182 protein-coding genes and 5 pseudogenes (2 of these 187 only partly in view) are annotated in these 230,686 nt (G+C 49.6%); 165 read left to right on the top strand and 22 right to left on the bottom strand.

What is annotated here, in order from left to right:
- The 17 genes from AC0YNV_RS27360 to AC0YNV_RS27280 all read left to right on the top strand — a co-directional run.
- Positions 1-870 carry the 3' portion of a response regulator gene (locus AC0YNV_RS27360; RefSeq protein WP_475770867.1) on the top strand. The gene continues 699 nt to the left of window position 1, outside the view, so only the last 870 of its 1,569 coding nucleotides appear in the window; its start codon lies off the left edge, out of view; it ends in the stop codon at positions 868-870.
- On the top strand, positions 867-2,654 hold the full coding sequence (locus AC0YNV_RS27355) for a cache domain-containing sensor histidine kinase (RefSeq protein WP_475770866.1): 1,788 nt from the start codon (positions 867-869) through the stop codon (positions 2,652-2,654). Before AC0YNV_RS27360 ends, AC0YNV_RS27355 begins: the two co-directional genes overlap by 4 nt.
- A 132-nt stretch (positions 2,655-2,786) precedes the next feature.
- Positions 2,787-3,773 carry an ABC transporter permease gene (locus tag AC0YNV_RS27350; RefSeq protein ID WP_475770865.1) on the top strand — a complete coding sequence of 329 codons (987 nt, stop codon included), beginning with the start codon at positions 2,787-2,789 and terminating at the stop codon, positions 3,771-3,773.
- 12 nt (positions 3,774-3,785) lie between these two features.
- On the top strand, positions 3,786-4,670 hold the full coding sequence (locus AC0YNV_RS27345) for a carbohydrate ABC transporter permease (RefSeq protein ID WP_379113657.1): 885 nt from the start codon (positions 3,786-3,788) through the stop codon (positions 4,668-4,670).
- 49 nt (positions 4,671-4,719) lie between these two features.
- On the top strand, positions 4,720-6,327 hold the full coding sequence (locus tag AC0YNV_RS27340) for a DUF3502 domain-containing protein (RefSeq protein WP_475770864.1): 1,608 nt from the start codon (positions 4,720-4,722) through the stop codon (positions 6,325-6,327).
- Between the two features lie 16 nt (positions 6,328-6,343).
- Positions 6,344-7,192, top strand: coding sequence for a phytanoyl-CoA dioxygenase family protein (locus AC0YNV_RS27335; RefSeq protein ID WP_475770863.1), 849 nt, complete (start codon positions 6,344-6,346; stop codon positions 7,190-7,192).
- Positions 7,193-7,222: 30 nt separating this feature from the next.
- Positions 7,223-8,041 carry a phytanoyl-CoA dioxygenase family protein gene (locus tag AC0YNV_RS27330; protein ID WP_475770862.1) on the top strand — a complete coding sequence of 273 codons (819 nt, stop codon included), beginning with the start codon at positions 7,223-7,225 and terminating at the stop codon, positions 8,039-8,041.
- A gap of 524 nt (positions 8,042-8,565) precedes the next feature.
- Positions 8,566-9,444: an ABC transporter permease gene (locus AC0YNV_RS27325; RefSeq protein WP_379113669.1), complete on the top strand. Its 879-nt coding sequence runs from the start codon at positions 8,566-8,568 to the stop codon at positions 9,442-9,444.
- On the top strand, positions 9,444-10,313 hold the full coding sequence (locus AC0YNV_RS27320) for a carbohydrate ABC transporter permease (protein ID WP_475770861.1): 870 nt from the start codon (positions 9,444-9,446) through the stop codon (positions 10,311-10,313). Before AC0YNV_RS27325 ends, AC0YNV_RS27320 begins: the two co-directional genes overlap by 1 nt.
- Before the next feature lie 85 nt (positions 10,314-10,398).
- Positions 10,399-11,940 carry an extracellular solute-binding protein gene (locus AC0YNV_RS27315; protein ID WP_475770894.1) on the top strand — a complete coding sequence of 514 codons (1,542 nt, stop codon included), beginning with the start codon at positions 10,399-10,401 and terminating at the stop codon, positions 11,938-11,940.
- A 53-nt stretch (positions 11,941-11,993) separates the two neighbouring features.
- Positions 11,994-13,349, top strand: coding sequence for a Gfo/Idh/MocA family protein (locus tag AC0YNV_RS27310; RefSeq protein WP_475770860.1), 1,356 nt, complete (start codon positions 11,994-11,996; stop codon positions 13,347-13,349).
- The gene (locus AC0YNV_RS27305) at positions 13,346-15,538 is read left to right on the top strand and encodes a glycoside hydrolase family 88/105 protein (RefSeq protein WP_475770859.1); all 2,193 of its coding nucleotides are present in this window, start codon (positions 13,346-13,348) and stop codon (positions 15,536-15,538) included. Before AC0YNV_RS27310 ends, AC0YNV_RS27305 begins: the two co-directional genes overlap by 4 nt.
- 88 nt (positions 15,539-15,626) lie before the next feature.
- Complete coding sequence (locus AC0YNV_RS27300; RefSeq protein WP_475770858.1) at positions 15,627-17,906, top strand: AraC family transcriptional regulator; 2,280 nt, start codon at positions 15,627-15,629, stop codon at positions 17,904-17,906.
- Positions 17,907-17,948: 42 nt separating this feature from the next.
- Entirely contained in the window at positions 17,949-20,024 is a 2,076-nt protein-coding gene (locus AC0YNV_RS27295) for a glycoside hydrolase family 65 (RefSeq protein WP_475770857.1), read from the top strand.
- Positions 20,025-20,056: 32 nt separating this feature from the next.
- On the top strand, positions 20,057-21,199 hold the full coding sequence (locus AC0YNV_RS27290) for an oligogalacturonate lyase family protein (protein WP_475770856.1): 1,143 nt from the start codon (positions 20,057-20,059) through the stop codon (positions 21,197-21,199).
- Positions 21,200-21,217: 18 nt separating this feature from the next.
- Positions 21,218-22,384: a glycoside hydrolase family 88/105 protein gene (locus tag AC0YNV_RS27285; RefSeq protein WP_475770855.1), complete on the top strand. Its 1,167-nt coding sequence runs from the start codon at positions 21,218-21,220 to the stop codon at positions 22,382-22,384.
- A 43-nt stretch (positions 22,385-22,427) separates the two neighbouring features.
- Positions 22,428-24,848, top strand: a complete 2,421-nt coding sequence (locus AC0YNV_RS27280; protein ID WP_475770854.1) for a glycosyl hydrolase family 95 catalytic domain-containing protein — start codon at positions 22,428-22,430, stop codon at positions 24,846-24,848.
- A gap of 145 nt (positions 24,849-24,993) precedes the next feature.
- Here AC0YNV_RS27280 and AC0YNV_RS27275 read toward each other — a convergent pair whose 3' ends face one another.
- Complete coding sequence (locus AC0YNV_RS27275) at positions 24,994-25,626, bottom strand: ThuA domain-containing protein (protein ID WP_475770853.1); 633 nt, start codon at positions 25,624-25,626, stop codon at positions 24,994-24,996.
- 17 nt (positions 25,627-25,643) lie between these two features.
- Positions 25,644-26,369 carry an SDR family NAD(P)-dependent oxidoreductase gene (locus AC0YNV_RS27270; protein ID WP_475770852.1) on the bottom strand — a complete coding sequence of 242 codons (726 nt, stop codon included), beginning with the start codon at positions 26,367-26,369 and terminating at the stop codon, positions 25,644-25,646.
- Between the two features lie 411 nt (positions 26,370-26,780).
- Here AC0YNV_RS27270 and AC0YNV_RS27265 point away from each other — a divergent pair, with 411 nt between their 5' ends.
- The 17 genes from AC0YNV_RS27265 (at position 26,781) to AC0YNV_RS27185 (ending at position 48,691) form a co-directional block, all read left to right on the top strand.
- Complete coding sequence (locus AC0YNV_RS27265; protein WP_475770851.1) at positions 26,781-27,518, top strand: carbohydrate ABC transporter permease; 738 nt, start codon at positions 26,781-26,783, stop codon at positions 27,516-27,518.
- Between the two features lie 276 nt (positions 27,519-27,794).
- On the top strand, positions 27,795-29,003 hold the full coding sequence (locus AC0YNV_RS27260) for an ROK family protein (protein ID WP_475770850.1): 1,209 nt from the start codon (positions 27,795-27,797) through the stop codon (positions 29,001-29,003).
- A 242-nt stretch (positions 29,004-29,245) separates the two neighbouring features.
- The gene (locus AC0YNV_RS27255) at positions 29,246-30,196 is read left to right on the top strand and encodes a 6-phosphogluconolactonase (protein ID WP_475770849.1); all 951 of its coding nucleotides are present in this window, start codon (positions 29,246-29,248) and stop codon (positions 30,194-30,196) included.
- Between the two features lie 17 nt (positions 30,197-30,213).
- Entirely contained in the window at positions 30,214-30,915 is a 702-nt protein-coding gene (locus AC0YNV_RS27250; protein ID WP_475770848.1) for a PIG-L deacetylase family protein, read from the top strand.
- Positions 30,916-30,951: 36 nt separating this feature from the next.
- Complete coding sequence (locus AC0YNV_RS27245; RefSeq protein WP_475770847.1) at positions 30,952-31,968, top strand: Gfo/Idh/MocA family protein; 1,017 nt, start codon at positions 30,952-30,954, stop codon at positions 31,966-31,968.
- Positions 31,969-32,072: 104 nt separating this feature from the next.
- Positions 32,073-33,023 (top strand): carbohydrate ABC transporter permease, encoded by a 951-nt coding sequence (locus tag AC0YNV_RS27240; protein WP_475770846.1) that lies wholly within the window; start codon positions 32,073-32,075, stop codon positions 33,021-33,023.
- Between the two features lie 22 nt (positions 33,024-33,045).
- On the top strand, positions 33,046-33,918 hold the full coding sequence (locus AC0YNV_RS27235) for a carbohydrate ABC transporter permease (protein WP_475770845.1): 873 nt from the start codon (positions 33,046-33,048) through the stop codon (positions 33,916-33,918).
- Positions 33,919-34,037: 119 nt separating this feature from the next.
- Complete coding sequence (locus AC0YNV_RS27230; RefSeq protein ID WP_475770844.1) at positions 34,038-35,399, top strand: ABC transporter substrate-binding protein; 1,362 nt, start codon at positions 34,038-34,040, stop codon at positions 35,397-35,399.
- A 91-nt stretch (positions 35,400-35,490) separates the two neighbouring features.
- Positions 35,491-36,321 (top strand): sugar phosphate isomerase/epimerase family protein, encoded by an 831-nt coding sequence (locus AC0YNV_RS27225; protein ID WP_475770843.1) that lies wholly within the window; start codon positions 35,491-35,493, stop codon positions 36,319-36,321.
- Positions 36,322-36,348: 27 nt separating this feature from the next.
- Positions 36,349-37,212, top strand: coding sequence for a sugar phosphate isomerase/epimerase family protein (locus AC0YNV_RS27220; RefSeq protein WP_475770842.1), 864 nt, complete (start codon positions 36,349-36,351; stop codon positions 37,210-37,212).
- Between the two features lie 27 nt (positions 37,213-37,239).
- On the top strand, positions 37,240-38,217 hold the full coding sequence (locus tag AC0YNV_RS27215; protein WP_475770841.1) for a Gfo/Idh/MocA family protein: 978 nt from the start codon (positions 37,240-37,242) through the stop codon (positions 38,215-38,217).
- Between the two features lie 285 nt (positions 38,218-38,502).
- On the top strand, positions 38,503-40,770 hold the full coding sequence (locus tag AC0YNV_RS27210) for a helix-turn-helix domain-containing protein (RefSeq protein WP_475770840.1): 2,268 nt from the start codon (positions 38,503-38,505) through the stop codon (positions 40,768-40,770).
- A 220-nt stretch (positions 40,771-40,990) separates the two neighbouring features.
- Positions 40,991-42,607 (top strand): extracellular solute-binding protein, encoded by a 1,617-nt coding sequence (locus tag AC0YNV_RS27205; RefSeq protein WP_475770839.1) that lies wholly within the window; start codon positions 40,991-40,993, stop codon positions 42,605-42,607.
- 86 nt (positions 42,608-42,693) lie between these two features.
- A complete protein-coding gene (locus tag AC0YNV_RS27200; RefSeq protein ID WP_475770838.1) occupies positions 42,694-43,596 on the top strand; it encodes an ABC transporter permease in 903 nt (300 codons plus the stop codon).
- Positions 43,597-43,653: 57 nt separating this feature from the next.
- Positions 43,654-44,526 carry a carbohydrate ABC transporter permease gene (locus tag AC0YNV_RS27195; RefSeq protein WP_475770837.1) on the top strand — a complete coding sequence of 291 codons (873 nt, stop codon included), beginning with the start codon at positions 43,654-43,656 and terminating at the stop codon, positions 44,524-44,526.
- Between the two features lie 135 nt (positions 44,527-44,661).
- Positions 44,662-46,428 carry a hypothetical protein gene (locus AC0YNV_RS27190; protein ID WP_475770836.1) on the top strand — a complete coding sequence of 589 codons (1,767 nt, stop codon included), beginning with the start codon at positions 44,662-44,664 and terminating at the stop codon, positions 46,426-46,428.
- A gap of 4 nt (positions 46,429-46,432) precedes the next feature.
- On the top strand, positions 46,433-48,691 hold the full coding sequence (locus tag AC0YNV_RS27185; RefSeq protein ID WP_475770835.1) for a glycoside hydrolase family 88/105 protein: 2,259 nt from the start codon (positions 46,433-46,435) through the stop codon (positions 48,689-48,691).
- A gap of 201 nt (positions 48,692-48,892) precedes the next feature.
- Here AC0YNV_RS27185 and AC0YNV_RS27180 read toward each other — a convergent pair whose 3' ends face one another.
- Positions 48,893-50,305, bottom strand: a complete 1,413-nt coding sequence (locus AC0YNV_RS27180) for a hypothetical protein (protein WP_475770834.1) — start codon at positions 50,303-50,305, stop codon at positions 48,893-48,895.
- Positions 50,306-50,872: 567 nt separating this feature from the next.
- On the opposite strand from AC0YNV_RS27180, the gene AC0YNV_RS27175 reads away from it, so the two are divergent.
- The 4 genes from AC0YNV_RS27175 (at position 50,873) to AC0YNV_RS27160 (ending at position 55,465) form a co-directional block, all read left to right on the top strand.
- Positions 50,873-52,183 (top strand): ABC transporter substrate-binding protein, encoded by a 1,311-nt coding sequence (locus tag AC0YNV_RS27175; RefSeq protein WP_475770833.1) that lies wholly within the window; start codon positions 50,873-50,875, stop codon positions 52,181-52,183.
- A gap of 69 nt (positions 52,184-52,252) precedes the next feature.
- The gene (locus tag AC0YNV_RS27170; RefSeq protein WP_475770832.1) at positions 52,253-53,188 is read left to right on the top strand and encodes a carbohydrate ABC transporter permease; all 936 of its coding nucleotides are present in this window, start codon (positions 52,253-52,255) and stop codon (positions 53,186-53,188) included.
- 10 nt (positions 53,189-53,198) lie between these two features.
- Positions 53,199-54,032, top strand: coding sequence for a carbohydrate ABC transporter permease (locus tag AC0YNV_RS27165; protein ID WP_475770831.1), 834 nt, complete (start codon positions 53,199-53,201; stop codon positions 54,030-54,032).
- 38 nt (positions 54,033-54,070) lie between these two features.
- Positions 54,071-55,465 carry a family 4 glycosyl hydrolase gene (locus AC0YNV_RS27160; RefSeq protein ID WP_475770830.1) on the top strand — a complete coding sequence of 465 codons (1,395 nt, stop codon included), beginning with the start codon at positions 54,071-54,073 and terminating at the stop codon, positions 55,463-55,465.
- 96 nt (positions 55,466-55,561) lie between these two features.
- Here AC0YNV_RS27160 and AC0YNV_RS27155 read toward each other — a convergent pair whose 3' ends face one another.
- Complete coding sequence (locus tag AC0YNV_RS27155) at positions 55,562-56,362, bottom strand: AraC family transcriptional regulator (protein WP_475770829.1); 801 nt, start codon at positions 56,360-56,362, stop codon at positions 55,562-55,564.
- A 281-nt stretch (positions 56,363-56,643) separates the two neighbouring features.
- Positions 56,644-57,399 carry a DeoR/GlpR family DNA-binding transcription regulator gene (locus AC0YNV_RS27150; RefSeq protein WP_475770828.1) on the bottom strand — a complete coding sequence of 252 codons (756 nt, stop codon included), beginning with the start codon at positions 57,397-57,399 and terminating at the stop codon, positions 56,644-56,646.
- A gap of 252 nt (positions 57,400-57,651) precedes the next feature.
- On the opposite strand from AC0YNV_RS27150, the gene AC0YNV_RS27145 reads away from it, so the two are divergent.
- The 28 genes and pseudogenes from AC0YNV_RS27145 to AC0YNV_RS27010 all read left to right on the top strand — a co-directional run.
- On the top strand, positions 57,652-58,752 hold the full coding sequence (locus AC0YNV_RS27145) for an SIS domain-containing protein (RefSeq protein ID WP_475770827.1): 1,101 nt from the start codon (positions 57,652-57,654) through the stop codon (positions 58,750-58,752).
- A gap of 19 nt (positions 58,753-58,771) precedes the next feature.
- Positions 58,772-59,632: a class II fructose-bisphosphate aldolase gene (locus tag AC0YNV_RS27140; protein WP_475770826.1), complete on the top strand. Its 861-nt coding sequence runs from the start codon at positions 58,772-58,774 to the stop codon at positions 59,630-59,632.
- A 6-nt stretch (positions 59,633-59,638) separates the two neighbouring features.
- Entirely contained in the window at positions 59,639-60,568 is a 930-nt protein-coding gene (locus tag AC0YNV_RS27135) for a 1-phosphofructokinase family hexose kinase (protein ID WP_475770825.1), read from the top strand.
- Positions 60,569-60,612: 44 nt separating this feature from the next.
- Positions 60,613-61,551 carry a carbohydrate kinase family protein gene (locus AC0YNV_RS27130; protein ID WP_475770824.1) on the top strand — a complete coding sequence of 313 codons (939 nt, stop codon included), beginning with the start codon at positions 60,613-60,615 and terminating at the stop codon, positions 61,549-61,551.
- 21 nt (positions 61,552-61,572) lie between these two features.
- The gene (gene melA / locus AC0YNV_RS27125) at positions 61,573-62,874 is read left to right on the top strand and encodes an alpha-galactosidase (RefSeq protein WP_475770823.1); all 1,302 of its coding nucleotides are present in this window, start codon (positions 61,573-61,575) and stop codon (positions 62,872-62,874) included.
- A 134-nt stretch (positions 62,875-63,008) separates the two neighbouring features.
- Positions 63,009-63,968, top strand: coding sequence for an ROK family protein (locus AC0YNV_RS27120; RefSeq protein ID WP_475770822.1), 960 nt, complete (start codon positions 63,009-63,011; stop codon positions 63,966-63,968).
- Positions 63,969-63,988: 20 nt separating this feature from the next.
- Complete coding sequence (gene nagA, locus AC0YNV_RS27115; protein WP_475770821.1) at positions 63,989-65,176, top strand: N-acetylglucosamine-6-phosphate deacetylase; 1,188 nt, start codon at positions 63,989-63,991, stop codon at positions 65,174-65,176.
- 94 nt (positions 65,177-65,270) lie between these two features.
- Positions 65,271-66,560 carry a Gfo/Idh/MocA family protein gene (locus tag AC0YNV_RS27110; protein WP_475770820.1) on the top strand — a complete coding sequence of 430 codons (1,290 nt, stop codon included), beginning with the start codon at positions 65,271-65,273 and terminating at the stop codon, positions 66,558-66,560.
- Complete coding sequence (locus AC0YNV_RS27105) at positions 66,547-68,157, top strand: gamma-glutamyltransferase family protein (protein ID WP_475770893.1); 1,611 nt, start codon at positions 66,547-66,549, stop codon at positions 68,155-68,157. The genes AC0YNV_RS27110 and AC0YNV_RS27105 overlap by 14 nt, the downstream gene beginning before the upstream one ends.
- 102 nt (positions 68,158-68,259) lie before the next feature.
- A complete protein-coding gene (locus tag AC0YNV_RS27100) occupies positions 68,260-69,591 on the top strand; it encodes an ABC transporter substrate-binding protein (RefSeq protein ID WP_475770819.1) in 1,332 nt (443 codons plus the stop codon).
- A 92-nt stretch (positions 69,592-69,683) separates the two neighbouring features.
- A complete protein-coding gene (locus AC0YNV_RS27095; protein ID WP_475770892.1) occupies positions 69,684-70,610 on the top strand; it encodes a carbohydrate ABC transporter permease in 927 nt (308 codons plus the stop codon).
- A gap of 14 nt (positions 70,611-70,624) precedes the next feature.
- On the top strand, positions 70,625-71,461 hold the full coding sequence (locus tag AC0YNV_RS27090) for a carbohydrate ABC transporter permease (protein WP_475770818.1): 837 nt from the start codon (positions 70,625-70,627) through the stop codon (positions 71,459-71,461).
- Positions 71,462-71,845: 384 nt separating this feature from the next.
- Complete coding sequence (locus AC0YNV_RS27085) at positions 71,846-72,466, top strand: PadR family transcriptional regulator (protein ID WP_475770817.1); 621 nt, start codon at positions 71,846-71,848, stop codon at positions 72,464-72,466.
- A 66-nt stretch (positions 72,467-72,532) separates the two neighbouring features.
- The gene (locus tag AC0YNV_RS27080) at positions 72,533-73,441 is read left to right on the top strand and encodes an alpha/beta fold hydrolase (protein WP_475770816.1); all 909 of its coding nucleotides are present in this window, start codon (positions 72,533-72,535) and stop codon (positions 73,439-73,441) included.
- 202 nt (positions 73,442-73,643) lie between these two features.
- A pseudogene (locus AC0YNV_RS27075) lies at positions 73,644-73,763 on the top strand (NUDIX domain-containing protein); the annotation flags it as partial.
- Positions 73,764-74,143: 380 nt separating this feature from the next.
- Entirely contained in the window at positions 74,144-75,259 is a 1,116-nt protein-coding gene (locus tag AC0YNV_RS27070) for a hypothetical protein (RefSeq protein ID WP_475770815.1), read from the top strand.
- A gap of 45 nt (positions 75,260-75,304) precedes the next feature.
- Positions 75,305-75,604, top strand: a complete 300-nt coding sequence (locus AC0YNV_RS27065; protein ID WP_475770814.1) for a hypothetical protein — start codon at positions 75,305-75,307, stop codon at positions 75,602-75,604.
- A gap of 668 nt (positions 75,605-76,272) precedes the next feature.
- On the top strand, positions 76,273-77,289 hold the full coding sequence (locus tag AC0YNV_RS27060) for an ABC transporter ATP-binding protein (protein WP_475770813.1): 1,017 nt from the start codon (positions 76,273-76,275) through the stop codon (positions 77,287-77,289).
- Positions 77,276-78,211 (top strand): ABC transporter ATP-binding protein, encoded by a 936-nt coding sequence (locus tag AC0YNV_RS27055; RefSeq protein ID WP_475770812.1) that lies wholly within the window; start codon positions 77,276-77,278, stop codon positions 78,209-78,211. The genes AC0YNV_RS27060 and AC0YNV_RS27055 overlap by 14 nt, the downstream gene beginning before the upstream one ends.
- Before the next feature lie 5 nt (positions 78,212-78,216).
- Positions 78,217-79,179 carry an oligopeptide ABC transporter permease gene (gene opp4B, locus AC0YNV_RS27050; RefSeq protein ID WP_475770811.1) on the top strand — a complete coding sequence of 321 codons (963 nt, stop codon included), beginning with the start codon at positions 78,217-78,219 and terminating at the stop codon, positions 79,177-79,179.
- Between the two features lie 26 nt (positions 79,180-79,205).
- Complete coding sequence (locus AC0YNV_RS27045) at positions 79,206-80,129, top strand: ABC transporter permease (RefSeq protein WP_475770810.1); 924 nt, start codon at positions 79,206-79,208, stop codon at positions 80,127-80,129.
- Between the two features lie 67 nt (positions 80,130-80,196).
- Entirely contained in the window at positions 80,197-82,038 is a 1,842-nt protein-coding gene (locus AC0YNV_RS27040; protein ID WP_475770891.1) for an oligopeptide ABC transporter substrate-binding protein, read from the top strand.
- 271 nt (positions 82,039-82,309) lie between these two features.
- Positions 82,310-82,753, top strand: a complete 444-nt coding sequence (locus AC0YNV_RS27035; protein ID WP_475770809.1) for a DUF6376 family protein — start codon at positions 82,310-82,312, stop codon at positions 82,751-82,753.
- 285 nt (positions 82,754-83,038) lie between these two features.
- Positions 83,039-83,500: a GNAT family N-acetyltransferase gene (locus AC0YNV_RS27030; protein ID WP_475770808.1), complete on the top strand. Its 462-nt coding sequence runs from the start codon at positions 83,039-83,041 to the stop codon at positions 83,498-83,500.
- A 249-nt stretch (positions 83,501-83,749) separates the two neighbouring features.
- Positions 83,750-84,520: an endonuclease/exonuclease/phosphatase family protein gene (locus tag AC0YNV_RS27025; RefSeq protein ID WP_475770807.1), complete on the top strand. Its 771-nt coding sequence runs from the start codon at positions 83,750-83,752 to the stop codon at positions 84,518-84,520.
- Between the two features lie 232 nt (positions 84,521-84,752).
- The gene (locus tag AC0YNV_RS27020; RefSeq protein WP_210045853.1) at positions 84,753-85,097 is read left to right on the top strand and encodes a hypothetical protein; all 345 of its coding nucleotides are present in this window, start codon (positions 84,753-84,755) and stop codon (positions 85,095-85,097) included.
- A gap of 282 nt (positions 85,098-85,379) precedes the next feature.
- Positions 85,380-86,258 carry an aminoglycoside phosphotransferase family protein gene (locus tag AC0YNV_RS27015; RefSeq protein WP_475770806.1) on the top strand — a complete coding sequence of 293 codons (879 nt, stop codon included), beginning with the start codon at positions 85,380-85,382 and terminating at the stop codon, positions 86,256-86,258.
- A 346-nt stretch (positions 86,259-86,604) separates the two neighbouring features.
- A pseudogene (locus AC0YNV_RS27010) lies at positions 86,605-86,817 on the top strand (flavin reductase family protein); the annotation flags it as partial.
- A gap of 148 nt (positions 86,818-86,965) precedes the next feature.
- Here the strand turns inward: AC0YNV_RS27010 and AC0YNV_RS27005 are convergent.
- Positions 86,966-87,892: an AraC family transcriptional regulator gene (locus AC0YNV_RS27005; protein ID WP_475770805.1), complete on the bottom strand. Its 927-nt coding sequence runs from the start codon at positions 87,890-87,892 to the stop codon at positions 86,966-86,968.
- Positions 87,893-88,190: 298 nt separating this feature from the next.
- On the opposite strand from AC0YNV_RS27005, the gene AC0YNV_RS27000 reads away from it, so the two are divergent.
- On the top strand, positions 88,191-89,240 hold the full coding sequence (locus AC0YNV_RS27000; protein WP_475770804.1) for an aldo/keto reductase: 1,050 nt from the start codon (positions 88,191-88,193) through the stop codon (positions 89,238-89,240).
- Between the two features lie 1,019 nt (positions 89,241-90,259).
- Positions 90,260-91,129: an alpha/beta fold hydrolase gene (locus tag AC0YNV_RS26995; protein WP_475770803.1), complete on the top strand. Its 870-nt coding sequence runs from the start codon at positions 90,260-90,262 to the stop codon at positions 91,127-91,129.
- A 427-nt stretch (positions 91,130-91,556) separates the two neighbouring features.
- Here the strand turns inward: AC0YNV_RS26995 and AC0YNV_RS26990 are convergent, their stop codons facing one another.
- Positions 91,557-92,024, bottom strand: coding sequence for a DinB family protein (locus AC0YNV_RS26990; RefSeq protein WP_475770802.1), 468 nt, complete (start codon positions 92,022-92,024; stop codon positions 91,557-91,559).
- 194 nt (positions 92,025-92,218) lie between these two features.
- Between AC0YNV_RS26990 and AC0YNV_RS26985 the strand changes: the two genes are divergently transcribed.
- A complete protein-coding gene (locus tag AC0YNV_RS26985) occupies positions 92,219-93,118 on the top strand; it encodes a LysR family transcriptional regulator (protein WP_475770801.1) in 900 nt (299 codons plus the stop codon).
- Between the two features lie 46 nt (positions 93,119-93,164).
- Here the strand turns inward: AC0YNV_RS26985 and AC0YNV_RS26980 are convergent, their stop codons facing one another.
- Positions 93,165-93,851 carry an SIMPL domain-containing protein gene (locus AC0YNV_RS26980; RefSeq protein WP_475770800.1) on the bottom strand — a complete coding sequence of 229 codons (687 nt, stop codon included), beginning with the start codon at positions 93,849-93,851 and terminating at the stop codon, positions 93,165-93,167.
- Between the two features lie 311 nt (positions 93,852-94,162).
- On the opposite strand from AC0YNV_RS26980, the gene AC0YNV_RS26975 reads away from it, so the two are divergent.
- The 8 genes from AC0YNV_RS26975 (at position 94,163) to AC0YNV_RS26940 (ending at position 100,035) form a co-directional block, all read left to right on the top strand.
- Positions 94,163-94,669, top strand: a complete 507-nt coding sequence (locus AC0YNV_RS26975) for a GNAT family N-acetyltransferase (protein WP_475770799.1) — start codon at positions 94,163-94,165, stop codon at positions 94,667-94,669.
- A gap of 72 nt (positions 94,670-94,741) precedes the next feature.
- A complete protein-coding gene (locus AC0YNV_RS26970) occupies positions 94,742-95,959 on the top strand; it encodes an MFS transporter (RefSeq protein WP_475770798.1) in 1,218 nt (405 codons plus the stop codon).
- A 371-nt stretch (positions 95,960-96,330) separates the two neighbouring features.
- Positions 96,331-96,705 (top strand): MerR family DNA-binding protein, encoded by a 375-nt coding sequence (locus AC0YNV_RS26965; RefSeq protein WP_475770797.1) that lies wholly within the window; start codon positions 96,331-96,333, stop codon positions 96,703-96,705.
- On the top strand, positions 96,686-97,120 hold the full coding sequence (locus tag AC0YNV_RS26960; RefSeq protein WP_475770796.1) for a hypothetical protein: 435 nt from the start codon (positions 96,686-96,688) through the stop codon (positions 97,118-97,120). The genes AC0YNV_RS26965 and AC0YNV_RS26960 overlap by 20 nt, the downstream gene beginning before the upstream one ends.
- Before the next feature lie 126 nt (positions 97,121-97,246).
- Positions 97,247-98,449 (top strand): macrolide family glycosyltransferase, encoded by a 1,203-nt coding sequence (locus AC0YNV_RS26955; protein ID WP_475770795.1) that lies wholly within the window; start codon positions 97,247-97,249, stop codon positions 98,447-98,449.
- A 267-nt stretch (positions 98,450-98,716) separates the two neighbouring features.
- Positions 98,717-98,893: a hypothetical protein gene (locus AC0YNV_RS26950; protein WP_475770794.1), complete on the top strand. Its 177-nt coding sequence runs from the start codon at positions 98,717-98,719 to the stop codon at positions 98,891-98,893.
- 301 nt (positions 98,894-99,194) lie between these two features.
- A complete protein-coding gene (locus tag AC0YNV_RS26945; protein WP_475770793.1) occupies positions 99,195-99,569 on the top strand; it encodes a MarR family winged helix-turn-helix transcriptional regulator in 375 nt (124 codons plus the stop codon).
- Between the two features lie 115 nt (positions 99,570-99,684).
- Positions 99,685-100,035 (top strand): DoxX family protein, encoded by a 351-nt coding sequence (locus AC0YNV_RS26940; RefSeq protein WP_475770890.1) that lies wholly within the window; start codon positions 99,685-99,687, stop codon positions 100,033-100,035.
- A gap of 33 nt (positions 100,036-100,068) precedes the next feature.
- Here AC0YNV_RS26940 and AC0YNV_RS26935 read toward each other — a convergent pair whose 3' ends face one another.
- Positions 100,069-101,175: a CapA family protein gene (locus AC0YNV_RS26935; protein WP_475770792.1), complete on the bottom strand. Its 1,107-nt coding sequence runs from the start codon at positions 101,173-101,175 to the stop codon at positions 100,069-100,071.
- A gap of 355 nt (positions 101,176-101,530) precedes the next feature.
- On the opposite strand from AC0YNV_RS26935, the gene AC0YNV_RS26930 reads away from it, so the two are divergent.
- Positions 101,531-101,893: a hypothetical protein gene (locus AC0YNV_RS26930; RefSeq protein WP_475770791.1), complete on the top strand. Its 363-nt coding sequence runs from the start codon at positions 101,531-101,533 to the stop codon at positions 101,891-101,893.
- Between the two features lie 353 nt (positions 101,894-102,246).
- Here the strand turns inward: AC0YNV_RS26930 and AC0YNV_RS26925 are convergent, their stop codons facing one another.
- Positions 102,247-102,594 carry a winged helix-turn-helix transcriptional regulator gene (locus AC0YNV_RS26925; protein WP_210047002.1) on the bottom strand — a complete coding sequence of 116 codons (348 nt, stop codon included), beginning with the start codon at positions 102,592-102,594 and terminating at the stop codon, positions 102,247-102,249.
- A gap of 481 nt (positions 102,595-103,075) precedes the next feature.
- Here AC0YNV_RS26925 and AC0YNV_RS26920 point away from each other — a divergent pair, with 481 nt between their 5' ends.
- Positions 103,076-103,822 (top strand): SDR family NAD(P)-dependent oxidoreductase, encoded by a 747-nt coding sequence (locus AC0YNV_RS26920; protein WP_475770889.1) that lies wholly within the window; start codon positions 103,076-103,078, stop codon positions 103,820-103,822.
- Between the two features lie 455 nt (positions 103,823-104,277).
- On the opposite strand, the gene AC0YNV_RS26915 is transcribed toward AC0YNV_RS26920, so the two are convergent.
- The 3 genes from AC0YNV_RS26915 to AC0YNV_RS26905 all read right to left on the bottom strand — a co-directional run bounded on the left by AC0YNV_RS26915 (position 104,278) and on the right by AC0YNV_RS26905 (position 107,541).
- Positions 104,278-105,813, bottom strand: coding sequence for an MDR family MFS transporter (locus AC0YNV_RS26915; RefSeq protein ID WP_475770790.1), 1,536 nt, complete (start codon positions 105,811-105,813; stop codon positions 104,278-104,280).
- A 31-nt stretch (positions 105,814-105,844) separates the two neighbouring features.
- Complete coding sequence (locus tag AC0YNV_RS26910; protein WP_210047004.1) at positions 105,845-106,366, bottom strand: helix-turn-helix transcriptional regulator; 522 nt, start codon at positions 106,364-106,366, stop codon at positions 105,845-105,847.
- A 671-nt stretch (positions 106,367-107,037) separates the two neighbouring features.
- Positions 107,038-107,541, bottom strand: a complete 504-nt coding sequence (locus AC0YNV_RS26905) for an Rrf2 family transcriptional regulator (RefSeq protein ID WP_475770789.1) — start codon at positions 107,539-107,541, stop codon at positions 107,038-107,040.
- 230 nt (positions 107,542-107,771) lie between these two features.
- Between AC0YNV_RS26905 and AC0YNV_RS26900 the strand changes: the two genes are divergently transcribed.
- From AC0YNV_RS26900 to AC0YNV_RS26800, 21 genes are all read left to right on the top strand, one after another.
- Complete coding sequence (locus AC0YNV_RS26900) at positions 107,772-108,215, top strand: carboxymuconolactone decarboxylase family protein (RefSeq protein ID WP_475770788.1); 444 nt, start codon at positions 107,772-107,774, stop codon at positions 108,213-108,215.
- A gap of 135 nt (positions 108,216-108,350) precedes the next feature.
- Positions 108,351-108,986 (top strand): FMN-dependent NADH-azoreductase, encoded by a 636-nt coding sequence (locus tag AC0YNV_RS26895; RefSeq protein WP_475770787.1) that lies wholly within the window; start codon positions 108,351-108,353, stop codon positions 108,984-108,986.
- Positions 108,987-109,007: 21 nt separating this feature from the next.
- Positions 109,008-109,940, top strand: a complete 933-nt coding sequence (locus AC0YNV_RS26890) for an EamA family transporter (protein WP_475770786.1) — start codon at positions 109,008-109,010, stop codon at positions 109,938-109,940.
- A gap of 183 nt (positions 109,941-110,123) precedes the next feature.
- Positions 110,124-110,585: a carboxymuconolactone decarboxylase family protein gene (locus AC0YNV_RS26885; protein WP_475770785.1), complete on the top strand. Its 462-nt coding sequence runs from the start codon at positions 110,124-110,126 to the stop codon at positions 110,583-110,585.
- Positions 110,586-110,663: 78 nt separating this feature from the next.
- Positions 110,664-111,353, top strand: coding sequence for a YjjG family noncanonical pyrimidine nucleotidase (locus tag AC0YNV_RS26880; protein WP_475770784.1), 690 nt, complete (start codon positions 110,664-110,666; stop codon positions 111,351-111,353).
- A 299-nt stretch (positions 111,354-111,652) separates the two neighbouring features.
- Positions 111,653-112,657: an oxidoreductase gene (locus AC0YNV_RS26875; RefSeq protein ID WP_475770783.1), complete on the top strand. Its 1,005-nt coding sequence runs from the start codon at positions 111,653-111,655 to the stop codon at positions 112,655-112,657.
- Between the two features lie 555 nt (positions 112,658-113,212).
- Positions 113,213-113,515, top strand: a complete 303-nt coding sequence (locus AC0YNV_RS26870) for a putative quinol monooxygenase (RefSeq protein WP_475770782.1) — start codon at positions 113,213-113,215, stop codon at positions 113,513-113,515.
- Positions 113,516-114,007: 492 nt separating this feature from the next.
- Positions 114,008-114,784: a TerC family protein gene (locus AC0YNV_RS26865; protein WP_475770781.1), complete on the top strand. Its 777-nt coding sequence runs from the start codon at positions 114,008-114,010 to the stop codon at positions 114,782-114,784.
- Between the two features lie 267 nt (positions 114,785-115,051).
- On the top strand, positions 115,052-115,735 hold the full coding sequence (locus AC0YNV_RS26860) for an FMN-dependent NADH-azoreductase (RefSeq protein WP_475770780.1): 684 nt from the start codon (positions 115,052-115,054) through the stop codon (positions 115,733-115,735).
- 174 nt (positions 115,736-115,909) lie between these two features.
- Positions 115,910-117,064 (top strand): 1-deoxy-D-xylulose-5-phosphate reductoisomerase, encoded by a 1,155-nt coding sequence (locus AC0YNV_RS26855; RefSeq protein WP_475770779.1) that lies wholly within the window; start codon positions 115,910-115,912, stop codon positions 117,062-117,064.
- A gap of 105 nt (positions 117,065-117,169) precedes the next feature.
- Positions 117,170-118,384, top strand: coding sequence for a CynX/NimT family MFS transporter (locus AC0YNV_RS26850; RefSeq protein ID WP_475770778.1), 1,215 nt, complete (start codon positions 117,170-117,172; stop codon positions 118,382-118,384).
- Positions 118,385-118,489: 105 nt separating this feature from the next.
- Positions 118,490-119,197 (top strand): FadR/GntR family transcriptional regulator, encoded by a 708-nt coding sequence (locus tag AC0YNV_RS26845; protein ID WP_475770777.1) that lies wholly within the window; start codon positions 118,490-118,492, stop codon positions 119,195-119,197.
- A 98-nt stretch (positions 119,198-119,295) separates the two neighbouring features.
- Entirely contained in the window at positions 119,296-119,670 is a 375-nt protein-coding gene (locus AC0YNV_RS26840) for a FadR/GntR family transcriptional regulator (RefSeq protein WP_475770776.1), read from the top strand.
- Between the two features lie 120 nt (positions 119,671-119,790).
- A complete protein-coding gene (gene ptsP, locus AC0YNV_RS26835; RefSeq protein WP_475770775.1) occupies positions 119,791-121,533 on the top strand; it encodes a phosphoenolpyruvate--protein phosphotransferase in 1,743 nt (580 codons plus the stop codon).
- Positions 121,534-121,535: 2 nt separating this feature from the next.
- Positions 121,536-123,152, top strand: a complete 1,617-nt coding sequence (gene cimA, locus AC0YNV_RS26830) for a citramalate synthase (protein WP_475770774.1) — start codon at positions 121,536-121,538, stop codon at positions 123,150-123,152.
- A 57-nt stretch (positions 123,153-123,209) separates the two neighbouring features.
- Entirely contained in the window at positions 123,210-123,989 is a 780-nt protein-coding gene (gene sufC / locus AC0YNV_RS26825) for a Fe-S cluster assembly ATPase SufC (protein WP_475770773.1), read from the top strand.
- Between the two features lie 2 nt (positions 123,990-123,991).
- Positions 123,992-125,281 carry a Fe-S cluster assembly protein SufD gene (gene sufD / locus AC0YNV_RS26820; RefSeq protein ID WP_475770772.1) on the top strand — a complete coding sequence of 430 codons (1,290 nt, stop codon included), beginning with the start codon at positions 123,992-123,994 and terminating at the stop codon, positions 125,279-125,281.
- 52 nt (positions 125,282-125,333) lie between these two features.
- The gene (gene sufB, locus AC0YNV_RS26815; RefSeq protein ID WP_475770888.1) at positions 125,334-126,731 is read left to right on the top strand and encodes a Fe-S cluster assembly protein SufB; all 1,398 of its coding nucleotides are present in this window, start codon (positions 125,334-125,336) and stop codon (positions 126,729-126,731) included.
- A gap of 297 nt (positions 126,732-127,028) precedes the next feature.
- Positions 127,029-127,358 carry an ArsR/SmtB family transcription factor gene (locus AC0YNV_RS26810; RefSeq protein WP_210047021.1) on the top strand — a complete coding sequence of 110 codons (330 nt, stop codon included), beginning with the start codon at positions 127,029-127,031 and terminating at the stop codon, positions 127,356-127,358.
- A complete protein-coding gene (locus AC0YNV_RS26805; RefSeq protein ID WP_475770771.1) occupies positions 127,355-127,753 on the top strand; it encodes an SRPBCC family protein in 399 nt (132 codons plus the stop codon). The genes AC0YNV_RS26810 and AC0YNV_RS26805 overlap by 4 nt, the downstream gene beginning before the upstream one ends.
- A 221-nt stretch (positions 127,754-127,974) precedes the next feature.
- Entirely contained in the window at positions 127,975-130,230 is a 2,256-nt protein-coding gene (locus AC0YNV_RS26800) for an ATP-binding cassette domain-containing protein (protein WP_475770770.1), read from the top strand.
- A gap of 129 nt (positions 130,231-130,359) precedes the next feature.
- Here AC0YNV_RS26800 and AC0YNV_RS26795 read toward each other — a convergent pair whose 3' ends face one another.
- Complete coding sequence (locus AC0YNV_RS26795; protein ID WP_475770769.1) at positions 130,360-131,727, bottom strand: dicarboxylate/amino acid:cation symporter; 1,368 nt, start codon at positions 131,725-131,727, stop codon at positions 130,360-130,362.
- A 423-nt stretch (positions 131,728-132,150) separates the two neighbouring features.
- Here AC0YNV_RS26795 and AC0YNV_RS26790 point away from each other — a divergent pair, with 423 nt between their 5' ends.
- From AC0YNV_RS26790 to AC0YNV_RS26715, 16 genes are all read left to right on the top strand, one after another.
- Positions 132,151-133,161: a LacI family DNA-binding transcriptional regulator gene (locus AC0YNV_RS26790; RefSeq protein ID WP_475770768.1), complete on the top strand. Its 1,011-nt coding sequence runs from the start codon at positions 132,151-132,153 to the stop codon at positions 133,159-133,161.
- Positions 133,162-133,304: 143 nt separating this feature from the next.
- On the top strand, positions 133,305-134,762 hold the full coding sequence (locus tag AC0YNV_RS26785; protein WP_475770767.1) for an extracellular solute-binding protein: 1,458 nt from the start codon (positions 133,305-133,307) through the stop codon (positions 134,760-134,762).
- A gap of 72 nt (positions 134,763-134,834) precedes the next feature.
- The gene (locus AC0YNV_RS26780) at positions 134,835-137,921 is read left to right on the top strand and encodes an extracellular solute-binding protein (protein ID WP_475770766.1); all 3,087 of its coding nucleotides are present in this window, start codon (positions 134,835-134,837) and stop codon (positions 137,919-137,921) included.
- On the top strand, positions 137,918-138,865 hold the full coding sequence (locus AC0YNV_RS26775; RefSeq protein WP_475770765.1) for a carbohydrate ABC transporter permease: 948 nt from the start codon (positions 137,918-137,920) through the stop codon (positions 138,863-138,865). The genes AC0YNV_RS26780 and AC0YNV_RS26775 overlap by 4 nt, the downstream gene beginning before the upstream one ends.
- Before the next feature lie 48 nt (positions 138,866-138,913).
- The gene (locus AC0YNV_RS26770) at positions 138,914-139,789 is read left to right on the top strand and encodes a carbohydrate ABC transporter permease (RefSeq protein WP_475770764.1); all 876 of its coding nucleotides are present in this window, start codon (positions 138,914-138,916) and stop codon (positions 139,787-139,789) included.
- 15 nt (positions 139,790-139,804) lie between these two features.
- Entirely contained in the window at positions 139,805-141,871 is a 2,067-nt protein-coding gene (locus AC0YNV_RS26765; protein ID WP_475770763.1) for a YIP1 family protein, read from the top strand.
- Positions 141,864-144,179, top strand: a complete 2,316-nt coding sequence (locus AC0YNV_RS26760) for a DUF5696 domain-containing protein (RefSeq protein ID WP_475770762.1) — start codon at positions 141,864-141,866, stop codon at positions 144,177-144,179. Before AC0YNV_RS26765 ends, AC0YNV_RS26760 begins: the two co-directional genes overlap by 8 nt.
- Positions 144,176-145,048, top strand: a complete 873-nt coding sequence (locus AC0YNV_RS26755) for a carbohydrate ABC transporter permease (RefSeq protein ID WP_475770761.1) — start codon at positions 144,176-144,178, stop codon at positions 145,046-145,048. Before AC0YNV_RS26760 ends, AC0YNV_RS26755 begins: the two co-directional genes overlap by 4 nt.
- Positions 145,049-145,061: 13 nt before the next feature.
- Positions 145,062-146,042, top strand: a complete 981-nt coding sequence (locus AC0YNV_RS26750) for a carbohydrate ABC transporter permease (RefSeq protein ID WP_475770760.1) — start codon at positions 145,062-145,064, stop codon at positions 146,040-146,042.
- A 70-nt stretch (positions 146,043-146,112) separates the two neighbouring features.
- Positions 146,113-148,530, top strand: coding sequence for a beta-galactosidase (locus AC0YNV_RS26745; RefSeq protein ID WP_475770759.1), 2,418 nt, complete (start codon positions 146,113-146,115; stop codon positions 148,528-148,530).
- 22 nt (positions 148,531-148,552) lie between these two features.
- Entirely contained in the window at positions 148,553-148,912 is a 360-nt protein-coding gene (locus tag AC0YNV_RS26740; RefSeq protein WP_475770758.1) for a hypothetical protein, read from the top strand.
- A complete protein-coding gene (locus AC0YNV_RS26735; RefSeq protein ID WP_475770757.1) occupies positions 148,812-149,774 on the top strand; it encodes a glucoamylase family protein in 963 nt (320 codons plus the stop codon). The genes AC0YNV_RS26740 and AC0YNV_RS26735 overlap by 101 nt, the downstream gene beginning before the upstream one ends.
- 24 nt (positions 149,775-149,798) lie before the next feature.
- Complete coding sequence (locus tag AC0YNV_RS26730; protein ID WP_475770756.1) at positions 149,799-153,155, top strand: GH36-type glycosyl hydrolase domain-containing protein; 3,357 nt, start codon at positions 149,799-149,801, stop codon at positions 153,153-153,155.
- 108 nt (positions 153,156-153,263) lie between these two features.
- Positions 153,264-154,094: a phytanoyl-CoA dioxygenase family protein gene (locus AC0YNV_RS26725; protein WP_475770755.1), complete on the top strand. Its 831-nt coding sequence runs from the start codon at positions 153,264-153,266 to the stop codon at positions 154,092-154,094.
- A gap of 345 nt (positions 154,095-154,439) precedes the next feature.
- Positions 154,440-155,204 (top strand): hypothetical protein, encoded by a 765-nt coding sequence (locus AC0YNV_RS26720; protein ID WP_475770754.1) that lies wholly within the window; start codon positions 154,440-154,442, stop codon positions 155,202-155,204.
- A gap of 254 nt (positions 155,205-155,458) precedes the next feature.
- Complete coding sequence (locus AC0YNV_RS26715) at positions 155,459-156,670, top strand: enolase C-terminal domain-like protein (protein WP_475770753.1); 1,212 nt, start codon at positions 155,459-155,461, stop codon at positions 156,668-156,670.
- A gap of 347 nt (positions 156,671-157,017) precedes the next feature.
- On the opposite strand, the gene AC0YNV_RS26710 is transcribed toward AC0YNV_RS26715, so the two are convergent.
- Positions 157,018-157,476, bottom strand: coding sequence for a cupin domain-containing protein (locus AC0YNV_RS26710; protein WP_475770752.1), 459 nt, complete (start codon positions 157,474-157,476; stop codon positions 157,018-157,020).
- A gap of 460 nt (positions 157,477-157,936) precedes the next feature.
- Here AC0YNV_RS26710 and AC0YNV_RS26705 point away from each other — a divergent pair, with 460 nt between their 5' ends.
- The gene (locus tag AC0YNV_RS26705; protein WP_475770751.1) at positions 157,937-158,716 is read left to right on the top strand and encodes an SDR family NAD(P)-dependent oxidoreductase; all 780 of its coding nucleotides are present in this window, start codon (positions 157,937-157,939) and stop codon (positions 158,714-158,716) included.
- A 205-nt stretch (positions 158,717-158,921) separates the two neighbouring features.
- Positions 158,922-159,020: pseudogene (locus AC0YNV_RS26700) on the top strand (hypothetical protein); the annotation flags it as partial.
- 322 nt (positions 159,021-159,342) lie between these two features.
- On the opposite strand, the gene AC0YNV_RS26695 reads toward AC0YNV_RS26700, so the two are convergent.
- A complete protein-coding gene (locus tag AC0YNV_RS26695) occupies positions 159,343-160,836 on the bottom strand; it encodes a glycosyltransferase (protein ID WP_475770750.1) in 1,494 nt (497 codons plus the stop codon).
- A 21-nt stretch (positions 160,837-160,857) separates the two neighbouring features.
- Positions 160,858-162,333, bottom strand: a complete 1,476-nt coding sequence (locus tag AC0YNV_RS26690) for a glycosyltransferase (protein ID WP_475770749.1) — start codon at positions 162,331-162,333, stop codon at positions 160,858-160,860.
- Positions 162,334-162,622: 289 nt separating this feature from the next.
- Here AC0YNV_RS26690 and rfbH point away from each other — a divergent pair, with 289 nt between their 5' ends.
- The 11 genes and pseudogenes from rfbH to AC0YNV_RS26635 all read left to right on the top strand — a co-directional run bounded on the left by rfbH (position 162,623) and on the right by AC0YNV_RS26635 (position 178,148).
- The gene (gene rfbH, locus AC0YNV_RS26685) at positions 162,623-163,948 is read left to right on the top strand and encodes a lipopolysaccharide biosynthesis protein RfbH (RefSeq protein ID WP_475770748.1); all 1,326 of its coding nucleotides are present in this window, start codon (positions 162,623-162,625) and stop codon (positions 163,946-163,948) included.
- Complete coding sequence (gene rfbF / locus AC0YNV_RS26680; protein WP_475770747.1) at positions 163,945-164,724, top strand: glucose-1-phosphate cytidylyltransferase; 780 nt, start codon at positions 163,945-163,947, stop codon at positions 164,722-164,724. Before rfbH ends, rfbF begins: the two co-directional genes overlap by 4 nt.
- 6 nt (positions 164,725-164,730) lie before the next feature.
- Positions 164,731-165,831 carry a CDP-glucose 4,6-dehydratase gene (rfbG, locus tag AC0YNV_RS26675; protein ID WP_475770746.1) on the top strand — a complete coding sequence of 367 codons (1,101 nt, stop codon included), beginning with the start codon at positions 164,731-164,733 and terminating at the stop codon, positions 165,829-165,831.
- A gap of 2 nt (positions 165,832-165,833) precedes the next feature.
- The gene (locus AC0YNV_RS26670; protein ID WP_475770745.1) at positions 165,834-167,633 is read left to right on the top strand and encodes a thiamine pyrophosphate-binding protein; all 1,800 of its coding nucleotides are present in this window, start codon (positions 165,834-165,836) and stop codon (positions 167,631-167,633) included.
- 47 nt (positions 167,634-167,680) lie between these two features.
- A pseudogene (locus AC0YNV_RS26665) lies at positions 167,681-168,697 on the top strand (glycosyltransferase family 2 protein); the annotation flags it as partial.
- 192 nt (positions 168,698-168,889) lie between these two features.
- Positions 168,890-169,984 (top strand): glycosyltransferase, encoded by a 1,095-nt coding sequence (locus tag AC0YNV_RS26660; RefSeq protein WP_475770887.1) that lies wholly within the window; start codon positions 168,890-168,892, stop codon positions 169,982-169,984.
- A 551-nt stretch (positions 169,985-170,535) separates the two neighbouring features.
- Entirely contained in the window at positions 170,536-172,995 is a 2,460-nt protein-coding gene (locus tag AC0YNV_RS26655) for an NTTRR-F1 domain (protein ID WP_475770744.1), read from the top strand.
- Between the two features lie 464 nt (positions 172,996-173,459).
- Positions 173,460-175,232 carry a thiamine pyrophosphate-binding protein gene (locus AC0YNV_RS26650; protein ID WP_475770743.1) on the top strand — a complete coding sequence of 591 codons (1,773 nt, stop codon included), beginning with the start codon at positions 173,460-173,462 and terminating at the stop codon, positions 175,230-175,232.
- 78 nt (positions 175,233-175,310) lie between these two features.
- Positions 175,311-176,195 (top strand): acetaldehyde dehydrogenase (acetylating), encoded by an 885-nt coding sequence (locus AC0YNV_RS26645; protein WP_475770742.1) that lies wholly within the window; start codon positions 175,311-175,313, stop codon positions 176,193-176,195.
- A complete protein-coding gene (gene dmpG / locus AC0YNV_RS26640; RefSeq protein WP_475770741.1) occupies positions 176,192-177,193 on the top strand; it encodes a 4-hydroxy-2-oxovalerate aldolase in 1,002 nt (333 codons plus the stop codon). The genes AC0YNV_RS26645 and dmpG overlap by 4 nt, the downstream gene beginning before the upstream one ends.
- A gap of 25 nt (positions 177,194-177,218) precedes the next feature.
- Positions 177,219-178,148, top strand: a complete 930-nt coding sequence (locus AC0YNV_RS26635; protein WP_475770740.1) for an NAD-dependent epimerase/dehydratase family protein — start codon at positions 177,219-177,221, stop codon at positions 178,146-178,148.
- Positions 178,149-178,284: 136 nt separating this feature from the next.
- On the opposite strand, the gene AC0YNV_RS26630 is transcribed toward AC0YNV_RS26635, so the two are convergent.
- Positions 178,285-179,070, bottom strand: coding sequence for a collagen-like protein (locus AC0YNV_RS26630; protein WP_475770739.1), 786 nt, complete (start codon positions 179,068-179,070; stop codon positions 178,285-178,287).
- Positions 179,071-179,754: 684 nt separating this feature from the next.
- Here AC0YNV_RS26630 and AC0YNV_RS26625 point away from each other — a divergent pair.
- The 22 genes from AC0YNV_RS26625 (at position 179,755) to AC0YNV_RS26520 (ending at position 202,945) form a co-directional block, all read left to right on the top strand.
- Positions 179,755-180,696 carry a beta-propeller fold lactonase family protein gene (locus AC0YNV_RS26625; RefSeq protein ID WP_475770738.1) on the top strand — a complete coding sequence of 314 codons (942 nt, stop codon included), beginning with the start codon at positions 179,755-179,757 and terminating at the stop codon, positions 180,694-180,696.
- Between the two features lie 68 nt (positions 180,697-180,764).
- Positions 180,765-180,971, top strand: coding sequence for a hypothetical protein (locus AC0YNV_RS26620; RefSeq protein WP_475770737.1), 207 nt, complete (start codon positions 180,765-180,767; stop codon positions 180,969-180,971).
- Between the two features lie 582 nt (positions 180,972-181,553).
- Positions 181,554-183,095, top strand: a complete 1,542-nt coding sequence (gene hutH / locus AC0YNV_RS26615) for a histidine ammonia-lyase (protein ID WP_475770736.1) — start codon at positions 181,554-181,556, stop codon at positions 183,093-183,095.
- Positions 183,096-183,117: 22 nt separating this feature from the next.
- Positions 183,118-184,791, top strand: a complete 1,674-nt coding sequence (gene hutU, locus AC0YNV_RS26610; protein ID WP_475770735.1) for a urocanate hydratase — start codon at positions 183,118-183,120, stop codon at positions 184,789-184,791.
- Between the two features lie 9 nt (positions 184,792-184,800).
- Positions 184,801-186,075, top strand: coding sequence for an imidazolonepropionase (gene hutI, locus AC0YNV_RS26605; protein ID WP_475770734.1), 1,275 nt, complete (start codon positions 184,801-184,803; stop codon positions 186,073-186,075).
- Positions 186,072-187,328 carry an allantoate amidohydrolase gene (locus AC0YNV_RS26600; protein WP_475770733.1) on the top strand — a complete coding sequence of 419 codons (1,257 nt, stop codon included), beginning with the start codon at positions 186,072-186,074 and terminating at the stop codon, positions 187,326-187,328. The genes hutI and AC0YNV_RS26600 overlap by 4 nt, the downstream gene beginning before the upstream one ends.
- Before the next feature lie 11 nt (positions 187,329-187,339).
- Positions 187,340-188,665 (top strand): amidohydrolase family protein, encoded by a 1,326-nt coding sequence (locus tag AC0YNV_RS26595; RefSeq protein WP_475770732.1) that lies wholly within the window; start codon positions 187,340-187,342, stop codon positions 188,663-188,665.
- Positions 188,666-188,749: 84 nt separating this feature from the next.
- A complete protein-coding gene (locus AC0YNV_RS26590; RefSeq protein ID WP_475770731.1) occupies positions 188,750-189,910 on the top strand; it encodes an enolase C-terminal domain-like protein in 1,161 nt (386 codons plus the stop codon).
- A gap of 800 nt (positions 189,911-190,710) precedes the next feature.
- Entirely contained in the window at positions 190,711-191,772 is a 1,062-nt protein-coding gene (locus AC0YNV_RS26585) for an LLM class flavin-dependent oxidoreductase (protein WP_475770730.1), read from the top strand.
- Between the two features lie 267 nt (positions 191,773-192,039).
- A complete protein-coding gene (locus tag AC0YNV_RS26580) occupies positions 192,040-192,804 on the top strand; it encodes an SDR family NAD(P)-dependent oxidoreductase (RefSeq protein ID WP_475770729.1) in 765 nt (254 codons plus the stop codon).
- Positions 192,805-193,378: 574 nt separating this feature from the next.
- Positions 193,379-193,870, top strand: coding sequence for a quercetin 2,3-dioxygenase (locus AC0YNV_RS26575; protein ID WP_475770728.1), 492 nt, complete (start codon positions 193,379-193,381; stop codon positions 193,868-193,870).
- A gap of 68 nt (positions 193,871-193,938) precedes the next feature.
- Entirely contained in the window at positions 193,939-194,853 is a 915-nt protein-coding gene (locus AC0YNV_RS26570) for an alpha/beta fold hydrolase (RefSeq protein WP_475770727.1), read from the top strand.
- 114 nt (positions 194,854-194,967) lie between these two features.
- On the top strand, positions 194,968-195,618 hold the full coding sequence (locus AC0YNV_RS26565; protein ID WP_475770726.1) for a stalk domain-containing protein: 651 nt from the start codon (positions 194,968-194,970) through the stop codon (positions 195,616-195,618).
- Positions 195,619-195,656: 38 nt separating this feature from the next.
- Entirely contained in the window at positions 195,657-195,977 is a 321-nt protein-coding gene (locus tag AC0YNV_RS26560) for a hypothetical protein (RefSeq protein ID WP_475770725.1), read from the top strand.
- Between the two features lie 51 nt (positions 195,978-196,028).
- A complete protein-coding gene (locus tag AC0YNV_RS26555; protein WP_475770724.1) occupies positions 196,029-197,105 on the top strand; it encodes a hypothetical protein in 1,077 nt (358 codons plus the stop codon).
- Between the two features lie 163 nt (positions 197,106-197,268).
- On the top strand, positions 197,269-198,057 hold the full coding sequence (locus tag AC0YNV_RS26550; RefSeq protein ID WP_475770723.1) for a GNAT family N-acetyltransferase: 789 nt from the start codon (positions 197,269-197,271) through the stop codon (positions 198,055-198,057).
- Positions 198,058-198,676: 619 nt separating this feature from the next.
- Positions 198,677-199,654, top strand: a complete 978-nt coding sequence (locus tag AC0YNV_RS26545; protein WP_475770722.1) for an SLAC1 anion channel family protein — start codon at positions 198,677-198,679, stop codon at positions 199,652-199,654.
- 420 nt (positions 199,655-200,074) lie between these two features.
- Positions 200,075-200,647: a TetR/AcrR family transcriptional regulator gene (locus tag AC0YNV_RS26540; RefSeq protein ID WP_475770721.1), complete on the top strand. Its 573-nt coding sequence runs from the start codon at positions 200,075-200,077 to the stop codon at positions 200,645-200,647.
- Between the two features lie 49 nt (positions 200,648-200,696).
- A complete protein-coding gene (locus AC0YNV_RS26535) occupies positions 200,697-201,149 on the top strand; it encodes a hypothetical protein (RefSeq protein ID WP_475770720.1) in 453 nt (150 codons plus the stop codon).
- Between the two features lie 291 nt (positions 201,150-201,440).
- Complete coding sequence (locus tag AC0YNV_RS26530; RefSeq protein ID WP_210047043.1) at positions 201,441-201,620, top strand: hypothetical protein; 180 nt, start codon at positions 201,441-201,443, stop codon at positions 201,618-201,620.
- A gap of 12 nt (positions 201,621-201,632) precedes the next feature.
- A complete protein-coding gene (locus AC0YNV_RS26525; RefSeq protein WP_475770719.1) occupies positions 201,633-202,412 on the top strand; it encodes a hypothetical protein in 780 nt (259 codons plus the stop codon).
- On the top strand, positions 202,412-202,945 hold the full coding sequence (locus tag AC0YNV_RS26520; RefSeq protein WP_475770718.1) for a hypothetical protein: 534 nt from the start codon (positions 202,412-202,414) through the stop codon (positions 202,943-202,945). The genes AC0YNV_RS26525 and AC0YNV_RS26520 overlap by 1 nt, the downstream gene beginning before the upstream one ends.
- Positions 202,946-203,186: 241 nt before the next feature.
- On the opposite strand, the gene AC0YNV_RS26515 is transcribed toward AC0YNV_RS26520, so the two are convergent.
- The gene (locus AC0YNV_RS26515; RefSeq protein WP_475770717.1) at positions 203,187-204,206 is read right to left on the bottom strand and encodes an alpha/beta fold hydrolase; all 1,020 of its coding nucleotides are present in this window, start codon (positions 204,204-204,206) and stop codon (positions 203,187-203,189) included.
- Between the two features lie 142 nt (positions 204,207-204,348).
- On the opposite strand from AC0YNV_RS26515, the gene AC0YNV_RS26510 reads away from it, so the two are divergent.
- A complete protein-coding gene (locus AC0YNV_RS26510; protein ID WP_475770886.1) occupies positions 204,349-205,272 on the top strand; it encodes a LysR family transcriptional regulator in 924 nt (307 codons plus the stop codon).
- Between the two features lie 248 nt (positions 205,273-205,520).
- On the opposite strand, the gene AC0YNV_RS26505 is transcribed toward AC0YNV_RS26510, so the two are convergent.
- Positions 205,521-206,084, bottom strand: a complete 564-nt coding sequence (locus AC0YNV_RS26505) for a dihydrofolate reductase family protein (protein ID WP_475770716.1) — start codon at positions 206,082-206,084, stop codon at positions 205,521-205,523.
- Between the two features lie 311 nt (positions 206,085-206,395).
- Here AC0YNV_RS26505 and map point away from each other — a divergent pair, with 311 nt between their 5' ends.
- Positions 206,396-207,142 (top strand): type I methionyl aminopeptidase, encoded by a 747-nt coding sequence (gene map / locus AC0YNV_RS26500; protein ID WP_475770715.1) that lies wholly within the window; start codon positions 206,396-206,398, stop codon positions 207,140-207,142.
- A gap of 271 nt (positions 207,143-207,413) precedes the next feature.
- Here map and AC0YNV_RS26495 read toward each other — a convergent pair whose 3' ends face one another.
- A complete protein-coding gene (locus AC0YNV_RS26495) occupies positions 207,414-208,505 on the bottom strand; it encodes an oxidoreductase (RefSeq protein WP_475770714.1) in 1,092 nt (363 codons plus the stop codon).
- A 183-nt stretch (positions 208,506-208,688) separates the two neighbouring features.
- Here AC0YNV_RS26495 and AC0YNV_RS26490 point away from each other — a divergent pair.
- The 3 genes and pseudogenes from AC0YNV_RS26490 to AC0YNV_RS26480 all read left to right on the top strand — a co-directional run.
- Positions 208,689-208,846: pseudogene (locus AC0YNV_RS26490) on the top strand (LysR family transcriptional regulator); the annotation flags it as partial.
- Positions 208,847-208,926: 80 nt separating this feature from the next.
- Positions 208,927-209,457 (top strand): S-layer homology domain-containing protein, encoded by a 531-nt coding sequence (locus AC0YNV_RS26485; protein WP_475770713.1) that lies wholly within the window; start codon positions 208,927-208,929, stop codon positions 209,455-209,457.
- A gap of 509 nt (positions 209,458-209,966) precedes the next feature.
- Positions 209,967-217,157 (top strand): S-layer homology domain-containing protein, encoded by a 7,191-nt coding sequence (locus tag AC0YNV_RS26480; protein ID WP_475770712.1) that lies wholly within the window; start codon positions 209,967-209,969, stop codon positions 217,155-217,157.
- Positions 217,158-217,885: 728 nt separating this feature from the next.
- Here the strand turns inward: AC0YNV_RS26480 and AC0YNV_RS26475 are convergent.
- A complete protein-coding gene (locus tag AC0YNV_RS26475) occupies positions 217,886-218,962 on the bottom strand; it encodes a hypothetical protein (RefSeq protein ID WP_475770711.1) in 1,077 nt (358 codons plus the stop codon).
- A 966-nt stretch (positions 218,963-219,928) separates the two neighbouring features.
- Between AC0YNV_RS26475 and AC0YNV_RS26470 the strand changes: the two genes are divergently transcribed.
- The 9 genes from AC0YNV_RS26470 to AC0YNV_RS26430 form a co-directional block, all read left to right on the top strand.
- Positions 219,929-222,085: a DUF4185 domain-containing protein gene (locus AC0YNV_RS26470; protein ID WP_475770710.1), complete on the top strand. Its 2,157-nt coding sequence runs from the start codon at positions 219,929-219,931 to the stop codon at positions 222,083-222,085.
- Positions 222,086-222,328: 243 nt separating this feature from the next.
- Positions 222,329-223,336 carry a LacI family DNA-binding transcriptional regulator gene (locus AC0YNV_RS26465; protein ID WP_475770709.1) on the top strand — a complete coding sequence of 336 codons (1,008 nt, stop codon included), beginning with the start codon at positions 222,329-222,331 and terminating at the stop codon, positions 223,334-223,336.
- Positions 223,337-223,493: 157 nt separating this feature from the next.
- Positions 223,494-225,158 carry a ribulokinase gene (locus AC0YNV_RS26460; protein ID WP_475770708.1) on the top strand — a complete coding sequence of 555 codons (1,665 nt, stop codon included), beginning with the start codon at positions 223,494-223,496 and terminating at the stop codon, positions 225,156-225,158.
- A gap of 73 nt (positions 225,159-225,231) precedes the next feature.
- A complete protein-coding gene (locus tag AC0YNV_RS26455) occupies positions 225,232-226,341 on the top strand; it encodes a glycoside hydrolase family 172 protein (RefSeq protein WP_475770707.1) in 1,110 nt (369 codons plus the stop codon).
- Positions 226,342-226,368: 27 nt separating this feature from the next.
- A complete protein-coding gene (locus AC0YNV_RS26450) occupies positions 226,369-226,512 on the top strand; it encodes a hypothetical protein (protein ID WP_475770706.1) in 144 nt (47 codons plus the stop codon).
- Between the two features lie 166 nt (positions 226,513-226,678).
- Positions 226,679-228,103 (top strand): ABC transporter substrate-binding protein, encoded by a 1,425-nt coding sequence (locus tag AC0YNV_RS26445; RefSeq protein WP_475770705.1) that lies wholly within the window; start codon positions 226,679-226,681, stop codon positions 228,101-228,103.
- A 72-nt stretch (positions 228,104-228,175) separates the two neighbouring features.
- A complete protein-coding gene (locus AC0YNV_RS26440; protein ID WP_475770704.1) occupies positions 228,176-229,063 on the top strand; it encodes a carbohydrate ABC transporter permease in 888 nt (295 codons plus the stop codon).
- 24 nt (positions 229,064-229,087) lie between these two features.
- Positions 229,088-229,912 (top strand): carbohydrate ABC transporter permease, encoded by an 825-nt coding sequence (locus AC0YNV_RS26435; protein WP_475770703.1) that lies wholly within the window; start codon positions 229,088-229,090, stop codon positions 229,910-229,912.
- A 28-nt stretch (positions 229,913-229,940) separates the two neighbouring features.
- Positions 229,941-230,686, top strand: partial view of a DUF6259 domain-containing protein gene (locus tag AC0YNV_RS26430; protein ID WP_475770702.1) — the beginning only. The gene runs 1,486 nt beyond the window's last position; only the first 746 of its 2,232 coding nucleotides appear in the window; it begins with the start codon at positions 229,941-229,943; its stop codon lies off the right edge, out of view.

Genomic DNA, 230,686 nt, shown 5'->3' with positions numbered 1-230,686 from the left:
CATCTGTTAAACATGCAGTCACCGATTTCCATAAGTGTGCTCGAGGCCTTTGCCGAACTGCTGTCTGCGGCGAATTCGGAGCAGCTCCATCTGACCGTTGCCTGCGGGGATCCAGTCGGTGAAATGGAGCAAATTTTCCAGTCGTATAAACAAGCAAACTCGCTGCTCCCTGCTTCTTTTTACCACGCAAGCGGTTCCGTGTTGACACGGACGGAAATGACCCCCGTGATCGTCTTCGATCCTTCCATACCTGGTATTTTCGCGGATTGCATCGCCTTGGAGAAGCAATCCAAAGCAGAACAAATACTTGTCGATTTGGCGGTCGATCTAAGGCTGCATGACCAGACGCCAGTCGAATCGACGAAGTATTATTTCTTCAAGCTGCTTACGCCACTCTTTGAAGACAATGAGAAGTGGTGCGGCCATGAAACGGACCATTCGCTGTATTGGGACATTCTCAATCGCTTTGTATCGCTTCACGACATCGTCGACTACGCACTGGAGACGCTCCATCGCCACTTCGACGAGTTTCAAAAGCAGAAAGGAACGAGGCGGATCGTCAGGGAAGTGATCCGTTATATCCAGGCTTCATACGCGGACGAAGCGCTGTCCATTCAAAAAATATGCGGACATACTTTTTTGACTCCGGCATACTTGTGCAGCTTGTTTAAGCTGCACACGAATCAAACAATCAACGGTTATTTAACCGAATACCGCATTAATAAAGCCAAATCCCTCATGTCTGATTCCAAGCTGACGATCCAGCAAATCGCTGTGCTTGTCGGCTACAGCAACAGCAATTATTTTGCCAAGGTATTCCGCAAGATGGTTGGCATGACGCCTACGGAATACAGGGAAGGATTAATATGAAGCCTATGCGGAGCCTATATCACAAACTCTTGTATGACATGAAGCTGAGCCACAAAATATTGCTATCCTATCTTGTCCTGATCGTCATCCCGCTCGGGCTGTTTCAGTGGCTTGCTTCGGATAAAATGTCCGGCTTGCTGGAGCAGCATATTTATTACTCGGCCAAGCAGGGATTCGAGCAGACATTCTCATTCCTCAGCTACAAGCTGGATAAAATGGCAGAAACGACGGATGTAATCGTGGTCAATGGACCGGTCGTCCAGGCGATGGAAGATTCGGCGCGATCCACCGTAAACCGGCAGTTGGACGATTATACTTCATTGAAACAATTTTTGCGCGCATTGCAGAACAAAGATGTGTCACGGGTCGCTCTATACGTGCCGGATGACCTTATTTATGCCTCGGATCATCAAAACTTCTACCCCCTGGTCTTGGGACCGGACTCCGAATGCCTGCGAAAAATGAAAACAGAGAAGATGGCCTACCTATGGTGTACCCCGTCGGAATTGGGATATGAAACGGGAACCAGCGATGGACACATTTATCTGACTCGTTACATTCGCCATTCCAACAATTATTTGCTGCCGGTTGCCCGCGTAAGCCTTGAGATCGATAACACCACGATCCAGACGATTCTTAACGGTGCCAATGTAGTCAAGGATAGCGTCAGTTATTTGGTATCATCGGACGACCGGATTATTGTCTCATCCGTCTCCGATACCGATTTAATTCACCTGCCAAACCTGCCTGTGCCGGATTCGGAATTCCAATCGGCATCGGTTCATATCGGCGACCGCTATTATCTGTACCATTCGATTCCGTCCTCGCACTGGGCAATGGTCACGTCAATCCCCTTGCAAGAAATCGTTTCCGGGAGCGCAAAGCTCAAATACGATTTGTATCTTTGGGTCGTTGCCATCGCGACAATCGCTTACCTGTTCGCCTTCTGGCTCGCGCATTCAATTACGCGGCGAATATCCCAACTAATAAGACGTTTACGGAACATTGAGAAAGGCGGCTTGGTCGCATTGAACCGAATGGGAGGTAAGGACGAGATCGGTGAACTGGTTCACACCTACAATTTGATGATCCACCGCATCGAGCAGATGAACCAGGAGCAGTTCAAATTGGGACAGGAGGTGAAGAATGCCGAACTAAAGGCTTTACAATCCCAGATCAATCCCCATTTTCTATACAATACACTGGATCTGATCAATTGGATGGCTGCCAGGGGGATGCAGAAGGATATCCATCGCATCATTAAAGCGCTAAGCAGATTCTACAAGCTCAGCCTGAATAACGGGAAGGATATGATAACGATTCGTGACGAGCTTAGTCATATATCCTTCTATATGGAAATCCAGAACATGCGGTTCGAGAACAAAATTTCATTCCGCATCGATGTGCATGAAGATGTGATGGCATATATCATTCCCAAAATTACGCTGCAGCCGATTGTAGAGAATGCGATCTATCACGGTATTCTGGAACGGGCGAGCCGAACGGGGGAGATAGTGGTGACGGGGAGAAAAGAAGGCTCGGACCTTATTATCTGCGTCAAAGATGACGGCATCGGAATGAAAGAAGAACAGCTGCTGGGGATTGCCAGGGGGGAGACATTAAGCGGCTCGGGAAGCGGGTATGGGGTAAAGAACGTTAAGCTGCGTATTTCGCAGCGCTTCGGGGATGCGTACGGATTGGTGTTCCGAAGCGTTGAGGGCGTCGAAACAACGGTTGAAATCCATATTCCGGCTGTCCGTTCCATGGATCTGACGGAATGCTGATGAGACGGCTGGATGCATAAGCAATGCCGAAAGAATTTACCCTTATTCAATGAATAATACGATTTACCCGTTCTGGTATCATTGTTACGATAGTAGCAGTTACATGACATTAAGAGCATTGGAGGGAAAGAGGTGGATAACGAAGCCCAGATTGCTCAAGTTGAAAATCCAAATATGAAAGCGTTGTCAACTCGGCGCGACAGACGCTGGGGCTTATGGAAAACATTAAAAAAGGACAAAACGCTGCTATTGATGCTGTTGCCGGCGTTTCTCCTGATCCTTGTGTTCGCTTATTTCCCGATGATCGGTTTGGTGATGGCGTTTAAACAGTTCGACTACCGTCTGGGCATCTTTAACAGTCCCTGGGTGGGACTGGATAACTTTTTGTTCTTTTTTAAATCAGGGCAGGCTCTTCTGGTCACGCGCAACACGGTTTTATATAACCTCGTTTTTATGTTCTCGACGATCATCCTCCAGGTTGGCTTTGCCATCATTTTGAGCGAAATAGCCGGTAAGCGCTATAAGAAAATGGTGCAGTCGGCGATGTTTTTACCGTTCTTTATTTCATGGGTCGTTGTAGCCTCGATCGTTTACAATTTGCTGAACTTCGAGCACGGCATCCTGAACGGCATATTGACAGGCATTGGCATGGAACCTGTCAACGTCTACAACACGCCGGAATTATGGAAGTATCTCCTGGTCTTCTTCAACGCCTGGAAAATTGTCGGCTACGGTACGGTCATATATCTCGCGGCAATCGTCGGAATCGATCAGCAAATCTACGAAAGCGCCGAAATCGATGGAGCGAATATCTTTAAGAAGACCTTTCATATTACAATCCCATCCATCTTCCCAACCATAATGATCCTTACCTTGCTTGCCATCGGTCAAATTTTCAGGGGGGATTTCGGACTGTTCTATAATCTGGTCGGCAATAACGGCGCGTTATTCGATGCAACGGATATCATCGATACCTTCGTATTCCGGGCGCTGGTGAACACGGGGGATATCGGCATGGCATCGGCGGCGGGCTTCTACCAATCCGTTATGTGCTTCATCACGATTCTGATCACGAATTCAATTGTGAAAAAGGCGAACAAGGATTATGCGCTGTTCTAGGAGGCTGCTCATGTGAGAGTGAAGACGAAAGATCAGCTTATCTTCAATGCGGTTGGCTATACCTTAGTCACCATATTCGCGGTGCTTTGCATCATTCCGTTTATTATGGTGATCTCTTCATCGTTAACGAGCGAGCGATACATTCAAACGAACGGGTTTACTCTATTCCCCAGGGATTTCTCCATGGAGGCTTACCGTTTCGTATTCCAGAATCCATGGATTATTATCCGGGCTTACGGGGTTACTTTGTTCGTCACGATTGCAGGTACGGGACTCGCGGTTTTTCTCAACACCATGACCGGTTATGTCCTTCACCGCAAGGATTTCAAATGGCGTAATTACTTTTCCTTCTACTTCTTCTTCACAATGCTGTTTAATGGGGGACTTGTGCCGTGGTACATTCTCTGCATTAAATATTTGGGCATGAAAAATCAGTTGCTTGCCCTATTCGTGCCGACATTGATTTCCGTATGGAACATTCTGCTCGTGAAAGGCTTTATGATGAGCGTGCCCCATGAAATCACGGAATCAGCCAAAATGGATGGAGCCGGAGATTTCCGCATATTCATGCAGCTTATCATTCCGTTATCTACACCGGTTATCGTTACAATCGGGTTATTTACATCATTGTTCTATTGGAATGACTGGTTCGCGAGCTTGATCTTCATATCCGACCCGAAGCTCTACACGCTTCAATACCTGCTCTATAATCTGCTGGCCAGCATCGAATCGCTGCGCATGGTCATGGCGGCATCCGGCATGGTGGTTGATTCCTTCCCGACAGAATCCATCAAGATGGCACTTACGATTATTGTTACGGGACCGATCTTTCTGCTCTATCCCTTTGTTCAGAAATATTTTGTGAAGGGTTTGACCATCGGGGCGGTCAAAGGGTAATACCGGCATTACCATTCATCTATCATGAATCCAATAGGAGGCCGTAAAGATGAAAAGGATTTCAAAGACGCGCAAGACCGTATTGGTGATTATGTTGTTTTTGATTTCTTTAATGACCGCTTGCACTGGCAGCGGCGATAATTCCGGAAAATCGCCGCCCGCGAACGGGAAATCGGGCAACGGCAATCAACCGGCGGAAGGGGGGCAATCAGCCAGCGGCGTTGATCTTTCGAAGAAAGTCAATTTAAAGATGTATCTGCTGGGCGACAAGCCTGCGGATGGCGATGTCGTCCTGGCGGAATTGAACAAATTGATCCTGCGGGATTTAAATGCGGAAATGACAATCGAATATTTGCCATGGAGCGACTGGCAGCAGAAGTATCCGCTGATTCTGGCATCCGGCGAGAATGTGGATCTGATCTATACGTCGGATTGGGCGCTTTACCAGCAAGAAGCCGCCAAAGGGGCATTCGTAGAAGTAACGGACGATATCCTGGAGAAGTACTTGCCGCTCACGGCGGAAAAACAAGACAAAGTATCATTGGATCAAGGCAGGCTTAACGGCAAACTGTACTTTGTTCCGCGCAGCAACGCGACATACACCGGAGAATCCGCCGTTCTGATCAGGGGAGATTTGAGGGAGAAATATGGCATTGCGGAGCTTAAGTCGGTCAATGATTTGGAGAATTACTATAAGGCGGTTGCGGCAAATGAAAAAGGCATATTCCCGCTTGCCAATTCGCTTGACAACGATTCCAAAAGCATCACCTTCGGCCAGGCGCGCAACAATGTGACCGTATATACGACGATGGTCGGGGTTGGAGAGTTCTCCTATTTATACAAAGAAGGCGAGCCGTTCTCGGCCGATAAAGTGAGCTACAATTTCTTTCAGCCGGATTATCCGGATTGGGCGAAGAAGATGAAATCCTGGGCAGATTCCGGCTACTGGTCCAAGAACGCGCTCGTCAATAAAACGGAAGCAAGGGATGCGTTTGAGAGCGGCACTTCCGCATCCATGGTATGGAATATCGGCACTCTGGCCGTTTCTGCGGATAAGGTCCTTCAGGAGCATCCGGAATGGAAGCCTGAAATTTATGATGTTACACCCGACTCTATTAAACAATTGGGATTGTATACGAATGATGGCATGGCGGTTGCCTATACCTCCCAGAATGTCGAACGCAGCTTTATACTGCTCGATAAGCTGAAGTTCGACAAAGCCTACAATGAACTCTTTATCTATGGGGTAGAGGGCAAGCACTGGATCGCGGAGGGCGATGACAAGTATAAACCGGGTCCTGATTTTGACAAGTTTAAAGGCGGACAGAACGGGACCTGGGGCGTAAACAATTCGGAAAACCTGCGTACGCTTGTGGGTGAAAATCCCGCAGTCGCGCAAATGCAGGAAGCCTGGGTACCGAAAACCGTCCATCCGGTTACGGAGGGCTTTAAATTCGATCCGGCCAAAGTCAAATCCGAGCTGGCCACCTTCATGTCGCTTGAAGCGAAGTACGGTCCTCTTCTGGATCTCGGTTTGGTCAGCAACGTTGAAGAAACCTTGGCTGAATTCAAAGATCAGGCTATGAAGGCGGGCTTCGAGAAAATCGACCAGGAATTGAAAGCGCAGCTGGATGCTTTCGTGAAATCCAAACAGTAGGGGGAGAACGCAAAATATGCTGACTAAAGAACAATTGGATCAATGGTACGAAGAAGGCTACTGCATCGTCAAAGATGTCATACCGCAGGGGGAGCTCCCAAAATATCGTGAAGCCTTTGAACGCATGGTAACAAAGGTTCGCGCCAATCCCAGCCGGGAGCGTTATAATACGCGTCTTGTCAAGAATATCGACAGGAAGAACCCGAACGCGATCAGTGAATTGGAAAGCTGGGGCTGCGACTTTCTGCTGCACCCCGATCTATACGAGCCCGCGTTTACCGATTATCTTAACAATGAGAAGCTGCTCTCCTCATTGTCCAGCATTCTGGAGAGCGATCTCCGCGTGGAAGGGCTGAAGGCGCTTTGGTCCCCTGAGAGAGTGGATTACGATCTCTTCTGGCATCGGGACGGACTCAAGGAGATTTACTCCGAGGACGGCTCCCAGAAGCATCTTCAATTCAATACGGCCTTATACCGCGACGACAGCTTCCGGCTTGTTCCGGGTTCGCATCGCAGACCGCTGACGGACGCGGAGCTTGCGCAGGTGCGAGTAGGCGTTGACGATTTGCCGGGACAGCTGGTTTGTGTCCTGGAACCCGGCGACGTGCTGTTCATGCATTCGATGGTACTGCACAGGGGGAAATCGCCGCGCACCGATATGCGCAGAACCTTCCACTATATTCTGGCACGGACGGATCTGCCCATCGGGACAGCGCTGTTAAAGCAGTTCAAAGGCTGGTACGGGGAACTGCGCCTGGACGATCAATTGGCTCCCACGGCCAGGAAGCTCTTCCGCAATTTCTTGAACTGGGAAGGCAGGACGATAAACGACGAATGGTATCCCAACTTGCCTTATAAGGAATAAACATTCGGGAATCGAAGGGAGCTTTCAAACATGCTGGCAGATTCGCAAATCAAGCAATTCTATTCTGAAGGATATACTGTTGTGAAGGATGTGATTCCCCATACGAAGCTTCCCGAATACAGGGAAGCCTACGAACGTATGGTAGAGAAGGTCCGTGCGCACCCCGGCCGTGAGAAGTATAATACCCGTCTCATTCAAGGAAACGATAAAGAATGCTGGGGCTGCGACTTCCTGCTGCATCCCGATTTGTATGAGCCCGCGTTTACGGATTATTTAAACAACAGGAAGCTGTTAACCTCATTAGGCAGTATCCTTGGCGACGATCTTCGCATCAGCGGGCTGAAGGCCATCTGGTCTCCAATCCGCGCAAACTATGATTTAGGCTGGCATCGGGACGGTCCGAAGGACATCTACTCGGAGGACGGGACACAGGCCTATATTCAATTCAACACCGCATTGTACCATGATGAAAGTTTTCGTCTTGTGCCCGGGTCTCATCTTCGGCCTTTGACAGAAGAGGAAGATACGAAATACCGCAGCGTAGAGGATATTGCGAATCAACTGATATGCACGCTTGAGCCTGGAGACGCCATGTTTATGCATGCCGCGGTACTGCACCGGGGAAAAGCGGCCTCCAGCACGAAAAGGCGTACCCTGCATTACATCATAGCAAGCTCGGATTATGAGGTAGGAACCAAACGGCTGAATCAATTCAAAGAATGGTATGATGAAATGAGGCTGGACGAGAAGCTGGAGCCTGCTGCAAAGAAATTATTCGATAACTTCTTTGCATGGCAAGGCAAAACATTCGATGATCATTATTACCCTGGCCTGAATTATAAAAATTAACGGCATTACACTGCAGCTAATGGTCCGATAAGCTAAGAGTAACTTGGCAGCGAGTCTCTACAGGCATAGCCGATAAAAAGTGGCAGTCAGAACTAGAAAAGTTCTGTACGGCCACTTTTTTCTGGATGCTTGCCATTCCATTCATCATTAGCCTTATGTCGCAATTCCCCAAGGCGGCTCTCATTACCAACCAATCCGCCACAGCATCAACCAATCCGCTGAAGCCTTGCTGCTGCGGCTTTTTTACGTTTATTTAAGAAGAGCATCCGCCAGTGGTTATCAGCATTTGCTCATCCCCTTATTGCAGTTTGAATGCGCGAATCTTCCAAATTGGGCGAAATCATGGATTTGTTCATCACATGGAGAAATGATCAATTGTTATGGGGGCTCTTGAACAGGTAAGATGGCGGTACAAGAAGCGAAGGAGGTTCATGATGGCCAAAGTGCACAATCCATTGGAGCCCGGCTCCACCCGTACGCCGACAGGAAGGTTCAACCTGACCGGGAATCGTTACATCGTAAATATGCGAAAATATTGGATGCTCTATGTAATGATACTGCCCGGCGTCATCTACTATCTTGTATTTAAGTATTTACCGCTGGCCGGAAGCGTCATCGCGTTTCAGGACTACCAGATTTTCAAAGGCATGCTCTCAAGCTCATGGGTCGGATTGGACAACTTCAAATTTATTTTCACGTATAGAGACTTTTATCTAGTTATGAGGAATACGGCGACAATCGCCTTTTATCAGCTTGTATTCGGTTTTCCGGCTCCGATCATCCTCGCTCTTCTATTTAATGAAGTCAGGGTGATGCTGGCCAAGCGGGTGATGCAAAGTTTATTCTATCTCCCGCACTTTTTATCCTGGGTCGTCGTTGGGGGCATCGTATTCGAATTGCTGTCAAGTCAGGGCGTCCTCAATATGATGCGCGGCTGGTTCGGATTGGATACGATCCTGTTCATGCAGGAGCAGCGATATTTCCGCACGATCGTCGTCATATCCGGCATTTGGAAGGATGTGGGCTGGGGAACGATCATCTACCTGGCTGCCATTGCCGGCATTAATCCGAGCCTGTATGAAGCGGCTGTCATGGACGGAGCAAACCGGTGGAAGCAGACGTTCCATATTACGCTGCCTACGATGTTCCCAACCATACTGGTGCTGTTTCTGCTGAATATCGGCAATTTCCTGGAGCTTGGATTTGATCAGATCTATAATTTATTGACGCCGATGACATATTCGGTCGGAGATATTATCGAGACGTATGTATACCGGGCAGGGGTGCTGCAGGGGCAGTATAGCGTAACGACAGCAATCGGATTATTCCAGTCGGGGATTGGCTTCATCCTCTTGTGGATATTTAACCGGATGGCCCGAAAAACAGAACAGGGGTTGTGGTAATGAAACAGACCAAAGGAGATCAACTATTCCAATTAATCAACTATGCATTTCTGATCGCAGCCGCGGCGACGATGCTGCTGCCGCTTATTCAGCTGCTGGCCGTATCCTTCAGTTCGCCAATCGCTGCGGATTCCAAGCTGGTGTTCCTGTTTCCCGTTGAATTCACGACGGCATCCTGGTCGCACATTTTGCAGAACAGGGGGCTGTGGACGTCGTTTGGCATCACCGTGTATATTACGGTGGCGGGTACTTTACTGAGTATGCTGTTCTCGGTGCTGACGGCGTATCCGCTGTCGCATCGGCAGTTTCTCTTGCGTAAGCCGATCATGCTCGGCATTATCATTACGATGATCTTCAATGCACCGATGATCCCTTTCTTTCTGACGGTACGCGAGCTGGGCCTGATGAACTCGTTGTGGTCGCTCATTTTGCCCGGGGTGATCGGCACGTTCAATATGATCATTATCCGTACCTTCTTTATGGGCATCCCAAAAGAGCTTGATGATTCTGCACGAATCGATGGCTGCAATGAGGCCGGTCTGTTAATCCGGATTTATTTGCCGCTCTCGAAGCCGGTGATGGCGACCGTAAGCCTGTTTTATGCAGTTGGTTATTGGAATACCTTTCAACGGGCGGTGCTGTTCATTCGCGACCCGGAGAAATGGCCGCTGCAAACGAAGCTTCGCGCTTATCTGACTTCGCCGGAGGAGCTGGCGGCAGTCAATCTGGTTCTGGGTGATTACGATTTCAATACGACAACCTTGAAAGCGGCTACAATCTTATTCGCCACCATACCGATTGTTCTCGTATACCCTTATTTGCAAAAATATTTTGTAAAGGGGTCTATGCTCGGGTCCTTGAAAGAGTAGCTCGTCTTATCGCGGGAGGTTATGAAGCCGGTTCGCCGGCTTGATATATAGCTTTTATAAATGTATAAGGGAGGCTGAAATCATGATGAAGCATGTATTTGGAAAGTCAGTCAAAGGATCCGTCTTGGCGTCGCTGCTTGTAATTTCGCTCGTTGCCGGTTGCTCTAACAGCGGAGAAAAGCCGGAAGTTTCGGGGGGGAATGAGGAGAAGGACAAGCCTGTTACAGTGAAGGTATTCAAAAGCCATATGGGCGTAGGGACCATTCCCGACAGTAATAATGAGCATGTGAAATATGTGGAAGAGAAGACGGGCGTCGTATATGAGCTGATCACGACAGCCCCGGGCTCGGAGCCGACAGAATTTCTGAATCTGATGATTGCGTCCGATGATCTGCCTGACATATTGCGCCCGATTGGAGGCGTAGAGCAGACGCTGATCAAGCAAGGCGGTGCTTTGCCGCTCGATGATCTGCTGCCTAAGTATGCGCCTAATGTTTGGAAAAACATTCCGGAAGAAGCATGGGATATCGTACGGTCGGCTTCCCCGGACGGCCACATCTATTACGTGCCCAAGGTATTTCTTGTTCCCGAGCGGGCGCCGATGATCCGTCAGGATTGGCTTGATAAGGTAGGATTGTCTATGCCGAAAACAACAGAGGAGTATAAGGAAGTACTGCGGGCATTCCGGGATAAGGACCCGAACGGCAATGGCAAAGCGGATGAGCTGCCTACCACGGGCCGCGAGTTCGGCAAGTGGATGGACCACCTGTTCGGCATTTATGGTGTCGCGATGTGGGAAGGCGTTCCGGAATGGGATGTCTATGAAGGTGAAATTCAATACGCTGGCGTTACGAAAAATATGAAGGCTGCTATCGCTTATATTCGTGAGCTTTACGAAGAGAAGCTGTTGGACAATGAGACATTCCTGAACAAAGGCGATGTTTGGCAGGCCAAAATCAACAATAATCTGGTTGGAAGCTGGTATCATCTTCCCGCCAACCTCCGGGATCGTTATACTGCGATGCTCAAGGGTGCGCCGGATGCTTATGTCGTCGGCATGCCGATGCCGAAGGCAGAGGGTTTTGAAGGATTCGTTACGCAGAAGAGCATGGGTGAGCCGGAGTGGATGATCCCGACTGTCGCAAAGGATAAAGCGGAATATTCCCTTAAGCTGCTCGATTTCTTCTATGATCAAGCCAATGATGAATTCATTCGCTTTGGCATCGAGGGACAGCAGCATGAAGTCGTAAATGGCAAGAAGGTTGTGCTTCCGCCAGAGGACAGCCGCCCGATCGCGCTGGGGATGCGCAATCTGACGACGAAAGAGGATATGGACATCCGGATTAAGGAGACGATTCCGGAAGACATGCAGAAGATGGTTCAGGATATCTTCACTGTCAGCACGGCTGACGCGCACCGGATCGCAGGCGATGGATTGCCGAATACGGTGTATGAAGGCTTCCCGGATATTCAATCACACAAGCTGTTCCAGGAGTATCTGACGAAGATCGTCATTGGAGAATGGCCGCTGGAGAAATTTGACGAGTTTGTAGACCGCTGGAATAAAGCTGGCGGTGAGACAGTCACCAAGCGCGCACAGGAATGGTATGCCAAGGTGAAGAAATAAGCGGTCTGCAGCTATCTGACTGATAGCGTAAATGCCTGAAAGGATGGGTTCAGTTGAAAAAACGATACGCAATCTGCGGAGTGAGCGGACGTGCGCTGGGCATGTTCGCCAAGCCTATCCTCACTTCTTTTGCTGGAAGCTGTGAGCTTATCGGTCTGCTCGACCGTGATCCGATGCGTTTTGAGCTTTACCGTTCAAGATTCCCTGAACATGCCGGCATCAGGACGTACGGGGAGGGTGAGTTCGACCGAATGGTAGAGGAGACGAAGCCGGATGTGATCATTGTCGCTGGTCGTGACGACACGCATGCACAGTACCTGATAGCCGCCCTTGAGCGTGATCTGGATGTTATTACAGAGAAGCCGATGGTGACAACAGGAGCGGACAGCAGGCGCGTGATGGAGGCGGAGAAAGCAAGCAAGGGCTCTGTTATGGTGACATTCAATTATCGCTATGCCCCGATTCATACGAAGATCAAGGAGATTGTGCAGGAAGGGAGGCTTGGCAGAATAACGTCGGTTGACTTGAACTGGTACCTGGATACGTATCACGGCTCCAGCTACTTCAAAAGGTGGAACAGGGACCGCCGGCTGTCCGGCGGATTATCCGTCCACAAGAGTACGCATCATTTTGATCTGGTCAACTGGTGGATTAATCAGAAGCCGGTTGAGGTGTTCGCCTTTGGCGCCTTGAATTATTACGGCGCTGATGGAGAGGCGAATCCGAAGAAGGAAGACGGCCGGTTCTGCAGTACCTGCGCGCATACCGAAGATTGCTCGTATTACTCGCGCTGGAATGCCCGAAGCCGGAATCTTGAAGTGCCGGATGATCATCTGGGATCTCTCGATGCAGGGAAGTCCCCGGCATTTCCCTATTCCGATTACCGTCCTGACCGATGCATTTTCGATTCGGATATCCAGATTGAAGATACGTATACCGCGACCGTGAAATACAGCGGCGGCGCGCTCCTCAGTTACTCGGTTAATTTCTCGCTGCCTTATGAGGGCTACCGGCTTGCCATCAACGGAACGAAAGGGAGAATCGAGACGGTGGAATATCATATGCCTGGCAGAACCCCTTTCCCTACGCCAGTGCAGACGATCGACTACTTTCCATTGTTCGGCTCGAAGGAAACGATTCATGTCGTACATCGGGAAGGTGGGCATGGCGGGGGAGATCCGCTGCTTCTTGAAGACTTGTTCATGGGCGAGGATCGCAGACGGCCGTACCGCATCTTATCGGGCGCGGTGGATGGCGCTTATTCGGTGGCGACGGGCGAAGCGGTATGGCGCTCGGTGAAGGAGCATCGTTTGGTCACGATCGAGGAGGTGCTGGGCAGCGGTACCGATAGCGGCGGAGCGCAGGAGCGAAGCGAAAGTCTAAGCGGCCAGAGAGGAGGAGTATTGTGACAGCTAATCTAAACGGGTATTTCGATGCGATCGAAAGTATAGCCGCACAGACGGATGGCGGCAGCATACCGCATGTGCTTAAGGTCATCGCGCAGCGCTATGTCGGTGACAATCCGCCGCATGAACCGGTATACCGGGTAACGCGGACCAGCGATGTTCGCAAGGGAGCGGATCATTTGTATGAATTTCCGCGCCGCATGTTTTCGGGCATGGGAGAAGGTATGCGGGTATATGCCTGGGCAAGGCTGTGGATCGATCAACCGCAGGAATTCATCTTCCATCTTCGCTGCTTCGGGCAGGTGAAGCTGTATCACAACGGGGTTCAGCGTTTCGGATCTTCCCCGGAGGAGGAGCTCTCCGGAGTGGAGCCAGCCTCGGAGGCGCTGCCCCTAAAGCTGAAGGTAAATCTGGCGAAGGGATGGAATCATTTCGTTCTGGAGCTGGCAAAGGGCCGGGAAAGGAACTGCGGAGCCGCCTTCGGGACAGGCAGCCGCAAGAATAAACCTTTGCACTTCCTGGCTCCCTCCGTTGAGCGGGAAGGGGAGGAAGGCTGGATTTATACGCTTCCGTTGGCCCAGCCGATGGTTCACATCCCGGGTACGAATCAGACGGAAGCCGCCACCGGAGCGGAATGGCTTCCAGCCCGATCAGAGGGGACTGGGCATCTGGATCTTATATATGGCATGCATTCGGGCTGTTCCTCCTTTGCATGGACGACGATTGTCAACCGCTCCGCTTCGAATAAGAGCGTTATGCTAACTGGAACTGCCTATGGTCCTGTACGGTTCATATGGCAGGGGAAGCTGCTGTATGAAGCTCGGGAGCCGGGTGACTTCTCCTTCGCCCTCGACGCAGCCCCGGGGCGGGGCGATCTGATTGCTCGCTGTTATTGTGAACTTCAAGGATGGGGCTTCCGGCTTCGGGACCTTGCTGGTACGGAGGTTGAACTTGCTGCCGGGCGGCGCGTGCATGGCTACAAAGGTCAGTGGCTGCATCTGGGCCCGCTCCCGCCGGAAGCGGATATCGATCCGGACGATTATCCGGACCTCGATAAGGTGACGGCCGATCGGCATAACAACGTCTTCTGGATGACGGATCAGCCGGGGGCGCATGTGCGTCCATTTCTCGAAAATGAGCTGTACGGCCGTTGGAATTATCCGCTTGGGGTCACGCTGTCCGGACTGCTGGGGACGAGCCGGCTGCTGCAGCGTGAAGACCTGGCAAATTATGTCGCAGACCATGTCGAATTCGCGACCTCGACTTATGCATACTCGCTGTGGGACCGCGGGCGCTTCGGAGCAGCGGGCTTGAACAATCAGCTGTCGCATATCGACAGCCTCGACGACTGCGGCTCCTTCGGGACGCTTACCATTATGGCTGAACGGCTCCGTCCGCTTGAAGGAGCGCGTGCGGTGGCTGACGATATTGCTCACTATATCATGAACGTACAGGACCGCATGGAGGACGGAGCTCTGTACCGCAAGGTCGGCGTCTCGCCAAGTATGCATAACACGATGTGGTGCGACGATATGTACATGAGCGTTCCATTCCTGTGCAGGTATTCCGGGCTTACCGGCGATCCGCGTTACATGGACGAAGCTGCAAGGCAGCTTCTGCTCTATAAGAAGTATTTGTATATGGCGGAGCAGCAGATTATGTCTCATGTGTATGATGTGCGCAACGGGAAGCCTTCGCGTACGGCCTGGGGCAGGGGCAATGGCTGGGTGTTTTTCTCACTGGCCGTGTTGCTCGAATTACTGCCGAAGACGCATGCGGGCCATCCGTCTATACTGGCTTTCTATCGGGAGTTGGCGGAAGGGTACCGCAGACTGCAGGGCAAGCATGGTCTGTGGCATCAAGTATTGACCGATCCGGAGTCGTACGAGGAAGCCTCATGCTCCTCGATGTTCATATACGGCTTCGCGCTTGGCGTTCGCAGCAGCTGGCTGGAGAACCCGGATCCTTATGTCCGGGCGGCGCTGGATGGGTGGCAGGGATTATGCGAGCGGGCTATCGACAAACGGGGAAATCTGTACGGCGTATGCAAAGGCTCCAGCTGGTCATACTCTCATGCTTACTATAAGCATGATCTGGGTTGGAATTTGAACGATACACACGGTATCGGCATCGTGCTGCTTGCAGGTATTGAAACTCAGCTGATGAAAGAATGGCTGATAGAGAAAACATAAGCTGAACAGGAGAACAGGCGTCGTATTTTACGAGGGCAGGATCACCAAGATATAATGGAAGGATCCTCGGTATAAGGTGGAATTTACCATGACACAGTCTATCAAGAAATGGTTGAAATACAATCTGGCTCACACCCAGGTCAGACTCGTGCTTATTTTGACCGTTTCAGTCTTTCTCATTATTCTGGCTGTAAGTCTGACCTCGTACTATACGTCGAAGTCGGTGATGCAAGAAGAGCTGGGCGAATTGCAGCGTCAGATGCTGAAGCTCGAAATGAATGTGATCGACGAGTTGGTTAGCGAAAGCGACAAGGTCGCAATTCAAGTTGCCTTGAATGATAATGTCTACCAATTTTTGACCAGCAAAGTACAGAGCTCTTATATGAATATTACGGGGACATATCAGTTTCTGTCGACACTAATCAGCAACTCCAAGTATATCAAAAGTATCTATGTCTATGATCTGACCCGGGAAAGCTTCCTGGCAATACCGCAAGGCTTCAGCTCCAGCAAGCTGACCTTCACCGATTCCGACTGGACCAGTGTCGTTTCCGAATTCGGTGAAAGGACTACGCTCATTAAGAAACGGATGGTGCCTGAAGGGGCAGGGGCCAAGGGCTCGAGCGTTACCCTGTTTCGCAAGATTATGATTCAAGGAGAGTTCAAGGGAATCGTCGCCGTCAATCTTAAAACCGAGGAGCTGTTCGCCAAGCTGAATCCGCCAATTATGAACAATTTGAACCGGATGCGCTATATTATTGACGAGCATGACGAGCTGCTTTACTCCGTCTCTAACTATGACTTCGATCAGGATTCGGTGAGTCATGCGATGGATGCGCTGGGAAAGGACGACGGCGCGGATATCACGATCCAGAACCGCCAGCTGCTCATTAATCAGCTCGCCTCGCCTGTAACGGGATGGAGGTATGTGTCCATTATTGAGCAGGATAGTCTACTGGCCAAGTCCAAACGGGTGGCCAAGGTGGTTCTGCTGGTGTCTATCGCGGCTCTCGTGCTGGGCGGGGCTACGATTTTCTATATTAATGCGGCGGCTTTCCGCCCTGTCCGCCGGCTGAAGCAGTTGTTCAGCAAATATGACCGCAAGACCAACGGCCCCGATGGCATCAATCTGGAGAGGCTTGCCGGGGAACTGCTCACCAATCAAGTGCATCTGTCACAGCTTGTCCGGGAGTCGATGTCCGAGGTTGCATCCAAGCTGCTCACTGATATTTATTCCGGCAATCTGAGCGGGAAGCGGGATATTGAAGAGAAATGGAGACGTTACTTCGGAGAATGGTCGGCAGCGCCGGTGACGGTGGCCGTTCTGTCGATCGACCGGTACGAGGAATGGTCCCGGACCTTCAGCGGCAGCGATCATTCTCTGTTGAAATTCGCGATGGCCAATATCGTGGCAGAGCTGTTCGAGCCGCAATGGCGAATTGTATGCGCCGATTTCGGGAAGGACAAGACGGCCATTCTGCTGCAGCCGCGTATAGAAGGGCTGCGATGCGAGAGAATGCTCGCGGAATCGCTGGAGGTCGTGTCGCGCCTGTTGAAATTCAGCGTATCGGCGGGGATCGGCAATCCGCAGACGGAAATTGCAAGATTGAAGCAAGTGATGCTGGAAGCGGAGAATGCGCTCACATACCGGCTTTACCAAGGCTATGGACAGGTGATCACGTTCCAAGAGGTGTCCGGACATGAAGTGATTGAGCCGCCTCAGTATGAAAGCGCTCTTAGCGAACTGATTTGCGCCATAGAAGCAGGCAATGAGCCGGAGTCCCTGGAGGCACTCGGACGATTAATCGATAATATCCGCAGTCAATACGGGTATCCATCGGCGGCTGTATCTTTCCTGCAGTCTGTCGCCGAGAGAATCGAACAGATCGTTCCTGCCGCAGACGGCGCTTTGTGCCAAAACGATTTCCGGTTTGACACGCTTGATTTGGAGGATTGCAAAGGTGTGCTGGAGAGCCGCGTTATCCTGCTGGCACAACGATTCTGCCGGCTGGCCCAGAGCAAGGATTTCATCATGTGCCAACGCATGATTGATTTTTTGAAGCAGCATCTTAACCAGCCGATCGGCATACCCGAAATATCTGAATCGATTGGCATCAGCAGCAGCCTAGCCAGCCAGTTGTTCAAACAGGAAACAGGCGAGACGATTTATAACTATTTGACACGGCTTCGCATAGATCGGGCAAGCGAGCTGCTGCTGAAGACGGGCGACCGCATATCGGATATCGCGCTGATGGTCGGTTATCAGCATGAGAATAGCTTTATTCGCAGTTTCCGCAAAATAAAAGATATTACCCCGGGCAAGTACCGGGACATGATGAGAACCCGGATGGAATTCCCGCTTGAATAGATATGGATCAGGCGGCCCCGGGTTCAAGCACAGGAGGATCCAATGGACAGACGACAGATCGTGGAACGACATCAACCGGAGTTGAATAAATGGGACCCTGTGTCCCCGTTTTCCGTAGGCAACGGAGAGTTTGCCTTCAGCGCCGATATTACCGGCCTGCAGACATTTCCGGATCAATATGAGGTGCCGCTTGGCACGCAGTCCAATTGGGGATGGCATTATACAGGCGGTCCCGGACGCTTCACCATGCGTGATGCCGCATACCAAAGCTACGATACGTACGGCAGGCCGGTCGGGTATGCGGTGAAGCCCAGCGACAAAGTCGAGGCTTACCACTGGCTTCGTCAGAATCCGCATCGCCTTCAGCTTGGCCGCATTTCGTTCCGGTTCCTGAGTGAATCGGGTGATGATGCCCAAGCGGAGGATATCACGAATATCAGCCAGAAATTGAATCTATGGACAGGTATTCTGACAAGTGAATTTGCCGTACAAGATGTGCCGGTTCATGTAGTGACGGCTTGCCATCCGGCAATTGACGCCATAGGCGTGAGAGTCGTTTCGCCCTTAATCGGGCAGGGAAGGCTGCAGGTGTTCATTCGTTTTCCGGCGCCGGATATGACGTCTGCCACATGGGCCAAGGCCGTGTTCCCGGATCTGGGCAATGATGACAGGCATCGGACGGAGCTTGGCGAGTCGGGTGCTAACGGGGCAAGAATCGTCAGAAGCATGGACGAGGACCGTTATGAGCTCTCCTGGTCCTGGAACGCCGGGAGTCTGGAGCGGACCGGGGTGCATGAGTTCACGCTGCTGCCGGAGGCTCAAGGCGATTCACTGGAATTCTCGGTCGGCTTCGCGCAGGAGTCCCCGCAGACGGCGGAAGTCGAGGCCATCGAGGCCGCGAGCATGCGTCACTGGGAGTCGTTCTGGATGAGCGGCGCGGCAATCGACTTCTCCGGAAGCGCTGATCCAAGAGCCTATGAGCTGGAGAGACGTGTCGTACTGTCCCAATTCTTGCTGGCCATACATAGCGGCGGGTCGCTGCCTCCCCAAGAGACGGGCCTGATGTATAACAGCTGGTTTGGCAAGTCTCATCTGGAGATGCATTGGTGGCATGCGGCGCATTTCCCATTGTGGGGCAGAGAAAACTATCTGCTGAATAGTATGGATTGGTATGAACAGATCCTGCCGGTGGCGCGTGGACTGGCGCATTCTCAAGGTTATGCGGGGGCGCGCTGGCCGAAGATGGTCGGCTTCGACGGCGATCCTTGTCCGTCGCCGGTGGCGAACGGCCTGATCTGGCAGCAGCCGCATCCGATGGCGCTCGCTGAGCTGTGCTATCTGGCTGATTCGTCGAGCGCAACTCTTGCGCGGTTCCGCAATATCGTGTTCGAAGCGGCAGACTTCATGGTATCATTCGCTCACTGGAATGAAGAGAAGCGGGTCTATGATCTGGGACCGCCCCTGATTCCAGCACAGGAATGTCATCCTTTAGAAGGCAGCAAAAACCCTCCTTTCGAGCTGGAATATTGGAAGTATGGCTTGGAAATTGCGATTCGCTGGGCGCAGCGCATGGAGCAGACGATCAATCCGCTATGGGCAAAAGTAGCCGGATCGTTAGCCGAGCCTCCACAGGCGGAGGGTGTATATCTTGCCCATGAGCTCTGCCCGGAGACCTTTCTGACGAAAAACCGCGACCATCCGTCCATGCTGGGGGCATTGGGCATTCTGCCGGGCACGTTAATCGACCGAAAGGTCATGCTTGAGACGCTGCTAAAGGTGAAGGAAGGCTGGATCTGGGAATCGGCATGGGGCTGGGATTTCCCGATGTGCGCCATGACGGCGGCAAGACTCGGTGAGCCGGATCTTGCGGTGGATTTCCTGCTGATGGATGCATCCAAGAATACGTATTTAACCAACGGACATAATTATCAGCGCCCTGGCTTGTCCGCTTATCTGCCGGGCAACGGCGGTCTGCTGGCTGCGGTTGCGATGATGGCTTCTGGCTGGAGGGATGGCGAAGGCGGAGGATCGGCGGCGGAGGCGGCTGTCCGCAATCCCGGTTTCCCGCAGGATGGAAGCTGGTCGGTGAAATGGGAAGGGCTGAAGCCCTGGCTGTAGAGATTTCTAAAGTTCACATAGGAGGCGGGAGCATGTCTGCAAAAGGAACGGTATGGCCCTCGGAGCGCAAGACGGAGACCGATCGGCTGACAGGGCTTGAAGTGACGCAATTGACCCATTATAAAGCGCATAGCCATCATTTATATTTTACCGAAAACGGTTGGTATGACGGAGAACAGCGGCTTCTGATGATCTCGGATAGAGGGAATAGCACGAATTTGTACAGCCTGCATGTGGAAAGCGGATTGATCACACAGCTGACGGATTACAAGGATGTGGATAAATTGGATGCTTGCCTGTTGCCGGATGGAAGCTCGGCGTTTGTCAAGATTGGCCGGCGCCTGATCCGTCTGGATCTGAATTCGCTTGAAGAGCAGCTGTGCTACGAAGCGCCGGAGGGCTATCATTTGGGTAATGCGAACGCGACCGCTGACGGGCGGTTCGTGATGACCTGCGTGCAGGAGGATCTGTCCCACCGGATTCGGCTTGATCTGGGTAACGGTTATGTCGGCCACAGGGAGCTGATGGAGGCTGCCCCCCACAGCATGATCGTCCGTATCGATGCTCAGGCGGGCGGAGGAGAAAAAGTATATGAAGAAAACCAGTTCATTACCCATATCAATACATCGCCGAAGGAGCCATGGCTGATGACCTTCTGTCATGAAGGCCCATGGCATCTGGTCGATCATCGTATTTGGGGGCTTGACCTGCGCACCGGTGCGGTTTGGAAAATCAGGGAGCGGCTGGAAAGCGGCGAGAAGGTCGGGCATGAATTTTTCTACCCGGACGGAGTGACGATTGGCTATCACGGATTCCGAGCGGACGGCACCAACTTTTTCGGCAGCATCCGTTATGACAATATGGGCATGGAAGAGACGGAGTTCGGGTTCGATACCTGGCATGGATATGCGGATGGATTGGGCCAGGTGGTCGTGGACGGCAAGGGAGCGGTCAAGACGCTGAGTCTTTGGCGCAAAATCGATGGTGTGTACGAAGGTCCGCGCATCCTGTGCGAGCTGCGCTGCAGCTTTCACTCACAGAAGGTGCATGCCCACCCGCGCTTTAACGCGGACGGGAAGCGTCTGCTGTTTACAAGCGATAAGAACGGCTATGGAAATCTGTATATAGTGGAAATTCCAGAAGATTTCACTTCTTTGCCGCTAATGGCAACGTAACGAAGGAGGAGCAGGCAGATGAATAAATCGGAAACGCTAATTCCTGGTGCCCAGCGCACATCCGTTAGGGTTGCGGGAACAATCCTCTCCCACTGCAAGGACGGCTATCACCCGAATATTGCCAACAAGTGGGGGTATGTGGCCGGTATGGCGCTGACAGCGATCGGCCAGCTTGCCGATTGGACGGGAGAATCCGAATACCTGGCAACCGTGAAGCGGCATATGGACGTCTTCATTCGGGAGGATGGTTCAATTCGCGGATATACCCTGGAGGAGTATAATCTCGACCATATCAACAAAGGGAAAAATCTATTGAGGTTATGGAGAGAGACTGGTGAATCCAAGTATGAGCAGGCGGCCAGGCGTTTAATCACCCAACTGACCGGCCAGCCTCGTACGGAGGAAGGCGGATACTGGCACAAGAAGATATACCCCTGTCAAATGTGGCTGGATGGCCTGTATATGTCTTCTCCGTTCATGGCCGAATTCGCCCGGACCTTTGGCGAAAGCGTCTGGTTCGATGAAGCTGCGCATCAACTGCTGCTGATCGAAAAGCGCACGCGCGACCCGCAAACGGGATTGCTGCATCATGCCTGGGACGAGAGCAGGGAGCAGCGATGGTGCGATGGCAGCACAGGCCGCTCCCGGCATGTCTGGGGACGGGCGATGGGCTGGTATGCAATGGCGCTTGCGGACTCGCTCGAGCATTTTCCCGTTCATCATCCGAAGCGCGGACAGTTGATGGGGATTTTTGAACGGATGGCGAATGCTGTGCTTCGGGTGCAGGATCAAGAAAGCGGGGTATGGTATCAGCTAATGGACTGCAATGGCCGCCGGGATAACTATTTGGAAGCGTCCGGCTCCTGCATGCTGGCGTATGCCCTGGCCAAGGGCATACGGCTCGGCTATTTGGCCGAGATAGACAGACAGGCCGTAGAGAACGCCTATGATGGGATTCTTGACCGCTTCGTAACCGAGGACGAGCAAGGCGTCCATCTCCATTGCATCTGTAACGGGGCTGGCTTGGGCGGACGCAAATACCGCGATGGCTCCTACGCCTATTACATGAGCGAGAAGGTTGTCAGCGATGTGCTGATGGGCGTTGCTCCGCTGCTGCTTGCAAGCATCGAGCTGGAACGGCTGCGCGAGCAGACTGGCGAATTGGCGGATTCAGGCGGTAATTAGATGGACGGCAAGATGGAAAGTGAATGAAGGAGAGGTGATACGGATGCAGGTGCAAGAAGACAACCGAAGCCCGGATAAGCTCGTAATGAGTTATCCGGCCTCATGGTGGAGGAATATGTGGCGCGAAGCGCTTCCCTCTGGCAATGGCGTTATTGGCGCATCCGTATTCGGCGGCGTTCAGGAGGAGACGGTAATTCTTAATCATGCCCGCCTCTGGCACTGGGGGAGCAAGGATGAGCTGCCGGATGTAAGCGGCACACTCGCTCAGACCCGCAGGTTGATGGATGAAGAGCAGTATGCCGAGGCAAGCTGGCAGCTCGCGAATGCATTAAAGGAACGCGGTTACGAGACGAAGCTCGCCTCCAGATTTCCGCTGGCGGCGATAAAGCTTGTCATGCCCTGCGGCAGCGCCTTTCGCGGGTACAGCCGGACGCTTGCCATGGACAGTGGAGAGATAACGGTCGGCTGGTCGGACGGACCGGGTTCGTTCAAGCGGAGGCTGTTCGTCTCGCGTGCCGACGATACGGTTGTTTACGAGCTCGAAGGGGATGAGAAACCCCGTGTATCCGGGGAGATCGGTCTTATTCTTCACCCGAGCGACCGCTGGGCGGATACACCGGAATTCAAGGAGCTCGAACAGTCTGTTGAGGCCGGAGCCGGCGGCGCTTATGCTTGGTTCGCCGGAACAAATGACGATGGGACGGATTTCGGAGCGGTCATGCGGGTCATTCCGGAGGGAGGCCGCATCGAAGCGGAGGGGGGCGTTATCCGATTCGAAGGGGCAACGCGAATGCTGGTGCTGGTGAAGCTGTTCGTCCTTGGCGCGCGGTCCGGGGATTGGGAACGGCTGAAGCAGGAATTGGCCGAGCTTGTTGTTGATGCCTCTTACGATAAGCTGCTCAAGCGTCATCTCGCCCTGCACCGGCCGTTGTACCGCTCAGTCTCGCTGGAATTGGAGGATGCGGATAATAATCCGCGAACCAATGAGCGGCTGCTGCTGGATGCATATGAGGGGGAGGCGCCGCCTGCGCTTGTGCGTAAAATGTGGGCTTATGGCCGTTATTTGTTCATGAGCGGTACTGCAGCGGCGGAAGATGCGGAGCCTTTCGGGTTGTATGGGCTGTGGGGAGGCGATTACAGGCTGGTATGGAGCCACAACATGGCCAATGAGAACATTCAGATGATGTACTGGCATGCGCATGTTGGCGGTCTGGGTGAATTGGTCCCTCCGTTATTCCGTTACTATGAGGGATTGATGGATGATTTTCGTGAAAATGCGCGTAAGCTGTACGGCTGCCGGGGCATCTATATTCCGGCAGGCTCTACGCCGGGCACTGGCGTTCCGAATCAGATCGTGCCCGTTATTCTGAATTGGACCGGTGCGGCCGGGTGGCTGTCCCGCCACTATTATGAACATTTCCGTTATACCGGCGATCTGCAATTTCTGCGGCAGACGACCCTGCCGTTCATGCACGAGGCGCTGCGGTTTTACGAGGACTTCCTGGTTACGGACGCGGATGGGCTTTACAAGATGTATCCCTCCGTTTCGCCTGAGAATACGCCTCTCAATTACATGCCGGCAGATGGCAAACCGCTTGCGCATCCTATGCCTACGGCGATCAATGCGACGATGGATATCTCCATTCTGAGAGAGCTTCTGAAGAGTTTAATAGAAGCGAATCAGAAAGCGGGCAGCGAAGATCCGGAGGCGGAGAAGGAATGGAACCGCATGCTGACGCATTTGCCGGGGTATAAGCTGAATAAGGACGGCGCAATCAGTGAATGGATTCATCCTGCTTTCGAGGACCGTTACGCACACCGTCATCTCTCTCATCTGTACCCTGTGTTCCCGGGGCAGGAAGTAACGAGAGAGAGCGATTCGAAGATGTTCGGTGCATTCGAAACGGCGGTGCACAGGCGAGAGATGGGGGCACAAAGCGGCTGGTCGCTTGCCCATATGGCAGCTCTGTATGCGCGGCTGGGCGATGGAGACGCTTCTTTGAATTGTCTGGATATCCTCTCCAGATCGAGTCTGCTGCCGAATCTGTTTACGCTCCATAATGACTGGCGGGGAATGGGCGTTTCCCTGCAGATGCCCGCGGCTCCGGTGCAATTGGACGCTAATATGGGCTGGGTCAACGCCGTTCAGGAGCAGCTTCTTCAGGTATCGGCCAATCTGGTTAAATTGCTGCCTGCGCTGCCGGGTCGTTGGAAGAAGGGGAGTCTGGCCGATTGGAGGTTTCATACGGGCAAAGTGTCGTTATCTTGGAACAGGGATACAGGTTCGTTCCGAGCGCAATTGACGGCAGATAGGGATACCGACACGATCGTCAAGCTGCCTGATTGGGTGGGAGCATGCAGCATAGCCGGCGGAGAGGTTCAGCCTTCGCCGCTTGGCCGCGCGTACTACACACTGCGAATAAAGAGCGGTGCGCCGCCGGTCGTCTTCGAGTCATGCGGATAATCATCGTTTCCAAAGAGGGGAAGGAGCAGCCATCGTGCTGTTCCTTCCCCTCTTTGCCGTTGCAGATGTAAGAGCCGCATACCGGTGGGCTTTTCCTCGGCGAGAACCGGAGGAAAGCCTTTTTGCGATAATGCGGACTAGCGGTTTACCGGCTGCAGACCCACCGGGCTCCGTTAAGCACAAGCCGCCGATAGGATGCGGGCCTGAACGAGGGGGCGTGATGCCCCGGCTGCAGATAGACGACTTTGCCAAGCCCGTAGGCATGCTCCCATCCCGCGGGATAACGTTTGCCTTCGAATTCGTATTCCAGGAAAACCTCCCGTTTGGAGAAGGAGTCAAACTCGAACATATATGGCTCCTCATCCAGACTGAACCCATCGACTCCCTCGAGCAGGGGATGTCCGGCAAGGGGAAGATATCGGAGAGGCTGGTAGGGCGGATGCCCGGTGAAACGGGCGCCGATCAGTTGCCCAAGCTCATGGCTGCTTTGCAGCGAAATGCCGTTGTGCAGAACAAGCAGTCCGCCGCCGCCCGCAACGTACCGAAGCAAACACGCCGTCTGTTCCGGCTTCAATGTGCGCTCCCAGCAGTCCGTGTACGAGATGCATAGAGGGTACTCTGTCTGGTCCAGCCGGCTGAGAGCGTCGTAGTTTTCCGTAGCAGTCAAGTTGAAAGCGGGATCAAGAATGGCTTGCAGCTCCGCGCGCGCCGGCTCCAGCGGATGCCAAGGGGCTGCAGTAAAGTCGCCGAGAATCAGCGCTTGGATGGGTTCGTTCATTGTCATCTCTCCTCTCTTTACCAGGGCAGTTCCTTGCCTGTATCCGCTTCCAGGTACAAGGGCAAATCATGCAGTTCGCTGCTGCGCGCTTCGATTCGTCCCAGGATATGGGCTGCCGCCTCTTCGGGCGTATGCGTGCCCGCTTCGTTCCAGCTGCCGCTCATGAACGTTTTCACCCAGCCGGGGTGGAGCAGCAGGACGCGTCCGCCATCCTTGCGAATCCGGTTATGGATGATGGTCGAGCCCATATTGAGCGCGGCTTTGGACATGCAATAGCCGAACCAGGCCTCGCGATAGCTGTTCCCGATGCTTCCGGCCTCGGAAGTAATATTCACGATCAGCTTGCCGCCGTTCATGATGGGTTCAAGCAGGGCATTGGCCATGCGGATCGCGCCGAGCGCCGATACGTTGTACACCCGCTGCATGTCGTCAAAATCGAGGTCATCCGCTACGGTTTTGCCCGTGTCCCCGAGCAGGGCGGCGTTATTAATCAGCATGTCGAGCGCAGGCGTAAGACCGCAAATCCGTTCCGCGGCTTCTTTCACGCTGGCGTCGCTTCCTACGTCCAGTCGGAAAGAATGCAGCCGTCCCGGGAATTGCTCTGTCAGCTGGACCAGCTCAGGATTCGGATCGGCGATGCCGCCCGCATAAACGGTGCAGCCGGCTTGAAGCAAAGCCTTCACCAATTCGAGCCCGATCCCGCGGTCGGTACCCGTGATGCAAACCTGTCTATTCTGTGGCATAAGAATCTTCCTCCATTTAGTGGAATTCGTTCAGGGAAATATCGCGTAGTGGATACCGGTGACATAATTTCATTATAGGGAAAAACAGGGCATATGCCTATGAAAATCGCTTGAATCGCGCAAGACAGATTCATATGAGAAGTTATAGCCAGTTTGTTTCTTCACGATCGCATTCGCGGACTGATTTCGGATGCTGCAAACCTGTAAAAGTGATAAATATTAATGTAACAGCGCTAACCTCAATCGGGTTTTTTCAGTATATAATGATGAAATCGCTTTAAAAAAATCTTCGCTATCGAAAAGGAGGATACGAGGAATGAAACAGCTTATAGCAGTTGCGCCCAGGAAAGCCGCATTGTCGTTCTTATTGTCTTTTTGTTCATTTCCGTTTTGCCGATTTTTTGGGTGGTTATGGCTGCGCTGAAGGATTCTGCGGAATTGAACAGCAATCCCTTTTCGCTGCCTAAGTCGATCACCTTCGCAAATGTATCCGAAGCCTGGACGGTCGGCAGGATGAACGATTACTTTCTCAACAGCGTCATTGTAGCGGTGCCGCGCGTGTTCGCCATTCTGGCGTTGTCCACGCTTGCCGGATTCGCATTCGGCAAACTGGCGTTTCCGGGCAGAGACCTGCTGTTTTACTTTATATTGGTGGGCATGATGGTACCAATCCAGGCCATGCTGATCCCGCTGTATTACACCATGCAGAACCTGGGATTTATCAATACTTACTGGGCGCTGATCATTCCGAGCCTCGGGTTATCGATGCCGTTTGCCATTTTTATGATGAGGGCGTTCTTTCGCGACATACCGGACGATATGATGGATTCTGCGAAAATCGACGGCTGCGGCGATTTCAAAACCTTTATATATATCATGCTGCCGCTCATCATGCCGGCAGTAACTTCGCTGATCGTGTTTGAATTCAGCGCGTCCTGGAACGATTTTCTGCTTCCGCTGCTGTTCGTATATGACGATGCTTACCGGACGCTGCCGCTGGGGTTGATGTATTTTTCAGGCGAATATACGACCAATCAGTCGCTTGTTGCTGCCGGTGTCACGATTGCGATCGTGCCTATTATTATCGTATTCGTTATTTTCCAGCGCAAGTTCATCGAAGGAATTACAGCCGGTTCCGTAAAAGGATAACGATGCGGTCAGCGGCTATCTTTGTAATGATTTGATTTTGTAGGTTTTGGGATTTAAACTTCACAGTAGAGCGTCCTCCTGGATGGACTGTGACCCGCTGCTTTCTCCCCAGCAATTCCATGATTTATCAACCAATCTGCATGCAGCGGGAGCTTGGCTTTATGAGTGAGTGCAGTAAATCATCGAAACGACAGGACATCTGAAGTTTTTGATTCGAGCTTTATAAGGGGGATATTTGCCAACCAGCCTTCGAAAGAGAGGAGGATAGAACGAAGCATGAAGAAGGTCACGCAACAGCAGATCAAACAAGCGAACATGGAGACTGTATTCCGCTTGATACAGACAAGTAAAGGCGCCTCGCGTGCGAGCCTGTCGAAGGTGACCCAATTGAGCCCTACAACCATATCGACGATCGTCGACGATCTCATCAAGAAAAGCCTCGTCGTTGAAAGCGCCTTAATCGACAATCCCGGCGCAGGGCGCAAAGCGATCACACTGGAAATCAATAATGGGAGTAAATATCTGATCGGCATGGAGCTAAATGAACTTGGTGTAACCGGGACGATTTACAACTTGAAAAATGCCCCATTCATTACCGAGACACTTCTGTATAACAAAAAAAATCACGACAAGGATGAGTTCTTGCGGCTTATCGTTGATCTGATTCGGATGCTGGTTGATGCCGTACCGGACAAGACGAAGGAGCTGCTGGGCATCTGCATAGGCGTTCCAGGCATGCTGGACAGTGAAAGGCGCTCGATCGTCGTCTCTACGCCGCTTCTCATCAAGGATATGGAAATAATCAACAAGCTAAGCTTGGAGCTCCCATATCCGGTTTATATGGAGAATGAATCCCTTCTGGCTGCCATTGCAGAGAAGGAGCATTTCAAGACGACAACAGGTCCGTTTATTTATCTTAATGTCAACAAGGGTCTTGGCGTGAGCATAATGATTAACGATAAGCCTATGCTTGGCGTCAGTAAGGTATTCCCCGAGATCGGACACATGTCTCTTGACGTGAATGGCCCACTCTGCCCGTGCGGCAACAGAGGCTGTTTTGAAACGATGGTTTCCCTTACCGCCTTGACCGAACGCACCTTAATGCTGATGCCGGAGTACAAGGACTCGGTCCTCCACAAGCTCACCGGAAGTGATCCCGAAAAGATCAATGAGCTGGTTATTGCACAAGCGGTTAAATTGAACGACCCGCTTGCACTTGCGGTGGTACAGGAGATCTCCAGGAATCTGGCCTACGGTATCGTCAATTTGATTAATATTTTCAATCCCGAGGTCATTGTGATTGGCGGCAGATTGTCACACCTGGGAGAGGTTCTGCTTGCTTCGGTTGTCGATATTGTCCATGAGCGGGCGCTAGCCCCGTTCTCGCAGGCATGCAGCATCTTCCTGTCCCGGCTTAACGTGAATAACGTATCTGCCGGTGCGTCGCTGTATGTGCTGAACAAGGTGCTTGAAGAGCAAATTTAGCCAAATAATAATGATTTCCTGGTGCTGCCCCTCATGACGAGGTGGCGGCACTTTTTATATTTGATGACATTAAATTCATGAAATAAAGATATTTCCAGCCATTATTATTTTTAATCGTTTAATCCTATTAATTAATTTATTTTACAAAATCGATTGACTTTTCAGAATATTCTAGATATAAATAAAATGAATTAATAAAGTCACTGGATTAATTAAACTCAATTTCAGGAGGAGGGTCAATATTGAATCTGTTGAATACGCTTAAGGGCTCCATGATGGAGGGTTTCTTCCCTGCAGGATGGGATATGGAAGCTATCGACAAATGCGCTGCAAATAGTCCTGGGCAGGTTCTGGAAAGGCAACCCAAATGGCATTCAGGCTTTCAGCCTGTACCGTGCGATTCGATCTATGATTTCGACACGTTCATGGGCCATGAACTGGCTCTGCAAATCAAGCTTGCGAAAGAACATGGCGAACAGCTTGCGCTGATTCTTCCGGTAGGTCCGATGGGGTTATACCGCTGGGCGGTGTTTTTCCTGAAAAGCTGGGGTATCGACGCCAAACATGTACATGCTTTTAATATGGATGAGTGGAGCGATGAACATGGCAATACGCTGCCCTCCAACAATTCCGCTTCTTTTCAACACGGTATGGAGCAGGCATTTTATAATCCGCTTGGGGAGCTGACTGTTCCTGTGAGCCAACGGAATTTTGCAACCAAAGGCAATCTGCCGACCTATGCCGGCAAGATCGGCGAATTGAAGGCTATGGGTGCCAGGCTGATTGTGGTGTACGGCATAGGCCGCTGCTTCCATATCGCTTTCTGGGAGCCGCACTTTGCAGGCGAATTTGCCAGTGAGCAGGAATGGGCGCTGCAAACGCACCGCATCGGCGCGAAGCTGCATCCGATGACAATCGAGCAGAATGCGATCACTAGTTTCAAGAGCCGGACCACCCTGGTTCCTTGCTTTGCCAACACGATTGGCCCGGGCTTGTTCATGCAGGCGGATTATACGATCGGCGGTGCAGACGGCGCAATGGGACGCGGCATGATGTGGCAGGGTTTATCGCTTTGGACGACCTTGAGGCATGAGAAATCACCATGGATTCCATCCTCCTACATGCCGACTATGCCCGGAAAGCTTTTCTTCCTGAAAGAACTTGCCGGACCGCTTACAGCTGATTTGAACTAGTGGAAGGAGCAAATAGCATGATGGTTCTGGCCATTGGCGCCCACCCTGATGATACCGAAATTTTATGTGCCGGCACTCTGGCAAAAATGAAACGGATCGGACACGAAGTCATTTTGTGCCACGCAAGTACAGGAGATAAAGGCCACTACATGATTCCAGCTGAGGAACTGATCCGTATCCGGCAGCAAGAAGCACAGGATGCGGGAGCGGTCATCGCAAGCAAAGTGATCTCCCTGGGCCTGAAGGACGGCGAAATTTCCAGCGAGAGCGAAGCAGCCAGGCTGAAGTTTATCGAGTTGATCCGCACGGTCAGGCCCGATATGATCATCACCCATGCTCCCAATGATTACATGCCCGATCATGTGGCGGTCAGCAAGCTGGTGTTCGACACGTCCTTCCTTGCGACATTGCCCGGCTTCTCCGACATCCCGGTGGCAGGTAAAATACCAACGCTATATTACATGGATAATTTATCGGGTATCAATTTTCAACCGACGATCTATGTCGACGTTGAAGAAACATTTCAAACGAAGATTGAAATGCTTAAGAAACACCAAAGCCAACTGGTATGGCTGAAGGAACACGACAATGTGGATATCGTGGACTTCGTGGCTACATTGGGCAAATTGCGCGGAATTCAGGCAGGCTGCAATTACGCGGAAGGTTTTATCCAGCACATGGTCTGGACCAGGCCGAACGCTGTAAGGTTTCCCGTATAAGTAATAGTCATTATTTCAAAGGGAGGGTATTGCAGTATGGCGATCAGAATAGCTGTTGCCGGAACGGGCTGGGTTGCCGGTGAATACATGAAAGCGACCGTACAAAACCGGGGGGCGGAGTTAGCCGGAATCTACAGCCGGGACCGTGCTTTCGCACAACAACGCTTGACCGAAATGGGCCTTGATACGCAGGTTTTTGATTCCTACGAGAAGATGGTTCAGGATCCTGATGTGGATGCGGTTGTTTTATGCTCAACGCCTGATGTTCGGACGGAGCAGACAATTCTGGCTGCTCAGAGCGGAAAGCATTTGGTGATTGAAAAACCGATGGCGATGAACAAGGAGAACCTTTGGAAGATGGCGGATGCACTCACGGCAAACCCCGTCACGACCGTCGTCAGCTTTGTTCTTCGATGGAATCCCGGATTCGACAACATCAAATCGCTGATCAATGACGATGCATTTGGCCGCGTCTTCATGGCGCAGATCGACTACTGGCACGATATCGGTCCGCATTACGGGCAATACAGATGGAGCAGCAAGAAAGAACTTGGAGGAAGCAGCATGCTTTCTGCAGGCTGCCACGCGGTAGATGCGGTGCGTTATTTCTCCGGCGATATTGAAGAGGTTACGGCTTACAGCTGCGGAACGAGGAAGGAATCCGGTTATGAGTTCGATCCGAACACACTGGCGATCTTCAAGCTTGCGAACGGCGGTATCGGCAAAGTGTCGTCTTCGCTCGAGTGCAAAACGCCTTACCGCTTCAACATTCATCTGCTAGGCGAGAAAGGCTCTGTGATGAACAATCAAGTATTCACGCATAAGCTGCCCGGCCAAACCGAGTACGCGACCGTGCCTACGATTCTTCCGGACAGCGGCGATGTCAGCCACCACCCGTTCGTGCATGAAATCAATGATTTCGTTGAATCCATCGAGCAGAAGAAACAAACCCGATGCGATTTCTTCGATGCATTCAAATCGATGGAAGTCTGCTTTGCAATCGACGAGTCGGCAGCGACCGGCAAAAAGATAACATTACCGTTGAACCGATAGGAGGAGACTGTATGTACCTGCGCGTAAGCCTGATAGGATGCTTGGCAGCTAGCCGGTCCGCAGAACAGCTTACACCAGTGACGCTTGGGAGAGGGGGCTAATTAATGGCTGAGAAAACAGAAATTCTCGCCGGACAGCCGCAAATGCGGCAGATAAAGCGAAAAGACTGGCTCAAAAAGAATGATTGGACGGGTTTTCTGTTCGTTTCACCACTGGTGCTGGGCATATTAATCTTTGCGATTTACCCGATGCTCGCTGCTTTGCTTATGAGCTTTAAACAAGTCTCGGGAACAGGCTTTGGCGGTACATGGGTCGGTTTGAACAACTATAATTACATTCTGAATGATCCGATTTTTTGGCAATCGCTTTATAACACATTTTATATGGGTTTTCTGTCCGTTATCCTCGGTATCATGGTTTCCTTCATTCTTGCCAGCATGATCAACAGCCTGAAGTGGGGGGGAGCCAAGAACTGGTACAAAGGCATCTTCTTCCTGCCGAACGTTATATCCGCAGTCGCGTCTTCTCTTCTATTCACCTTCATGTTCTTCCCCACCAATCAGGGTATCATCAACTATGCATTTGGCTTTGTAGGCATTGATCCTGTCGGCTGGTTCACCGATCCGAATTACTCCCGGATTACCATCGTGCTCATGAGCATGTGGGGAGCGCTCGGCTACAATACCATCATCTTCATTGCCGGTCTGCAGAGTGTTCCGCGGGAACTCTATGAAGCGGCCGAGGTTGACGGCGCGAGCGGGCTGAGGCGCTGGTTCTATATCACAATCCCGTATCTGCGTTCAATTTTCGTGTTCATGCTCGTCATGGGCACTATCCAGAGCATGAAACGATTTACCGATGTCTGGTTGATTGGCGGTACGGCCGGTAATCCCAGCGGTTCCTTGCTTACCTCGGTGTTATACATTTACCGGAACGCATTTCTTGCCAACCAAATGGGAATGGCGACGGCGGCTTCCTACCTGTTATTTATTGTCATCTTCATTTTGACGGTTCTGTTGCTTCGACTGAACACCAAAAAAGACAGCCTTGATTAAATTTGGGGAGGGATGGAGGGAGATGTCTTTTCAGACTGCAGCTATTAAAAGCGGCTCAAAACGCCGCACCGATGCCATAACACAGTGGACGCTGATGATTTTGCTGGCTTTCGGTTCATTGTTCATGATCATACCGTTTATCTGGATGCTCAGTACCAGCTTTGACTGGTCGGCCAGACTTGAACTTAGCTTTCCGCCCAGATTCTTTCCGGCTGAGCCCTCAATGAAAAACTATCAGGCGGCGTTCACCAACGTGCCAATGCTAAGGTATATCGTTAACTCTCTCATCGTCAGTATAGGTACAATCGTGATCAGCGTATTATCCGCCCTGCTCTCCGGCTATGCGCTTTCCAAGATTCGTTTCAGGGGCGCGACGGTTGTGCTGGTGCTGGCTCTTAGCACCATGATGATCCCTTTTGAAATGACCATGATTCCGCAGTACATGATGTTCAGCAAATTCGGCCTGCTTGATTCCTACTGGGCGTTCTACCTTCCAGCCATTGGATACACATTCGGTACATTCCTGGCGAAAGCTTTCATGGATCAGCTCCCTGGCGCTTTGCGGGAAGCTGCGATTATTGACGGGGCAGGCGAAGGCACGGTATTCTGGCGGATTTACTTTCCTTTGTGTGCGCCGATTGTCGCAACGCTTGTCATTCTGCTGTTTCTGGGCGTCTGGAACGACTTGCTATGGCCTTTGCTTGTACTGAAAAGCGCGGACAAATTCACCATCCAGCTCGGTCTTGGGATGTTTGCTTACAACAACGGACTCAATCGTTTTCCTTCCATTATATTAGCCGCAACGACAGTCAGTCTGCTACCGGTATTCGTGCTGTACCTGTTCCTGCAAAGGTATATCATCGAGAGCATCGCACTTTCCGGTATCAAGCAGTAATTTGACCGGATGTATTCAAGGAGGTGAAGTATATTTAATACCTGGTAGTTGGACTCGATTTTGACTCGAAAAGGTAAGAGTTCGCCAAAATTCAAAAATCGGAAGGGGTTTCTGAACAAATGAAGAAAATCGTGCTTGCTGCTCTTGCGATCTTCATGGCCCTGTCTCTGGCTGCTTGCGCCGGGGGAAACAACAACGCTCCGGCTACCGACGGTGGACCGGAAGGAACCGTTCGTGTTGCTCTGGCAGGCTGGACACTCGAGAACGGTATTGACCCGCTGACAGGAAACAACTCCGTAGGCTTGAACGAATTCCTGGAGAAGAATTTCAAACCCAAATATCCGAATATCAAGCTCGAAATCTATCAAATCCCTTGGGAAAACGCAAAAGCAAAACAATCCGCCATGCTGCTCTCCAAAGATGTTGATGTCATGTACACCGGTGGCGCTTATGCCGCTCAATGGTACCAGGAAGGCTTGCTCCGCGATATTGACGATCTGATCGACGTAGACACTGACTTTGATCCCAGCATTTATCTGAATGGCGTGTGGAACAACTCCTACTCCACCAAGTCGCTTGACGGAACAAAACAATTCGGTATTCCTGCAGTATTAGGCCGCCGTATGACGATTTATGATAAAAAGCTGTTCGAGGATTGGGGCGTAGAACCGCTTTCTGCCAAAGCCACTCCGGAGGAAATTCTGACAGCAGCGAAAAAAATGACCGGCAAGAACCCGAAGACGGGAGAAGACAACTACGGTATCTATTGGAGCGGCAACACCATCAACGGTTCTACAATGGTAGCCTTGACGCTTGCTTTCAACGCCAGCGGCGCTGAGGGCAGCCTTTCAGACATGAAGAATATCAAATGGCAGTTGAACTCCCCGGAGATGGTCAAGGTTATGGATTGGCTGAAGGAAGCAGCTCCGCTGGCGCCTCCGGGATTCGTCAACGCACAAGGAGCCGAGAACTTCGGATTGTCCAAGAATAACATCGCAATTGCACTTGATAACAATGCCGGCTCCACGATGTCTGATTTCAGAACCACCAAAGACAAGGCTAATCTGGACAGATTTGTACCCGCCATGAATATGGGGCCGAACGGCGAGAGCTGGGTGGCTGTTGATCCATTCGTCATGGCCAAAGATGCAAAGAACGTTGAAGCTTCCTGGGAAGTTATGAAGTTCCTTGCCGGATATGAGACGCAAAAGCATAACTACCAATACTTTTCTTACACGCCTACCCTCAAGAGCCCGGACTTCATCCTGCCTGAAGACAAGTATGTTCAAGAAGCGCTGAAAATCGCAGACCTCGCCCATTCCAAGCTTATGGACGAAGTGAATCCATTCTTCCAGTCCGACATAAACTCGGCTGTCAACGGCTTCATTTCCGAAGCTGCAAAAGGCAATGCGCCTGACAGCAAGGCGTTTCTTGACGGCCTCCAGAAGCGTGCAGAAAACTGGTCCAAAAACCTGAAGTAATGAAGCAGGCGGGAGGAACCGGGTTACCTGACTCTCCAATCTAAAAGAATCGATAGAATTGGAATAATAGAATCGGAGGGAGACTTGAATAATGTTGAAGGGAATCAATCAATGGTGTTTTCCGGAAGGAACGCCGCTGGAGACCATTTTCGATACCTGCCAGAAAGCGGGTTACGATGCTGTCGAATTGAATCTGTACGAGCCGGGTGGCGTTGGTTTGACAATCGATATGAACGCTTCCCAAGTAGAGGAAGTCGGCAAGCTGGCTGAAAAATACAATTTGAAATTGCGAAGCCTGTCCACCGGCCTGTTGGGCAAATACCCTTTTTCCTCAAACGATGAATCCATCAGAGAGATGGCCCGCAAAGCCGTGGGCAAACAGCTTGAAGTTGCCGCCATTCTTGGAATCGATACGATTCTGGTCATTCCCGGCCGCGTAACGGAAGAAGTGCCTTATGATATCGTTTATAAACGAAGCCAGGAGGAATTGACGAAGGTCCTGCCGACTGCGGAAAAGCTTAAGATCCATATGGGTATTGAGAATGTTTGGAACAAGTTTCTCCTTTCGCCTCTGGAAATGGCGCGTTACGTCGACGAATTGAACTCTCCATATGCGGCAGTGTATTTCGATGTGGGCAACGTTATGATTTGGGGATTCCCGGACCAGTGGATTCGTATTCTGAACAAGCGGATTAAGAAGGTGCATGTGAAGGAATTCAAAACAGGCGCAGGAAACTACAATGGATTCGTTCCGCTTCTTGCAGGAGACATCAACTGGGCGGCAGTCAGGAAGGCATTGAATGAAGTCGGATATACGGATACCCTTACCGCCGAATTGGATGCTTACAAGTCCACGCCGGACCAATTGATCTATGATACGGCGCGTCATATCGAATTCATTATTAGCGGCGAAGTGAAATAACAATAATAGCAAAGGCTGTGATAGCGAGTGAAAATCGGCTTAAGCACGTATAGTCTGTCCCAGGCAATCAAGGCTGGGGATATGGATGTACTCGATGCCATCCAGTGGATCGCCGACAACGGCGGCGAGCACGTGGAGATTTCGACGTTCGGTTCTGATCTGGCAGACACTCCTAAGCTTATCCCCGCCATCGTTCAGAAGGCGAAGGATGCCGGCATCGATATTTCCAACTACTGTATCGGCGCCAATTTCATCAGTCCGGCCAGCGGCAATTACGCGGAGGAAATCGAACGAGTCAAGAAGCATGTTGACATTGCTGAGCAGCTGGGCGTAAAAACAATGCGCCATGATGTCGCGTTCCGGCCGAAAGAGGAAAGCACAGAGCGGCAATACGCAGAAGACTTTGAACAATTGGTGAATGCAGTCCGAATCGTCGCGGATCATGCGGTGCAATATGGCATAACGACCAGCATTGAGAATCACGGTTTTTATATCCAGTCCAGCGACCGGGTTCAACGCTTGATAAATGCAGTTGACAGGCCCAATTATAAGACAACACTGGATATCGGGAACTTTATGTGCGTGGACGAGGATCCCGCAGCCGCAGTAAAGAAAAATCTTCCTTACGCATCCATTGTCCATCTCAAGGATTTTTATCTTCGTCCGGCGTATAAGAATCCCGGCGAGGGCTGGTTCCAGACATTGAGCGGTAATTATCTCCGGGGTGCGATCGTTGGTCAAGGCGACATCGACATGTTTGAGGTGATCAGGCTCGTGAAAGCTTCAGGCTATGACGGTTATATCTCCATCGAGTTCGAAGGTATGGAGGATTGTCGGAAAGGTTCGAGAATCGGCATCGAAAACGCAAAGCGGTTATGGGCGGAAGCCTAGAATTTTATAGGAGAGGATGTTTACAAGATGGCGGTTAAAGTAGCAGTAGTAGGCGTAGGCGGTATCGGAGCAGATCATTTGCAGCATCTGTACAACAGCGAGAAGGCGGACCTTGTTGCGATTTGCGACATTGCGAAGGCCAATGCCGACAAAGCGGCCGAGAAATACGGCGTAAAGGCATATACGAATTTTGACGAAATGCTTGAGAAAGAGCCGCTTGACGCAATCTTTCTCTGCATTCCTCCTTTTGCGCATGGAGATATGGAAGAGAAGGTTGCGGCAAAGGGGATCAACCTGTTTGTTGAAAAGCCGGTAGGCCTTGACTTGGATACCGTGAGAAGAAAGCAGCATGTTCTAGAGAAATCCGGTATCATCGTCGGCACAGGCTATTGCCTGCGCTACCTGGACACCGTTGCCCAAGCAAGAGAATATTTGAAGGACAAAAAAATCGCGATGGTTCGCGCACACCGTTTCGGCGGTCTCGTGCCTGTGCCTTGGTGGAGCGATATAACGAAGTCGGGCGGCCAGCTGGTTGAGCAAACGACGCATAACCTTGACCTGATTCGCTACATTGCGGGCGACATCGTTAGGGTATCAGCCGATATGGCATTGCGCGTAATGGATGACGTTGCAAACATCAGCATACCTGACGTGTATTCCGTCAATTTCGTTCTGGAATCCGGTGCGATTGGCCATCTCGACACGTCTTTCGTGGACCAGCCTGACGGACGCTCTATCCTTGAAGTCATTGGCCGTGGCTGGCGCGTGACTATCGACTGGTCGGCGCTCACGATTATGGAAAACGGCAAAACCATGACAATAAAAAGCACTATGAACTTCTATAAGGCACAGGATGAAGCATTCCTGGAAGCGATTATCACCGGCGACCGCAGCCTGATTCTGGCTCCTTACGAGGAAGGCATCAAGACGCTTGCGGTGACGCTTGCAGCCCATCAATCTGCCAATTCCGGAGAGTCCGTAAGAATTGGAACACAAGCTGGATGACAATATCACTTCTTAATAGTAGTGATTCTCAACTTGCAGAGAAAGCCCATGATTTTCCGGGCTTTCTCTTTTTTATTATGGGGGATTGATTTATAAAGCTAAGGGGGCCGAAACCAATGTGAGGAAGAACCACAAAAAAGAATTTGTTGTTATCCTGTTATCAGATGAGCTGTCTTTATTTTCTTTTTGATCATTGAATCCTTGACCAGCATCTCTTAGAATAGGCGAGATAAGCGCTTTCTTTAAGAAATAAGCATTCGTGATGATGGAAGAGGAGTGATGGGGATGAAGGGGAACTGGTACCGCCGCATGCTGCTTTCGTATTTTCCGATATTTTTGTTTACGGTGACGATTTTGATTTTCTTGTCCTTTATCGTGGTCAATGACATTTCGCATAAGGAAACGGTCAAGGCCGACAGGATTACAACCGACTATATGGCGGATCGTCTGACCCGTTCATTGAAGGGGATCGAGATGGACGTGCTCGAGGAGGTGGAGAAAAACGACCGGTACCGCGATTTCCTGAACGTCGGATTGACGGGAGAGAACAGCCAGGTGCTCTTCGATGTCGTCGATAGCATGCGTACGCTTACCGACAATGACAGCCTGCTCGATTCGATTTATGTATACCGGCATGAGGACAAGCAGGTGCTGACGCGCAGCGGCCTTGTGGAGTGGGAGAAATTTGCCGACCGGCGGTTCATTGAGCAGGCGCTCGCTCACCCGGACAATCACGGATGGTCTACGGTGCGGCTTTACCATGAATTCAGCACGGAGAAGGATAAACGCGTTATTACCATTTACAAAAGAGAACCCCTTCCCTTCGGAACCGATGGGCTCGTTGTCATCAACGTCGATATGTATTCGGTTGAACAGATGATCCGCTCAATGAATAACGGCGATATCTCGTTTGTGGATGTCAGCGACGCGTCCGGGGCGATGCTGTTCTCCACACGGTCGGCAGATCGGACCGGCGTTGAGGCGGCAGGCGGCAAAGTGCTGAACCGCGTCCCCTTGGAACTGACCGGCTGGACGTTCGAGAGCGGAATCGTCGCCGGCCAGCTGTTCATGTGGGTATCCGTCATCTCTTATGTTTGGGTTGTTATCGGTCTGTTGACGATTATTTTTGCGATACTCTACATCCTTTATATCACCCGAAAAAATTACAAGCCGATTCGGGTGATGATGAACCGGGTCGAATCGATTCAGCTGCGCGAGGATGCGTTCGGGCTAAAGATGGACGAACTGTCCATGATCGATCGCACGCTGGAAAGCCTTATTCAGCAAACGGCGGATTTCGAGAAGCAGCAGCGCGAGAACCTGCTCGTGAGCCGTCGCCAGCTGTTCCACGATATGCTGCAAGGCGACGGACTTGACGACGTTTCCGGCAGATTGGCAAAGCTGGAGCTGCTCCCCGTGGGGGAGAAGCCCCTGCAATTGACGTTCGTTGTCGTTGAGATCGGACGATATCGCGATTTCCGCACTAATTTTCCTGCACGGGATCAGCATACGCTGAAGTTTGCGTTAACTAACGTCCTGCAGGAGCTGGCTCAAGCGGATGGAATGTATGGCTGGGCGGAGTGGATTGCGGAGAACAGGATGGGCATGATTGTCGGCTTAAGTGGAGAACATTCGCCCGCGAGGGAGAAAATCCGGATATTTGCAGACAAGGGTCGGACTTGGGTAGCCGAGCATTTGCGGCTATCGCTGATGTTTGGCGTCGGTCATGCGGAGCGGGAATGGGAACGGGTTGGACTTTCATACAAAGCGGCTGTCGAGGTGATGCGGCACAAAATGTCTCTAGGCAAGCAAGCCGTCGTGATGAGCGAGGATCTGCCGGATGATGCGGGGCGGCAATGGTTCATCTACTTGCAGTACGGCTCCGGGCTTGTAAAGGAGTTCAGACTTTTAAACGGCGAATGGCGCGCGCATCTGGAGAGATTGTTCGGGCATATGGAGAAGGATTACTTGAAGGATGAGGATATCCGGATGATTTTGCAGACGATGATGGATATGCTGGGGAGCGAGTTGTCGGACATGTCTGATGAATTGTCCGGTCATTTCAAGGGCCCGGAAGCCGAAGCCATGCAGAAGGCAGCGGACGAAACGGTGTCGCTCGACGATTTAAGGGCGTTATACTCCGAGCGTTTGACGGAAATATTCCGCACCTATGTCGCTCATACCGAAACCAAAAACCATCACGCGATGATTAACGAGCTGAAGGCGTATATCGAGGAGAATTTCGAAAACCCCAATTTGTCTCTGCAGCACCTGAGCGACCGGTTCCATGTTTCAGGCAAATACGTCAGTTATTTATTCAAAGAAGAATTCAATATGAAGTTCATCGATTTTATCGTTCGGCTCCGGATGGAGCGGGCAGAGGAGCTGCTCGCCGAAACAGATGAGTCGGTGCAAAATATCGCCCTTCGGGTGGGATACGCGAATTCCATTACATTCGGGCGCGTGTTCAAGCGAATCATCGGTATGACGTCGGGAGACTATAGAAAGCTGAAGCAGAAGCCTGGAAAAGCCCGCCAAACCGGGGATTTTTGAAAATAGTTTATTTCGCGACAACAGTTATATTTAACATAATATGGAAATAAAAGCGGAAGTTTATCGTTTGGAAACTAGTTTATTGTTACCTTGCCGAATGTCATGCCATACTGTGTTCATTCCGATTCGGGCTGCGGCAGCTTTACTGAAAGCGTTATCCTAAACAGCCAGGCAGCCTGCGCGGTACTCTATTTTATCATTCGAAGAAGGGGTTGGAACCATGGTTGGAAACAAGAAGAGAAATCCGGGAAAGAAGAAAGCGGTAGTGGCGCTCGGCCTGATCTGTTCCTTGTTAGTTACGGCATGCACGGCAAACACGGAACCGGGAGCTTCGGGCGGAACGGATGGCGATGCTTCCAAGGAGCGGGTTACGCTTAAGGTTGAGGTGTTCGACAGAGGCAACTCGCCGGCAGGTACAACGATTACGGATAACTACATGACGAACTACATTCAAGAAAACTTCGGCGATCCGAACAATATCGATATGGAATTCGTGCCGGTACCGCGTTCGGAAGAGGTCGAGAAGCTGAATGTTCTGATGGCCAGCGGCAGCAATGTCCCGGACATTGTCTTTACCTACGACCCCAATACGTTTAACCGCTATGCGAAGCAAGACGGCTTAACCGACGTCGGGCCGCTGCTCGACGAGCACGCGCCGAACTTGAAAGCGTTTCTGGGCGAGGAGGTTCTCGACTACGGTCAGTTCCAGGGCACGCAGTTTGCCGTTCCGGCCAAGCGGTCGAATGTGGGCAAGTATGCTTCCTTCGTCCGGCAGGATTGGCTGGATAAGCTGAATATGCCGGTTCCGCAAACGACGGAAGAGCTGTACGAAACGTTGAAAGCCTTCAAGGAGAAGGATCCGGGCGGGACGGGCGGCCAGGTTATTCCTTTGGGCATGACGATCGCTTCCGCCCAATACGAGCCGCTGATCTGGTCGTTCATTAAGCCGGTGTCGGAGGAAGAAAAGTATACTCTGACGCAGCAGCTTGGTTCCAATGACTACCCGACTCTTCTGCCAGGCTTTAAGGAAGCGCTTCAATTCATGAACAAGCTGTACAACGAAGGCTTGATGAGCAAGGATTTCGGTCTGGACAAGGATAAGAAGAAATTAAATGAAGACGTGTCCACGGGGAAGATCGGCTTCTTCAGCGAGGACGATATCAATCCGTTTTACGAGAATGGATCCTACGATACGCTCCAGAAAAACGTTCCGGGAGCAGTGCTGGCTTCCGTAGACGTGTACACCAATGAGGAAGGCAAGCACGCCAAGCCGATGTACGCCCCTAACGGTCTTTACATCATGATCCCGAAAACAAGCGACCGATCGGCAGAGGCAATCAAATATTTGGAATGGATGGCGATGAGCGACAATTTATTCAAGCTGCAAAACGGCATGGAGGGCGAAAATTATACCATGGTCGACGATATACCGGTTGCCGTGGAGAATCCGTCGGAGGAAGCGATCAACCGATTGTACAATGTAGGAGACATGGTGATCATTTCCAATGGCAAGCAGCTCGGAAGCATGGAGAAAAACCTGAAAGCCCGGGCGCTGCAGATGCCGAAGAAATTCCAGGATCAGGTAGAAGCGGCGCAGAAGATCGCGAATTCCGATGTGCTGACGCCCGTTTTAATGGACAGACCGATTGAGGCGCAGACGAAATACGGCACAACTCTGCTCGATAAATTTAACGAAGTCATCGTAAAGACAACGATGGCGAAGCCGGAGCAATTCGACAGCGTTTACGAAACGATGCTGAAGGACTATATGGCCGGCGGCGGTCAGGCGATTCTCGACGAGAGGACGGCTGTTTATAAGGAGATGCAGGCAAAATAATCCGCAGACCAGGCTTCGTGACGGCAAAGGGACGAGGCACGGCCTTATCCCTTTGCCAAAACCGATTGCATAAGGAGGAGACCGCCGTGAGCTGGAACGCCTATTTCCGCAGATATTGGCAGCTGTACGCACTGCTTGTTTTGCCTCTGACTTATTTCATTATTTTCAAATACGGACCCATGTACGGAATCCAGATTGCGTTTAAGGACTTTAATTTCTTTCAGGGCATTGCGGGAAGCGAGTGGATCGGCTTCGATGCGTTCAGGGAAGTATTCGGCATGCGCGATTTTTATTTGACGCTGCGCAATACGCTGATGCTCAATTTTCTCGATTTGCTCGTATCGTTTCCGGCGCCGCTTATTCTGGCCATCATGCTTTACGAGATGAACGCGCTGTGGTTCAAGAAGCTTTCCCAAACCATTCTCTATATTCCGCATTTTATCTCTTGGGTCATTATAGGCGGGATCGTATATCAGGTGTTCGGCACGCAATCCGGCATGATTAATAATGTCCTTACATCCATCGGCTTTGAAGCCGTTCCGTTCCTGACGGACAAGAGCAGCTGGCTCATTACCTATTTGCTCGTAGGCGTGTGGCAAAGCGCCGGCTGGGGGACGATTATTTACCTGGCGGCCCTGACCGGCATCAATAAGGAGCTGTTCGAGGCGGCCGGCATGGATGGCGCGGGCAGGCTGAAGCGTATTTGGCATATTACGCTCCCCGGCCTGAAGCCGACGATCGTCATGCTGCTCATCATTAATTTGGGCCATATGATTTCCATCGGCTTCGAGCGTCCGTATGTCATCGGAAATTTGGCGGTACGCGAGTATTCCGATGTGCTCAGCACGTTTGTGTACCGGATCGGGCTCCAATCCGGCCAGTATACGCTGGCAACGGTCATCGGTTTATTCCAGGCGGTCGTCGGGCTTATCTTCGTGCTTGCGGCTAACTATACCTCGAAGAAGCTCACGGATGAGGGCATAATGTAGGATTGACTGCAAGTCAGCACCCATCCTGCTATCAATAATTTGAAAGGAGCGGACGTTATGAGAGAGCAAACCGCCAACCGCGTTTTCGACACCGCCAACTTTATCGTGTTACTCGTAAGCACTTTGATCTGTCTGGCTCCATTTCTTCATATAGTAGCCATTTCGATGAGCTCGGCAGGGCCGATTCTATCAGGAAAGGTGAATCTGCTTCCGGTCGAGTTTAACGTTGAAGCCTATGCCAAGGTGTTTTCAGACGCATCGATGATCCGCTCGCTGGGATTTACGGTGCTCCTGACTGGCTTGACCACCGTGCTGTGCATGCTCATGACGATCGCAATCGGCTATCCGATGTCGAAGAAGAAGCTGAGGGGCCGCAAAGCCGTCATGTTCGTCATTGTCGTCACGATGTTCTTCAGCGGCGGCATCATTCCCGAATATATTCTGGTCCGCAGCCTGCACCTTCTCGATTCGATCTGGGCCCTCGTGCTGCCGGGCTTGATCAATCCCTTTTATTTGATCATCCTGGTTTCATTCTTCAATAACATCCCGGAGAGCTTGGAGGAGTCCGCTGAAATCGACGGCAGCAGCCATTTTCGGACGCTGCTCGGTATTATGCTGCCTTTATCGCTCCCGGTTATCACGACACTCAGCCTGTTCTATGCGGTAGGCCGCTGGAACGGCTTTACTGACACGCTGATGTATATCAACAGCCCGGAGCTTTATCCACTGCAGCTGAAGCTCTATCAGCTCATCCAGAACAATATGATATCAGACCTTCTGCAGATGGAAGGGGCTCAGATGGCGACCGTCGTGCCGGAAAGTCTGAAGGCGGCCAGCGTCATTTTTGCCACGGTGCCGATTCTGCTGGTTTACCCGTGGCTGCAGCGTTACTTCGTAAGCGGCGTGATGCTCGGCGCCGTGAAGGGGTAAAGACGGGGATGCGTGCAGGCCTTAAGCAAGGAGGCGCTTGCAGTCCGGAGAAATTTCAGATACTCTTAAAAATTGTAGCATTCTAGTATCGCCTAAGGGCGGAAAATGATGGCTGAGGAAAGATAGGGAGGACTAATGAACATTTACGATAAGCTGGTCTCCATCAATGACCATTGGGTACAAGACGGAATGGATCATCAAGTGCTCGACGGCGAAAGCCGGTTTTACGGAGGAGTCACCGATCCCATGAACGGCATCGCTTGGCCGAGTCACGGCGGAACGCCGATGGTCATGGCTATTTGGGCATCCGCACTCATTAATGAGGAATCCCGGTTCTATCATGATCGCGGGCTGTTGTTGCGGCTGGAGCTTAGTGCCCGGTACATGCTGAGTTTCCAGCATGAGGACGGAACGATTTCGCCGCCATGGACGAATATGCACTCGCCTCCGGATACCGCATTCGTCGTGAGCGGCCTGGCACAAGTCTACGAGCTGCTTGCCGCCCATGCGTGGGAGCCTGCGCGCCAAGCGGCGGCGGATATCCGGACCTTTCTGGAGCGGACCATCCCGGCCTTGCTTACGGGAGGCTGCCACACTCCGAATCACCGCTGGGTCATTACCGCTGCTCTGGGATTTATGTATAAGCTGACAGGGCAGCCCGGACTGAAGGAGAGGGCGGAGCAGTGGCTCGCGGAAGGAATCGACTGCACGGAAGACGGGGAGTGGACGGAGCGGAGCAACGGCATTTATAACGCCGTAAGCGATATCGTCCTGTTTTATGCGGCGGAGCTATTCAACCTGCCGGATCTGCTGGAACCGGTGCGGAAGAATTTACGAATGATGGCGCATATGATTCATCCCGACGGCGAAGTTGTGACGGATTATTCCGGCCGTCAGGATTTTGGCAGCAAATACAGCATGGGAACCTATTTTCTAATCGCCAAGCTGATGGCGAACCGCGACGGCGATCCGTTGTTTGCCGCAATAGCCGGGCTTGCGGGCGAAGCGCTGACGCATCCCGGGGGACTGCCCAATAATGCACTGATCGGTTTACTGCGTTACCCGGAGCTTCGCAATTGTCCGGTCCAGCCTGCAGAGATGCCGGACAACTACCGGGTCGTCATAAACGGCGGCTTTCCGCGAGAGCTTTACCTCAGCAGGATGGAGGGGGCTGGACACGGCGGCCGAATCTATCACAGCCGGCTGCATCCCGACTTCGGCGCTCCCGTCGCCAGACACCGGAGCGGAGCGACAAGCGCGACCGTCATGACCGAAACGAACTCGTTTTTTGCGCTGCGGCATGGGTCGGCGCGGCTGCTTGCCGTGCAAATTGCAGCGTCCTTTGAGCCGGGCTTCGTCAAGCTGACGCGGATGGAGTATCTGGAGCGCGGCTACCGGTTATCGGCGACTGAGAAGAAGGGATATTACGGCCCCGTTACGGAACAGCATTTGCCGGAAACCTCGCGCTGGCCAGTCAGTCCCTGGTATTTGCTGCCCCATCATTTGCGGGAAGTTACGCACGAACAGCAGCATCATGTCGAGGTTGAGCTAACGGAAACCGAACAAGGCTGGCGCATTCGCATCCACTGCGAGCAGCCGGAAATTTTAATGACGCAAATCTCTTTCGTGTTCGGCAAGGAAGGCGTGTTATCCGGAGATAGTCTTTCGTCGGCAGCGACAGGAACCCTGTTTTGGGAAAAAGGTACGGCCCGTTTAACCGCCGGAAACGATTGGATCGAGGTGGACGGAGGGGCGCACGAGCACCGGGCCAAGGTGCTTACCAATACAAGTTATCCGACGGATTGCCAGACCCTGATCGTTAATCTGTTGACGCCGTATGACAAGACGTTCGATATCCGGCTGTCGCCCGGTAACAGTCATGACGACAAACGAGAGGAATGAGGACATGACAGCCTATATGGAGGCGCGCGAAAGCGCGCGGTACTGGTTCGGCGACGATGAGCGCCGCATCCTGGAGGTGCTGGCAGGACGTTACGCCGGCGCAAATCCTCCCGTGCCCTTCGCGCTGCGCGCTTTTGCCAAATCAGGCATGCTGCAAACGGAGGACGGGCTTTACGATATGGATTTTTCCGCCAAGCTGCCGGAAGCGGCTATCGGCGACTACGCATACGCATACGGGCTGGTATGGAGTGACGATGAACGATCGCTCGACGGTGTCATCGAACCGCTCGGTCCTGTGCTGCTGTACGTCAATGAAGAGCGCCTGTACCGGTCCAATGCGGTAGACGAGATGAAGCCGGGCGAGCGGGTCATTGTGCCGCTTGCGCTGCGCAAGGGCTGGAATGCCTTCCTGGTGGAGGCGCGCAAGACGGCTGCGGGCTTCGGCTGCCTCTTTGGGTCAGACGAGGCGAAGGTGCGCATTATGCAGGTGCTGGCTCCCTTTGCGGGCAGGACCGGGAGTGCGGGCTGGGTTTTCACGGAAGCTGTGAAAAACCGATTATTCGGGAGCGAGAACGGTTTTCCCGATTTCAAGCGGGCGGAAGAAGAAACCGGCCTGTGCTGGCAGCCGCGGACGGGGTGGACAGCGGAGGAAGCGGAGCGGCCGAACTTCGAGCGATTATTCGGACTTCCCGTTCAACCTTCCGCGGCTTACGGCTGGAGCCGGTTGCAGGTGCCGGCTGCGGAGGAGTCGCTAATGCTGGAGGGCCATGCCCTGGGGCCGACCGTCATATGGCTGGACGATTTGAGGGTAGTCGAGCTGGAGTCGGGCGGCACTTACCGGGTCCGGGTGTCCACTGCGTCCGGAGCGCACCGGCTGCTCGTGCGCAGCGTAAGCGGCCCGGACGGCTGGGGTTTTGAATGCAGCGCTTATGCCGGCGGGAGAATGCTGCCGCTGGCGCTGCCGGCCGTCGTCCACGGAGGCGAAGGCGCATGGCTGTATGCCGGACCGCTGGATCCTGCGGTGGAGCCGGATCCGGCGGCGCTTTGCACGATGTCCGGGCTTCATCCAGCTGTCGACCCCGAAGGCCGCGCTGCCGGTCATTCGTACTGGCTGGTCGATGCTCCGCAAACAAGGGTGAGGCCTTATTATGAGAACGCCATGCTGAGCAACAAATGGACGACGGGCAGCGCCACCAATTACGGGCGCTGGGACTATCCGCTCGGCGTAACGATGTATGGGCTGCTGCGGACCGCCCGCGAGCTTGACCGGAAGGATTTGTCTGATTACGCACTCGGTCATATCCGCAGCTGTACGGAAATGTATGCCTATTCGATATGGGATAGGGACGAATACGGTTTTCCTTCCGTGAACCACCAGCTCGTCTTAATCCGAATGCTGGACAACTGCGGCTCGTTCGGGTCGGCGATGCTTGAGGCTTATCTGCAGACGGGAGAGGACAGCTTCCGCCGCATTGCCGACGTAATCGCCGATTTCATGCTCCGGAAGCTGGAACGCCGGCCGGATGGAGCGTTTTACCGGCAGTGCCCGGGCGAATACGCGGCCGATACGATGTGGGCGGACGACTTGTTCATGAGCGCCCCGTTCCTGACGCGTTATGCAATAACAACCGGCAAGCGCGAAGCGCTGGATGAAGCGGCCAGACAGTTCCTGCTGTATAAGAGCTACCTGTTCATGGAGCCGGAAGGCGTCATGTCGCATGTGTTCGACTTTAAATACGCCAAGGCGACGCGCGTGCCTTGGGGCCGCGGCAACGGCTGGTGCCTGTTCTCCCTGTCTGAGCTGTTGGAGAAGCTTCCCGACGATCACCAGGACCGGGGAGCGCTGCTTCTGATGTTCCGCGAGCTGTGCGCTGGCATTTCGGCGCTTCAGGCGGATTCGGGCTTATGGCATCAGGTGCTTAATTTGCCTGAAGCCTATGAGGAAGCCTCCTGTACCGCGATGTTCGCGTATGCGTTCGCCAGGGGCGTGCGTTTCGGCTGGCTGGAAGAGAAAGAGGTCTATGCGGCTGCCGCCCATAAAGCCTGGAATGGCCTGACCGGCGGGGTGATCGACCGGCAGGGCAACGTGCACGGGGTATGCAGCGGGTCGCGGTATTCGTTCTCCCCGGACTATTACATGCACGACTTGCGTACGGTCGTGAACGACAACCATGGCATCGGCATTATGATGCTGGCAGGGGTGGAGATCTGCAGGCTGAATAACGCTGCTGCGGATCAGTCCAGCTCTCCCGCGCAGGAATAGAATCCGCAGCAGAGTGGGGTTAGTAAAAAAAAGGTTGCCGGAGATCGGCAGCCTTTTTGCGTTGACGGGTCAGTACGTATAGGCAAGCCAATCCTCTTATCGTAAGCATCGGAAATTTCGACTGCGACCTCGTGCGCAAACCCAATTTTACCGGGGCGTCCGTTTTTGTTCAAACGCCAAATTTTTCGTTTTACAGGAGATTTATGGAAGGAGGGTTCTCTCGTCCAACTCTTTCAAAAGCTCCGGCCGCAGCCGATCTTTCCAATCGTTCAGAAACATTTGCTTGTTGAAACTGTCAGGTTTATCTTCCCAGAACGAGCATGTGTCGCGGGCCATTCTGGCAAAATTGAGCTCCATTTCACGGTTGGCGATCCGCTCCGAGGTGCGATAGTCGTCCATTAGCTCCTCGGCCCATTTTCTTCCGAACTGATGATGCGTCACTTCGTCGGCCCAGTCGAAATCCACACATTGCGCAAAAAGCTTCACGACTTCGTTGTCTGTTTTCTCCGCTGCCGCTCTCAGCATTCTCGCTTCCTTCGGCATCCCGTCTTTTCTCATGGCACTGCCTTCAATGCCGATCGACAGCCAAATATAAGAATTGGCTACCGGCTTCATCATATGCGGGTCATAGTCGCCTTTGAACTGCGGCATCGAATACCAGTCGTATCCTCCCAGGTCAAGCACAGCCTGACCGAATAACGTGTGTCTGGTTTCATCCCAGCAATGACGCGCCAGATCCTCATAGAATGACCATGGCATGTTGTTTTGCAGCACCATCGTCGCTGCGCAAAGCTCAGCCGCCCCCAGCTCCTCCTGCCGCGTGCGTACATTTGCAATGATCCTCGCCAGCTCCGGCTCCGTCGGCGGGTTCGCCACGCCTGTTCTGCCAAGCGTATCCCCGCCCATTCGTGGATCTCTGACAGCCCGCAAGGGCATGTTGTACTTCTGCTGCGAACGTTTCCTGTCCGGCACGTTCTCGGCTTGCTTCAATGCCCGGCCTTCAAAACCACCGACTTGCGCCAGCAGCTTGCGCAGCTCATCGCAGAACTCCGCAGCCGTACTCTCATCGTCCGTTATTATGGAATAGGTCTCCCGATGCGCGGAGAAAAAGGCGGCATCCTCCAGAAGCGCCGGACGAATGGCTTCTCCCCATGCTGTCTGCTCGTCCAGATCAGAAAGCGCCTGTTTAATTGCGCGAAGGGTAGGATAATCAACCAGCGGTTGGGTATCCTGCGCATACTGCCGCAGCAATCTGCTGAGCTCTGGCCTTACGACGCCGTAAATGCCTGTCCACAGTTCGTAATCGGAGCGTGCCATTAACAGCTCGTCGAAGAACAAGGCCAGCCACGGATCAGGATCCTTCAGCTGCTGAACACTGGGACTTCGCAGTTCTGAAGCCCGCTTCATAAATAACCCGGCTGCATGCGAGTCCTCGAACAGGTGCCGGGCAAGGCCTGCCTTAAAATGCCAATTCATCCGGGCAGGCATATGCGCAGCCCCGACCATCATCAAGCGTCGATAAATATAGGCCAGTCTCTTCATCAGGCGGGCGCTTTCATCCACACCATACTTACCGATTTTTTGCGCTTCGCTTATTCCCGCATAGACATACATTGTACAACCTCCTTATAGAAACGAATCTTCAGCTTCATTTTAACAAGCGGGTTCTTATCCGGAAATAAGCTGTTTGTCGCCTGCTGTTCCAAAAGGAACTTCTGACCGAACTGATTTTATAACAAAAAGTTCATTATAGTTCGTAAAAACTATCGAAATGTTCATAAATTATTAAAAAAGTAATTGACTTGAACATTATACTGAGTATTATTAGTCGTATAAACACATTCACTAGCTGGAGCTTTAATTTAGTGCGGAGTTGGATTATGACTGGCGAATCGAAAATGGGGGGAGGTGCATCATTCGTCATCGTCACGGCAAGAGGCGGTAAGGATACTTTTTCGCCGAAAGGTTAACGAGATTGGTCTGCCCAGGTATCCGATGAGGCGCGGAGCATCTAATATTTCTTTTCCGCTTTGATCGTCCCAGTACGGGTTGGCGAGCGGACCCATAAGCCGATGTACAATTAGAGCGTTTACCGACAGTCGCAGCGGACAGGATGACGAGCAATGCTCCTGAAAGTGTAAGCGTTATTTCACATCTTTTATAAAATGGAGGTCTGTGAGAATGAAGCGTATCATCGGCGGATGTTTGACGGTATTGCTGGTTTGTATGTGCGTGTGGGGATGCGCGGGCTCCGGCACAAATGATAGCCCGACGGCTAACGGGGGAGGGAGCGAAGAGGGAGCTGCGGCAAAAACCGTGCAGCTCACCTATTGGATGCATCAAAACGATGCCTTTGTACCCGCGAACAAGAAGCTTGTTGCGGATTTCGAGAAAGCCAATCCCGATATCTCGATCAAAGTGGAGGTATTCCCCTATGACGATTACGTTCAAAAAATCCGTACATCCTATATCGGCAACGCCGCACCGGATGTCGCTCAGGTATTCGGCACATGGGTTACTCCGCTTGCGAAGGCGGGATTACTGGCTGAAGTCCCGAATGGCGGCGATCTGTTGGCTAACTATTATCCGGCGGCAACCGGAGCCTATACGGTAGACGGAAAACTGTATGGCGTGCCGCAGGAGTTTAACCTCGGAAACGGCGGCATCCTGGTGAATACAGAGTATATGCAGAAGGCGGGAGTTCAGGTGCCTGCAACCTGGAGCGAGCTGGTCGATGCCGCCAGGAAAATGACAGAATATGATGCCAACAATGAGATCAAGGTACGGGGCTTCGACTTTGTATCGAGCGATTCCATCACATTTCTGTTCCTGTCCATGATCCTCCAGCAGGGGGCAACGTATTGGACAGATGACGATATGATCAATTTTTCCACCCCGGAAGCAGTCCATGCATTTACCGAAATGCGCAATCTGATCACGGAAGACAAGGTTACCGATACGAAGCTGCTCGGCGGCAAGCTATCGATCTTCGATTATTTTTTTAAAGGTCAGACAGCTATGGATTTTGACGGTCCATGGGTCATACCATCCGGGATCGCCACCTACGGCGATACTGTGAAGTTCGATTATGTACCGATGCCTTCATTTACGGATCAACCCCCGTATTTTGCAGCTGAATCCGGCTGGGGGGAAGTGATTTCCGCCAAAAGCAAAAATATCGAAGCAGCCTCGAAATTCGTTCAATTCCTTACAACCAACGAGAACAATAATTATTGGAATACGCAAACCGGCACACTTCCCCCATCGAAAGACCAGCTGACCGACCAGTTCATCCAAAACAATCCCCTCGTCAAGCCTTCCCTGAATGCCATGCAGTTTGGGCAATGGATCGGCCCTGTCGAAAATACTGATTATCTCAAAAAGGTATTGGTCGACGCATTGGTAGCCGTCGTCAAAGGCGATTCGGTGGAAACCACACTGAAAAAAGCGGAAACCGATGTCAACAAGAATATTGTCAAGGAAAGAAAATAAACAGGCGATGAGGGGATATGTCCATTTCGTCGGTCGTATTCCTTCATGAACCTGCCAGGGGGGAAGCAGTTGAATCCATTGAGAGCGGATGCGATGCCCGGCGTAAAGCTTCAAAAGAGGCCGAGTCTGCAGAAACGAAAAATGAACCGTTTCGTGTGGACCACACTTACGCCAATACTGATCTTGTTTCTCGTCTTTTCATTTTTTCCTATCCTATACGGGTTTTATTTATCTTTAAGCGAATACGATCCACTGGCAGGTACCGCAGATTTTATCGGACTTGAAAATTTCCGAAGCATATTCCACGATTCGCTTTTCTTAAAATCGATCGGGACCACGTTTATGTTTGTAGCCATTGCCGTACCTGCCAATATTGTTATAACGCTGCTTATTTCGCTGGCAATCAACAGCCTGAAGAATGGGAGTCTCCAGGGACTGTTCCGCTCGGTGTTTTTTATTCCGGTCATTTCTCCAATCGTAGGTTCGGCGCTCGTGTGGTCGATGATGTACAGTTACCCCAATGGCTTGTTTAACAAAATCGCCGCTTTGCTTGGCGGGCATGAACAGTATTGGCTGACAGGTGCGGGAACAGCACTGATATCCGTGATTATTATGACATTGTGGTCGGACATCGGCTACAACACGATTCTGTTCATAGCGGGGCTGAATACCATTCCGGATATGTTCTACGAGTCGGCGAAACTGGAAGGTGCCGGGAACATTCGTATTTTTTTTACGATTACTCTACCTCTGCTCAGCAGAACGACCTTATTCGTCACCATCATGACGCTGTTTTCCTATTTTCAGGAGTTTACGCGATTTCAAATCATGACCGGAGGCGGACCGGAGAATAAGACAAGGCTGATTTCCCTGGAAATTTATGATACGGCTTTTAAATATTATGACATGTCCAGCGCTTCCGCGATGGCTGTCGTATTGTTTGCGATTATGCTCGTCGTGACCATTATCCAACTAAAAGTCGGCAAAAGCCGCTGGGAATATTGAGGGTGATACGATGAACCGGAAAAATACAAGATTCAATGCACTGGGGACGCTGACCGTTTGTGTAATGGGGGTATTGTCCGTTATCATGCTGCTGCCATTCGTCTGGATGCTGTCGCTGGCCTTCAAGAGCAATACCGAAATTATATCCGGGTTTTCGATTATACCGCATCAATGGAGTTTGGATGGTTTCCGAAGCGTGCTTGAAAAGGGCAGCATGGTCTTGTACTGGTTCAGGAACAGCCTGATCGTTACAGTCTCGATTACTGCTCTTGCCGTCAGCACCAGCGCGATTGCCGGTTATTTGTTCGCGAAATTTCAATTTAAGGCGAAAACGGCCATCTTCTTGTTGTTCTTATCGGGGATGATGGTTCCTTTTCAGGTCACGATGATTCCCGTCTTTCTTTTAATGAAGGAGCTCAATTTGCTCAACAGCATTTGGGCGTTGATTTTGCCGGCGATTGTCAGTCCATTCGGTATATTTCTAAGCAGACAGTTCATCGAGGTCGTTCCCACGGAAGTGATGGAAGCGGCTAGAATCGACGGATCGGGCGAATACCGGACCTTCTTCCGCATTATTATTCCGCAGATATTACCTATTCTGTCCGCTCTGTCCGTATTTCTGTTCATTCAGTACTGGAACGATTATTTATGGCCGCTGATCATATTAAATGAACAGAAGAAAATGACACTTTCACTCGGACTGCAATATTTCGGCAACATGAACGCCACCGATTATGCCGGAACGATGTTTATGGCACTGATTATTATGGCACCTATCATCATTCTGTTTCTGTGTTTCCAGAAGCAGTTTATTAAAGGCATAACACTCACGGGGATGAAATGACGATGATGCGATAAAGCGAATAAGACAGGAGCGAGCAGATGAACAGAAAAAAAATGGTGCTGATCGGCGCAGGCAGTGCCGTCTTCACCCAGGGCCTTGTGGCCGATCTTATTATGACGGAGGGATTGGGCACATGGGAGGTCGCTTTGGTTGATATGGATCCGGCTGCGCTAAAAGCTATAACGGGCCTCGTATCCCGGATGATTGCGGCCAAAGGGGCTGATATTCCCGTTCATTCCGCAAGTGACCGGCGGGATGTGCTTAAGGGAGCCGATGTTGTTGTAACGACAATTGCCGTTGGCGGCCGAAGGGCATGGGAGAAGGATGTCTTTATTCCCCGCAAATATGGAATTTATCAGCCGGTCGGAGATACGACGATGCCCGGCGGCATTTCCCGTGCCCTGCGGATGATTCCCGCAATGATACAAATTGCCGAGGATATCAAGAGATTGTGCCCGGATGCTTATTTCTTCAATTATTCCAACCCGATGACTCCGGTTTGTCAGGCGATCCGCAGCGAACTGGACATTCCCGTAATCGGTTTATGCCATGGTGTGCTTCATGTGGAGCATCACATCGGACGTGTGCTTGGGCGCGAGCCCGGGAAAATCCGTTCGCTTGGAGCGGGACTGAATCACTTGACGTTTCTATATGACCTGAGGGCAGGTGGGGAAGATTTGCATCCCGAATTGACTGCCAAAAGCAAAGAAGGCCTCAACAAAATGGCTCAAAGCCAGTTGGGCGGCAACGCATTAAAGGAGAGGGGTGGAAAGGAGCATCATGTGCCTGAAATCGCCGACAATCCTTTTACATGGTCTCTGTATTTAAAGTATGGAGCCGTTCCTGCTGTTCTGGACCGCCATATTGCGGAGTTTTTTCCGGCTGCCTTTCCCAGGGGCTCCTATTACGGCGGGACACTGGGCGTAGACGCTATTTCTTTTGAAGGCGTTATCGCCCAGGGGGACGAAGTCTATCGGGAGATGACGGAACAGGCACAAGGCCAAGCGCCGATAGACAATAAGCTGTTCGACCGATCTGAAGGCGAGCATGAGCAGCTGCTGGACATTTTGCGTTCCCTTTACCTGGATCAGCGCAAGCTGTTTTCCGTAAATTTGCCCAATTGCGGCACGGTACCGGGTCTGCCTGATCACGCCGTGCTGGAACTCCCGGCCCTGGCAGCTGGACGGGGTTTTTTACCGGTAACTCTGCCGGATTTCCCCGCTCTTCTGGCAGACTTGCTGCAGAAGCGAATCGCCGTAGTTGACAAGACGGTAGAGGCGGCACTGACGGGCAGCTCTAATGCTTTCAAGCAGGCCTTGCTGCTTGACGGATCGGTGGAGGATGAGAGAATGGCGGATCAATTGGGAGAAGAACTGCTGGAGGCGCATCGCGCGTATTTGCCGCAGTTTTTTGGACAAGGCGACAGTGTCTGATAGAGAAGGGGCGGCTATTTGCCGTCCCTTCGTTCTATAAGCTGAGGAGAAAACGTATGCGAATCAGGATAAAGCGCTGAGGTCCCGTGGGGCCCCTCAGACCTCCTTATCACCAATTACATCCACTTTGTAAGGGTCCGTATTGTCGAGAAGCCTCCGGTTAAGGTAAGTCTGCCGAAAAACAGTCGGCGAAGCGCCGACCAGACTGTGAAATACCTTGGTAAAGTGACTTGCATTGACAAAGCCCAGCCGCAGGGCAATATCCTTAATGCTCTCATTCGGATATTGAAGAATATCCATTTTGCTCTGAAGCACCTTAAGCCGCATATAGTATTCTTTTGCGGTCATCTGGAATCTCCGACGGAACAAGCGGCTTAGATGCTGCCTGGACACACCCAGTTCTTTGGCGAATGCAGCGATTTCCACGTTGTCGTATACGGCAGCTTTGAACGCTGCTGTTGCCTTGTCAATCAACCGGTTCCGACTGCAGTCATTGAGAAGCTGCTTGTGCTTGAACTGCAGGAAGAACTCCACTACGATTCCATACAGGGCAACGGAAGACCGTTCTAATATAAACGGGGAATCGATATATTCCAGAATGGACATCACCCGCAGATGGATATCCGGGTAATTCCTGTCCTGAATAGCGGTATTGGTGTTGTGAAGCGGAAGCCCGTACAGCGCAGGGAGGCTGTCCATCAGGAAACCGTTGAAGGATATCCAGGAAACATGATATCCCTGTTCGGAAGCAACGTATTCGTGTTCCACATTCGGCTTCATATAAAAGACGGTGCCAGAAATAAGCCGGCAGGGGAGCTTGTTAATGTTTACGATGCCTTCTCCCTGGGAGCAGCACACGATTTGATGAAATGGCCAGCAGAATGACTCGGTCTGCATTATTTTCTGTGTTCCGCAATCCACAATAGCGAGCGGCATACGGGAATCGTCAACCGTTGAGGCAAGCCGGAGTATGATGGCTCACACCTCCTCTTTAATTGTAATTATAACGCACTTGATTGCTGCCGGTCTTTGATAATGTTTCTGAATTCAGGGCAGGAATAACCATATCTTGAAAAAAATGGCACCATCAAACAGGCATGAATATGCAAGTTTAACGGTGCTTCTGGTTAATCGGACGATATTTCAGGTAAGACAGGGACACCCAATCGTTAAGGTGATTAAATAAAGTGAATGCCCGCTTCCCGATAGTGGCGGGCGATTTCGGGCGCTACCCCGTCGTCCGTTATTATTCCGTTGACATTGGTAAAGTCGTTGATGACAAAGATCGAGTTGTTATTAAATTTCGTGTGGTCCGCCACGATATAGTTTTGCAGTGATTTTTGCATCATGACCCGGTTCGTTTCCGCCTCCATTTCGTTGAATGTGGTAATCCCTCTTGTAAGAGACACGCCATCGACACCCACGAACGTTTTTTGAATAATGAGCCGGTTCAGCGTGCCATCGGCTAACGGTCCCGATAACTCGTAGCTTTGGGTATTAATTGTTCCACCTGTCACTATCAGCCGCAGCCCCTGCATTCCGATCAGCTCGTAGGCGATATTAATCGCGTTCGTTACGATGGTCAGGCCTTCAAATTGGCCCAGACGCTTTGCGATGAAGTAATTCGTCGTGCCGCCAGTCAAGCCGATGATATCATGATCCCGAATAAGACTCAGCGCTTTTTCGGCGATTTGTTTTTTTTCTTCCGTGTTGATCTCCAATTTTTTGAAGAATGGAGTTTCCATTTTCATAATTTCCAACACAGCTCCACCAAGTGTGCGGATACATTTTTTTTCATTTTCCAGCACCTCGAGGTCGCGGCGCACTGTCACTTCGGAAACGGAAAAATGCTTCACGACTTCGCCGACCTGGATCGAGCCCTTATCCTTTAACTGTTCCATTATCCAGCTGCGTCTTGCATCTATTTTGCCCATATGATACCCCCATCTGAAAAATACACAAAACACACATCACTATACATCCTACCACAATGGCAAGCGTTTTATAAAATTTATTTTTTCGCGACGAACTTTTTTTGTCCGTTAAGATCTAAAATATGAACAAAAAACGATTAATACGATAAAAAAATACGTAAAAAACGATTTACACATTCATAAATAGGTGATATATTGACTTTGATGATCGTTTGAAATTGCTGTCATCAGATATCACTTGGAGGTGAAGTCATGGAATCGAAGAAAGTAACGCAAGACCAGCAGGAGACGGAATCGTTGCTGCGGGCAGGGGATACCTTGACGTACAAGGAAATCGGCGAGCAGTCGGATGCCGTCGAAACGGCATACCACGCTGCTCTTCAATCCCGCGACTGGGTGGTGCGTTATCTTCAAGCAGATGTGGAACAGGCCATTTTCATCGGGTCTGGTTCCTCGTATTATCAGGCCCAGGCGATGGCGGCTGTCTACCGGGCATGGCTCAAGCGGCCTGCGAGCAGCCTCCCGTCCTCGGAATTGCTGCTATTAAGGGATCAATCGGCGGTGGAAGGAAAATCTGCTATTGTATTCGGCGTTTCCCGTTCAGGTGAATCGACAGAGGTATTGCAGGCTTTGCAAGAGGCACAGTCGATAGCCGGCTGGGTTACGGCGGGTGTGACCTGTTATCAGGACAGCGGTATGGCACGGATGACATCCTGCCTTGTCTCCGATAAAGGCAAGGAGCAGAGTACGGTCATGACCAAATCATTAAGCAGTATGGTAATGGCAATGCAATCCGCAATCGCCGCCGCTTCGGGACAACCGCTTTATAGAGAAGAATTGGAACGGACAATCAGTGAGGTCAGTGGTGTCGTCGACAAGGCGAAGCGGCTGGCGTCAGATATCATTCAATCACAAACATTCAATAAAACGTTAATACTCGGCATGGGAGCCTTGTCAGGAATTGCCCAGGAGGGCTGCCTTAAGCTGAAAGAGATGGCAAACGTATGGACGGAAAGCTTTGGGACGCTGGAGTTCCGGCACGGACCGAAGGCGATCGTGGATAAAGGAACCTGCGTAATCCTGCTGCTGTCCGAGCGGGCACGGGAACAGGAATTGAAGGTTGCCGCTGAAATGAAGGATTACGGTGCCTATATCATCCTTGTGACCGCATCTGCAGGGGCAGATACGGCATTCGCGGATCAAGTGCTGGAGATCGGTTTGCCGGATGTATCCGACGAGTCCCGCATCATCCTGTATCTGCCCTTTCTTCAATACTACGGAACATTTACAGCCATAAAACTCGGACTCAATCCGGATTATCCCAAAAATCTGACGCAGGTTGTCATTCTCTAAACGAAAGGGGTGTTGATCCGTGGCGCTCGTATCATCGACAGCCCTTCTCCGCAAAGCGCGGGCGGAAGGGTACTGCATACCGGCCTTTAACGTTCATACGCTGGAAATGCTCCAGGCCGTGACGGAAGCAGCCGAAGAGCTGAATTCGCCGGTCATCCTGCAATCGACCACTGGAACCGTCAAGCATCTCGGCGCGGAATATATCGCCGCCGCCGCGAGGACCGCCGCAGAGCTTTCCGCGGTGCCGATCGTCCTTCATCTGGATCACTGCAGCGACTTCGGCATAATAGCCAGATGTGTGAGAGCGGGTTATACCTCCGTGATGATCGACGCTTCCATGCATCCATTCGAGGAGAATATGCGGCAGACGCGCAAGGTTGTGGAATTGGCGGATGCTGTCGGCATTAATGTGGAGGCGGAGCTCGGCAAAATCGGCGGCGTGGAAGACCATATTTCTGTCGGGGAGGACGAGGCAATGCTGGCAGACCCCGAGGAATGCGTGCGATTCGTGGAACAGACGAGCGTTCATACGATCGCTCCGGCTATTGGAACAGCGCACGGCCTGTATAAAGGAACGCCGAATATCGATTTTAACCGGATAAGCGCGATTGCCGAAAGTATTGAAGCGCCGCTCGTTCTTCATGGCGGATCCGGCATCCCGGACGACCAGGTGCGCAGATGCATCCAGTTGGGAATGGCTAAAATGAATATTGCTACCGAGCTTCGGATTGTGTTTACCAAAGCGATCAAGGCTGTATTGGACAGAGATCCGGGTGAAAACGACCCCCGGCAGTACATGAAGCCTGCCAAGGAAGCGACAAAGCTGTTTGTAAAGGAAAAAATCCAGTTGTGCGGATCTGACGGCAGAGCGGGAAGGTGAACAGGCATGCTAGTTACCGTAACGTTAAACCCGGCGGTAGACAGGAGATTGTATGTTCCGCAGCTGACGCATGGCCGCATTCAGCGTGCAGTTTCCGCGCATGCCAGTGCGGGGGGCAAAGGGTTGAATGTGGCCCGGGTCATCCGTCAATTGGGTGAGGACGTCGTGGCGACAGGATTTCTGGGAGGATGGAACGGAGAATGGATCAGGCGAAGACTCGAGCAGGACGGTATTTCCTGCTGCTTCACCCCGATAGCCGGAGAGACCAGGATCTGCCTGAATATGATCGATCAATCCGACGGCTCATCTACAGAAGTACTGGAACCCGGACCCGAGGTGACGGAAGACGAGAAGGCAGCACTCCTTGATCGAGTCGGGCAGCTTTGTGCGCCGGACACGTGGCTGGTGGTATCGGGAAGCCTCCCCGGCCAGTGTCCGCCCGACTATTATGGTCAACTGATCGGCATTGCCGCATCCCGGGGTGCGCGGGTCGTACTCGATTCGAGCGGAGCGGCACTGAAAGCGGGCATACTTGCCGGTCCTTATGCGATTAAACCGAACGAAGAGGAATTTCTGCAGCTTACCGGAGCGGAACGTTTCTCGAAGGAGGCGCTGGCGTCATTGGCATATGACCTGCAGAGGAGGGGCGTCCGGCATACGATTGTTTCCCTGGGTGCGGAAGGGTGCACGGCTGTGCTCGACGGCTGCCTATTCAAGGCGATGCCTCCGGAGGTCAAAGCCGTGAATCCCGTCGGCAGCGGCGACTCCTTCGTTGCCGGTCTGGTCGTTGCCTGGCATAGGGGAGCAAGCGATTCTGATGCGCTGCGTTTTGCATCAGCCGTCGGAGCGGCCAACGCATTGTCGGAAGCGACAGGCGATGTCCTCTATCAGGATATCGAGAGACTTTGTGAAAGGGTCTCAGTCAGCCGCTTGTAATTGAAAACTTCCGTGTCGCGGGCTGTTTGCGAGGAGATGGGAAAATGATCAGGACGGTCTTTGTGTTGGGAGAATTGAATGTGGATGCCATTATATCCGGCAGCTCTGTTCAGCCGGAGCCGAACAAGGAAAAATTCGTGGATGATTTCTCGCTTACGCTTGGCTCGTCGTCGGCCATTACGGCATGCAGATTGGCCCAGCTGGGATTGAACGTTTATTTCGTATCCGTAGTTGGAAATGACGATTTCGGTATGTATTGCATCGAGCGTCTGAAGTATTTTGGCGTAAATACGGAGTTTGTGAGAATCGATCCGCAGGAGAAAACAGGGGTGACCATTTCCCTCTCTACACCAACGGATCGCGCCCTGCTTACATTCATGGGATCCATCTGCAAGCTGGAGATGACGCTGGTGCCCGATTCCATATTTGAACAGGCCGATCATCTGCATTTCGGCTCCTTATATCTGCAGCTTGGCATGCAGCGGGAATGGGCGGCATTATTCGCAAAAGCGAAGGAGTGCGGCATCACGACGAGCTTCGACACCGGATGGGATCCGCAGGAGCAGTGGAAGCGGCCGCTTATCGACGAGCTGCTATGCGTGACGGATATGTTCCTTCCGAGCAAGGAAGAAGTGCTTCACATCTATGACTGCTCCGATCTGGCTGAACTGGTCGAAGCGATCCCGGTACGGTACGGGAGCGTCGTAGTGAAGTGCGGCAAGCAGGGAGCGCGAATGCTGACGCCGGAAGGAGAGTGGCACCATGTGCCTGGCTTTGATGTTGCGGCTGTCGATATGACGGGAGCCGGGGACTCGTTCAATGCCGGAATTATTTTCAGTTTTCTGGAGGGAAAGCCGCCTCGCGAGCAGTTGATCTTCGGCAATGCATGCGGTGCACTCTCCACTCAAGGGATCGGAGGTACCGGAGGAATGCTGGACGTCCGGCAAGCCAGGGAGTTAATTACAAGTCAACGGATGGAATAAGACAGGGAAGGATGATGGAATATGGTCAAGCTCTCGATTATAGGAGCGGGCAGTTTTTTTACAGAGAAGCTGGTTATCGACATTCTGAATATTGAAGGCCTCGACGACGGTGAAATTGCACTGGTTGATGTTGATGCGAAGCGGTTGGAGATGGCCCGGAAGCTTACGGAAAGGGCCGTTCAGTTAATGGGGAAGAGGTTCAAGGTGACGGCTTCCGTTAACCGCAGAGAGGTTATTTCCGGCAGCAGATTTGTCATTAACCAGATTGAGGTTGCCGGTCTGCGGACCGTCCGCAACGAGTTTGAAATTCCGTTGAAATACGGTGTCAAGCAGTGCATCGGAGATACGATGGGACCGGGAGGATTGTTCAAGATTTTACGGACGGTTCCGGCCTGGCTCGATATCCTGAAGGATATTGAGGAACTGTGTCCGGAGGCGCTAATTTTAAATTATACGAACCCGATGTCCGCCGTCACTTTGTCCACTGTTAAAGCTGCTAATATTCCGGTTGTCGGGTTGTGCCATTCCATCCAGCATACGTCAAGGCAACTGGCGGACTATCTGGAGGTACCGTATGAGGAGCTGAAGTGGAGGGCTGGGGGCATCAATCACATGTCCTGGTTCGTGGAATTAAGCCGGGACGGAAGGGACCTGTACCCTGAATTGAAGGAGCGGGCGGAGAAGCCGGAATTTCTGGCCAAGGATCCCGTAAGATTGGATTTCATGAAATACGGAGGGGCCTTTGTTTCGGAATCGAGCGGACATTTCTCCGAGTACTTGCCGTATTACCGTAAACGTCAGGAATTGATTGATCGGCATTGTGGAGAACGCTATCTGGGCGAGACCGGCTTTTACGCCAATAATTGGCCGGAATGGCGTCGCAAATCCGACGAAGCGATCTTTAACAAGGTGGAAGGAAAGGATGAGATGTCCCTCACCTCCAGCCACGAATATGCAGCTGTAATTATCGAAGCGATTCTAAAGCACGAGCCGAAAGTCATTTACGGAAACGTGTTGAACCGTTCGCTTATTGAGAATTTGCCAACAGACGGGATCGTCGAGGTCGCCTGCCTGGTCGACCGGAACGGCGTCCAGCCCGCCGTCTTTGGCAGACTGCCCGAGCACCTGGCTGCTTTATGCCGCAGCAACATGGCATTCTTCGATTTGGCGGTGGATGCGGTGCTGAAGAACAGCAGGGAAATGGCCTATCATGCTCTGCTGATCGATCCGCTTACTGCGGCCGTTTGTTCGCCATCCGAAATCAAGAGCATGTTTGATGAGTTGTATGAGGCCGATAAGCCTTATATCCCCAATCTTAAATAAATCATTGAAGGCCTGGTGTGTTTCTGAATCGATTGGAGTAAATGCTTCCCGTTTGCGGTCTTGCAATGAAAACGCATGATGGAATGTTGACCTGCTTGTTACGCCCATATTCTACCGGGAAAGGCAGTGGCGTTATGAGGGATGTGTATATCGGAGTAGATATCGGCGGCACCAACACGGTCATCGGCTTGTTCGACCAGGATCTGAAATTGCAGGCAAGAAGATCGTTTCGGACCTCGCTGCCGCATTTTCCGAACAAGACGGACAATCCGAAAGCATTCATGGACGAACTTGCCGGGGAGATTCTCCGGTTGATTCGAGATACCGATTATGGAGCCAGATTGGCAGGGGCGGGCATGGGAGTGCCCGGCAGGGTCGATCCGGTGAACGGTATCGCCCTGGCTGCGTCAAATCTGGCCTGGTTCAATGTTCCTATCGCTGCGGAAATGTCAGAAAGGCTTGGCGCCCCCGTGCGGATCGATAATGACGTGCGTATCTACACGCTGGGAGAAATTATGGCGGGGGCAGCCAAAGGCAGCAGAAGCGTTATCGGTGTGACACTTGGCACAGGATTGGCGGCAGGTATTATGGTAGAAGGCAAAATGCTGGGAGGAAACGATTGGTTTGCAGGCGAGCTTGGCCATGATCCTGTCCCCGGTCAAAACGAACGCTGTAATTGCGGCGGGTACGGATGCCTTGAAACGATAGCATCGGCCACAGGAATTGCCCGTTTGGGCGCGGAGGCGGCGGAAAAAGGAAATACCTCGCTTCATTCGTTAAATCGTAAAATTACCGCAATTGATGTATACCAGGCCGCAGCCTCCGGAGATTCAGCAGCCGTTGACATCTTTCGGTTCGTTGGAACAACCCTCGGCAACAAATTAATGACTGCAATTTATCTGTTAAATCCGGAAACGATTATTATCGGCGGCGGAGCATCTGCGGCTGGTGAATTGCTGCTCAGGCCCATAAGAGAAACGATTAACGCAAAGTATAAGTTTACCATTAAGCCCCCGATCACTATCGCTGCCCTTGGGGATTCCGCCGGTTTGTACGGCGGCGTTCATTATGCACGGAGCCGGAGCGGCGAGTAAAGAAAGGAGGAGTATCTGTAATGGATAATTCGCTTGTGGTATGGATAAATGCCGAACTGTACACACCCGAGGGTGTCATTAAGCAGGGGAGAATGCTGATCGATGGGGAAGGAAGGATCAAGGCCACAGGAGGGCCTGAATTGAGTTACGGAGAAAATGTACGTATTTTTGATGCTGAAGGGTTAAAGATTGTACCGGGGTTTATCGATGTGCATATTCATGGAGGCAATGGCTTTCATGTGATGGGGGGAACGTACGAGGATCTGGACGGGATCAGCAAATTTCACGCCCGCCATGGAACGACCTCCTTCCTTGCGACGACCACAACGGCATCGAAAGAAAGGCTTACAAAGGCGCTGGAGTGTTCGGCCGAAGCGGTGCAAAGAGGCGTATCGGGAGCCGAAATCCTCGGTGTTCATCTGGAGGGGCCTTTCCTGAACGTGAAGAGAAGAGGGGCGCAAAGCAAAGATGAAATCCGCAATCCTGATGTTTGGGAAATCGAGCATTATATACAGTCCGCCAATCAGCTAATCAGGCTTGTCACGCTGGCGCCTGAAGTGGAGGGCGGGAAGGAAGCCGTCCGGCATTTCCTTGAGCATGGAGTCACAGTATCCGCCGGCCATTCGGATGCGACTTATGAACAGGCTGTGGCATTCATTGGTCAGGGCGTGAACCATACGACACACCATTTTAACGGCATGAGACCTTTCCATCACCGGGAGCCGGGTCTGGCTGGCGCGGGATTGATGTGTCCGGAGCTGACAACCGAGCTGATTGCGGATGGCATTCACGTACACCCTGCGGCGGTAAAATTGTTGTTTGACGTCAAATCTCCCATGAACGTGTGTATGATTACGGATGCGGTAACCTGCTGCGGATTGCCGGATGGTGAATACGGCGAGGTCGTCATGACCGCCGGCCAGATCTATTTGAAAGACGGCACGAGTCTGGCAGGAAGCTCGCTCACGATGATTCAAGCATTGAAAAATGTCATGTCATATACCGGTTTGCCTATGGAACAAATATTGCCGTCCTTAACCCGCGTCCCCGCCCGTCAAATCCGTATGGATCACCGAAAAGGCACGTTGGAAAGAGGGAAAGACGCCGATTTCCTTGTCATGGACCATGAATTGAATATTGTATCGACGTTCGTTGTCGGCCGTGAAGTCTATCGGTCAAACGCCGGCGTATATAAGTGTGGGAATTGAGATCACTAATATTTTCAGAAAAGTCAATTAACTTACATATAAAATCGGCATAAATAAAAATTGACCATCCCAAATAATGGAGGTTGATAGAAGCATGATTAAAGCAGCCTTGCTTGGTGCGGGCAGCAGAGGTATGTTCGCCTATGCTTCCTACGCGCTCAGAAGACCACTGGAAATCCAGTTTGTGGCGGTGGCGGAGCCAAATGAAGAACGCAGAAAACGTTTTGCCGCCGAACATCATATTCCGGAAAATATGCAATTCGCTTCCTGGGAAGCTCTGCTGGCCCAACCGCAAATTTGCGAAACACTGCTTATTTGCACGCAGGACAGAGATCATTTTCACCCGACCATGAAAGCGCTGGAAGTCGGATACCACATCCTGCTTGAAAAGCCGATGTCTCCTGATCCGTGGGAAGCGATTCAAATGGCGGAAGAAGCAAAACGGCGGCAGCGCATCATGACGGTATGTCACATATCAAGATATTCGACCTTTTTCAGCGCGGTCAAGAAGCTGGTGGACGAGGGCAGGATCGGCAGAACGATGACGGTGCAATGGACTGAAAACGTAGGCTACTGGCATCAGGCGCACAGCTTTGTCAGAGGGAACTGGAGAAATTCGGTCGAATCGAGTCCGATGCTGCTGCAAAAATGCTGCCATGACATGGATATGCTTCAGTGGTTGATCGGCGGTCATGTGAAAAGCGTGTCCTCTTACGGGTCGCTCTCTTATTTCAAAGAAGAGAACGCGCCGGAAGGGTCCACGGCAAGATGCACGGACGGTTGCCGGGTGGAACATGAATGCGATTATTCCGCATTGAAATTGTATCTGACCGATAAGGATACATGGCCGGCGAGAGTCGTCAGTTTGACTAACAGCATGGAAGCACGCTTGAAAGCGCTGCAGGATGGTCCTTACGGACGTTGCGTGTACAGGTGCGATAACGATGTTGTTGACCACCAGGTTGTCAATTTATTGTTTGACAATGAAGTGACGGTTGCATTCACAATGACGGCATTCACCCACGATGTCAGCCGCTCTTTCAAAATTATGGGAACCAAAGGCGAACTTAGAGGCCACTCCGAGAAAAACGAAATTGAAATTATTTATTTTAACGGCAGAAAGGAAACGGTTCGCCCTGTGGAGGTCGAGGGCGGGCACGGCGGAGCGGATACGATGATCATGCAAAGCTTCATTCGGCAGGTAGAGGATAAACAAATCGAGGGAATGACCTCCGGTATGGAATCCGCCAGAAGCCATCTCATCGTATTTGCGGCGGAAGAGTCAAGAAATACGGGCAAAACCGTCGTTATGGATGACTATGTTAGCATGCTGAAGCAAAAAGGGGAGGCTGCAGCCTCGGGGGAGCTCCATAATGAAGTTTGATGCGATGCACCACCCCTATCCGTCTAAACGGGTCACATTGTACGGAAAGCATGGAATGGTAGCAACCTCTCAATCGCTGGCAGCCCAGGCAGGCCTTGATATATTGAAAAAAGGCGGGAACGCCGTCGATGCAGCGATTGCGACAGCGGCTTGTATGATCGTAGTGGAACCGACCTCCAATGGTTTAGGCGGAGATGCGTTTGCCATTATATACATGAATGGCAGGCTGCATGGGCTCAATTCAAGCGGGTTTGCACCTGCAGGAATATCGATCGACGCGGTAAAAGCGCTTGGACATGAACGCATGCCCGCTGTCGGTTGGCTGCCTGTAACCGTACCCGGAATTCCGGCATCATGGGCTGAATTATCGAGAAAGTTCGGAAAACTCCCGTTCTCCGAGCTTCTCAAGCCTGCTATTGCCTATGCAGATGAAGGATATCCGGTTGCACCTGATCTTGCCCGGGAATGGCGGCGCTATTATGACAGGTATGTGGATCAATTGAAGGGTGAAGAGTTCAAGGAATGGTTCCGCATTTACTCACCGGAGGGAAGACCGCCGGGCGCCGGCGAAGTATGGAGGTCTCCTGATCATGCCAGATCGCTTGCGGCAATCGCGGAAACCGAAGCGCGAGCTTTCTACGAAGGAGACCTGGCCGATCAGATCGATTTTTATTCCCGCAAGCAGGGCGGCTTTATCCGAAAACAGGATCTGGAGGCATTTGCTCCGCAGTGGGTCGACCCCATTTCGATTAATTACCGTGGGTACGATATTTGGGAGCTTCCGCCAAACGGACAGGGTCTGATTCCTCTGATCGCACTGAATATTCTAAAAGGCTTCGAATTCAGCGACCGGGATTCCATAGCCGTCTACCACAAGCAAATCGAAGCGATCAAACTGGCATTCTCGGACGGTGTGGAGTATATTACCGATCCGGATAAAATGAAGGTTTCCGTTCAAGATTTGTTGTCAGACTCGTATGCGGATGAAAGGAGAAAGTGGATTGGACGGGAAGCGCTGACACCGCTGCCAGGGCAGCTGCCGAAAGGCGGGACCATCTATTTGTGCACGGCGGACGGAGAAGGCAACATGGTGTCGTTCATTCAGAGCAACGCCGATGGATTCGGTTCCGGCGTGGTTGTCCCGGGAACGGGAATCGCTTTGCAGAACCGCGGTTCGAGTTATTCGCTTGACCCATCCAGAGCAAATTGTCTGGAGCCAGGCAAAAAATCGTTTCATACGATCATTCCCGGTTTTATCACGAAAAACAATGATGCCATTGGCCCTTTTGGCGTTATGGGAGGCTATATGCAGCCGCAGGGCCACGTACAGGTAGTATCGAGTCTTGTCGATTTCGGATTATCCCCTCAAGCGGCCTTGGACGCGCCAAGATGGCAGTGGCTTCATGATAAGACGGTCAAGCTGGAACGCGGATTTCCCGAGCCAATCGCTCTTTCGCTGCTGCGAAAGGGTCACGATATTCAATGGGCCGTCGATCAGTATACTTTTGGCAAAGGGCAGATCATTCTCAGAAACAATGAAGGCGTGCTGGCCGGCGCTACGGAGCCGCGTTCGGACGGCGTTGTCGCAGCCTGGTAAATGAAATAATCAGTTTTACTGAAGAATTGCATATGAAGCTTCGGGAACGTTATTCGAAAGTCTAGTTTAGTATTCATATTAAACTCGTATAGGAGGATATGTATGAAAAAGTTGTATTTCGTGCTGATGGCAGCTCTTATGGTATTTGTTACAGCTTGCTCCAGTGGTGGCAATGGCAATTCCGGCGGAACAGACGGCAATACGGGGGGGACAGATGCGGACACTGGTAATGCAAATGCTTCAGGATCTCAGCCATCCGGTAAACAGGTAGAGCTTCGATATGCGATCTGGGATAAAAACCAGGAGCCTGCAATGCAGGATATCATCAAGAAATTCAACGAGACGAATCCGAATATCAAAGTAACGGTGGAGGTTACGCCCTTCGAGCAGTACTGGACGAAACTCGAAACCTCAGCAGCGGGCAAGAGCCTTCCCGATCTTTTCTGGATGAACCCGGCAAACTTCCTGAAGTATGCGAGCAATGGCCAGCTTTCCCCAATTAGCGATAAAATCGAAGCCGATCAGATTGATATGACCAACTATCCGCAATCTTTGATCGATCTGTATACTTTCGATGGAAATGTATACTCGTTCCCCAAAGATTTGGACACCATTGGCTTATGGTACAACAAAGTGATGTTTGACGAAGCGGGCATTCCATACCCGGATGATACCTGGGACTGGAACAAATTGCTGGAAGCGGCGCAGAAGCTGACGGACCCTGCAAAGGGCGTTTACGGTTTTGCCGCTCCGAATGATCAACAACAGGTCATGTATAACTTCATTTTCCAAAATGAAGGGCATGTCATCTCCGGGGACAAAAAGTCGTTGGGCTACAACGAGCCTGAATCGCTTGAAGCGATGCAATTCCTGAATGATCTTGTTCTGAAGTACAAGGTGTCCCCAACGCTTCAGCAGATGACGGACAATACGACAAATGTGCTTTTTGAGTCGGGTAAAGTGGCGATGATCACCGCCGGTTCCTGGAACCAGATCGAGTTCGCACAGAATGAATATACAAAGGACAAAGTTGACGTTGCTCCACTGCCCAAAGGCAAGAAAAAAGCGACTGTCATCAACGGTTTGGGCAACGTAATAGCAGCAAACACCAAACATCCCGAGGAAGCATGGTTATTCTCGAAATTCCTCGGATCGAAAGAAGCGGCCGATATTCAAGCGGAGTCGGGGGCGGTAATTCCCGCATTTAATGGAACCCAGGGTCCGTTTGTGAGCTCAAATCCCAGCTTCAATCTGCAGGTCTTCGTCGATGCAATGGAGTACTCCGTTCCTTATCCGATATCTATCGAAACGCGCAAATGGCAGCAGTTTGAGATCGATTATTTCAAGCGGGCATGGGCCGGTGAAATTTCGGTCGAGGAAGCTGCTAAATTAGTGACGGAAGAAGGCAACAAAGTTCTTGCGGAAGAGCAGTAACTAAGCGTACCATGCCGCAGTATTGGCTGCAGCTGCAGCCGATACTGCCATTAGGAGGAATGTCAATGAGCGTGGCAGGATCGAGTGCTCCGATGCAATCGGCCGTCCCCCTTAAACAAACGAAGAGCAAGGGTATGAGCAGGATGCGCCGCAATGATTATTTCTGGGCTTATGTCATGATAGCCCCTACGATGATCGGTACAGGTATTTTCAGTATTTGGCCATTGATTCAAACCTTCTATCTCAGCTTTACAAAGTGGGACGCCTTTGGAACTTACAATTGGACGGGTATGGAGAATTATCAACGCATGGCGAACGACCCGGAATTATGGTCTTCTCTGAAGAATACGCTGGTTTTCACCGTCTGTACGGTGCCGGTCAGTCTTATCATCTCGACGATTATTGCGATTCTATTAAACCAAAAGATCCGTGCGATACCATTATACAGAACGCTGTATTTCCTGCCAGTGGTAACGATGCCCGCTGCCGTAGCCATGGTGTGGAAATGGCTGTATAACGCGGACTTCGGATTGTTGAATTATGTGCTGGGCTTCTTTACCAGCGTGCATGTTGGATGGGTTTCCGACCCGTCGATCGCATTATATTCCATTGCGGTTGTTTCGGTTTGGGGGGGCATCGGGTATAATATGATCATTTTGATTTCCGGACTTCAGGGCATATCTTCTTCCTTTTACGAAGCGGCTTCCATAGACGGCGCAAGTACCATGACCAGGTTGTTCCGCATCACGCTGCCTCTTTTGACGCCTACTTTTTTCTTTCTGACCATCACATCGCTGATCGGTTCGCTTCAGGTTTTTGAATTGATTTTCATGATGATCGGACCGAACAGCATTGCTATCGACGCGACGCAAACGATCGTGTATTACTTTTATGAGACAGCTTTCCTGGATAATGACAAAGGCTATGCAACGGCAGTCGCCTTGCTATTATTCGTGATCATTTTATTGGTAACCGTCATTCAGTTTATCTTCCAAAAAAAATGGGTCCATTACGAATAGGAAGGGGGTCGAAAATGGTGCATACGAAAAAACGATTTAGTATGAGGCTCACCGCTGTACATATTGTCCTCGTGATCGGAGCGGTGATTATGATCACGCCGTTTGTCTGGATGGTGCTCACATCGGTGAAAACGATGGGAGAAGCTACTCGAGTTCCGCCGGTCTTCTTTCCTAGGGCCATACAGTGGAAAAATTATCTCGGTGTCTTTGATACTCTTCCTTTTCTCTCTTTCTACTGGAATACCGTTGCTACGACAGTCGCAAAGACATTCGCACAACTGGTGTTCTGCTCTTTGGCCGCATACGCATTTGCACGCATTGAATTTCCATTAAAAAATGTACTGTTTATCTTGTTATTGTCCATATTGATGGTGCCCAATCAAGCTTACTTGATTCCGCAATATTTGATCATGGTGAAGTTTGATTGGCTTAATACATTAACCGCACTGATCGTTCCGGGATTGACAAGCGCCTTTGGAACCTTCCTGCTCCGCCAATTTTTTCAGGCCATGCCCAAAGAGCTGGAAGAGGCGGCAAAAATCGATGGATGCAGCCATTTTAGAATCTACTTAAAAATATTGCTGCCACTTGCAAAACCGGGCCTGATCGCGCTGGCCATCATGACCGCGCTCTGGTCCTGGAGCGATTTGATGTGGCCGCTTATCGTCAATAGCTCTCCGGGGAAAATGCCCCTTTCCGCCGGTCTGGCTTCGCTTCAAGGACAATATCTGACAGACTATCCGCTTCTCATGGCAGGATCATTGCTCGCGACACTGCCGATGATTCTCATGTTTATCTTCTTGCAGCGTTACTTCGTTGAAGGTATTGCACTTACAGGAACAAAAGGCTAATAATCAAAAACGTCTCAAAAAGCCATGACCTCATGATCATGGCTTTTTGAGATATTAAGGAGGCATAATGCTTTCGAACTCCTACATTATAAATCTATTCTTCTAATTAATTAGACGTATTGAATGATGTCTTCCACATACGACCACAAACTTCCATGGTTCATTCCCGCCCGAGGCTGCCAGAATATAGCTCGTGTTATTTATAGTAACGTAAATAGAGGAAGGTTAGGGGCGTCCTTTTTCTTTTTCATGGGCACTTGCTCGAACGCGAATGAAGCATGATAAATCAGGCCTCCAGCACAAACTGGCTGCCTGATTTTATTTTTGGAAACATTGATGGGAACCCATTGACATAGTTATAAACGTAATAGTATTATTATAACTATGAATAACAAATCCAATAAGTCCCAACGATCATCACTTGCGTTAGCCGTTCTTGCCCATCTGGCCGAGGAGCCTATGCACCCCTACAGAATGCAGCAACTGATCAAAGAAAGAGGAAAGGATGAGGTTATTAACGTCCGTCAGCGTACGAGTATTTATCAGACCATTGAACGCCTGCTGAGGGATGGGCTCATTGCGGTTCGAGGAACCATAAGTGAAGGAGGGCGTCCCGATCGAACCGTTTATGAATTGACCGAGGAGGGAAGGAAAGTATCGAAGGATTGGCTTCGGGAGATGCTTTCGGTTCAATCTCAAGAATATCTGGATTTTCCTGCAGCTATCTCTTTCCTCACCCTTCTGACACCGGAAGACGTTCAGCGGCAATTCGAGAAAAGGGAGGTCGCGCTTCAAGAAGCCATCCAACGCATAGATTCGCAGCTTCAGAAGTACAAGACGACCGTTCCTAGATTGTTCATGCTGGAGGTTGAGCATAACCGTGCCGTGCTCAGGGCTGAACTTGAATGGTTGCACGGAGTCATCGAAGATTTTCGCATAGGCGAACTTTTCTGGAACGAGGAATGGATACGCGAAATAGCGGAGCGGCTGAAGAGTCAAGAATAACATCGTAGGGATAAACATACGAATTTATGCGTTGCAAATTAGGCAATTTCTGAGGAGGCATTATGAATGATGAGTGCAGCCCCTATTCAATCGAGTTCAGCGACGATGGAGCCCCCCTATAAAGTCGGCTCGGTAATCTCCAGTGATGGAACCGCGATCGGTTATCGCCAATTTGGTCAAGGACCGGGCATAGTGGTGGTCCATGGCGCCAATTTATCATCGCAAAACTTCATGCAGCTCGCGGAGCGGCTGGCCGATGCGTTCACGGTCTACGTACCTGACCGCCGAGGGCGGGGTCTTAGCGGACCCTTCAACGAAGATTACGATATCCGGAAGGAAGTCGAAGATGTGGAGGCGCTCCTTACTCGAACAGGCGCCCGCGATGTTTTCGGGATCAGCTCGGGGGGGCTCATCGCGCTCGAAGCAGCGCTCGCCTTGCCCGCTATTCGCAGGGTCGCCCTCTATGAACCCGCGCTGTTGATGAACACGGAGCGGACGGAATGGCTGACTCGTTATGACCAAGAGATCGCTCAAGGTAAGACTGCCGCCGCTCTCGTCACTTGCTTGAAAGGATTACAACTGGGCGGAGCGGTGCTTAATGCCATCCCTCGCTGGCTACTCGAGTCCATGACGAACAAAATGATGGATAACGAGGACAAGAAGGCGAAGAAAGGCGACGTAACGATGAGAATGCTGGCTCCTACGCTTCATTATGACGGACGGCTGCTCGTTGAGATGACCGGCAAGCTGGACCGATTTAAGGCTTTGAGCGCAGAAACGCTGTTACTCGGCGGTAGTAAAGGCTTGTCGTACCTGAAGCCTGCGCTCGACGCTTTGGAAAAAGTGCTGCCTCAGGCCAAACGGATGGAATTGTCCGGACTTGATCACGGCGGAGCGTGCGACGTCAGCAATACCAATCGAGGCGGCAAGCCGGAATTGGTGGCACAGGAGTTAAGGCGATTCTTTGCCTCATAAAGAATACGACGGATTACGATTCTGAAATAGGAGCAGGCGCCACGGCGACCTGCTCCTTGTCATTCAAGTAACGGGCAGATAATAAAGTCATTAAACGAATATTTATAAAGATATTAATACATTAAAGCAGGTTAGAATTATATGAAAAAGAGTAGATGTTGCATATGTACTTCTCTACTATGAGATTGGCGAGCATATATTAATGGTAAAAAATAAAGGAGATAAATCTTCTTGCTACTCACTCCCTGGAGGAGCGGTGGAACAGAGCGAAACATTACAACAGGCTGCTATTCGGGAAGTTTAAGAGAAACCGGATTAGAGGTTGGATTAGATGGGATCTTAACAGTTGCGTACTCCCATCGTACCGAGGGGCTCGTTTTTTTGCAAAGTGGAAATTTAACGCTCTACAGAAATGCTAACGGGGATGATAGTTAAATATAAAGGGTTCCACATATTAGACATGACTAATATGCGGAACCCTTTATTATGACTGAAATTTATAAATTTAGGTCTTGATAAACTGTGAGAATAAAGTTCTGCACCAGGCAGTGGCGTTAAGCCAGCTGGAAGAATAATGCAACAAATCGCTTCCAGTTTACGTCATTAATATGACTGGGGATCGGTATGAAGGACACGTTTAGCGATGTTTAATTTAGTGTTGTTCATTCCTGGCTGTAATCCGAATTCGAGGAGGCGATCCAAATGATAAAAATCCAAATAAGCAAGATGGCAATTGTTCCGGCGTTGCTGGTGATTCTTACTGCCTGCAGCTCAGATCAGGCCGGAAACAAGGTTGTCACTCAAGAGCCCGGAAACACCGCAACGGTCATTGACGATGCCGGCAATGAAGCAGGCGTGAACGATGTTTCCGTGGAAACGGTTGATCACTATGAGAATATAGCCATCTCCGACTGGATGGATGATGAAACGGTCGTTATTTCAAAAGAAAATAAAGATTTGGCCAAAATGAGCCTGGAAGAGCTGTCGGATTCCTATCCCAAAAGCCTGTATCTGTACCATCTGGATACCAAACAATACGAGCTGTTAAAAGAACAGGAAAATGTGTTCCTGGGTGAAGCTGTCTTATCGTCCGGCAAGAAGCATCTGCTATATAGCGAATACTCATTAGGCGATCCCGTCTATCACGTGATGGACCTGGATACTCTGGATTCATTCGGCATCATGGGCGATCCGATCGCGGGGGCCCTGAGCGCCCATTGGGCCGATGAGGAAACAGTTATTGGCCCTGCCTACAGCGGCGGTGCCTTTACGGCAAGCATCTCCGGGGAGATTGCGGCTGTGGCTGGGTTAAGCGGGGAAGCTCTGTTTATTGTCCAAAAAATGAAGGATAAGATTTATTACAATACCAATTCCGATGAATCCTTACAGGCTCTGGATCTAAATACGAAGGAAAAGGCAAGTTTGAATCTTGATCATGTTTATGGCTTATTCCCGTCGCCCGAAGGAAATCAAATGCTGGTGCTGCAAAATAACGACCCCAAACAAACGATGATCCTTTGCGATGCGGACGGGGGAAATCGAACAATCATCGCGGAAGGTACGGAGCTTGGCGGCGTTTCATGGTCGCCGGATCAGCGGATGTTTGCCTACAGTCTGAATGCCAATGTGAACGGTACAGCCGTTAACGGTCTGTATCTTTACGATCTGTTAACCGATAAGTCCACCCAGATCGCGGACGATATCGAAAATCTGACAACCTCTTGGAGCCCTTCAGGCAGAGAACTGGCATTTACCGAATGGAGCGGGGACAGATATAGCAGCAGCATTGTCCATTTAACGTATTCGTTGCAGAATTAAAGATAAACGATGAAGGACTTAAAAAAAGAGGGAGTGGTATAAAGCTTGAATTTTAAAAAAATCACGATATTCCGCTTCATTTCAATGTCAACATTTTTACTTGCGACTATTGGCTTTTTTGTAGATGCCTTTTTTATATTTGATAATGAGAAATTTAACAACTGGGGATTGAAATCGACTCTTATTTTACCTCCGGCAGGTATTATTCTTTCTATTCTTTCGCTAAGAAAAACAACATCCAAATTAGACCATATTTTATTGGTGCTTAATATAATTGCTTTCTTTCTTATTTTTATCACTTTGTATATTGGAAGTATGTTAGATTTTTTTATTCATGAATTTTAATAAAAATCCACATTTATGTCTGGGTATGTATCAATCGAGATGGAGTGCGGCGGCGAATAGGAAATGTTTGTACGAGGGGTTGAAAACGTTTATTTCGAAATTCGTTAAACATAAGGGCAAGAAAAACGTATAACTTCCATTTGTTGGATCATCTCTCTTTGAATATATTACAATATTAGCATTTAAGTTATTAGTTGTATATAACAAATTGTTTGCTATATTACGCATCAGGGCGGATGGGTCATTGCAATACATTATGGTGGAGAGAGGACGATCAAATAATCTGGATATAAATGTTATCTGTTCCACCAACTGCGTAAAGTTCTGATTATAATGCTGAGGTGGCAAGATCTCTTGTTCATCGAATCGTGAACAGCCGGAACCGGTTCTAGTTTGGAAGTACCGGGAATATAATCCATTTCAAGACCAATGTCCTATTTTTCTGTTGTTATAGGTCAAATATCCATATAGTTATGTCGAAATAAATCGTAAATTGTCTAATATGTTAATACTTGACAGTAGTTTAATCAAGCATTAAGATATGGCATATGATTAAGGTAAATATGGAAGTTCTATGTTCTATTATCTACCATATTAATGTAAGATTTATATTTTTCAGAGGTTTCGATGAATAATATTTTATTTCCTTTACCGTTAGGGGGATTATAGTGAATGAAGAATTATTGAGAATTGAGCATCTGACAACCTCCTTCCGCATCTCAGATGATTATTATGCAGCCGTAGACGATGTATCCCTGACGGTGAGGAAGAATGAAATTCTGGCGATTGTAGGCGAGTCCGGTTCAGGCAAGAGCGCGCTGGCCTTTTCGATTATGGGCCTGCATACGAGGGCGAGGATCGAGGGGAGTATTTTTTACAAAGGACAAGATATTGCTCATCTTCCTCCTTCCAAGCTGAATCAGCTGCGCGGCAATGAGCTGGGCATGATCTTTCAGGACCCCTTATCGGCCTTAAATCCGCTCATGGTTGTCGGCTCCCAGATCGACGAGGTCATTCTCCTCCATCATCCGAAATGTTCGGTTAAGGAAAGAAAACGCAAGGTTATTGACCTGCTGGCGAAAGTGGGCATTCCTCGCCCGGAGCATACCTACGGCCTGTTTCCCCATGAGTTGTCCGGCGGAATGCGGCAGCGGATCGTAATCGCCATCGCGATTGCGAACGAACCGAAGCTGCTGGTTGCCGATGAGCCGACAACGGCCCTTGATGTCACCATACAATTGCAAATTCTTGAGCTCATTAAACGGTTAAAAGAGGACAGTGAGGCAGGAGTAGTTCTGATTACCCATGATTTGGGCGTAGTGGCCGAAATGGCAGACCGCGTGGCGGTCATGTATGCTGGACAAATTGTCGAGATCGCCGATATTTACACCCTCCTTTCTGATGCCCGCCATCCTTATACAAGGTCGCTGCTCCAGTCTATACCATCCGCTGGAGAAGCGAAATCGAAGCTCCATGTTATTCAAGGGATTGTTCCGCCTCTGCAAAATCTTCCCCGTCAGGGCTGCCGCTTTCGAACGCGAATTCCCTGGATCGCTGAATCTGCGCATGAGGAGCAGCCCGGCATGCATGAGATCGAGCCAGGTCATTTTGTAAGATGCACCTGCTACAAGAACTTTCACTTCCCCAATCATAAAGAGGAGGGTTCTCAGCATGCCATTACTTGAGGTAAGGGATTTAAAGGTCCATTTTCCGGTGCGCGGCGGGATTTTCAACCGAAAGCTTCGATCGATTAAAGCGGTAGACAGTATCCATCTGTCCATTGAACAGGGGAAAACTTATGGCCTTGTCGGCGAGTCGGGCTCCGGAAAAACAACGACTGGCCGTGCGATTATCGGTTTAAATCCTATTACGTCAGGAACGGTTCTCTTCGAAGGACAACCCATCTTTGGGGGCGGGCTGCGAAGCCATCCCGGCTTCCGCAAGGACATTCAAATGATTTTTCAAGATCCATACTCCTCTTTAAACCCCAGGAAGCGCGTTCTCGATATTGTCGCCGAGCCGCTGCGTAATTTTGAGAAGCTGTCCGCGCAGGAAGAGAAGCGCCAGGTGCAGCAGCTGTTAGAGCAGGTCGGCTTAAGCCCGGAAATGATACATAAATATCCGCATCAATTCTCAGGAGGCCAGCGGCAGAGGATCGGCATTGCAAGAGCGATCGCTTTGAAGCCGAAGCTCATTATAGCCGATGAACCGGTCTCGGCGCTTGACGTATCCGTACAGGCACAGGTGCTTAATTTTATGCAGGATATTCAGAAGCAATTAAAGCTTACCTATTTATTGATAAGTCATGATCTGGGGATTATCAGGCATATGTGTGATCATATGGGAATTATGTACAAGGGCCGTTGCGTCGAGCAGGGCACGACGGCAGATATTTTTGAGAATCCGCAGCATATTTATACAAAACGCCTTATAACGGCAATACCGGATATGGATCCCTCGAAGCGGGAGCGGCTGTATCAGTTTCGTCAGGCCGTAAAGGCGGAATATGAACAGGCCTATGACCAATATTTTGATGCGGACGGCTTGGCATTCCCGTTACGGCCCATTTCAGAAACGCATCTGGCGGCTTTGCCTGAGAAGGGGTGACGGCGATGTGGAAGACTACGGCGCGAAGATTGATCATTATGGTTCCCCAAATTTTATTGTTAAGCATTCTCGTCTTCCTGCTCGCGAAATCGATGCCGGGAGATGCGCTGACAGGCTTACTTGATCCAAGTATCGATCCGGCGGCGCTGGATGCTCAGAGGGAGAGGCTCGGCCTCAATAATCCATGGTATGTTCAGTATTGGGATTGGATCGTAAAGGCGCTGCAAGGCGATTTCGGACAGTCCTTCCGCTTTAAAATGCCGGTCTCCGACTTAATCGGGCAGCGGATGATGAACACGATTTGGTTATCTCTCCTTACCCTTGTGCTTACCTATCTAATTGCGATTCCGCTCGGCATTATAAGCGGCCGTTATCATGATACCTGGGCCGACCGTACGATTACGGGCTATACCTACTTGGGCTTTGCGGCTCCGCTTTTTATTTTCGGGCTATTGATGCTGTGGCTGTTCGGCTTTCATTTCGGCTGGTTCCCGACCGAAGGGAGCGTTACGCCCGGCACTGCTCCGGGCACCCTTGCGTATGCGATGAGCAAAGTTTATCATATTCTTCTTCCGGCTTTATCCATGGCGTTAATTACAACAGTTGCGACCGTACAGTATTTGCGAAGCGAAATCATCGATACGAAGCAGAAGGATTTCATTATAACCGCCAGAGCGAAAGGGGCTTCGGAGTCACGCGTCTATAACCGGCATATTTTACGCAACTCGTTATTGCCGATCGCCGCTTTTTTCGGCTATGAAATTACCGGTCTGATCGGAGGTACGGTGTTCATTGAAAGTATCTTCAGTTATCCGGGAATGGGTCAGCTTTTCTTAAGCTCCATTTCCTTAAGGGATTTCAGCGTAGTTACAGCAGTGGTGTTATTATACGGCGCAGCTTCCATTATCGGCGCTTTACTTTCGGACATCATCTTAAGTTTCGTAGATCCGCGCATTCGAATTAAATAAGAACTCGGGACCATGAGGTGAATGGAATGGAACAGGCATATGCGAACAAACCGGCGCCACAGTTGGCACCTGCGCCGCAGGAAGTGGATAAGAGCCCGTCCAGCTGGAAAATCCTGTGGCGGGAAATCGTTCGGGATAAGGTAGCCTTCGCTTCACTGATTTTTCTGGGCGCTGTCATCTTGATCGTCTACGGCGTTTCCATTGTATTGGATCAAGAGCAAATCGTTACCGTAGACCTGTTCGCGCTGAATCAGCCGCCTTCCGCGGAATTCTGGCTGGGCACCGATTATGGCGGACGCGACGTGTTCGGCCAGCTCATTATCGGGACCCGGAATTCCTTATCGATTGGCATTATCGTAACGCTGCTTACCGGATTGATCGGCATTCTGATCGGGCTGGCATCCGGCTACTTTGGGGGTTTTATCGATAACCTTTTTATGCGATTTGTGGATTTCTTTATGATCCTTCCCACCTTAATGGTTGTCATTGCATTCGTTACAGCGGTCCCGAATTACGGCATCGTCTCGTTCTCCCTTATTATGACCGCCTTCCTCTGGATGGGTATCGCCAGATTAATCCGTTCCAAAGCGCTGCAGGAAAGAGAGCTGGAGTATGTGCAAGCTTCACGAACGGTGGGATCCTCGCATCTGAAGATTATGTTTTTGCAAGTGCTGCCCAATCTGAGCTCCATTATTATCGTTACGATGACCTTGAATCTGGCGGCCAATATCGGCTTGGAATCCGGCTTGTCCTTCCTGGGGTTCGGTTTCCCCGAAAGCACGCCCAGCCTGGGTACGTTGGTCAGCTATGCCACAAACCCGCAGACGCTGGAATTCAGATGGTGGATTTGGTTACCTGCATCGATACTGATTCTGGTGCTGATGCTTTGCATAAACAATGTCGGTCAAGCGTTAAAGCGCGCGACCGACGCAAGACAGAGGAAAGGGTAAAGAGGCATTCAATTTATTAGGAGGAGATCGTTTGAAGAAGAAACCAGGATTGACATGGTCAGTATTTATGCCGCTGCTTCTTGTGTTTACGCTAATGCTCGGCGCCTGCTCCAACAACGGGAGCAGTAATGAGACGAACACCCCATCATCGACGGAGGAGGAGGCCAGCACGGCTCCAACTGAAGGGGAGTCCAGCACGACTCCTGCTGAGAGTGAAAAGCCGGCTGAAGACGACGGCATGTATTCGATTGATGATTTCAGCAAGGTGAAGAAAAATGAGGGCGAACCGATTAAAGGGGGTTCCATCACATTCGGTCTCGTGTCCGATACGCCATTTGAAGGGACGCTGAACTGGAATTTCTATTCCGGCGACCCGGACGCGCAGGTACTCAGTTGGTTTGACGAAGGACTGCTGACCTGGGATGAGAGCTATGTGTATACGAATGACGGCGCAGCTACATATGAAGCGTCGGAAGACGGACGCACGTTTACGTTCACCATCAAAGACAATGTCAATTGGCAGGACGGCAAGCCGGTTACCGCTGAGGATTGGCTGTTCGCGCACGAGGTGATCGGCAATCCGAAATACGATGGTCCGCGTTACGATTCCAGCTTCACCAATATCGTCGGCATGACGGAATACCATGAAGGCAAAGCGAAAACAATCTCCGGCATTGAAGTGCTTAATGAGAAGCAGCTGAAGATTACGTATGTTCAATCCACGCCTTCCCTATTAACCGGAGGGATTTGGAGCTATCCGCTTGCGAAACATATTTTCGGCAATATACCTGTCGAGAAAATTTCCTCATCGCCTGAAGTGCGTGAGAAACCGATTGGCTTCGGACCGTATAAGATCGAAAGCATCGTACCTGGCGAATCGGTCGTTTTTACCAAAAATCCGGATTACTGGCGCGGCGAGCCTGGCCTGGATAAAGTAGTCCTCAAGGTCATTAATCCGACCACCGTCATTCAGCAGCTGGAAAGCGGCGGAGTTGATCTCGTCGATTCCTTCCCGGTTGACCAGTACCCGGACAATGCGGATATGACAAACGTAGAGTTTCTGGGTACAATCGATCGTGCCTATACGTACATCGGCTTTAAGCTGGGGAAATGGGATGCGGCGGCAGGGAAGGTCGCTCCGGATGATAAGGCGAAAATGGCCGATGTGAATTTGCGGAAAGCGATGTGGCTTGCCGTAGACAATGATCAAGTGGGCAAACAGTTCTATCATGGTCTGCGCTGGAACGCCACGACACTGATTCCGCCTTCCCATCCGGAGTATCACGATGCCACAAATCCAGGCGTCAAATACGATCCGGAGGCGGCCAAAAAACTGTTGGACGACGCCGGGTACAAACTAAACGGCGATTACCGAACCAATCCGGACGGAAGTGAACTGGTCATTAACTTCATTTCCATGACCGGCGGCGATATCGCTGAACCGTTAGCGCGTTACTATGTGCAATCGTGGAAAGCAATCGGATTAAACGTTCAGCTTGAAATGGTCGAATTCAACACCTTCTATGACCGGGTTGGCTCGAACGGCGAAGACGATCCGAAGGTAGATGTATACCAGGGCGCATGGTCAGTAGGCATCGACGTTGATCCTTCAGGACTTTATGGACGCGACGCCATCTATAACTTCCCGCGGTTTGCGAATGAAGAACAGGATAAATTGCTTGCCGAAGGCATTTCCAAAGAAGCGTTCGACGTGAAGGTTCGCCAGGATATTTATAAGAAATGGCAGCAGTTGATGGTTGAGGAGATTCCTGTATTCCCGACACTCTATCGTGCTGTACTCGTGCCGGTGAATAAGCGGATTCTCAACTATGCGATCGGGGATGGAACAGATGTCTATCTCTACCAGCTGGCCGTCTCGCAGGATAAACCGTTTGTAGATGGAAAGTAACAGGATGAAAGCAGGAAGCTTCTCCGAAAGTAGATCCATCTACTTTCGGAGAACTTACCACGTCAAGCAGACCATTATATAATGAAATCACAAACAAGCCTTGGTCCGGTATTCCACCGGACTAAGGCTTGTTTGACTTCTTCTGATATTGCTGGCGGTAATAAAAGTAAAGGTATCGTTATCTCGTCGAGGAATGACAAGAGCGATTTTGTGAAACGTTTTTAGGGTATGGGAAGTATAAACAGGTAGATGAACAGGAGTTGATGCCGAGATGAAAATGAAGCTTGCGCTCTTTCTGGTGTCCATTGCGATCCTGACGGGTTGTTCGGTGGTGGAGCAGATCGACCAGTCTGTGAATTATACAAGCGAAGCGACAACGTATGTGGATCAGGCTGCCGAGTTTGCCCGGAAGCTGCCCGACATGGCGCAGCAGACAGCGAACGATCCGGAGGTAAAGGAAAAGCTGGTGGCAGAGCTGGAAGCCATGAAGCAGCGGGTGACGGATTTCAACGCACTGGAAGCACCTGCTATTGCTGAGGACCTCCATGCCAAGCTGCAGAATTACAACGCAGCGCTCCAGCAGGAGATCGATCAGATTTTGAACAGCTTGTTGAACGACAACCCGGCTGTACAGGCGGTTAAAGATTCCCAGATTGTTCAGACGCTGACTGAGATTACGCGGTTGATGGAGCAAATCAACAATTTAGGCGGGTAAGGCGGCCGGTTGAGCTGGTGTCGGAAGACAAGAACCTTGCCGCAATAAAGTCGCTTAAAAAAAGCGGCTTTTTTCATTTAGGGGATAAAGCTCCTGTCAGTTGCTGAAGACAAGAGCTTCATCACATTCCCGGCTTGTTATAAGAACATGATCCCCATTGCCGTGAATTATTATGGGGAGATCATCTATAAACGAAACTGAAATTGCACCAAATTAGCTTGATCCGGCCACCGAATGAAATAGCAGCAAATCGAAAGTTCATATACAAATCAAAGAGGTGCATGTATGGCAATAGTTCGATTGGCTACTTTAGACGATGTTGATGAACTTGTTCAAATGCGTTGGGAATTCTCAGAAGATGAGCACAGCAAAGGTATAGCTAGCTTTGAAGAGTTTCACAAGATTTGTAGCGAATTTTTGATAAAAGCGATAAAAGGCGGAGATTGGTACATTTGGGTTGCGGAAGTTGAAAAAAATATAGTATCGCATATGTATTTGCAACTGATACATAAAGTACCGAGGCCAGGCAAGTCTCCGGACCCTTATTTCGGCTATGTTACCAACGTCTATACTCGCCCCGGTTTTAGAAGTCAAGGTATGGGTACCAAAATTCATATCGCTATGGAGCTGTGGTCAAAAGAGAACAGCGTAGAGTTTCTTATCCTTTGGCCAAGTAGCGAAAGTGTGCCGTTTTATTCAAGAAATGGCTTTTTTCGATGTGAAGAAGCCATGGAAAAGCATTGGTGATTTGAGTATGTGCCATCGAAATTAAAAAGATGCGTCTCCCATGAAACGAGTAAGCTCATACAAATCCCGCTCGTTGACGTCATATACGATCAGGATCATTTGAACAACACGCCAATGAACATACAGTTTGCTGCCGCTGCCCTCTACGCATTGGAGGAATTATATAATTCTTTTTGTAATCCGAATGCGTTTCTTATGGTAGATTATACTTAATCATTCTATGAGGCACGCATGAATAGGAGGCAAAGAATGGAATTGAAAGTCATGACTTTTAATCTTCGCATCAATGTCAAACAGGACGGTGCAAATGCATGGCCGAACCGCGTTTCGGAAGTGGCTGAGGTCATTCATGAATCTCGTGCACCGATTATTTGTACGCAAGAAGGATCCTACGCGATGCTGAAGGAACTGGAAAGTCTGCTGCCGGATTATGCTTGGGTAGGAGAAGGGCGGCAAGGCGGGCAAGAAGACGAGCACAACGCAATCTTTTACCTCCGAAGCAGCCTGGAAGTTTTACAAAGCGGTACTTTCGGGTTATCGGAGCATCCCGAACAGCTTGGCTATAGGAGTTGGAATACAGCCTGTCCGCGGATCTGTACATGGGTCCAGCTCGGAATGCAAAGCGGGAAGCGCTTATATATATTCAACACCCATTTGGATCATATGAGTACGGAGGCGAGAACGAAAGGCATCCAGCTTATTATGCAGCGGATAGGCGGCTTATGCAGCGAGAAAGGAATTCATGCCGTCCTGGCAGGTGACTTTAACAGTTATCCTGAAAGCGATGTCATTACGATCTTGAATGAGACTAATCTGATCAATGTATACGCTGCTTTGACTGAGAAGCAGGTTGGCAGCACCTATCATGGCTTTGAGGGCGGCGAAATCGGAGAACCAATCGACTATATTTATGTCACGGAAGAGGTTCAAATCGCATCCGTCCTTATTAATCGCAAGAAGTATGAGGGTCGCTATCCTTCTGATCATTATCCGGTAGTTGCATCGTTAAGGCTGAATTGAGGTTTCTATTCCGGGAAAAAGATAGAAAAGATATAAAATTGCCGGATGATAAACCAATATGGCGAAAAGAACTCTTTTAATCCAGGGTTCTTTTTGGCATGCTCCTCCAATCTTTTGGATTAGCCCACACCATATCATCGCTATTTTCATATATTGTCATATAATGTCTCGGCAAACGGGGGTGTTTATGGTGGGGGATTATTCAACAAAACGGAAAAAAGCATCTATTAATATGATTGCGGTACCAAGCTTAATACAAGCTGGCGAATCCTCGACTCTTTCGGGACAAGTACTCGTTAAAGGGCGGGCTGCTGCCGGAATCGTCGTCATCTTCTCCGTACTCGACAGTACGCTTGGAGCGGTTATTCCTGGCATTACGATTACGGATTCCAAGGGCAAATTCACAGCCATATTCAGATCAGCTGTCACCAGTAACCAAGCTGGGTTCAAAGTTGCTTTCGTTTCCGCTGCGCTTCCTTCGTTTCCAGGGGTTTTCACTTCCAGCTCTATTGGCATTCTCGGAGCACGGGGTCTAAAGAACAAGACACGCCGGAGATGGCGGTCTTCTTCCAAGTAATATGAATTTATAAGAGGCACGTTAGTGAGGAGCTTGCCGCGCGGCAACTCCTTTTTTCGTTTGTTTAAGTAACGGATAGTTACGATGAATGTTGAATACATCATACATTACTATTGCCACAATATTTCCTCTGGGATAATATGAACTTATCCTTTTAGAAAGCGAGTGATTATCGTGAGAACCATTAAAGCCGCTGGCCATACTTTGACATTCGAGGTGCGGAAGGGATAATAGCTTGCACTGATCCCTTCCGTGCAAATACCAAAATACGGAGGGACCTATATGTCTTTTAGTGTTGACCAAATAAATACCGATTTAGTACGCAGGCTAATAAGCAAGCAATTTCCTCAATGGGCAGACATACCTGTCAAGCCTGTTGAAAAGGGTGGATATGACAACTTTACATTTCATTTGGGCGATGAGATGAGTGTGAGGCTGCCAAGAGACGAAGGTCACGCTCCGCAGGTTGAGAAAGAAGCGCAATGGCTGCCAGAGCTAAGACCTCATCTTTCGCTGCCTATTCCTGTTCCTCTGGCAAAAGGAAGGCCCGGCGAAGATTACCCCTTTTACTGGTCAGTTAACAGGTGGATTGACGGAGAAACCGTAAGGCATGACAATATCTCAGCTATTAATGAATTTGCCGTAGATCTGTCTATATTTATAAAGGAGCTTCAAAGAATCGACGCATCGAAAGGTCCTGCAGGTGGGGAGCATAATTATTTTAGAGGTTGTCCTCTAACTGTACTCAACGATTGGACTTTAGCAGCCCTTGAAACTCTGGGAGGGTTAGCTGATGCAGAAAAGTGTCTAAAAATATGGCATCAAGCAACAGCAACCGAATGGACAAAAAAGCCTGTTTGGATTCACGGTGACATCAATCCAGGAAATCTTCTTGTCAAGAACGGCAAATTGTCAAGTGTAATTGACTTTGGCATAATGGCAGTTGGCGATCCTGCAGTAGAATTAACCATGGCATGGACATTTTTTGATGACAAAAGCAGGAAAGTGTTTCTTCAATCTACAGGCCTTGATATTGAAACGGAAAACAGGGCAAGAGGCTGGGCGTTATGGAAAGCACTGATAACATACGCTTGGGAGGATAAGGAATCCCTGTCTGTAAGAGAAGCGAAGAAGGTTATCGATATTTTACTGAGCGAATAGCGGATATGTATTGTGTCGAGCGATAGTTTATTACGATAACTAGTCACGTTAGTGGAGGAGCCTTGCCTGATGGCAGCTCCTTTTTTTGTTCATTAAGGGACCGGGCAGTCAATCGCGAATACATTATCTTCGAGCGCCCAGGCTAAAACTAAATCGCTGGCTGTCAGGAATTTACACCTTTGCAATCTTGCTGTCTTATTCTATATCCGTATAACACTTAAAAGGTTTGTGATACATTAATTAAAAATTGATCCAGGGAGAAGTGAAGCTGTTATGCATAAGGTAATCGAACCCAAAATTCTGTACTTTGGCTCCTCTGTCGTGCTTATGAGTACGATCAATGAAAAAAGAACCAAGCTCCCTTGTCGCCATTGAAGTACGCATCGAAAAAGTTCATATCGAAGATGATCTTCTAATGGACGCAAACTCAAACTATGTCGATCCTTCGAAATGGAATCCGATGATTATGAATTTCTGTGAGTATTTCGGTCTTGGCGAGCAGCTGTCAACATCAAAATTAGCTCCGGTTTTCGGATCGGCGAACCCAGTGAATAGGTGAATAGGAAAATAGGCAAAATCAATATGACAACAACAGCAGAAGCAGTTTTGAAAAGGTTCGCTCCGGTTCGAAAGTCAGCTTCTGCACACAATTTGATGAAGGAGCTGCTTCGGCACGCGAATCGAACTGACCAACTGACCTGCCGACGTTATCCATTCTCTGCATGCTGCCGGCCCTCATGGATTATTGTCCGAATATCTTGCAACGGCGAAAGCCCAAACAGTCTTTTATATTCACGGCTGAATTGCGTAGAGCTTTGATAACCGACGCGCAGCGCCGTTTCTGTCACGTTGACCCCGTCAAGCAGCAGTCTGCGCGCCTCCTGAAGCCGAAGCCGCTTTTGATACTGCAATGGGGCCATAGCGGTTACTTCTTTGAATTTATAGTGTAAATTTGAGGCGCTCATATTCCCCAGATCGGCCAGTTCCTCAATCGTGAAGGGGCTGTCGAAGTTGGCCTTGATCCAGTCAATCACTTTGCTGATGCCGGAAGCTTCCTGATGCAATAACATGTTATTATAAAAAAGCGCTCCATCTTCACCGTCTAATAAACGGTAAATAATCTCTCGTTTTACGGCTGAAGCGAGGTAATTGGCCGCTCTGGCGTCTGACGACAGCCGGAGGAGCTTTTCAAAACCTTCATATACTTCCACGCTAGGCTTTCCTACAAAGATACCCGGCTTCAATCCTGTTTGCGGACGGGGGACCAAATCGGCTTCCGCAGCGACGGCGGCTACTTCTCCCGGAGTAAGCTCGATCCGTAAAGCCATGTATGGCGAATCAGCCGCAGCTTCCGTCACCTGTCCGTTGACCGGCATATCTACGCTTGCAGCCAGAAAGTCTCCCGCTTCATATTCAATAACCTTTGGGCCAATCTGCAGTCTCTTTCTTCCTTGTAAAACGATACAAAGGGATGGCTTGAGGACTCCATGAGACAACAAGGTAGGGCTGCTTTCCTTTAAAACGGTCAAAAAAGGGACCGCCGTCTGCATAATCCTCGCGCTGAAAGGAATTTGCATGCCTGTGACAAGCAGCCGGTTAAGGATCACCTTCACATCTGCCTGATTGTTGTTCATTCCTTTTGTCCCTCTTTCGTTTGTATTCTTAGGCAATATTTAAACATGGGAGAAAAAGAAAAGCAATGAGTCTGATCGCTCGTTCTATGAACGGCTTTCTGCTGCATGTCCCTCCTTGTTCAACATTTCTCAATCTGCGATTCAGGATGATTAGGCAGAAAATCCGTATGAATGAACTATCGTTCCAAACGGGAATGCTACTATAATAACTTGTGTCAGGGAAAGATTAAGCAGCTTATGATGAATCGTTCCCCAGCTAAAATATGTTACTCTTTTGAGAACAAGGAGGCTATTCCAAATGAAGTACAAGCAACTTGGCAATACAGGTTTACTGGTTTCACGGCTCGCGTTGGGCGCCATGACCTTCAGCAGCGGCCAGGGGATATATAAATTTGTCGGTTCAGTCGGACAAGAAGAAGCGGAGCAGATGGTAAAAAAGAGTGTGGATGCCGGCATCAACTTCTTTGATACAGCCGATGTTTATAGCGATGGCGAAAGCGAAATCACGCTTGGCCGATCGTTTCGCAACCTGGGGATAACGCGGAAAGATGTCGTCGTGGCTACCAAAGCGGCTATGCGGGTCGGACAGGGCCGGAATGATGTGGGAGCTTCAAGAGGCCATATCATGGATGCCGTGGATGCCAGCTTGAAGCGGCTGCAAATGGATTATATCGACCTTTACCAAATCCATCTCGATGATTTCTTGACTCCTGTTGAAGAAACCTTACGGGCGCTCGATGATTTGGTTACACAAGGGAAAGTCCGGTACATTGGAGTATCCAACTGGCATGCCTGGAAAATTGCAGATGCGTTAAGTATTTCGAAACATAAAAACATGGCCCGTTTTGAAACGCTTCAGGCTTATTATTCCCTCGCCGGCCGTGATCTGGAACGTGAGCTGGCACCGATGCTGGAAGCGAAAAAAATGGGTTTGCTGGTCTGGAGTCCGCTTGCGGGCGGTCTGCTGTCAGGCCGTTACGACCGTCACAACCAAAAGGCGGAAGATTCACGCCGGTCGGCAGCCGATTTTCCGATTGTGGACAAGGAGCGCGCTTGGAACATTATTGACACCCTTAAACCCATTGCGGAGGCGCATGGAACAACCCCGGCCGTCGTCGCTTTGGCGTGGCTGTTGACCAGACCCGTCGTAACCTCCGTTCTTGTTGGCGCGAAGCGGCTTGACCAGCTTGAGGCAAACCTGGCTGCCGAGAATCTGGAGCTGACCGATGAAGAAATTCGGCTTCTCAATGAGGTAAGCGCACTTCCGCCCGAATATCCGGGATGGATGGTTGAATTCCAAAAAAATGGCAGGCTGGAACCTGTCGAGAGGCGTTTTGGTCCGCAGTAGACGCAGGAGATACAGCAATTGACCGACACCAACCGGTTTCATCATACGCTTGGTCTTCAAACAAGCGGAGTGGCGGAATTAATATTTCAAGGATTTAGTCGCAGATGGATTGCTGTCCGTCGATAGCAGGTTAATGTGGAAACGACGGGGAGATTGATTTCAGTAAGGGTAGTTATACCTTGTAAGCATTCCTTTGTAAAGAGGGATGCTTTTTTTATTTAAAAGAATATTTAAATAAAATGGTAAAGTTAATGACAATGAAACGGGGAATAACACCTTTTTTAAAGGCAGCTGTAATTCTCATTGAAACCCCGGTTCTTGCTTTGTGCATATTTTGGTGCCTGGGATAGCGAATTATGCACTAGCAGCTTTTATTTATCTTCCATGTTCAAATGGCTGTCCTTTTGTTCCTGCAAGCTTAGGGTATCAGCGTCAGCGCCTGTTTATATAAAATCGATACAAATAGTCGGATGACATAAGCATTATCTCGTTAAAGGCCGCGTAAATAGCGGATTTTTTGCGTTATGGGATAAAGTTTTGTCAAATTTGAATGACAAGAACTCCTTCGCATGGTGGTAATCTCTGCTTGTATTGGACTATGGGGCAATAATCATTAACACCCTCACCTCTAGGCACTTGCCCGCATAGCTTAATTACATGATCATTACAAGGAGGACATAAGTTTGTACAACAATTATCGAGATACGAACCAGGATCCTATTCAAACCTGCAACAGCATAATAGATGGTTGCTCCAGAAGAACCGGGTATATATCGTTTATAAATAGAGTTAGAGGGGTTTCGGATGAAAGAAGGCAATCTTTAGATACCTGGGATTATGCATTTCGTCAATTGGAAACCCAGGTGAGACAATTTCTCGCTTCCAGCCATAACCCTGTAGTTTTGAATCAATTGCTCCAAAAGAGCCATTATTTAAATTATGAATTCAACCGGTTTCTTCAAACTCAGCCTTTTCATGGGTCAACTGAAAATATATAGCAGCAATTCGATCCCAATCAAATGTATGATCACAGCGGGAATAAGGTAATCCATGGACGTGAGACGGTCAACGGAGTTCGCCTCCACTATGTGACCGCTGGCTCCGGTGAACCCTTGCTGCTTGTGCACGGTGCACCAAAGACTTCGTTTTACTGGTATAAGCTAATCCCCCTATTGACTGACCGCTATACTGTCATTGCACCCGATGTTCGCGGTTTTGGAGACTCTGGAAGACCAAAGAGCGGCTATAGTATGGATAATATTGCAGATGATCTTGCACAGCTCATGGAAAGATTGGACTATAATACGTATAAAGTGCATGGCGAAGACTGGGGTGCAGCCTTCTCTTATGCACTGGCGGCAAAATATCCGGACAGGGTGGAAAAGCTTTCTTTTTCCGAAATGATGTTACCGGGTCTCGGATTGGAAGATTGGTCCGTTTTAAAGCCTGAGAACGTTTATTCCAATCACTGGTTTTGGCATATCATCTTTTTTGCTGTGCCTGATGTCCCTGAGTTTTTAATCTCAGGTAAGGAAAGAGAATTTTGGGACAGATTGATGAGGGACGAGTGTTTGGATCCAAGTGCGATTTCAGAGGAGCTCCTTAATGAAGTCGTTCGCGGTTCTGCCGGACCGGGAGGTCTGCGTCCCATATTCGAAGTTTATCGCAATGATTTTGAAAACATTGCTTTCGTTAAAAAGAACATGCAGCGAAAACTCACGATGCCTGTGATTGCAATAGGAGGTGAGTATTTCATGGATGGGGAAGTTCATCGCGTAGCCGGGCTTATCGCAGAAAACGTAACGCTGGCATCATTGGATTGTGGACATTGTCTGGCCTTGGAGCGTCCTGAACAATTGGCTGGTCTACTTCGCAATTTTATGGGCTAGTACAACGAAGGAGCTGCCGCACCAGCTCCTTTTGCTTTTTTGAAAAATCTGAGATTCTGTACAGAGGCACTGCTCGGCATTGAACTAACTGGTAATGTACCTCGGTAGGGGAAAAGAGGTGTTATGGAGAATATGTGTAGAAGATGAATAACCCTGTGTCTCAAATAAGTTCAGCGTACCAATCAAATGTAAAGGAGCTTTACAGTGAGAAGGAATAAGATGAAAATTTATGGCATTGATACTGACTGCAGGGATATTTATCGGGACGGCAACGTCTGTAGTTGCCGAACAACATATTCGCCTGTTTGTAAACGGATCGGAAGAGCAAACTGAGAGCGCCCCTCTCATGGTTGACGGAAGAGTGATGGTTCCTAAGCACTGTCTCACTGATGAGACGCCATGAAATAGGACTCTTGTTTTTCTAGGGTTAGCTTGTCAGGACCTTTAGCTGGCTCGATATCGTTCCAAGGTGAAAAGCTTCGTGAATCAGTTTGAAGTTTAACAAGTCGCCGGAGGTGTTGAATTGGAACGGTCCCAAGGCAAACGGAGTTGAAAGCTTCTCGCCCAGCATTTCAGGTGTCAGCTCAGATAGGCGAGAAAGCTGCGCCGTTAACATCTCGACCAACTCTTCCTTCGTTGGAGGAGCAAACGTCCAGTCCAAGGGCTTTGTTCCTGAGTTAAACAGCGTATCATACGAGTCCGGTATGGCCGACGGGGAGCTGAAGCTTAGGGTAGAATACTTATCCATCCAATAAATCATATGGCCGACATTCCAACGGATTGTATTGTTGAAACCTGCCGTTTGAATGTCGAACAGTTCCTCAGGGATGGCCTGCACCTGCTGCTGCACCAATTGACGTGCGGTTTTTGCCGTGTTGAGAATCATTTCAGACATGTTTATTTCCTCCTTGGATATGAAGCGCTTGATATGTTCCAAGTATAGGTCTCATGAAATCTTCCATCAATGCAGTCGCCATTACCGGAACGTTAAGTATAAGTTAACGATTATTCATTGATTGAGAAAGATGATGGAATGACTATAATCATTGACCATGCATTCAGCGATGCATTTGAAGGCAGGTGTTAGCAATGGAGTTAAAACAATTACAGTATTTTATGGCGATTTGTGAAGAGCTTCACTTCTCGAGAGCAGCCGAAAAAATGGGAGTGAGCCCTCCCAACATCAGCCAGCAAATAAGGAGATTGGAAGAAGAATTAGGGGTACTGTTGTTCGATCGTGTGGGAAAAACAATTGTCCTTACTGAAGCGGGAGCGATTCTTCATGAACATGGTGCTGCTGTGTTCGGGCATCTGCAGCAAGCGAGCGACGCCATTGCTGATCTGAAGCAGATGCAAGGCGGATCGCTATCCATCGGCGTCTTGCCCGGGGACGCGGACCTCATGTTTAATGCCTTGCTGCTGAACTTCCATCAGACCTATCCCACCATCTCGCTGTCCCTTCTGGAAACCATGAAAGTAACAGAACAAATTCTGGACAGAAGCATCGATGTCGGCGTAACCATTGGATCTGTTATCGATGAACGTCTCACGTCAATTCCCCTGTTTCACGAGGAGTTCTCATTGGCGGTAAGCATGAATGATCCCCTTGCCGCGGAACGCTCCATCCCCTTGGACAGGCTGAATGCCTTGAAGATGGTCATGTTCCCACCCGATCATCAATACCGCAAGCTGATCGACCGCTTTTGCATGGATAGAGGGTTTACTCTGCAGCCGCATATGGTGACGACGACGTTATCCTCCCTCCTCCAGTTGGTACAGAGCGGAGCTGGCACCTGTGTTCTGCCGAGAATGCTGCTGGATAATCTTCACAATACGGGCATCAAAGTCGTGCACCTGAGGAATCCTACGCCTTCTCAGGACATTTGTCTGATCTACCGCAGCGACAGATATATAGGATACGCCATGCGCACGTTCATCAAGACTTTGAGAGTCTACATCGAAACTGCTATTACAAACATGTGGAAATGAAACTAACACTGCTGGGGCATTGAGTAGGGCTGAAGAGAAACGACGATCAAAAATAGGTATACTGAGCTCTTAGTACAGCGCGGATTTCCAGTTCCCCCGGTTGGATCGGAGTCGGAATGGCTGCACCTTCTGCGAGCAGCGAGGCTTGAAAGGGGATAGGCGGTTCATTAACCCGTGTTTCCTCTGTTATTTTTACAGGGGTTCTAACCAAGGTTACACCTAATGTTCTTGCAATGGTGTTGGCTTTGCTTTCGGCATTTTGAATGGCAGTCGACAGAGCTTGATTATAGTATATTTCGAGGTTTGTTATAGTGAATCGTATGCTTGAGACGAAGTTGGCTCCGCTCTTGACAGCCGTATCGACGACAAGTCCCGTCTGCTCAACTCTATCTATCATGATCTGAAGCAGATGCGTTACCCGGTAGCCTCTAAAAATTTGGGTTCCATCCTCATAGTCGTACTGAATTTCGATATTGTAAGTGACCGTCTGCATTTGTTCCCTCGGAATGTTTAAGCTTAACAGGGCGTTAATTACGTTTGTTACGGCAGCGGCATTTTCACTTTGAGCGGTTGCAAGACTCGGGCTTTCCGTTATTACGCCTAGAACAATAATGGCTCTGTTCGGAGCCGTTGAAACCTTTCCTTCCCCTGTAACCTCAATCAATGGCCGGTTATTGTGAGATAAGGGAGCAGCCGTCATAGCGGGTGAAGTCAACGGATGAGAATAATACATATGCGCATCAACCTTTCCCGTTCATTGATATATATGTATTTATCAACGGTCGCGATGATTCCATCCCTTTTGAAGTTTCACGTCGTGACTTCAATTAGGACGCACGACTGCACAATGCCGAATGGCTGCCGCGCGGCAGCTATTCGTTACGCTAAAGAGTTCAGCATGGTATTTATTGTATTGGTTCTTGTTATGAGCTGGAGAAGTTTCTTTCAGCATGCTTTGCCAGTTGTGACTAACCTTCTGTTGAAATTTATGCTAATCTATTGAAAGTATGAAGCGAGAAAATCCAGAAAAGGCGGGCATATGTTATGAAGCTTATGTTTCCACACGTAAATACAGCGGAAGAAATCGCAGATGTGGCACGATTGGCGGCGATAATATGGCGCGAATATTATGTATCCATTATTACAATCGAGCAGATTGACTACATGATTGAAAAGTTCCAATCGGTTCCAGCGATTACGCATCAGATCCATCATCAGGGCTATGAATATTACTTGATCCATCAGAATGGCTCCGCAGTCGGATATATGTCGGTCAGAGAAGAAGAGGGCAAGCTCTTCCTGAGCAAGTTTTATATAGGCAGGGAGCACCGGGGACGCGGCTATGCCAGTCAAGCGTTGGCATTCCTGGAGCAGCTCTGCAAAGCCCGGAATCTAAGCTACATTTGGCTGACGGTCAATCGACATAACGAATCCAGTATCGCAGTATATGAGAAAAAAGGCTTCCTGACCGTACGGGAACAAATTGCGGATATCGGAAATGGATTCATCATGGATGATTTTATTATGAAAAAAGTAATGATGGTTCCATAAGCGAAAAGATGCGATACGCGAGTACAATATGATCAGAATCGAAAATAATTCTCATCTGATAAGAGGTCGACGATGAATAATTGGAAAGCGACTTTACTTTTAGTGTCGGGCATTGGATTTTCAAATTTGGGAAATTGGATATACTTTGTAGCCATTAACATCAAGATTCTTGATCTTACGGGATCAGCAGCGGCTGTTGCTGGATTGTTTGTGATTAAGCCGATCGCTCAATTATTTACGAATCTTTGGTCAGGCAGTATTATAGATCGAGTTAATGTAAGAAAGTTGATGATTCTCGTTGACGTTGTACGGGGATGTCTCGTTTTTATTATTCCGTTTCTTTCTTCGCTTTGGATGATATACATGATGATCTTCATGATTAGCCTGTTCGGTTCGTTTTTTGGTCCAAGTTCATCTGTTTATATAACAAAGATTGTGCCTGCTGCGGATCGTCAAAGGCTTAACTCAGTGATGAGTATGGTAAATTCAGGCGCATTTCTGCTTGGACCTGCGATTTCCGGATTGTTAATTATGACAGTGGATGCCGATTTTTGTATTATCTTTAATGCAATAAGTTTTATTGTCTGTGCTTTAATCATCTTTGTCTTACCCAATGTCCAAAAAAAACCGGAACCGGTTAAGCCAATGACTAAGAAACTTCTTATTGAGGATTGGAAGCTCGTAGGAAGGTTTATTAGTACGGCAAAACTTTTTTTTATAATTTACGTACTGTTTCAACTTGCTATGATAATTGGCTATTCAGTCGATTCACAGGAAGCAACTTATATCCGATTACATTTACAATTGTCGGTAAGCGATTATGGAACGATTATTAGTCTGACAGGCGTTGGAGCATTAGTAGGTTCATCTGTTGCTGCAATAATGGCTAAGAAAATATCTTACCGCTGGTATATGAGTGTTGGCACAGTACTTTCAACTCTGTTTTATATCACTTTTTATGCTTCGTTTAATTTTATTTCTGCTGCTGTTTCTTTTGTATTATTAGGTTTTTTTATGTCTTTTGCCGGTGCAGGTTATACCACTTTTGTTCAAAACCATGTCCCCGCTTCAATTATGGGCAGGTTCTCCAGCTTAGCCGATGTTACACAGGGCTTAATTCAAATTGTGTTGACTCTTATTATTGGTTTTATTGCGGAATTGATTTCATTACAATTCGTGTGCCTTATGGTATGTGGTTTGGCGCTGATATCCGGAATTATACTATTTTTAAAAGTTCTTTTTGCTTCAAAGTCCAACTATTTTCATATACAAAACAGCGAAATTTTATAATGCGTTCACTTGAATAGAAAAAACGGTTGATTGAAATTGGCGATGATGAACGGGCAAAATAGTGGAATAGCTGCCGCGGCAGCTACTCCACTATTTTTATGTGAATTAACAGACAGAATAAATGGAAGTGAGAAGGGGCGTTGCGTTGCTACAATTTAACATGAGCTAAACATCGTTGCTTTATGCTATGCAGGCAACGCACTTATAGTTTCATGGAATAGCCAAGGGCGGCAGTTATCAATTTTTAAACGAAATAAAACGGGACAGTTGCATAGCCGCAGCTGTCCCGTTTTCCATTCAAATATGTTATTCAAAAACATCTTTGCGAAAAAAATGAAAAATAAATTGACATTGGAGTTGGCTCCAATGGTATGGAAGATAATCGGTACCGCAGGTATTCGAAGAACGATCTCATCGATTTGATGAATATTCAGATCATGCAGTATGCAGATTTTACTCTTGACGAGATCAGGGGGAAGTTTAGCTTCCGCAACATGGAAAATATCGACCATGCTTACTGTGAGGAGGTTGCCGCTTTCCTCGACGCCAAGAACGCAGAAACGCGCAAGAAGATTGCTCATCTGGAAAAGGTCAGTCGGCTGCTCGACCTCGCAGCCGAAACGCTAAGGGACATTAACAACGAAAGTGACCAGCGTCTGGCCAAGACCGTACGCGAGATTTACAAGGATATCCACAAGAACGAACCGGGAATTTCCAAGGAAGGTTGTGGTGAATATCAAGGTTAGGAATTTTTATTATCTGACTGCAGGCGTCCTTGCGATGTTGTTTGCCGTCACGCACGCATGGAACGGGCAATCCACCGCGCTGCCGATGCTCGACATTGAGGCGATATCCGTGGGTACCCGGACAGTATTCACTTATGTCTGGCACGTCATCACGGCGGAGAATCTGGTCTTCGGCCTCGCTTTCATTGTCATGTCATTCCAAAACGAGCGATCAAAGATCCGTTTTGCCGTATGGATGATCGCGGGGATCCTGATCGTCCGGCTGATGGTTATTCTTGGTGTAACAGCGTTGATTGACACATCGGGGCTTACGGATACGCTTATAGATTCGATTGCCATTGTAATCTATGTGGCCCTCATCATACTGGGCACAAGAATGAAGAAAAACCAGTACGATGGTCTGCAACCACAGTAACAGAGCTGTCCGAATTTTGAGATTTTCAAGTATTGTACTATGATAAACTTGATTCCGTTATTTGATTTCAGCGATAGTATGGGACAGTGCCCCTTACTCTAACCGTATACCCAAGGAGTGATAGAAATGGCGCGTGTTTTATTTATTAATGGTGGATCAGAGGGACATATCAATCCAACGATTGGAGTTGTGCAGGAGCTTATTTCGCGGGGAGAAGAGGTCGTGTACTTTTCTATAGAAGCTTTTCGGGAGCGTATTGAGCAAACGGGAGCCTTTGTACGAACATTTGACGATCAAAAATTTATCAAAGCCTTTATCTCGGGTGGAAGAGATTATTTGCTTGAACGAATCAACGGTCTTTTGCTTACGGCAGATATAGTGATACCAAGCATTCTTGAACAGATCAAAGGAGAACATTTTGATTACATCATCCATGATTCCATGTTTGGTTGTGGACGTTTACTTGCTCAAATTCTTAAGCTTCCTGCAATTAGTTCTTGTACTTCTTTTGCGCAGACAAATGGTTCATTCGATAAAATGCTGGAACAATTATCTATAAAAATCCCTTCAGAAATCGTTAAACCTATAAATGATAAATTTCAAAGCCTGACGGCAATGGTGAAGGACAAATATGGTGTGGAGATCCATTCTCCTTACGAAGTATTTTGTAATCCTGCGCCGCTTACAATCGTTTATACAACAAGGGAGTTTCAACCTTACGGAGAAGCATTCGACCAAACTTATAAATTTGTAGGCCCATCCATCTCTTCGCGATTCACTCAAGAAAACTTCGATTTAACTGCAATCAAGGGGACAAACCCCATTTACATTTCACTGGGTACAGTATTTAATCAAACAATTGATTTCTATAAGCTTTGTTTTGAGGCATTTGGGGGCACTGATCATACTATTGTCATGTCTATTGGGAATAGAACCCAAATTTCTGATTTAGGGGAAATTCCTAATAACTTCATTGTAAAAAATTATGTTCCACAAACTGATGTACTGCAACACACTAAATTATTTATTACACATGGTGGAATGAACAGCACCAATGAAGGTCTCTATTATGGGGTTCCGTTAATTGTAATCCCACAAAGCGCGGATCAGCCGATGATTGCGGGGCGAGTCGCCAATATCGGAGCAGGCATTGCATTACAAATGCAGAGCGTGACTGCAAATCAACTGCGTGAAGCCGTAGATCATGTGTTAAGCCACCCATCCTTCAAGAAAGCTGTTGCAAATATAAGGGAATCCTTTCGAAAATCAGGGGGATATCATCAAGCGGTTGATGAGATCTTCGAATTTAAAAGTCAAAATCATATCTAAATGAGTCAATTTCACAAATCGTTTTCTCAAACAACAGATCGTGATTGCAGATGATTTGCCTAATTGCCGACATAGCAATCCAAAAGAAACTGTTATATTCATTACATGTTACCATAAGTAAGAAACATAAATTATTGCAGACAGGTAAATATCAACTGTGTTTTAATATTCAATGAAAACAGAGCCATTTTTTAAAATAGGATTAAGCAGCTGAGGATTATAATGGCATTCATGTTAAATCCTTAAATAAGGGGTGTGGTTCAGATATTGGAGCTAGAAAGAATTAGAGAAAAAATTATTGCTTTAAGTGAGTCGGATGCTAAAAGCATTTTGATGCTTACAGCCGCTAATTTACAAATGGTAGAGGAGAACAAAGGGGAATTCACATGTGAGGACTGTGTTAATCAATTGATAAAATTATATAGAAGTATTCCTGATGTTTAAATGAAGAGTAAATTATAAGGCATAGTAATACGTTAAGCTAACGACACGATAGTCAAATGCGAGGGCTGCTGCGAGGCAGCCAATGAGGTGGACCCAATTACCAAGCAGGATTTGCTGATGAGCTTTCCCGGCGAGAGCATGATGATTCTTAAAATCCCATTTGACAAACAAGAGAATTTAATCTATTTTATATGCTATAGCATATGTTAATCGCTTACAGAGAAGAGGAGCATTTATAGACAAAAATAATCTGGAATTATATAATCTCACTGGTTTCCTTGTTCATCGTACTGATGTGAAAATGAATAATTTTTTCACAAAAAAGCTTAAACAATATGAAGTAACTCCTGACCAATGGGGAATTATCTGTGTACTTGACGGGGAAAGAGCAACGAGTCAGAAAGAGCTTGCCGAAGCTATTGACAGAGATCAAACCACTGTTGTAAGGATGATCTACTCACTTGAAAAAAAGGGAATCGTAAAAAGAATACAAAATGAGTCTGACAAACGTTCCCACAACTTGTTCCTCAGCGACAAAGGAACGGGTCTCAAAATAAAGCTTTTGCCGATTGTAAAGGCTGCTCATGATTATGTAACCAAAAATTTGAGTAAGGAGGAACTTCTGGTGTTGCATGCGCTCCTTGATAAACTGTATTCAAGCGTAAAATATGAGTAAGTGTAAATCCTTTTTATCCGAGAATCCGAATTTTAATATCAGGTTGCACAGTAAGAAGTCTCATATATATGCTATAGCATATAAAAAGCGAATATTGAAAACGGGAAAGAGAGTGATTACGGATATGTTATTGATTATTTTAAAAGTTATAGTGGGCATTTTCTTCATGATTACAGGTATTACAATAATCTCTGGAAAAATGGCAAATGAGTTTAAACGATTTGGCCTTCCCTCCATATTTAACCTCTTAACAGGGTCTATTGAAATTGTATGCGCTATTGGGATGATTGTGGGAATATGGTTTCCAATCGCGGCGTTGTTATCCGGATTTCTGTTGGGAGCGACAATGCTTGCTGCAGCCTTTGTTCTGCTTATGATCGCACGTGATCCATTTAAAAAAGCTATTCCATCTATAATACTTTGTCTGCTGTCTATTACGATTGCACTTTATCACTTTGATTTCTGATATTGAATCGGTAGATGTGAACAAGTACGGTAATCAGGGGGCGTCTTCCGGAAACGGCAATATCCCCTTGTACATGCGTACTGTGCTTTGATAGGCGCGTTTCATTCGCGGCAGTTGTTCCGCGGGAAATTCGTCCCGCTTTCGAATCGCTTCTTGAAGCGGCACGATGCGGCATTTCGCGGGTTTGCCATGCTTTTCGATGCTTACCCAGGTTGGTATTCCCTCGACGCCAGAGAGCCGGATGGAGCCATTGGAGTTTTTGCGGAGCTTGAGGCGAACGATGATGCCGGTCAGGGCGGCGTCGTTACGGTGCAGCCGGGTGGAGATAAAGTTGCCGAGCGAGTAGATGGCCAACCGTTTCCTCGTCCGTCCCCAGACGTCCTTCACAGTTCTGATCACCGCCGGCTGAAGGACATGCGGATGCGAGCCCAGCACCACGTCCGCGCCGTGCCGGAACAGGAAGTGGACCCACTCCTTCTGATTGGCGGCAGGGCTACGTTCATACTCGAATCCAAAGTGCATGCACACGATAATAAAATCAGCGGCGGCCTGCAACCGTCTCAGGTCGTTTTTTATTTTCGCGCGGTTGAGTTTTTTGACGCCAGCGGGCTGCCCCTTCGGTATAGGCATGCCGTTCGTGTCCCGCGTATACGACAGAATGCCGATACGGATGCCTTTGACATTCCGCACGCAGAGCCCCCGTGATTCCTGCGCGGTTCGATAGGTTCCGGCGTGGGCGAGGCCGTACTTGTCGAGCACGTCTAGCGTCCTTTTGAGTCCGCGAACGCCGTAGTCCGCGCAATGGTTGTTGGCTGTAGCAAGCACATCGAAGCCGGCAGCCGACAGCGACTGCGCGAAGGCGTCAGGGCTTTTGAACAGCGGATTGCCGTTCTTCGGATTGCGCATTGTCTTCCGAAAGCCTGCATCTGGACCTCCTGCGAAGGTAGTCTCCAGATTGCCGATCGTAAGATGTGCATCCTGCAAATAATGGGCAACTGGTTCGAACATCCGCCCGTACTTGTAGTTTGCCCCTTCTTGATCGTCCGTGCCGCCCCCATGCCCGCCGGTACGAAGCAACCGGTTGAGCAGCGGCTTCATCAAGAGATCACCGACTGCCGCAACGACAATTTCCTTTGACATCCCATCGTCCCCCGATCGATTAGGCTAAAATCCGTTATGCCACCATATGCTGTCCGGGATGACTTGGTGTTTGGGACCGATTCGGGAACGAAAACGAGACTTCGGCCGCCCCGGCAGATGACATTGTACCTGAGGGTGGGCATATCAAGAATGAAGAATCCATAATGGAACAAGCAAAACCACCTTGAATTCAGGTGGTTTTTTGATATAGCCTCACAGCAAAACAAATCGATCGGTATTTTCCTAGTCTATGAATCTATAAGCGCCCCTTTTCAGATAGAGATGGTATATATCCAAACCGTTGTTCTCTTACGGCATAAGATAGACTATCAAATCCAAAGGAGGTTGATGAAAGATGTCAATTGTAACATATTCAACAGGTCCAGTCGAAAATGCGATCAATATCAGTACACTGCCGGGTGAATCCAGAACGTTTTTAGTAAAAGCGGTAAACAATGGCCTTTCCAGCGCAAGGGTTAAAATTCAATTGTTCCGTTTGAACGGAAAGAAGGTTTTAGTTGCTACAAGAACATTTACACTTGCTGCAGGATCATCCGACTACCGTGTATTAAACGTCGCTCAACTGTTTCAATTCGAAGTTCAAATCAAGACTGACAGCAAGAAAGTGCTTGTATCCGGATGGGGAAAAAATGCATCCGGACGACTGGTAGCCGCTCACCGTTATACGCCAGAAGAATTCGCCAAAAAAGTAAACTAGTCACTTCTGCCGCAGACTTCAACTCAGTTCAACCTTTTTAAAATGTCCATGCCCGCTTGCGGGCATGGACATTTTAGCTATAGTGTTCTCCAAAACCGGAACAACAGCGTGAACTTGCCCTGAAAAAGCAGACAATTTAGTCGGGAGTGCTCCAAGCACTTCCGTTTTTTGCGTTTTAAATGAATTCTATGAATTAATTAAATCACCCGTCATGCTCATTTTACAGGGGTACAGATGCTCCTTCTATAGCCGACTTCCATTGCCCAATCTTGCGTTCAGGTAAGATAAGAAAGTCCTCAAACCTGTCATTTGTTGAATGATCGGCTTGGGGACAACAATAAATCGTTTTTTCACTATTCCAAATGCAAAATTTCGAACTCATCCTGAGCGAATGATTTCTCTGCATAATTTCCACCCCAGGTGCAAAGCGATCTCAAAATTGGTTCAAGTGATTGGCAAAGCTCTGTAGTTGAATATTCGACTTTCGGAGGAACTTGATTATACATTTTCCTACTGATAAGTCCACTCGCTTCTAACTCTCTAAGCGTTTGAATAAGCATTTTTTGAGTAATATTGGGTATCAGTCTCTTTAGCTCGCTCGTCCGTTTTGGGCCTTTTATCACATGGTATAAAATAAGCCCCTTCCATTTCCCTCCGATTACCTCCAAAGTAACCTCCAGGTCACAGTAATAAGTTTTCATTTTTGAAATAACATCTCCCGATTACAGTTATCACTTTTTAATTACTATATAACAAAAAAGTGTGTACTTTATTTATTATTACGATTAATTCATAATATCATTCGCTGGCTTACATGAATAGCTCTTACAGCCGCCATCATGTCGTACGTCGTACTGAATGCTGTATTTTGGAACACTTCGAAATGAGACTGAATTATATGAAAGTGCAGTCCGCTTCTTTACAACCACTTTTACAATTGGAAGGCTATGTGAGAAGAGCGGTGTATGAAGAAACGTAAAGTATCCTTATGAAGCTGCTTATTTTACTCAATTGTCACTTTCAGGTGACTATATAACAAAAAAGTGTGTACTTTTATTTCGGTTACTTTTGATCCATAATAGCAACTATAAGAAGTTCAGTACCTAACCTTTTTATTGAAGGGAAATGGAAATTAGAACTTCCTATACGAAACTAAAATTATTCTTAAAGGAGAGTCATAATATGGGTAAGTTTGATGGTAAAGTAGCGGTTGTAACAGGAGGCACCAGCGGTATTGGTCTTGCAACAGCACAGCAGTTTGCAAAAGAAGGCGCGCATGTTTTTATTACCGGCCGCAGACAAAGTGAACTGGATGCAGCAGTTAAGCTGATTGGGAAGAATGCAACGGGTGTTCAAGGCGATATTTCCAAGTTGGCAGATTTGGACAAGCTGTACGAAACCGTGAAGCAAGAGAAAGGACATTTGGACATCCTCGTTGCAAATGCGGGGCTGGGATCCTTGCTTCCACTAGGCGAAATTACAGAAGAGCATTATTACAAAACATTTGACGTCAATGTAAAAGGAACCATATTCACGGTGCAAAAGGCATTACCGTTGTTTCCGAATAAGACAGGTTCGATTATTTTGACGGGGTCCACTGCTGGTGCAGCGGGGATGCCGGCGTTTAGTATCTATGGCGCATCGAAGGCGGCAATAAGACAGCTGATCCGCAGCTGGATTCTGGATCTGAAAGGAACAGGAATTCGTGTCAACGTCCTTAGTCCGGGAACCGTTCATACACCGGCTTACGATGACTTATTCGGAGCCGAGTTAAATAACTTCCTTGAACAGGCCAAGAATGAAATACCGCTAGGCAGAGTGGGGAAAGCCGAAGAAATCGCGAATGCCGTCATGTTCCTGGCCTCTAATGAAAGCAGCTATATAAATGGGATTGAATTATTCGTAGATGGCGGAGTTGCACAAATTTAATTCGGAAATATACCCTAAGATCTTTAATGGATGACAGAATGTAAATGACATGACGGTATTCAGCTTTATCTTGACATCATATTTGCAACAAAACCATCGCCCAAATCGGTCGATGGTTTTGTTTGCTAGGCAGCTATGGAGATTCACGACTTGTGACAAAAATATTGTTCCGTTCTCGAAGGAAGTGCCTGATCCGGACGGCAATCGAGCGAGCTTTTTTGGAAGAGAACGAGAAACTGACACATGTTATCATGTTCATTTTTGAGAGGTATTCGCATGAGTTGCAAAGAGATCGCGCATAATAATTGAACTGCGCGATGTACCGCTGAACTGCGGTATCCGGAGCGCCTCGGCATGACAATGCATCGAAAAAACATCCCTGCCGTTATCAGGATAAGGCAGGGATGTTTTTGATAGTGGAGCGAAAGCTGGTGGATCGTCCAATTCCGGGCAGACTAGGCAGTATGCACGACGGGCGCATTTTCCTCTTCCGTTTCCGGCTTCTTCTGCAGGCGCGCATTGCCGAGGGTGAGGGCGATGATTGCGCCGGCGGCCATTACGAATAAGGCAAGGATGAAGCCGTGGGAGATGGCGTTTCCGATCGCATTTCTCATGAAGGCGAGCAGATCTGCCGGCATTTCCGATGCACCGCGGAGGACTGTCTCCGGATTGGTCAGCGTCGCCTCCTGCTGGTCTGGGATTTGGAATTTGGCGATTGCCTCCTGCGAGGAGTTCTTCAGACTCGCATTGACGAGCACGGCCATGATGGAAGCGCCCATCACGCCGCCAATATTGCGCCAGAAGCCGACGACGGAGGAGGAGATGCCGATGTATTTCGTATCTACGGCCATCGCAACCGCGCTCTGGCCCATGCTCATCAGTGGTCCGATCACGCCGAGACCCAGCAGAATCATGATGCTGATGACCTGCCAATACGGCATATCCGGCGAGAGATTCATGAGCAGGAGAGAGGCGACGACGCCGAGCGCCATATTCACGAACATCACCGACCGGAAACGAAACTTGGCCGAGATGAAACCAGCCACGATCGCGCCTCCGATCAGCGAGGCCATCATCGGCGTCAGGACGCCGTTGGAATTGGCCTTGCCGAGCACGCTGGTCGCATAGAGCGGCAGATACGTGATGGCTGAGAACATGATGAATCCCTGGCAGAAGCAGAGCAGGCTTGTGCCGAGCACCAGTCGATGCTTGAAGATGGAGAGGGGGAGCATCGGCTCTTCGGCTTTGGATTCCACCCGCAGGAATGAGACCGCGCCGATCGCGCCGATTGCGAATAGTCCGATAATCTGCCAGGAGCTCCAGGCATAATCCTTGCCGCCAAGCTCCAGCGCGAGCAGGACGGAGACGGTCGTCACGATCAGCAGCACTGCGCCGAGATAATCGATCTTTGGCTTGCGCTCGGCCTTCGATTCGCGAAGGGAGAAGAGGAGCACGAGCATCGACGCGATGCCGATCGGCAGGTTGACGTAGAAGCACCAGCGCCAGCTGAAATGCTCCGAGATCAGTGTCCCGAGCTGAGGGCCGGCGACGGACGACAAGCCGAATACGGCGCCCATGACCCCGGACAGTTTGGCGGCCTGCTTAGGGTCGCCGAACAAGGTGAAGATAATGGAGAATGAAATCGGGAATACAGAGCCAGAGCCGATGCCCTGGATGACGCGGAACCAGATCAGCTGATCGATTGTTTGCGCCATGCCGCAAAGAGCAGAGCCGATAAGGAATAAGGATATGCCAATCAGGTAAAACTTCTTGCGACCGAACAAATCGGACAGTTTGCCGAAAATCAGCATGGTGCTGGTGGCCGCAAGCATGTAGGCGGTAAATACCCACGAGATTTTCTCGAAGCCCCCGATGTTCTCGATGACTTTGTTGACGCTGGCGGACACGATCGTATTATCCAGCGAAGCCATCAGCAATCCTAACGCCATGGACAGGACGATCAGTCCCGTATGTTTTGAAGCTGTTGACATGAGCAGTGCCACTCCTTCCAAGATTTAAGTCTTATTCCGATTCCGTCAGTTTCCGCAGAGCCTCATGCAGGGTTCGGGTCTTGGCCGCATTCAACTCGAACCCGATCTCGAGACATAGCGTCTTCGACGGCGGCATGCCTGGCGCGATTTTCTGCTTCATGCGTCCCAGCTGCTCGCCGGACGCCTCGGACTTGCGGATCTCGTCGCGAACCCAATCGGTCAGCGTATCCGTGTCCATGTATTCCCCGAAAAACATCCGCACGAGGAAATCCGAACGGAAGCTGTCCTTCTCCATCGGCGATTCGAGAAAAGCTTGAAACTGCTGGCGTCCGGCATCGGTCAGCGAATACACGTTTTTGTTCGGCCTCCCGTCTTGAATGACGTTTTCTTTGATGATAAACCCCTGCGCCTCCAGCTTCGCGAGCGTCGGGTAGATCGTGCCGAAGCTGGCATCGAAAAAGAAAGACAGCGGCATCTCGAGCATTTGCTTGATTTCGTACCCGGACAACGGCTGGCGGTGAAGCAAGCCTAGTATGACATCTTGACTGTTCATTTTAATAATGGCCTCCCGCGTTATAGTTTGATGATGGATTCAATATATCAGGTCAATATATATCGAGTCAACATATATTTCGGCTATTGGTCTGCCATCCTCGAGGAGGCATGAACGAACTGTTTAAAGGTTTAAGAACCAATCAGGATCGCAGCCGTTTAACAAAAATAAACGCCAGGCCGCATGAATCACATGCGGCTTGGCGTTTTTTTACTATTTGCAGCGTCTGTCATCTTCATCATAAGCCGCTGTTTCTGGCACTATTCTGGCATTCTTTAATCTTCTAATAGTGCTTTGGCGTCTGCAATATATAATAGTGCCTTCCATTTGCACTGATTTCCTGCTTTAATAATGCCACTTAACCTTCCGCTTTGGTTGCTTGCCAATGACAAGAACTTGATCCCATTTCCGATCTTGACAAGAACTTGATCTCATTCGCGAATGAGACGTAATAAATGGTCGTACTGGAAGTAAAGTTTTCTCCGAAGCCACGTTTATTGACGGGAATCAATAGTGGATTTCACTATAATAACGTGAAAATCCTCGACACGCAGTCCTACAACTGCGACATGTCCAGGATCCAGGGGAGCTGTCCGTTTTAAAATTGGTTAAATTCTCACTTTCCATAATAGCTGTGCGTATTTATTCATTAAGTGTCCCATTTAATTCCATTAAACATTGTTGCTACTAGCAAAATATTCACGGGTATCTTTGCGCGATTGAGGGGTCAATACGCGATCAAGCTCTTCATTCAACCAAGTTAGTGACTTTTTACGAAGAAGATTGCGCATACTATCTTCTGCTTCAAGCATGGCTAAGTTTATCACACAGGAAGAAGCTCGAGTGCATGCTGCATAGTCCTCATCACGGCATAGATAGCTATTATCTTTGATGTTTTTACATTGAAAAATGGGGGCTGCACCTTCAACAGCTTCAACTACATCCCAAAAAGAAATATCCGCAGGAGACCTGGCTAATTTATAACCTCCTTTTACACCAGGGACAGAGCTTACGATACCAGCTTTTGTTAATTTACTGAAAATCTTCGAAAGATAGGTCTCTGAAACACCTTGAAAAGCGGAAAGCTCTTTAATCCCAATGGTTGATTCAGGAGGAATATCAATTAAATAGACCAAGCAATGCAATCCATATTCAACGCCAATACTATACTGCATACAAACACCTGCTTTCTAGATAAAAAGGTTGTTATTAATCATCTTAGGTTGATTTAAAACCCTTGTCAAATGAGGGTATTTGGGTATTTTCGGCCAAATGACCCATGATTTTTGGTTGACAGCCGCAAATGAAAGGTTTATATTGTGGATGAGGTTAATCGACGATAAACATTGTCAGCGTTACACTTCATAAGGCAAGATAAAATTTGTTGTTCACGGAGGAGATTACTATGAAGGTTAGATTAAATCATATGAGTGCAAGCCCAGGTGCTGTGCAAACGATGATGAAGCTGGAAGGGTTTATTAAGACGAGTGGGTTGGATGCAAAGCTATATGAATTAATTAAGATCAGAGCATCACAAATTAACGGGTGTGCTTATTGTATAAACATGCATACACGGGATTCGCGGAAAATGGGCGAGACGGAGCAGCGGATTTATTTACTTAACGCGTGGCGCGAAGCCCCCTTTTATTCCGACAAAGAAAGAGCGGTGCTTGAGCTTACGGAAGCTGTAACCCGTATTTCCGAGCAGGGCGTGCCGCAGGAATTGTATGAAAGAGTTCGGACACATGTGGATGAGGCGGAATATGTGGCAATCATTATGGCAATCAATACCATTAATGCATGGAATCGAATCGCTATCTCCACGGGAATGTTCCCTGAAGAGGAGTAAAGAGAAGCTTACAGCTCTTACGATTGTAGGTCCATTGAAGATAACGGCCGGTCTTCATGGTAAACCTACGCAATGAGCACTGCTAAATCATTTATTTATATTCAGGTACTGGTTAACCTCAAGGAGGGACCAATCATGTCAACCGTTTTATACGTGACCGCACACCCATTGGATAAGAGTGCATCCCATAGTTTGTCCGTAGGCCACGAGTTTATCCAAGCCTACCGTGAAGCAAATCCTAACGATGAAGTTATTCATCTGGATCTATATAAAACGGATATCCCGCAGCTAGACGCTGAAGTGTTACGTAGCTGGGACCAATTGAAAAGAGGCAGTTCTTTTGATCAATTGAGCCCGGATGCTCAGGCTAAAGTGACCCGTTTGAGTGAACTGGTTGATCAATTTCTCACCGCAGATAAAATCGTTGTCGTCAATCCAGTTTGGAATTTCTTGTTTCCACCCGTATTGAAAGCTTATATTGACGCCATATGCATACCCGGAAAAACAGTTAATTATACGGCGGAGGGTATAATTGGCTTAGCGTCTGACAAAAAAATGCTTCATATCCAGGCTTCCGGCAGCGTGCTCTCCGAGGGAGCAGCGGCAGACTTCGAATTCGGCCACCGATACTTGTCCGCTGTATCCAAATTCATAGGCATTCCTTCAATTGAAGTTATTTATATCGAGGGTATGGGAGCTGCACCGGATCAAGCGCCTGCTATTAAAGAAAAAGCAATTCAACAAGCGCTCGAACTAGCCAAAAGCTTCTAAGCCAGTTGAATAATTTCTAATATGAAGAAATACATTTTATTTGTTTTAGCCGGGGCATGCAGCTTTGGTTTATTGTCTACTTTTGTAAAGAAAGCTTATGAGATTGGTTTCAATGTCGGCGATGTAGTCGGCAGTCAAAACCTGTTCGGTGTGATTATGCTGTGGATATTGGTATTCGTGACCGCGAAATCTGCCAAGCAACCCGCTGCGTTGCATACATTTAAAGTAACAAGGCGTCAAGTGCTCTCGCTCATGGCCGTAGGAACGACAACAGGCTTAACGGGAATGCTTTACTATTCAGCGCTCCAGCATATTTCGGCTTCATTCGCGATTATCTTGTTGTTTCAATTTACGTGGATGGGCATCCTGCTGGAAGCAGCAGTTGAACGCAAACGTCCTGGTAAAGATAAACTTCTATCGCTCGTCATCTTGTTTGTCGGGATTATTATGGCAAGCGGATATTGGGGCGGGCGCAAGGAAGCTGTATCCTGGACAGGTGTTGTTCTTGGCTTGTCGGCTGCCGTTAGCTATGCGCTCTTCATTTGGTTTAGCGGGAAAACAGCCAAACAAGTCGATCCGATCACACGAAGCGCGATTATGCTGTCTGGCTCATTTATTCTCGCTATGTTGGTGTTTCCGCCGCATTTTCTTATAAATGGATCTTTGCACGACGGACTTGTACCTTGGGCGCTGCTGCTGGCTCTCTTCGGTATCGTCATCCCGCCGTTGTTCTATGCCATTGGCGTACCGCGTGTTGGCGGTGGACTAGCTACAATCTTGAGTGCAGCGGAACTGCCGACGGCCGTCATGATGTCGTACGTCGTCCTGAATGAGTCCGTCAACTGGCTGCAGTGGCTTGGTGTTGGGGTCACAATGTTCGGTATTGCCCTGCCTGAGCTTATGAAGCGCAAGAAGAGACAATCCGAACTTGTCGGCGCAAATGGAAGTTCGTAATCTTCGGTCTTTTCTTACAAAAGGCGGACGCGAAATCGTGAAGGAATATTTGCGATCTAAAGCTGGCAGAATATTTATGGTCATGGAATTGCAGCGTATATAGCGATGGACTTGTAAGAAAGTAATAAAGTAATAAAGTATTAATTACGTTAACCACAAAAAAATTAAGGGGTGTATGGAAACATGGAAATGAGACTGAATTATATGAAAGTGCAGCCCGGTTCTTTACAAACACTTTTACAATTGGAAGGGTATGTGAAGAAGAGTGGTCTTGACCACAACCTGTGGGAGCTGATTAAAATTCGTGCCTCGCAAATTAATGGCTGCGCCTACTGCCTGGATATGCACACGAAAGATGCGCGTGCGATGGGGGAGACGGAGCAGCGATTGTATTTGCTCAATGCATGGCGGGAAGCTCCGTTCTATACGGAAGCGGAGCGGGCCGCATTAGCATTAACGGAAGCGGTGACCAAAATTTCAGATGCTGGCGTGCCGCAGGAATTGTATGAGCAAGTCCGCAAGCATTTCGACGAGGGCGAATTTGTCAATTTAATTATGGCGATTAATGCGATCAACTGCTGGAATCGAATGGCGATATCAACGGGTATGCTACCTGGAGAATATCAGCCGGCCGTACGTAAATAGCTGTAGGCGAAATCCCCGTACATCGACTATGTACGGGGATTGACTTTAGTCATTTATTTATATTTAAGGGGAGGAAAAATGAGCTATAAAATACTTCTGTTTGATTTAGATGATACCTTGTTAGATTTTGGCGCTAATGAAACGGATTCGTTAACCAAATTGTTTCAGCACTACGGCTATACTTTTTCGGATGAGTTGTTTCGAGTATATAATGCCGTCAACAAACAACTATGGGCTGAATATGAAAATGGAAATATTGTATTGGATGATGTGCTAAACGCAAGATTTTCAGAAACAATGTTAAGACTGGGAGAAGTTGTGGATGGCATGGAATGGGAAAATCTGTACCGGGAGCTTTTGGGCAATGGAAGTCAGCTTATGGAAGGAGCTTTAGAATTGTGTCAAAGCTTGTCTGCATCCCATAGATTGTTTGTTATCACGAATGGTATAACCCAAACACAGATAAAGCGATTGAAGCAGTCAGGCTTGTATGAATTTTTTGAAGACATTTTTGATTCTCAAAGCATTGGATCTCAAAAGCCATCAACAGCATTTTTCGATTACGTGATGAGTCATATTAAAGATTTTAATATAAAGGAAGCACTTATTATCGGGGATTCATTAAATACCGATATAAAAGGTGGCCTTCTGTCAGGAATTGATACCTGCTGGTTTAACACAAAGTCACAAAAAGGTACTGCAGAAATTCAAAGTACCTATACGGTCACAAGCTTAGTGGAATTATATGACATCTGCTCCCAAAGCTAGAGATAGGCTCACCGATATACTGATGTTGGCCGATGAGCCGTGTTCCGGAGGCTTTTTCGTCAAGATGCGGTAAGCGGTTTACCGCGAATGCGGCTCATGAATGACGACCGGGAGAGCCACAATGAGAATCGGGAACATGTAAATCATTCAATTATCACATTTTTGATACTATGTAACTAATAAGTAAGTGCTACTATATAGTAAACTTATAAACTATAATTACAACAAGCAAGCTGTATAAACCACAAGTTGGACGATGACGCCAGACGAAAGATAGCGACTAGGAGGAACAACAAGAGATGCATACTAATAACTCTTATAAGATAACACCACAGGAGCCGATTCCATCGGGCTTCGGCAAGCAAACAACGGCGAAGGAAGCACTCGGCGGACGCGACTTAAGTGGGAAGGTTGCCATCGTGACCGGCGGATACTCCGGGCTAGGACTCGAAACAACCCGCGTTCTGGCGGAAGCCGGAGCTGTGGTTATCGTGCCTGCGCGCACTGCGGAGAAGGCCCGGGTTTCAATCGCCGCCATTCCGCGGGTGGAGCTGGAGGAGATGGATCTGATGGATCCGGCTTCAATCGACGCATTCGCGCAGCGGTTTCTGGATTCTGGGCGGTCCTTGGATATCCTCGTCAATAGCGCCGGCATAATGGTGCCTCCGCTGGTGCGCGACGCGCGCGGCTACGAATCCCAATTTGCCACGAATCATCTGGGGCATTTCCAATTGACGGCGCGGCTCTGGCCAGCCTTGAAACAATCGGGAAGCGCGCGAGTCGTTTCGCTCTCTTCAGGGGCAGTCTTCTTTGGAGGCGTCAATTTCGACGATCCGAACTTCGAACGGCGAGAGTATGATAAATGGAAAGCATACGGTGAGTCCAAGTCCGCCAACGCGCTGTTTGCCGTTGAACTGGACAGGCAGGGTCATGCGCATGGCGTCCGTGCCTTCTCTGTCCATCCCGGCGTAATCAAGACCGACCTGGCTCGTTTTTTGTCGGACGAGGAGCTGCGTGCCATGGGTATTATAGATGATCAAGGACATCCCGTTAATAACCCATCCCTGGGATACAAGACGGTCGAACAGGGCGCTGCGACTAGCGTCTGGTGTGCAACCAGTACGCAACTGGACGGAAGAGGTGGCGTTTACTGCGAGAACGTCGATATCACAACGGAAGTCCTGGCGGACACTCCGGTAAGTTCGACAGTCTCAGGCGTGCCGCCATGGGCTATCGATCCCGCTTCCGCGAAACGGCTCTGGCAGCTCAGTGAAGAGATGACTGGTGTGAAGTTCACGAGCTGAGGGAAATGTACCGGACGCGGAAGTCATCTTTGTAGAGCGCACATGTACAACGCAATCCTATGTTGGTCAAGCTGTCGAGGAATCCTCGACAGCTTTTATTGTTGTAACGGCAAGATCACATATGGAAATTCTAACTCCCATGGCAGGGCGGGTCTTTTTGAATCCCCCGGTTAATGCAGCCTCTTGATTCGTGCCGGAATTTCCACACGTTTGACTGGTGCGAGTCTGTAAGATCACGTTGGATACGGGGGGAGAGTTTGTATCTGGCGGATCACCGCGCTTCTTGAAAAAAAGAATAAACGATTGGAATGCCTGACTATTTTTGTCAGGGATAGAGGATTATAATCATTATGAGGATGAAGAAAATCCCAAGAGGAATGGCGGAACGGCGATTCCGGACGCTTCACGGAAAGAAGATTTGGACCATGACAAAGGCAGACAGTAAGTGATTAATCTTCTGGATGCTACGCTCGGGAAAGCCGCTGACTGCCAAGCAGCCAGCATCCTATGAAGTGATGTTATTTGGAATCTTACAAGAAGAAAGGGAGATGAACGATGAGTAAATACGCCATGTTTGGAAAATTGACAGCCCACCCGGGGAAACGGGAAGAACTCGCGAAGATGATGCTGGAATCCAGTGAAACGCTGAACGATATGGAGGGTTGTATCTATTATATTCTACATGCGGCTGAAGAAGATCCGGACGATCTGTGGATCACCGAGCTGTGGGAGAGTCAGGAAGCGCATACCGCGTCTCTGAAGAACGAGAACGTGCTTGCGCTCATCGGGCGCTGCCGGCATTTAATCGCCGGAGGGAGCGCCGTTAAGGTTCGGCCGCTCGGGGGAAAAGGGTTTTAAATCACGAGGTGTACTAAAAAAATATCGGTGACCTGACCCGGCTAGATGAGCAATCGGCTTCTCGAAGGTCGACGATCCCCTCCGAGGATGACGAATTCGTCCTGAACTGTTATTGAAGATGAAAGTACATATGCCGGTTTACAAAAACATTGTCCGAATGAAGCCCGCGTAAACCGCGGGATTTTTTTTGCTGGTGGATCAAGTTCTTGTCATTTGGTGATGATAAGAATTCGATCCGGTTCCCGTTTTGTGACAAGAACATTCTCCGATTGCCGACAGTGAGGGAAGCATTTTAAGTTAACGGGCTGTTCTTGCTGACAGCTGGTCAGAGGCATGGCTCAATCCCTAATACAGCGGCTTTAAATATTGTTTTCGAAGGCCTGTAAAAAAAAAATGAACTCCATCGGTGACTTATTCCGTATACCTATTGCGGACTAATCTGACTTTGTCGGCTCATTATACTTACAATGGTTGAAAAGGGGAGAATGTAAATTGGATTCATTGTGGTTGGAGTATGCGTGGGCACTACTAATACTTATCGGTTTGGAAGGATTGCTATCTGCTGACAATGCGCTCGTATTGGCTGTTATCGCGAAGCATTTGCCGGAGGACCAGAAGAAGAAAGCCATCAACTATGGGATCATTATGGCTTTTGTTTTCCGTTTCGCCGCTCTCTTTGCGATATCATTTATTGCGAACGTCTGGCAAATACAGGCGATCGGAGCTGCTTACCTTCTATACCTCGGGTTAAAGCACATCATCAAAGCGCGTTTTGGCAAGGAAAACGAGAACATTCGCGAGGACATAAAGACAGATGCCGCAGGAAAAGGCTTCTGGCCAACCGTGGGGAAAATCGCTCTTGCAGATCTCGCCTTTGCGATTGATTCCATTCTTGCTGCAGTAGCTCTGGCACTTGGTCTCCCGGATTCACCGCTTGGTGATTTTGGTGGTATGGACGGAGGAAAATTCCTGATTGTCGTGCTTGGAGGAATTGCTGGGCTCATCCTGATCAAATTCGCGGCCACATGGTTTGTAAAGCTGCTTGGTCAACGGCCGGCACTCGAGACCACGGCTTATGCGATCGTGGCATGGGTCGGCGTGAAGCTCGCTGTAATTACGCTAGCCCATGAAGATATCGGCGTGTTAGAGCATCATTTTCCGCATAGTACAGTCTGGACATCTATCTTCTATGTAGTGTTGGTTGCAATAGCCCTTTTCGGTTGGTTTGCGCCTTCGACTAAAAAACATTCGCAGGCTGATCAGATCTAGGTTCCACACCCAGACTTCCCTCTCTAAGCTGACAGGTGGCCATCCTTTAAGGGATGGTCATTTTGCATTTTGACTGACCTCAAAGAATTAAATTAAATTATAATACAATTATATAAATAAATGGAAAATATTAAAGCGTACGTTACGCGTTGTCACAAAAGGAATCGCAGCATCGTTATATGTTTGAACGCGGAAGCACACTGCAGCGTAGTTTGTCGGAGTATTTTTTTTCATTACCCCAAATTTATCAAAAGGACGTGTATTTTCATGTTGAACAGATTGAACTCTCTTTTTACCACTAATCCCGAAACACCAGGAAAAAAAGTATTGTACATCACTGCAAACCCAAGCAATGTTGAAGGCTCCTTCAGCCTTTCCGTCGGTAAAGAGTTTCTGGATGCTTACCATGCAGCAAATCCCAACGATGATATTTACCACATTGACCTGTTTCAATCGGAAATTCCTTTCCTTGACAGCGAAATATTTGGCGCTTGGGGCAAACTGCAATCAGGTACTGCATTTGATCAACTAACCGCTTCCGAGCAAACCAAAGTCGGCCGTCTGGGTGAACTGGTCGATCAATTCCTGGAAGCAGACAAATACATCTTTGTGAACCCGGTTTGGAACTTCTCATACCCGCCAGTGCTTAAAGCGTACATCGACGCCGTCTTTGTAGCCGGAAAAACATTCCACTATACAGCTGATGGTCCAGTTGGTCTGCTCACTGAGAAAAAGGCATTCCAAATCCAGGCAAGCGGCAGCGTATTGTCCGAAGGCGGATATGCAGGTTTCGAAATGGCTCACCGCCACCTTGATGCTGCATTGAAATTCCTGGGCGTACCGAGCTTCGAGGCCGTTTATGTAGAAGGCATGGCCGCGCTCTCCGACAAAACGCAAGAAATTAAAGACAAAGCGGTTGCGAAAGCCCGCGAAGCCGCAAAACATTTCTAAGACCAACCTTCTTACGGCTTGGTGCGCACTTCAAGAAGAAACGGAGGCTTGATCAAGGAGTTCTAATTTTTTCTTAATTGGAGCTCTTTCGAGTATAAAGTTATCCTCGAAGACTTATCGTTGCAGCAGCGCGAACAACCAAATGGATACACCTTTATCTCCAGGGAGGCTGTCATGAAGAAAATCAGTATTTTAGGTTCGAGCGGTTCAATTGGCAAGTCTACGCTGGACGTGGTAAGAAAGCATCCGGATAGATTCAAAATAATCGGATTAGCCGCAAACCAAAGGATTGATGATTTAATCGAGCAGGCTCATGAATTTCGCCCGACAATCGTGTCCGTAGGTAATCGCGAACTGGCGCGAAAAGTTAAAACTCAGGTAGATGACTCCGTAATTGTTTGTTATGGAGAGAAGGGGCTGATTGATGTTGCCTGCTGTGAAGAGGCGGATCTGGTGATGAACTCTGTCACGGGAGCAACAGGCATTATACCGACGATCAAGGCTCTTCATGCAGGAAAAGACGTTGCTATTGCCAATAAAGAAACCTTGGTAGCAGTAGGCTGTGTAGTAACCAAGCTGGCCAAGGAAAAGGGCTGTAAGCTTATACCTGTTGATAGTGAGCATTCCGCCATATATCAATGTTTGAATGGAGAAGCGAGAGATCAACTGTCCAAGCTGATTATCACAGCGTCGGGAGGAGCCTTCAGGGATTTAACCAAGCAGGAAATGACGGGATTGAGGGCCAGTGATGCCCTTCAGCATCCAAATTGGAGCATGGGAGAAAAAATAACGATCGATTGCGCCACCTTGATGAATAAGGGCTTTGAGGTCATCGAGGCGCATTGGTTGTTTGAAGTCCCGTATGAGCAAATCGAAGTGTTGATACACCGGCAAAGCGTTATCCACTCTATGGTCGAATTCGTTGACGGATCTATCATTGCTCAAATGGGCATGCCCGATATGCGAGTGCCGATTCAATATGCGCTTGAATATCCCAATCGTCTTAAAAGCGATTATCCCAAACTTGATTTATCCTTGATTGCACAACTCAATTTTGAAAAACCGGATATGGCCCGCTTCCCATGTTTGAGTTACGCCTTCGAAGCGGGGAAACAAGGGGGAACGATGCCGGCTGTCTTGAATGCCGCGAATGAGGTCGTCAATTTTTCTTTCCGCAGAAACGAAGCGTGTTTTTCGGATTTTGAAAAAATATTGGATGAGGTATTGTCGAGTCATCTTAATATTCAAAATCCTCAATTAGAAGATATTCTTCATGCAGATGCCTGGGCAAGAGGAAAGGCGGATTTATTAATCAAGCGGCAAAGTTGACCCTATGCAGGGAGAATTCTAATCTCAAACATCTGATGAATAGATGAATATTTAGTTTAATGATTGATTTTGAAGACTTAATCAATAGAAATGGAGGAAGCATAAATGAAATCCAAACCTAACATCAACTCCATTCATTCGGAATCCAAATTTCCCGCCTGGCTGCTTCTCCTGGGAGTTGTTTTGATTGCGGCCAATTTACGCGCCCCGTTAACTTCGGTAGGTCCCTTAATAGGGACCATCCAGGAGGATTTAGGCATATCGTATACGTTGGCGGGCTTAATTACCACTCTTCCTCTAATCGCATTCGCTTTTATGTCGCCGTTTGCCCCGAAGATGGCCCGCAAATATGGAATATCCTCTGTTCTGTTTGGATCGATGCTCCTTCTGATTCTTGGCATTGTGCTGCGTTCAGCGTGGAATATCGGTTTAATGCTGATCGGGACGGTCTTTTTAGGTCTGGCAATAGCCATTTGCAATGTATTAATGCCAAGTCTGATCAAGGAGAAGTATCCTTTGAAAATTGGAATAATGATTGGCGTTTATCTGGTGGCGATGAATCTTGGCGGCGCTATTGCATCTGGAATTAGTGTGCCGATGGCCAACCAGACAGGTTTAGGCTGGAAGGGAGCTTTGGGTCTATGGGGACTTCTTGCTGTGATAGCCATTCTCTTATGGATTCCTCAACTGGGGCGCCAGCAAGAAAAAGCGAAGATAGCGACGTCGAGCCAAAAGCGGACGAATTTGTGGAAGTCCACTCTCGCCTGGCATGTGACACTTTTTATTGGGCTGCAATCCATGCTATTCTTTATCTTTATTTCTTGGTTACCTGAGATTCTCACAACCCAAGGGATAAGCTCGGATTACGCAGGGTGGATACTATCGATTATGCAGCTCGCTTTACTTCCCGTTACTTTTTTCGTGCCTATTTTGGCTAGGCGTATGAACAATCAAATCGGCATTATTTTCCTGACGGCACTCTTCTTCTTCGTTGGTATTGGGGGGCTGCTTTCCGGAAATCATCTGGTCATGCTTTGGGCTATTTTTATCGGAATTGGTGCAGGCTCTGCATTTAGTCTTGCGATGACATTATTCGGATTGCGAACTACTAACATGCATGACGCAACTGAATTATCCGGGATGGCTCAATCTGTTGGATATCTGTTGGCCGCGGCAGGACCTATACTTTTCGGTTATCTGCATGATTTGACCAACGGATGGAAGGTTCCGCTTATCGTGCTGCTCGTCATAACCATTCTAATGCTTATTTTCGGTATTGCTTCCGGTCGCAACCGAGTAATCGAAGAGGTAAATTCATGAGAAAATCAACGGCGTTTACGTATGCTATGAGGTCCCGTCCATTTAATCAACAGTCTGTTGTTCGAGAGGTTCTGTTGTGTTATGATTCAAACAGGAGATGATTAGATGAATTCGAAAATTTCATTTCATACCATAAGCCGTCCGAAGCTGGTGGATGATGTTGTTAATCAGCTGCAAAAGAAAATTTCCGATGGGGAGATTCAGCAGGGTAGTAAAATTCCCACAGAACCCGAATTGATGGAACAATTTGGTGTAGGCCGATCTACCGTACGCGAAGCGGTAAGAGTGTTGGTCCATGCCGGTTTACTGGAGAAGAAGCAAGGCTTTGGTACGTATTTAACGACAAATTCGGGCATTCAGGAGCCTTTGTCAAACCGGTTGCGCAGAGCAGAGATTTTGGAGGTTTATGAAGTACGTAAAATGCTGGAATTGGAAATTTCAAAATTAGCTGCAGAGCGCCGTGACGACAACGATCTCGCAAACATGCGCAGCGCATTGGACCAACGGTTGCAAGCATTGCAAAAGAGCGATATGGACGCCTATATAAATGCTGACATCTCATTTCATTTGTCGATAGCAAAGGCAAGTAAAAATAGCGTTGCCGCAGATTTGTTTCAATCCTTCTCTTCTGTGCTTTCAGATGCGCTTCAAAAATTGGCGAAGGATCCGAATATCCATGACCCGCAGCATCCTGTTCATGAGAATTTATATCAGGCTATAAAGGATAAAGATATGACTGCAGCGGCACATTGGACATTAAAAAATTTAGATAAAACGGTATTGCAGCTAAAAGCTTTTCTTCAACAGGAGTAAGTTGTTCTCTTGTAACCTGAAACGTCAGATGATATCATGATTTGAACGGATGGAATGACTAGCCAAAATCATAATGAACGGGGCGGATAGGCATTTCAATGCTGGAGCTGGAGATTTCCGGATTGGCAGCTTTATGGCGGGAAGACAAGGATATTGCGCAGATGAGAAGCGCTTTGGATCAATGTGTTCTGGCGTTGCATGCAGGGGACATGAGAACTTATCTGAATGCAGATATTGCCTTTCATCTCTCTGTAGCTGTTGCCAGTAAAAACAGTATTGCGGCTGATTTATTTCGATCATTTTCATCCGTCATCCTGGATGCAAACACAATGCTGTATAAGAATCAAAGCTTTCACCAATCACAGCACTTCTTTCATGAAAACCTATACCAGGCCATTAAGGATAAAAATGTGGGCGAAGCCTTAAAATGGACGTTGAAGAATTTGAATGAAACCATTGATCAGCAGAAATAACCATTTGTTTATCGCATCTTTAAACGTCAGATGATATCATGAATATTATGTTGCTGACTTTTAATCTGATGAACACATTGTGCTAATTGCAGTTCATGATGGAAGAAAGGGAGAATGCCCATGATCATCAAAGGCATTTCGGCATCACCAGGTATTGAGATAGGAAAAAGCTATATGTTGAATAAGGATAAGTTAGCCGTCCCTCAATATACAATTTCAAGTTCACAGATTGAGAATGAAGCGGCGCGGCTGCAGCGTGCGATTGATGCTGCGGCCGAAGAAATAAGACAGGATAAGCAAAAGGTCTTTTCCGTAATGGGAGCTGAACAGGCGGCTATATTCGATGCTTATCTCTCTTTATTGTATGACCCGGCTATTATTGCTGAAGTTGAGCAGCGCTTATCGAAAGAGCTGATGAATGTTGAATGGACTTACGAACATGTGACGAGAGAGTTTTCAATTATTTTTGAAAAATTGGATGACGATTATATGAAAGAACGTGCTCCAGACGTGAGGGATCTTGCACAACGTGTCATACGGAAGCTGCTGGGTATTATGCCTGCGGCTAGTCATCGCCTGACACACTCGGTGATATTAATTGCGGACGAATTGGCGCCTTCGGATGTCGCACAACTAACGATTGACAAAGTTATGGGGGTCATATTGGAAACCGGCGGACTGACCTCGCATACTGTCATCATGATGCGTTCAAAAGGAATCCCCGTTATCGTGGGGGTTGAGGGAAGCGCTCTGTCACATATAAGAGATGATGAGATGATTATTGTAGACGGAGATAAGGGAGAGGTTTGTATTGAACCAACCCAAGAGGAATGGTGTAAGTATCTTGGCTACATTGATGGAAAACATGTGTTAGAACAACGATTAGACTTAACGAGAAAAAAACCGGCTCAAACCCTGGATGGGCAAGTTATCAGGCTTTCCGCAAATATTAGTATGCCTGATGAAATCGTGGAGGCTCTTGAATTGGGGGTAGACGGGATTGGGCTTTTTCGTACAGAGTATCTCTTCATGGATCGCTATGCCCCGCCATCTGAGGAAGAACAGTTTATCATATATCGCAATGCGATCCAATCTTTGCAAGGAAAGCCCCTTGTGTTCCGGATAATGGACATTGGCGGGGATAAGCAAGTCCGCTTTTATTCCTTTCCCCTGGAGGAAAACCCTTCACTTGGCTACCGTGGCATACGATTTTGTCTGGGGGAGCCTGATTTACTGGAAACCCAATTACGGGCGATCCTGCGGGCCAGCATGTATGGAAAAGTGATAGTCTTATATCCGATGATCTCATCCTTACAACAAATACGCGCAGTTAAGGTATTCATGAAGGAAGTGGAGGCACAACTCCTGAAAGAGGGGATGGCATACGACCCGCATCTGGAAATTGGCATGATGATTGAAGTTCCTGCAGCAGCCCTGCTGGCTGATTTGTTCGCACATGAAGTGGATTTTTTCAGCATTGGGACGAATGATCTGATTCAATTCACATTAGCTGTGGATCGCATGAATGATAAAATAGCCACCCCGCATGATCCGTATCATCCGGCAGTCATCCGTCTGGTTAAACGAGCATTGGATGCGGGAAAACAGTCTGGAATTCCTGTCAGTCTATGCGGTGAAATGGCAGGGGATCCAGCAGCGGTTCCTTTATTGCTAGGGCTTGGGCTGCGAGAGTTTAGCGTGGGGAATAGTTCGGTTCTAAAAGTGAAAGACAGAATCGGTGAGATATCCATTGCAGATGCTGAAGCAACTGTGAATCATATTCTTGGTCTCGCCGATAGTGAGCAGGTTATGCAGCAATTGACAAGCTATATGACTAATCCTATTCCTATTGGGAGGAAATAAAGATGAGCAATCAGGTTTTTGTATTCGATACTACGCTTCGCGATGGAACGCAGGGTGAAGGTGTCAGCTTTACTGCAGAGGATAAAATAAAAATTGCGCGCAAGCTTGATGAGCTTGGCGTTCATTATATTGAGGGCGGCAATCCTGGAAGCAACAAAAAGGATATCGAATTTTTTGAACGTGCGAGGAACTTGAAGCTGCGGGCAAAAGTAACGGCTTTTGGCAGTACCCGGCGTAAGGACACAATAGCGGAGCATGATGTTAATTTAAATCGAATTATGGAATCCGGGGTCAGTACGGCAGCCTTGGTGGGCAAATCATGGGATTATCAAGTGACAACGGCTCTGCAAACCACATTGGAAGAGAATCTGGCCATGATCTATGATTCATTTCGCTATTTGAAGCATAAAGGAATGGAAACCATTTACGATGCCGAGCACTTTTTCGACGGATTTAAACGGAACCCGGAATACGCCATCGCTGCGATCCGCAAAGCCGAAGAAGCCGGAGCGGATTGGATTGTGTTATGTGACACAAATGGCGGCAGTCTTCCTGGCGAAATCGCGGAGATTGTGGCTCATGTCCGGACGCTTGTTCACACGCCACTTGGCTTGCATCCTCATAATGATTGCGATCTGGCTGTAGCGAATACGATGGCAGCTGTGCAGGCCGGAGTCCGTCAGGTTCAGGGCACCATTAACGGATACGGAGAGCGATGCGGCAACGTGAATTTATGCTCGCTTGTACCCAACCTGCAGCTCAAGCTGGGATATGAGTGTTTCAGTGATGAACAGCTTGCCTTATTAACCGGGAGTGCACGATTTGTGAGCGAGATCGCCAATGTACACATGCCTGTCAATCAGCCGTACGTCGGAGCTGCCGCTTTTGCGCATAAGGGTGGCATTCATGTATCTGCCATTATGAAGGATCCGAAAACGTACGAGCATATCGCTCCTGAGCTGGTGGGCAACAAACAGCGAATTCTTGTATCCGAGCTATCGGGACAAAGCAATATCATTGTGAAAGCCCAGGAGATGAAATTGAACATCAATTTGGAGAGCAGCGAAACGCGGTTGATTATGAATAAAATCAAAGATTTGGAGCATCAAGGTTATCAATTTGAAGGAGCGGATGCATCCCTGGAATTGTTGCTCAGAGAGGGCAACGGCGAAATTGAAGAAATGTTCACATTAGAATCGTTTAAAGTCCTCGTTGAAAAGGCTTCCTCCAATGGCGTCAAATCGGAGGCGATAGTGAAATTGAAAGTTCGAGGACAAACCGTTTATATGGCTGCGGAAGGTAACGGCCCGGTCAACGCGCTCGATCGTGCTCTTCGTAAAGCATTACACCAGTTCTATCCGCAAATCGAGCAGATGCACATGTCCGATTACAAAGTACGTGTGCTGGATGAGAAGGATGCTACTGCGGCTAAAGTGCGTGTATTGGTCGAATCCTCAGGTTTCGGAAGTACGTGGAGCACAGTGGGCGTATCCGGGAATGTCATCGAGGCAAGCTGGAATGCTTTGGTTGACAGCATCCGTTATGCGCTCATTGGAAGAGCGTCAGCCAGTCATTTAAATAATAATCCTAATCAAGATAGGGGTTTGGTTAACCATTAATCCCATAGAAAGAGAAAAATTTGGACTGGAATTAAACAGGAGGGAGCAAGAATATTCATGACAAAATTGATCATAAACGGTTTGAAGGCATCGATCGAAGGCAAACAAATTTTGAAAGACATTAATCTCGAGATCAATGGAGGTGAAGTCCACGCCGTAATGGGCCCGAATGGGACTGGTAAAAGCACGCTGGCTTCTGTTCTCATGGGACATCCGAAATATGATGTAACCGATGGATTCGCGAGTCTCGATGGGGTCGATTTGATTGAAATAGATGTGGACGAACGTGCAGGGGCCGGATTGTTCCTTGCGATGCAATATCCGAGTGAGATTACTGGCGTAACCAATGCCGATTTTTTGCGAAGTGCCATGAATGCTCGCCGCGGCGAGGGTAAGGAACTATCACTTATAAAATTCATTCGTCTAATGGAAGCCCGGATGAAAAATCTGGAGATGAATCCGGAGTTTGCCCACCGCTATTTGAATGAGGGATTCTCGGGCGGCGAAAAGAAACGAAATGAAATTCTCCAAATGATGCTGCTGGAGCCAAAAGTCGCCATTTTGGATGAAATTGATTCCGGTCTGGATATTGATGCACTCCGCATTGTGGCCGATGGTGTGAATGCAATACGAACAGAGGAACGGTCTTTCTTGATTATTACTCATTATCAGCGTTTGCTGACCTATATTAAACCCGACTATGTACACGTCATGATGCAGGGACGCATCGTTAAATCCGGCGGCCCGGAGCTTGCTCATAAGGTGGAAGCGGAGGGTTATGACTGGATTAAGGAAGAACTGGGCATCACAGATGAAACAGTTGGGCAGGTGGAATAGCGATGAAGACTTCCGTTGTCCTTCCTACAACTTCCAATGCAGCAGCCGAGTTATCCCGAAATCGGGGAGAGCCGTCCTGGATGACCGATCTTCGCCTCCGTGCCCTTGAATTGGCGGGCGAACTGGAACTTCCACGAATAGACCGTTGGAGCCTGGATTCGTATGGTCTTTACCATACACCCGTGCTATTGGACAATTACAATGATTTGCCTGAAAAAGTAAAGGAACTAATAGGTGGAAATCCGAATTCGAATCCTGTCATGGTGCACCGTGATTCCGGACTCCTCTGGAAGAACCAAACCGCTACATTGGAAGAACAAGGCGTTATCTTTACAGATATGGAGACGGCTCTTCGTGAACACGAAGCTCTTGTACACACTCATTTCATGTCTGTGGTGAAAGCAGATGAAAATCGCCTTACTGCCCTGCATGCGGCATTATGGAGTGGCGGGGTATTCCTTTATGTTCCGCGAAATGTTGAGGTTACGGTGCCGCTGCAAGCGATATTCCAGTCGGAACATTCGGATGCGACCTTTGCGCCTCATATATTGATCATTGCAGAGGACAATAGCTCGGTTGTTTATGTTGATCATTATTTATCCGGCCGGAATAACAATGTCGTTCATAATGGAGTTGTCGAGGTGGTCGTCAAACCGGGCGCGCGCGTGCATGTTGCTTCCGTGCACAACTTGAGCGGAGAAACAACCGCTCTGATCTATCGCCGGGCCATGCTGGACAATGACGCCATTATGCAATGGACGATTGGGGAATTGAATGAAGGCAATACGATGTCAGATACAAGCTCCATACTGAAGGGAAATGGTTCGCGTTCAGATGCCAAGGTGATTTCAATCGGCACCGGAGCCCAGAAGCTGAATTTGACGACGCGCGCGATTCATTACGGAAGAAATACGCCAAGCGACATGCTGGTGAAGGCAGTAGTCCAAGATGAGGCCACGGCGATTATTAATGGGTATACGAGGATTGAGAAAGGGGCATCCGGAGCAGATGCGGGACAAACTGAGCGGGTGCTTATGCTCAGTGATCTGGCACGCGGCGATGCGAATCCGATTTTGCTCATCGATGAGAATGACGTTTACGCTGGCCATGGGGCAAGCATTGGGAAAATAGATGCCGAACAAATTTATTATATGATGAGTCGCGGTGTAACAAGGCGTGATTCGAAACATCTGATCATCTTAGGTTTTTTGCTTTCCATTGTTCAGGAGATACCGCTCAAGCACATCGAAGAGCAACTGTACGACTGGATTGAACGGAAACTGCGCAATTGAAAGTATCCCGGGGTTTAATTAAGGCTTTATCATCTAAAGGAGTGTGCTCATGATGGCTAAAAAAATGCCTGAAATGGAAGAATACCAATACGGATTTCGAGACGAACACAAGAATATTTTTCAAAGCGGTAAAGGATTGACCGAAGAAATCGTTGAAGAAATTTCGCGTATGAAGAACGAGCCGCAATGGATGCTCGATTTTCGTTTGAAGTCGTTGAAGCAGTTTTTCAAAATGCCATTGCCCCGTTGGGGAGGGCGCTTGGATGATCTTGATTTTGACGATATTCAGTATTATGTCAAGCCTTCGGAGAACCAGAGGAAAACCTGGGAAGAGGTTCCGATTGAAATTAAGCAGACTTTTGATAAGCCGGGTATCCCTGAAGCGGAGCAGAAGTTCCTGGCCGGCGTATCCGCGCAATATGAATCCGAAGTTGTCTACCATAGCATGCAGGAGGACCTGGTGAAGCAAGGCGTAATCTTCACGGATACAGATACGGCACTGCGCGAGCATCCGGAATTTTTTAAGGAGTATTTCGGCACCATTATCCCCTATACGGACAATAAGTTCGCCGCACTGAACAGCGCGGTTTGGTCTGGAGGCAGCTTTATCTATGTGCCGAAGGGGGTTAAATGTGAAATCCCCGTTCAAGCGTATTTCCGCATAAATTCGGAAAACATGGGCCAGTTCGAACGGACTTTGATTATTGCAGACGAGGGCAGCTTTGTCCATTATGTAGAAGGCTGCACGGCACCCATTTATAGTACGAATTCGCTCCATAGTGCCGTCGTGGAAATTATTTGCAAGAAAAACTCGCGAGTCCGGTACACCACGATTCAAAACTGGGCGCCCAATATTTATAATTTGGTGACAAAGAGGGCAGTTGCGGAAGAGAATGCAAATATGGAATGGTTGGATGGCAATATTGGTTCCAAGCTGACTATGAAATACCCGGCTGTTATTCTTAAGGGCCGCGGAGCAAAAGGCTCGGTGTTATCGATAGCTGTCGCTGGACGTAATCAGCATCAGGACACCGGAGCCAAAATGATACATCTGGCCCCGGACACAACGTCCACCATCATCTCGAAGTCGATCAGCAAGCATGGCGGTAAGGTGAATTACCGCGGTCTTACTTCATTAGGGCGTAATTCCCAGGGCTCAAAATCAAATATTAAATGCGATACGCTGATCATGGACAATGAATCAACCTCGGACACGATTCCATACAACGAAGTCATGAATGACAACATCACATTGGAACACGAAGCGACAGTCTCCCGGGTTTCTGAGGAGCAGCTTTTCTACTTGATGAGCAGAGGCCTAACCGATGCTGAAGCTACGCAGATGATCGTGATGGGCTTTATCGAGCCGTTTACGAAGGAATTGCCTATGGAATATGCAGTTGAAATGAATCGACTGATCAAATTCGAGATGGAGGGAAGCATCGGATAATTTAGATCCGCTTATATAGCGGATTTTTTTTTGCCTACTCATCATAAAGCTTCGGCATTGTCGTACTGAAGATTTTTAACAGGTAATCAAGGAGCCAAATGACATGAAATCAACAGCCGGCACACATGCAGACTGACAGTTTTCTGGAGTTTAAAAATGTTGTTGACACGACACCAAATGGTGACCTATAATCAAATAGACACCAAATAGTGTCCAATAAGAAGTTGGTCTTTTGAAATGTTTGAAATCATTATGAGGTGGAAACAATCGAGTACGCAATATTTAGGAGAGGGTGTTGTGAACGAGGACAACCAGTTGCGGGATGTGTTTGACGCGATTGCAGATCCAACCAGGCGCCGGCTGATTCGTCTGTTAGCAGAGGCAGAGGAGATACCGCTTCATGAATTAACGGCACAATTTCAAATGGGCCGTACAGCGGTATCCAAGCATTTGACAATTCTTAAAGAGGCTGGAATGGTGCTTGACCGAAAAGTCGGCAGAGAAACGCGATTCAGGCTGAACGCCTCCCCGCTCAGAGAAATTCAAGACTGGGTGGCTTTTTACAGCAAATTCTGGAGTACGAATATGCTGCGCTTGAACCAACTATTAGAGGAGGAAGAAGAATGAGTTTAGCATTATCTTTGGATTTTCAGTACACGACATCGATCGGGAAGGCTTGGTCCGCTTTAACCGATTCAAGCAAGCTTGCCAAGTGGATCATGGAAAATGATTTTAAGCCCGTCGTCGGACACCATTTTCAGTTCCGCACTGAGCCGTCCGAATATTGGGATGGCATTATTGACGGCGAAGTGCTGATCGTGGACGAACCAAACCGGTTGTCCTATACCTGGGCCAGTGGAGGGGAGCAGCACACGGTCACCTGGACGCTCCAGGATTTAGGAGACGGAAAGGTTAACCTTCGTCTCGATCAAACCGGGTTCACAAATGAGCAAGGACTCGAAGGCGCCAGATATGGCTGGGGTAATTGGTTCGGCGGGTTTGAAAACGTGCTGGAACAATAAAAGCATTCGGTTACCAAACCTTATCCTTCCCCATGCTAAATTAAAGGGGACGATAGTTGAACCCTGCTTGACCCGAATCAACATAAACCGGCTGCATGTCAACTGCAGCCGGTTTATGTCTACTTCTGAGTGCAAGTTCGGGCTGCCCGGCTTTCTATGCACGATGAATGGTACACTGTGAAGAATAAGCAGAAATTCACGTTATCGGAAGGATGTTAAGCATGAGCGAATCCAATCAGGAGTATATCGTAATCTCGGGTGCGAGGGAAAACAATCTCAAGAACGTATCCTTGCGCATTCCCAAGCGGAAGATCACGATCTTCACCGGGGTATCCGGATCCGGCAAGTCATCGATTGTCTTCGATACGATCGCTGCAGAATCCACGCGGTTGCTGAATGAGAACTTCAGCTTGTTCGTACGCAATTTCCTGCCCCGCTATCCGCAGCCGGATACGGACGCGATCGAGAACCTGAGCATGGCTGTTATTGTGGATCAGAAGCGGCTGGGCGGTGGTTCCCATTCCACAATGGGCACGATTACCGATATCTCTCCCATTCTCCGTCTTCTCTTCTCCCGTGTGGGTCAACCCTATGTTGGACAAGCAAACATGTTCTCGTTCAACGATCCGCAAGGCATGTGTACCGAGTGCAACGGGATCGGCCGCAGGCTGGGCGTCGACATGAGCAAGGCGCTCGACAAGTCAAGGTCGTTGAATGAAGGGGCAATCATGCTGCCGGACTATGCGGTAAACGGCTGGGAATGGAACATGATCGTGCAGTCGGGATCCTACGATCTCGACAAGAAGCTGAGTGATTATTCGGAAGAGGAGCTGGATCGGCTGCTATTCGCCAAGGCGAGGAAAGTGGAGATGGATTTCGCCGGGAAGGCAGTGAATGTTACAGTGGAAGGCATCATCGAGAAATTCACCAACAAGTACATCAAGCAGGATGTGAAGACGAAGTCCGAGCGCACGCAAAAAACTGTTGCGCCGTACATCTCCGAGGGCCCTTGCGCAAGCTGCCGCGGCGCGAGACTCAGTCGGGCCGCGCTCAGCTGCAGGATCAATGGACTAAACATTGCGGAGATGTCCTCCATGGAGGTCGGACAGCTCATCCGCGTCATTCGGGAGATTGACGATCGCGCAGCCGCGCCGGTCACCAAGTCGCTGACGGAGCGGCTGCAGCATCTGGTGGATATCGGACTCGACTACTTGACACTTGACCGCGAGACGGATACGTTGTCCGGCGGCGAGTCGCAGCGCGTCAAGATGGTGAAGCATCTGAGCGGCAGTCTGGTGGATGTCACTTACATCTTCGATGAGCCCAGCATTGGCTTGCACCCCCGTGATGTACACCGGCTGGTTGGGCTGCTTCAGAAGCTGCGCGACAAGGGTAATACCGTGATTGTCGTCGAGCATGATCCCGATGTGATCAAGGTGGCGGATCATATCGTCGACGTCGGGCCTCACGCCGGCAGCCGCGGCGGTACCATCGTGTATGAAGGAAGCTTCCAAGGCTTGCTTGAGGCCGGTTCGCTTACAGGCACCCATATGAAGCGGCAGCTCCGCCTGAAGGAAGATTGCAGGCAGCCGTCCGGCAAGCTGTCCATCAAGGATACCACGCTGCACAACCTGCGAAACGTAAGTGCAGATATTCCCACCGGAGTGCTGACAGTCATTACGGGAGTCGCCGGCTCGGGCAAGAGTACGCTGATTAGCGACGTATTCCTCAGTCAGCATCCGGATGCAATCGTTATTGACCAATCGGCGGTAGGGGTATCAACACGTTCGAATCCCGCGACCTACACGGGTATTATGGATGATGTGCGCAAAGCGTTTGCTTCCGCGAACAAAGTGGGCCAAGGCTTGTTCAGCTTCAACTCCAAGGGGGCTTGCGAGAACTGCCAAGGGCTGGGTGTTGTGTATACAGACCTTGCATTCCTCGACAGCGTGAAGCTGCCATGCGAAGTATGCGGAGGCAGACGCTTCAAGGAAGAGGTGCTCGCGTACAAGCTGAACGGCAAGTCAATAGCAGAAGTGCTGGAGATGACTGTGGAGCAGGCATTGGATTTTTTTCAGCTAAAAGAGGTTGTGCGCAAGCTCCAGGCGATGAGCGATGTGGGGCTGAACTATATTACACTCGGCCAGCCGCTCAGCACGCTCTCGGGCGGGGAATGCCAGCGCATCAAGCTGGCAAGCGAGCTTCATAAGAAGGGCAGCATCTACGTGATGGACGAGCCGACGACCGGTCTGCATATGTCGGATATCGGTCACCTTCTGGAGATCATGAACCGCCTCGTGGATGCCGGCAATACGGTGATCGTCATCGAGCACAACCTCGATGTGATCAGCCAGGCGGACTGGATCATCGATATGGGACCGGACGGAGGCAGCAAGGGCGGCCAGGTGGTGTTCGAGGGCACACCTTCGCAGATCATCCATGCGGAGCAGTCGATCACGGGAAGATACTTGATGTAATCGGGTCAAGGGATACGTTCAATGAGAATTCATAGGTGTCAAGCCAGATAAAAAAAAGGTACGTTCCCTCCAGTTTCTATGGAGAGAATATACCTTTTTTCTGTAGAATCAGGGCTAGCCGCGCAAATCTTAAACCGCATTCAGAGCAATATCTTCGTCTTCGTCACGGTTAAATGCTTCGCGGTCGAACTCGCCTTCAGAGGTTGCCACGAGCAGGGAGGTAACCGTCGTCCCGGTCGCGTTAACGGCTGTGCGGCCCATGTCGATGAGTGCTTCCACGCCTGCGACGATCGCGATTCCTTCAAGAGGCAGGCCAAGTGCCGTGAGCACAACGGTCGTGGAAATAACGGCCGGACCGGGGACGCCGGCAACTCCGATCGAAGAGATGATGCTGACCAGCACGAGAATGATATAGTCGGTCGCCGTCAAATCAATGCCGAATACTTGAGCGGTGAATACCGCCACGATAGCTGGCCACACGCCGCCGCAGCCGTTGAAGTTGACCGATGCTCCCAGCGGAGCAACGAAGCTGGCGATGCGCGGGGAGACATGAAGCCGCTTTGTAATGACTTCCAGATTGACCGGAAGCGTTGCATAGCTGCTGCGGGTGGTGAAAGCGACAGCGATGGTCGGGTAAATTTTGCGGAAAAATTTAAAAGGATTCACTTTGGCGACAAGCAGCACGAGACCGCCGAATACAAGCACGAAATGGATGATTAGAGCGACATAAGAGCTGACGATAACGCTGCCGAGCTCCTGCAGGGTGTCCCATCCGTAACGCGCCGCAACTCCCGCTATTAGGGCGAATACGCCATACGGAGTCAAGCGAATGACAAATTTGACGACCTGGTGCAGCACCTGCGTCAACGATGAAATCAGATCCCGGACTGGTTTTACGGCCTCCGCGTTTTTGGAACCAACTTTAATGATTGCAACAGCGAGGAAAATCGCAAAGATCAGAATCGGGACAACTTTGCCTTCCGCAGCCTCGTTGAACGGATTAGACGGTATAAGCTGCAGAATAACTTCCGAGAAGGTCGGAATCTCGCGGGCGGCAAAATCTGCCGGTACAGTCTGCTCAATACCGGCTCCCGGATTAAACAGCAGGGCAACCAACAGGCCGATTACCGAAGCGATACCGGTTGTTCCAAGAAACCAGGCGAACGTCTTGAAGCCGATTTTACGCAAATAGTCCAGACTGGTCAGCGACGCGATACTGTTGAGCACGAGGACGAATACAAGCGGAATAACGAGCATGCGAATTAAGCTGACATAGATGCTGCCGAACGTGCTGATCCCTTTAATTTCAAAGTTTTCCAGGTTTTGAAAAAGAATGCCTACAAGCAACCCGAGCCCGAGTCCGACCAGCACCCGTGTACCGAAGCTTACCCGTCTTCGCGCCAGGAAGAACAGAAAACCGAATACAATAAGGGATATAATGAAGCTGTACCCGTTTGTTTCGATGGCAGAGAGCAAGTTATTTTCAACGTTGTCCATCTTTAAACCCTCCTAAACCCAGTGATTTTATGTGAATTATGATTTGCAAATTCAATGTACAAAGTTCCAATCAGAAAGTCAAATGTTTTTTTATTTTACTGACATAGGTTGTGGAAAAGTACTAAAAATTAATTCTGCTAAAATTACTGGGTAAAATCCTTTTAGCATGGTGGTATCAAAGTAATATCAAGACAATTTCCAGCTCTGACATTTCAGGATTAGCCTGCATGAAAATACCAGTTCTTTGGGCTGAGAGTTTATCGAATCGTTTCGAAGAAAATGGATTAGATAATTCAAATTGCAATATTTTAAAGAAATTTAAGCCAAAAACGGTATTGAAATCGCTTTATTATTCGGTTATAGTAAAAAAGTGATTCGAAACGATTCGATGAAAGATAAAATACTTTCGAAAGGGGGGTGTAAATGGCCACCATCAAGGATGTTGCAAAGCAAGCGGGAGTCGCCGTTTCGACGGTTTCGTACGTATTGAATAACGACTCTCGGGTCAGCGAACAAACCAGACTCAAAGTGCTGTCCGTTGTCGATGCGCTCAACTATCGGCCGAACGCGACGGCACGGAATTTGAAGCGCAGAAAGACCGAAACGATCGCATTGTTCGTGACCGGTTTCGGCGGACCGTTCTTCAGTTCGGTTATTGAAGGGCTTCAAGAAGTCGTCGAGTCCAACGGATATGATCTCATCGCTTGCAGCACGGGGATTGACCGGAATTCGTCCAGCCGCTTCCTCCAGGAAAAGCTTTTTGACGCTGCGGTCATCTTCGGTCCTACGATTCCGGATGAGCTGCTCGTGCAAATAGCATCCAAGTCCTTTCCGATCGCAGTTATGGACCGGGAACTTAAGGCGGATCACGTGCATCAGGTTTTGATCAATAACGTTCAGGGCGCATACAACGCAACCATGCATTTGGCCGCTCAAGGCTACCGGAATATCGGATATTTAAGCGGCGGCGTCAGTTCTTACAATAACCAAAAGCGATTCGAAGGGTATAAGAGCGCGCTTGCGGATGCGGGGCTTTCTTTTCAGGTCTCCTATACGGCCCAGGGGCATTTCACTGAACAGGGCGGGTATCAGGCTGCCAAGGCGTTGATCATGAGCGGCAAAGTTCCTGAGGCGATTTTTTCTGCGAACGATGAGATGGCGATCGGCTGTATCCAGGCGTTGACGGAAGCCGGCTACCGCGTTCCCGAGGATGTAGCCATCGTGGGATTTGATGATATTCAACTTTCCTCCTATGTTCGTCCGGCTCTGACGACGATCAAGCATCCGATGCGCGAGTGGGGTTCGCTCGTGACGCATACGATATTCCAAGCGCTTCATGACGGCATGGAAGAATCCAAGAAGATCATGCTGGATACTGAACTGGTCGTTAGGGAATCTTGCGGAATGCAACTGAAAAATACGATATCCACTTGAATACTATCGTCACAGGCGCCAGCTTCGGCGGCGCGCTATTACCGGATTTGGATACGCTTACATATGCAACCCGGACTCCGTTCCGGGAAGCCATACCATTAAAGCGAGGCTGTAGAGGCTCGTTATTTGTAGGGGGAAAATCGATGAGAAAAACGGTTGGCGCAATCCTGATTTCAATCATGCTGGTTAGTCTGCTTGCCGGCTGCTCCAGCAATAATGCGAACAATGGCGGCAGCAATGCCGCGAATGGCGGAACCAACGCAACGAATGGCGGAGTCAATGCCGCGGACGGCGGAACCAATGCCGCAGACGCGGGGGCGCAGACCAATACGGGCGAGGCAGCCAATGCGGGCGATTCTTCCTCAAACGAGGTCGTAACGCTCAAGTTTGCGACTTGGAGCGATCCCGTGATGGAGCAGAAGAAGATTGACGCTTTTATGAAATCCCATCCGAACATCAAAATCGAAATCGACAAATCCGTTACCTGGCCGTGGGACGAGAAGCTTGGCGCAGCGGCCGCAGCGGGCAAGCTTCCGGATGTTTTCTTCGTATTTAACGGGCCGGCGAACGTGGCCAACGGCTGGCTTGGCGACTTGAACCCTTATTTGGAGACCGATTCCGATTACAGTCCGGATAAGATTTTCAGCAATCTGAGCGAAACGGGCCAGTATAACGGCAAGCAGTATATGCTGCCGCATCAAATGTTCATGACCGGCGTTCTGATCAATGTGGATCTCTTCAATAAGGAGAACATTCCGCTGCCGAAGAAGAATTGGACGACGAATGAATTTGAGGACATTGCGAAGAAACTGACGAAAGTAAGCGACCACCAATTCGGCGTGGAGAACATCGTCGGCGCCCGCGAGTCGTTCGTCCCGCAGTTCGATCCGTCTCTCGGCTGGCTCACCTATGACGGCACGAAGTTCAACTTCGACAATCCTGCGTTTTCCGACACGATCCACTGGATCAACAACATCGTATACAATGACAAAACCTCGGTGGATCTGTACGAGCGCATAGAGCAGGACAAATGGTACGGCAAGGACAAGAGCGGCTTCGTGGCCGGTAAAGTGGGCATGAAAATCGATGCGAATTGGGCTTTCGCCGACTTGGCCAAAAACGCGAAGTTCAAATGGGACTTCATGCCGCTGCCGGCCGACAAGGGCCAGCGCGTTCCGATCATCACGGACTATATCGGCATGGCGGCGAATACCGAGCATCCGAAAGAAGCCTATGAATTCATTAAATGGCTGACCTTCTCCAAGGATGGCTGGCTGCAGCGCATCAATGAGATCGAAAAACCGATCTCCACGATGCCGCTGGTCAGCGACCGCGACGTTTGGGACGCCTACCTGAAAACGACGTTCACGGCGCCGGGAATCAAAGACGTCATCTCGATGATCGGCGACGGCTTCGTCGACGGCTTCAAATGGCTGCCGGGCGATGCGGAAATCATCGATAAAGTGCTTAATCCTTACGATACGAAAAAAGACCTCGTTACGCTAAAAGTGAAGCCGGAAGATGTTGCAAAAGATATTCAGCAAAAAGCGATGGATATTTTCGACAAAAACAAAACGCAAATCGACGCGGCAACCAAGTAACCGCTTAAGCTGGCTCCTTTTCTTCGCATGGAAGGGAAGGAGCCTATCATTTGGCAGTAAAGGAGCAAGGACATGATGAGAAGGCTTGTAGCCGTCATTTTGACCGTGGCGATGCTATTGGGCGTCGTCTGTCTGTCCGAAGCGCCGGCGACCGTGTCCAAGGCTTACGCGGAAGACGGGGGCGGCGGCAATACGGATACTGACAACTCGGATGTGCTGGATGCGCTTTTCGGCAGCCCGGATAAAAACGATTCCGAAACCAAGCCCGACAGCCAGCAAGGCGCGGGGCAAAAGCAGGAAGAAGGCGTCAAGGAGGTCGTAGGGGATGATTACTTCGACGTCCTGCAGCAATGGAAGAAGGATGGCATTCAAGCGATACCCGGATTCCAAACGGCGGTTGAGCCGTCGGCGTTCACCGTCGACGGACGCGAGGCGCAGCTGACGACAGCGGCGGACAGCAGCGATTACGGCTCGCCGGTCTTCCGGTGGGACGAGAAGGCGTCCGCGATTTCTTTCCATGTCCGGATTCCGCAAGACGGACTCTATCAAGTGAAGCTGGATTACTATCCGCTTACGGATAAAGTCATCGCTATACAGCGCGGCATTCAAATCGGCGGCAAGTACCCGTATTTTCAAGCGCGCCAATTCGAGCTTCCGACGTATTGGAAGAACAGCCGCTATCCGTTCGCGCAAGATTTGCTCGGCAATGACGTGCTGCCCGACCAGGAAGTGCTGCCGGGCTGGCGTACCCAGTACGTGGAAGCCCCGGCATCCGCGGACGACCTTCCGCTGTTGTTTCATTTTGAGGCGGGCGACAACGTTGTGACGCTTCCGTTCGTCAGCGAGCCGGTTTTACTCGGCAATGTCGTCATCGCAAGCCCGGCGGAGCTGCCAAATTACGCCGATTATCATCGCTCATCGGGTTCCGACTCCCCATCCTACATAGCTGCCGTAGAGGCGGAAGACATCGTCATGAAAAACGAGCCGTTCATACGCGCTCAAGCGGACGGCAATCCCTCCGCGGTTCCGTTCAGCAGCAAAATGCTTCGTCTCAATGCGCTCGGCGGCGACTCGTGGCAGGTCAGCGGGCAGAGCGTAACCTGGAAGTTCCAGGTGCCGCAGGAGGGCAATTACCGCATCGCCTTCAAATACAAGCAGGGGCCGATTACAAGCGACACGGGAACCGACATGCCGGTGTTTCGTTCGATGCGCATAGATGATGACCTTCCGTTTCAGGAAGCGCTGGAAGTAGCGTTTCCCTATGTCTCCGACTGGACCAACCGCGACGCGTCGGACAAGCGGGAGCAGCCGTTTCTCTTTCATTTGACGGCAGGCGAGCACACCTTGACGCTCACTGCCAACGATACGCCGTACCGCGAGACGATCCGCGCGATTCAGGATGCGATGAAAGGCGTCAACGACTTCATCATCGAGCTGAAGATGGCGACGGGCAACACCCAGGACACGAATCGGGACTGGGATTTGACCGATCAGATTCCGGATGCGGCATCGCGGCTTACGCAATATGCCGAAATGCTGGAGAAGCGCAACGCCTGGCTGATGGCCGCCATCGGCAAAACGACGGACGCGTCCAAGTCGCTCGTCATTTCGGCTCAGATTCTGCGTGCGCTCGCGGCGAACCCGAACGCGATTCCCTACAAGACCGACCAGCTGACAGGCGGCTCCAATTCCGTCATGCAGCTGCTGGGGAAAACGCTGGCGAAGCTGCCCAATCAACCGCTGATGCTTGACCGGTTCTATGTCTATGCGGACAAGGACTTGCCGCACGCAACAGCAAGTTTCTTCAGCCGGATGAATTCGTATCTCTCGGTCTTCTTCGGATCCTTCACCAAGGACTACGGCAAAATCAACGACAACGGGGACGATGCGCTGCAAATTTGGGTCAATCGTCCGCGCCAATACGTAATGGCGATGCAGCAGCTGGCGAACGAGGAGTTCACGAAGAAGACGGGCATCAAAGTCTCGTTCTCCCTGATGCCCGACGAGACCAAGCTCGTTCTCGCCAATGCCGCGGGCAATTCGCCGGATGCCGCGCTGTCGATCAACACGACGACGCCGTTCAACCTGGCGGTACGCGGGACGCTGACCGATTTGAAGCAATTTCCGGACTACGATCAGGTCATGAAGCGGTTCGCTCCGGGGACGATGCTTCCCTACCAATTCAACGGCGGCACGTACGCGCTGCCGGAAACCCAGGATTTCTGGGTGCTGTACTATCGCAAGGATATTATGGATGCTCTTCATCTGCCGATCCCCGATACGATGGAGGATGTGAAGAAGCTGCTGCCGGAACTGCAGCGGTACGGACTGAACTTCTACGATCCGCTGGCGCAATCGGGCGGCAACAAGCAAATTTGGCTGACGTCTCCGTTTATTTATCAGCATGGCGGCGAGCTGTTTACGAAGGACGGCGCCAAGACGGCGATCGATAGCGAGCAGGCAATCGCGGGGATCAAGGAAATGACGGATCTGTTCACGGTGTACAACCTGCCGCTCAACGTGCCGAATTTCTATAATCACTTCCGCGACGGCAGCCTGCCGATCGGGATCTCGAATTTCACGACCTACATCCAGCTGATGTCGGCAGCGCCCGAAATCAGCGGTCTCTGGAAAATCGCACCGATGCCCGGCGTGGCCGGGAAAGACGGTACGGTCGAACGCTGGGCAGCGGGAACGGCGCAGACGTCGATTATTTTTAAAAACAGCAAACGGCAGCAGGATGCGTGGGAATTGCTTCAATGGTGGACCTCCACCGACACGCAGGTGAAATTCGGCAACCGGATGCAGACGATTTACGGCCCGACCTTCATGTGGAATACGGCGAATCTGGATGCCTTCCAGCAGATGGCGTGGCCTTCCTCGGACATCAAGGTCGTGCAGGAGCAGTGGAAATGGCTCAAGGATACACCGCATATTCCGGGGGATTACATGCTGGAGCGGCAGCTCAGCGATGCATGGAACAAAATCGTGTTCGACGGTGTCAATCCGCGGCGCGCGATCGAGGACGCGACGATATTGACCAACCGCGAGCTCGCGAAAAAACTGGAGGAGTTCGGTTTTATGAAGAACGGCGCCTGGGTTAAACCGCTCAAGGTACCGGCGCTCCCCGGCGCGGAAAGGCAGGGCAATGACAAATGAGTGAAATGACCGTCCTGAAGGCAGAAGCACGGCCAGCCGTGAAAAGGAAAATGAAGCATTCGCTGCGGGAAGAGTTGTCGGCTTATCTGTTCCTGAGTCCGTTCCTGATCCTGTTCTCGCTCTTTATCATCATTCCGGTCGGTGCAGCGATTGCGTTATCGTTCACCTACTTTAACACGGTCCAGCGTCCGGCATTCATCGGATTGCAGAATTACGTGAATCTATTGACACAGGACAGCGAGTTCATGATGTACGTCCTGCCGAATACGATCAAGTTCGCCCTGCTCGTCGGTCCTGGCGGCTATATCCTGTCCTTCTTCCTGGCATGGCTGCTTTCCCAAATCTCGCGGAAGCCGCGGACCGTGCTGGCGCTGGTGCTCTACTCGCCGTCGATGACGGCCGGCGTGGCGATGACGGTCATCTGGCTGACGTTATTCAGCGGCGACAGCGCCGGCTATCTGAATTCGGTTCTGCTCAAGCTGAATCTGATTCAACAACCGATCCAATGGACGCAGTCGCCGCACTATCTCATGCCGATCATGGTGATCGTCACACTGTGGAACAGCATGGGCGTCGGATTTCTTGCGATGCTGGCCGGCATTCTGAATATCAACAAGGAAATGTACGAGGCAGGCTACATCGACGGAATCCGCAACCGGCTGCAGGAGATTTGGTATATTACAATCCCTTCCATGAAACCGCAAATGCTGTTCGGAGCGGTCATGGCGGTCGTCGGCACGTTCCAGGCAGGGGAGATCGGCGTGCAGCTGTCGGGCACGAACCCGACGCCCCAATATTCGGGGCAGCTGCTGATCAACCATATCGCGGATTACGGCTTTATCCGGTATGACATGGGGTACGCTTCAGCCGTCTCGGTCGTCCTTCTGCTGATCATATACGGATTCTCGAAGCTCGCTTGGCGTTTGTTCGGCGAGAAAGATTAGGGGCGCATATGAACAGCTGTCTACAAAAACGAGTAAGAAGGTGGTCTGGTGGCTTCATTTCATGGCAATAAAATCAATCCGAGCCGAATCGGCTTCGGACAGCTGAAATTTTATCTGTTTCTCGTTCCGCTCGGCTTCATCATGGTCCTGCCGATTGTCTTCATGTTCTCGCAAGCGCTGAAGCCGCTGGACGAGCTGTTCCTGTTCCCGCCGACGTTCCTTGTACACAAGCCGACCTTCGAGAATCTGCTCTCGCTGCTCAGCTTGAAGGATATGAGCGTCATTCCGGTGACCAAGTACTTATTCAACAGCGTCGTCGTTTCGGCGGTCGTGGTGATCTTATCGCTGCTGACCAGCGCGATGGCGGGGTATGCACTGTCGAAGAAGAAATTCAGGATGCGCAAGGTCATCTTCGAAATCAATACGATCGCGCTCATGTTCGTGCCGGCGGCGGTGACGATCCCCCGCTACCTGATCATCGAGAAGCTCGGCCTGATCAATACATACTGGGGCCATATGCTGCCGCTGATGGCGCTCCCGGTCGGCGTGTTTCTGGTCAAGCAGTTCGTGGACCAGATTCCGAATGAGCTTCTGGAAGCGGCGGAGATGGACGGGGCGAAGGACCGCTATATTTTCGCGAGAATCGTCATGCCCCTCATCTCGCCCGCCATGGCGACCGTGGCGATTCTGGCGTTCCAAACGGTGTGGAACAACGCGGAGACGTCCAGCCTGTACATGAGCAAAGAGACGCTCAAGACGTTCGCGTTCTATATGACGACGCTCAGCACGACGGTCGGCAACAACGTGGCCGGCCAAGGGGTGGCTGCAGCTGCCGCGCTTATAATGTTCATTCCCAATTTAATCATCTTTATCTTCATGCAAAGCAAGGTCATGGATACGATGGCGCACTCGGGTCTGAAGTAAAGGAAGGGGACGCACATGGTGAAATGGAAATCCGTTATTTACGCAATCGTCATCCTCTCCTTACTGCTCGCCGCTGCGCCCGGCGTCGCCAGCGCCCGGTACGATGCCTTCACGTTCAAGCAGAACGGGCAGCCAAGATTGACGCAAACCGCTTATGTGCCGATGGGCGCCATCGACGGTTACAGCATGTTCGGCGCAGAAGCGGCGGAGCGGGAAGGCCAGCTGACGGTATCACTCGATCAGCCGCAGGATTTATTCATCGATGCTAGCAATCATATTTTCATCGCGGATACCGGCAACAGCCGCGTGCTGGAGCTGGACGAACGCGGAAGTCTGATCCGCATCATCGGAGCAGGGGATCTGGATGAGCCGACGGGCATCTACGTCGACGGCGCCGGCAAGCTGTATGTGGCCGACCACGGCGCGGAGCAGGTCTTTGTTTATGACAAGAGCGGCAAGAAAACCACGGCGATCGACCAGCCGGAATCGCTGCTGTTCGGGAAGAGCAACGCCTTCAAGCCGAGAAAAATCACCGTCGACCTGCGGGGTAATCTGTACATTGTCGGCGAGGGTCTCGTGCAAGGGCTTGCCCAGATGAGCGCAGACGGCAGCTTCCTGGGCTATTTCGGGGCGAATCGGGTGGGCTTCAGCCTCGAGCGCTCACTTCAGAAAACGTTCTTCACGCGGAAGCAGCTGAGCCAGCTGTCGCAGAAGCTTCCTCCCTCCCCGAGCAACGTGGCCATCGGCGAGGACGGACTCGTCTTCACCGCGACGGTCGGGCTTGACGGCGGCAGCATTAAGAAGTTGAATGTGGCCGGCGATAATTTGCTTCGTTCGTCTTCTTATATGAGCGGGACTATCGCGGATGTGACGATCGACCGGATGGGCAATATTTACGCCGCTGACTCCGTGGAAGGCTTCATCTATGTCTACGACAAGGACGGCAGCCTGCTCTTCGGCTTCGGCGGCATGGATGCGGGCTACCAGAGCCTCGGGTATTTTACGTCCCCTTCGGGCATCGCAGTCAATAGCAACGGCTTGCTGTACGTACTGGACAAGGAGCGCGGCAACATTCAGATTTTCAAGCCTACGCCATTCGCGACGCTCGTAGGCAAGGCGGTGTCGCTGTATTTGGACGGCAAATACGTCGAAAGCCTGGAGCCGTGGCGCGAGGTGCTGCGTCTGGACAGCCTGTTCGATTTGGCCCATCTGGGCATCGGGCTCGCCTATTACAAGCAAGGCCTTTTCGACCAGGCATTCGATGAGCTGAAATTCGCCAAGAACGCGGGGGAATACTCCAACACGTATTGGGAATTGCGGCGGGAATGGCTGATGAAGCATGTTTCGACGGTGCTCCTTATTCTGGCGGGGCTGGTCGCCGCTTGGATGGTATTGAAGCGGCTCCACCGCAAATTTGGTCTCGGCGCGCCCGTCGTGGATGCGGTGCGAAGACTGGGACGGGTTCGGATCGTCAGTCAGCTGCTTCACGTATTCCGCATGCTGCGGCATCCGATCGACGGCTTCGAGGAATTGACGAACGGGAAGGCATCCGTCCTGTCGGCGGCTATTCTGCTCGTGCTGTTCGCGGCGGTCCGGCTGTTCGAGGTATTCCAGACGAGCTTTATCTTCGGCGGCGCCGATCCGCTGCAGGTGAGCATCGCATCCGAGCTGCTGAAGGTGCTCGTGCCGCTGCTTGCATGGATTGTATGCAATTATATGGTCAGCGTCATCAACGACGGCGAAGGGAAGTTCAAGGATGTTTTCAAAGGCTCGGTGTATGCGCTCAGTCCCTATCTGTTGTTCGGCGTACCCCTGGCCATCCTGTCCAAAGGACTGACCCTGATGGAGTCGGTCGTGTACGACTACTCCCGCATGATTATTCTGGCTTGGTGCGTATTATTGTTCATCATCATGGTGAAGGAAATCCATGGCTACGAGTTCAGGGAATCGTTCAGGAACATTGCGATCACCCTGTCCGGCATGGTCATTATGGCGGTTATCGCCTTCATTTTCTTCGGATTATCCAGTCAGCTGTGGGATTTCGTGCGGAGCATAGCAGAAGAGGTGAAATACCGTGGCTAAACGAAAGCAAGCCGTTCGATTCGGCCTTAGCCTGGCGGCAGCCGTGCTCGCGGGCTCCATCGCGCATGTTTTTGGCGAGACAGTGGAGCCCGTGAATATCGTCTTGGACAGCACGCTGAACCGGCAGGAGGAGCAGGCCTTTTACAAGTCCAACCGCTTTACGATGCCCGAGCCTGCGCAGACCGGCGTACCTCCGCTTCCTGTCGGTCAAGGGTACGAGCGCATCGGGGATAACGGCAGTCTCGAGCTGTACATGAATAGGAGCACTTACGCCATCGAGGTCAAGAATAAGGAGACCGGTCATGTGTGGTCCTCCGTGCCCGACCCGCAGACGATGCAGCAGGAAGAGCTGAACGAGGATTGGATCAATGCCATGCAGTCGCCGTTCATGCTGGATTATTTCCAGGCGGACGACGCGACGGTCGCGACGAGCAACTTCCGCTCCCAGCAAGGCAAGGCGGTATCGGCCAAACCGATCGAGGGCGGCATGGAAGTAACCTACGAGCTTCCCGATCTGGGGATCAGGCTGACGGTGCGGACGGCGCTGGACGAGACCGGCCTTGTCGTCACGCTGCCGAATGATTCGGTCGTGGAGGAGGGCAGCGGCCGGCTGGCTACCATCCAGCTCTATCCGTTCCTCGGCGCCGTGCGCCAAGCGGATGTGCCGGGTTATCTGTTCATCCCTGACGGCAGCGGGGCGCTGATCCGTTTCCGCGATCAGCAGTCGCGCTTCGACGAGCCGTATGTCGGGGAAATTTACGGCAGCGACGTGACCACGACAGGCTTCGACGGGTCTAACGCCGTTTCGTATCCTGTATTCGGCATCGTGCACGGCGCAGGCCAAAATGCGCTGATGGGCGTCGTCGATCAGGGGAAAGCCAATGCGGAAATCGTGGCTTATCCGAGCGGCGTCAATACGAATTATTACTGGGTATCGACGCGCTTCAAGGTGAGATCCGCGTATTTTCAACCGACCAGCCAGTCGATGGGCGGAATCAATACGTTCACGAAAGTAAAGACCGAAGGAGACAAGGCAACGCGCTATCTCTTCTTGAGCGGCGGCCAGGCGGATTATATCGGCATGGCCGGGGCGTACCGCACCTATTTGCAGAGCAGCGGCATGCTTCCGAAGAAGCCGGCGGAAACCGGCGAAGCCAGTGACATTCCCGTAGAGATCGATTTCCTTGGCGGCGACATCGAGCCTGGTCTCCTCGGCAAGCATGTGCTGAAGCTGACTTCCTTCGAAGAAGCCCAAGGCATTTTGGAAGATTTGCGCAAGCAGGGCGTCACCCGGGTGACGGCCGTGCTCAAGGGATGGAATGCCGGGGGCTTGAACGGCGCCCGTCCCGCCAAGCCGTCGTTTGCCGGCGAGCTGGGCGGCCGCTCCGGTTTCGAGGCGCTGCACGATTACGCGAAGGAGCAGGGGATCACGCTCAGCCTGGAAACCGATTACACTGATTTGCTCAAAGGCAGTCCGCGGACCAACGTCCGTTCGGATGCCGCCCGGATGATTACCGACCGGCTGCTGGAATATCCGTTCGTAAGCAAATTCGTGAGCAGCCTGTACAAGGATTTGAACGGCTATTTCCTTCGTCCGCAGTCCGCGCTCCGCTTGGCGAAGGACGACTTCGGCGCCTTCCGCGGGGACGGGCTGACGAACCTGACGCTGAACGGCACCGGTTATATGCTGTTCTCGGACTATAGCGGCAAGGAGGCGGTTACCCGCACCGATGCGATGCAAATGTACGGCACGCTGCTGGAGGAAGCGAATAAGCAATCGCTGAACCTGGCGGTGAACCAGCCCAACGACTACATGCTGAAAGGGACGGCCTCGTACTTGGGCATAGCGATGGAATCGTCGCAGTTCATGTACACGACAGACACGGTTCCCTTTATCCAAATGACGCTTCATGGCGTCATGGATTATTATGCGAAGGATTCCAACCATCAAGCCGATCCGTCGGAGGACGTGCTCCGCATGATCGAATACGGCGCTTACCCGTCCTTCGTCATTACGAAGGAGCCTTCCTGGAAGCTGCAAAATACGCCGTCGAGCGACCAGTTCTCCACCGCCTACGCGGATTGGGCGCCGGAGATCAAACGCCAGTACGAGATGGCGAACGAGGCGCTGAAGCCGGTGCGGCACGCGTTCATGACGGGGCGCGAGGTGCTCGATTACGGGGTGGTCAAGGTAAGCTACTCCAACGGCGCCGCGATATGGGTGAACTATACCGGCCAGGATTACCGCAGCGGATCAGTTGACGTGAAAGCGCGCGATTTTGCCGTGACGGGAGGCGACCGGTCATGAAGAAGATGAAGATGCCCAAGGCAAGGCGCGAGGCGCTGATCGGGTATACGCTCGTGCTGCCGTGGATCGTCGGCTTCCTGCTCTTTATGGCGTATCCGCTCTATTTCTCGCTCTTCATGAGCTTTCACAAGGTCGCGGTAACGCCGGAGGGTATCAAGACGCAGTATTTGGGCTGGGGCAATTATAAGGAAGCGTTCCTGACGGACCCGGAATTCATTCAACAGCTGCTGCTGTTTGTCAAGTCGACCGTGCTGATGATTCCGATCGTCATCGTGTTTTCCCTGTTCGTCGCGCTGCTGATCAATCAGCCGATCCGGGGACGGCAGCTGTTCCGCGCGATTTTCTTCCTTCCGGTCGTGATCACGAGCGGCGAAGTGGTGCAGGAGCTGTTCTCGCAGGGCGCGGCGACGATTCCTTTGATGGATCAATCCGGCATCATCGATTATTTGCAGAACTCGCTTCCCCATGCGTGGGGGAGCCCGCTGATCGACGTCATCAACAAGTTCATTCTGATCCTGTGGTACTCAGGCGTCCAAATTCTTATCTTCCTGGCGGCGCTCCAGAAGGTGAACCCGCAGGTCTACGAGGCGGCTGCCATCGACGGCGCCTCGCCGTGGGTAAGCTTCTGGAAGGTGACGCTGCCGGAGGTCAAGCCGTTCATTCTGGTCAATCTCATTTACACGACGGTGGATCTGTTCACGAATACGTTCGGTGACGTGATCAAGCTCATTCAAGACAAAATGTTTCAAGTCAACACGGGCTTTGGCTATTCGAGCGCGATGGCCTGGATTTTCTTCGCAGTCATCCTTGTCGTGCTGCTGATCATCGCCTGGTTTTTCCGAAACCGCGACAACGCGGTCAGAAGATAGGAGGAAGACAGATATGAGAGATGTGCCCTCAGAGCCGCAAGTGACGCGGAAAGCGGCGAGCCGGCGGACGGAGCTGCGCCGCTGGATCGATAAAGCGACCCATCTGCTGTGGGGCAGGCAGGGCAATGACGGACTGCTGCTCAAAACCATGGTGTACGCGCTGCTCGTCATCGTCGGGTTCGTATACGTATATCCGCTGCTGTTCATGGTTTCGCAGAGCTTCAAAAGCTTGCCGGATCTGCTCGATCCGACGGTCGGCTGGATCCCGCGGCAGCTGGAATGGAACAATTACGTCCAGGCGTGGCATGTGCTTCACTATATGAAGGCGCTTGGGGTTTCGCTGCTGAATTCGGTCTTGCCGGCCATTGCCCAGACGATATCATGCGCTGTCGTGGGCTACGGCTTCGCCAAATATAAATTCCCGGGCAAGCCCGTGCTGTTCGCGCTGATGCTCATTACGTTCGTGGTGCCGAAGCAGGTCATCATGATCCCCATGTTCCTATTGTTCAAGGAGTATCACATGCTTGAGACACCGCTGCCGTTTATCGTCCCGGGGATCTTCGCCCAAGGGCTGCGCGGGGCGTTGTTCATTCTGATCTATGTGCAATTTTTCCGCACGATTCCGGTTGCGCTCGAGGAGGCTGCCGCGATCGACGGGGCAGGCGCGTTCAAAACCTTCATCCGCATCATTCTGCCTATTTCCGTGCCGGCGATCGTCGTGGTCTATCTGTTCTCCATGGTGTGGCACTGGAACGAAACGTACTTGGCTTCGCTGTACCTGGGCAATGCCATGACGACGCTGCCGCAGGAGCTGAAGACGTTCAACGATGCGTTCAAGGCGATGTACACGGGCGGGGCGAAGGTGACGGACGTCAACGAAGCGATTCGAATGGCGGGCACGCTGCTCATCGTCCTGCCGCTTCTGGCGCTCTACTTGTTCGCGCAGAAGTATTTCACCCAAGTGGTCGACAAAACGGGATTAACCGGAGAGTAAGGCTATGAACATCGGATAACCGTTTCGGCTGCGGCCGGGCCATTCATTTTCAGGAGGAGCGTGTTCGAGAATGATCGAAATCATCGATAAACAGATTCGCATAGACGGCAGGCCGCAAATGATCCTGTGCGGCGAGATTCATTATTACCGGCTGCGCCGCGAGGAGTGGCAGGACCGCATCGACAAGCTGAAGCTGGCCGGCTGCAACGCGGTCGCGTCCTATGTGCCGTGGATTTGCCATGAAGAGACGGAGGGAGAAATCGACCTGCGCGGAACGAAGCGCCCGGAGTATGATTTGGCGGGCTTTATCGATCTGTGCCGCGACAACGGGCTGTACTTCTTCCTGCGTCCCGGACCGTTCATTATGGCGGAGATGAAGAACGAGGGGCTTCCTTACTGGATTTACGACAAGTATCCGGAAATCGTGCCGCTCGGTTGGGACAACCGCCCTGCCACGACCAGGACTGTCGATTACCTGGCGCCGAACTACCTGAAGGAAGTGCGCCGTTGGTATCAAGCCGTGATGGAGATCGCCGCGCCAAGGCTGCAGCCGAGCGGCGGGAACATCATCGCGATCCAGCTGGATAACGAAATCGGCATGCTGTCCTGGGTAAGCAACGGACCGGATTTGACGCCGCTCGTCATGGACGATTTTGCAAGCTGGCTGGCGAAGGCGCATTCGGCCGAAGCGCTCTCTGAACGCTATCCGTTCGACCTCTCGGATCCGGCTGCGCGCTCGTCGGCGCTTCGCTCGCCGGAGGAAGCGTACGCGCCGGCGCTGCATCTGGATTTGGGCCATTACATGCGCAGCCGCTTCTCGCGGTATGTGGATACGCTCCGCCAATATGCCGAAGAATTTGGCGCTTCCGGGGTTCCATTCGTGGTGAACATTCACGGCACCGGGGGAGGACGCGGCTTTACGTTCCCCATCGGCATCAGCCAGCTGTACGAGTCTTACGAAGGCAAGCCGGGTTTACTGTCCGGCTCGGATATCTACTTCGGCGACCTGGACATGAATACATTCCAGGATCTGTACTTGATCAATGGGTTCATGGACGCGGTTCACGACGAGCACCAGCCGCTCACCTCGGTAGAGTTCAACTGCGGCGACGGCAATTTCGGCGAGCTGCTCGCCGCGCGCTACGACGTCTCGGCTGCGGATTTCAAAATGCGCATGTGCGTCGCCCAAGGAAACCGGCTCATCAACTATTACTTGTTCTGCGGCGGCCGCAACGGCAGGCTGGAGCATGGGCGGGACGATGGCAACAACCGCGTCGCCTTCACGGGCGAGCGTCATGGCTTCGCCGCACCCGTCGGGCCGGAAGGGCAGCTGAACTATACGTTTCCGCGGATGGCGCGCGGCATTCAGGCCGTCATGGCTGTTGCCGATAAAGTCGCCGTCATGAATGAAGAGCGCGACGGGGTCGCATTTGCGTTTATTCCCGACTACTACATGACGGAATACCGGTATGCGGGCAGTCCGGCCATGAAGGCGTTGTACGACAATATTGAAGCAAACCGCGCGCACTGGGGCTGGGAGACGATGGCCCGCGCCATGTTGATCGCCGGCTACAGGTTCGGCGCGGCCGATATCCAGAACAGGCCGCTTCGCGTATCCGAAACGCCCGTGCTGGCACTGCTTTCTGCCAGCTATATGGATGAAGCGCTGCAGTGCAAGCTGGCGGATTACCTCATGGAAGGCGGCAATATGCTTCTGTACGGCGAAGTGCCGCAATACGACATGGAAGCTCGTCCGTGCACGATTCTGGCGGATTGTCTGGGCCTTCGCCTGCTTGAAGAGCATCGTGATTCATCCGGTTACTTTCCCTCGGTCATGGCCGAAGGCTGGGCGGCGCCGCGTCCGGAAGTGCGCACGCATTTTGCGCAAACGTTCGAAGCCGTACGCGGGGCGCCGCCGTTCTTCCGCTTGTACGGCAGCGGGCAGCCCTGCGGCTTCGAGTGCATGGTCGGCCGCGGGCGGGCTATCGTCATGACGGCGCGGTATCGAACGGATATCGATCTGTTCCGCACCGCCCTCGAGCGGCTTGGGGCAAAAGCCGGTCTGACGCATGACTGCCCGCATCACGGCATCTTCATGACGTCGACGCGTTCGGCAGCCGGCGAGCGGTTTATCCATCTGTTAAATCTTGACGGCTTCGACAAGACGCTGCGTCTTTACGATGCCGGAGCACCGCTGTTCGAAGGCCGCGAGCTGATGCTGGCCGGTAAGGACGGCGTCATGCTGCCGGTCGGCGTCGCTGTGGGCGGCGCGAACATTGCCGCGTCCACCGCAGAGATCATGGAGGTCGGGGAAGCGCAAATTGTATTCCGGCTCACGCAGGCGGAGGATTGGATCGATCTCGAGACAACGCGCGGGATCCTGCCGGGCGAGAATTACCGGATTGAGAGGTATGGCGGAGTACAGCGGATTATTTCTCATCAGCATGCAAAAGTCGACGACCGGTTGATCGTGCGTTTCGGCGCCTAGTGTTGGGAAGGGAGAGAACAAGATGGCCTTATCGGACGAGTCTTTGTTGGAGCTCGAGAGCAAGCGAAGCTTTCTGTTTTTCTGGGAGGAAGCGAATACGGACCCTGCAAGCCCGGGTTACGGACTGATCCGTGACCGGGCGCCGGGGCGTCCGGATATGGCGAGCATCGCCTCGGTCGGTTACGGCTTGACCGCGATCGCGATCGGTGCCGAACGGGGATGGGTGACGCGCGAGGAAGCATTCGAGCGCGCACTTGGAACGCTCTATACCTGCTGGAAGAATGCCGAGCATCGTCACGGCTTCCGCGAAGCAATACCGCAATTGCGAAGTATCCGTCATCGACACGGCGATTTGCATTTGCGGCGCGCTCACAGTCGGTGAATATTTCGGCGGCGAAGTCAAGCGCCTGGCGCAGGCGATCTACGAACGGGTGAAGTGGAATTGGTATCGCAATCCGGAGACGGACCAGTTCTATATGGGCTACAGCGACGAGAAAGGCCAACATTTCGGGACGTGGGATCATTACGCGGAGCAATTCATGATGTATTTCCTCGGCGCCGCGTCTCCGACGCACCCGGTGCCTGCCCATATGTTCGACGACTTCGTGCGTTATGTCGGCTATTACGGCGGACACGGGCCGGTCATTCATAGTACGGGCGGCGCCTTGTTCGTGTACCAGTTCTCGCATGCCTGGTTCGATTTCCGCGGACGCAGGGACCGCTACGGCGTAGACTGGTTCGAGAATTCCGTGCAGGCATCGCTCGCGAACCGGCAGTTTTGTATCGATCATGCAGACCGTTCGAAGACGTTTGGTCCCGATGCGTGGGGGCTTACCGCCTGCGATGGCCCGCGCGGCTACAGCGGCGGTTACGGAGCCGATCCGAACACGACGAAGCGGGATTACGTGGACGGGACGATTCCGCCCTGCGGAGCTGCGGGCTCGATTGTCTTCACCCCGAAGGAATCCATTGCGGCGCTTCGCAACTATTACGAGAACCATCCGCAGCTGTGGGGAAAATACGGCTTCACGGATGCCTTTAACCTGGATGAGACGCCGGCTTGGTACGCGGAGGACGTCATCGGCATCGACAAAGGCATTACGCTGCTCATGATCGAGAATTACCGCACCGGCTTCGTCTGGCGGCAGTTCATGAAAGCCGCTCCGGCACGAATCGGCATGGATATTTGCATGGGTGCAGACAATGACATGAACACAGATACAGACACAGATTCTATTGCTTAAACAGAGAGAAAAGAGGAGAAACGGGTGAGCACCATATCACAGACGACCGATACGAAGATTCACGTGGAAGAAGGCCTTTACCGGTTTACGTTTTTAAGCAGCGGCGATCTGTTCGAGGCCTCTCACAACGGGCATACGCTGATTAATCAATTGCAGGCCAATACGATCGACGGCGCCTTGAATAATCTCTATTTGCGCCGGTTTACGGCGGACGGCGTCGAAGCAGTCCCGCTGCTTGGCATCCGTTCGTCCAGCCGTCTGCGCCGGTCGGAACGGGCGCTGATCTGGGAAGGCTCCGCATGGGGTGTTTCCTACCAAGTCGCCTTTCAGCTGACGGAGATGGGCGTTTGGTTTTGGGAGGTTTCGCTTGGTGGCGCAAAGATCGAGCTCGATGTGATCTACGGCCAGGACATCGGTCTTGCCGACCGGGGAGCCGTGCGTTCCAATGAGGCCTACGTATCGCAATACATCGGGCATTCCGTCTTCAAGGATTCCGCCAAAGGTTATGTCATCTGCTCGCGCCAGAACCAGCCGCAGGGCGGAAAGTTTCCGTACATGCAGCAGGGTTCGCTGACCGGCGCGGCCGGCTATTCGACGGACGGCTTCCAATTCTTCGGCTTGTCCTACAAGGAAACCGATGTCCCTGAGCGGTTGTCGCAGGCGTCGCTCGCGAACGAAATCTACCAGTACGAGTTTGCCTATGCGGCGCTGCAGTCCGAGGGCATCCGGCTGGACGGTACCGCTCGGGTCGTTTTCTATGGAATGCTGAGGGACGATCATCCTCATGCGGCTGAAATGCTTGAATTTGGCGAAGACGTGGCCGAGGCCTGGAGGCAGGTTGGCGAACGCCGGCTGGAGCCGGGCGATTATTTGGAGATGCCGGCACTCAAGGAAACGATCGGCAAGCCGCTTCGCGCACTCTCCATGACGCGCGGGGAAATCGAACGCCATTTTCCCGTGCGCTTGCAGGAGGAGCTGGACGGCGAGACGCTGCTGTCGTTCTTCACTTCTACTTACGAGCATATTGTGCTGAAGGAGAAGGAGCTGCAAGTGGAGCGTCCGCACGGGCATATCCTGATGACCGGCGGCAACGACCGCTTGAACGACCAGGTCCTGACGACAACGGCTTACATGTACGGCATGTTCAACTCGCAGCTCGTCGTGGGCAATACGTCGTTTCATAAAATGATATCCAACGCCCGCAGCGCCTTGAACGTCTTGAAAGCATCCGGTCAACGGATTTATGTCGAGCTTGACGGCAGCTACCGGTTGCTCACGCTGCCTTCGATGTTCGAAATGGGCTTCAATTACGCTCGTTGGTCCTATAAGCTCGAAGATGATATCGTGACGATCACGTGCTTCACGGCCGTGGATGCGCCGGAGGTCTGCCTGCAGGCAGCGTCGGAGAAAGGGATCGCGTACCGTTATTTGGTCACGAATCAAGTGATCATGAACGTGAACGAGTATGAACGGCCTTTCCTCATGGAGCATAGTGGGGACACTGTCACCTTCAGAGCCGCGGAAGGAACACTCAGCGCTTCGGCTTACCCGGACTTGCGTTATCGCCTGCGTGTGACGGGTGCGGAAATGAACGTCGGCGACGAACGCTTGCTTGCGGCCAATGTACGGGCAGGCGATGCTTCGCTCGTAGTGCTGGAACTGGCCGCAAGCCCGTCCTGGAATCTAACCGTTCAAGGCTTGCTGCACGGTCAGCCGCTGCCATTCGAAGACCGCTCGCTGGAAACGGAGAAGGAGCGGTACGCGCGGTTTTTAAGCAAGGTCATGAACGGGTTTCGCCTGTCCATGGAGGAGGGCATTCCCGCCGAGCTGGACAAAATGAATGCGCTGGCATGGTGGTACACTCACAATATGCTCGTGCACTTCTCCTCTCCGCATGGGCTTGAGCAATACGGCGGGGCGGCTTGGGGAACACGCGACGTCTGCCAAGGGCCGGTTGAGTATTTCCTGGCGACGCACAACTACGGCACAGTCCGGGATATTCTGCTGAGAGTATATGCGCATCAATACGAGGACACGGGGAACTGGCCGCAGTGGTTCATGTTCGACCGCTACTTCAACATTCAAGCCGACGAGAGCCATGGCGATATTATCGTCTGGCCGCTTAAAGTGCTGGGCGACTACCTGCGGGCGACGAAGGACTTCGGCATTCTGGAGGAGCTTGTTCCGTTTATGAACCGACAGACCTTCGATTTCGCGGAAACCCGTTCCTCCGTGCTGCTGCATGCCCGCAAGGAAATTGAATACATCCGCGCACATTTCGTGCATGGCACGCATCTGTCTGCTTATGGAGACGGCGATTGGGATGACACGCTGCAGCCCGCGAACACCCTGCTCAAACGATTCATGGTGAGCAGCTGGACGGTTGCGCTGACCTTTCAGACGATCAAGGGATTTGCGACGGCCGTCGAAGAGTACGACGCGGCGCTTTCCGAAGAGTTGAAGGGGCTGGCTGCCGGCATTCAAACGGATTTCAACCGCTTCATGCTTGCGAAGGACGTCATTCCGGGCTTTCTGTATATGGAAGAGCCGGAAGCTGCCGAGTTGATGCTTCATCCGGAGGATACGTCGACCGGCATCCGCTATCGCTTGCTTCCAATGACCCGGAGCATGATCGGCGAGCTGCTGACGAAGGAACAAGCGGAGGCGCACTATGCCATCATTAAAGAGAAGCTCTATTTCCCTGACGGCGTCAGGTTAATGGACAGGCCGGCATCCTATGCGGGCGGCGTCAGCACGCGCTTCAAGCGCGCGGAGCAGGCGGCCAACTTCGGCCGCGAAATCGGTTTGCAGTACGTCCATGCGCATATTCGCTTCGTTGAGGCGATGGCCAAGCTGGGTTACCGCGACGAGGCGTGGAAGGCGCTGCAAATGATCAACCCGGTCGGGCTGACGGATGTGGTGCCGAATGCCGAGCTTCGTCAGAGCAATGCGTATTTCAGCAGCTCCGACGGGAAGTTTAACGACCGCTACGAAGCGCAGAAGCGGTTCGAAGCGCTCAGAGACGGCCAAGCGCCGGTCAAGGGAGGCTGGCGAATCTATTCCAGCGGTCCGGGGATCTATATGAACCAGCTCATTTCGGGCTGCCTGGGTATCCGTCAGGAAGGCGGCGATTTGGTGGTGGATCCCGTACTTCCCGCCGAGCTGTCCGGCTTGCGGTTTGCCTTCCGGTTCATGGACCGGCCGGTCGAGTTTGTCTACCGCCTTGCAGGCGGCGAGGGCAATCGGGTCGCGGTGAACGGCGCGGATGTACGGGTTCGGGAAACGCATAATCGCTATCGGCCGGGCGGAATGCGGATTGGCCGGGAGCTTCTGGCTGCCGCTCTGACATCCGAACATAACGTAATCGAGATCTTTATTTAAGGGAAGGGGGGCGTACGAAGCAGGACGCCTATCCAATAGCGATGCTTCGGTTCGGCATAGTTAACAAGCGAGCAGATTTTACTAACTAACAGGAATGGTGGAGATAAGGTGAGAGTTAGCGCAGAAGAACTAGCCTCCGGCAAATTATTGCCGGAGACGATTGAACTGGCGGTTCAACTTATTAAAGTGAACGGGTACGTGTTGTTTGAAGAAGTGCTGCCCAGAGCGCAAGTGGACGAGCTATACGATAAGATCGGCCGCCTTCTGGACGGATTTATGGACAAGAACCATTTCGACGTAAACGAGGGATTCCATGACGGGACGAATCATATCGGCCTCCATTTGCCGTTCGAGCAGCCGTTTTGCAACGAGAACATCATTGCCCATCCTTTCGTAACCGATGTCATCGACCAAATTTTGGGTTCGGACTGTCTATTGACTTACTTTGCCTCGAATACCTCTATGCCCGGCGGGACGAAGGCGCAGCATGTTCATGCCGACATGGGAGCAAGATTTGGTGACCGATGTACGGTGAATTTGCCGATCACCCATCTTGTCGTCAACTATCCGCTTGTCGATGTAACGGAACAGAACGGTCCTATGGAGGTATGGCCAGGGGGGACGCATTTGCACCCGGATAATTGGTACAGCTCGAAGGTGCTTGACAAATCCAGGCTTGCCGAGCATATGCTTTCCTTCAAAGCCACCATGCCGGCTGGTTCCATTATGATAAGAGATGACCGGATGTGGCATCGCGGCACGCCGAATCAATCGGATCATCCCAGACCGAACATTGCCCTGATTTATACGGCAGCGGAAAACGGACCGCAGCAGGGCAGCATTCAAATTCCGCAGGAGACCTACAATGGGTTCTCCGACAAAACGAAACAACTGGTCCGCAAAGAGAAAATTGGCTTTCCGGCAGCTCAGCCCTACTAAGCGAGCCCTCCTCGCCTGACCGCACGGTCAGGTGTTTTTTTTATACTGGTACGCAGTGAGCCGACCAAAGTCACTGAGGCTCAACCGTCAGTTGAATCGTCTTGTTCAAATGACTACTAAAGGAAAAACACCAAACACCTTCCCCTCCAAGTAGGATAATGTTGGCCAATCGGAGCACCGATGCAGCGCCTTGATTCTCCATCTTCTCAATGAACAGTGCGATACATTGCATTAATGAATATATATATTGAAAAGTACCGATTAACTAGGGGAAAATAGAGGAAGGTTAATCCGGGCACACACATTTGCGCGGCTCCAATGGAGTCCGCCTGAAGGAGGATGAATATGGCAAGGAAACGAAAGGCCAAAAAATCCTTGATCAAGGAGTTAAAAGCAACCCTTTATTCTCTCACGAAGCCAAAGCGCATTTCCAAGAAAACCAAGAGTCGGAAAGCCACCACAACAAAGAAAACAATTAAAACCAGGGCTGAAAGCACCCTGGAATTGCAAAAGAAATTGGAACAGGATTTAACCCTGAAAATGACGCAGGGTATGCAAAAGATAAAGCGGGAGATGGAACAAGAACTCTTGGAAAAATTAACAAGCAAGAGGCCAGCAACGAATAGTGATGAAGAAGTTTCTTCCGAAGTTAAGAAAACGAAAGTGCGAAAAGTCTCCAAAAGCGTGACTGCAGGAAAGTCATCCACCAAAACTACAAAAGGAAAATTTAAGCCGAAAACGGATTGTACATTACTTAAATTACTTACATTATCTGATAGTTTAGGACGCAGAGTAGTAGTCGGTTACGAGGTTTTAGACAATAGCAGCCAGGAGATCTGGGGCATTGACATCCATGAGGGTGCCAAATTAGGCAGGTCTAAAAAGATTTTGAATACAAAAGTAAAGAGCCGTAAAGTTGGTCCGGATCGACAGTACTATTTGGTACATATATCAGATGATGCTCTCTATTACTCTGAAGAGTACGCTAAAGCGATCCTGGAGCGAGGAAAACTGACAACCGCGAACTATACGCCTGAATTGGCAGACGCAATCAAGACCGCTCACGAATCAGGATATAAAAACAATAGTAAATTGCCTAAACTGGGTTAATGCCATGCCCTACAATTTTCGAGGGTTTTATTTGGAGATATCAAGTGATCACTGAAAAGATAAATTTCTAATGATATAAAGGAATTAATGATAGGGGCACAGAAGAATAACATTTGAGAGAGTCAAAGCCAGTACACATTCGTTCAAAGTTCAGTTACTAACATTTAGTTACAGGTATTAGCCTATGTTTCCCGAATACCCTAGTGTGGACCGAGACTGGGGAAAATTGAACTGGAAAAGGATGGTATCCAATCATGGGATTGTATGGGAAATTGGAAATCCGGGATGTCAAAACGATTCTAACCGCTCCTGAGGGGATTAATCTGATCGTTGTGAAGATCGAGACGAACGAACCTGAATTATACGGATTGGGCTGCGCTACGTTTACCCAGCGGTATTTAGCTGTAGCTACGGCGATTGATGAATATTTGAAACCGTTTCTGATTGGAAAAGATCCCTCCCGCATAGAGGATATTTGGAGTACAGCGATGGTTAGCTCATATTGGCGCAACGGTCCCGTGCTCAACAACGCCATCTCGGGCATCGACATGGCTCTTTGGGATATTAAGGGGAAAATAGCGGGCATGCCGGTCTATGACCTGCTGGGAGGCAAATGCAGAGAGGCAGCCGCGGTTTACCGGCATGCAGACGGCACGAGCTTGCAGCAGGTTGAAGAGAACGTCATTCGGTTTAAAGAGCAGGGTTACAAATATATTCGCTGCCAATGGGGCGGATATGGCGGTAAGCAGCGGGCCATGCATACCCCCGAAGGGGCTATGGCAGGAGCTTATTATGATCCGGATGCTTATGCCCGCAGTGTGCCTGCTTTGTTCGAGCATATCCGATACAAAATCGGGTTTGACGTGGAACTACTCCATGATATTCATGAACGGATCGCTCCGATCGAAGCCGTCCGATTAGCCAAGGAATTGGAGCCGCATCGTTTATTTTTCCTGGAAGACCCACTCGCTCCTGAGGATTTGGACTGGTTCCGTGCCATTCGAAATCAATCCTCTACTCCGATTGCGATGGGAGAATTATTCGTTCACCCACAGGAATGGATTCCATTGATTAAAAATCAATTGATTGACTTTATTCGCTGCCACATCAGCGCGATCGGGGGCATTACGCCTGCGCGCAAGCTGGCCGTGTTGTCCGAAGCGTTCGGTGTGCGCACCGCTTGGCACGGTCCCGGCGACGTCTCGCCTGTCGGCCATGCCGCTAACCTGCATCTGGATATGAGCTCGCTGAACTTCGGTATTCAGGAATGGTATGACCCCTCCGATATTATCCGGGAAGTATTCCCGGGTACGCCGGAAGTCCGCAACGGCTTTGCATACCTGAACGGTAAGCCGGGTCTAGGCATCGACATTAACGAGGAGCTGGCGAGCAAATATCCGACCGAGAACAAGCTGCCCGCATGGACGTTAGCGAGAAGGCCGGACGGCACATCTGCACGGCCTTAGGGTTTAGACTATTTCAATGTCTAATGATATGGGGACAGTCTCTTGGCTGTAATTTCGATAAAAACGATTATTTACTCCTAGTTATAAGAAATAATCCTTCGAACGTCCGCTACCTCCGGTAAACAGCCTATCCAGTCCGGCAAGTAGCAATTGTACTCTCATGTGATCATGTTCGGAACATACCATTCAGCGGAATCCGGTAAAAAGCCAAGAAGGCGCTTGCGACTGGGGAGGCATGCCCCAGACCGACAAGCGCCTAACTTGAATGATGATGTAAAAAAAAGGGTTGCCCCGATCTAATGGATTGTCCCCTTCTGGTCAAGAGCTAGGAGATGCTACCGCTGGTTTTAACCCAGTACAAGACCGATGGTGGTATTCTCGTCGGGTGTTCCGAGCCAATATCCATAAGAATGGGCTACTTCAACAAAACGCTGTAAAGCCGCCGGCTCTGGAGGACCCGGTGGCACGGAATCGACCGAGCGGCCGATTTCATTAAAAAATTTCCCCATTTTCACCGTTGTTGCGATCAGCAAGGTTGTATTTTCGCTCGAGTAGTTTCGCCAAGCGTGCTTCCGGTTTCCTGGAATATCAACAGTATCGCCGACGCGAAATACCTCCCAGCCGTCTCCCGTCCAGGCTTCAAGTTCCCCAGAGAGAACAAAGAAAGTTTCGCGATCCTCATGACTATGAACAGGCACGATAACGCCTGGCCCAATCTCGCCCTTCATCAGGCAGTAGGACTGATCGTCCGATAACTCCGTTAAGTGCTGAATACGCGGTCCAAGTATATCCAAAACCTTTGACATTATATATTCTCCTTTTATGAATTTTAAATTTAAACCATTTATACGCTAACATATTGTTCAATGGTCGGTCAAATGGTTGGAATCGCATTAGCATTGCCTTCAAAGCCGATATGATCCATAATCATTTTATAAGAGGCTACGATTCTGATTGTGGAAGCCCCATAACAAGTCGCGTAAATCGCGGCTTTTTTGTTTTATGGGACAAAGTCCCTGTCATTTATGGGATCAAGTTCTTGTCAATTGCCAATGACAAGAACTTGATCCCATTCCTGATAAAGGTAGAAGGGAGCACGTCAGATTGAGTTCGACATTTTTCCGCGGTCAGCATTGGAACAACTCGGCGTAATTTCCTATCGTCCACAATGCGCGGGTTTGCCTGTGAGATGTATATTTCAGGAAGATTGAAGTCATTATAGTTGGTAGCGAATCGGGTGCATATTCGGATCAAAGGAGCAGGAAAATGGGAAAACTTGATGGCAAAGTGGCATTAATTACAGGAGGCAATAGCGGAATTGGTTTGACAACCGCCAAATTGTTCATCGCAGAAGGTGCGAAGGTCGTGATTACAGGCCGGAATCAAACCACATTAAACTCGGTGGCAGAGGAACTTGGCTCCAATGTCCTTGCGATTCAGGCGGATGCAGCTGATCCGGCAAGCATGGAGAACGCGGTGTCCGAAGCAGTCGCAGCCTTCGGCGGATTGGACATCGTTTACGCGAATGCCGGCATTGCATCTTCTACGCCATTAGGAGGCACAGCGCTTTCGGTTTTCGAGGAAGTCCTCAAGGTTAACGTGACCGGCGTCTTCTTCACGGTACAAGCCGCTCTGCCCCATCTGAAGGAAGGGGCTTCGGTCATCTTGACCGGCTCAACGCGCGCAACGGACGGGGCGCCGGAAAGATCCGCCTACGCGGCGAGCAAAGGAGCCATCAGCAGTATGGCAAGAGTGTTCGTATCCGAGTTGTCGCCGCGGGGCATCCGCATAAACACGGTGGTGCCAGGGGCAACACGCACACCCATTTGGAAAAAGTCGACCTCTGAAGAAACCGCGAAACTGGAAGCTGCGCAAGCGCGTACGATTCCGCTTAACCGTATGGGTGATCCGGAGGAAATAGCCGATGCTGTCTTGTTCCTGGCTTCCGATGATTCCTCATTCGTGCAGGGAGCGGAAATTACCGTTGATGGGGGAGCGCGCTCAGCACCTTTAGGGGCTCCCATATACCGAGTAAAACATAACTAACGCGTTAAACAGGACTTCTTCTTGTTGACCCGTACTCGTCCAATCCTATGTTTAAAATACTATATGCGCCTGTATACTTTGGCTCCGTCGTTCATCGGAAGGTACCCTCTCCCAGTTATTCAACAGTGTCGGTCGTTTGTTGCATATGGTTCAGAAGCGGCGAGATTAGCGATTTTAGTCCCATGGGATCTCTTTATAAAGCGGAATCGGGGAAGCCGCGGCCAAGCAGCTGACCGAAAAGGGGGCAAAGCTGGTGTTGGTGGCACGGCGAGAGGATCGTCTGAAGGCGCTCGCGGAAGAGATCGTCCTAGGTAAGCAGCGAAGCGGCGTACATGGTAGCAGACGTGGCTACCGGATCGCGGACGCCATAGTCTACGCAATCGGGCAGCCGGATGAAGGGAGCGTGAGCGAAATCATTGTCCGTCCGGCGGCGCTATCCATGTAACGAGCAGCCAAACAAGAGCTGACCGGACCCGGTCGGCTTATTTATGTTATGCGCTTCGCCAGTGGTTAGATTGCCGCATTACTTGGTTTCTGTCGATTCATCCTAAACAACCATGATTATGAGGTAGAAGATGATTGGTTTGAACAGTTGGAAGGGAAGTCGGGGAATGGGCAGGTTAAGTTTAATTTTGTGCAGCGGCAGTGATGACGCGTATCTCGTGTAAAACTTGCTCATAATAAGGTTCGTCTTGATAATGTTCGCTGAAGAGATCCTCGAACCGGTCTATATCCGTTCGAAACTGATTTGTGACAATGCCTCTATACCAAGGCAGGATAAAGTTGAAGAGAGATCGCCCTTTTTCCTCGCGTAGGTTGTCTTCCGTTAGACCTTTACCAATAAAATATCTTAAAATCGACTGATAGCTGCGAAATACCACCTCACCAAAATTGTAACCACTCGGTTGATTTCCTTCGAATTGAAACATGCTCCAATTCACGACACAAAATTTAGGGTTTTTCATCAATATCGCGTATTGAAGATACATTTGATTAAAGGAGGAATCCAGAAACAGGTCAGGCTGCTCGATTTGTTCCAGATCCTCTCTTCGCAAAATCATGCCTGAAATGAAAGTGGACATGATAGTCGATGCGGCGAGAAACGCTTGCGCACCTTCGGCCGTATATACACGACGGTCATTGTTGTAGGTATGAATATGGATAATCCCACAATCTCTATGGTTTTTCACAATATCGAGAAGCGGCATCAGTGTGCCTTCCACACAATAATCGTCATCACCTTGCATCTTGATGAATGATCCTTGAGCCAGGTGCATGACGTGGTAAATATTGCGGTCCGCACCTGTATTCTCGCTATTGCGGGAATATTTCAAAAAGGGATACTGAGCTGCATAACGCCTAACAACATCAGGTGTATCGTCTGTCGAGGCATTGTCCGAAACAAGCACTTCCACTGGTGCACCAGCCTTTATTTGGGTTAATATCGTTTGCAGGCAGCGGTCTAAATTGGCCGATCGATTGTAAGTTGGAATGCAAATCGAGAGCAGGGGAGGGATCTGTTTCGGGGTTGGTTTATATATGGTATTATAGGCATCTGTTTTTTTGCCCACATCGACCCATCTATCCAGAACTGGTTCGTATATTTGTATGATTTGCGCAGGTGCGCCACCTACGATGCATTGCTCCGGCACATCTTGTTCGACTACGCTGCCGGGAAGCACGATACTGCCCCGACCAATACGGATATTGCCGACAATGACAGACCCTGCCCCTATGCGTACCCCTTCCCCGATACATATCTCACCTGAAGTTTCAATCAACGATTGCGCTGTTACGGGTTTTCCGACTTGTCGGTATTCATGATCCGTATCCGAAAGATATACTCGTGGTTCGATAATGACATCCCGTTCAAGCTCTATCCTGTTTAAAGCAGATATAGTAAGTCCCGGTTCGCATATACAGCCATCGCCAATAATGATTTTCGGCTTTGAACCTGTTCCATTTGCAATAATATTTAGCCAATAATCTCCACGAATCGATACACTGCTTCCGATGGATATTTCCTCTGGATGATGGAATTGGCCGCTTAGATCAAGGATTGACGCCTTCCCAAATCGATAAAAGGCAGAAGCCATTTGCGGATCTATGGATTCCGGCATGCAGGTGCTCCTCTCTGTTTGTCAGGTGCTTTTTAGAATAGAAGCAATAATGCTTAAACCATCTTCATAATAAGGCTCATCTTTATAATGCTCGATATAGATTTCTTCGAAACGATCCGTATCGGCTATCATGTTTGTCGCGATAATTTGTCTGAGCCACGGAATGGCGTATTCATAGAGCGTGCGTTTCTTCTCTTTAAGAATGTCATCAGGCGTCAATCCCCTTCCCAGGAAGTGTCGAAGGATCGACTGGTAGCTGCGGAAAATAATCTCCCCAAAATTATAGCCATCGGTAGAATTGCCTGCGTATGTGAACATGCAGCTATTCATCACGCAGAATCTTGGGTTTTCTTCCAGAATCGCATATTGAAGGTAAAGCTGATTAAATGAAGAGTCGAGAAATAACGCAGGCTCTTTTATTTTCACAAGATCTTCACGCCGCAGGATAATGGAGGTAATGAAGGTTGCGTATATGGATGTGGCATCCAGGTAAGCGCTCATACCTTCCCCGGTCCATATTCTTCCATCCCCGTTTCTTACGAAGATCTGAACGATGCCACAATCGCTGTGACTGTGCAGAACATGAAGCAACGGGTGCAATGTTCCATCCACATAGAAATCATCGTCACCCTGCAATTTGACGAATTTACCCTGCGCCAAATTCATAACGCGGAATATGTTCGGATCTCCACCGATATTTACTTCGTTGCGCACATATTTCATATTTGCATAACGCGAAGCGTAGCGTGCAGCGATTTCCGCCGTTGCGTCGGTAGAAGCGTTGTCCGAAACAATGACTTCTATCAATTCATTGTTTCCAATCTGCTCGTAAATGGATTGCAGGCAGTGTTCGAGATGGGGGGCGCGATTAAATGTAGGAAGGCATATAGAAAGCAGAGGATGGCGACGACGAGCAGTAAGCAGCTCATTCGCATGCTCTTCTCCGGAGACAGGAATCCAGGTACCGGAAGATACTTCATAAAGTTGAACTATGGCAGCAGGGATTCCCGCCACGACGCAATAATCGGGAACGTCTGTTAAAACTACACTGTTTGGTTTTACAACACTGCCCGTGCCTATGCGCACAGCACCCAGCAAAATAGCATTTGCACCGATCCACGCACCCTCGCCAATATGAACTTCCCCTCCATCAGCCGACTCGGGAATGCTTGGAATCGGAGCTCCTGTTGTCAGGTTCACTTCCATGTCCACTTGATCACTGATGTGAACATGGGGACCAATGAGTACGTTTCTCTCCAGTGTTACTTTATTCTTGGCGTTGATCGTCAGTCCATAATTGATCTGGCACCCGTCGCCAAGAAGGATAGCGGGCAGCTCATTCTCGGCGGTTATAATATTTAATGCATAGGGTGCGCGTATAAATACGCCATGTCCAATTGCTATTCGTTCAGGGGGATCGAAGATGCCCCCGCTTTGAATATACGTATGGTTGCCGAACTTCTGAAATCTTGCGGCTAATTCAGGCGTAATGTACATCGTTATTGAGCGCCTCCATCTCCATAGCTTAAGAGCATCCTATTCATGTTAGGCGTTTCGTGATCGAACTTTTAAGGATTTACCCCTAATCGAGACCCTGAGGGAGGGCGTGCATCGATGGCTATTCATTCAGGGTGCAGGCATAAATATATTCAATAAGCCTTTATAAGCCCTGAATGGGTTAAACATTTTCAAACCCCAGCATATATTTAAAAAATGAGCATATCGCTATGCACAAATTGCGGGATTTTTTCATGCAACTATGCAGGAGCAGGGGGATTCAACATCGATGAATTTGTCCGAGCAAAATCTAAGAAAACAAATTTTAGAATTAACAGTCGCATTCCATGAGGAGAAGTGGTCTCCGAAGACATTTCGACCAGGTGTTGATTATATTCCCGTCAGTGGTAAGGTATTCAATCACGAAGAGCTCACGCACTTGGTTGATGCGTCCCTTGATTTTAACTTGACGACAGACCGCTACGCGCTAAAGTTTGAGCGTGAATTCGCCAAATTCATGAATTGCAGGTATGCGCTCCTGACTAACTCTGGTTCTAGCGCTAATTTGCTGGCTATAGCAGCGCTTACTTCTGCTCAGCTTGGAGAGCGCAGACTTCGACCAGGAGATGAAGTTATTACCGTAGCGGCCGGTTTTCCTACAACAGTGAATCCTATAATTCAATATGGTCTGGTTCCCGTCTTTTTAGATATGGATATTCCTACGTACAATATGGACACTACACTCTTGGAAGCTGCAATAAGCAGCAAAACGAAAGCAATTATCATCGCTCATACGCTCGGTAATTCATTCCGTGTCGATGAGGTCAAACGAATTGCCGATCAGTATGGCTTGTGGCTTATTGAGGATACGTGTGATGCTGTTGGGACGATGTATCTAGGGAGCCGTGTTGGAACATTCGGGGATCTGGCGACAGTCAGTTTCTACCCGGCGCATCACATTACGATGGGTGAAGGAGGGGCCGTTCTGACCTCGTCCCCAAAGCTGAAAAAAATTGTAGAATCGTTTCGGGACTGGGGAAGGGATTGCTGGTGCGATCCGGGCAAAGATAACTCGTGTGGGAAAAGGTTCGAATGGCAGAATGGCGATCTCCCGCAAGGCTACGATCATAAATATACGTATAGCCATATTGGCTACAACTTGAAGGTAACCGACATGCAAGCGGCCGTCGGTGTCGCGCAATTGAAGAAGCTTGATGCATTCATTGCGAAACGCAAGCAAAATTTCACCTTCTTGAAAGCTGCGTTAAAGCCATTGGAAGATGTACTCATTCTACCGGAGGCCACCGAAGGAAGCGATCCGAGTTGGTTTGGGTTTCCAATAACCTTGCGGGAAGATGCGCCGCTATCACGCAATCAACTCGTTCAAGCATTGGAAAACCATCGTATTGGTACCCGGTTGTTATTTGCCGGGAATATACTCCGTCAGCCTGCTTATAAAGACATTACCTGCCGAATCGTTGGTGAGCTGCGGAACACAGACCGGATTATGAACCAAACCTTTTGGATTGGCGTGTATCCAGGACTTACCCCGGAAATGCTGCAGCATGTTGTGGATGTTTTTTATACGCTTTTGAAAAGGAGTTCTTCATCATGAAAGTAGTTATTCTGGCCGGAGGTTATGGAACAAGAATCAGCGAAGAAACACATTTAAAACCGAAACCGATGATTGAAATTGGTGACAAGCCGATTTTATGGCATATTATGAACAGTTATTCGAAATATGACTTTAGAGAGTTTATTATTTGTCTCGGATATAAAGGAAATGTGATTAAGGAATATTTCGCCCATTATTATTTATACGGCTCTGATGTGACATTTGATTTTGGGAGTGAAATCAAAAAGGTTACTATGCATAACCGCTACCAGGACCCTTGGAAAGTGACTTTAGTAGATACAGGTCAAGAAACAATGACAGGCGGAAGACTGAAAAGAATCCAGAAATACGTAGAAAATGAGCCCTTTATGCTTACTTATGGAGATGGCCTTTCGGATCTGGATATTGGAAAGTTAGTTGAATTCCATCATTCACATGGGAAAATGGCAACGTTGACCGCGACGCAGCCAACCGGACGGTTCGGAGCTCTGCACATTTCTGGCGAGAGTCAGGTGCTGGGATTTGAGGAAAAGCCACAGGGGGACGGTGGATGGGTGAACGGCGGTTTTTTTGTATTGCAGCCTGATGTATTTGACTTTATTGAAGGGGATACAACGGTATGGGAAAAGGAACCGCTGGAGTCTCTGGCAAAATCCGGTGAGTTGATGGCGTTCCATCATACGGGATTTTGGCATCCCATGGATACCCTGCGTGACAAAAATTATCTGGAGGATCTGTGGAAGACGGGAAAGGCCTCCTGGAATCGGAACGGATGAGATACGATGCCAAGTAGCAGTTTCTGGTCACAAAAAAAAGTGATGATTACAGGACATACGGGGTTCAAGGGGAGCTGGCTTGGTTTGTGGCTTCAGTCATTAGGAGCTGACGTAACCGGTTATGCATTGGAGCCAGCAAGCACCCCGAATTTGCATACATTATGCAGACTTGATAATACGATGCACTCTGTTACAGCCGATATTCGAAATCGAACCTCTTTGCTGAGAACCATTCAAGATACACAACCCGAAGTTATCTTCCACATGGCCGCTCAGCCATTCGTCCGATATTCTTATCAAAATCCTGTAGAAACCTTTGAGGTCAACGTTCTTGGAACCGTTAATCTCCTTGATGCGGTTAGAACGTCTATCGTGGATGGAGCAGGTATTAAAGCGGTCATTAATGTTACAACAGACAAATGCTATGAAAATAAGGAATGGACCTGGGGCTACCGTGAAATCGACAGGTTGGGTGGTTTTGACCCGTATTCCAACAGTAAAGCATGTTCAGAGCTCGTCACTTCATCTTTTCGAAACAGCTTTTTTAATCATAAGGATTATGCGACTCACGGACTTAGCGTTGCCACAGCAAGAGCTGGTAATGTAATTGGCGGAGGCGATTGGTCGGAAGATCGAATTGTTCCTAACAGCATGCAGGCTTTATTATCAAGAAGCAAGCTAAAAGTACGCAATCCTGTTGCTACCCGCCCTTGGCAGCATGTACTGGAACCGCTGCAAGGCTATTTGCTGTTAGCTCAAAAGTTGGTCGAGCATGGTACGGAATTCGGGGATGCGTGGAATTTTGGGCCTAAGGACGAGAGCGTGAAAAGCGTGGAGTGGTTGGTCAAGACGATCGGAACAATCTGGGGAGAGGATGAATTCTATGAATTGGCAGAAGGGAGCAATCCCCATGAAGCTGCCAATCTCAGTTTAGATAGCTCAAAAGCAAGGCGCGCTCTAGGCTGGCAGCCGGTTTGGGACGTGAAAACGGCGCTGGTGAAGACGGTGGAATGGTTTCAAGCCTACCAGCAGCAAGCTGATATGAAGGCTGTATGTTTAAAGCAATTAGAGGCATATACGAGCGCAAGGGTTAAGCAGGACAAATAGCCGTGGAGGGGATTCGTGTGAAGTTGTCCGACTATGTGATCGATTTCATAAGTAAACAAGGAATTGCTCATATATTCGAAATGACTGGCGGAGCTATCGTTCATTTACTTGACTCCACCGTTGACAGAAAGGATATGAGCTGCATTTCTGTCCATCACGAACAAGCCGCTGCTTTCGCTGCTGAGGGATATAGCCGGATAAACGGTAAGCTTGGAGTTGCCATGGCTACGAGTGGACCCGGGGCGCTTAACATGCTGACAGGTATTGGAAGCTGCTATTTCGATTCCGTTCCTTGTCTGTTCATTACGGGACAGGTGAATACGTATGAATACAAATTTAACCAACCCGTCCGACAAATCGGTTTTCAGGAAACCGACATTGTCAGCATTGTGAAACCGATTGTCAAGTTTACCGAAATGATTACGGACGCTCAACAAATCCGCTATTATTTGGAAAAAGCCGTGTTTATTGCTCAGCATGGCCGTCCTGGACCCGTGCTGCTGGATATTCCGATGAATATCCAACGTGCACAAATTGAGCCAGATACATTGGAAAGCTTCTTTGACAGTGAAGAATTCCGCGGTTATGCCAATTTTGTTCAGCCGTGTGAAGCGGAAGACATCGATCTGACGATTCGGCTGCTTGAACAATCGGAACGCCCATTGATTCTCGTTGGAGGCGGCGTTCGAGGTGCAAATGCGACCAAAGAACTCCGCGAGTTGGTGGAGAGCAGCCGAATACCGGTTGTCAGCTCATTAATGGGTCTTGATGCGCTGCCAGCTGACCATCCCATGAGCACGGGACTTATCGGCTCCTACGGAAATCGTTACAGTAACCTGGCGTTAGCCAACTGCGATTTTTTACTAATCCTGGGATCACGACTGGATACCCGTCAAACAGGGACTCGGCCTGATACCTTTGCCAGAGCCGCCAAGAAGGTTCATGTGGATGTTGAAGACGTTGAACGTCTGGGGAAAGTACGTGCAGATTTAACGATTCAAATCGATGTCCGGCAATTCCTGAATGACATCAATAAGGCCTTGTCCGGACGTGTTCTCCCGGACTATTTGCCATGGCAGGAAGTCATATTACGTTATAAGGGTAAATACCCGAGTGGAGGAACTTCAGCCAAATCGGAGCATATCGATCCTAACCGTTTTATGGAATTGTTATCCTCACGCAGCAGCGAAGGCGACATTATTGTGCTTGACGTCGGCCAACATCAAATGTGGGCCAGCCAATCCTTTCGTTTGCGTGAAGGTCAACGACTCCTGAATGCCGGCGGCATGGGAGCCATGGGATTCGCTCTTCCGGCCGCAATCGGAGCCGTTATGATGGCCCCGGGCCAGCAGGTCATTGTGATTGCAGGCGATGGCGGTATACAGGTCAATATACAGGAGCTTCATACGATTGCCCATCTGGGGCTTCCCATTAAGATTTTCGTCATGAATAATCATAATTTGGGCATGGTGAGACAATTCCAGGATATATATTTCGAAGGTCGTCAGCAATCTACGGTTCAAGGTTATGGTTGCCCTGATTTAGTGAAAGTAGCGGCTGCTTTTGGCATACCTGCTTTAAAAGTTGAGACCAATGAAGAAGCAATAGCCAAGATTGACATGGCTTTGCAAGCAAAGGGCTGCTTTCTTGTGGAGATCAATTTGGAAGTTCAGACAAATGTGAATCCCAAGCTTGCTGTTAATCGCCCTATTGAAGATATGTCCCCCTTTCTAACGCGTGAACAATTAACGGCTGAGATGCTGATTGAGCCTCTTCCAGAACCAAGTGACAGTTTAACGTGACGTGAAATACATGAAAGTGGCAAGGCATTTTTTATAGAGGTGAACAAATGACAACAAGCATCGTGATTTTGACGCATAATCAACTGCCATTAACTGAAATGTGTTTGCAAAGCATTAGACAGCATACGAACGATTATGAACTTATCGTTGTTGATAACGGATCCACGGACGACACGGTTGCTTACCTAAGAAGGCAATCTGATGTTATCGTTCATGAGAACAAAGAGAATCTTGGTTTTGCCAAAGGCTGCAACCAAGGAATGGAGCTGGCAACAGGGGAGAATATCCTCTTTTTAAATAACGACACGATTGTTACGATGCACTGGTTAGAAAATATGCTGCATGTGTTGTATGAAAACGAAAGAGTCGGGTTGGTTGGTCCCGTTACAAACTACTCAAGCGGACATCAATGCATTCCGGTTACTTATAGCGATTTGAGTGGACTTGAACAATTCTCAAGAAGTCATTGCCTAGAGAATGCAGGCTGTTTTACCGAAGTGCGCCGTTTGGTTGGTTTCTGTCTATTAGCGAAACGAAGCCTACTGGACGAGATAGGCGGCTTTGATGAACGGTTTGATCTAGGGAACTATGAAGATGACGATCTATGTTTACGCGCGTTGCAAGGCGGATACTTGCTGCGGGTAGTCAATGACTCTTTTATCCACCATTTCGGTCATGCGACTATGCATAATCTAGAAGGTTTCAATCTCGCTATGCTATTGGAACAAAATCGTCAGGAAGCTTCGGAAAAGTGGGGCTATGATATCCATCAGCTGATTTATAAACCGGTGCGTATGGTTAGTTTCTGCATGGTTGTAAAAAATGCCGAGCAAACGTTAGAGCAATCATTGGTTTCCATTCTGAATGATGCAGAGGAAATCATTATTGTTGATCTGGGCTCCAACGATCAGACGATTGAGATCGCCAAAAACTATACCCCTCATGTATTCAGTTATACGGGATCGGATGATCCCGAAGGTCCCTACCGGTATGCCTTTAATAAAGCAACGCAAGAGTATGTCGCTTGGCTGCAGCAAGATGAAGTTTTTAATGTGGAAATCATTAGAAAGCTGGCCAGTCTGAAATTTTCGTTGGATGGCACTGAGGATAGAGTTTCCCTGACAAAAGATCGTGTGAATATACCGAAAGCTGGGAAATTAGAGACCACCGATGAACCGAAGTATCGTTACCTGTTCAGAAGGGCAGCAGGGTTTCAGATGCCGGACGAATTGGGAGAGGGAGAGGGAGTCTGGACGATGATTACCATTAGTCTGTGTATGATTGTTCGCAATGAAGAGGATGGACTGGCTAATTGTTTATCATCCGTCAAGGGAATTGCAGATGAAATTGTGATTGTGGATACAGGATCAACCGACCGCACGAAGGAAATTGCCGCACAATTCACAGACCGAATTTTTGATTTCGAATGGATTGATGATTTCTCGGCAGCTCGAAACTATGCCTTTAGCCAGGCAACCAAAAAATATATACTTTGGCTGGATGCTGATGATCGTATTCTGGAGAAAGATCGGCAACTGTTCATAAAACTGAAAAAAAAACTTGCCTTGGATGTCGATAGTGTGACTATGAATTATTACCTCGCTTTCGACGCGTCAGGGAATGTGTCTGCCAGCCAGCGGAGGAACCGGTTAGTTCGCAGGGACCGCAATTTTCAATGGATTGGCCCGGTTCATGAATATCTAGCTGTCTGGGGCAATATACAGAACAGCGACGTGGGCATCACACATAGTAAAAATAAAGATTATACAGACCGTAATCTGCAAATTTACTTAAAAAGAGAGCAGGCTGGTGAGCAATTCACGCCAAGGGATTTATACTATTTTGCCAATGAGCTCCGCGATCATTCTCAATATAGAAAGGCTATTCTGTATTACGAAAAGTTTTTGAACGGTAAACAAGGATGGATTGAAGATAATATACAAGCATGCATGAGGATAGGCGATTGCTTTGGACGACTGGGCCAGAAGGAGAAACAGGTCGAATCGATGTGCAGGACACTCGTCTATGATAGACCGAGGGCAGAATTTTGCTGTGCTCTGGGTGGATATTTTCTTGAAGAAAAGCAATACGAAACCGCGATATTTTGGTTTACAGGAGCTTTGGATCAGGAGTACGACAAGAATAACATGTCATTGGTTAATCCTTTTCACTCGACTTGGTTACCGCACTTGCAGTTGTGTCTTTGTTACGATCGTTTAGGACAGTTCGATAAAGCTAATGCGCATAATGAGAAAGCATTGTCGTATTATCCTAATCATCCAAGCATGCTTTACAATAGAAATTATTTTCAAAACATGTTTGGAGATAACATGGAGGAAAAGCCGGAATAGCAAGAGAGGGATAAGGTTTCACATGGAAGCATGCCGCCTTATCGAAGCAAGTGGCCAATCGGCGATAATGTTTGAGTTTGTTAAACATACGTTCGTCCAAATGGCGTATTTTATGGAGCTACGGTCGGTCCCCATTGAATAGCCGAAGCATTCGGCTGGGAATAAAAGCAGCCCGTGCTTTTTTTAATCAAATATTTCTTTTTTCTATGAGTAATCCGTCTATCCCAGTCAACGTTTATCCTCATACTTTATTTGTATGGAGGTGACAGGCGGTGACTGTTTTCTTAGAAAAGAAATCTAAAAAAAATCGAAAAACAAATAAAACCAAAATACCGAAACGTCCAAAATCCAAACATCAGAAAAAAAAGAAATCGGTCACAAGAAAACCTGCGGGTTCTCATAAGCGGAAAAAAAAGAAAAAAACAAGTATATATTGCATTGAGTGCCATGAAGTACAGTGTAAATGCAAAAAGAAAAAGAATAGTGTCTGGAAAGAAAGTTATAAGAGAGGTCCAAAAGGTGAACAGGGAACTACAGGCGAACAAGGTTCGATGGGAGCAACAGGAGCCACAGGAGCCACGGGTCCAAAGGGAACTGCCTACGTAACGGATCCAACAGGAGCAACAGGAGCAACAGGAGCAACAGGAGCAACAGGGGCAACAGGGGCAACAGGGGCAACAGGAGCAACAGGGGCAACAGGAGGAGTTACGGGTCTAACAGGGGTTACAAGTGGAGCAACCGGCGCAACCGGCCCGACGGGAGCAACAGGAGCAGCAGGAGCCACAGGAGGAGCTACGGGTCCAACAGGAGCAACAGGAGCAACAGGAGCAGTCGGAGCAGCTGGTGCAGTTGGAGCAGCTGGTGCAGTTGGAGCAACAGGAGCCACTGGCCCAACAGGAGTTACTGGTCCAACGGGAGTCACTGGCCCAACAGGAGTTACCGGTCCAACAGGAAGCACTGGTGCAACAGGAGTTACCGGTCCAACAGGAGCCACTGGCCCAACCGGAGTTACAGGTCCGACGGGAGTGACTGGTGCAACAGGAGTTACCGGTCCGACGGGAGTCACTGGTGCAACGGGAGTTACCGGTCCAACGGGAGTCACTGGTGCAACGGGAGTTACCGGCGCAACAGGAGCAACTGGCCCAACAGGAGTTACCGGTCCGACAGGAGTCACTGGTGCAACAGGAGTTACCGGTCCGACAGGAGCTACGGGTCCAACAGGAGTTACCGGACCAACAGGAGCCACTGGCCCAACAGGAGTTACCGGTCCAACAGGAGTTACCGGTCCAACGGGAGGCACTGGAGCCACTGGCGCAACAGGAGTTACCGGACCAACAGGAGCAACAGGCCCAACAGGAGTTACTGGTCCAACGGGAGTCACTGGCCCAACAGGAGCTACCGGTCCAACGGGAGTCACTGGTGCAACGGGAGTTACCGGCGCAACAGGAGCAACAGGCCCAACAGGAGTTACCGGTCCGACGGGAGTCACTGGTGCAACAGGAGCTACGGGTCCAACAGGAGCTACCGGTCCAACGGGAGCAACTGGCCCAACAGGAGTTACCGGTCCGACAGGAGCTACGGCTGGAGCTACCGGCGCAACAGGAGCTACAGGTCCAACCGGCCCAACCGGCCCAACAGGAGCTACAGGTTCCACAGGTCCAACCGGAGCAACAGGAGCTACAGGTCCAACCGGAGCAACAGGAGCTACAGGTCCAACCGGTCCAACCGGCCCAACCGGAGCCACTGGAGCTACCGGAGCTACAGGTCCAACCGGCCCAACCGGAGCCACGGGAGCCACGGGAGCCACAGGACCAACCGGTCCGACCGGCCCAACAGGAGTTACCGGACCAACAGGAGCCACTGGCCCAACAGGAGCTACCGGTCCAACGGGAGCAACAGGAGCTACAGGAGCTACAGGAGCTACCGGCCCAACGGGAGCTACAGGTTCCACAGGTCCAACCGGACCAACAGGAGCAACCGGAGCTACCGGTCCAACGGGACCAACGGGACCAACGGGACCAACGGGAGCCACTGGAGCAACAGGAGCCACAGGAGCCACAGGCCCAACCGGTCCGACCGGCCCAACAGGAGCTACGGGCGCAACCGGAGCCACAGGACCAACAGGTCCAACCGGCCCAACCGGACCAACAGGAGCAACAGGAGCTACAGGAGCTACCGGCCCAACGGGAGCTACAGGTTCCACAGGTCCAACCGGCCCAACGGGACCAACGGGACCAACAGGAGCCACTGGAGCAACAGGAGCTACTGGAGCAACAGGAGCTACAGGTCCAACCGGCCCAACGGGACCAACAGGAGCTACGGGCGCAACCGGAGCCACAGGCCCAACCGGTCCAACAGGAGCTACGGGCGCAACCGGAGCCACAGGCCCAACCGGTCCAACCGGCCCAACCGGACCAACAGGAGCTACGGGAGCCACAGGTCCTACCGGCCCAACCGGCCCAACAGGAGCTACGGGAGCAACAGGAGCCACAGGCCCAACCGGCCCAACAGGGACAACTGGAGAAACAGGAGCGACAGGACCAACAGGGACAACTGGAGAAACAGGAGCGACAGGACCAACGGGAGCAACAGGCCCAACCGGCGTCGGGTTAGCTGCAGCCCTCAGTGCCACATCGAGTTCTACTGAAACTATTGGAGTGGGTTCTCCAGTTGCATTTGATACGGCCGGCGCTCAATTCGGCACGGCTATCACACAGTTAAACTCGACTACTTTCAGCATTAACCAAACAGGTTTCTATAGAGTAACATTTATAGTTAATACAGCAGTTCCAAGCGATTTGGGTACTTTAAATATAACGTTTAGTGGTACTGCAGTCCCTGATCCTAGTAATAATTTATTTGTATTAGGTCTAGGCGGATTACCAATTGTAGGAACCGCATTATTCCAAGTTATAGCCACCGGGAGCCTACAAGTCGTAGTAACAGATCTTGTTATAACCCCTTCCGCCGCTGGAACAACTGCCACAATTCACATTGAAAAACTTTCTTAAACAAATTTGTTAATGTACAATTACTCCCAAAACCTGCTTACACAACGCTGATCAATTGAAAATCACATTGAGGAAGAGCAGGTTCATTATGGCAGATGTCACCATAATGAACCTGCTTTTGTTATCTTCGTTTTTTCAAATTTTTCACCAAAACAAATGATATCGTGTTCCTTTTGTACTCGGATGAGATAAAAACACGAAATATTTATTGATTCCCATTATAGAATCATATCTGAGTTGCTTCCTTAATAAGATAATTAGGACAAAGCGCTGCAGGTACGGGGTGAAATCATGAGATTACCCGAACTGGTAAAACAGCTGCGTGGCTTTAGGGCTGCGCTTCTTCTATGAAATTATTGAGTGGACTAATATAATTGTTGAAAACCGATTGAGGCACTTGCTGTAACTTTGAGACAGATTAATGAATATAAAAAAAGCTTAAGTTAAGGAGGGGCTTGGGCATTATGAGGATGCGAGTTGCTGATTTTATTACTAATGCATTATACGAAGCTGGTGGAGAACAAGTTTTTCTTGTGACTGGTGGAATGATCATGCATCTAACGGATGCTCTTTATCAACACAAAGATCAGACCTATATTTCCTGTCATCATGAGCAAGCAGCGGCAATGGCGGCAGAAGCATACGGAAGATTTACAAATCGACTAGGAGTTGCTTATGTTACTGCGGGTCCTGGTGCTTTAAACTCAATAACCGGAGTTGCTGGTGCTTATATTGACTCATCCCCCATGATTATTGTGGCAGGAAATTCGAAGGTCTCACTAGCTAAAATCAAGGGCCCACGTCAATTTCCATTGCAAGGATTTGACTCTCTGCCTATGTTCTCTTATATAACGAAATATGCCGTTATGATTGATGATATTTCGAAAGTGAAAAATGAAGTTGAGAAATGTATACAATTGGCCAAGTCTAATAGGGTTGGACCTGTATATCTTGAAGTTCCAGTAGACATTCAGGGGGCTTTATTTGATCCTGATGAATTTGAAGGGTATACCCCAGAGCTGAGTATAACGACACATATTACAGAACAACAACTTGAACAAGTCAAGGAAGCAATATTATCGAGTGAAAGACCATGTATATTGGTTGGTGCAGGTGTGAGATTATCAAATGCCATTGACAAGTTTCATGATTTTGTCCAAAAAGCAAAAATTCCTGTATTAACCTCGAGATTAGGTATGGATTTAATAGACCATAACCATTCTTTGTTTGTTGGAAGACCAGGCACATATGGGGACCGTGCAGCTAATTTTACGATACAAAATTGTGATCTGCTTATAACGGTTGGTTGTAGGCTTGGCATAGGCTTGGTTGGTTATGATTTTCAAGATTTTGCGAGTAAAGCCTATAAAATTTATGTTGATATTGATGAGAAAGAAATAAATAAACCTTCGGTTTCTGCTGATTTATCCATTCATGGAGATGCTGGTGAATTTTTCGAGAAAATATCGGAGGCATTACCTGATTTTGTGGCAAGCAGAATAACATGGATAGACCAAACACAAAAATGGAAAAATAATTATCCAGTTGACCTTGCTGAGTATGACGATGATAGCAAGGGCATTAACTCATATCGTTTTATTTCCAAATTCTCAGAAAAAGCATCGTCTAATCATGTGTTTTTAGTCGATACAGGTTCATGCTTCCATGTTCATGCTCAAGCTTTCAAGGTGAAATTTGGGCAAAGACACATAATAACTGGTGGATTATCGACTATGGGGTATTCTCCTGGGGCAGTAGGTGTATCGGTAGCTTTGAAACATCAAGAAGTTTATTGCATAACTGGAGATGGTTCTTTCCAGATGAATCTTCAAGAGTTACAAACCATTAATCATTACAAGCTGCCGATCAAGTTTGTTTTATTCAGTAATAATGGCTATTTGTTGATGCGGCATACTCAAAATAATTTTATGGATGGAAGACTTATTGGGGAGAGCCCTTCAACCGGTGTTAGTTTTGCGCCATTTGACAAGGTAGCTGATACATTTGGACTGGGTTATATGAAAATATCTAACCTCGATGAATTGGACTTGAAATTAGATGAACTATTTGCCTATAAGGGATCATTGATTTGTGAGGTAATTACACCACCCGATCAATTATTAATACCAAGAGTTTCATCTAAAAAATTAGAGGATGGAACAATGATTTCAATGCCTTACGATGATATGTTTCCTTTCATATCTAGAGAGGAATATCATTCAAATTCTGTTTCTTAATGTTTTTTATTTCTCCCGAAATGCACCTTGCGTTTTTTTGGGGATTATATTTATATCCGAATTATTGGAGAGATAAATATGAATAAATTAAAAGTGGCCATACTCGGAAGTGGCAATATAGGCACAGATTTGCTTATAAAAATAATGAGATCCCAGTATCTTGAATGCACAATGTTTATAGGGAGAAATGCGAATTCTCCAGGAATGCTAAAAGCAAAAAGTTTAGGGATACCCATATATGATGAAGGCATCAATTCCATTATTATGAATCCTTCCTTATGCGATATTGTCGTCGACGCGACTTCGGCATTGAATCATTTGGATCATGCTCCAATACTGAAGAGATTGGGGAAATTTACAATAGATATGACTCCGTCCAATCTTGGAGAGATGTGTGTACCAGCAATAAATTTACAAGCGTGTTTAGATTTAGACAATGTGAATATGATTACATGCGGCGGACAAGTATCTTTACCAATTGCATATGCAATCGGTAAGTCACAAAAGGAAGTAGATTATATTGAAGTGGTATCGAGTATCTCTTCCAAAAGTGCTGGACCCGCAACAAGAATAAACCTTGATGAATATATTGAGACTACAGAAGAAGCCATCATGCGCTTCTCAGGTTGTCATAGAGCAAAGACGATACTCATTTTAAATCCGGCAAATCCGTGTATAGATATGCAAACAACCCTATTCGCGTTAGTCGATAATCCCGATATGGAAGCTTTGTTGGCATCGGTGAACGAAATTATAACCTCCATCCAAAGAATTGTACCCGGATATCAATTGATTGTTCCCCCTACAATTGAAAACGGTAGAATCGTCGTCATGATAAAAGTACAGGGCTTAGGTGATCATTTACCAACTTATGCCGGTAATTTAGATATTATCAATTGCGCTGCTATTGCCATCGCAGAAGAATACACTAAAAAATCGTTAATGCGGGTGTATAAGGTATGAGGCATATTTTAATAAGCGACCCCACCTTAAGAGATGGATCCCATGCGATTCATCATCGATTAACAATAGAGCAAATTAGCGCATATACGAAAATGGCAGAAGAAGCGTCTATTCCAATCGTAGAAGTTGGGCATGGTAACGGACTTGGAGCTTCGTCATTACAATTAGGCGAGAGTTTGGTTTCCGATAAACAAATGTTAGAAATTTGCAGAGTAAATTTGAAAAAAACGAAGTTAGGCATTCATGTAATCCCTGGCTTTGCCACTATTAATAGAGATTTAAATAGTGCTATAGATATTGGAGTAGATGTCATACGAGTTGCATCACATTGTACAGAAGCAGATGTTACGAAGAGGCATATAGAGTACTGTCGTAAAAGAGATAGAGAAGTCTATGGTGTTCTAATGATGTCGCATATGGCACCAGCTTCAATATTAATTGATGAAGCGAAGAAAATGTTGAGCTATGGAGCCCAGGGAATTATCATAATGGATTCTGCAGGGGCCTATTTGCCTGAGAATGTAAAAGAGAAAATTAAAGCATTAGTAAACAGTTTAGATATTCCTGTCGGATTTCATGCTCATAATAATTTGGGAATGGCAATAGCAAATTCCGTTACCGCAATCGAAGAAGGCGCATCGATATTAGACGGTACGATGAAAGGGTTCGGAGCAGGGGCAGGAAATGCGCAGTTAGAAGTTTTAATTGCCGTATTGCAACAAATGGGTTATGAAACTGGAATTGACTTATACAAACTATTGGATGCGTCTGATGCTGCAGAGGAAAACTTTATTAAAATTCCATCTATTAGTTCGTCAAGCATTGTTAGCGGAATGGCGGGGGTTTTTTCGGGATTTGCAAAACCCGTAGAGAGAATAGCAAAGCAATACAATCTGGATCCTAAAGATATTTATTTTGAATTAGGCAAAAGAAAAGTAGTCGCTGGCCAAGAAGATATCATTTTAGAAGTAGCTGTGAGTCTTTCACAATTAAGATAAGATATTGTTTGTTAAAGGAGAACCTATGGATAAAATTAAAATTGCCATTTTAGGGGCAACAGGACATATTGCAAAAAACATCATAGTTGGTTTATCCAAAAATGCGAATTACGACTTATTTCTTTTCGCCAGGAATCAGGAACTGTTAAATTCATTCATTAAAGCTGAGATCGCTACCAGAATTAGTATAATTATCCATTCTTTTGATTCATTTATGGAACTGAGCTACGACGCAATCATTAATTGTGTGGGAATTGGCGATCCTGCAAAATTGAAAAAAGTGGGTGGAGGCATTTTTAAATTGACTGAGGAATTCGATAATCTAGCATTAAAGTATATAGAGAATAGCCCCAAAACATTGTATATCAATTTTAGCAGTGGCATTGCATATGGTTCCAATTTCAATACACCAGCAGATCAAAATAAAACAGCAGCTATCAATATCAATAACATTTCTTCAACGGATTACTATACAATATCAAAAATTAATACGGAGGCAAAGCATCGGTCATTTTCTAAATTCAATATCGTAGATTTAAGAGTATTTGGTTTTTTTAGCAGATATATTGATTTGAAAATGCCTTATTTTCTAAGTGATATTGTTAATAGTCTAAAACTAAATAAAGAGTTTATTACAGGTAGTAATAACATGGTAAGAGACTACATGCATCCCGAAGATTTAATTCAATTCATTGAAAGATGCATTTATATTCGGAGTATTAATGATGTTTTTGATGTGTATAGTTTAGAGCCAATAAGTAAGTTCCAGATGCTTGAATTTTTCAAAAAAAACTATGGATTAAGGGTTAATATAGAAAATGAAACGGTAATAACATCAGTCACAGGTTTGAAATCAAACTACTATTCGCTTAACAAAAAATCGGATATTGTTGGCTACCAGCCAAAATATTCATCTATAGATGCAATTATATCCGAATTACAATATTTATTGTAACTGTTGAAGATGTTCTTCTTTCTCTTATTTACAAAAGAGGTCAACCCGAAAACTGGCTGACCTCCATATATGAGCGGGCACCGTTCGTGCAAAAGGCAAACACGATGGTTTACATTACATTAGAGCCATTCATTCTTTAAGCAATTCGCGTGATAATAAGATGTGCTGAAACAGGCCTTGTTCCTCCGGCGACAGGTGTAATGGTTAGTGCCGAGGCATTGCCTGCAGGGTTTCGTACAGTGAGTATTGAATTGATGACTGTCGTTTGCACAAGAGCCATTCCTACGATCTGAGAAGCACCTGTGGCTCGCCCGACCACCGTATAGGCCAGGTCAGCGCCATTAAGAGTTAAAATCAGTTGGCCTGCCTCAGTCACACTTACTTCAAACAAGACCTGATAAGTGCCAATGGCAGACAGATTAAATGTACTGCCACTCGCTCGGGTAATAGCTGTCCCGCTAATAGGTCCATTTTGAGGAAAACTTACGTCTGTGCCAGGTGCAACTGTCGCTGCATTATCGGGAGGCATCAATGCAAAAAAATCTGCAAAGCCTAATACTCCTCCTGCTGGTCCTGTTGGTCCAACGGCACCTGCAGCACCCACGGCACCTGCAACACCCACGGCACCTGCAGTACCTACATTACCCGCTGTACCTACAGAACCGACAGTTCCCGCTGTACCTACAGAACCGACAGTTCCTGCGGAACCGACACTTCCTGCAGCACCGACAGTTCCTGCTGTGCCAACAGCACCGGCAGCACCTAAAGCCCCTGAAGGAATATTCACCTGTACAACTTGTTCTCTGACAACAATTTTCTTGCAGCAACAATTTTTCTTCAAACGGTTTTTTTTCTTAGCAGGGCGAACAATAACTGTTTTCTTTTTGCAGCCCTTTTTTCTTTTTAGTTGAGGACAACCCAATTCGAACACCTCCACATAGTTTGTTGTATACTACTCCATTTATCTATTAAAGGCATGGACATTTGTCTCACACAGCTAAATAACTATCTATTTTTTACTGAAAATAGGTCTTTGTATATGGGAGATTGATCTAGTATTCCATCCGTTTTAAATATCTTCATGAAAGTATGGGCATGAAAATCAAGTTCTTGTCATTTGCCGATGACAAGAACTTGATCCCATTCCCGACTTATGACATGAACAATAGGAGTTTTCAACCCATTTTTCAACAAAATAGATTAAAGCCTATCAACAGCCCATTCCGCAAATAAACCAGTGACATAGTATACAGCACATCTATCCTGGAGGTGTGCGATTTGGCTTCTTGCAAGATCCGTCGAAAACAGGGCTGCAATGGGAAAACTGCAGTCATTCGCGCCAAGAAGAAAAAAAAGGACTTTAAAAAAGGCGAGACCTCAAAAAGAAAACGTAAACGAGTACTATGCAAAGGAAGATTGGGTTCGGTCGGGCGGCAAGGGCCGATCGGCCCGCCGGGGTCAGAGGGAGCAATTGGACCGCAGGGTCCGATTGGGCCACAGGGTCCGATTGGGTCACAGGGATCAGCCGGTCTGAACGGCCCACAGGGAACTGCAGGGTTAGCTGGACCACAGGGTCCGGCAGGACCGCAAGGAGCGACTGGGCCGGATGGACCTACTGGAGCAAACAGGGCCTTCCGGTTTGTTATCAGTCAATCGCATCTATATAGCCAACTTCAGTAGCAACGATGTTTCCGTGATAGATGGTCAATCTAATACAGTGATCGCTACTATTTCAGTTGGCATTAATCCAGCGGGAGTTGACGTCAATCCATTAACCGGGCGGGTTTATGTTGCAAGTAGGGTGAGCGATACTGTTACCGTCATTGATGGATTATCCAACACCGTGATTACTACCGTTCCAGTAGGGGATGAAGCAGGGGCCGTAGCAGTCAATACTGCGACCAATGCCATTTATACGGCCAATTTTAATTCATTGGACGCAACGGAAGATGTTACCGTGATTAGCGGATTGACCAACACTGTCATTGCAACCATTATTATTCCGGGTCTCAATTTAGCAACAGGGGTAGGCGCCAATCCAGTAACTAACCTGATTTATGTAGCCAATTTCAACTCTGATACCGTTTCTGTAATTGATGGCGAAACCAACACGGTGATTGCTTCTATTCCAGTTCAGGTTAATCCATTCCAGGTAGGGGTCAATCCCGTTACTAACCGTATTTATGTATCGAATTTCACCAGTAATACGGTTTCCGTCATTGATGGAGCAACGAATACGGTAACGGCTACCGTTCCTGTCGGGACGACTCCGGCCCAAGTAGGAGTTAATACATCTACGAACGCGATCTACGTACCAAACCGCAACACTAATAATGTTTCTGTCATTGCCGGGTTAACCAATACGGTGATTGCCGCCGTGCCGGTCGGGAATAATCCAAATGGAGCAGGAGTCAATCCGTTAACCAATCGTATTTATGTCACGAATCAGAATGATAATACCGTTTCCGTTATCGATGGCCTGACCAACACGGTGATCGCTACCATTCCCGTGGGTGCCCGTCCATTTGCTGTAGGCGTATTTCCTTAGAATGCGTTATTGCTCCAGATAAAGCTATGGAACACTGGTCATGATCTTATAGTGGATGGTGATTCTTTATGAAAGAAATTCGAACGGCAAGAGATCTAATGAAACAATTGTCAGCCATGAATAAAGCGAATTCGGTATGTCAAATCTTCATTCCCGGATCGGGGAAATTCACGATTGTACTGCAGGAAGACGACGATCATTCCACAGCGCCGGCCATTGAGAAGTCAGCAGGGGTGGAATCTGCATCTGAATTGGTCAGGAATCCTTTTCTCTAGATGATAAACCCTTCTTCTGGCTGCGCCGGTTTACTGATACCTGTGCCGTTGCCGGCGGAAGGGTTTTTATTAACGTAAGCCTAAATAATAGACTATCACTTTCTTTAACTTGAAGAAACTGAACTACTATTTGTTGATGGCGTGGGCCATGAAAAGCCTTACGTTCAAGGGTCTGGGAATATTGGACGGACTGGATATTACGCTAACTGGCAGTAATCTACAATAAACATATTCCATAAATGGACATCCTGCCCAAATGAATTCAAGTTTTGGGAATGGCTTACCAACAGTAATTTGTTGAGAACAAGGACACCTCCGGGTGTTTTTTTTCTTGAGGCCAGCGCATATCCAGACGTTGAAATAAAAAGTTTTCTTATTTCAGGTTTTAAGGTTGCATTCGCTACATATATTTTTAACAATGACAGGAATGTGTGAATGTATAAACGCCCTAATCGACATGCCAACAGCCATATCGTGTCTGGGTACTGGAAGCCGATACCTCAACCCGGGTATTGGCTTTTTTTTTAAATTCTAAGAATGTGTAAGATTCACACTTATTTGGGCTTAAAGGCAGGTGCCAGCATGTTGCCAATGGACGAAAATACGGTGCTCATTGACGGCGGAACAATGACGATTGAGCAGGTGGTCCGGGTAGCCCGCTATAAGGAGCAGGTGCAAATTAGTCAAAGCTGCCTCGATCAAATGGCGATTAGCCGGGCGTACGTCGAGAAGCTGCTTCATGAGAAGCGGGTGGTGTATGGGCTGACGACCGGTTTTGGCAAATTCAGCGAAACTTATATTTCGGGCGAAGACACGAAACGCATGCAGCTGAATCTCATTCGAAGCCATGCCTGCGGGATTGGACAGCCGCTGACGGAGGAAGCGGTAAGAGCGACCATGCTGCTGCGCGTAAATGCTTTATCGCTGGGCTATTCCGGCATCCGGCCGGAGGTTGTTCAATTGATGGTAGATATGTTGAATGCTGGAGTGACGCCGGTCATCCCGGAGCAAGGCTCGCTTGGGGCAAGCGGGGACTTAGCGCCGTTGTCGCATCTGGCACTCGTGCTGGTTGGCGAAGGAGAAGCCTGCTTTCTCGGCGATCGGTTGCCCGGCAGCGAAGCGGTGGCCAAAGCCGGCTTACAGCCTATCGCGCTGGAGGCCAAGGAAGGTCTCGCCTTGATTAACGGGACGCAGGTGATGACGGGGATTGGAGCGCTTGCTTGCTATGATGCCGTCAATTTAGCCGGATGGGCGGATTGTGCGGCTGCGTTAACGGCAGAGGTGCTTCGCGGCATTCGCGATGCCTTCGAACCGCTTACCCACGCACTTCGTCCGCATCCGGGGCAGGGACAATCCGCCGCAAATATCCGGCGTTTGACGCAGGGGAGCCGGTTGATGACGGATCAGGGAAAGCTGCGCGTGCAGGACGCTTATTCGATCCGCTGTGCGCCGCAGGTTCATGGCGCCAGCCGGGATGCGCTGCGATATATCCAAGAGAAGCTGGAAATCGAAATGAATGCGGCAACAGACAATCCGCTCATCTTCGCTGCTGAGAATCGTGTCATTTCCGGAGGCAATTTCCACGGTCAACCGATCGCCTTAGCGATGGATCATCTTGCCATCAGTGCTTCCGAGCTCGCCAGCATATCGGAGCGACGTACCGAAAGACTCGTCAATCCGTCTTTGAATGAGAAGCTTCCTCCTTTCCTGGCGAAGGACGGAGGCGTCCAGTCCGGCTATATGATCGCCCAATATACGGCGGCTGCAGTTGTGTCTGAGAATAAGTCGCTTGCGCATCCGGCCAGCGTAGACTCGATCCCCTCATCGGGGAATCAGGAGGATCACGTCAGCATGGGGACGATCGCGGCCCGCAAGGCGAATCAGATTGTGCTGAACGCCTATTCGGTAATTGCTATCGAGCTTCTGTGCGCAGCACAAGCTGCCGATTTTCGCGGTCCGGAAAAACTGGGAAAGGGAACGAAATGGATGTATGACCGGTGCCGCGAGCGTGTGAGCTTCATGGATGAGGACCGCGTATTGTCAGGCGATATTCGCGTCATGGCGGAATGGATGAGAAAGACGAATGTGCGGGAAGCCATCGCGTCGGTCGTCCCGATTGTATAAATTGGATTGGAGGTCTGACGCTATGAAGGAACGAGTCGTTCGCGCGCCGCGCGGCGCTGGGCTGAATACAAAGGGCTGGGTCCAGGAAGCGGCGCTGCGCATGCTGATGAACAATCTGGATCCGGAGGTAGCCGAATATCCGGGCAAGCTGGTCGTGTACGGGGGAATTGGCAAAGCCGCGCGAAATTGGGAGAGCTTCGATGCCATTGTCGATACGCTGAAGCAGCTGGAGGACAACGAGACGATGCTGGTGCAATCCGGTAAGCCGGTCGCTGTCTTCCGGACCCACCGGGACGCGCCGCGCGTGCTGCTCGCCAACTCGAATCTGGTGCCGGCATGGGCGAACTGGGATACTTTTCACGAGCTGGACCGGAAGGGGCTTATGATGTACGGCCAGATGACGGCAGGCAGCTGGATCTATATCGGCAGCCAGGGCATCGTTCAGGGGACCTATGAGACGTTCGCGGAATGCGCAAGGCAGCACTTCGGCGGCACGTTGAAAGGGACGATTACCGTAACGGCCGGCCTCGGCGGTATGGGAGGGGCCCAGCCGTTAGCCGTCACTATGAACGAAGGCGTGCTGATCGGGATCGACGTCGACAAGACACGAATCATGAAGCGAATTCATTCGCGTTACTGCGATTGCATGCTGGAAAGCCTGGATGACGCGATCTCGCTTGCGGTCGAGGCCCGGAAGGAGGGGCGTGCGTTATCCATCGGTTTGGTCGGTAATGCGGCAGAGGTACTGCCGGAAATGCTCCGCCGCGGCTTCATTCCGGATATTATAACGGATCAAACCTCAGCCCACGATCCACTGAACGGATATCTGCCTCAGGGCTTATCGTTGGAGGAGGGCAGCAAGCAGCGCGCGGAAGATCCGACGTCTTATGTCCGGAAGGCAAAAGAAAGCATGGCCGTGCATGTTGAAGCGATGCTCGAGATGAAGCAGCTCGGCGCCATCGCCTTCGACTACGGCAATAATATTCGCCAGGTTGCTTACGATGAAGGCGTGGAAGACGCCTTTGCTTTTCCGGGTTTTGTCCCTGCTTACATCCGTCCGCAGTTTTGCGAGGGGCGGGGTCCGTTCCGCTGGGCGGCGTTATCCGGCGATCCCGAGGACATTTACAAAACCGATGAAGTGATCTTGAAGACGTTCGCCCACCGTGAACATTTATGCAAATGGATCCGAATGGCGCAGGCCAAAATCGCCTTCCAGGGCCTGCCGTCCCGGATCTGCTGGCTCGGCTACGGCGAGCGGGCGTTGTTCGGCCGCATCATTAACGATATGGTCGCTTCCGGGGAGCTGTCGGCTCCGATCGTGATCGGGCGCGACCATCTTGACGCGGGCTCCGTCGCATCGCCGAACCGCGAGACGGAGGCGATGCGTGACGGCAGCGACGCGGTCGCGGATTGGCCGATTCTGAACGCGCTCCTCAATACGGCGGCCGGGGCAAGCTGGGTATCGCTGCATCACGGCGGCGGCGTAGGCATGGGTTATTCCATACATGCCGGCATGGTGATCGTCGCGGACGGGACGAAGGAGGCGGAGGAGCGATTGGAGCGCGTCTTGACGACCGATCCGGGCTTGGGCATCGTTCGCCATGCGGATGCCGGCTATGATCTGGCGATCGATAACGCCAAGAAGATGGGGATTCGGATGCCGATGGCGGGCAGACAGGTGACCGGAAAGGAGTGACGCTGCCCTATGCTTTATATCAAGAACGCGGCGCAAGTCGCAACTGTAAGCGGTGGCAGCCAAGCGCCGAAGATTGGAATAGAGATGGAGAAGCTGAACATCATTGAGAACGGCGGTGTCGTCGCGGATGGCGAACGCATCGTCTTCGTCGGAGCCGACCAAGAGGCGGCGGAGTATGTTTCGCACCATGGGGGCGAAGACGTCAACGTTATTTTGGCGGAAGGCAAGACCGTCACCCCGGGTCTGATCGACCCGCATACGCATGTGGTGTTCGCCGGATCGCGGGAGCATGAGCTGACGCTTCGCTTATGCGGCGCCACCTATATGGAAATCCTTCAAGCGGGAGGCGGCATTCTCAATTCAATGATCAAAACCCGCGCCGCATCGGAAGCGCAGTTAATCAGCGAGACCCGCAAGCGGCTTGACCGCTTTCTTGCCCACGGCGTTACGACGATTGAGGCGAAGAGCGGCTACGGCTTGCGGCTTGCGGATGAATTGAAGCAGCTGCGGGCGGCGCATTTTCTTCATGGCAAGCATCCCGTCGATCTCGTATCGACCTTCATGGGTGCCCATGCGGTTCCTCCCGAGTACAAGTCGGATCCGGACTTGTTCGTCAGAATCGTAACGGAGGAAATGATACCGGCTGTCGCCAAGGAAGGGCTGGCTGAGTACTGCGACGTCTTCTGCGAGGAGGGCGTGTTCACTCCCGGACAATCGAGGACGATCCTGGAAGCCGGCTTGAAATGGGGGCTGAAGCCGAAAATTCATGCCGATGAGATCGTCCCTTACGGTGGAGCTGAGCTTGCTGCCGAGATAGGAGCCGTATCGGCCGAGCATCTGCTGCGGGCGTCGGACGCCGGCATTCGGGCAATGGCAGAGAAAGGCGTCATTGCGGTGCTTCTGCCCGGTACGGCCTTCTTCCTCATGACGAAGCCGGCCAATGCCCGGAAAATGATCGAAGCGGGTGTGCCGGTCGCCTTGTCGACCGACCGGAATCCGGGCTCCAGCCCGACGGAATCGCTTCCTTTTATGATGAACCTGGCCTGCTTAACGATGCGGATGACGCCTGCCGAAGCGCTGACTGCCTGCACGATCAATGCGGCTCATGCGATCGGACGCGCAGACCGGATCGGCAGCATCGAGGCCGGAAAGCAGGCCGATCTAGTTATTTTCGATGCTTCGAATATCGAATATATGCAGTACCATTATGCCGTTAATTTGACGGAGACGGTTATCAAGAAGGGTGTTCCCGTCATTGTGCAAGGCCGAAGGAATTACGTATGAAGCAGCTGACGATCAATGCGGCCAGATTGGAGAAAGCCATTCATGAACTGGGCCGAATCGGCGTGAATGGGCAGGGCGGCTTGGACCGGACGGCGTTTACGCCTGCGGATTTAGCGGCCCGGGATTGGATAAAAGAGAGAGCGGATGCTCTCGGCCTGGACGTTCGCGTTGACGAAGCGGCCAATATTTGGGCTGCCCGGCGCGGCAAGCGCAGCGAGCTTCCGGCTATAGCGTTCGGTTCCCACGTCGATACGGTGCCGAACGGAGGCAAGTACGACGGAGCGCTCGGTGTCCTGTTAGCTTTGGAGATCATGCTTGTGTTGAAAGAGCAGGGGATTCGGACCCGGCATCCGCTCGAGCTCGTTTCCTTCAGCGCGGAAGAACCGAATCCGTTCGGACTATCGACATTCGGCAGCCGGACGGTAGCCGGCAAGCTGACAAGGCGGGACTTGGAAGCCGTCCGGGACGACAACGGCAGGCTTATGATCGATGCGCTGCGTCAAGCGGGCGGGGATCCGGAGCGTTACGGGCAGGCGCGCCGGAAGCCGGAAGGGCTCGCTGCTTTTCTCGAGGTGCACATCGAGCAGGGGAAGAGGCTGCTGAACCGCGGCATTCCGGTCGGCATTGTCACGGCGATCACGGGCATATACCGCGAGGAAGTGACCGTCCTTGGCGTGCCGAATCATGCGGGGACGACACTTATGCAGGAACGGACCGATGCTTTACTGGGAGCGGCCGAAGCGATGCTCGCACTGGAGCGGGTATGTCTTGCGCATCCATCGGATGAAATCGTAGGGACGGTCGGGAAGATAACGAACGAACCGAATGCGCCTAATATTATTCCGGGCAAGGTGCAGTTTCATATGGAGATCCGCGGGAAAACGAGAGCCGACATCCAGGAAGCAATCGATAAATGGGAGCTGCAGGCGGCTCTCATTAGCTCCAGCAGAGGAGTGCGAATTGAGCGCCGCATGCTGCTCGACCAGCATCCGGTTGCCATGGATCCGCTCGTTGCCGGGACTTGCGCTTTGCAGGCGGAGAAGCTCGGATATGCGAATACACCGCTTGGCAGCATGGCTGGACACGACGCGGCGCATATGGCGTCGCTTACCCGTTCGGGGATGCTCTTCGTCCCCAGCCTGGATGGAAAAAGCCATTGTCCGGAAGAGGCGAGCCGGATCGAAGATATCGAGAAGGTAGGCAACGTTCTTCTTCATGCCATTTTGGCGCTGGATGAGAAATTGAATGCTTAAGGAGGATTAGCGTGAGCAAGCGGAAGCTGTATGCAGCGGATTATGTCTATGCAAACGGATCGTTTCAGAAAGATTTTGCACTCGTGGAGGAGAACGGCGTCATCATGGAGGTTGGACCTTTGCCAGAGGTATCCGCTTCGTTTCCTGATGCCGAGCTTGTCCGCTGGGAAGGGAAAGCGATCGTGCCGGGCACGGTCAATGCGCATAATCATTCTTTTCAAAGCCTGCTGCGCGGCATCGCCATCGATAACCCTTTTCTGGAATGGAGGGATCAAGCGCTGTACCGGTACACGCCGCTGCTTGATGAAGAAGCGATCTATACGGGAGCACTGCTGGCTTTCGGAGAAATGATCAGGTACGGCGTCACGACAGTCAGCGACTTTTTCTATGTTCATAACGGCAGCACAGCCTATGACGAGGCAGTCATTCAGGCTGCGAAGGACGTAGGTATCCGGCTTGTTTTTGCCCGTACGATGTACGACTGGAACGGCGCTCCCGCGGCGTACAGAGAGACGGTGGTGGAAGCGGTGGAACGGACCCGTTCTCTTGCTGTCAAATACCAGGGGGACCCGATGGTTACGGTCCATCCGGCGCCACATAGTCCGCACGCGGCTTCGCCGGAAATGATTAAGGCCGGTCATCGTCTGGCGGTCGAGCTGGATACCCCTTTCCATATTCATGTCGCGGAAGAAATGTTCGAGGTCGAGGAGACGTTAAGGGATTACGGCCTTAGGCCGATTCATTATTTGGACTCGTTAGGCGTATTGGATGAACGGATGATCGCCATTCATTTGGTGTGGCTGGATGATTCGGAGGTCGGGTTGATTGGCAGCCGCGGCAGCTCGCTGGCATATTGTCCCTCCAGCAATATGTTTCTCGCAGACGGTGTCACCCGGATCCCTGACCTCTTGAAATCCGGCGTAAAAGTTTCCTTGGGGACGGATGGAGGGTGCAGCAACAACCGGATCAGCGTATTTGAAGAAATGCGGATGTGCGCTTTGCTGCAAAAGGTTTCCCGGTTGGATGGGACCTGCATCACCGCGAATGACGTATTCCGGATGGGAACTGCAAGCGGCGCCGAAATGTTAAGAGTGCAAGCCGGTTCGATCGAAGCCGGTAAAGCGGCGGACTTCACCGCGCTGAACGTTCAGGATTTGTCGTTGGCGCCAAAACGCGAATTATTTGCGAATATGGTCTATGCTATGCAGCCGAATGCGATTGCCCATGTCGTCATCGACGGCAAACCCGTCTTCAGCAAAGACGGATTACTGACCGTAGCCGAGCAAGACATTAGTTCGCGGGTGAACCGGTTATTCGAGAAGTGGGGCGGCGCATGAATGATCTACTAACAGTATAATTCTATAATCTGGTATTCTACTTACGAATAAAACGAAGCCGCCGAGCCGGTTATGGAGGATCCTATGGACATTACAGGTTTACACGCTGATTGGAAAGTGGAGAAGATCGAGTTCGCCAAATTAACGGGCGAACGAGCCAGAAGCGCGGGGGCCAATGGCAGAATCGGCATTCATGGCAAAAGCTGCACAGTGGACATCGCCAGAATTACGATCGATGGGCAAACGGGTTACGGCAGCTCGATTCAAATGACGCCAGACTGGGCCGAAGACATAATAGGCTGCCGATTGCTTGACTTATTCGACGACCGGGGCAGACTGCGCGAAGCGTATCGTTTGCAATTGGAATATCCAATTCTCGATTGGTTAGGACAGAGACAAGGCAAACCAGTTTATGACCTGGTGTCGGGTGCCCACTTGGAAAGGGGAGCCCCATTGGTTGTCCCCTGCTACGATACCTCTCTGTACTTCGACGATTTGCATCTGTCCGATGAGAGAGCCGCTGTCGCGTTAATGCAAGAAGAAGCGATACAAGGATATGCGAAGGGCCATCGCCATTTTAAGATTAAAGTTGGCCGAGGCGGACGCCATATGCCGCTCCGGGAAGGGACGAAACGAGATATCGCGATCGTACAGGGGATCTCGGAAGTGGCAGGTCCCACAGGCAAAATCATGATCGATGCGAATAATGCCTATAATTTGAACTTGACCAAAGAGGTCTTGGCGGCTTTGGCGGATGTGAATCTGTATTGGCTGGAAGAAGCGTTCCATGAGGATGAAGCCTTGTACGAGGACCTGAAGGAATGGCTCCGGCAACGTGGGCAGAATGTGCTGATCGCGGATGGGGAAGGGCTTGCTTCACCGCATCTTGTCGAGTGGGCGACCCGCGGCCGTGTCGATGTGCTGCAGTACGATATCATCTGGCCCGGCTTCACGCATTGGCTGGAATTAGGCGAGAAGCTGGATGCGCATGGTTTGCGGTCTGCGCCTCATTGTTACGGCAATGCTTACGGCATTTACGCGTCGGGGCATTTGTCAGCCGCCGTGCGCAACTTCGAATTTGTGGAATACGACGACATTACTATTGAAGGAATGGATGTATCCGGGTATCGAATCGAAAGCGGAGAGATTCATATTCCGGCCACGCCGGGTTTCGGGATCGTCTTCGATGATGAACTTGTAACAAACCTTATAAAACGGTCCGGCTGGTCCTTGAATAGCCGATAGTAAGCCATAGAATATAATGATATTGGAGTACGGATATTTCTATTATATGGCGGATAAGCGCTGCTGCGATGCTAAAGCGCTTATTACTGTGGTCAAGTGCAGCGGGGAACGCTTATCAGGTGTCGGGTGACACGAACATTATCTCATTATTGGCCGCGTAAACTGCGGCCTTTTTTGCGTTATGGGATAAAGTTCTTGCCAAATTTGAATGACAATACCCTTATCCCATTCCCGATTTTGACAAGTTGGTTAAATCCCATCTCATGAAGAAGTGGGCCGAATCGGCCATTGCGTACCTCCATTCAAAGCCCGATTCAGTTCGTGCTCCACCGACAGCTAGCTGGCTGCAAAATAGATCAACCAGTAAGTTCTGGTTGATCCCCTAATACGAACGGGCAGATGTCTTCTTCGGAAGGTGTACATGTCTTTTTTTTCAAGTTGACAGATTAATATTATAATATATATTATTATAAATAATAATTTTATAATAACTAATTATAGTGTAAATATCAGAGGAGTGAATGTATGCCTATATTATCAATCATGGGATGAGGAACTTTACGGGATTGGTAGAAGTGGGGAAGGACGAGGCTGCTTCGACAATATCCTCCCCAAGCATGCTCAATTAATCTCGGACCACTTGTCATTTGCGACAGATGAGGAGAAGCTCGAACTTATTCGCGTGCTGAAGAAAATCGGGTATGGTATCAAGAATCGTGAAAGCCATGCTAAAAATGATGGGTCGGATATTTTCTGAAATATGGAATTTATTTTAACTTTATATTTAGGGGGATTTGAAAATGGAAATAGGTGTAGATACGTTTGTCGAAACAACTCCGGATGTTCAAACGGGCAAGACGATAAGTCATGCGCAGCGCTTGCGTGAGGTTGTGGAAGAAATTGTCCTTGCCGATCAGGTTGGGTTGGATATATTTGGGGTCGGCGAGCATCATCGTAAGGAATTTGCGGATTCCGCTACTGCTGTTGTGCTGGCGGCAGCGGCGCCCATGACTAAAAGGATACGCTTAACCAGTTCTGTTTCCGTGCTCTCTGCTGCTGATCCTGTACGTTTGTTTCAGCAATTTGCCACGCTCGATGGTATTTCAAATGGACGTGCAGAGATTATCGCGGGTCGAGGCTCTATGGTCGATGCGTTCCCATTGTTTGGTTATGATTTAAATGACTATGAAGAGCTTTTTGAGGAAAAATTGGAACTGTTAATAAAATTAAGGGACTCGGAGAAGGTAACCTGGAAAGGAGGGCATCGACCTGCCTTTACGAATCTTGGTGTGTATCCGCGTCCGGTTCAGAACCCTTTGCCAGTATGGCTCGGCAGTGGGGGCAATCCGGAATCGGTAATACGAGCAGGGGTACTTGGACTGCCGCTTGTTTTGGCGATTATTGGCGGAAGCCCCTTGCAATTTGCTCCGCTCGTGCCGCTCTATAAGAACGCTGCTGCCCGTGCAGGTCATGATGCATCAAAATTAAAAATAGCTGTACACTCACTCGGGTTCATTGCAGAGAGTACCTCGCTTGCGGTCGAGAAGTACTTCCCTCCCACTCAGGCATCGTTTAATTATTTTGGAAAAGAGCGCGGTTGGGGACAATATAGCCGTTCAAACTTTGATGCCTCACGCAGCTTAGAAGGCGCACTCTATGTAGGCGATCCCGAAACGGTGGCCAACAAAATTATTCACATGAGCAAACATTTAGGCTTCACACGATTTTTCCTGCATTTACCCATTGGCACCATGCCGCATGAGGATGTTATGAAAGCTATTGAACTATTGGGAACGGAAGTCGCACCGCAAGTTCGGGAAGAGATCGCAAGATGGGAAGCTGCGGAAGGGATATCGAGATGATGACAACAGTCGTCTACATTCAACTCGGTCGAACCTCCAGTTGAAATGGGCTCCGCACGCAACTCCGATTCGGAGGATGATAAAGCGGGCGTAACCCTGTAAGGAAAGAGCTTATTGACGTTCTTCAAACTACTGTTTAACTTCAATTTGTCCAGTGAATGATTTGGCGAAAATTTCATAATAATAAGTTTCAGACGACGAACAAGTCTAGGTGAGGAAATTGATTAGTAGTCCCCCTTCACAAACCACAGACCAGGAGGGAAAGTTATGGGGATACTTGATAAAAAGGTTGTGCTGATCACCGGCACCGGTGGAGGTCTCGGTCGCGCTGCGGCGCTGACCTTTGCGCGAGAAGGTGCAAGAGTCGTTGGGTGCGACATCAATGTTGATGCTAACAACGAGACAGTCGAACTCTTACGACGCTCCGGCGGTGAGATGACTGGTATTGCGCCGGTTGATCTCACCAACCCGGAACAGGCGCAGAAGATGGTTGAGGATGCCGTGGCCGCCTACGGCGGGCTCGACGTAGTCTACAACAACGCGGCCATACAATACTTCGGTCCGATGCCCAATTTTTCCATCGAAGACTGGCGGAGAACCATCGCCGGCGAACTCGACATTCCCTTCTTCGTGTCGAAATTCGCATGGCCGCACCTGGTTCAGCGCGGTGGCGGTGTCATCATCAACGTCGCGTCCATGGCAGGAGTGATCGCCGGAGAGACCCCCCCGATGGTCGGGCACAGCGCAGCGAAAGCTGGCGTCATCGCCATGACGCGACAATTCGCGCTTGAAGGCGCGCGCCATGGTATCCGTGCGGTGGCGATCAGTCCAGGGCCTTTCCTAACCCCGGCAAGTGACCGCGACCTCGGCGACAACCAGGCGGCTCGGGATGAGATAACCAAAAAGACGCTTCTCAAGCGCTTCGGTCAACCCGAAGAACTCGTGGAGCTCGCGGTATTCATCGCTTCTGACCGGGCGTCTTACATTACAGGTGCCAACTACGTCGTCGACGGTGGCGCGACCGCTTGGTAGAGCTGCAGGGAGCTCGGTAAAATCGGGACCGCAAAGATGATAAATTTGAGAAATACGTCACTTCTTTCCCTCATATTGCTTTGAAGTTTGTTATAACATATCGGGAACGAATGGTAAAGAAAAATTTTACCAATCGTTCTCGTATAGGTTGTGAATTACCAATTAACGTTACGATAAACGGTTGCTCTAACCGGAAAGTATATCCCGTCGTTCTTTTTCCCTCGCATCAACTCACTTATACGTTTTTAACTAGCCCCTGTGATAACGTTCAAATTTCAAATGTTAAAAAACCATCGCCAAGCATTGGCGATGGTTTTTTTCGTTGAAGGAGAGGTGAAGCATGAGATATGTTTTTTCAATGATGTCATCAAGTTTACTTAAGTGACGCGGTTTGTAAGAAATTGGCCTATTAATTAGGTGCAAACGAGATTCCCACAAATTTCCTCACCCTCAAATTATGAATTTTATGTTATATAAGTTGACAGATTCAGAACGAATAATTAATATGAGAACGATCGATCTAACATACCTGCGCAGGTACTTGAAATTAAATTCCAACAAAGAGGAGCAAAGAATGATGATTAGTAACCAAAGTAAAGCAGGTATGATGCATCGGAATGCCAACAAAGAAAATACGTTCCTATTCCTTACAGACATTAATTCAATATTGGTAAGTGGTGAGGACACAAACGGGGAATTTTGCGTGGTGCATTGTTCGGTTAATGAAAATGATGGTCCGCCACTCCATATCCATAGAGATGAAGACGAATCTTTTTACGTGTTGGATGGAGAATTAGAAATGACACTTGGCAATGAAACTCTTCTGGTTAAAAGTGGAGATTATGTCTTCGCTCCTCGCGGCATTCCACATACCTTTAAGGTGAGGTCAAAAAAAGCTAATTTCCTGGTTACAGCTTATCCTGCGGGATTTGATTCATTTGTAAAGGAACTGGGCGTTCCTTACGTGGAAGGAATGGAAGCGCACATTGAGCCCCCCACTCCTGAGGCGATACAGAAACTAATGCAAGTATCAAAAAAATATAATATTACTTATCCTGGTCTTTAAATTTTCCCAAGCCATATCCATTGCCAGTCATACCAATTTGTTTACACAGAAAGAAGGGATAATCGCTTATGAGAGAATCTTTCTCCAATTCATCAATTTATGATTCCAGAGGCGCGTTAGCACTTGGCGAGCATAAGCTTTCGATCGACGGAGTGGAACAAAGCTATTATGTAGCCGGCAGAGGGCCGGTTTGTCTGGTTCATGCTGGTGGCCCCGGTTTCCATTGGGATTATATGCGTATGCCATTGCTTGAAAAAACAATGACCGTTGTCTATATAGAGCCCATAGGTACGGGGAGTTCAGGGATGTTGCCGGACGGAGATTACAACATGTCGCGGTACGCCTATTACGCCCATAAAGTCGCAGAGCATATTGAAGCTCGGAGACCATACTTCTTGGGACATTCACACGGAGGTTTTGTCGGACTTCAATATGCTCTCGATTATCCGGATGAGCTTGGAGGGCTAATCGTCTATAGCAGTGCTCCGTGTATGGGACCTGATATTGGTATGGAGCAGGTTCGGCAAATTGAGCTCTATGCTCAGCGCTGGCCGGATCGTCCTGAGGCTCAGGATGCGAAGCAGGCTTGGATGGACTTAATAACAGGCGCAGCGCAAGACAGCGAATCGACCCTAAACATTTTACGGCGGTTGTTACCTGCATTCTTCGGTGATTATTGGAACCTCCCGGAAGAAGTCGAGGATTGGAAAGCCAATCTGAATTTTACCTTCGATCCGAATCGGAAGCCGCATACGTGGGATGTTAGGGATGTTTTGCATACGATTCTTGCTCCGGCACTCATCCTGGTCGGAGAAAATGATTTCAACTGCGGCCCACGATGGGCAGCGGAAATGGCTGAGAAAATTCCTGGATCGCAGCTCTATACCTTCGAAGAGGGCGGGCATATGAGTCATGTCGAGAACCCGCAGGAGTTTACGAGAGTAGTGAGCGATTTCATCTCTCGGATCATTATCAGCAAGTAAATATTAAAAGTCTATGAGCACCAGAAATCTTAAGGAGGGCTTTATTAATGATTAAAGGTTTTAAAAAGAGAGCGTATCCGCAAATGGAGCGGATCTTGCAGTAATGGTAACGGAATGGCATTGACTTCGTCCGCCAACCATATTTCCGGTGGAAGGGTGTATGTGGATCTGAAGAGCTTTTCCAGCATTACTGGTATGAATTTCGACTATGACAGCAAGAAACACACTGCATTGATTAATGGAAAAGAAATTAACGTTGTCGAAACGAAGGGAATCCCGACGGTCTATATTAAAAATCAGGCGAGTATGGTATCCGCGAACAGCCTGACCTGGAATGGCAAAACGCACACGGCGCAGCTTAGCTTTAAATCCGAGTTGGTAGTCTTCGGCGATATCGTTTCCCAAAATGCAGGCTGTGTGCTGCAAAACCGTTTCACAGTCGGTGACGGTATCGTTTTCCGAATGAAAGCTCTGAATCCGATCACAGGTATGCTGGCCGAAAATGCGACGCTGCAGGTTCATCTTGGTACAGGCGAAGTGCTTGATATGCAGCTGGGACAACACCCGCCTGATGCCCCGGATGGCGAGAAGTTTTGGAGCGTGAATTACAAAGTGACAGACGCGACGCCGAAAGGTACGCTTAGCTACTACGTCACTGCCGAAACGCCTACCATGAAAGGTGAATATAAGCCGTTTCAAGTTATGCCTTCGCTCATTACGATCGTCGCACCTGAGTCCTTGGCAACGGGAGAACAAGCCAACTAACACATACCAGGAAAAACAGAGAGAAGAGGTCTATACAATTGAAACCGATGACGTATCTGGTTACGTTCCTGAGTTCGATTCTGGTGCTTGTTTCGTCCTTGATAATGCCATCCGTTAATGCGGAATCGAATGGGCAGCCCGTTGCACCGTCCGTTCAGATCGTACAAAGCAAGGGTACCGTCGGAGCTGCCATCCATTTTTCATCGGAAGGCTTGAAGCCGAACGTTCCTGTTAAACTGCTATGGGAAACCGAGCAAGGCAGTTACGATATTAAGGGTCTATACAGTTTTATCGGTCCGGTGTATAAGCCCGAAGTGAACACGATACTGACCGGCATGTCCGATGAACAAGGTAAATAGCAGGGAAGCTTCATCATTCCGAGAGGTTTTGGCGGAGACCATACGATTTATGTGCGCCAAAACAACAAGAATGTCGCGCAGAATAATTTATTCGTAGCCCCGACCTTCCGACTCTCTCCGGAGTCCGGGCCTATTGGTACGGAAATCACGGTACAAGCCGAGGGAATCAGCTATTCGACCATGGAAAGCAACTGGCAATTGTCATACGACAACAAGATGACGGGCTTGATCTCCGCCGTATCCACGAATGGCAGCGCGACTGCTAAGATTCGCGCCTCAGGCCCGGCCGGCAAGCATACGATCACGATTTGGCATGGCTATTTGGGCATGCCGTACATGAACTACACGGAAGCACCGAATGCCTATCTACCTGTTCCGAGCTTCACGTTTAACGTGACGGACGATGCGCCGGTCGTCAAGAATGAAGTTGAGTCCCAGCCAAAGGCGGCTGGCGGAGGTGTGCAAATGCCTGCGCTGACGAATAGGCCAGGCGTATCTGCTTCGCTCAGCCAGTCTTCTGGGCACGTCGGGGATAACGTGACACTGAAAGCGAGCGGCATTCCGGCCAGCAAAACGGTGAACCTTGTCTGGCATACGATGGAGGGCAGCCGAATATCCGGCAAAGATTTCGAGGAAAAGACGAAGAGCCTGGGAACGGCTCAAACGGACGTGAACGGCAGACTTAGCTACGACTTCCCGGTACCTGATGACCTTGGCGGCGTTCCACACCGGATTGAATTGAAGGTCGCGGGCGTTACCTATGCTGAAACTTACCTCTCGATAACACCGTCAATTGCCAAGATCACGCCAACTTCGGGACCTGCGGGCACTGAAATTACCGTTCAAATCAAAGGCGTCGGCTGGACGGAATACGATAACGCATACTACCTGGACTACGACAATGCTTACCTGGGCTATATGTGCGGCTTCAATAGCCAGGGAACGGTAACGTTCACCATTTTCGCTTCCGGAGAACCGGGTTACCACATTCTCGATTTGTATCCCGGGATTTATAAGGGCAAGCAGGCGAACCCTGATGTCTACGTCGCGCCTCAGTTGACTTACGGAGAGGACCATCCGGGATCAGCCATTCCGGCCATCCGGTTAGGTGACACTTTCACAGAATAAGAGGCTCCCGACAATAATGATAAACTGTCGGCTTGGCAAGAATATTGACCGATTAAACTCTGCTTCATGAACGATTTTTTTATTATGGGTACTCCCATGATACGAAGGCGCTTTTCTTTCTTCAACGACAAAATTAATCCATCTACAGGAATGCTAACGGAGGATGAAGAAATTGGTAAGTTATAATGAAGCCATTCGCGAGAACATGATTCTGGCTTTTGAACATTTGAGCCATAATAATCCGCGCATGAAATTTGAACGCACTCTGACCGCCTGCCGGGTCGAAACTGATATTCCGTATCCGATTTTCAACCGCGTATTCGATTATCAGGCTTCCAAAGAGATTGACGTTGCTGAGGATGTGAAAGCCATCGCTGCTTCGTACCATAAGCGCGGAATGGAGTGCGGCTGGCAGATCTATTCCCATGATCGGGATGAAGCCGTAATAGAAGCGCTGCATGCGAACGCGTTTGTCAACGTGGGCAGTATGTCCGGGATGTCGCTTTCCCTTGAAGGCCGGGCGATCAAGAATGCCGAAGTACCGGGACTGCAAATCCGCACCATTCATACGGATGAGGAACTCGAGATATTCAAACGGGTCTTTATTTCCGAATATCAGCTTCCGGATGAAGTGGCAGAGGCCGCTACTCAGATTTTCGCCTATGACCAGGAACGGAAATCGACCCGCTATTACCTTGGCTATTTAAACGACATGCCCGTCAGTACCTTAATGACCTTCAGTCAAGGAGACGTTACGGGGATATACACGGTTGCGACTCTTCAAGAATTCCGCTCAAGAGGCATCGGCGGAGCAATCATGGCCCATGCCTTACGCGATATACATGCCTCAGGAGCAAAGCAGGCGATTCTGCAGGCAAGCTCCATGGGGCAAAGCATTTACCGCAAGCTCGGATTTGAAGAAGAAATCACGATTGACGTTTATTCTGGATAATTTAACGCTTGATTCGGGTCGATTTGCCCGTATTGGCAATAATGACGGAGATAAAGCAAGCACAATAAAACAGCGGAGATCCTAGGCTTTGGCATCAAAGTCCTGGACCTCCGCTGTTTCGTTATTTAGTCATATGTCGGATGACAAGAACTTGGTCCGAATGCCAACGATAAATCTATTAACAAAATTACCCATAACTCAGTTCAAAAGAAAGCGCGATCGCCAAACGGAACTTTTGTTTCCTCAAAAAACCATAGATCACATCTATCGTTTTCATAAAAAAATGATATTGATCTATAATTTTTAATCTAATACAATGAGGCATCAGATGAAAGTTGAGCTAATCGAAAGGAGGACGATAAAGGACCATTTGCTCATTGCGGCATATGGGAGCGGGCATAAAATCGAATCGGAAGATGGATACTAAAATTCATAGATGTGCATCAATTGTAAAGGTATAAAGCATGACGAATCAGCCTTGGTTTGGTTATTGGCCGAACTGGGGCTGACTTATTCTCCAAGGATTTCAGAATTTCCGTATGATGTTGCCACGACAACATAGCACGAATGCACTCTTCATTCGATAAACAATAATTTGTATAGAAAGTGGTGATTATCCATGCAAACCACGGCTGCCATGCAGAAACAAAAAAGTTCTGTTCAATTCTTACCCGTCAATCTATTCGCCTCGGTTATGGGAATTTCAAGTCTGTCATTGGCTTGGAGACAAGCAAGCAAGCTATTTGGCACTTCCCCCGTTATCGCTGATTGCATTGGAATTGTTGCAGTTCTGGTATTTGCCGCGTTAAGCATAGGTTATATTTCAAAATGGGTTCTTTATCCTCAGCAAGTCAAAGATGAATTTACGCATCCGGTTTTAGGGAATTTTTTCGGTACGATCACGATTTCCATTCTATTGCTTTCCTCCGTGATAGGCGCCTACAGTCAGGTATCGGGGCAAGTGATCTGGATCATCGGAATTGTACCCACATTAGCGCTTAGTTTTGTCATCGTTACACGCTTGTTGAACGGCAACCATGAGCCAGGTAACGCGGTTCCGGCTTTGTTGATTCCTGTGGTAGGGACCATTAATATCGCGGTTACCGGCGGGACAATGCCATTCCCATGGGCGCATGAAATTAACCTGTTGTCCCTGGCGATCGGAGGAATTGTTGCATTAGTTTTCCTTTCCTTGATCTTATCCAGATTGATTCATCAAGCTCCACTGCCAGCAGGATCAACGCCCTCCATGATGATCATGATTGCGCCGTTTGAAGTTGGTTTTCTTGGCTATACGAATTTCGAGCAGCGAATTGATCCGTTCGCCTCCATCTTGTATTACTTTGGTCTGTTCCTGTTCATTGTCTTATTCTTCAAAGTATTTAAAAAATCCATCCCGTTTGGCGCTTCCTGGTGGGCCGTAGGCTTTCCAATGGCTGCTCTCAGCAATGCCGCTTTAAAATATGCGATGTTTGTGCATTCCTGGCTGTTAATCGCCATTTCCGCGGTCGTTCTGGCTTTGTTAAGCATCGTTTTGGTCGTTCTCTTTATTCGAACAATAAACATGCTGTTTAAAGGGAGTCTGCTTAAAGGATAATCATTTAACGATCTTAACAAAAAATGATAAGCAAGGACTGCTCTCTGCAGGAGTAGGAATTATAATATTAACATTTGTGTTAATTAGATTCCCTTTTTGAAAAATGTTGGATGCTAGAAAGCCGCCAAAAAAAGATATATAAGCTTAACGGATCACGATAGTGGAGGAGCTTGCTTCGGGCAGCTCCTCTTTCGTTTACCTTTCCCCATAGAGGGAGTATTGCTTATTTCGGGAAGTTCCCCTGGTGTACCAGACGGCATTGAATTTCCCCAATTTAGTAAGTATTGAACTGGTGGCCGGACCTTGATCGGGCAGGATATTTTTTTGAAAATGGATATTGACATTCCTTACCTAACTAAGTTAAACTAACTTTGTTAGGTAAGGAAAACAATAAGGATCGGAGGTTTATAAAATCCAACTATGAGTGATTCTTTTAAACAGAGCTTAAATAAGGAGCGCATTATCCAAGTCGCACTCGAAATCCTAGATAAGGATGGGGCTGCAGGGTTAACGATGCGCAAACTGGGGTCAGCACTAAATATTGAAGCAGCTTCTCTTTATTATCACTTTCCTAACAAAGGAGCTCTGATCCAGAACATCGTCGATTCAATAAGCGCTCGGGCAGTACCTGATGCTGAGTCACAATCATGGTGGGAGGCTTTGTATGCATTTGGGATCAGATTCAGAGAAACTTTGTGCGCACACCCAGGGGTAGTGCAACTGATAGCTACTCATCCGGTATCGGCTGAAGTGGGAATCAAGCTCGCTGCACCACTGGCAATAGCAATGCAAAAATCAAGTGCCAGTGAAGAGCAGGTGCTTTTCGTGATCCAATCTATAGCTGTTTTTGTAATTGGTCATGCATTGGCAGAAGTCGGCAATTTGCCCAATCCGTCAACAGCGCCTCAAAGCTACTACGATGATTGGTTTCAAATGGGTATCCACGGTCTCATTAGCGGCTTTAAGCAGCAATTTCATGAAGAGAGCGAGTAGCAGGGAAGAACGAATACAAACGAGTCTGGAGTTCAAAGGAGGAATATACATGTTTTTCACAATGTTATGGCTGCAGGTTATTACGTTGGTATATCATCAGTTGACAACCAGAATTGATTTCTTTCCTTTTAACGGTGTTCGCAATTATACAATCAAAGAGCGTAAAAATGAGGCTCTAATGAACGGCATTATCATGATCGTCCCCATCATCCTTATATTTACCCAAATGCCTATGCTAATCGGTGTTGCTGCAACCATCTGGACACTTGTAGTTGTAGGCGCTGTGTTGAGCTGGTGGATACCTTATTTTACGGGTCATGCAGTCTATAAAATGCCTAACAATGAAACGTGGACACAAGTATATGAACGTATATTTGCAAAGACCTTCACCATATTGCCTCGTATCAAAAACAATCCTAGGCCGAACGTAGAACATATGGTATTGCATGTTTTTATTGTAGCCTCGGCTATCATGACATGGACGTACGCTCTTCATGTTTAATTGAAAGCAGCAGTTGAAATAAATTTTTGCGCTAACGGATCACGATAGTGGAGGAGCTTGCTTCGGGCAGCTCCTCTTTTGGTTTATTGAACTTAAAGTATGATTGGACCGGATGAGATTATTCCCGAATCGTGTTTGGTGAAAGGACTGACAAGAACCTATCTCGTTCATATAGCAATTCCCAATTTGTGTATATATACAGGATGCGTGGACATAATATTTTTAGCAAACTGCGGTCAAGAACATGGATGGCAAAATCATAAGAGAATAAGATGGGGAGGCGCTAAGTTAATGTCGAATAGAAAAAGCTACTATGCATTTGAGAATCCGTCTGGCACTTCAATTGAATTTCAAGCCACCAGCCTACAACAGGCCATGGTGATTAAAAAGAAGAAGGCCCAAGAACTGGGGATTCCTAAAGAGGCTTTTGAACTCAAAAGCATACGCAAGAAACCAAGCCAAAGCGCATAAGAACATAATCTGATGGAAGTCCGCGGAAATCGCGGGCTTTTTTTAGTAAAGGTTCGTTTTCGAAAAACTGAATTGGATGGATATTTAAAATTTGGAAAGAATAACAATGGATTTACTCATCGAAAGGCAAAGGGGAAGCAAGCAATGAATAACTTTAGAAACGTATATAGAAATCGGTATTATCAAGCCAACGTTACTGCGTTCGGTACAATTCAACTTCACCAGCGAAATCCACTTATAGTCGGCGAAATAGACCAGGCAAAGGCTATTTTAGACGAAAAGCACATATACCTCTATATTCCAGTTTATTTATTTGCAATATGGGACAGTTACCGAGTTGCAATTGATGAAAATAAGATACATCTGTTGGCGAAAAGGGAAAATGCCAAGTACACGACTTTCACGATAAACCCTTTCGGAAATAACTTTTTAGACAAGAAAAAGCCATGGATCGCTTTCGCTTGGTCAATGGCATTGCCAAGTCTCGGACAACTATATATTCATCGACTCATGGGCGCTTTTTTGCTTCTGATTATGACCATAATCGTAATCCTAAATTCAAACCTGGTTGAAGGCATTCACTATTGTCTACTAGGGGACTTTTCGAGAGCGAGAGATATAGTAGATGTTCAGTGGTCCCATTATTTCCCATCGATATATTTCTATGGCATTTATGATTCCTACTCAAATACGGTTGAATTAGTCAAACTTTTTAATTGGGAACAAGCGGACTTTTTGAAAAAACATCATCAATCACAAAATTTTGTACTGCATAAAGGAGAAAAAATCTAATGGACATTCAGTTCTTCGCTACATTTCAGCATTCACACTATGTCGAGCTGGCCATTAGCAAACTAAAAGAAAATGAAATCGATGATATCTACGCAGTTCCACTTGATAACCGTCAAATAGATACAAAACTGCTTGATTCGATACACGGTATGGACGGAACCTCATTAGTAGATATTGGGCTCGTACTTGCCATGATGGGTGGAACCATAGGGGTAGCTAGAGGATTTAATCTTGACTGGGGACCTGTGTTTTGGGGACTAATTGGATCGGCAGTCGGTTTTTCTATTGGTTTTGTATTCGATGTAATAAAGACCCTCTATAAACGGAAGAAGATAAGAACGGCTAAAACTAAACATGGTGAAGTTATAATCATTGTCCAGTGTACAAATGAACAGTCCCCGTTTGTTGAGCAGACCTTATGGAGTAACATGGCACTTGGGGTTGCTAAAACACGAATGCAAGGAGGCGTTGAACGGAAACAAGGACGCTATCAATTACGGGCGTTTAAAATAAACAAAACTGAAAGAAATTAGTGTGAAATTATTTCTCCAGGCTTCTAGCTTGCTACATACATATGTATAAAATATTTCAGCTGGATTATGAAGTCGATTGCCCGCGGACAAAAGCAAACGGCTTATCAGCTGCCGGTAGCCTCAAGCCCTGACAAGCTGACTGCCAGCAGCAAAATAATATGGCGGCTTTTTTAATTTAAGGGGAACAAATTCTTGTCCCGAGCTAAGGACAAAAACTTGTTCCCTTTATACGAATGATGATCTATCCTTTTGTACTAATCGCCAACAAGCGTTTTAGGTTGTCATCAATAAATTTACTATCGGCACTGTTGATTCCGCGACCGGCAAAATGGCCCCAGATCGACTTGATAGGATTAAAAACAGCATTAGGTATAAGCTCAGCCTCGTATTCGTTATCGTCCGCCGTGCAGAAGAGATCCGTGCTCCCTGGCATGATGCAGGCAAGCGCTTTAATGCTTTTGAGCGCCTCATCGAAATCACCGTTATAGGAGGGGTTTGCGCTAATATCTGCAAATTGGCCTGTCCATAACATGGCCAGGACATTGTGCGGATCCATCTTCATAAAGCTTTCTTCCCAGACGCCAGCCACAAAATCTGCCAATGAGTCATATCCCAGCTCACGATAAAGTTGCTCTCTATAAAATGCCTGCGATAAGCCCCATCCTGCATAGACACGGCCAACGGCGCGCATATCTGCAGAAGTCAACTGGTTTAGTTTGTTTGAATCGAAGCCAACTGCAGCCATGAGCGGAGCTTTCATTCCGTCCAGGACCACAGACGTATGGGGCCAGGTTTTTGCAACTCCGGCGAAAGGTGCAATTCGTTCCACCATGTCCGGATAACTTGCTCCCCATTGGAATGATTGAATGCCTCCCATTGACCATCCAACTACGAGAGCGATCTTTTGAATGCCGAATTTTTCGGTCACCAGCCGATGCTGTAATTTAACGTTGTCATAGATGGTTACCTGCGGAAAATTAGCCCGGTCGAATGGGGGAGGCGTGTTGCTGGGAGACGAAGATAATCCGTTGCCCAGCAGATTTGGAACGATAATGAAATATTTCTGCGGATCTAGTGCCATGCCGCTTCCGATCAACCATTCATTCTGAACATGCTGGTCGCCAAAAGCAGTGGGATAGACGATAACATTATCTTTCTTTTCATTCAATCTTCCATAAGTCTTATAAGCAAGAAAAGCGCTCGGTAACGTCACTCCGGATTGCAAGGTTACGTCACTCAAATCAAAAATCTCATAATCCATCGTATTGTTGCTCCCTTCAAAATAAGTCCATACATTTAGAATGTATGTCTTGTGCTTAGTATAGGCCTGTGGTACTTTCAGTAAAAGTGATTAAAATTCAATATAGTATTCAATAATATTGAAAGTAAAAGGGGATAGTATGATGGAATTGCGCCAACTGAATACGTTCCGAACAGTTGCATCAACTTTAAATTTCAGCCGGGCTGCGGAAGCGCTGAGCTACGTCCCCTCCAACGTCACCATGCAAATAAAAGCATTGGAGGATGAACTTGGTGTTCGTCTCTTTGACCGATTGGGCAAGCAGCTCGTTCTAACAACTGCGGGTAAACGCTTTTTAACTCATATCCAAGGCGTTCTAGATAAATTGGATGAAGCTCGCAGCGTCGTTCATGACAATGAAAATCTAAGCGGCACCCTAACGATAAGTGCCAACGAGGTTCTTTGCGCCTATCGGCTTCCTGCTGTCTTTCACCTATTTCGTTCGCGCCAACCGGGAGTGCGTCTCATCTTCCGCTCTGTTTCCAATCAGCAACTCAAGCAAACGCTCTTTGAGGGAACCGCGGATGTCGTCTTTATGTTGGACGAACCCATTCGCTCAACGGGACTTGCTGTGGAACCGTTACTGGAAGAAACTTTCCGCTTTTTCGCCGCTGCAGACCATCCACTCGCGAAACGAACTGTACTACAGCTAGAAGATTTTCACGGAGAAGTTTTCTTGACTAATGAAAAGGGTTGTACCTATCGAACCATGTTTGACCGGGCATTTGAGAAAGAGGGCATTGATAGTATTACGTATTTAGAGTTTCAAAATGCCGAAGCCATTAAACAATGTGCAATTGCGGGAATCGGTATTGCCTTTCTTCCTGAAATAACAGCGGAAACCGAAGTTGAACGGGGAGAACTTGTTGCTCTTCCATGGCATATTCCGGACTTGCACGTGTATACACAGATGTTATGGCATAAAGACAAGTGGCTTTCACCAATCATTTTATCTTTCATAGAAGCAGCAAGGGAGGTTATCGCTATAGAAGAGGATCCCGACATGAAAAGATACGGGGAGCGATAACTCAATAACAACAGCTTGAAGTAAAACGGCAGCATTAAGTTCTTTGTATATAGCAAAAAACCTGTCATGTAGACAGGTTAATGATTCATGGATTTAGCAGTGCCAAGAATATGGAGCGCCTCATTTCTGTTAAAGAAGTCCAGGAGAATACCTGCTGGCTCCAAACCTATTTTGGGCGGTTATTCCCTGAGAGGTCACTGCACAAAATATATATAGCGTATCTCCTGAATTTCACTCTAGCGTCGCGGTCAGACGATCACGCGGTAGTGAAGATGAACAACGCCGCTTTGGAAGCGGCGCTCACCGAGCAGCTCGAGCCGCATGCGGAGGTTGTCCGGCAATGCTCGCTTACCTCCACCCAAGACGATCGGATTAATAAGCAGATGACACTCGTCGATCAGTCCCGCGCTCATCGCCTGCCCAGCAAGCTCGGGGCCGCCAATCGTAATGTCGGCTCCTGAAGACTCCTTCAGCCTCCAGATCGCATCAGGATCGAATTCGCGCTCGATCCTAGTCCTGGCGCTTGAAACCGCCTGAAGCGTCCGGGAATACACGATCTTCTCAGCCGCTCGCCAGATCTGCGCGAATTCCCGCATTACCTCCGGTTGATCGCCGGGCTTGGCGCTCGCCGTCTCCCAGTACACCATCGACTCGTACATTCGACGCCCGTATAGGCAAGTGCCAATCGGCCGCTCGAAGTCAGTCCAGAATGCAAACACCTCGTCATCGGAGATCGTCCACTCTAAATTGCCGCGCTCGTCCTCAATGTAACCGTCCAAAGATACGTTACCAGCGTAGATCAGTTTAGCCATTTCAATAACGCCCTCCAATTTTCAGTTTCCAACGAGACCAAGGCCTGCCCCTCTGAATTTGAACAAAGAAACATCCATTAATAGATTAACACATTTTGGAAGTATTCTGCCCGTTAGCTCAATAAAAAGGAGGCCCCCGCGCCTTCTCTTGGGGCTACGATCTCCACAATATATTCCATTTCCAATTACTAATTAAAGAACCTACGCGCGTAGCATAGCTTACCTAATTGATGCAATAATTGAATATTCTATTTTGTGTTAAAGTAAATTTGTGTTAAGTTTAAATTCATATAGAAAATGGAGGGGCTTTTATGACAATAGGATCACAAAACGATATTGATGGTCTGAAAGAAATTGGCAAAATCGTTGCATTGACGATTAGTGAAATGAAACGTCACGCACGTGTAGGAATTACGACAAAGGAACTGGATGATATCGGAGGGCAGTTTTTGAAAAGGCATGGGGCTGTGTCGGCACCTAGGAAAACTTACAATTTCCCTGGCAACACATGTATTAGTATTAACCACGAAGTTGCCCACGGAATACCAGGAAATCAAATCATTCAACCGGGCGATTTAATAAACATCGATGTTTCTGCAGAATTGGGGGGCTATTATGCGGATTCGGGACATTCTTTTCCGATAGCTCCATACGAGCCATCATTAATGCGTCTTTGTCAGTACACATACAATACAATGATGAAAGTAATCTCTTCACTTAAGCATGGAGTAAAATTGAACGAAATCGGAAGGATTATTGAAATCGAGGCTAAAAAAGGCGGCTATAATGTAATTAAGAATCTGTGTAGCCACGGTATTGGAAAATCTCTGCACGAGACCCCAAATGATATTCTACCCGTTTATAACAAGCACGATAAACGGGTATTGAAAGAGGGCTTGGTAATTACAATCGAGCCCTTTTTATCTACAGGTGCAGGGTATGTCGTTGAGCAAACGGATGGATGGACTTTAAGCGTACCCGACAAAAGCTTTGTGGCACAACATGAGCATACCATAATAGTTACAAAGGATCAGCCAATAATCGTGACTGCAGTATAGACCATCAGAATGAATCCGTTTTTTGTGTGTTGGTTGCGCTAACGGATAACGTTAGTTTAAAAACACCGGCAGTCTGGACATTAAACTTCAGTCCGCACGGCTGCCGGTGTTTTTCCCGATCAAGAAAAAGATGTAATGTATAAAATACTATGTAATATACATGTACATGAATTAGCCTAAACGCCAGATTTTTCGTTATCGAGCTTCCGGGCGTACGCGTGGCGAGGCGGACCGTTTAGACAACGGTGGCGCCGACGGCTCAGCTCCGATTTTATACGACTAATTCATCATCCCGCAGCGTCGCGATAGGGTGAAGGAATCGATGATCGAAACGGTTCAGCCCGATTCCCTCCTTCACTTTATTCACCCAATCCGAATTCACCAATGCGCTTGTGCCGATCGCGACTAAGTCAGACTGATTCTCCGCCAATAGCTGTTCCGCTGTTACAGGCTCACCTAGCTTGCCGTTTGCGATGACGGGCAAGCCGCCGTACTTTTTGGCGAGTTCTGCCAGTGTGGGGGAGTCATCAGCGAATGCAGGCGCAAATGCTTTGTATTCAGTTGTATGAATATAGGTTGGAGAAGCATTGCTCAGGCTCTGGAAAATGATTTTGGCATCTTCGATACCGTTCGCCCACTTATGGTGGATATCATTCACTTTGCCTTGCGAGATACGAACGCCAACCGTGTATTCGGGGCCAACAATGTCGCGGATTGCTCCCAATACTTCCAAGACAATTCGGATTCGTTTCTCTGTAGGACCACCGTAATCATCGGTTCTGAGATTCGTATAATCGGTAATGAATTGATCGAGTAAATAGCCGTTGGCAGCATGCACTTCAACCCCATCGAATCCTGCCTGCTTGGCGCGAAGAGCGGCTTGGGCGAAATTATCGATCACCTTCCGGATCTCCGTTATCGTCATCGCTCTCGGAATTGTAAATTCCCCGCTGCCTCCATGATCTTCTAACATCGTGCCGATCGGCTTAATAGCTGAAGGTGCTATCGGTGTAAATCCATCGTGCTGAACAAGCGCCCCCGCATGCATAAGCTGCGCGATTATTCGTTTCCCTTCGCGATGTACCGCCTGTATGACCGGCCTCCATGACTCGGCCTGCTCTTTATTTGCAATACCTGGTTGATTCATATAACTTTGACTGTTCAATAAGTCCGGATAAATGCCTTCCGTAATGATAAGACCGAACCCACCCTTCGCGAACCTTGCATAATAACGCGCCATCCGGTCGTTCGCCAGGCCATTTGACTCTGCGCTCGTACGTGTCATCGGCGAAAGGACAACCCTATTGGGCAGTGATAGGTATCCTAACTGAAAAGCGGAAAACAGATTGGTGAACTTACTCATTTTGATATCCTCCTCAAATGTACAAGGGCAGCAAAGTAATTGCTGCCGGGAAGTATTGTTTTCATGAATGATTGTAATCTGGCTTTTTCATGCTGTAAAATGATTGCTATTGATATATGTATCAAAAAAAAATGATGCCGGACCAAAGGAGTTCTCATGGAACTATTGGATTGAAAAATAGTGATGGCTATCTTGGAGGAAGGCAATATATCGCGTGCCGCACAAAAGCTGGATTACGTGCAGTCGAATGTCACTGCACGTGTACGTAAGTTGGAGTCCGAGCTTGGTATTGACGAGGGAGTACACCAACTGAGAAAGGGCTTGCATTCTGCAAATATGCAAGCGACACGGCGGGCAATACGGCCACGGCGAGTTCGTTCCGGACGCCCTGATTATCAGGGCGGAGTTCGCCGCGCTGCTCGTGCGCGCGTTGGGGCAGCCGGAGCCGGATGAAGCGGGAACGGCGTTCACCGACGTGCAGGCGGCGGACTGGCATGCCGGCGTCGTCGGCGCGGCACGGGAGGCGGGCTTGATCAGCGGTTTTGAGGACGGCTCGTTCCGTCCGAACGCCGAAATTACTCGAGAGCAGATGGCCGCGATGATCGCTAGGGCACTTGCCTTCGCCGGAAAGACGCCGCCGGCCGATGCAGCTTCACTGGAGTCATTTTCGGATGGCGCGGATGTGGCGGACTGGGCCGCGGACGCGACGTCGCAGCTGATCAGAACGGGTATCGTGCAAGGGATGACCGATACGACGTTCGTGCCGCAAGCCGACGCCACGCGGGCTCAGAGCGTTGTTATGGTTGAAACTGATGCTGCAATTTCTGCAGTTTATCGACGCATAGTACGTTACCATCCCATCATAGAGCATGCGAGGGCGGATGCTGGCAATTTGCCGGCGTCCGCTTTGCTTTTGCCCGCATGCGAGATAGATATTAATATTATTAATTAAGTGAGCAAATTAACATAAATAATGCAGGCTGTACAACACGGCTTCCGTGAGTGCCATCGGAAAATACCGCACCCCTTCGTTGGAAAACTAATCTGGAAGACCCTTCTAGTATTTTCCTAGGCCTAACCCACTATTAAAGAAAATATTAAGAAGTTTAACGAAGCAAAAGAAAAACTCGCAAAGCAGGGTATTGAAATTATTGACAATGATTTGAGAACTAAAAAGAATCGATTAGTAAAAGATGGAGGATTCGTAGGTTATTTAGATTTAGAGAATAACACATTAGAACTAAAATGAAACATAAGCCCATTAAATGGAGAATGGTTCCAAAGATTTATGATTACAGAGTATTAGAGTTAAAACGAAAAGATGGGCGAATTAAACACAATTATTTCTTATTTCACACTCTCTTAACTAAAAATTAACGGACGTTTCACGGCTTTTACTATATTGTTTTAATTGTATTTAAGCACCCGGATTAATCAAAATTCTAAGGAGGAACAAACAACATGCTTCCCATTCTGAAAAAAAATTCGTGGGCAATGTGGGGCAAACAGGTTTTCAGCCTGCTCCTTGTCATCGCGCTTCTCCTCGGCGCACTGCCTTTGACCGCGAGGCCCGCAGCTGCGGCGGGTGTAGAAAACGAGTCCTCTCAAAAAGACGGCCAAACTGTATTTACCACATCGAGCAGCAGTAGCAATGCGGTGGCTGAACCGGCCACAAGCCACGGCGTTTATCAAATTTCTTCTGTTGATGACTTGCTTTGGGCGGCGGGGAATCCCGACAAGAATTATGTGCTGACAAATGACATTGACCTTTCCGGGCAAACCGACTGGATACCCATCGGCACGGCAAACGCCCCGTTTTCGGGAAGCTTCAACGGCGCGGGCCATACCCTCACCCTCAATATCAACCAGACAAGACCTCAAAACGGTATTTACCTTGTGGGTCTGTTCGGTTATGTGTCGGGTACCGTTGTGAATCTGACGGTCGGTGGTACGATCAACGCCACCATTTACAGCGGTTATGTCGGCAGCGTTGCTGCGAATATTGCAGGGGGCAGAATTATCAACTGCACGAGCAACGTGGACATCACCGTGCAAGGCGCGACAGGAATCGTTCATGCAGGTGGGATCGCGGGTTCTATCCTTAACAAAGGCAACCCTGGCGGTACCATCGCAAACTGCACGAATAACGGAACAATCAACGTAACATCGCCCACGAAAGCTGCCAATCCTGGTGGGGATCTGGGCACCGGCACCAATGGTTCTGTCGGCGGCATATTGGGCTTAGTTACAACCTTTGCAACAGGCGTAGTCACAACTTCCGTGAATAACGGCGATATAACTGTGACGAACGGCAGTAATAACGTCGGCGGAATCGTGGGCATGACTTCTTCCAGCAACGCTGCAACCAACGCCGATATCACATATAGCGCCAACAAGGGAAATGTGACCATTTACAACATTGCGGGCGAACGAGCGGCCGGTATCATCGGCTATATTAAAAGCGGACGTATCGATTATAGCTACAATACCGGCAACGTCATTGCTTATGCCGATAGCGGAAGCACCGTGAAGAACGGAGGTAACGGATACTACTTTGGTATTCTTGGCTATGCCAACACAAGCAATTTGGAGATTATATACGCTTACAACGCCTCTCCCAATCCGCTGGCAGCTGAAATCGGCTACGCTAAAAACGCTTCGAGCCTGACTTTTCAAAACTTTTATATGGCAGGCAGATCAGAATATGGTGCCTCGGATCCGGCTGGTACGCCTGGCACCACGTTCAACTCTGCTGCCGATCTGTTGACAAAAATCACTGTCACAGAGGACGGTGCCAATGCGTACACCTCCAACCCCGAGGGAGGATATCCTCTTCTGTATTTTGAGAAGGCACGCACTCTTGCAGACCAGGATTACGATGGCATCATAGAAAAACAATCGATAGGCAATGATCTCAACACGATTTATTACTTCGTTCAAACAGACGGATCGGTAGATACGCAGGGGCTGACTGTGAATGCCGCCCTTACAAAAGATTCCACCACCACCATTGAAAATGCCGAGCTTGCCGCGCTTCCTTCCGGCGGCAGCGTGAGAGTCGGCGATATCACTTATGTTGCCGCTGACGGCTCCACGCTTTATGGCGTTGCTATGAACAGCATCCCCGACAATTTATGGACTGAAGCGACCATTACGGCCCAAAAAGACGGTCAGACCGTTTTCACCAAGACGATAACCAACAGCAATGCGCCGACGATGCCCGGAGGCCTGCCCAATTATCCGGACGGTACCCTTAGCAAAACTTATAACAGCGGCCCCGGATTGGCCAACGATCAGTATTCCGTAACAAATGAAGACTCGGAAATGGTTGTAGTCAGTGAGACAAGCGCGGAAACCTTTAATGCATACGTTCAGAGTCTTCTTTCAAACGGCTTTGAACCGATCGCCCATACGGAGACCGACGGCAACATCTATGATTCACTGAAACAAGGAAGCCAGTATTTCTATTTATATTACACGGCCAATTCTCATCAGGCCCGCATTATCCAGGACAATTCCACCAATACACTTTTATCCGATTTGGATTCTGCAACAATAGGGAGCGGCAGCACCGAATTCTATCTATACAGCATTGATTATGCCAATGGCATAGGCCCGATCGATCCATCCAAACATTGTGATTGCGGTGCCCTGATGATCGTCAAATTGGCGGACAACAGCCTGTTTGTCATTGACGGCGGACATCAGAATCAGAGCAGCGAAGCTGCGCAGTACGGCCTCATGAAGTTCATGTACAAGATTACAGGACAGCCATACGGTTCAAAAATCAACATCAGAGCCTGGTTCTTCTCCCACGCGCACGGCGATCATGTATATATGGCGCACGCCTTCGTTGACGCCTATCATGACAATCTGAATGTGGAAAGCGTATTGTTCAATACACCGTCTTTCCAGACCATGAGAAGCGGCTATGACGCCGGTACATTTTTGATGAAGCAAAGCTTCAGCACAAACTTTCCCAACGCCAAGTATGTGAAGCTGCACACTGGTCAGCATTTTAGTCTCCAGGGAGTCGGGTTTGATGTGCTGCATACCCACGAGGATGCCGTGAACAGCAGCGGCGTCACCACCATTACTGATTTTAACGATACCAGCACGGTATTTAAGCTCACGATGGACGGCAAAACCTTTTTAATGCTGGGAGATGTCAATACCCTAGTTCAGAACGATATGCTGCAAATGTACAGCGCCGATACCTTGCGCAGCGACATCGTGCAGGTAGCTCATCACGGTTATAATAATCTTGCATCCCTGTACGATGTAGTCGATGCATCTCTGGCAATCGTCCCCAATTCCGAGGTAGGCGCGAAAGATAATAATCCGGTTGTATATAGCGGATACGCTAAACCCGGTGTGCCGGTGTTGTTTGCAGACCCGGATACCTACAAACTGATCGTGAAAGACGGCAAAGTCGAATTTACAGCCATCCCCAGCTACCGCGAGGATATGGACCTTTACAGTGTAACGAATGTTACCCTGAACATCGGCTCTGACCAGACGCAGCGGAACGTGGATTGGTACAGCAACGCCCCGACTGCAGGAAAGGTGCAGCTCGCGCTGAGAGCCGAACTGACGGGAGGTGAATTCCCGACAGAGCATCAGGAGTTCGCTGCGGTGTCTTCCGACACCAATGTGACCGGGTTCAAGACCAACAAAACGACCATCACGGGCCTTGCCGCCAACACGGAGTATGTCTACCGCGTCGGCACTGACGACGGCTGGTCGCCGATTTACAGCTTTAAGACGCAGAGCTTTACCGGCGATTTCAGTTTCCTGTTCGCGGGTGATCCCCAGATCGGAAGCAGCGGCAACGTCGCAAACGACACGGCCGGCTGGACCAACACGCTCAACAAATCGGCCGCCGCTTTCCCGCAGTCCAGTTTCATAATCACAGCGGGCGATCAGGTGGAAACCGCGGATACCGAAACGCAGTATAATGGATTGCTTAGCCCCAATGTACTCAAATCCCTGGCGTTGGCCGTCGACGTCGGCAACCACGATGTAGCCAGCAACGCTTTCTCCCAGCACTTCAACATGCCGAATGTTTCCTCCCTGGGAGGGGTCTCCAGCGCCGGCAGCGGCAGTGGCGACTACTGGTATATCTACAATAACACCCTGTTCATGTCGATTAATTCCAACAATCTCAGTGCGGCAGAACATTCGCAGTTCCTGCAGGAGACGTTGGATGCGCACGGCCAGGATGTGAAATGGAAGGTGGTCACGTTCCACCATTCGATTTACAGTGTCGCAAACCATGCGCTGAACGACGATATTTTGCAGCGGCGTGAAGATATGGCCCCTGTTTTCTCGAAATTTGGAATTGATGTCGTATTCATGGGCCACGATCACGTGTATACACGCAGCTACATGATGAACGGCACAACCCCGGTCATCCCGGAAGGCGGCGTACCTTCGAGCGTGACGAATCCGGAAGCCGGACAGGTACTCTACATCACCGCAAACTCCTCGAGCGGCAGCAAGCATTACGCCATTCAGAATGCGAGTTTTCCATATGCCGCGGTGAAGAATCAGGAGAATACGGCTAATATTACGAAGGTCGACATCACCGGCACCTCTTTCACGGTGAGCACCTACCGCGTTTCCGATATGAGCGTAGTGGATACCTTCACAATCAACCGCGATACGCTGCAGTTCCCGGATGCACCCACAGGCTTATCGGGCGTGGCTCCGACGACGAACGCGAATGCAGACGGCAAGATCACGGGCGTCTCGGTCGGAATGGAGTACAAGCTTTCGTCGGCTGACGCGTATACGCCTGTTACCGGCAGCGAGATCACAGACCTTATCCCCGGCACGTATCAGGTACGCTATGCCGCCAAAGAAGGCTATCATGAGAGTCAGCCGGTCGACGTGACGGTACCCGCTTTTCTTATAGAAATCGGAACGGCAAGCGAATTGACTGCATTCTCGGAAGGGTTCGGCACACCGGATTATCCGATTGACGGAAACTACGAGTTATCGGCCGATATTGATATGCAGGGCGTGACTTTCTCGGCGATCGGCGGAGGCGGCTCACCAACGCCGTTCTTAGGCACATTTAATGGACAAGGCTATGTCATACGCAACCTGGAAATTACGAGCAGCGACGATAACACCGGGTTATTTGCCTACCTGGGCACAGGCGGAAGAATTGTAAATGTGGCATTGGTGAATGCGGATATTAGCGGCGAACATAATACCGGCGCCATTGCAGGAACTTCCACCGGTACGGTGGAGAACAGCTATGTGGATGGGAAAGTAAGCGGCGACAGCTATACGGGCGGGATTGTAGGCTTGCTCCATGCGGGCGTCTTGCAAAATTCCTCCGTAACCGCAGATGTGTACGGAACGAGAATCGGCGGCTTGATTGGGGGTACCGGTTGGAACAATTCCGGTTCGCCTCTTACAACGAAGGATACGACAACGGGCAGCGTCATTCGTAATAACTTTGTGGCGGGTTCGGTCACAGGACCGGATGGAGGCGAGTATTTCGGCGCTGTCGTCGGTGACATGGGCGGTTCGTCAGGCAGCCTGCTCCAAACCTTCCGTGGCAATACGGTCACGAATACGGTATATGGGGACGGCCTTGGCAAATTGGCAGGGTACTGGTCCAGCGACAGTCCGATCATTGACGCGGATCAAATCAACTACTATGACGGCGCCAAGCTAAGCACGAGCGGATTGCCTTCGGAAATCGTCTCTGTGTTTGCGGAAAAGGCAGCAGCCGACTTCACGCAGCAAGAAACGTTTGAGGATCTGGGATGGGACTTTGAAATTCATTGGGAGTGGGATGCGGCGAACAATGTACCCGTACCCAGAATGTTCGATATCGGCGAAGATGGAGATAACCTCGTAACGATTAATGCATCGGCAGGTTCGGGTGGAACCATCTCTCCCAGCGGATCTGTTTTGGTCGAGCGCGGACAAAGTCAGATGTTTACTTTCACGCCTAACGAAAATTTTGAAGTGGACACGGTAGAGATTGACGGCGTGGAGAACGCCGAAGCTGCCGAGGCGGGCGAGTATACGTTTGAAAATGTGGACGCCGAACACACGATCGACGTTACCTTCAAGAGTATCGATCGGATTGTCTCCGATCTGACGGTAGAAGGAGGCGCCATTACGGTAGACGGAGATGCGGTGGACAGTCCCGCGCAAGTCAAGGAAGACGCGCAAGTTACGGTAACGGCCGACGTTCCGGACGGGCAGCGATTTGTCAAATGGACGGCGGACGGTCTCGCGAATGACAGCTATACCGAGAATCCGTTCACGTTCACAATGCCGGCGAACCCAGTTTCGCTGAGGGCCAAGTATGAAGACATGCCAGTATTTAACGTCGATTTGACCAATCTTACGGTGGACGGCGACACAGTAAGCGAATTTAGCGCCGACAAGACGAGCTATACGGTGAATGTGCCGTACAGCAAAACATCCGTGACAGTTGCGGCAACTGCGGCCGACGAGACCGCCGACGTTGCGGTTGAAGGTGGCAACGATCTGGTCGTAGGAGACAATACCGTAACGGTTACTGTGACGGCAGAGGATGGAGAGACGAAGAAGGTGTACTCGATTATCGTCAACCGCGCTGCCGAATCGGACGATGATGATGGCAACGGCAGTGGAAGCGGAGGATGGGGCGGAGGATCGGCAACACCATCTGGAATTACGTTGCCTGCCGGCGTCGGCGGCACGGCCCGGTTTGAGAATAACGCCGTTACGATCACGGTTCCCGCCGGAGCATCGGAGAAGCAATTGACGATTACGGTTCAGAGAGTGTTGAATACTTCGCAGCTCGTAACCGCTGATGACGTGCTTCTTAGCCCGGTATATGAAATTTTGAAAAACTTCACGGAAAATTTCTCGAGCCCGGTCACGATTACCTTAACGTTCGATCCGGATTTGGTCGGCACGAACCAAACCGCCTCTATTTTCTACTACGATGAGGAAGAGATGGAGTGGGTGGAGATCGGAGGCGAAAAGAGCGGCGAGCGGATTACGGCGGAAGTCGATCACTTTACGAAGTTCGCGGTATTCGCCGTAGATAAAATAGTTGATGAAATTCCCGATAGCGAGCCTGAGGCAACCACGGAAGTGGCGTTCAGCGACATTGCGGGCCACTGGGCGGAAGCAAGCATTAAGCAGGCAGCTGCGAATGGAATCATCGACGGCTATACCGACGGTACATTCAAGCCGAACGGCGAGGTTACCCGCGCCGAGTTCGCGGTCATGATGGCTCGCATGCTGAATCTGCAAGGGGGCGGAGCCACCTTGGCGTTCACCGATACGGGTACCATCGGCGCATGGGCGAGACAAGGCATCGCGCAGGCGGTGCAGGCCGGTTTCGTGAAAGGCTACGAGGACGGCAGCTTCCGACCGAACGCGCAAATCAGCCGTACCGAGATGGCGCTGATGATTGCGAATGCGCTTGGCATCGCCAATAACACTAACGCGGCAACCCCGTTTGCGGATGACGCCGGGATTCCGGCATGGGCCAAAGCGGCAGTCGCGGCGGCTGTGGAGAACGGCCTCATTCAAGGCGTCGGAGACAACAAATTCGCACCGGACAAGACGGCAACAAGAGCCGAGGCGACGGTCATCCTGATTAGAGCGCTCGCGTTCACCAATAAGTAAAGCTTCTTCTGTTCACAATAATAGCCAAGCCCCCGGCTCTAGAGTCGGGGGCTTGGCTATTTGTGGTGGTGCGCCCGGCATGGGCAGCGCCGCAGGAATTATCGCACTCTCCGCCGACAGCAGAGAACATGTGAACGAACTGGCAGACAAGACGTTGGCCGCGGGAGGTAAGCAAGTCCAAGGAAGCGCAGCATCACGGGTTCATGTAGGTTAGAAGCTTCGAAGACTTGAATGGACATCATTCGTAACGATCCGGATAGACTGGCGAATTGACAGATCATATAAAAACCATTTGCTATTCCTAAGACAAAGGTCGAGAGCGGGAAACGGCGGGCTAAATGCTCGCTGAAAGTACAAGACAAGACGTTGCTCTTCTTGGGTGAGCTTGCCTGTGCAAAGTAGCAGAAGTCTGTTACAGGTGATTCGTACTCTCTAGGTGGGCAAGATCTCGGAAACCGATAGTGTACTAGTTGGTACGCACCCTTTGGGCAACGTGCCGCTTGGATTCCGGAAGCCTCTTGGGCTTCAGCAGTGGCCCCAGAAAGGAAGCATGGCAGGCCGCCCGAATCGGGCGACCTCTACCAGTTTGCGATGCCGGGCATTTCGGCGAAACAATCCGAGCCGTGAGGGGAAAGCTGGCTGCGGTTAAGGACAATCGCCTTTACCGCGTATTAACCTTTCATGACTGCTCGTTCTTGAAAATCGCAAACTCGGTCATGGCTAAGTCCCTAGAAATTCGAATTCGTGAAATAAATCGTTTGCGGTCCCGCTGCGCCGCCCGTCAGGCTAAAATTCGACGCGATCGTCTTTCCATGCTTGTTCACCCTGAAATCGGCGATATTCCAAGCCTTCGTATAGTTCACGTACGGCGATTGCAGGATGAGACCCGCCCATTCCACGACGTAATGCCCGGCGCCGCCCGAAGGATTGTCATAGACGGAAATTCGTTTCTTCGAGCCGCTCTCGTTATTAATCACGACGGACAGATTGTACGTGACGCCGTAGTTGCCGTTGTTTACGACGTCTTTCCCGTCGACGGCGCTATATCCGGTCTCGTATTCCCCGGGCATGGCGTCGCTAAACGGTCCCGATGCGGCGGAGGATATCCGAATGAGAGAGTTGCCGGCAGACGTATTGTAAGTCAGCATACCGGTCCGATCGAAATGCGGGAATGTCCCGCGGACATGCACGTCTCCCGGAAGGATCGACTCCTCCTCGGGATGGTCCGGCTTATTGACGTAGCCTAGGGTCGTGACGGTGACGACGGCGTCGTCCTTCCCTCTCTTGGTAACGGCACGCATCTGAACGATGCCGCTTACCGTGTACGTCGGCGGTGCTTCGGCCTCGAGATAATAGGTTTCGCCAGGCTGCAGCGTAGCCGCCGGCTTGCGGTCGGAACGGGAATCCAGAAAGCCTGTCAGAGCGGTCTGCCCGGCAATGTCGGGATAATAGTCGACGCCGATACCTTGTGCTTCCGTATACAATTGAACCGTATCGTCCGTCGGATTGGTGACGGCCACCGCTACGTTCAGAGGCGCTCCCGTCATGTTGGCGTGATGCCAGAATATGCGGAACTGCCCGCTGACCTGATCGCGGTAATACGCCCCCTCCGTCTTCGGGGACTCGGGAGAATCGCTTAATATAAGCGGTCCACCGGTTGGCGTAAGTACGGGCTTCTCCATCGGCGCACCCGGCTTCAATGTTTCGATCGGAACGAGCTCGCCTTGCGCGAAAGCGTTTGCAGACGATAGCAGCAGACTGCTTGTCACCCCTAGTATCAACAGCCATTTCTTCCTCTTGTTCACTAAAATCCCTCCCGGCAATTTACGATTCCCTCACGACTCCGATTGCTCAGCCGAACATCGGAAGATCTTGCTTCTGTGTTATGAGTCCCTCCTAACTTATCGAAAGTTTCATAGAGAACGGCTTTGTCTTCGCGCAACTTCGCCGGCAATCGCACTCTACTCTATTAAATTCATCTTATAACACATCATCATTGGAGTAAACTTCCAAATCAGATCAACAAAGGACTCTTGTTTACAAGGCCATTGCGAGCATTTGGAAGCGCCAGTTCTTTGACAAGGTTATTAACCGGTCCGACATACGGGGGCTTTTTCCCGATACTATTGGATTTTGGCCTAGGTTGCGGGCTATGCGATCATCTCACATCACTCCTATTTGCTCGACTTTTTGAACCCCAGTCTAGAATCGATTTGAAGCGCCTTAGCGAGAAACAGCATACTTACAAGTAGGGGGAACAGCTTAGCGCATGGGATCACGGTCCCACGGGCAGATATGTTCGACCCCGGCTACCGTAATTAAGCCTCTTAAAGACCAAAGAGGTCAACCAGTAAAATCTGGCTGACCTCATAATACGAATGGGCAGTTTAGCTTATAAAAATAGGACGAAATCCCTTGTGACATGGGAGTTCTGTATAACGAATAAGTGGTGTTTACGTTAAAACCAAGTAGTTCAGAAGATTCAATAAAAGCTTTTTTTATTGTTCGTATGCTCGGGAATCGCGATCAATGAAAGTGGGAAATTATGCTTTACAAAGTACAGAAATGAATTTATAATCAAAATCGCATCATATGTAAACGTTTACATGCAATGACGACAAACTGCAATCGATTGCAGAATGAAAAAGAAGAGGGTGATGCGATAGGATCAATCTATGAAGAGAACAGCGTGAACCTTTGCTAGAAAGAGAGACTAGCCCAATGTGAGATGTTGAATCGATTGCTCAAATACCTTTAGGAGGTGCATTCAGATGAACTCGATGAAAAATGTGAAAATCATCGCTCAAATCGCATTTGCTGTGCTGCTAATTGTTTCATCTGCCGCTACGGCCGCCGCCGAGCCTGCTGCGACGGATACGACCGCATTCGAGCTGGTCGGGACTAAGGCGACGAAGGTCGCCAGAGTTACAGGAACGACTCCGGCAGGAGAAAATCTGCCCAATCCGAATTCGACGGCCGCCAATTATGCACTTGGGGGTACAGATCTGGGCATCGTCTGGGACGCAACCACGGACCCCGCCAATCCGAAGACCATGGTTGTGTTCGGAGATTCCTTCGACGGCTGGATTGGCGATGGAGGCGGTGGAACAGGCTGGAGAGGAAATGTGCTAGCCCTCTCCGGAGACAGCGATCTGACGGACGGCCTTGCATTCTCCAAGATGATCACCGATCCTTCCTCGCCGGATTACGCGAAGGAAGTTATCCATTCCGATCACAACACTAGCGGCAATGGCGATTATACGGCCATTCCCACAGCCGGGATTTCGGTTGGCAGCAGACATTTTATTCACTATATGCAAATCAAAAATTGGGGAGCTGCTGGTAGATGGAATACCAACTTCAGCGAGATCGCGTACTCGGACGACGATGGACAGACCTGGACAAAATCCGGGGTCAAATGGGACGGGAACAGCAAGTTCGGACAGGCGGCATACATCAAAGACGGCGGTTACATCTATATGTTCGGTACTCCGGTCGGACGCTTTGACAGCGCCTATCTGGCCAGAGTCCCGCAAGCGGATGTTCTGGAAAAAGAGAGCTACCAGTACTGGAACGGCAGCGGCTGGTCTCTAAACAACGAGAATGCGGCGGTACCGGTCATCGACGGCCCCATCGGTGAATTATCCGTTGCCTATAACTCCTACTATGACAAATACATCATGACTTATTTGAATGAAGATCGAGCTGCGATTGTGCTCAGAAGTTCTTCCGAACTGACGCAAGGGTGGTCGGGCGAATCGGAAATCGCGACTGGCGAGGAATATCCGGCCCTATACGGTGCTTTCATCCATCCATGGAGTCTGGATGGCAAGGATCTGTATTTCCTGATGTCGCAGTGGGGACCATATAACGTTTTTCTGATGCATGCGACCTTGAACGTTGGCAGCCCGGCAAATAATCTGCTCTCCGATCCGTCGTTCGAACAACAAGCGACAGGGACGATATCAGCTCCTTGGTCGCTGGAGAGCGGGATGGGAGGAATCGACAGCAACCATTCCAGTTCCAAGAGCGGCGCCAACAACGCTTACTTGAGAAACACGGCCGACTGGAACGCAGTTACGCAAAATGTTCAGATCACACCGAATATGGAATATGAGTTAACCGGATTTATCCGCACGTCGCAAAACAATAACGCAGGCTACTTCGGCGTAAGGGGATCGGACGGAACGATCCTGAAGGAAATAAATTATAGCCGGTTCGACGATTACACCAAACAATCGATCCGATTTAATTCTGGGGCTAATACGTCCGTAACGGTCTATACTGGATTTTGGGCAAACGGGGATACCTGGATACAACTCGACGATTACAGTCTTCTTGCCGTAGATTCCACGCCACCGGTCATTACGTTGAACGGAGAGAAGTCGGTCGAAATTCCGCTCAATGGCGTATACGAGGATCCGGGCGCAACCGCAGTGGATAATCTGGACGGGGATTTGACAAGAAAGATCGTTGTGGAAGGCGCCGTCGATACGTCGAAGGTGGGCACATTTACGCTAACGTACAATGTCTCTGATGCGGATGGAAACGCTGCCGTTCCGGTCGAGAGAACCATTAAAGTAGAGGGGGCGGCTTACGAGGTCAACAATGCGGTATTCAAGGATGCATCCGGGAATATCCTGAGCAAGCTGCCTAAGAAAGGCATGGTTACGGCCAGTGCGGATATTAAGAGCAATTCGGTCTCTGAGGTTCCTGTCACAATCGTATTCGTCCTGTATGACAAGAAAGGCGGGATCGAGAATATTTCCGGTCTCACACAATCTGTATCCCCTGGCGCCTCTGCAGCGTTTACAGTTGGTTTTATGATGCCAGGCAACAACTCCGGCTATAGTGCGAAATTGTTCGTCGCAGATTCGCTTACAAGCCTGCAATCGCTGTCCAACATAGCCACTCTCGTGCAGAAGTAAATAAGCGACCGCTCTATAACGATTTCCTCCCGAACAAACCGCAATACGTCATGCCGCGTTTTGCCGGGAGGGACTTTAGTGGAATCGATTGCACATCGGAATGGGCGATTCATGCAGACAATCGTAAATATGAAAAAAACTATTGACGGGATCTTTTCCATCCCTTAGAATTGCCGTGTAAGCGATTACGTAATCGATTACATATATTTTGTGGATTGGCATAAGCAGCTGAGGTGAACAAGTTTGTCCAAAGCAACAATAAAGCAAGTCGCTGCAGAAGCGGAAGTATCGACAGCTACGGTCTCCCGGGTTCTGAATGAAAGTGGATATGTTAGCAATGAAATTAAAGAACGGGTTTTGGAAGCAGTTCAACGTTTGAGCTACAGGCCCAGTGCCATTGCCAGAAGCTTAAAAAAAGACGAAACGTATATGATTGGCGTGATCGTCCCGGATATATCGAATCCTTATTTTATGGGAATATCCCGGGGAATCGAAGACGTAGTCGAACAACAGGGTTTTCAATTAATGTTCTGCAGCTCGGATGAGAATGCCGAGAAGGAAAGCCGTCTGCTGAAGCTGTTTCAGGAGAAACGGGTTGACGCGATCGTTCTGGCGACATCCGGGGGCAACGATCAAACGATAGAGCGCCTTGCCAGTTCGGGAATGCCGATCGTATTAGTAGACCGGAAGCTGAAATCTGCGGACACGGGAAGGAAGAAGCTGGACCTCGTCGTTGAGGACAACACAGAAGGCGCAAGTCGGTTGACCGGCAAGCTGCTTGCTCAGGGACATGTCAGAATCGGCGTCGTCAATGGTCCGCCCAGGGTCAGCACCAGCCGTGAACGCTTTGCTGGAGTTCTTCAGGCTATGAGTGAATATGGCCTGGAGCCCAATCCGATCGTATTCAATGGCGATTTTTCCACCGAGGGCGGCATTCGGGCGGTCCGCAAATTGCTGAGCGCAAGTCCAAGGCCTACGGCGATTGTTTCCCTCAACAATCGAATGAGTCTCGGTGTGCTGCTCGAAATTGTGCGAAACGGGCTGAAAATTCCGGAGGATATGGCTGTCGCGTCGTTTGGAGAGGTGGAGGCAGCATCTCTGCTCAAAAATTCCGGAATCTACTATATCGATCAGCATCCATATGACATGGGCAAGAAAGTAGGGAACATTCTTCTCGGGCGCATTCGAAAAGAAGATACGGCGGAGCATTTTTTTGAATTATTCCGCAATGAAATCAATCAGATCTTGTGAGCATTTAAGAGAGAGATATCCGCGAGTAGAGGAAGAATTTAATCTGCTTTAATCTGCAATCGATTGCAGAAATGGAGAGCCGAAACCGCCCGGGGCGGAATTATAGCACATACGCGATGCTCTGGCCGCTCCACGGGAAAGATAGGAGGTTGGACGAATGGAAAAGCGATATGCCATCGGCATTGATTACGGTACGGAATCGGGGCGGGCGCTGCTTGTCAATGTTGCGACCGGAGAGGAAGTGGCAACTCATGTCACCCTTTATCCTCACAGTGTTATCGATGATACGCTTCCTGGTTCGGGCACAAAGCTGGAGCAAGACTGGGCGCTTCAGCATCCGGACGATTACCTGGAGGTACTGATGCACTCGGTGCCTGCCGTGCTTCGCGACTCCGGAGTCGGTCCGGAGCGGGTGATCGGTATCGGAATTGATTTCACCGCGTGTACGATGATGCCGCTGGATGGGAACGGTACTCCGCTCTGTCTGCTTGACGAGTGGAGGGATAATCCTCACAGCTGGGTGAAGCTGTGGAAGCATCACGCCGCCCAAGAGGAAGCGAATTTGATCAATGCCAGAGCAAGTGAACGGGGGGAAACATTTCTGGCGCGTTATGGCGGCAGGCTCTCATCAGAATGGATGCTCCCCAAAGTATTACAAATATTAAATGAAGCGCAGCCAGTCTATGATTGCGCGGATGCCTTCATGGAAGCTGCTGACTGGGTCGTTATGCAGATGACTGGAGCGTTTGTCCGTAACAGTTGCACGGCCGGATACAAAGCTGCCTGGCACAAGCGCGAAGGTTTTCCATCGGAAGCGTTTCTCAAATCAGTGGACCCCCGCCTGGAGAAGCTAGCCTCGACGAAGCTGCGGGGACCAATTCTGCCAATGGGAGCAAGAGCCGGGGTGCTGAGCGAAAAAATGGCTGACTTGATCGGACTGAAGGCGGGGACGGCCGTTGCCGTTGGCAATATTGACGCTCATGCCATGGTTCCGGCTGTCGGAGTCGTAACACCGGGCAAGCTGGTGCTTGCGATGGGAACGTCGACCTGCCACCTGCTGCTCAGCGACAGGGAGGTCCATGCGGAAGGCATCGCAGGTGTTGTGGAAGATGGAATCGTAGCCGGTTGCTTCGGCTATGAGGCTGGACAATCGGCAGTAGGTGATATTTTCGCCTGGTATGTGAATGAGGCCGTGCCGGAATATGTTCGGAAGATGGCGCTCGAGGATGGCGTCGGCGTCCATGAATGGCTAGAGCACCGCGCATCCCGGCAGCGGCCGGGCGAAAGCGGTTTGCTTGCGCTCGATTGGTGGAACGGCAACCGTTCCGTATTGATGGACGCAGACCTTACGGGCATCATAGCCGGCTTGACTCTGCAAACGAAGCCGGAAGAAATTTATCGCTCCCTACTGGAGGCTACAGCGTTTGGAACGCGCAAAATAATCGAAGCATTCCAGGACGGCGGGGTCGCCATAGAGGAACTGTACGCCTGCGGCGGGCTTCCTCAGCGAAACCGGCTACTGATGCAGATTTATGCGGATGTCACCAACAGAGAGATCAAGATTGCGGACTCGACGCAGACAGCTGCGCTGGGAGCGGCGATGTTCGGAGCGGTGGCGGCAGGAATGGAGTCAGGCGGCTATAAAAACATTGTCGAAGCGGCGAAGCATATGGCCCGCATCCGGGAGGAAACATTCAAGCCGATTCCGGAAAATGTGGAAATCTACAACCTGCTTTACAAGGAATATCTTGGACTTCACAATTACTTTGGCCGTGGAGGAAGCGATATGCTGAAACGGCTGAAAATGATCAAGTCAGGCTGAAACCAACCGTTTATTTGTCATAAATGCAATCGATTGCATACTACTCAACAACACAACAAAAGGAGCTATCCCTATGGACGTACAACAAAGCCTTACATCTCTGAGTCAGGTTAGAATCGGCAAGCGGAAGCGGGTATCAAGCTACGATCGTTCAGGTGGCAACAAAGACTACTACACAATCAAGCCGCGCGAGAAAACGGAGATTTGCCATATTGAAGGCGCCGGGGCTATCACGCATATATGGATGACCATGGCGCCAGATGCGCCGGTTGATGAAGTGTTTCTTCCGCGCAAAATCGTCATGCGGATGTATTGGGACGGAGAGACGGCGCCCAGCGTCGAGGCACCGATCGGAGATTTCTTCGGAATGGGACACGGCTTGACCCGGAATTTTACTTCAGCCGCTCTTATGATGAGTCCTGAAGACGGCAAGGCGTTCAATTGCTTTTTCAGGATGCCATATGGAACCAATGCCAGAATCCAGATCGAGAGTGAAGCGGAATTACCCATCAAGTTTTACTTCTACATCGATTACGAGGAGTATGACAAGTTGCCGGACAACGAGCTTCGCTTCCATGCGCAATGGCACCGGGAAAATCCAACCGGGGGCATACCCGAAGACAGCGTCGATAATGCTTACTTTGAATTCGGTGGGAAAAACACGACCGGAGATGGAAACTATGTCATTCTCGATGCCGAAGGAAAAGGACATTATATCGGTTGCAATTTCAACGTAGATAACCTGCGCCATACGAATGAATGGAACTGGTACGGCGAAGGCGACGATATGATTTTCATCGACGGGGAGCCCTGGCCGCCAACTCTTCACGGAACGGGCATGGAGGATTATTTTAATACTGCATGGTGTCCGCAGCAGGAAGTATGCACCCCATATCACGGTATAATCATGGGCGGCGGACCGAACTGGAGCGGCAAAATCTCAACCTACCGGTATCATATTCTCGATCCGATCATGTTCGACAAAAGCATAAAGGTCACCATAGAGCACGGACATAACAATCACCGAAGCGACGATGTCTCATCGACAGCTTATTGGTACCAACAGGAGCCCCACCGTCAGTTCCCACCTCTTCCAAAGATAGACAAACGCTTGCCCAATCCGGATACCAAGCCGTTCAACCCGGACAGCTTGATGAAAATATTCGGTCATCCGAATCCTTGACGTGCGACGGTCGAGAGGAGGTTTGGCATGGAAAGCAAGATTCGGATTGACGGCTGCAGCCCTTCTCTTGTTCCTGACAGACTGACTGGCGATGGTCAAGAAAGCCAGATGATGCTTGAGGCAAAGGGAAAACATCCATTGAAAGGGGTGACGGATCGACAGCAAATATAGCTGAATCGCCCAATTAAACAAACTTCTTCTCGGTTCACGGAAAGGATCATCTTCTCAAAGCATCGCCATAAATATGAAAACGGATTCATTTTTCATTTCGGTTGAATGGTTTTAATGCAACACGTTTAAATAGCAAGCATGTACACAAAAAGGGAGGCTTTCCAACATGCAACCAAAACAGGGAAAAGTCAGATTCCGGTTGGCAATTATTACAGTCATGCTGGTTTTGTCGATGGTTCTAACAGCGTGCGGCGGATCAAGTCTTGGCAACAGCAACACGGGCAACACGGGCAACACGACCGACGACGGATCCGGCACAAAGGCTGCGAACAGCGAGGGCAGCACCGAACCGGCGGGAAAAGTTACAGTCGAATTCTGGGCGAACAAATTCGAGCCGACGACGGATGCCTGGTTTAAGAAGTGGACCGACGCTTTCAACAAATCGCAGGACCAAATTGAGGTTAAACTGCAGATCGTTCCTGGCGACGCATGGGCGCAAAAAATGAAAGCTGCTCAAGCCGCAGGCAAGGCGCCGGACCTTTATACGATGAATTACGGCTCCATTGCCAATTCCGCCAAGCTTGAACAGATCCAGCCGTTGGACGATTTGATGGACTCGGCCCAATTCGACGATATTTATGACAATATCAAGGATTTCGTTTCAACCAGCGGCAAATTTTATGCTTATCCGATGCTGGTTGAGCCGTCGGCCGTGCTCTATTACCGCAAAGACCTTTATGAGAAAGCGGGTCTGGATCCGGAGAAACCGCCGACTACCTGGGACGAGCTGCTCGCGAATGGAAAGAAGCTGACGAGCAAGGGCATCTTCGGTCTTGCTACCGGCGCGAATGCGGGAGATATCGCCTGGTCCTCATGGGGCTTGCAATACGGTGCGGCAGGCCATCTGGCGCTTACGGACGACTGGTCCAAAGCTGACGTTATGAACGACGGCTATAAGTCGGTAATCAATTTTTACTCGGAAGCCTACCGGTCGGGCATTATGCCCAAGCAGGCGCTCTCCGGATACGCCGATGCAACACCGTTCGGACAAGGCAAGGTTGCGCAGGAAATCAGCGGTTCCTGGTCGATCGGCTTGTTCCGCAACGATTTCAAGAACATGCTGGACAAAATCGGCGTCGCACCGATGCCTTCCAGGGATGGCGATCCTTCAACTACGACGGCAACTCTGGGCGGCTGGTCGCTGGTTGTTGACGGCAAATCAAAAAAACCGAAGGAAGCGGCGGCTTTTATCAGCTATCTGCTTGCCGGCGATCCGAATATCATGATTGATTTTTTCAAGACGAGCCAATTTTCCAAATTCTCGCCCCGCAAATCGGTGGATGAGTCGATGAAAGCAGATCCGGTCGCGTCGAAGGACCCTTGGCGCACGATGATCGTCGAGAAGGTAATCCCGTATGCCGTCGCCGAGCCGATCTATCCAAATGATATCAACATCGCATTCGCCACGGCAGTAGAGTCGGCTATGAAAGGGACGGATCCCGACAAGGCTTTGGAGAAAGCAGAGAAAGACATCAATGACTTTATCACCAAATCCAAGCTCGCAGGCACGAATCCGAAGCAGGCAAAGTAACATCCTGAAACCGTTCGGGGGCACAGAGAACCCGTACGGTTTCCTATCCCGAAATTACGGTGGTGTGAGGCTATGTTTAAAAAAAATTACCGGCATGACAATTCCGCGGCTTACCTGCTGCTGGCACCGCTGCTCATCCTGTTGACCATATTCGTCGTCATCCCTTTTTTCTATTCGCTGAAGGTCAGTTTCTATAATTGGAGCTTTTATCAGCCGTCCCGTTTTGTAGGTCTGGACAACTTCATTTTTGTTTTGACCGACGATTTATTCCGCAAATCCGTATGGGTGGGAATAAAGTTTGCATTGATGGTCATTCCGGCCACCATGGTGGTATCGTTTCTGTTCGCAAACATCATCAAGGGCATGAGCGCCAAATTGGCGGGCTTCGTCAAAACCTCCATCTATATTCCGACCATTATTTCGGGCATCGTGGCCTCCGTGATTTTCGTATTTATTTATGATTATCTGGGCGGATTGGCGAACTATGTAATTGGATTATTCGGCTCCGAGCCGAAAGCTTGGCTGGCTGAGGTCGGATCAGCCCTTCCGAGCATTGCCGTTCCGGCTATATGGCTAGGCTTCGGGTTATCCACGTTGATTATGCTGGCGGGCCTGCACGATATCCCCGAAAGCTATTATGAGGCGGCTGAACTGGAGGGGGCAGGGCCTGGGCAAAAAATGTGGTACATTACCATCCCTCTTCTGAAAAACGTGATTCTGTTTTTGACGGTTACTGGCTTTACTGCGAATATTTCGCAATACGAGCTTTCATTGATCATGACGAACGGCGGCCCGTTGGATTCAACGACGACACCGAATCTGTATATTCTGAACCATTTCCGAAACGATGTCATGGTCGGCAATTCCATAGCCGCGTCACTCCTGCTATTCGTCGTGCTGGGCAGCATTTCGGCCATAATCTTCAAGGTACTCAATTCGGAAAAAGCGATTGACGGTTAATAAAGCAGTAAGGAGGATACCTTTATGCAATCGCGACAAATCATTCAAAAAACAGCACTGACAACAATATCTTCCATCTTCACCCTGCTTGCCCTGTTCCCGCTGGTATGGGTGGTAATTGCCGGCTTCAAGGAAAAAACCGAGGTGCTTGCCACACCGTTCAGATTTTTTCCGAAAAAATGGATCATCGCCAATTATACGGATATTCTGGGCGATCCCGCTTTCCGGCTGTCCATGCTGACCACCTTCGGCGGAGCCCTCTTGTTCGCCATATTGAGCCTTGCGGTCAATGCGGCCGCCGCCTATGTGTTTGCAAGGCTGGAATTTCGCTTTAAAGGATTCATGTGGTTGTACGTCATTACGACGATGTTTATTCCCGGCATGGCCATTCTTCTGACATCATTTATTGTTGTAAACGAGCTGCATATGCTGGATACCTTTTGGGTGCTGCTGCTGCCGGGCATTGCTTCCGCTTCATCCATGTTCTTCATCCGTCAATTTTATCTGAATATCCCCCTGGCACTGGAGGAAGCCGCACTCATCGACGGGGCGGGCAAATTGAGGATATTCACGAGCATCTTCGTTCCCATGTCGTTCCCTGTTTTTGTTATTGTAGGCATCGGCGCCTATCTGGGGTATTGGAACTCCTTCATCTGGCCAACCATGACGATCACGAATCCGCATCTGTTCCAGATCATGCAGTATCTCGCCACGTTCCGTTCCGAACGGGCAACGGAATTGGGAATGCTGATGGCCGGTTCCACGCTGTCGGCGCTTCCGACTATCGTGCTGTTCCTGATTTTCCAGAAATATATCATCTCCGGTATTAAAATATCTGGATTGAAATGACCGTTAGAAGAGAGGAGCGTTGATGCGCATGATCGTGCTTGAGAACGAGCGGGTCCGGCTGGAAATCGACGAGAGAGACGGAACAGTCCGCTGCCTGTCTGATGTGAAGGCGGGGATCCAATATATTTCCGGTTCGATGGGGAGCTCCCCATTTCGGCTGGAAACAGACGATGGCTTCAGCGGCGCATTCGCATCGTTCAATTGGCGATCCGAGTGGTCGGAAGAGTCTGGGCAGCAGGTTTATCTGGTTTGGGGAACGCAAAGCGGCGTCACGGTGCGGGCGGAAATTGCGCTCTCGCCGGGTGGCGACGGGCTGGAATTTTGCTGCGAGGCGGATAATGCCGGGGATCTCAGGCTGCTGAGTCTGGAGTATCCCATATTTCCCGACTTCGGCACAATTACCGATGAGGGACGGGATGATTACGTCGCGCATTCGTTTGCGACCGGCGTGAAGGTGCGCAATCCGATGAAAAATTTCGTCACTGACGGAATCGGGCTCCGTTATATGCCATACCCGGAGAGCTTCTCCGGTGCGTCAATGCAGTTTTTTACCTATTACGGATTAAACAGGGGAGGACTCTATTTCTCCGCGCCGGACGGGGAGGGACGTCCAAAATGGTTGAATTTTTACAAGAACGGCAGCGGGCTGCTTGAAGCTTCCTTCATTCATGGCTGCGAGGATATGGGGGCAGGAAGGGGGATTCATCCTCTTTATGCGGTTCACGTCGCGATGTTGGAAGGGCACGATTGGTACGAGGCTGCCGACCGTTACAA

This window comes from Paenibacillus sp. JT31N11, assembly GCF_056269285.1.
Note: the sequence above shows the minus strand (reverse complement) of the source record. Positions and strands in the feature narration are given on the sequence as shown.

Bases quoted from the DNA above. Each gene is read 5' to 3' on its own strand.
- AC0YNV_RS27355 (WP_475770866.1), top strand. From the start codon at position 867: ATGAAGCCTATGCGGAGCCTATATCACAAACTCTTGTATGACATGAAG.
- AC0YNV_RS27340 (WP_475770864.1), top strand. From the start codon at position 4,720: ATGAAAAGGATTTCAAAGACGCGCAAGACCGTATTGGTGATTATGTTG.
- AC0YNV_RS27335 (WP_475770863.1), top strand. From the start codon at position 6,344: ATGCTGACTAAAGAACAATTGGATCAATGGTACGAAGAAGGCTACTGC.
- AC0YNV_RS27330 (WP_475770862.1), top strand. From the start codon at position 7,223: ATGCTGGCAGATTCGCAAATCAAGCAATTCTATTCTGAAGGATATACT.
- AC0YNV_RS27325 (WP_379113669.1), top strand. From the start codon at position 8,566: ATGCGAAAATATTGGATGCTCTATGTAATGATACTGCCCGGCGTCATC.
- AC0YNV_RS27320 (WP_475770861.1), top strand. From the start codon at position 9,444: ATGAAACAGACCAAAGGAGATCAACTATTCCAATTAATCAACTATGCA.
- AC0YNV_RS27315 (WP_475770894.1), top strand. From the start codon at position 10,399: ATGAAGCATGTATTTGGAAAGTCAGTCAAAGGATCCGTCTTGGCGTCG.
- AC0YNV_RS27300 (WP_475770858.1), top strand. From the start codon at position 15,627: ATGACACAGTCTATCAAGAAATGGTTGAAATACAATCTGGCTCACACC.
- AC0YNV_RS27295 (WP_475770857.1), top strand. From the start codon at position 17,949: ATGGACAGACGACAGATCGTGGAACGACATCAACCGGAGTTGAATAAA.
- AC0YNV_RS27290 (WP_475770856.1), top strand. From the start codon at position 20,057: ATGTCTGCAAAAGGAACGGTATGGCCCTCGGAGCGCAAGACGGAGACC.
- AC0YNV_RS27285 (WP_475770855.1), top strand. From the start codon at position 21,218: ATGAATAAATCGGAAACGCTAATTCCTGGTGCCCAGCGCACATCCGTT.
- AC0YNV_RS27280 (WP_475770854.1), top strand. From the start codon at position 22,428: ATGCAGGTGCAAGAAGACAACCGAAGCCCGGATAAGCTCGTAATGAGT.
- AC0YNV_RS27275 (WP_475770853.1), bottom strand. From the start codon at position 25,626: ATGAACGAACCCATCCAAGCGCTGATTCTCGGCGACTTTACTGCAGCC.
- AC0YNV_RS27270 (WP_475770852.1), bottom strand. From the start codon at position 26,369: ATGCCACAGAATAGACAGGTTTGCATCACGGGTACCGACCGCGGGATC.
- AC0YNV_RS27265 (WP_475770851.1), top strand. From the start codon at position 26,781: ATGGCTGCGCTGAAGGATTCTGCGGAATTGAACAGCAATCCCTTTTCG.
- AC0YNV_RS27260 (WP_475770850.1), top strand. From the start codon at position 27,795: ATGAAGAAGGTCACGCAACAGCAGATCAAACAAGCGAACATGGAGACT.
- AC0YNV_RS27250 (WP_475770848.1), top strand. From the start codon at position 30,214: ATGATGGTTCTGGCCATTGGCGCCCACCCTGATGATACCGAAATTTTA.
- AC0YNV_RS27245 (WP_475770847.1), top strand. From the start codon at position 30,952: ATGGCGATCAGAATAGCTGTTGCCGGAACGGGCTGGGTTGCCGGTGAA.
- AC0YNV_RS27240 (WP_475770846.1), top strand. From the start codon at position 32,073: ATGGCTGAGAAAACAGAAATTCTCGCCGGACAGCCGCAAATGCGGCAG.
- AC0YNV_RS27235 (WP_475770845.1), top strand. From the start codon at position 33,046: ATGTCTTTTCAGACTGCAGCTATTAAAAGCGGCTCAAAACGCCGCACC.
- AC0YNV_RS27230 (WP_475770844.1), top strand. From the start codon at position 34,038: ATGAAGAAAATCGTGCTTGCTGCTCTTGCGATCTTCATGGCCCTGTCT.
- AC0YNV_RS27225 (WP_475770843.1), top strand. From the start codon at position 35,491: ATGTTGAAGGGAATCAATCAATGGTGTTTTCCGGAAGGAACGCCGCTG.
- AC0YNV_RS27215 (WP_475770841.1), top strand. From the start codon at position 37,240: ATGGCGGTTAAAGTAGCAGTAGTAGGCGTAGGCGGTATCGGAGCAGAT.
- AC0YNV_RS27210 (WP_475770840.1), top strand. From the start codon at position 38,503: ATGAAGGGGAACTGGTACCGCCGCATGCTGCTTTCGTATTTTCCGATA.
- AC0YNV_RS27205 (WP_475770839.1), top strand. From the start codon at position 40,991: ATGGTTGGAAACAAGAAGAGAAATCCGGGAAAGAAGAAAGCGGTAGTG.
- AC0YNV_RS27195 (WP_475770837.1), top strand. From the start codon at position 43,654: ATGAGAGAGCAAACCGCCAACCGCGTTTTCGACACCGCCAACTTTATC.
- AC0YNV_RS27190 (WP_475770836.1), top strand. From the start codon at position 44,662: ATGAACATTTACGATAAGCTGGTCTCCATCAATGACCATTGGGTACAA.
- AC0YNV_RS27185 (WP_475770835.1), top strand. From the start codon at position 46,433: ATGACAGCCTATATGGAGGCGCGCGAAAGCGCGCGGTACTGGTTCGGC.
- AC0YNV_RS27180 (WP_475770834.1), bottom strand. From the start codon at position 50,305: ATGTATGTCTATGCGGGAATAAGCGAAGCGCAAAAAATCGGTAAGTAT.
- AC0YNV_RS27175 (WP_475770833.1), top strand. From the start codon at position 50,873: ATGAAGCGTATCATCGGCGGATGTTTGACGGTATTGCTGGTTTGTATG.
- AC0YNV_RS27165 (WP_475770831.1), top strand. From the start codon at position 53,199: ATGAACCGGAAAAATACAAGATTCAATGCACTGGGGACGCTGACCGTT.
- AC0YNV_RS27160 (WP_475770830.1), top strand. From the start codon at position 54,071: ATGAACAGAAAAAAAATGGTGCTGATCGGCGCAGGCAGTGCCGTCTTC.
- AC0YNV_RS27155 (WP_475770829.1), bottom strand. From the start codon at position 56,362: ATGCAGACCGAGTCATTCTGCTGGCCATTTCATCAAATCGTGTGCTGC.
- AC0YNV_RS27150 (WP_475770828.1), bottom strand. From the start codon at position 57,399: ATGGGCAAAATAGATGCAAGACGCAGCTGGATAATGGAACAGTTAAAG.
- AC0YNV_RS27145 (WP_475770827.1), top strand. From the start codon at position 57,652: ATGGAATCGAAGAAAGTAACGCAAGACCAGCAGGAGACGGAATCGTTG.
- AC0YNV_RS27135 (WP_475770825.1), top strand. From the start codon at position 59,639: ATGCTAGTTACCGTAACGTTAAACCCGGCGGTAGACAGGAGATTGTAT.
- AC0YNV_RS27130 (WP_475770824.1), top strand. From the start codon at position 60,613: ATGATCAGGACGGTCTTTGTGTTGGGAGAATTGAATGTGGATGCCATT.
- melA (WP_475770823.1), top strand. From the start codon at position 61,573: ATGGTCAAGCTCTCGATTATAGGAGCGGGCAGTTTTTTTACAGAGAAG.
- AC0YNV_RS27120 (WP_475770822.1), top strand. From the start codon at position 63,009: ATGAGGGATGTGTATATCGGAGTAGATATCGGCGGCACCAACACGGTC.
- nagA (WP_475770821.1), top strand. From the start codon at position 63,989: ATGGATAATTCGCTTGTGGTATGGATAAATGCCGAACTGTACACACCC.
- AC0YNV_RS27110 (WP_475770820.1), top strand. From the start codon at position 65,271: ATGATTAAAGCAGCCTTGCTTGGTGCGGGCAGCAGAGGTATGTTCGCC.
- AC0YNV_RS27100 (WP_475770819.1), top strand. From the start codon at position 68,260: ATGAAAAAGTTGTATTTCGTGCTGATGGCAGCTCTTATGGTATTTGTT.
- AC0YNV_RS27095 (WP_475770892.1), top strand. From the start codon at position 69,684: ATGCAATCGGCCGTCCCCCTTAAACAAACGAAGAGCAAGGGTATGAGC.
- AC0YNV_RS27090 (WP_475770818.1), top strand. From the start codon at position 70,625: ATGGTGCATACGAAAAAACGATTTAGTATGAGGCTCACCGCTGTACAT.
- AC0YNV_RS27085 (WP_475770817.1), top strand. From the start codon at position 71,846: ATGAATAACAAATCCAATAAGTCCCAACGATCATCACTTGCGTTAGCC.
- AC0YNV_RS27080 (WP_475770816.1), top strand. From the start codon at position 72,533: ATGATGAGTGCAGCCCCTATTCAATCGAGTTCAGCGACGATGGAGCCC.
- AC0YNV_RS27070 (WP_475770815.1), top strand. From the start codon at position 74,144: ATGATAAAAATCCAAATAAGCAAGATGGCAATTGTTCCGGCGTTGCTG.
- AC0YNV_RS27055 (WP_475770812.1), top strand. From the start codon at position 77,276: ATGCCATTACTTGAGGTAAGGGATTTAAAGGTCCATTTTCCGGTGCGC.
- opp4B (WP_475770811.1), top strand. From the start codon at position 78,217: ATGTGGAAGACTACGGCGCGAAGATTGATCATTATGGTTCCCCAAATT.
- AC0YNV_RS27045 (WP_475770810.1), top strand. From the start codon at position 79,206: ATGGAACAGGCATATGCGAACAAACCGGCGCCACAGTTGGCACCTGCG.
- AC0YNV_RS27040 (WP_475770891.1), top strand. From the start codon at position 80,197: ATGCCGCTGCTTCTTGTGTTTACGCTAATGCTCGGCGCCTGCTCCAAC.
- AC0YNV_RS27035 (WP_475770809.1), top strand. From the start codon at position 82,310: ATGAAAATGAAGCTTGCGCTCTTTCTGGTGTCCATTGCGATCCTGACG.
- AC0YNV_RS27030 (WP_475770808.1), top strand. From the start codon at position 83,039: ATGGCAATAGTTCGATTGGCTACTTTAGACGATGTTGATGAACTTGTT.
- AC0YNV_RS27025 (WP_475770807.1), top strand. From the start codon at position 83,750: ATGGAATTGAAAGTCATGACTTTTAATCTTCGCATCAATGTCAAACAG.
- AC0YNV_RS27020 (WP_210045853.1), top strand. From the start codon at position 84,753: ATGATTGCGGTACCAAGCTTAATACAAGCTGGCGAATCCTCGACTCTT.
- AC0YNV_RS27015 (WP_475770806.1), top strand. From the start codon at position 85,380: ATGTCTTTTAGTGTTGACCAAATAAATACCGATTTAGTACGCAGGCTA.
- AC0YNV_RS27005 (WP_475770805.1), bottom strand. From the start codon at position 87,892: ATGAACAACAATCAGGCAGATGTGAAGGTGATCCTTAACCGGCTGCTT.
- AC0YNV_RS27000 (WP_475770804.1), top strand. From the start codon at position 88,191: ATGAAGTACAAGCAACTTGGCAATACAGGTTTACTGGTTTCACGGCTC.
- AC0YNV_RS26995 (WP_475770803.1), top strand. From the start codon at position 90,260: ATGTATGATCACAGCGGGAATAAGGTAATCCATGGACGTGAGACGGTC.
- AC0YNV_RS26990 (WP_475770802.1), bottom strand. From the start codon at position 92,024: ATGTCTGAAATGATTCTCAACACGGCAAAAACCGCACGTCAATTGGTG.
- AC0YNV_RS26985 (WP_475770801.1), top strand. From the start codon at position 92,219: ATGGAGTTAAAACAATTACAGTATTTTATGGCGATTTGTGAAGAGCTT.
- AC0YNV_RS26980 (WP_475770800.1), bottom strand. From the start codon at position 93,851: ATGTATTATTCTCATCCGTTGACTTCACCCGCTATGACGGCTGCTCCC.
- AC0YNV_RS26975 (WP_475770799.1), top strand. From the start codon at position 94,163: ATGAAGCTTATGTTTCCACACGTAAATACAGCGGAAGAAATCGCAGAT.
- AC0YNV_RS26970 (WP_475770798.1), top strand. From the start codon at position 94,742: ATGAATAATTGGAAAGCGACTTTACTTTTAGTGTCGGGCATTGGATTT.
- AC0YNV_RS26965 (WP_475770797.1), top strand. From the start codon at position 96,331: ATGGAAGATAATCGGTACCGCAGGTATTCGAAGAACGATCTCATCGAT.
- AC0YNV_RS26955 (WP_475770795.1), top strand. From the start codon at position 97,247: ATGGCGCGTGTTTTATTTATTAATGGTGGATCAGAGGGACATATCAAT.
- AC0YNV_RS26945 (WP_475770793.1), top strand. From the start codon at position 99,195: ATGAATAATTTTTTCACAAAAAAGCTTAAACAATATGAAGTAACTCCT.
- AC0YNV_RS26935 (WP_475770792.1), bottom strand. From the start codon at position 101,175: ATGTCAAAGGAAATTGTCGTTGCGGCAGTCGGTGATCTCTTGATGAAG.
- AC0YNV_RS26930 (WP_475770791.1), top strand. From the start codon at position 101,531: ATGTCAATTGTAACATATTCAACAGGTCCAGTCGAAAATGCGATCAAT.
- AC0YNV_RS26925 (WP_210047002.1), bottom strand. From the start codon at position 102,594: ATGAAAACTTATTACTGTGACCTGGAGGTTACTTTGGAGGTAATCGGA.
- AC0YNV_RS26920 (WP_475770889.1), top strand. From the start codon at position 103,076: ATGGGTAAGTTTGATGGTAAAGTAGCGGTTGTAACAGGAGGCACCAGC.
- AC0YNV_RS26915 (WP_475770790.1), bottom strand. From the start codon at position 105,813: ATGTCAACAGCTTCAAAACATACGGGACTGATCGTCCTGTCCATGGCG.
- AC0YNV_RS26910 (WP_210047004.1), bottom strand. From the start codon at position 106,366: ATGAACAGTCAAGATGTCATACTAGGCTTGCTTCACCGCCAGCCGTTG.
- AC0YNV_RS26905 (WP_475770789.1), bottom strand. From the start codon at position 107,541: ATGCAGTATAGTATTGGCGTTGAATATGGATTGCATTGCTTGGTCTAT.
- AC0YNV_RS26900 (WP_475770788.1), top strand. From the start codon at position 107,772: ATGAAGGTTAGATTAAATCATATGAGTGCAAGCCCAGGTGCTGTGCAA.
- AC0YNV_RS26895 (WP_475770787.1), top strand. From the start codon at position 108,351: ATGTCAACCGTTTTATACGTGACCGCACACCCATTGGATAAGAGTGCA.
- AC0YNV_RS26890 (WP_475770786.1), top strand. From the start codon at position 109,008: ATGAAGAAATACATTTTATTTGTTTTAGCCGGGGCATGCAGCTTTGGT.
- AC0YNV_RS26885 (WP_475770785.1), top strand. From the start codon at position 110,124: ATGGAAATGAGACTGAATTATATGAAAGTGCAGCCCGGTTCTTTACAA.
- AC0YNV_RS26880 (WP_475770784.1), top strand. From the start codon at position 110,664: ATGAGCTATAAAATACTTCTGTTTGATTTAGATGATACCTTGTTAGAT.
- AC0YNV_RS26875 (WP_475770783.1), top strand. From the start codon at position 111,653: ATGCATACTAATAACTCTTATAAGATAACACCACAGGAGCCGATTCCA.
- AC0YNV_RS26870 (WP_475770782.1), top strand. From the start codon at position 113,213: ATGAGTAAATACGCCATGTTTGGAAAATTGACAGCCCACCCGGGGAAA.
- AC0YNV_RS26860 (WP_475770780.1), top strand. From the start codon at position 115,052: ATGTTGAACAGATTGAACTCTCTTTTTACCACTAATCCCGAAACACCA.
- AC0YNV_RS26855 (WP_475770779.1), top strand. From the start codon at position 115,910: ATGAAGAAAATCAGTATTTTAGGTTCGAGCGGTTCAATTGGCAAGTCT.
- AC0YNV_RS26850 (WP_475770778.1), top strand. From the start codon at position 117,170: ATGAAATCCAAACCTAACATCAACTCCATTCATTCGGAATCCAAATTT.
- AC0YNV_RS26845 (WP_475770777.1), top strand. From the start codon at position 118,490: ATGAATTCGAAAATTTCATTTCATACCATAAGCCGTCCGAAGCTGGTG.
- AC0YNV_RS26840 (WP_475770776.1), top strand. From the start codon at position 119,296: ATGCTGGAGCTGGAGATTTCCGGATTGGCAGCTTTATGGCGGGAAGAC.
- ptsP (WP_475770775.1), top strand. From the start codon at position 119,791: ATGATCATCAAAGGCATTTCGGCATCACCAGGTATTGAGATAGGAAAA.
- cimA (WP_475770774.1), top strand. From the start codon at position 121,536: ATGAGCAATCAGGTTTTTGTATTCGATACTACGCTTCGCGATGGAACG.
- sufC (WP_475770773.1), top strand. From the start codon at position 123,210: ATGACAAAATTGATCATAAACGGTTTGAAGGCATCGATCGAAGGCAAA.
- sufD (WP_475770772.1), top strand. From the start codon at position 123,992: ATGAAGACTTCCGTTGTCCTTCCTACAACTTCCAATGCAGCAGCCGAG.
- sufB (WP_475770888.1), top strand. From the start codon at position 125,334: ATGGCTAAAAAAATGCCTGAAATGGAAGAATACCAATACGGATTTCGA.
- AC0YNV_RS26805 (WP_475770771.1), top strand. From the start codon at position 127,355: ATGAGTTTAGCATTATCTTTGGATTTTCAGTACACGACATCGATCGGG.
- AC0YNV_RS26800 (WP_475770770.1), top strand. From the start codon at position 127,975: ATGAGCGAATCCAATCAGGAGTATATCGTAATCTCGGGTGCGAGGGAA.
- AC0YNV_RS26795 (WP_475770769.1), bottom strand. From the start codon at position 131,727: ATGGACAACGTTGAAAATAACTTGCTCTCTGCCATCGAAACAAACGGG.
- AC0YNV_RS26790 (WP_475770768.1), top strand. From the start codon at position 132,151: ATGGCCACCATCAAGGATGTTGCAAAGCAAGCGGGAGTCGCCGTTTCG.
- AC0YNV_RS26785 (WP_475770767.1), top strand. From the start codon at position 133,305: ATGAGAAAAACGGTTGGCGCAATCCTGATTTCAATCATGCTGGTTAGT.
- AC0YNV_RS26780 (WP_475770766.1), top strand. From the start codon at position 134,835: ATGATGAGAAGGCTTGTAGCCGTCATTTTGACCGTGGCGATGCTATTG.
- AC0YNV_RS26775 (WP_475770765.1), top strand. From the start codon at position 137,918: ATGAGTGAAATGACCGTCCTGAAGGCAGAAGCACGGCCAGCCGTGAAA.
- AC0YNV_RS26765 (WP_475770763.1), top strand. From the start codon at position 139,805: ATGGTGAAATGGAAATCCGTTATTTACGCAATCGTCATCCTCTCCTTA.
- AC0YNV_RS26755 (WP_475770761.1), top strand. From the start codon at position 144,176: ATGAAGAAGATGAAGATGCCCAAGGCAAGGCGCGAGGCGCTGATCGGG.
- AC0YNV_RS26750 (WP_475770760.1), top strand. From the start codon at position 145,062: ATGAGAGATGTGCCCTCAGAGCCGCAAGTGACGCGGAAAGCGGCGAGC.
- AC0YNV_RS26745 (WP_475770759.1), top strand. From the start codon at position 146,113: ATGATCGAAATCATCGATAAACAGATTCGCATAGACGGCAGGCCGCAA.
- AC0YNV_RS26740 (WP_475770758.1), top strand. From the start codon at position 148,553: ATGGCCTTATCGGACGAGTCTTTGTTGGAGCTCGAGAGCAAGCGAAGC.
- AC0YNV_RS26735 (WP_475770757.1), top strand. From the start codon at position 148,812: ATGCCGAGCATCGTCACGGCTTCCGCGAAGCAATACCGCAATTGCGAA.
- AC0YNV_RS26720 (WP_475770754.1), top strand. From the start codon at position 154,440: ATGGCAAGGAAACGAAAGGCCAAAAAATCCTTGATCAAGGAGTTAAAA.
- AC0YNV_RS26715 (WP_475770753.1), top strand. From the start codon at position 155,459: ATGGGATTGTATGGGAAATTGGAAATCCGGGATGTCAAAACGATTCTA.
- AC0YNV_RS26710 (WP_475770752.1), bottom strand. From the start codon at position 157,476: ATGTCAAAGGTTTTGGATATACTTGGACCGCGTATTCAGCACTTAACG.
- AC0YNV_RS26705 (WP_475770751.1), top strand. From the start codon at position 157,937: ATGGGAAAACTTGATGGCAAAGTGGCATTAATTACAGGAGGCAATAGC.
- AC0YNV_RS26695 (WP_475770750.1), bottom strand. From the start codon at position 160,836: ATGCCGGAATCCATAGATCCGCAAATGGCTTCTGCCTTTTATCGATTT.
- AC0YNV_RS26690 (WP_475770749.1), bottom strand. From the start codon at position 162,333: ATGTACATTACGCCTGAATTAGCCGCAAGATTTCAGAAGTTCGGCAAC.
- rfbH (WP_475770748.1), top strand. From the start codon at position 162,623: ATGAATTTGTCCGAGCAAAATCTAAGAAAACAAATTTTAGAATTAACA.
- rfbF (WP_475770747.1), top strand. From the start codon at position 163,945: ATGAAAGTAGTTATTCTGGCCGGAGGTTATGGAACAAGAATCAGCGAA.
- rfbG (WP_475770746.1), top strand. From the start codon at position 164,731: ATGCCAAGTAGCAGTTTCTGGTCACAAAAAAAAGTGATGATTACAGGA.
- AC0YNV_RS26660 (WP_475770887.1), top strand. From the start codon at position 168,890: ATGATTACCATTAGTCTGTGTATGATTGTTCGCAATGAAGAGGATGGA.
- AC0YNV_RS26655 (WP_475770744.1), top strand. From the start codon at position 170,536: ATGGGAGCAACAGGAGCCACAGGAGCCACGGGTCCAAAGGGAACTGCC.
- AC0YNV_RS26650 (WP_475770743.1), top strand. From the start codon at position 173,460: ATGAGGATGCGAGTTGCTGATTTTATTACTAATGCATTATACGAAGCT.
- AC0YNV_RS26645 (WP_475770742.1), top strand. From the start codon at position 175,311: ATGAATAAATTAAAAGTGGCCATACTCGGAAGTGGCAATATAGGCACA.
- dmpG (WP_475770741.1), top strand. From the start codon at position 176,192: ATGAGGCATATTTTAATAAGCGACCCCACCTTAAGAGATGGATCCCAT.
- AC0YNV_RS26635 (WP_475770740.1), top strand. From the start codon at position 177,219: ATGGATAAAATTAAAATTGCCATTTTAGGGGCAACAGGACATATTGCA.
- AC0YNV_RS26625 (WP_475770738.1), top strand. From the start codon at position 179,755: ATGGACCTACTGGAGCAAACAGGGCCTTCCGGTTTGTTATCAGTCAAT.
- AC0YNV_RS26620 (WP_475770737.1), top strand. From the start codon at position 180,765: ATGAAAGAAATTCGAACGGCAAGAGATCTAATGAAACAATTGTCAGCC.
- hutH (WP_475770736.1), top strand. From the start codon at position 181,554: ATGTTGCCAATGGACGAAAATACGGTGCTCATTGACGGCGGAACAATG.
- hutU (WP_475770735.1), top strand. From the start codon at position 183,118: ATGAAGGAACGAGTCGTTCGCGCGCCGCGCGGCGCTGGGCTGAATACA.
- hutI (WP_475770734.1), top strand. From the start codon at position 184,801: ATGCTTTATATCAAGAACGCGGCGCAAGTCGCAACTGTAAGCGGTGGC.
- AC0YNV_RS26600 (WP_475770733.1), top strand. From the start codon at position 186,072: ATGAAGCAGCTGACGATCAATGCGGCCAGATTGGAGAAAGCCATTCAT.
- AC0YNV_RS26590 (WP_475770731.1), top strand. From the start codon at position 188,750: ATGGACATTACAGGTTTACACGCTGATTGGAAAGTGGAGAAGATCGAG.
- AC0YNV_RS26585 (WP_475770730.1), top strand. From the start codon at position 190,711: ATGGAAATAGGTGTAGATACGTTTGTCGAAACAACTCCGGATGTTCAA.
- AC0YNV_RS26580 (WP_475770729.1), top strand. From the start codon at position 192,040: ATGGGGATACTTGATAAAAAGGTTGTGCTGATCACCGGCACCGGTGGA.
- AC0YNV_RS26575 (WP_475770728.1), top strand. From the start codon at position 193,379: ATGATGATTAGTAACCAAAGTAAAGCAGGTATGATGCATCGGAATGCC.
- AC0YNV_RS26570 (WP_475770727.1), top strand. From the start codon at position 193,939: ATGAGAGAATCTTTCTCCAATTCATCAATTTATGATTCCAGAGGCGCG.
- AC0YNV_RS26565 (WP_475770726.1), top strand. From the start codon at position 194,968: ATGGCATTGACTTCGTCCGCCAACCATATTTCCGGTGGAAGGGTGTAT.
- AC0YNV_RS26550 (WP_475770723.1), top strand. From the start codon at position 197,269: ATGAAGAAATTGGTAAGTTATAATGAAGCCATTCGCGAGAACATGATT.
- AC0YNV_RS26545 (WP_475770722.1), top strand. From the start codon at position 198,677: ATGCAAACCACGGCTGCCATGCAGAAACAAAAAAGTTCTGTTCAATTC.
- AC0YNV_RS26540 (WP_475770721.1), top strand. From the start codon at position 200,075: ATGAGTGATTCTTTTAAACAGAGCTTAAATAAGGAGCGCATTATCCAA.
- AC0YNV_RS26535 (WP_475770720.1), top strand. From the start codon at position 200,697: ATGTTTTTCACAATGTTATGGCTGCAGGTTATTACGTTGGTATATCAT.
- AC0YNV_RS26530 (WP_210047043.1), top strand. From the start codon at position 201,441: ATGTCGAATAGAAAAAGCTACTATGCATTTGAGAATCCGTCTGGCACT.
- AC0YNV_RS26525 (WP_475770719.1), top strand. From the start codon at position 201,633: ATGGAAGTCCGCGGAAATCGCGGGCTTTTTTTAGTAAAGGTTCGTTTT.
- AC0YNV_RS26520 (WP_475770718.1), top strand. From the start codon at position 202,412: ATGGACATTCAGTTCTTCGCTACATTTCAGCATTCACACTATGTCGAG.
- AC0YNV_RS26515 (WP_475770717.1), bottom strand. From the start codon at position 204,206: ATGGATTATGAGATTTTTGATTTGAGTGACGTAACCTTGCAATCCGGA.
- AC0YNV_RS26510 (WP_475770886.1), top strand. From the start codon at position 204,349: ATGGAATTGCGCCAACTGAATACGTTCCGAACAGTTGCATCAACTTTA.
- AC0YNV_RS26505 (WP_475770716.1), bottom strand. From the start codon at position 206,084: ATGGCTAAACTGATCTACGCTGGTAACGTATCTTTGGACGGTTACATT.
- map (WP_475770715.1), top strand. From the start codon at position 206,396: ATGACAATAGGATCACAAAACGATATTGATGGTCTGAAAGAAATTGGC.
- AC0YNV_RS26495 (WP_475770714.1), bottom strand. From the start codon at position 208,505: ATGAGTAAGTTCACCAATCTGTTTTCCGCTTTTCAGTTAGGATACCTA.
- AC0YNV_RS26480 (WP_475770712.1), top strand. From the start codon at position 209,967: ATGCTTCCCATTCTGAAAAAAAATTCGTGGGCAATGTGGGGCAAACAG.
- AC0YNV_RS26470 (WP_475770710.1), top strand. From the start codon at position 219,929: ATGAACTCGATGAAAAATGTGAAAATCATCGCTCAAATCGCATTTGCT.
- AC0YNV_RS26460 (WP_475770708.1), top strand. From the start codon at position 223,494: ATGGAAAAGCGATATGCCATCGGCATTGATTACGGTACGGAATCGGGG.
- AC0YNV_RS26455 (WP_475770707.1), top strand. From the start codon at position 225,232: ATGGACGTACAACAAAGCCTTACATCTCTGAGTCAGGTTAGAATCGGC.
- AC0YNV_RS26450 (WP_475770706.1), top strand. From the start codon at position 226,369: ATGGAAAGCAAGATTCGGATTGACGGCTGCAGCCCTTCTCTTGTTCCT.
- AC0YNV_RS26445 (WP_475770705.1), top strand. From the start codon at position 226,679: ATGCAACCAAAACAGGGAAAAGTCAGATTCCGGTTGGCAATTATTACA.
- AC0YNV_RS26440 (WP_475770704.1), top strand. From the start codon at position 228,176: ATGTTTAAAAAAAATTACCGGCATGACAATTCCGCGGCTTACCTGCTG.
- AC0YNV_RS26435 (WP_475770703.1), top strand. From the start codon at position 229,088: ATGCAATCGCGACAAATCATTCAAAAAACAGCACTGACAACAATATCT.